General features: G+C 68.9%; 198 protein-coding genes, 9 tRNA genes and 11 pseudogenes (2 of these 218 only partly in view). 130 read left to right on the forward strand and 88 right to left on the reverse strand.

The genetic code is table 11. The annotated features are described in order from the left end of the window. A protein-coding gene (locus tag FGL15_RS18885; RefSeq protein ID WP_138947039.1) for a S9 family peptidase crosses the window boundary here: on the forward strand, window positions 1-1,208 show its 3' portion. It extends 49 nt beyond the left edge of the window; 1,208 of the gene's 1,257 nt are visible here — the last part of the coding sequence; its start codon lies off the left edge, out of view; the stop codon is at window positions 1,206-1,208. Between the two features lie 16 nt (window positions 1,209-1,224). On the opposite strand, the gene FGL15_RS18890 is transcribed toward FGL15_RS18885, so the two are convergent. Then, the gene (locus FGL15_RS18890) at window positions 1,225-1,659 is read right to left on the reverse strand and encodes a SufE family protein (RefSeq protein ID WP_086473321.1); all 435 of its coding nucleotides are present in this window, start codon (window positions 1,657-1,659) and stop codon (window positions 1,225-1,227) included. A gap of 83 nt (window positions 1,660-1,742) precedes the next feature. Further along, window positions 1,743-2,645, reverse strand: a complete 903-nt coding sequence (locus FGL15_RS18895) for a sulfurtransferase (protein ID WP_086473320.1) — start codon at window positions 2,643-2,645, stop codon at window positions 1,743-1,745. Window positions 2,646-2,781: 136 nt separating this feature from the next. On the opposite strand from FGL15_RS18895, the gene zapE reads away from it, so the two are divergent. The 3 genes from zapE (at window position 2,782) to FGL15_RS18910 (ending at window position 5,915) form a co-directional block, all read left to right on the forward strand. Further along, the gene (gene zapE / locus FGL15_RS18900) at window positions 2,782-3,843 is read left to right on the forward strand and encodes a cell division protein ZapE (protein WP_138947040.1); all 1,062 of its coding nucleotides are present in this window, start codon (window positions 2,782-2,784) and stop codon (window positions 3,841-3,843) included. A gap of 198 nt (window positions 3,844-4,041) precedes the next feature. Further along, window positions 4,042-5,271 (forward strand): ammonium transporter, encoded by a 1,230-nt coding sequence (locus tag FGL15_RS18905; RefSeq protein ID WP_138947041.1) that lies wholly within the window; start codon window positions 4,042-4,044, stop codon window positions 5,269-5,271. A gap of 98 nt (window positions 5,272-5,369) precedes the next feature. Next, the gene (locus tag FGL15_RS18910) at window positions 5,370-5,915 is read left to right on the forward strand and encodes a type II toxin-antitoxin system PemK/MazF family toxin (RefSeq protein WP_240773637.1); all 546 of its coding nucleotides are present in this window, start codon (window positions 5,370-5,372) and stop codon (window positions 5,913-5,915) included. A gap of 20 nt (window positions 5,916-5,935) precedes the next feature. Here FGL15_RS18910 and FGL15_RS18915 read toward each other — a convergent pair whose 3' ends face one another. Beyond that, window positions 5,936-6,259, reverse strand: coding sequence for a hypothetical protein (locus tag FGL15_RS18915; RefSeq protein ID WP_138947042.1), 324 nt, complete (start codon window positions 6,257-6,259; stop codon window positions 5,936-5,938). Window positions 6,260-6,461: 202 nt separating this feature from the next. On the opposite strand from FGL15_RS18915, the gene FGL15_RS18920 reads away from it, so the two are divergent. Next, on the forward strand, window positions 6,462-7,643 hold the full coding sequence (locus FGL15_RS18920) for an MFS transporter (RefSeq protein WP_138947043.1): 1,182 nt from the start codon (window positions 6,462-6,464) through the stop codon (window positions 7,641-7,643). Window positions 7,644-7,682: 39 nt separating this feature from the next. Here FGL15_RS18920 and FGL15_RS18925 read toward each other — a convergent pair whose 3' ends face one another. From FGL15_RS18925 to FGL15_RS18945, 5 genes are all read right to left on the reverse strand, one after another. Then, a complete protein-coding gene (locus tag FGL15_RS18925; RefSeq protein ID WP_138947044.1) occupies window positions 7,683-8,408 on the reverse strand; it encodes an HAD family hydrolase in 726 nt (241 codons plus the stop codon). Window positions 8,409-8,484: 76 nt separating this feature from the next. Next, the gene (locus tag FGL15_RS18930; protein WP_138947045.1) at window positions 8,485-11,865 is read right to left on the reverse strand and encodes an ATP-binding protein; all 3,381 of its coding nucleotides are present in this window, start codon (window positions 11,863-11,865) and stop codon (window positions 8,485-8,487) included. After that, window positions 11,862-12,512 carry a DUF4194 domain-containing protein gene (locus tag FGL15_RS18935; RefSeq protein ID WP_138947046.1) on the reverse strand — a complete coding sequence of 217 codons (651 nt, stop codon included), beginning with the start codon at window positions 12,510-12,512 and terminating at the stop codon, window positions 11,862-11,864. Before FGL15_RS18935 ends, FGL15_RS18930 begins: the two co-directional genes overlap by 4 nt. Next, window positions 12,506-12,697, reverse strand: a complete 192-nt coding sequence (locus FGL15_RS18940; protein ID WP_138947047.1) for a hypothetical protein — start codon at window positions 12,695-12,697, stop codon at window positions 12,506-12,508. Before FGL15_RS18940 ends, FGL15_RS18935 begins: the two co-directional genes overlap by 7 nt. Window position 12,698: 1 nt before the next feature. Continuing rightward, the gene (locus tag FGL15_RS18945; RefSeq protein WP_168223443.1) at window positions 12,699-14,246 is read right to left on the reverse strand and encodes a DUF3375 domain-containing protein; all 1,548 of its coding nucleotides are present in this window, start codon (window positions 14,244-14,246) and stop codon (window positions 12,699-12,701) included. 245 nt (window positions 14,247-14,491) lie between these two features. Between FGL15_RS18945 and FGL15_RS18950 the strand changes: the two genes are divergently transcribed. From FGL15_RS18950 to FGL15_RS18965, 4 genes and pseudogenes are all read left to right on the forward strand, one after another. After that, the gene (locus FGL15_RS18950; protein WP_138947049.1) at window positions 14,492-15,175 is read left to right on the forward strand and encodes a triacylglycerol lipase; all 684 of its coding nucleotides are present in this window, start codon (window positions 14,492-14,494) and stop codon (window positions 15,173-15,175) included. A 35-nt stretch (window positions 15,176-15,210) separates the two neighbouring features. Beyond that, window positions 15,211-15,702, forward strand: a pseudogene (locus FGL15_RS21610) (glycosyltransferase family 2 protein); the annotation flags it as partial. A gap of 530 nt (window positions 15,703-16,232) precedes the next feature. Then, window positions 16,233-16,859: pseudogene (locus FGL15_RS21150) on the forward strand (ATP-grasp fold amidoligase family protein); the annotation flags it as partial. Next, complete coding sequence (locus FGL15_RS18965) at window positions 16,856-18,076, forward strand: glycosyltransferase family 4 protein (protein WP_138947050.1); 1,221 nt, start codon at window positions 16,856-16,858, stop codon at window positions 18,074-18,076. The pseudogene FGL15_RS21150 and the gene FGL15_RS18965, both read left to right, overlap by 4 nt. Here the strand turns inward: FGL15_RS18965 and FGL15_RS20615 are convergent. Genes FGL15_RS20615 through FGL15_RS18985 form a run of 4 tightly spaced genes read right to left on the reverse strand, consistent with a single transcriptional unit; the run spans window position 18,007 to window position 22,189 of the window. Continuing rightward, complete coding sequence (locus FGL15_RS20615; protein ID WP_205858653.1) at window positions 18,007-18,534, reverse strand: glycosyltransferase family 2 protein; 528 nt, start codon at window positions 18,532-18,534, stop codon at window positions 18,007-18,009. The two genes, FGL15_RS18965 and FGL15_RS20615, sit on opposite strands and share 70 nt — an antisense overlap. Before the next feature lie 39 nt (window positions 18,535-18,573). After that, a complete protein-coding gene (locus FGL15_RS18975) occupies window positions 18,574-19,917 on the reverse strand; it encodes a glycosyltransferase (protein ID WP_240773641.1) in 1,344 nt (447 codons plus the stop codon). After that, window positions 19,914-21,056 (reverse strand): glycosyltransferase, encoded by a 1,143-nt coding sequence (locus tag FGL15_RS18980; RefSeq protein ID WP_138947051.1) that lies wholly within the window; start codon window positions 21,054-21,056, stop codon window positions 19,914-19,916. The genes FGL15_RS18975 and FGL15_RS18980 overlap by 4 nt, the downstream gene beginning before the upstream one ends. Further along, window positions 21,053-22,189: a glycosyltransferase gene (locus FGL15_RS18985; RefSeq protein ID WP_138947052.1), complete on the reverse strand. Its 1,137-nt coding sequence runs from the start codon at window positions 22,187-22,189 to the stop codon at window positions 21,053-21,055. The genes FGL15_RS18980 and FGL15_RS18985 overlap by 4 nt, the downstream gene beginning before the upstream one ends. 133 nt (window positions 22,190-22,322) lie before the next feature. On the opposite strand from FGL15_RS18985, the gene FGL15_RS18990 reads away from it, so the two are divergent. Together FGL15_RS18990 and FGL15_RS18995 are read left to right on the forward strand one after the other, a co-directional pair. Then, entirely contained in the window at window positions 22,323-23,414 is a 1,092-nt protein-coding gene (locus FGL15_RS18990; protein ID WP_240773643.1) for a hypothetical protein, read from the forward strand. Window positions 23,415-23,476: 62 nt separating this feature from the next. Further along, on the forward strand, window positions 23,477-25,903 hold the full coding sequence (locus FGL15_RS18995; RefSeq protein ID WP_138947053.1) for a phosphoketolase: 2,427 nt from the start codon (window positions 23,477-23,479) through the stop codon (window positions 25,901-25,903). On the opposite strand, the gene FGL15_RS19000 is transcribed toward FGL15_RS18995, so the two are convergent. Continuing rightward, entirely contained in the window at window positions 25,900-26,781 is an 882-nt protein-coding gene (locus FGL15_RS19000) for an ADP/ATP-dependent (S)-NAD(P)H-hydrate dehydratase (RefSeq protein ID WP_138947054.1), read from the reverse strand. The two genes, FGL15_RS18995 and FGL15_RS19000, sit on opposite strands and share 4 nt — an antisense overlap. Beyond that, complete coding sequence (locus FGL15_RS19005) at window positions 26,768-27,508, reverse strand: histidine phosphatase family protein (RefSeq protein WP_138947055.1); 741 nt, start codon at window positions 27,506-27,508, stop codon at window positions 26,768-26,770. Before FGL15_RS19005 ends, FGL15_RS19000 begins: the two co-directional genes overlap by 14 nt. 165 nt (window positions 27,509-27,673) lie before the next feature. Here FGL15_RS19005 and FGL15_RS19010 point away from each other — a divergent pair, with 165 nt between their 5' ends. Then, window positions 27,674-29,299, forward strand: coding sequence for an MFS transporter (locus FGL15_RS19010; protein WP_138947056.1), 1,626 nt, complete (start codon window positions 27,674-27,676; stop codon window positions 29,297-29,299). A 59-nt stretch (window positions 29,300-29,358) separates the two neighbouring features. On the opposite strand, the gene FGL15_RS19015 is transcribed toward FGL15_RS19010, so the two are convergent. Beyond that, window positions 29,359-29,431: transfer RNA gene (locus tag FGL15_RS19015), tRNA-Val, on the reverse strand. 168 nt (window positions 29,432-29,599) lie between these two features. Here FGL15_RS19015 and FGL15_RS19020 point away from each other — a divergent pair. The 7 genes from FGL15_RS19020 to FGL15_RS19050 all read left to right on the forward strand — a co-directional run bounded on the left by FGL15_RS19020 (window position 29,600) and on the right by FGL15_RS19050 (window position 32,042). After that, window positions 29,600-29,671: transfer RNA gene (locus FGL15_RS19020), tRNA-Gly, on the forward strand. Window positions 29,672-29,731: 60 nt separating this feature from the next. Further along, a tRNA-Cys gene (locus FGL15_RS19025) sits at window positions 29,732-29,802 on the forward strand. Window positions 29,803-29,861: 59 nt separating this feature from the next. After that, window positions 29,862-29,936: transfer RNA gene (locus FGL15_RS19030), tRNA-Val, on the forward strand. A 233-nt stretch (window positions 29,937-30,169) separates the two neighbouring features. Next, window positions 30,170-31,441 (forward strand): HNH endonuclease signature motif containing protein, encoded by a 1,272-nt coding sequence (locus tag FGL15_RS19035; RefSeq protein ID WP_138947057.1) that lies wholly within the window; start codon window positions 30,170-30,172, stop codon window positions 31,439-31,441. 309 nt (window positions 31,442-31,750) lie between these two features. Beyond that, window positions 31,751-31,822 (forward strand) — tRNA-Gly (locus FGL15_RS19040). A 56-nt stretch (window positions 31,823-31,878) separates the two neighbouring features. Next, window positions 31,879-31,949 (forward strand) — tRNA-Cys (locus FGL15_RS19045). Window positions 31,950-31,970: 21 nt separating this feature from the next. Next, window positions 31,971-32,042, forward strand: a tRNA-Val gene (locus FGL15_RS19050). Window positions 32,043-32,139: 97 nt separating this feature from the next. On the opposite strand, the gene FGL15_RS21325 is transcribed toward FGL15_RS19050, so the two are convergent. Beyond that, window positions 32,140-32,361 (reverse strand): lysoplasmalogenase family protein, encoded by a 222-nt coding sequence (locus tag FGL15_RS21325; protein WP_255467580.1) that lies wholly within the window; start codon window positions 32,359-32,361, stop codon window positions 32,140-32,142. Between the two features lie 8 nt (window positions 32,362-32,369). Further along, on the reverse strand, window positions 32,370-32,822 hold the full coding sequence (locus FGL15_RS21330) for a lysoplasmalogenase family protein (RefSeq protein ID WP_168223445.1): 453 nt from the start codon (window positions 32,820-32,822) through the stop codon (window positions 32,370-32,372). Window positions 32,823-33,015: 193 nt separating this feature from the next. On the opposite strand from FGL15_RS21330, the gene thrS reads away from it, so the two are divergent. The 12 genes from thrS (at window position 33,016) to FGL15_RS19120 (ending at window position 45,983) form a co-directional block, all read left to right on the forward strand. After that, complete coding sequence (gene thrS / locus FGL15_RS19065) at window positions 33,016-34,938, forward strand: threonine--tRNA ligase (RefSeq protein ID WP_240774001.1); 1,923 nt, start codon at window positions 33,016-33,018, stop codon at window positions 34,936-34,938. Next, window positions 34,935-35,495, forward strand: a complete 561-nt coding sequence (locus tag FGL15_RS19070; RefSeq protein WP_138947061.1) for an HIT domain-containing protein — start codon at window positions 34,935-34,937, stop codon at window positions 35,493-35,495. The genes thrS and FGL15_RS19070 overlap by 4 nt, the downstream gene beginning before the upstream one ends. Window positions 35,496-35,593: 98 nt before the next feature. Next, a complete protein-coding gene (pdxS, locus tag FGL15_RS19075; RefSeq protein WP_138947062.1) occupies window positions 35,594-36,499 on the forward strand; it encodes a pyridoxal 5'-phosphate synthase lyase subunit PdxS in 906 nt (301 codons plus the stop codon). A 30-nt stretch (window positions 36,500-36,529) separates the two neighbouring features. Continuing rightward, on the forward strand, window positions 36,530-37,126 hold the full coding sequence (pdxT, locus tag FGL15_RS19080) for a pyridoxal 5'-phosphate synthase glutaminase subunit PdxT (RefSeq protein WP_138947063.1): 597 nt from the start codon (window positions 36,530-36,532) through the stop codon (window positions 37,124-37,126). A 99-nt stretch (window positions 37,127-37,225) separates the two neighbouring features. Further along, window positions 37,226-37,987 carry a YebC/PmpR family DNA-binding transcriptional regulator gene (locus tag FGL15_RS19085; RefSeq protein WP_079705914.1) on the forward strand — a complete coding sequence of 254 codons (762 nt, stop codon included), beginning with the start codon at window positions 37,226-37,228 and terminating at the stop codon, window positions 37,985-37,987. 96 nt (window positions 37,988-38,083) lie between these two features. Next, window positions 38,084-38,716, forward strand: coding sequence for a crossover junction endodeoxyribonuclease RuvC (gene ruvC, locus FGL15_RS19090; protein ID WP_138947064.1), 633 nt, complete (start codon window positions 38,084-38,086; stop codon window positions 38,714-38,716). Continuing rightward, entirely contained in the window at window positions 38,713-39,339 is a 627-nt protein-coding gene (ruvA, locus tag FGL15_RS19095) for a Holliday junction branch migration protein RuvA (RefSeq protein WP_138947065.1), read from the forward strand. Before ruvC ends, ruvA begins: the two co-directional genes overlap by 4 nt. Then, window positions 39,336-40,367: a Holliday junction branch migration DNA helicase RuvB gene (gene ruvB / locus FGL15_RS19100; RefSeq protein ID WP_079705916.1), complete on the forward strand. Its 1,032-nt coding sequence runs from the start codon at window positions 39,336-39,338 to the stop codon at window positions 40,365-40,367. Before ruvA ends, ruvB begins: the two co-directional genes overlap by 4 nt. A gap of 72 nt (window positions 40,368-40,439) precedes the next feature. Further along, complete coding sequence (gene yajC, locus FGL15_RS19105; protein WP_064293818.1) at window positions 40,440-40,823, forward strand: preprotein translocase subunit YajC; 384 nt, start codon at window positions 40,440-40,442, stop codon at window positions 40,821-40,823. Window positions 40,824-40,887: 64 nt separating this feature from the next. Then, window positions 40,888-42,639 carry a protein translocase subunit SecD gene (gene secD, locus FGL15_RS19110; RefSeq protein ID WP_064293819.1) on the forward strand — a complete coding sequence of 584 codons (1,752 nt, stop codon included), beginning with the start codon at window positions 40,888-40,890 and terminating at the stop codon, window positions 42,637-42,639. Beyond that, a complete protein-coding gene (gene secF / locus FGL15_RS19115; protein ID WP_079705917.1) occupies window positions 42,639-43,679 on the forward strand; it encodes a protein translocase subunit SecF in 1,041 nt (346 codons plus the stop codon). Before secD ends, secF begins: the two co-directional genes overlap by 1 nt. 48 nt (window positions 43,680-43,727) lie before the next feature. Further along, window positions 43,728-45,983 (forward strand): bifunctional (p)ppGpp synthetase/guanosine-3',5'-bis(diphosphate) 3'-pyrophosphohydrolase, encoded by a 2,256-nt coding sequence (locus FGL15_RS19120; RefSeq protein WP_079705918.1) that lies wholly within the window; start codon window positions 43,728-43,730, stop codon window positions 45,981-45,983. Here FGL15_RS19120 and FGL15_RS19125 read toward each other — a convergent pair. From FGL15_RS19125 to FGL15_RS19135, 3 genes are all read right to left on the reverse strand, one after another. After that, window positions 45,970-46,647: a hypothetical protein gene (locus FGL15_RS19125; RefSeq protein WP_138947067.1), complete on the reverse strand. Its 678-nt coding sequence runs from the start codon at window positions 46,645-46,647 to the stop codon at window positions 45,970-45,972. The genes FGL15_RS19120 and FGL15_RS19125 overlap by 14 nt on opposite strands. Window positions 46,648-46,741: 94 nt before the next feature. Beyond that, entirely contained in the window at window positions 46,742-47,971 is a 1,230-nt protein-coding gene (locus FGL15_RS19130; RefSeq protein ID WP_369808437.1) for a DUF349 domain-containing protein, read from the reverse strand. 133 nt (window positions 47,972-48,104) lie between these two features. Further along, window positions 48,105-48,911: a peptidylprolyl isomerase gene (locus FGL15_RS19135; RefSeq protein ID WP_138947068.1), complete on the reverse strand. Its 807-nt coding sequence runs from the start codon at window positions 48,909-48,911 to the stop codon at window positions 48,105-48,107. A 184-nt stretch (window positions 48,912-49,095) separates the two neighbouring features. Here FGL15_RS19135 and FGL15_RS19140 point away from each other — a divergent pair, with 184 nt between their 5' ends. The 43 genes and pseudogenes from FGL15_RS19140 to FGL15_RS19350 all read left to right on the forward strand — a co-directional run bounded on the left by FGL15_RS19140 (window position 49,096) and on the right by FGL15_RS19350 (window position 96,170). Then, entirely contained in the window at window positions 49,096-50,547 is a 1,452-nt protein-coding gene (locus FGL15_RS19140; protein WP_138947069.1) for a replication-associated recombination protein A, read from the forward strand. A 222-nt stretch (window positions 50,548-50,769) separates the two neighbouring features. Continuing rightward, window positions 50,770-51,399 carry a 30S ribosomal protein S4 gene (rpsD, locus tag FGL15_RS19145; protein ID WP_064293825.1) on the forward strand — a complete coding sequence of 210 codons (630 nt, stop codon included), beginning with the start codon at window positions 50,770-50,772 and terminating at the stop codon, window positions 51,397-51,399. Between the two features lie 160 nt (window positions 51,400-51,559). Then, window positions 51,560-51,793, forward strand: coding sequence for a hypothetical protein (locus FGL15_RS19150; protein WP_079002498.1), 234 nt, complete (start codon window positions 51,560-51,562; stop codon window positions 51,791-51,793). A 69-nt stretch (window positions 51,794-51,862) separates the two neighbouring features. Continuing rightward, the gene (gene alaS, locus FGL15_RS19155; RefSeq protein WP_138947070.1) at window positions 51,863-54,517 is read left to right on the forward strand and encodes an alanine--tRNA ligase; all 2,655 of its coding nucleotides are present in this window, start codon (window positions 51,863-51,865) and stop codon (window positions 54,515-54,517) included. 1 nt (window position 54,518) lies between these two features. Further along, window positions 54,519-54,989 (forward strand): Holliday junction resolvase RuvX, encoded by a 471-nt coding sequence (gene ruvX / locus FGL15_RS19160; RefSeq protein WP_138947071.1) that lies wholly within the window; start codon window positions 54,519-54,521, stop codon window positions 54,987-54,989. Between the two features lie 13 nt (window positions 54,990-55,002). Beyond that, a complete protein-coding gene (gene mltG, locus FGL15_RS19165; RefSeq protein ID WP_240773646.1) occupies window positions 55,003-56,574 on the forward strand; it encodes an endolytic transglycosylase MltG in 1,572 nt (523 codons plus the stop codon). A 16-nt stretch (window positions 56,575-56,590) separates the two neighbouring features. Next, entirely contained in the window at window positions 56,591-57,490 is a 900-nt protein-coding gene (locus tag FGL15_RS19170; RefSeq protein WP_138947072.1) for a shikimate dehydrogenase, read from the forward strand. Between the two features lie 94 nt (window positions 57,491-57,584). Continuing rightward, window positions 57,585-58,799 (forward strand): chorismate synthase, encoded by a 1,215-nt coding sequence (aroC, locus tag FGL15_RS19175; protein WP_138947073.1) that lies wholly within the window; start codon window positions 57,585-57,587, stop codon window positions 58,797-58,799. Beyond that, a complete protein-coding gene (locus tag FGL15_RS19180) occupies window positions 58,792-59,310 on the forward strand; it encodes a shikimate kinase (RefSeq protein ID WP_138947074.1) in 519 nt (172 codons plus the stop codon). Before aroC ends, FGL15_RS19180 begins: the two co-directional genes overlap by 8 nt. Next, window positions 59,307-60,404, forward strand: coding sequence for a 3-dehydroquinate synthase (gene aroB / locus FGL15_RS19185; RefSeq protein WP_079705926.1), 1,098 nt, complete (start codon window positions 59,307-59,309; stop codon window positions 60,402-60,404). The genes FGL15_RS19180 and aroB overlap by 4 nt, the downstream gene beginning before the upstream one ends. 52 nt (window positions 60,405-60,456) lie before the next feature. After that, complete coding sequence (locus tag FGL15_RS19190) at window positions 60,457-60,900, forward strand: type II 3-dehydroquinate dehydratase (RefSeq protein WP_138947075.1); 444 nt, start codon at window positions 60,457-60,459, stop codon at window positions 60,898-60,900. A gap of 116 nt (window positions 60,901-61,016) precedes the next feature. Then, entirely contained in the window at window positions 61,017-61,580 is a 564-nt protein-coding gene (gene efp / locus FGL15_RS19195; RefSeq protein WP_056005785.1) for an elongation factor P, read from the forward strand. After that, a complete protein-coding gene (gene nusB, locus FGL15_RS19200; RefSeq protein WP_138947076.1) occupies window positions 61,577-61,993 on the forward strand; it encodes a transcription antitermination factor NusB in 417 nt (138 codons plus the stop codon). Before efp ends, nusB begins: the two co-directional genes overlap by 4 nt. 2 nt (window positions 61,994-61,995) lie before the next feature. Further along, entirely contained in the window at window positions 61,996-62,406 is a 411-nt protein-coding gene (locus FGL15_RS19205; RefSeq protein WP_138947391.1) for a VOC family protein, read from the forward strand. A gap of 68 nt (window positions 62,407-62,474) precedes the next feature. Further along, window positions 62,475-63,020, forward strand: a pseudogene (gene pyrR / locus FGL15_RS19210) (bifunctional pyr operon transcriptional regulator/uracil phosphoribosyltransferase PyrR); the annotation flags it as partial. Next, the gene (locus FGL15_RS19215) at window positions 63,017-63,976 is read left to right on the forward strand and encodes an aspartate carbamoyltransferase catalytic subunit (protein ID WP_071260160.1); all 960 of its coding nucleotides are present in this window, start codon (window positions 63,017-63,019) and stop codon (window positions 63,974-63,976) included. The pseudogene pyrR and the gene FGL15_RS19215, both read left to right, overlap by 4 nt. Beyond that, window positions 63,969-65,336, forward strand: a complete 1,368-nt coding sequence (locus tag FGL15_RS19220; protein ID WP_205858655.1) for a dihydroorotase — start codon at window positions 63,969-63,971, stop codon at window positions 65,334-65,336. Before FGL15_RS19215 ends, FGL15_RS19220 begins: the two co-directional genes overlap by 8 nt. Beyond that, window positions 65,336-65,923, forward strand: coding sequence for a hypothetical protein (locus FGL15_RS19225; RefSeq protein WP_138947077.1), 588 nt, complete (start codon window positions 65,336-65,338; stop codon window positions 65,921-65,923). Before FGL15_RS19220 ends, FGL15_RS19225 begins: the two co-directional genes overlap by 1 nt. 2 nt (window positions 65,924-65,925) lie before the next feature. After that, a complete protein-coding gene (gene carA / locus FGL15_RS19230) occupies window positions 65,926-67,092 on the forward strand; it encodes a glutamine-hydrolyzing carbamoyl-phosphate synthase small subunit (RefSeq protein WP_138947078.1) in 1,167 nt (388 codons plus the stop codon). Beyond that, window positions 67,092-70,382 (forward strand): carbamoyl-phosphate synthase large subunit, encoded by a 3,291-nt coding sequence (carB, locus tag FGL15_RS19235; RefSeq protein WP_138947079.1) that lies wholly within the window; start codon window positions 67,092-67,094, stop codon window positions 70,380-70,382. The genes carA and carB overlap by 1 nt, the downstream gene beginning before the upstream one ends. After that, window positions 70,379-71,224: an orotidine-5'-phosphate decarboxylase gene (pyrF, locus tag FGL15_RS19240; protein ID WP_205858656.1), complete on the forward strand. Its 846-nt coding sequence runs from the start codon at window positions 70,379-70,381 to the stop codon at window positions 71,222-71,224. The genes carB and pyrF overlap by 4 nt, the downstream gene beginning before the upstream one ends. 28 nt (window positions 71,225-71,252) lie before the next feature. Then, on the forward strand, window positions 71,253-72,131 hold the full coding sequence (gene gmk, locus FGL15_RS19245; RefSeq protein WP_064293842.1) for a guanylate kinase: 879 nt from the start codon (window positions 71,253-71,255) through the stop codon (window positions 72,129-72,131). Between the two features lie 68 nt (window positions 72,132-72,199). Continuing rightward, window positions 72,200-72,457: a DNA-directed RNA polymerase subunit omega gene (gene rpoZ, locus FGL15_RS19250; protein WP_056005756.1), complete on the forward strand. Its 258-nt coding sequence runs from the start codon at window positions 72,200-72,202 to the stop codon at window positions 72,455-72,457. A gap of 203 nt (window positions 72,458-72,660) precedes the next feature. Continuing rightward, complete coding sequence (metK, locus tag FGL15_RS19255; protein ID WP_064293843.1) at window positions 72,661-73,854, forward strand: methionine adenosyltransferase; 1,194 nt, start codon at window positions 72,661-72,663, stop codon at window positions 73,852-73,854. 26 nt (window positions 73,855-73,880) lie between these two features. Beyond that, window positions 73,881-75,815 carry a primosomal protein N' gene (locus tag FGL15_RS19260; protein WP_240773647.1) on the forward strand — a complete coding sequence of 645 codons (1,935 nt, stop codon included), beginning with the start codon at window positions 73,881-73,883 and terminating at the stop codon, window positions 75,813-75,815. A gap of 28 nt (window positions 75,816-75,843) precedes the next feature. Then, complete coding sequence (gene fmt / locus FGL15_RS19265) at window positions 75,844-76,773, forward strand: methionyl-tRNA formyltransferase (RefSeq protein WP_138947081.1); 930 nt, start codon at window positions 75,844-75,846, stop codon at window positions 76,771-76,773. Next, a complete protein-coding gene (locus FGL15_RS19270) occupies window positions 76,770-78,257 on the forward strand; it encodes an RsmB/NOP family class I SAM-dependent RNA methyltransferase (RefSeq protein WP_370281921.1) in 1,488 nt (495 codons plus the stop codon). Before fmt ends, FGL15_RS19270 begins: the two co-directional genes overlap by 4 nt. Before the next feature lie 10 nt (window positions 78,258-78,267). Beyond that, complete coding sequence (gene rpe, locus FGL15_RS19275) at window positions 78,268-78,936, forward strand: ribulose-phosphate 3-epimerase (protein ID WP_138947082.1); 669 nt, start codon at window positions 78,268-78,270, stop codon at window positions 78,934-78,936. Window positions 78,937-79,001: 65 nt separating this feature from the next. Then, window positions 79,002-79,265, forward strand: coding sequence for a phosphoribosyl-ATP diphosphatase (locus FGL15_RS19280; protein ID WP_064293847.1), 264 nt, complete (start codon window positions 79,002-79,004; stop codon window positions 79,263-79,265). Window positions 79,266-79,341: 76 nt separating this feature from the next. After that, window positions 79,342-80,181 carry an ATP phosphoribosyltransferase gene (gene hisG, locus FGL15_RS19285; RefSeq protein WP_137241676.1) on the forward strand — a complete coding sequence of 280 codons (840 nt, stop codon included), beginning with the start codon at window positions 79,342-79,344 and terminating at the stop codon, window positions 80,179-80,181. 47 nt (window positions 80,182-80,228) lie between these two features. Beyond that, the gene (hisF, locus tag FGL15_RS19290) at window positions 80,229-80,993 is read left to right on the forward strand and encodes an imidazole glycerol phosphate synthase subunit HisF (RefSeq protein ID WP_138947083.1); all 765 of its coding nucleotides are present in this window, start codon (window positions 80,229-80,231) and stop codon (window positions 80,991-80,993) included. Continuing rightward, window positions 80,990-81,379 carry a phosphoribosyl-AMP cyclohydrolase gene (hisI, locus tag FGL15_RS19295; protein ID WP_138947084.1) on the forward strand — a complete coding sequence of 130 codons (390 nt, stop codon included), beginning with the start codon at window positions 80,990-80,992 and terminating at the stop codon, window positions 81,377-81,379. Before hisF ends, hisI begins: the two co-directional genes overlap by 4 nt. Before the next feature lie 13 nt (window positions 81,380-81,392). Then, entirely contained in the window at window positions 81,393-82,085 is a 693-nt protein-coding gene (locus tag FGL15_RS19300) for a Trp biosynthesis-associated membrane protein (RefSeq protein ID WP_138947085.1), read from the forward strand. 115 nt (window positions 82,086-82,200) lie between these two features. Beyond that, window positions 82,201-82,431 carry a DUF6704 family protein gene (locus tag FGL15_RS19305; protein WP_079705940.1) on the forward strand — a complete coding sequence of 77 codons (231 nt, stop codon included), beginning with the start codon at window positions 82,201-82,203 and terminating at the stop codon, window positions 82,429-82,431. A 2-nt stretch (window positions 82,432-82,433) separates the two neighbouring features. Beyond that, on the forward strand, window positions 82,434-83,210 hold the full coding sequence (gene trpC / locus FGL15_RS19310; RefSeq protein WP_138947086.1) for an indole-3-glycerol phosphate synthase TrpC: 777 nt from the start codon (window positions 82,434-82,436) through the stop codon (window positions 83,208-83,210). Continuing rightward, window positions 83,207-84,457, forward strand: coding sequence for a tryptophan synthase subunit beta (trpB, locus tag FGL15_RS19315; protein WP_370281926.1), 1,251 nt, complete (start codon window positions 83,207-83,209; stop codon window positions 84,455-84,457). Before trpC ends, trpB begins: the two co-directional genes overlap by 4 nt. After that, window positions 84,454-85,266 carry a tryptophan synthase subunit alpha gene (trpA, locus tag FGL15_RS19320; RefSeq protein WP_138947087.1) on the forward strand — a complete coding sequence of 271 codons (813 nt, stop codon included), beginning with the start codon at window positions 84,454-84,456 and terminating at the stop codon, window positions 85,264-85,266. The genes trpB and trpA overlap by 4 nt, the downstream gene beginning before the upstream one ends. Window positions 85,267-85,341: 75 nt before the next feature. After that, the gene (gene lgt, locus FGL15_RS19325; RefSeq protein ID WP_079002517.1) at window positions 85,342-86,355 is read left to right on the forward strand and encodes a prolipoprotein diacylglyceryl transferase; all 1,014 of its coding nucleotides are present in this window, start codon (window positions 85,342-85,344) and stop codon (window positions 86,353-86,355) included. A gap of 117 nt (window positions 86,356-86,472) precedes the next feature. Continuing rightward, window positions 86,473-91,035 carry a glutamate synthase large subunit gene (gene gltB / locus FGL15_RS19330; protein WP_138947088.1) on the forward strand — a complete coding sequence of 1,521 codons (4,563 nt, stop codon included), beginning with the start codon at window positions 86,473-86,475 and terminating at the stop codon, window positions 91,033-91,035. Further along, window positions 91,028-92,485 carry a glutamate synthase subunit beta gene (locus FGL15_RS19335; RefSeq protein ID WP_138947089.1) on the forward strand — a complete coding sequence of 486 codons (1,458 nt, stop codon included), beginning with the start codon at window positions 91,028-91,030 and terminating at the stop codon, window positions 92,483-92,485. Before gltB ends, FGL15_RS19335 begins: the two co-directional genes overlap by 8 nt. 92 nt (window positions 92,486-92,577) lie before the next feature. Next, entirely contained in the window at window positions 92,578-93,993 is a 1,416-nt protein-coding gene (pyk, locus tag FGL15_RS19340) for a pyruvate kinase (RefSeq protein WP_064296910.1), read from the forward strand. A 114-nt stretch (window positions 93,994-94,107) separates the two neighbouring features. Beyond that, window positions 94,108-95,352 carry a CoA transferase gene (locus tag FGL15_RS19345; RefSeq protein WP_205858657.1) on the forward strand — a complete coding sequence of 415 codons (1,245 nt, stop codon included), beginning with the start codon at window positions 94,108-94,110 and terminating at the stop codon, window positions 95,350-95,352. A 155-nt stretch (window positions 95,353-95,507) separates the two neighbouring features. Continuing rightward, the gene (locus FGL15_RS19350; RefSeq protein WP_138947090.1) at window positions 95,508-96,170 is read left to right on the forward strand and encodes a histidine phosphatase family protein; all 663 of its coding nucleotides are present in this window, start codon (window positions 95,508-95,510) and stop codon (window positions 96,168-96,170) included. Here the strand turns inward: FGL15_RS19350 and FGL15_RS19355 are convergent, their stop codons facing one another. Continuing rightward, window positions 96,171-96,443, reverse strand: coding sequence for a hypothetical protein (locus tag FGL15_RS19355; protein WP_124769355.1), 273 nt, complete (start codon window positions 96,441-96,443; stop codon window positions 96,171-96,173). Between the two features lie 163 nt (window positions 96,444-96,606). Further along, a tRNA-Leu gene (locus tag FGL15_RS19360) sits at window positions 96,607-96,687 on the reverse strand. Window positions 96,688-96,741: 54 nt separating this feature from the next. On the opposite strand from FGL15_RS19360, the gene FGL15_RS19365 reads away from it, so the two are divergent. Beyond that, window positions 96,742-97,347: an ANTAR domain-containing response regulator gene (locus FGL15_RS19365; protein WP_064296913.1), complete on the forward strand. Its 606-nt coding sequence runs from the start codon at window positions 96,742-96,744 to the stop codon at window positions 97,345-97,347. A gap of 72 nt (window positions 97,348-97,419) precedes the next feature. Here the strand turns inward: FGL15_RS19365 and FGL15_RS19370 are convergent, their stop codons facing one another. Then, on the reverse strand, window positions 97,420-97,842 hold the full coding sequence (locus FGL15_RS19370; RefSeq protein ID WP_124769356.1) for a hotdog fold thioesterase: 423 nt from the start codon (window positions 97,840-97,842) through the stop codon (window positions 97,420-97,422). 55 nt (window positions 97,843-97,897) lie between these two features. Between FGL15_RS19370 and polA the strand changes: the two genes are divergently transcribed. The 16 genes and pseudogenes from polA (at window position 97,898) to FGL15_RS19450 (ending at window position 119,594) form a co-directional block, all read left to right on the forward strand. Further along, a complete protein-coding gene (gene polA, locus FGL15_RS19375) occupies window positions 97,898-100,558 on the forward strand; it encodes a DNA polymerase I (protein WP_138947091.1) in 2,661 nt (886 codons plus the stop codon). Window positions 100,559-100,613: 55 nt separating this feature from the next. Next, entirely contained in the window at window positions 100,614-102,290 is a 1,677-nt protein-coding gene (locus FGL15_RS19380; protein WP_138947092.1) for a DUF885 domain-containing protein, read from the forward strand. Further along, on the forward strand, window positions 102,287-103,273 hold the full coding sequence (locus tag FGL15_RS19385; protein ID WP_138947093.1) for an epimerase: 987 nt from the start codon (window positions 102,287-102,289) through the stop codon (window positions 103,271-103,273). The genes FGL15_RS19380 and FGL15_RS19385 overlap by 4 nt, the downstream gene beginning before the upstream one ends. A gap of 174 nt (window positions 103,274-103,447) precedes the next feature. Then, the gene (rpsA, locus tag FGL15_RS19390) at window positions 103,448-104,905 is read left to right on the forward strand and encodes a 30S ribosomal protein S1 (RefSeq protein ID WP_056005690.1); all 1,458 of its coding nucleotides are present in this window, start codon (window positions 103,448-103,450) and stop codon (window positions 104,903-104,905) included. 121 nt (window positions 104,906-105,026) lie between these two features. Then, the gene (gene coaE / locus FGL15_RS19395; protein WP_138947094.1) at window positions 105,027-105,656 is read left to right on the forward strand and encodes a dephospho-CoA kinase; all 630 of its coding nucleotides are present in this window, start codon (window positions 105,027-105,029) and stop codon (window positions 105,654-105,656) included. A 68-nt stretch (window positions 105,657-105,724) separates the two neighbouring features. After that, window positions 105,725-107,791, forward strand: coding sequence for an excinuclease ABC subunit UvrB (gene uvrB / locus FGL15_RS19400; protein WP_056777426.1), 2,067 nt, complete (start codon window positions 105,725-105,727; stop codon window positions 107,789-107,791). Between the two features lie 79 nt (window positions 107,792-107,870). Next, a pseudogene (uvrA, locus tag FGL15_RS19405) lies at window positions 107,871-110,761 on the forward strand (excinuclease ABC subunit UvrA). 64 nt (window positions 110,762-110,825) lie between these two features. Continuing rightward, window positions 110,826-112,687: pseudogene (gene uvrC / locus FGL15_RS19410) on the forward strand (excinuclease ABC subunit UvrC). Window positions 112,688-112,721: 34 nt separating this feature from the next. Further along, window positions 112,722-113,602 (forward strand): annotated as a pseudogene (gene rapZ, locus FGL15_RS19415) (RNase adapter RapZ). Window positions 113,603-113,726: 124 nt separating this feature from the next. Further along, a complete protein-coding gene (whiA, locus tag FGL15_RS19420; protein ID WP_064296921.1) occupies window positions 113,727-114,704 on the forward strand; it encodes a DNA-binding protein WhiA in 978 nt (325 codons plus the stop codon). A 155-nt stretch (window positions 114,705-114,859) separates the two neighbouring features. After that, window positions 114,860-115,486, forward strand: coding sequence for a superoxide dismutase (locus FGL15_RS19425; protein WP_064296922.1), 627 nt, complete (start codon window positions 114,860-114,862; stop codon window positions 115,484-115,486). A 124-nt stretch (window positions 115,487-115,610) separates the two neighbouring features. After that, entirely contained in the window at window positions 115,611-116,618 is a 1,008-nt protein-coding gene (gene gap / locus FGL15_RS19430) for a type I glyceraldehyde-3-phosphate dehydrogenase (RefSeq protein WP_064296923.1), read from the forward strand. A 134-nt stretch (window positions 116,619-116,752) separates the two neighbouring features. After that, window positions 116,753-117,970: a phosphoglycerate kinase gene (gene pgk, locus FGL15_RS19435; RefSeq protein ID WP_138947095.1), complete on the forward strand. Its 1,218-nt coding sequence runs from the start codon at window positions 116,753-116,755 to the stop codon at window positions 117,968-117,970. After that, window positions 117,958-118,761, forward strand: a complete 804-nt coding sequence (gene tpiA / locus FGL15_RS19440; protein ID WP_138947096.1) for a triose-phosphate isomerase — start codon at window positions 117,958-117,960, stop codon at window positions 118,759-118,761. The genes pgk and tpiA overlap by 13 nt, the downstream gene beginning before the upstream one ends. Window positions 118,762-118,896: 135 nt before the next feature. After that, window positions 118,897-119,145 (forward strand): preprotein translocase subunit SecG, encoded by a 249-nt coding sequence (gene secG, locus FGL15_RS19445; protein ID WP_056005661.1) that lies wholly within the window; start codon window positions 118,897-118,899, stop codon window positions 119,143-119,145. Between the two features lie 86 nt (window positions 119,146-119,231). Next, a complete protein-coding gene (locus FGL15_RS19450) occupies window positions 119,232-119,594 on the forward strand; it encodes an RNA polymerase-binding protein RbpA (protein WP_064296926.1) in 363 nt (120 codons plus the stop codon). Between the two features lie 88 nt (window positions 119,595-119,682). Here FGL15_RS19450 and pgl read toward each other — a convergent pair whose 3' ends face one another. From pgl to tkt, 6 genes and pseudogenes are all read right to left on the reverse strand, one after another. Further along, entirely contained in the window at window positions 119,683-120,471 is a 789-nt protein-coding gene (gene pgl, locus FGL15_RS19455; RefSeq protein WP_079705958.1) for a 6-phosphogluconolactonase, read from the reverse strand. Next, entirely contained in the window at window positions 120,471-121,433 is a 963-nt protein-coding gene (locus FGL15_RS19460) for a glucose-6-phosphate dehydrogenase assembly protein OpcA (RefSeq protein WP_079705959.1), read from the reverse strand. The genes pgl and FGL15_RS19460 overlap by 1 nt, the downstream gene beginning before the upstream one ends. Next, a complete protein-coding gene (zwf, locus tag FGL15_RS19465) occupies window positions 121,430-122,974 on the reverse strand; it encodes a glucose-6-phosphate dehydrogenase (protein ID WP_064296929.1) in 1,545 nt (514 codons plus the stop codon). Before zwf ends, FGL15_RS19460 begins: the two co-directional genes overlap by 4 nt. Before the next feature lie 23 nt (window positions 122,975-122,997). After that, a complete protein-coding gene (locus FGL15_RS19470) occupies window positions 122,998-124,611 on the reverse strand; it encodes a glucose-6-phosphate isomerase (protein WP_064296930.1) in 1,614 nt (537 codons plus the stop codon). Next, on the reverse strand, window positions 124,608-125,717 hold the full coding sequence (tal, locus tag FGL15_RS19475; RefSeq protein WP_138947097.1) for a transaldolase: 1,110 nt from the start codon (window positions 125,715-125,717) through the stop codon (window positions 124,608-124,610). The genes FGL15_RS19470 and tal overlap by 4 nt, the downstream gene beginning before the upstream one ends. Window positions 125,718-125,741: 24 nt before the next feature. Next, window positions 125,742-127,831 (reverse strand): annotated as a pseudogene (tkt, locus tag FGL15_RS19480) (transketolase). A gap of 377 nt (window positions 127,832-128,208) precedes the next feature. Between tkt and FGL15_RS19485 the strand changes: the two are divergent. Together FGL15_RS19485 and FGL15_RS19490 are read left to right on the forward strand one after the other, a co-directional pair. Beyond that, the gene (locus tag FGL15_RS19485; protein ID WP_085510913.1) at window positions 128,209-129,129 is read left to right on the forward strand and encodes a heme o synthase; all 921 of its coding nucleotides are present in this window, start codon (window positions 128,209-128,211) and stop codon (window positions 129,127-129,129) included. A gap of 4 nt (window positions 129,130-129,133) precedes the next feature. Further along, window positions 129,134-131,682, forward strand: a pseudogene (locus tag FGL15_RS19490) (DEAD/DEAH box helicase). Between the two features lie 24 nt (window positions 131,683-131,706). Here FGL15_RS19490 and FGL15_RS19495 read toward each other — a convergent pair. Continuing rightward, the gene (locus tag FGL15_RS19495; RefSeq protein ID WP_137243062.1) at window positions 131,707-132,678 is read right to left on the reverse strand and encodes a heme A synthase; all 972 of its coding nucleotides are present in this window, start codon (window positions 132,676-132,678) and stop codon (window positions 131,707-131,709) included. A 307-nt stretch (window positions 132,679-132,985) separates the two neighbouring features. On the opposite strand from FGL15_RS19495, the gene sufB reads away from it, so the two are divergent. The 7 genes from sufB to abc-f all read left to right on the forward strand — a co-directional run bounded on the left by sufB (window position 132,986) and on the right by abc-f (window position 140,064). Beyond that, window positions 132,986-134,404, forward strand: coding sequence for a Fe-S cluster assembly protein SufB (gene sufB / locus FGL15_RS19500; RefSeq protein ID WP_079705963.1), 1,419 nt, complete (start codon window positions 132,986-132,988; stop codon window positions 134,402-134,404). Further along, on the forward strand, window positions 134,404-135,612 hold the full coding sequence (sufD, locus tag FGL15_RS19505) for a Fe-S cluster assembly protein SufD (protein ID WP_138947098.1): 1,209 nt from the start codon (window positions 134,404-134,406) through the stop codon (window positions 135,610-135,612). The genes sufB and sufD overlap by 1 nt, the downstream gene beginning before the upstream one ends. Further along, on the forward strand, window positions 135,612-135,935 hold the full coding sequence (locus FGL15_RS19510; RefSeq protein ID WP_064296937.1) for a non-heme iron oxygenase ferredoxin subunit: 324 nt from the start codon (window positions 135,612-135,614) through the stop codon (window positions 135,933-135,935). The genes sufD and FGL15_RS19510 overlap by 1 nt, the downstream gene beginning before the upstream one ends. Before the next feature lie 4 nt (window positions 135,936-135,939). Further along, window positions 135,940-136,716: a Fe-S cluster assembly ATPase SufC gene (gene sufC / locus FGL15_RS19515; RefSeq protein ID WP_138947099.1), complete on the forward strand. Its 777-nt coding sequence runs from the start codon at window positions 135,940-135,942 to the stop codon at window positions 136,714-136,716. 28 nt (window positions 136,717-136,744) lie between these two features. Further along, window positions 136,745-137,074, forward strand: a complete 330-nt coding sequence (locus FGL15_RS19520; RefSeq protein ID WP_056005622.1) for a metal-sulfur cluster assembly factor — start codon at window positions 136,745-136,747, stop codon at window positions 137,072-137,074. Between the two features lie 93 nt (window positions 137,075-137,167). Next, window positions 137,168-138,334 carry a MalY/PatB family protein gene (locus FGL15_RS19525; protein WP_138947100.1) on the forward strand — a complete coding sequence of 389 codons (1,167 nt, stop codon included), beginning with the start codon at window positions 137,168-137,170 and terminating at the stop codon, window positions 138,332-138,334. 131 nt (window positions 138,335-138,465) lie between these two features. Then, on the forward strand, window positions 138,466-140,064 hold the full coding sequence (abc-f, locus tag FGL15_RS19530; protein ID WP_056005615.1) for a ribosomal protection-like ABC-F family protein: 1,599 nt from the start codon (window positions 138,466-138,468) through the stop codon (window positions 140,062-140,064). An 81-nt stretch (window positions 140,065-140,145) separates the two neighbouring features. Here abc-f and FGL15_RS19535 read toward each other — a convergent pair whose 3' ends face one another. The 3 genes from FGL15_RS19535 to FGL15_RS19545 are packed head-to-tail and all read right to left on the reverse strand — an operon-like array spanning window position 140,146 to window position 141,520. Beyond that, a complete protein-coding gene (locus FGL15_RS19535; RefSeq protein ID WP_085510918.1) occupies window positions 140,146-140,994 on the reverse strand; it encodes an SURF1 family protein in 849 nt (282 codons plus the stop codon). Next, window positions 140,991-141,215: a hypothetical protein gene (locus FGL15_RS19540; RefSeq protein WP_079705968.1), complete on the reverse strand. Its 225-nt coding sequence runs from the start codon at window positions 141,213-141,215 to the stop codon at window positions 140,991-140,993. The genes FGL15_RS19535 and FGL15_RS19540 overlap by 4 nt, the downstream gene beginning before the upstream one ends. Continuing rightward, the gene (locus tag FGL15_RS19545; protein WP_137241654.1) at window positions 141,212-141,520 is read right to left on the reverse strand and encodes a DUF3099 domain-containing protein; all 309 of its coding nucleotides are present in this window, start codon (window positions 141,518-141,520) and stop codon (window positions 141,212-141,214) included. Before FGL15_RS19545 ends, FGL15_RS19540 begins: the two co-directional genes overlap by 4 nt. Before the next feature lie 161 nt (window positions 141,521-141,681). Between FGL15_RS19545 and fabG the strand changes: the two genes are divergently transcribed. Beyond that, complete coding sequence (gene fabG / locus FGL15_RS19550) at window positions 141,682-142,392, forward strand: 3-oxoacyl-ACP reductase FabG (RefSeq protein ID WP_079705970.1); 711 nt, start codon at window positions 141,682-141,684, stop codon at window positions 142,390-142,392. A gap of 58 nt (window positions 142,393-142,450) precedes the next feature. On the opposite strand, the gene serB is transcribed toward fabG, so the two are convergent. Together serB and FGL15_RS19560 are read right to left on the reverse strand one after the other, a co-directional pair. Then, a complete protein-coding gene (serB, locus tag FGL15_RS19555; RefSeq protein ID WP_168223258.1) occupies window positions 142,451-143,170 on the reverse strand; it encodes a phosphoserine phosphatase SerB in 720 nt (239 codons plus the stop codon). Beyond that, entirely contained in the window at window positions 143,142-144,386 is a 1,245-nt protein-coding gene (locus FGL15_RS19560) for a glucose-1-phosphate adenylyltransferase (protein WP_064296946.1), read from the reverse strand. Before FGL15_RS19560 ends, serB begins: the two co-directional genes overlap by 29 nt. Window positions 144,387-144,431: 45 nt before the next feature. Here FGL15_RS19560 and glgA point away from each other — a divergent pair, with 45 nt between their 5' ends. The 3 genes from glgA (at window position 144,432) to FGL15_RS19575 (ending at window position 146,895) form a co-directional block, all read left to right on the forward strand. Next, window positions 144,432-145,613: a glycogen synthase gene (gene glgA, locus FGL15_RS19565; protein WP_086473253.1), complete on the forward strand. Its 1,182-nt coding sequence runs from the start codon at window positions 144,432-144,434 to the stop codon at window positions 145,611-145,613. Between the two features lie 63 nt (window positions 145,614-145,676). Then, window positions 145,677-146,489 (forward strand): ABC transporter ATP-binding protein, encoded by an 813-nt coding sequence (locus tag FGL15_RS19570; protein ID WP_085510924.1) that lies wholly within the window; start codon window positions 145,677-145,679, stop codon window positions 146,487-146,489. A gap of 157 nt (window positions 146,490-146,646) precedes the next feature. After that, the gene (locus FGL15_RS19575; protein WP_056005588.1) at window positions 146,647-146,895 is read left to right on the forward strand and encodes a type B 50S ribosomal protein L31; all 249 of its coding nucleotides are present in this window, start codon (window positions 146,647-146,649) and stop codon (window positions 146,893-146,895) included. A 72-nt stretch (window positions 146,896-146,967) separates the two neighbouring features. On the opposite strand, the gene FGL15_RS19580 is transcribed toward FGL15_RS19575, so the two are convergent. Further along, entirely contained in the window at window positions 146,968-147,741 is a 774-nt protein-coding gene (locus FGL15_RS19580; protein WP_086473252.1) for a 3'-5' exonuclease, read from the reverse strand. A gap of 104 nt (window positions 147,742-147,845) precedes the next feature. On the opposite strand from FGL15_RS19580, the gene FGL15_RS19585 reads away from it, so the two are divergent. Beyond that, window positions 147,846-148,748, forward strand: coding sequence for an alpha/beta fold hydrolase (locus FGL15_RS19585; protein ID WP_137241650.1), 903 nt, complete (start codon window positions 147,846-147,848; stop codon window positions 148,746-148,748). A 4-nt stretch (window positions 148,749-148,752) separates the two neighbouring features. On the opposite strand, the gene FGL15_RS19590 is transcribed toward FGL15_RS19585, so the two are convergent. Then, window positions 148,753-149,655 carry a Sir2 family NAD-dependent protein deacetylase gene (locus FGL15_RS19590; RefSeq protein ID WP_138947102.1) on the reverse strand — a complete coding sequence of 301 codons (903 nt, stop codon included), beginning with the start codon at window positions 149,653-149,655 and terminating at the stop codon, window positions 148,753-148,755. Between the two features lie 138 nt (window positions 149,656-149,793). Here FGL15_RS19590 and FGL15_RS19595 point away from each other — a divergent pair, with 138 nt between their 5' ends. Beyond that, window positions 149,794-150,597 (forward strand): RNA methyltransferase, encoded by an 804-nt coding sequence (locus FGL15_RS19595; protein WP_138947103.1) that lies wholly within the window; start codon window positions 149,794-149,796, stop codon window positions 150,595-150,597. A gap of 85 nt (window positions 150,598-150,682) precedes the next feature. Further along, window positions 150,683-151,927, forward strand: coding sequence for a D-alanyl-D-alanine carboxypeptidase family protein (locus FGL15_RS19600; protein ID WP_138947104.1), 1,245 nt, complete (start codon window positions 150,683-150,685; stop codon window positions 151,925-151,927). A gap of 39 nt (window positions 151,928-151,966) precedes the next feature. Here FGL15_RS19600 and FGL15_RS19605 read toward each other — a convergent pair whose 3' ends face one another. Then, window positions 151,967-152,776 (reverse strand): SGNH/GDSL hydrolase family protein, encoded by an 810-nt coding sequence (locus FGL15_RS19605; protein ID WP_079705978.1) that lies wholly within the window; start codon window positions 152,774-152,776, stop codon window positions 151,967-151,969. A 148-nt stretch (window positions 152,777-152,924) separates the two neighbouring features. On the opposite strand from FGL15_RS19605, the gene FGL15_RS19610 reads away from it, so the two are divergent. Beyond that, the gene (locus FGL15_RS19610) at window positions 152,925-154,742 is read left to right on the forward strand and encodes a DEAD/DEAH box helicase (protein ID WP_229938898.1); all 1,818 of its coding nucleotides are present in this window, start codon (window positions 152,925-152,927) and stop codon (window positions 154,740-154,742) included. Window positions 154,743-155,087: 345 nt separating this feature from the next. Here FGL15_RS19610 and FGL15_RS19615 read toward each other — a convergent pair. Further along, window positions 155,088-155,171, reverse strand: a tRNA-Leu gene (locus FGL15_RS19615). A 176-nt stretch (window positions 155,172-155,347) separates the two neighbouring features. Between FGL15_RS19615 and FGL15_RS19620 the strand changes: the two genes are divergently transcribed. The 3 genes from FGL15_RS19620 (at window position 155,348) to mshC (ending at window position 158,841) form a co-directional block, all read left to right on the forward strand. Then, entirely contained in the window at window positions 155,348-156,667 is a 1,320-nt protein-coding gene (locus FGL15_RS19620; protein WP_138947105.1) for a M20/M25/M40 family metallo-hydrolase, read from the forward strand. A gap of 114 nt (window positions 156,668-156,781) precedes the next feature. Next, window positions 156,782-157,606, forward strand: a complete 825-nt coding sequence (locus FGL15_RS19625; RefSeq protein WP_079705981.1) for an undecaprenyl-diphosphate phosphatase — start codon at window positions 156,782-156,784, stop codon at window positions 157,604-157,606. Next, the gene (mshC, locus tag FGL15_RS19630) at window positions 157,603-158,841 is read left to right on the forward strand and encodes a cysteine--1-D-myo-inosityl 2-amino-2-deoxy-alpha-D-glucopyranoside ligase (protein WP_138947106.1); all 1,239 of its coding nucleotides are present in this window, start codon (window positions 157,603-157,605) and stop codon (window positions 158,839-158,841) included. The genes FGL15_RS19625 and mshC overlap by 4 nt, the downstream gene beginning before the upstream one ends. A 46-nt stretch (window positions 158,842-158,887) precedes the next feature. Here mshC and FGL15_RS19635 read toward each other — a convergent pair whose 3' ends face one another. Next, window positions 158,888-159,814, reverse strand: a complete 927-nt coding sequence (locus FGL15_RS19635) for a PAC2 family protein (protein ID WP_205858658.1) — start codon at window positions 159,812-159,814, stop codon at window positions 158,888-158,890. Between the two features lie 81 nt (window positions 159,815-159,895). On the opposite strand from FGL15_RS19635, the gene FGL15_RS19640 reads away from it, so the two are divergent. From FGL15_RS19640 to lnt, 9 genes are all read left to right on the forward strand, one after another. Further along, window positions 159,896-160,600, forward strand: coding sequence for an HAD family phosphatase (locus FGL15_RS19640; protein WP_240043848.1), 705 nt, complete (start codon window positions 159,896-159,898; stop codon window positions 160,598-160,600). After that, window positions 160,597-161,661 (forward strand): tRNA (adenine-N1)-methyltransferase, encoded by a 1,065-nt coding sequence (locus tag FGL15_RS19645; RefSeq protein WP_138947107.1) that lies wholly within the window; start codon window positions 160,597-160,599, stop codon window positions 161,659-161,661. Before FGL15_RS19640 ends, FGL15_RS19645 begins: the two co-directional genes overlap by 4 nt. Window positions 161,662-161,732: 71 nt before the next feature. Then, window positions 161,733-162,689: an FKBP-type peptidyl-prolyl cis-trans isomerase gene (locus tag FGL15_RS19650; protein ID WP_138947108.1), complete on the forward strand. Its 957-nt coding sequence runs from the start codon at window positions 161,733-161,735 to the stop codon at window positions 162,687-162,689. 78 nt (window positions 162,690-162,767) lie between these two features. Next, window positions 162,768-163,808: a YafY family protein gene (locus tag FGL15_RS19655; RefSeq protein WP_079705985.1), complete on the forward strand. Its 1,041-nt coding sequence runs from the start codon at window positions 162,768-162,770 to the stop codon at window positions 163,806-163,808. Beyond that, the gene (locus FGL15_RS19660) at window positions 163,801-164,811 is read left to right on the forward strand and encodes a YafY family protein (RefSeq protein WP_138947109.1); all 1,011 of its coding nucleotides are present in this window, start codon (window positions 163,801-163,803) and stop codon (window positions 164,809-164,811) included. Before FGL15_RS19655 ends, FGL15_RS19660 begins: the two co-directional genes overlap by 8 nt. Window positions 164,812-164,892: 81 nt before the next feature. Continuing rightward, window positions 164,893-165,162 carry a Sec-independent protein translocase subunit TatA gene (tatA, locus tag FGL15_RS19665; RefSeq protein WP_085510936.1) on the forward strand — a complete coding sequence of 90 codons (270 nt, stop codon included), beginning with the start codon at window positions 164,893-164,895 and terminating at the stop codon, window positions 165,160-165,162. A gap of 138 nt (window positions 165,163-165,300) precedes the next feature. Further along, window positions 165,301-166,062 (forward strand): twin-arginine translocase subunit TatC, encoded by a 762-nt coding sequence (gene tatC / locus FGL15_RS19670; RefSeq protein ID WP_071260381.1) that lies wholly within the window; start codon window positions 165,301-165,303, stop codon window positions 166,060-166,062. Beyond that, window positions 166,059-168,479 (forward strand): RNA helicase, encoded by a 2,421-nt coding sequence (locus tag FGL15_RS19675; RefSeq protein ID WP_138947110.1) that lies wholly within the window; start codon window positions 166,059-166,061, stop codon window positions 168,477-168,479. Before tatC ends, FGL15_RS19675 begins: the two co-directional genes overlap by 4 nt. Then, entirely contained in the window at window positions 168,476-170,059 is a 1,584-nt protein-coding gene (gene lnt, locus FGL15_RS19680) for an apolipoprotein N-acyltransferase (protein ID WP_240773650.1), read from the forward strand. The genes FGL15_RS19675 and lnt overlap by 4 nt, the downstream gene beginning before the upstream one ends. 60 nt (window positions 170,060-170,119) lie before the next feature. Here lnt and FGL15_RS19685 read toward each other — a convergent pair whose 3' ends face one another. From FGL15_RS19685 to FGL15_RS19700, 4 genes are all read right to left on the reverse strand, one after another. After that, window positions 170,120-170,482 (reverse strand): RNA polymerase-binding protein RbpA, encoded by a 363-nt coding sequence (locus FGL15_RS19685; protein WP_064296965.1) that lies wholly within the window; start codon window positions 170,480-170,482, stop codon window positions 170,120-170,122. Between the two features lie 127 nt (window positions 170,483-170,609). Then, on the reverse strand, window positions 170,610-171,389 hold the full coding sequence (locus FGL15_RS19690; RefSeq protein WP_138947111.1) for a glycerophosphodiester phosphodiesterase family protein: 780 nt from the start codon (window positions 171,387-171,389) through the stop codon (window positions 170,610-170,612). 7 nt (window positions 171,390-171,396) lie between these two features. After that, complete coding sequence (locus tag FGL15_RS19695; protein WP_138947112.1) at window positions 171,397-172,416, reverse strand: SPFH domain-containing protein; 1,020 nt, start codon at window positions 172,414-172,416, stop codon at window positions 171,397-171,399. Window positions 172,417-172,418: 2 nt separating this feature from the next. Next, on the reverse strand, window positions 172,419-172,910 hold the full coding sequence (locus FGL15_RS19700; protein WP_064296968.1) for an NfeD family protein: 492 nt from the start codon (window positions 172,908-172,910) through the stop codon (window positions 172,419-172,421). Window positions 172,911-173,104: 194 nt separating this feature from the next. Here FGL15_RS19700 and FGL15_RS19705 point away from each other — a divergent pair, with 194 nt between their 5' ends. Continuing rightward, on the forward strand, window positions 173,105-173,869 hold the full coding sequence (locus tag FGL15_RS19705) for an SDR family oxidoreductase (protein WP_138947113.1): 765 nt from the start codon (window positions 173,105-173,107) through the stop codon (window positions 173,867-173,869). A 70-nt stretch (window positions 173,870-173,939) separates the two neighbouring features. On the opposite strand, the gene FGL15_RS19710 is transcribed toward FGL15_RS19705, so the two are convergent. Continuing rightward, window positions 173,940-174,530 (reverse strand): HdeD family acid-resistance protein, encoded by a 591-nt coding sequence (locus FGL15_RS19710; protein ID WP_168223446.1) that lies wholly within the window; start codon window positions 174,528-174,530, stop codon window positions 173,940-173,942. A 167-nt stretch (window positions 174,531-174,697) separates the two neighbouring features. On the opposite strand from FGL15_RS19710, the gene FGL15_RS19715 reads away from it, so the two are divergent. Beyond that, on the forward strand, window positions 174,698-177,070 hold the full coding sequence (locus FGL15_RS19715) for an excinuclease ABC subunit UvrA (RefSeq protein WP_205858659.1): 2,373 nt from the start codon (window positions 174,698-174,700) through the stop codon (window positions 177,068-177,070). A gap of 111 nt (window positions 177,071-177,181) precedes the next feature. Here FGL15_RS19715 and FGL15_RS19720 read toward each other — a convergent pair whose 3' ends face one another. From FGL15_RS19720 to FGL15_RS19735, 4 genes are all read right to left on the reverse strand, one after another. After that, on the reverse strand, window positions 177,182-177,880 hold the full coding sequence (locus FGL15_RS19720) for a response regulator transcription factor (protein WP_138947398.1): 699 nt from the start codon (window positions 177,878-177,880) through the stop codon (window positions 177,182-177,184). Window positions 177,881-177,882: 2 nt separating this feature from the next. Next, a complete protein-coding gene (locus tag FGL15_RS19725; RefSeq protein WP_138947115.1) occupies window positions 177,883-179,094 on the reverse strand; it encodes a sensor histidine kinase in 1,212 nt (403 codons plus the stop codon). A gap of 63 nt (window positions 179,095-179,157) precedes the next feature. Then, entirely contained in the window at window positions 179,158-179,979 is an 822-nt protein-coding gene (locus FGL15_RS19730; RefSeq protein ID WP_138947116.1) for an ABC transporter permease subunit, read from the reverse strand. Between the two features lie 30 nt (window positions 179,980-180,009). Further along, window positions 180,010-180,912 carry an ABC transporter ATP-binding protein gene (locus tag FGL15_RS19735; RefSeq protein WP_138947117.1) on the reverse strand — a complete coding sequence of 301 codons (903 nt, stop codon included), beginning with the start codon at window positions 180,910-180,912 and terminating at the stop codon, window positions 180,010-180,012. A 263-nt stretch (window positions 180,913-181,175) separates the two neighbouring features. Here FGL15_RS19735 and FGL15_RS19740 point away from each other — a divergent pair, with 263 nt between their 5' ends. Next, window positions 181,176-181,754 carry a TetR/AcrR family transcriptional regulator gene (locus tag FGL15_RS19740; protein ID WP_138947118.1) on the forward strand — a complete coding sequence of 193 codons (579 nt, stop codon included), beginning with the start codon at window positions 181,176-181,178 and terminating at the stop codon, window positions 181,752-181,754. 21 nt (window positions 181,755-181,775) lie between these two features. On the opposite strand, the gene FGL15_RS19745 is transcribed toward FGL15_RS19740, so the two are convergent. The 5 genes from FGL15_RS19745 to trpD form a co-directional block, all read right to left on the reverse strand. Further along, window positions 181,776-182,000 (reverse strand): hypothetical protein, encoded by a 225-nt coding sequence (locus FGL15_RS19745; RefSeq protein WP_133059937.1) that lies wholly within the window; start codon window positions 181,998-182,000, stop codon window positions 181,776-181,778. Between the two features lie 84 nt (window positions 182,001-182,084). Then, window positions 182,085-182,795, reverse strand: a complete 711-nt coding sequence (gene dhaM / locus FGL15_RS19750) for a dihydroxyacetone kinase phosphoryl donor subunit DhaM (RefSeq protein ID WP_138947119.1) — start codon at window positions 182,793-182,795, stop codon at window positions 182,085-182,087. Next, window positions 182,792-183,436, reverse strand: coding sequence for a dihydroxyacetone kinase subunit DhaL (dhaL, locus tag FGL15_RS19755; protein ID WP_138947120.1), 645 nt, complete (start codon window positions 183,434-183,436; stop codon window positions 182,792-182,794). The genes dhaM and dhaL overlap by 4 nt, the downstream gene beginning before the upstream one ends. A gap of 4 nt (window positions 183,437-183,440) precedes the next feature. Then, window positions 183,441-184,442, reverse strand: a complete 1,002-nt coding sequence (dhaK, locus tag FGL15_RS19760) for a dihydroxyacetone kinase subunit DhaK (RefSeq protein ID WP_138947121.1) — start codon at window positions 184,440-184,442, stop codon at window positions 183,441-183,443. A 116-nt stretch (window positions 184,443-184,558) separates the two neighbouring features. Then, a complete protein-coding gene (gene trpD / locus FGL15_RS19765) occupies window positions 184,559-185,620 on the reverse strand; it encodes an anthranilate phosphoribosyltransferase (RefSeq protein ID WP_138947122.1) in 1,062 nt (353 codons plus the stop codon). Window positions 185,621-185,764: 144 nt separating this feature from the next. On the opposite strand from trpD, the gene FGL15_RS19770 reads away from it, so the two are divergent. The 4 genes from FGL15_RS19770 to FGL15_RS19785 are packed head-to-tail and all read left to right on the forward strand — an operon-like array spanning window position 185,765 to window position 190,049. Beyond that, window positions 185,765-186,433, forward strand: a complete 669-nt coding sequence (locus FGL15_RS19770; RefSeq protein WP_085510949.1) for a heme-copper oxidase subunit III — start codon at window positions 185,765-185,767, stop codon at window positions 186,431-186,433. Window positions 186,434-186,451: 18 nt separating this feature from the next. After that, a complete protein-coding gene (locus tag FGL15_RS19775) occupies window positions 186,452-187,297 on the forward strand; it encodes a cytochrome c (RefSeq protein WP_138947123.1) in 846 nt (281 codons plus the stop codon). Between the two features lie 35 nt (window positions 187,298-187,332). Next, entirely contained in the window at window positions 187,333-188,418 is a 1,086-nt protein-coding gene (locus tag FGL15_RS19780; RefSeq protein WP_064296977.1) for a ubiquinol-cytochrome c reductase iron-sulfur subunit, read from the forward strand. Then, complete coding sequence (locus FGL15_RS19785) at window positions 188,415-190,049, forward strand: ubiquinol-cytochrome c reductase cytochrome b subunit (protein WP_064296978.1); 1,635 nt, start codon at window positions 188,415-188,417, stop codon at window positions 190,047-190,049. Before FGL15_RS19780 ends, FGL15_RS19785 begins: the two co-directional genes overlap by 4 nt. A gap of 724 nt (window positions 190,050-190,773) precedes the next feature. On the opposite strand, the gene FGL15_RS19790 is transcribed toward FGL15_RS19785, so the two are convergent. The 6 genes from FGL15_RS19790 to FGL15_RS19815 all read right to left on the reverse strand — a co-directional run bounded on the left by FGL15_RS19790 (window position 190,774) and on the right by FGL15_RS19815 (window position 196,360). Then, window positions 190,774-191,226 carry a GNAT family N-acetyltransferase gene (locus tag FGL15_RS19790; RefSeq protein ID WP_138947124.1) on the reverse strand — a complete coding sequence of 151 codons (453 nt, stop codon included), beginning with the start codon at window positions 191,224-191,226 and terminating at the stop codon, window positions 190,774-190,776. Beyond that, on the reverse strand, window positions 191,226-191,648 hold the full coding sequence (locus tag FGL15_RS19795) for a cytochrome c oxidase subunit 4 (RefSeq protein WP_064296980.1): 423 nt from the start codon (window positions 191,646-191,648) through the stop codon (window positions 191,226-191,228). The genes FGL15_RS19790 and FGL15_RS19795 overlap by 1 nt, the downstream gene beginning before the upstream one ends. Window positions 191,649-191,653: 5 nt before the next feature. Next, window positions 191,654-193,381: a cytochrome c oxidase subunit I gene (ctaD, locus tag FGL15_RS19800; protein ID WP_138947125.1), complete on the reverse strand. Its 1,728-nt coding sequence runs from the start codon at window positions 193,379-193,381 to the stop codon at window positions 191,654-191,656. After that, window positions 193,378-194,280 (reverse strand): cytochrome c oxidase subunit II, encoded by a 903-nt coding sequence (gene coxB / locus FGL15_RS19805; protein ID WP_079706003.1) that lies wholly within the window; start codon window positions 194,278-194,280, stop codon window positions 193,378-193,380. The genes ctaD and coxB overlap by 4 nt, the downstream gene beginning before the upstream one ends. Window positions 194,281-194,442: 162 nt before the next feature. Next, window positions 194,443-194,808, reverse strand: a complete 366-nt coding sequence (gene erpA / locus FGL15_RS19810; RefSeq protein WP_064296983.1) for an iron-sulfur cluster insertion protein ErpA — start codon at window positions 194,806-194,808, stop codon at window positions 194,443-194,445. Between the two features lie 106 nt (window positions 194,809-194,914). Beyond that, a complete protein-coding gene (locus FGL15_RS19815) occupies window positions 194,915-196,360 on the reverse strand; it encodes a dipeptidase (protein ID WP_138947126.1) in 1,446 nt (481 codons plus the stop codon). Window positions 196,361-196,403: 43 nt separating this feature from the next. On the opposite strand from FGL15_RS19815, the gene FGL15_RS19820 reads away from it, so the two are divergent. Continuing rightward, entirely contained in the window at window positions 196,404-197,003 is a 600-nt protein-coding gene (locus tag FGL15_RS19820; RefSeq protein ID WP_064296985.1) for a DUF3043 domain-containing protein, read from the forward strand. 69 nt (window positions 197,004-197,072) lie between these two features. Here FGL15_RS19820 and FGL15_RS19825 read toward each other — a convergent pair whose 3' ends face one another. The 24 genes and pseudogenes from FGL15_RS19825 to FGL15_RS19940 all read right to left on the reverse strand — a co-directional run bounded on the left by FGL15_RS19825 (window position 197,073) and on the right by FGL15_RS19940 (window position 224,194). Continuing rightward, on the reverse strand, window positions 197,073-198,110 hold the full coding sequence (locus FGL15_RS19825) for a quinone-dependent dihydroorotate dehydrogenase (RefSeq protein WP_138947127.1): 1,038 nt from the start codon (window positions 198,108-198,110) through the stop codon (window positions 197,073-197,075). 2 nt (window positions 198,111-198,112) lie between these two features. Further along, window positions 198,113-198,595, reverse strand: a complete 483-nt coding sequence (nrdR, locus tag FGL15_RS19830; RefSeq protein ID WP_064296987.1) for a transcriptional regulator NrdR — start codon at window positions 198,593-198,595, stop codon at window positions 198,113-198,115. Next, complete coding sequence (hisD, locus tag FGL15_RS19835) at window positions 198,595-199,965, reverse strand: histidinol dehydrogenase (RefSeq protein ID WP_138947128.1); 1,371 nt, start codon at window positions 199,963-199,965, stop codon at window positions 198,595-198,597. The genes nrdR and hisD overlap by 1 nt, the downstream gene beginning before the upstream one ends. A 61-nt stretch (window positions 199,966-200,026) precedes the next feature. Continuing rightward, entirely contained in the window at window positions 200,027-203,491 is a 3,465-nt protein-coding gene (dnaE, locus tag FGL15_RS19840; protein ID WP_194718966.1) for a DNA polymerase III subunit alpha, read from the reverse strand. 191 nt (window positions 203,492-203,682) lie between these two features. Beyond that, window positions 203,683-204,606 (reverse strand): RluA family pseudouridine synthase, encoded by a 924-nt coding sequence (locus tag FGL15_RS19845; RefSeq protein ID WP_079706009.1) that lies wholly within the window; start codon window positions 204,604-204,606, stop codon window positions 203,683-203,685. Beyond that, complete coding sequence (lspA, locus tag FGL15_RS19850) at window positions 204,603-205,283, reverse strand: signal peptidase II (protein WP_137241625.1); 681 nt, start codon at window positions 205,281-205,283, stop codon at window positions 204,603-204,605. The genes FGL15_RS19845 and lspA overlap by 4 nt, the downstream gene beginning before the upstream one ends. Then, a complete protein-coding gene (locus FGL15_RS19855; protein WP_138947129.1) occupies window positions 205,243-205,884 on the reverse strand; it encodes a DivIVA domain-containing protein in 642 nt (213 codons plus the stop codon). The genes lspA and FGL15_RS19855 overlap by 41 nt, the downstream gene beginning before the upstream one ends. A gap of 174 nt (window positions 205,885-206,058) precedes the next feature. Continuing rightward, window positions 206,059-206,355 (reverse strand): YggT family protein, encoded by a 297-nt coding sequence (locus tag FGL15_RS19860; protein ID WP_064296991.1) that lies wholly within the window; start codon window positions 206,353-206,355, stop codon window positions 206,059-206,061. Between the two features lie 7 nt (window positions 206,356-206,362). Further along, the gene (locus FGL15_RS19865) at window positions 206,363-206,878 is read right to left on the reverse strand and encodes a cell division protein SepF (protein WP_064296992.1); all 516 of its coding nucleotides are present in this window, start codon (window positions 206,876-206,878) and stop codon (window positions 206,363-206,365) included. A 44-nt stretch (window positions 206,879-206,922) separates the two neighbouring features. Further along, on the reverse strand, window positions 206,923-207,633 hold the full coding sequence (locus FGL15_RS19870) for a YggS family pyridoxal phosphate-dependent enzyme (RefSeq protein ID WP_240773652.1): 711 nt from the start codon (window positions 207,631-207,633) through the stop codon (window positions 206,923-206,925). A gap of 301 nt (window positions 207,634-207,934) precedes the next feature. Then, window positions 207,935-208,887 (reverse strand): annotated as a pseudogene (gene ftsZ, locus FGL15_RS19875) (cell division protein FtsZ); the annotation flags it as partial. A gap of 159 nt (window positions 208,888-209,046) precedes the next feature. After that, the gene (locus FGL15_RS19880; RefSeq protein ID WP_138947130.1) at window positions 209,047-210,141 is read right to left on the reverse strand and encodes an FtsQ-type POTRA domain-containing protein; all 1,095 of its coding nucleotides are present in this window, start codon (window positions 210,139-210,141) and stop codon (window positions 209,047-209,049) included. A gap of 10 nt (window positions 210,142-210,151) precedes the next feature. Continuing rightward, a pseudogene (gene murC, locus FGL15_RS19885) lies at window positions 210,152-211,563 on the reverse strand (UDP-N-acetylmuramate--L-alanine ligase). Window positions 211,564-211,590: 27 nt separating this feature from the next. Beyond that, window positions 211,591-212,688, reverse strand: coding sequence for a glycosyltransferase (locus FGL15_RS19890; protein ID WP_138947131.1), 1,098 nt, complete (start codon window positions 212,686-212,688; stop codon window positions 211,591-211,593). Next, on the reverse strand, window positions 212,685-213,989 hold the full coding sequence (ftsW, locus tag FGL15_RS19895) for a putative lipid II flippase FtsW (RefSeq protein ID WP_138947132.1): 1,305 nt from the start codon (window positions 213,987-213,989) through the stop codon (window positions 212,685-212,687). Before ftsW ends, FGL15_RS19890 begins: the two co-directional genes overlap by 4 nt. After that, entirely contained in the window at window positions 213,967-215,478 is a 1,512-nt protein-coding gene (murD, locus tag FGL15_RS19900) for a UDP-N-acetylmuramoyl-L-alanine--D-glutamate ligase (RefSeq protein ID WP_138947133.1), read from the reverse strand. The genes ftsW and murD overlap by 23 nt, the downstream gene beginning before the upstream one ends. Continuing rightward, window positions 215,475-216,572, reverse strand: a complete 1,098-nt coding sequence (gene mraY / locus FGL15_RS19905) for a phospho-N-acetylmuramoyl-pentapeptide-transferase (RefSeq protein ID WP_138947134.1) — start codon at window positions 216,570-216,572, stop codon at window positions 215,475-215,477. The genes murD and mraY overlap by 4 nt, the downstream gene beginning before the upstream one ends. Continuing rightward, window positions 216,569-217,974, reverse strand: a pseudogene (gene murF, locus FGL15_RS19910) (UDP-N-acetylmuramoyl-tripeptide--D-alanyl-D-alanine ligase). The gene mraY and the pseudogene murF overlap by 4 nt, the downstream one beginning before the upstream one ends. After that, on the reverse strand, window positions 217,974-219,518 hold the full coding sequence (locus FGL15_RS19915; protein WP_240773654.1) for a Mur ligase family protein: 1,545 nt from the start codon (window positions 219,516-219,518) through the stop codon (window positions 217,974-217,976). Before FGL15_RS19915 ends, murF begins: the two are co-directional and overlap by 1 nt. 26 nt (window positions 219,519-219,544) lie before the next feature. After that, on the reverse strand, window positions 219,545-221,317 hold the full coding sequence (locus FGL15_RS19920) for a penicillin-binding protein 2 (RefSeq protein ID WP_138947136.1): 1,773 nt from the start codon (window positions 221,315-221,317) through the stop codon (window positions 219,545-219,547). 73 nt (window positions 221,318-221,390) lie between these two features. Next, window positions 221,391-221,984 (reverse strand): hypothetical protein, encoded by a 594-nt coding sequence (locus tag FGL15_RS19925; protein ID WP_064297001.1) that lies wholly within the window; start codon window positions 221,982-221,984, stop codon window positions 221,391-221,393. Continuing rightward, window positions 221,981-222,934: a 16S rRNA (cytosine(1402)-N(4))-methyltransferase RsmH gene (gene rsmH / locus FGL15_RS19930; protein WP_137241615.1), complete on the reverse strand. Its 954-nt coding sequence runs from the start codon at window positions 222,932-222,934 to the stop codon at window positions 221,981-221,983. Before rsmH ends, FGL15_RS19925 begins: the two co-directional genes overlap by 4 nt. A 139-nt stretch (window positions 222,935-223,073) precedes the next feature. Next, window positions 223,074-223,505: a division/cell wall cluster transcriptional repressor MraZ gene (gene mraZ / locus FGL15_RS19935; protein ID WP_064297003.1), complete on the reverse strand. Its 432-nt coding sequence runs from the start codon at window positions 223,503-223,505 to the stop codon at window positions 223,074-223,076. Between the two features lie 314 nt (window positions 223,506-223,819). Then, window positions 223,820-224,194, reverse strand: a complete 375-nt coding sequence (locus FGL15_RS19940) for a DUF3040 domain-containing protein (RefSeq protein WP_079002572.1) — start codon at window positions 224,192-224,194, stop codon at window positions 223,820-223,822. A gap of 75 nt (window positions 224,195-224,269) precedes the next feature. Between FGL15_RS19940 and FGL15_RS19945 the strand changes: the two genes are divergently transcribed. Further along, entirely contained in the window at window positions 224,270-225,370 is a 1,101-nt protein-coding gene (locus FGL15_RS19945; protein ID WP_064297005.1) for a polyprenyl synthetase family protein, read from the forward strand. A 25-nt stretch (window positions 225,371-225,395) separates the two neighbouring features. On the opposite strand, the gene FGL15_RS19950 is transcribed toward FGL15_RS19945, so the two are convergent. Next, window positions 225,396-225,737 (reverse strand): Rv2175c family DNA-binding protein, encoded by a 342-nt coding sequence (locus tag FGL15_RS19950; RefSeq protein WP_064297006.1) that lies wholly within the window; start codon window positions 225,735-225,737, stop codon window positions 225,396-225,398. Window positions 225,738-225,867: 130 nt separating this feature from the next. Here FGL15_RS19950 and pknB point away from each other — a divergent pair, with 130 nt between their 5' ends. Next, window positions 225,868-227,814, forward strand: a complete 1,947-nt coding sequence (pknB, locus tag FGL15_RS19955) for a Stk1 family PASTA domain-containing Ser/Thr kinase (protein ID WP_240773656.1) — start codon at window positions 225,868-225,870, stop codon at window positions 227,812-227,814. Window positions 227,815-227,901: 87 nt separating this feature from the next. On the opposite strand, the gene FGL15_RS19960 is transcribed toward pknB, so the two are convergent. The 3 genes from FGL15_RS19960 to FGL15_RS19970 form a co-directional block, all read right to left on the reverse strand. After that, window positions 227,902-229,248 carry a class II 3-deoxy-7-phosphoheptulonate synthase gene (locus FGL15_RS19960; RefSeq protein WP_056005400.1) on the reverse strand — a complete coding sequence of 449 codons (1,347 nt, stop codon included), beginning with the start codon at window positions 229,246-229,248 and terminating at the stop codon, window positions 227,902-227,904. A 119-nt stretch (window positions 229,249-229,367) separates the two neighbouring features. Then, complete coding sequence (locus FGL15_RS19965) at window positions 229,368-230,051, reverse strand: 1-acyl-sn-glycerol-3-phosphate acyltransferase (protein WP_064297009.1); 684 nt, start codon at window positions 230,049-230,051, stop codon at window positions 229,368-229,370. Between the two features lie 26 nt (window positions 230,052-230,077). Beyond that, window positions 230,078-230,686 carry the 3' portion of an ROK family glucokinase gene (locus FGL15_RS19970; RefSeq protein WP_064297010.1) on the reverse strand. It continues 345 nt past the right edge of the window, so only the last 609 of its 954 coding nucleotides appear in the window; its start codon lies off the right edge, out of view; it ends in the stop codon at window positions 230,078-230,080.

Raw genomic sequence — 230,686 nt, forward strand, 5'->3', positions numbered from 1 at the left:
CAGGCGGTCGAGGAGCGGCGAACACCGGCATCCGACGGCGGGGTTCGGCGACGGATGCGATCGTCATCGCCGGTGGAGCCGCTGCCGCCGTGGGCGCCCTCGGACTCGCCGTCGTCGCGACCATCGCCCGCAAGGTGGTGGTCCCGGCTCGGGACCGCCCGAGTGAGGCGCGCATCGTCGGGTTGGACCGTGCCGGCGGGACGGTCGAACTCGTCGCCTCCCCGGACACGATCGTCCCCGGCCGCTACGGCAGCTGGGTGACGAGACGTGCCGCCTACGTCCAGCTGGGCGACATCCTCGAGGTACGGCAGCACACCGTGGTCCGGACCCTTCTCGGCGGCGACGTCGACGCACTCCGCGTCGGCCAGGAGGCCGAGTTCAGCGGGTGGTTCTTCCGCCGCCCGGAGGAGCTGGGCCTCGCCCACGAGGACGTGCTCGTACCGACCCCGCTCGGGCCGGCGCCGGCGTGGGCGATCCACCCGGAGGACGGACCGTCCACGCGCTGGGCCGTCCTGGTGCACGGCCGGGGGACCACGCGATCCGAAGCGCTCCGAGCGGTGCCGAGCTTCCGCAACGCCGGGTACTCGTGCCTGCTCGTCTCCTACCGCAACGACGGCGATGCTCCGCCTGCGCTGGACTTCCGCTACGCGCTCGGCGACGAGGAGTGGCGCGACGTGGACGCCGCCATCGGTTGGGTACGTGAACAGGGCGCCGCCGACGTCGTGCTCATGGGCTGGTCCATGGGCGGAGCGATCGTGCTCCAGGCCTCACGACGGACGACGCACCCCGAACTCCTCCGCGCCGTGGCGCTCGATTCGCCGGTCATCGACTGGGTGGACGTCCTCCAGCACCAGGCCCGGGAGAACCGGATCCCCAGTGTGGTCGGTCGGGTCGCCCTGCTCGCCATCAGCCGCCGGTGGGGACGCCTCCTGACCGGGCAGGCGACGAGCATCGATCTCGGTCGGCTCGACTACGTCGCCAACGCCGCCGACCTCGCCTTGCCGATCCTGCTGATGCACAGTGACGACGACGGTTACGTCCCGGCGGGGCCGTCGCGGGCGCTCGCCCTCGCGCGACCGGACATCGTGACGTTCGTCCCGTTCACCGTCGCCCGTCACACGAAGCTCTGGAACTACGACCCGGAGCGTTGGACCGCCGCGGTCTCGGACTGGCTCGACGAGCTCGTGCCGCTACCGCCCGGGCACTGACCGACGGGCCGACGACTCAGACGAGTTCGCGGAGGCGGCGCTTCGTCCGGCCGAGCAGCGCCGACATCCCGCGCAGCCGCAGCGGCGACACCGCCCGGGAGAGTCCGATCATCTGCGGGAAGTCGTCGGGGACGGCGAGGACCTCGTCGACGGTGAGTCCGGCGAGCCCCTGGACGAGGATGCTCGCGAACCCACGAGTGGTCGGCGCCTCCTCGGGAGCCGTCGCGAACAGGTGCACGATGCCGTCCTCGTCGACCTCGACGAAGAAGAACACGGGCGCCTGGCACTCGAGCACCCGCTCCATCAGATCGGGGTGGTCGCGGTAGCGCTCCGGGAGGTCCGGCAGCTCGTCGCTGAATTCGAGGAGCAGCTGCAGCCGTGAGCGTTCCTCGACGGCGAGGAACTCATCTCGGATCTCGGCGAGGTTCGGGGCGAGGAGGGAATCGGTCATGGTCTCTCCAGTATCGCAGCCGGGAACAGCGGACCGCCCTCCCGCACGGTGCAGCCGTGCGGAAGGGCGGTGGGCGGACGAGCTCAGCGCTTCGGTGCGTCGCCCGGCTCGGCGCCCTGCACGATCGGCACGCGCACGGCGCTGCCCCATTCCGTCCAGGACCCGTCGTAGTTGCGGACGTTGTCGAACCCGAGCAGGTGCTGCAGGACGAACCACGTGTGACTCGACCGCTCGCCGATGCGGCAGTAGGCGATCACCTCGTCGCCCTCGGCGAGGCCTGCGCCGTCGCGGTAGATCGCGTCCAGCTCCTCGACCGGCCGGAAGGTCCCGTCCTCGGCGACCGCCTTGCCCCATGGGACGCTCTGCGCACTCGGGATGTGACCGGCGCGGAGCGCACCCTCTTCGGGGTAGGCGGGCGCCGTGGTGCGTTCACCGCTGTACTCCTCGGGGGAGCGGACGTCGATGAGCGGCTTGCCGAGGTGGGCGAGCACGTCGTCCTTGTAGGCGCGGAGGGCAGCGTCGTCGCGCTCCACCACGGGGTACTCGACGGCGTCGCGCTCCGTGGCGTCGCGGGTGATCGCCCGGCCGTCCGCGATCCACTTGTCGCGTCCACCGTCGAGCAGCCGGACGTCCTCGTGTCCGAAGAGGCTGAAGACCCACAGGGCGTAGGCGGCCCACCAGTTGTTCTTGTCCCCGTAGATGACGACGGTGTCGTCTCGCGAGATCCCCTTGGATCCGAGCAGTGCGGCGAATGCGGCTCCGTCGATGTAGTCGCGCTCGACCGGGTCGTTGAGGTCGGTGTGCCAGTCGACCTTCACCGAGCCGGGGATGTGGCCGGTCTCGTAGAGGAGGACGTCCTCATCGGACTCGACGACGACGAGACCGGGTTCACCCAGGTGCGCTTCGAGCCACTCCGCCGTGACGAGGCGCTCGGGGTGGGCGTAGGCGGTGAACTTGGTCGAGGTCGAATCGGCGTCGACGGTCATGGGTACCTCCGGTCGTGCAGCTGGCTGCGGTGGGGCTCGGGTGTCGTGCATCTAGGCTGGAAGCCTGTCCCTTCGACAGTACGCCGTCCGCACCACCGAACCGCACCGATGCGTCAGACGCCGTAACCCAGCACCCATGCAGAGCCAGAGGTTTGCCGTGACCACGCCTTCCGTCCCGACCGGATTCCGCAGCCTCACCGACCGTGTCCCCACGGTCAGTGGCGCCGAGATCGTCGCGAGCCTGACGCCGCCCCGGCAGTTCGAGCAGGCGAGCTTCGACTCGTACCGTCCGGATCCCGACTTCCCGGGCCAGGCGGCCGCGGTCGAGAAGCTCCGCGGTTTCTTCGCGCCCCAGGCCGGCGGCGGCGGCGGATTCTTCGGACGGCGGAAGTCCAAGGCCCCGGCGGCCAAGCCGGGCATCTACCTGGACGGTGGCTTCGGCGTCGGCAAGACCCACCTCCTGGCGGCGCTCTGGCACGATGCGCCCGGTCGGAAGAAGTACTTCGGCACCTTCATCGAGTACACGGCCCTCGTCGGTGCGCTCGGCTACGCGGCGGCGGTCGCGCAGCTGACGGGCGCGACGCTCATCTGCATCGACGAGTTCGAGCTCGACGACCCGGGCGACACGATGGTCATGACCCGACTGCTCGGGGAACTCGTCGCGACCGGGACGAGGATCGCTGCTACCTCCAACACGCCGCCGAACGCCCTGGGGGAGGGCCGCTTCGCCGCAGCCGACTTCCTCCGCGAGATCCAGGCCATGAGCGCTAACTTCGAGACCCTCCGCATCGACGGCACCGACTACCGCCGTCGCAGCATCGAGGGGCACGCCGTGGTGAGTTCCGAGGAGCGGTTCGACGCCCGCACCGCGGAGGCGGCGGCCGCCGACCGGGACGTCACGGTCGACACCTTCGACGGTCTCATCACCCACCTCGCCGCCGTCCACCCGTCACGGTTCATCGGACTGCTCGACGGCGTCGACCTGATCGCGCTGCGCGACGTCCACGAGTTGACCGACCAGGGCCAGGCGCTCCGGCTCGTCGCGTTCATCGACCGGGTGTACGACGCACAGATCCCCGTGGTCACGACCGGCACGGCCCTCGACGAGGTGTTCGGTGGCGACATGCTCAACGGTGGATACCGCAAGAAGTACCTGCGCGCGATGTCGCGCATGATCGCCCTCACCTCGATGGACTGACCGGTCCCACCGCGTCACGAAACACGCTGTTTACCTGGGCGGCACTCGCGTAACACATCGGAAACACGCTGACAGTCGTGCGGAAACCTCCGTTCCCCAGACTGGTCGCTGTACCGAGTCGGACGGCGAGACCGAGCTCAGCCAGTCCTCACCATCTCGGGCACCCGTTGCAAGACCACGATGTGTGAGGAAGATCCAATGGATACAGGCAGTATCGCTTGGGGAGTCACGGCAACCGCTCTGGTGCTGTTCATGACCCCCGGCGTCGCATTCTTCTACGGCGGCCTCGTGAAGGCGAAGAGCGTCGTCAGCATGATGATGATGAGCTTCGGCGCGCTGGGCCTCATCAGCGTGCTGTGGATCCTCTACGGCTTCAACATGTCGGCCGTCGGCAGCCCGCTGGAGTTCGCGGGCAACCCGTTCTCCGACTTCGGGATGACCGCACTCGCGAGCGGCGAGAGCGCGAACACCGACCTCGTGGGCGCGGCCTACGGCGCCACCTTCGCGATCATCACGATCGCGCTGATCTCCGGCGCCATCGCCGACCGTGCGAAGTTCGGCTCGTGGATGATCTTCGCCGGCCTCTTCGCGACCATCGCCTACTTCCCGATCGCCGCGTGGGTCTGGGGCGGCGGCTGGATCATGAACCTCGGCACCACGCTGTTCGGTGAGGATGCCGGCATCGGCGTCATCGACTACGCGGGTGGTACCGCGGTGCACATCAACGCCGGAGCCGCCGCGCTCGCCCTCGCCCTGGTGCTCGGCAAGCGCATCGGCTTCCAGAAGGGCATCACGAAGCCGCACAACGTGCCGCTCACCCTCCTCGGTGCCGCCATCCTGTGGTTCGGCTGGTTCGGCTTCAACGCCGGCGCCGAGTGGCTGAACGAGCTCGCGAACGTCGGACTCATCGTCGTCAACACCGTCGGGGCCACCGCTGCCGCCATCATCGGCTGGATCGTCGTCGAGAAGTTCAAGGACGGCAAGGCGACCTCGGTGGGCGCCGCCTCCGGTGCCGTCGCTGGTCTCGTCGCCATCACCCCGGCGTGTGCGAACCTGACTCCGGGTTGGGCGCTGCTCCTCGGCATCGTGGCCGGCGCCGTCTGCGCCATCGCCGTCGAGCTGAAGTTCAAGCTCGGCTTCGACGACTCGCTCGACGTCGTGGGCATCCACCTGGTCGGTGGCCTCATCGGCACCCTGTACCTCGGCTTCTTCGCGACCGAGACCGGCCTCTTCGTCGGCGGCGGCATCGAGCAGCTCGCGGTCCAGGCCATCGCCGCCTTCGCCGTCCTCGTCTACTCCTTCATCGTGGCCTTCGTCATCGGCTTCGCGATCGAGAAGACGATCGGCTTCCGCGTCAAGAACGAGGACGAGATCGCCGGCGTCGACACCTCCGTGCACGGCGAAGAGGGGTACGCCCTCGTCGACTGACCTCGACCGCCTCCGCTTCGCCGAACGGGCGTCGTCCACCAGGACGGCGCCCGTTCGGCGTTCCCTGCGGTGGGAGCCGCGGACGATAGGGTGACGGCGTGTCAACCTTCACCTCGATCATCCGCCGCGTCGCGAACGCACTCCTGGGCCCCTCCACCCGCGCCGCTTCCAGTGCGGTGCGCACCGCCGGCCTCGCGACGCCACCGACCACCACCGCCGCTTCACCCGGACGCTCAGGACGGACGGCGACGGTCGAGGTCGATCCGCGGGCGGTGGGCACCGTGTCCATCGACTACGCCCCGGCCGTCGACGGCGATCCCGATCCTGGCGAGATCGTCTGGACCTGGGTGCCGTACGAGGAGCGCGACGGGCGTGGCAAGGACCGTCCGGTGCTCATCGTGGCGCGCTCGACCGGAGGCTGGGTGCTGGCGGTGCAGCTGACGAGCAAGGATCATTCGCAAGACGGTGAGTTCGTGCCGCTCGGCACCGGCGGATGGGACAGTGCCGGCCGTCCGAGTTGGGCGAACCTCGACCGCGTCTTCCGCGTGCACCCCGACGGGATGCGGCGGGAGGCGGCTCAGGTCCCGCGTGATCGCTTCGCCCGAGTCGCCACTGGGCTCCGTTCACGGTACGGGTGGCGCTGACCGACCTTGTGACCCGCCGCTCAGGCGTACCGGTCGCTCCGTCGCGGCGCTGCGTCCCACGGCACCTGCCCGTGCTCCCAGGCGTCCGCGGAGCTTGGGGTGGCCGGTGCAGCGGACCGGCGTCCACCCGGCACGGCACGCTCCGCCTCGGCGAGCGTCGCGAACCGACCGATCAGTCGGCGGTCCTCTGAACGCGGAGCCCAGGTGACGCAGCGGAAGTAGGCCGGTGCGCCGCTCGGCGCGAAGTACTTCACGAGGCCGGCCGGCCGGTCGGGTACCTCTCGCATCACGATCCATTCGGCCTCGCCGATGCGGATCGGCGGGGCAGCGGGGCGATCGGGCATGATTCGAACATATGTTCGATTCTGAGGGATGTCAAGGCGACACCGGTGATGACGAGGTGCCAGGACGATCGCCGCAGTGCTGTCTCACCAGACGGGTGGATATTGACCGGTGGTCGGCTCGAGGACGAGATCCGAGCTCGTGCAGGATCCTTGTTCGGCAGAAGTCCTAGGAGAAACCCCTGTCACCCAGCAAGCTGGCTGCATGTCGTCACGAGAACCGGTCCGTCTGTCGAGCCGGACAGCGTTCATCGTGGTCGCGGCGGTCCTCGGCCTCTCCTTGTGGGCGAGTGGGTCACCCGCGATGGTCTATCCGATCTACGTCGACGAGTGGGGCGCTACCCCCGCGCTGACGACCGCACTCTTCGCCACATACCCGCTTGCGCTCGTCTCGGCTCTCACGGTCGGCGGCACCCTCTCCGATGCGCTTGGACGACGAAGTGTCCTCCTGGGCGGTATGAGCGTCGTAGCCCTCGGCACGCTCGTGTTCCTCATCGCGGGAGCGCTACCGTGGCTGTTCGTCGGCCGTGCTGCACAGGGCATCGGTGTGGGTATCGGACTGAGCGCGGCCGCCGCGGCCCTGACCGACTTCAACGTGTCCGCGCGTCCCGCCAGAGCGAGTGCGGTCAACACCGCCGCGACATCGATCGGTGCCACGGTGGCGATCATGGCGGGTGGCGCACTCGTGCAATTCAGTGCAGCCCCGGCGCGGGCGCCCTTTGCGCTACTGCTCGTCGTCGTCATCGTGACGCTGGTGCTGCTCTGGTTCCTGCCCGAACGCGAGACGGTCCATGCACCGTGGCGGCCCACGCGGCCCCATGTCCCCGTGGCGGGTAGACGATCCTTCGTCATCGGCACTGGAACCGTGCTCAGCGCGTTCGTGATGGGCGGTGTCTTCCTGGCGCTCGGGGCCCAGATCGCGAAAGAACTCGTCGGCTCACAGAACGCGTTCATCACGAGTCTGGCGCTGGCGAGTTGGCCTCTTGCAGGTGTTCCGGCCGCATTCGTCGCGAACCGGATGCGGGTTCGAACGGCGAGTCTGATCGGTGGCGCGGCGGCCGCTGTCGGGTCCGTCCTCCTGCTCCCGGCAGCTGCGCACCACTCGTTCGCGATCTTCCTCCTGGCCAGCGTGGTGAGCGGATTCGGATACGGGCTGATGTTCTCTGCAGGATTCTCACTCGTCTCGGCAGCAGCACCGGAGAAACAGCGGGCAGGTGCGCTGTCGACCATGTATTTGACGGTCTACATTGCTCAAGCTGTCGGTGCTGTCGCAATCGGCGTCGTCGCGACCAGCGCAGGGCTCGCCACAGCGCTGACGATCGGGATGCCGGTCATCGCACTCCTCTGCGTTCTCGCAGCGGTGTGCGCGCTACCGAAGTCGAAGTAGCCCCAGCAGCGCGTCAGTGTCAGCGCTCGGCTGGATCGTTCACGACGGGCTCGCGAGCGCGAACGCTCGCCACGTCCCGTCCGGGGGCACGATCAGGCACGGCATTCCCAAGGCGGCACCGCCGACATCGTCGTGCGCTGAGTCGCCGATCATGAGGCAGTCCGTCGGATCGACGCCGAGCGCGTCCGCTGCCAGTCGGAAGATCCGCGGATCGGGTTTCACAGAGCCGGCCTCGTAGGACAGGATCACGGCGTCGAATGCAGTGGCGATGCCCCATCGTTCGAGCGCCGGGCGGATGTCCAGCGCGATGTTCGAGACGATCCCGAGACGCGTCCCCGCTGCGGATGCTCGGGCGATGAAGTCGGATGCGCCTGCGTTCAACACCCATTGGTTCGGCATCACCGCGTACAGCGCTTCGGCGAAATCGATCGGTATCGCGTCGTCATGGCTCAGGGTCGAGACGAAGGCGTCCCGATGCGCGGCGGGGTCGAGGTCCCAGTCCAGAGCCGGGAACAGCCGTCTGGCCTCAACCCACACGTTTCGGATCCGCTCACGTGGGATCGCCCCCGGTGCGGGCCCACCCGCGAGCAGGTCGCTCGCTTCGTCGATCCACTCGTCCACCGACCGGACGACCGCCAAGGTGTTGTGGAAGTCGAGGAGCACCGCGGTCGGGCGCGCACCCGACGGGCGCGACGGTCGTGCCTCAGCCTGCCCCGTCGCGCGAACAGGCTGACCGGAAGCTCCATCACCGCTGTACTCGCTCATCCCAGCAACCTAGCTCAGCGACGCGACGGGGGGGGATCGATCACCGCGCATGGTGGCGGGTCGGCGGGTCTCCTGCCTATCCGACGCGTTCGAGCGGCTCGACCGGAGCCGACCGCTCGATCTCGGCGACCCAGGCGTGTCGGGTCTCCGGATCCTTCCGGATCGACAGGAGCCGGTCCATGTAGGGCTCGAGTGCCGTCACCTTGTCGAGCGGCGCCCCGATCACGAGCTGGAAGCCGAGCCGCAGCCAGGCGACCACCGCGCGGCCGGCGAACTCCGAGTCCGCCTTGATGAAGCCCTCGTCGAGCAGGACCGGCGCGAACCTCGGACGCGGGCGGTCCTCGTCACCGAGCTGGTAGCGCAGAGCGGCGCCGACGATGAACGCGACGAGCTCCTGGGTCTCGCCACCGCTCTTGTCGCCGAGCGAGGAGTAGACGCTGACGTCCTGACCAGACGTGTCGTACCGCACGGCGGTGATCTCGACGTGGCGGCGCACGTCGAGTACCTGGTCGCGGGTCGACTGGGACCCGGCACCCGTGTCGCGCATCGACTCCATGAACCGGCGGAGCCGCTGGAAGCGGGCCTCCAACTCGTCGTCGCCGAGCTTCGCGGTGACCTCGCTCGACAGGGCGCGCAGCTCGCGCCGGAAGGCGGAGGCCTCCTCGCGATGCACCCGGCGGAGGACGATCTTCAGACGATCGTGCGCCGGCCCGAACGGCAGGTCGCGCAGGATGTCGTTGACCGGGACCAGGCGGTCCTCGATCTCCTCGACGGCGCTGTCGAACGCGCTGCTGAGGGGCACGAGGTCCTCGCCGCTCCACTGGGACAGCCGGCGGCGCCACTCCTGACGGCGCTCGGGGAGACCGGTGCCGAGGATGCCGTCGAGGATCGCCCGGTAGTCGCCATAGGACTCGAGCGTCGTGCCGAGGTTGGGGTCGTGCCAGATCGACTGGTACTGCTCGAACACGTGCACCTGTGCGAGCGCGGCCTGCTCCGCCTGGCGGACGGCCGACGACAACTCGTCACCGAGCCGGGCGCGGAGCCGCTTCATCGCATCGCCGAACCCGCTGAGTGACGGCACGCCGCCCACCGCTGCGAGAGCGGCTTCGATCCGCTCGACGTCGGCGGGGGAGACCTCCTCCACCTCGGAGCGCTCGAAGCGGTCGATGACCGTCGTCGCGGCGTCCTGCTGATCGACGAGGACCCCGTGCTCCTCGTCGAGGCGTCTGACACGGTCTTCGGCCGGGAACCGCTCGGCGTTCGCGGCGTCGAGTTCACGTTGGGCTGCCGCCACCGAGCCCTGGAGCTCCTGCAGGACGTCACTGGCGTCGAGCAGACGCTCCAGCTCGGCCGCGGCTGCGTCACGATGCGCAGCAGCACCGGCGACGTCGATCCTGGCCCACTCGGTGTCGAGACGATACCGGTGGGCGGCCCGCTCGGCCTCACGACGCGACAACCGCTGCTGGATGCCGGCCTGTCGACCGGCGATGACTTCGAGGCGCCCGCGGATCTCGGCCGTCTCCGCCTCGATCGACGCGATCCGCGCCTCATTGGTGAAGCCGAGGATCGGTGCACCGCCCGTGTCGCCATGGGAGCCGCGGCGGCCGTCACGCAGCTGGCCGTTCACGGTCACGCGGCGACCGCCACCCGAGAGCTCCGACGGAGACTCCACGCACCGCGCGTCGATCCGGTCCGAGGTCACGCGCTGCTCGATCCACGTACTGAACGGCGAGGTGCGGTATGTGACACGGCCGGAGATGAACGCGGGGTCACCTGCGTCGGGGGAGGACGGCTCATGCAGCGGGACACCCTCGAACTGCAGGCGGACCGGGATCCGGACCGCGTCGATTGCACGGCCGAACGCGTCGAGGTGTTCCTCGTCGACGAGGACGGTCCTCGCGAGACCGTGCAGGGTGACCTCGATCGCGGGACGCCAGGCGGCATAGGCGGGAGCGACGTCGATGAGTTCGGCCACGAACGGCAGCTGTTCGGGATCGAGTCCGGCCGCCTCGGCGAGGGCGAGCCTCGCCCGGTGGAGTCGATCGGGGACCGCGCCGTCACGGCCGCGAAGCGATTGCAGCTCACGGCGGAGCTCGGTGTTGCGTTCCTCGAGGGGGAACGCTTCGCGATGCAGCTGGGCGCGATCGGTCTCGATGGCGTCGAGCGCGCTGTCCTCGTCGGCGAGGAAGTCCTCGCTGCGGCCGAGCGCACGCCGGAACGATGCTTCGTCCTCGATCGGATCGTCGAGGACCTCGGTGCGCTCGTCGAACAGCGACCTGGCTCGTGCCACCTCGGCGTGCGTCGCCTCCGCGGCCTCACGCCGTTCCTCGGCGCGCCGCAGCGCGCTCCCGCCCTGCTCCGACACCTGACGCTCGAGTTCACGGACGCGGACACCCGCCGCAGCAGCCCGTGCCCGTGCCGCCTCCAACGTGGCCCCGGCCTCGAGCTTCTCCCGCCGGTTCCGGGAGACCGCCTCATCGAGCAGTGCCTCGTGGGCGCGACTGCGCCAGACGGTGAACGGTGTCGTGCCGTCCTCGGTGAAGCCGAGGCGCTCGAGGTCGGCCGCCGCCCGGTGCCCGTCCTCGTAGTCGCGACGCAGCTCACCGAGCCGCTCGAGCACCCGGGCCTTGCGGCTCTCGGTCTCCATCGCGAGGTAGGCCTCATCGAGCGCCTCGAAGTGCGACAGCGCCCGGTCGGCCGCGTCGTACGTGCTCGGACGCTCCAGCACCATCGACTTGTACAGGCCGTCGACCGTCGGCAGGTGCTGGCCCGCCTGGATCCGGGCCAGCAGCCGCATCGCCCGACCACCGTCGCCACCGGCACCGATGCCGAGACGGGTGTGCAGGGTGTAGGACAGCTCCGCGTAGGTGTCGCGGACGACGAATCCGGGGATGCGACCCTGGAGCTCGCCGGCGTCGAACCGCTTGGGCACGAACGCCTCGAGGTCCGTGAGCTCGAACGGCCCGTCGACGGTCGCCATCGTCATCGACAGGTCACCGGTGCGCAGCGCACGTCGGGGGACGAGGTAGGCGCGTACGACGGTGAAGCGACGGTCGTCGTCGTTGAGGAACGTCACCGCCACGGCACCCCAGGTGAGCTGATCCGTGCCGCGCAGGTTGATGTCGCGCATCGCCCCGGTCTGCGGGTCCCGTGCCGAGTCGACTTTGCCGCGAAGATACGTCAGCAGGTTGCGCTGGTCGGGATTCCGCGCCCGTCCGACCGCTGCGTCGTTGGAGGCCCCGTTGAACGGCACGTCCGACGGCATCATGACCGCGAGGTACGCGTCCATGAGCGAGCTCTTCCCGGTGCCGGAGGCACCGGAGATGAGCGTCGCGCGGGAGGCGAAGTCGACCGACCGGTACCCGTCGAACCCACCCCAGTTGATGACCTGCATCCGTTCGATGCGCCACTGCTCGACGAGGTCCAGCAGGGTGTCGGTGTCCGTGGAGCGGCTCATCGGTCGTCCTCTGCTGCTGGTGGCTGGGTCTGGTCGTCGGGGGAGTCCTGCGACTCGGCTGCGGTGCCGTCGGGCTCGCCGTCCGCGTCGGCATCGGGTCGCGGCTGCTCGGAGGCCGGATCGACCGCTGTGGTCTGCGTTTCGAGCCACTCCAGGAGTTCCTGGAGGCGCTCGAGGGGGAGGAGCGTCTCCACCACCGACGCGATCCGGTGGCGGCGGGCGTCCTTGGTCCGCAGCAGGACCCGCGCGGTCAGCAGCTTGTCGATCGCGCGCTCGACGCGGCCGTCGTCGCGGGCGCGGTCGGTCGCGTGCTCGGGCCGGAAGCTCGCGACGAAACCGAGCAGCTCGTCGTGTTCGACGATCGCGGCTCGTGCGCCGTTGGCCAGCTCGGTCCGGAGACGCGTGCGCAGGTAGACGAGCAGGATCGTCTCCTCGCGGCTGTAGCTGGTGTCGTGCAGCAGGGTCGGGAAGGGACGCCGCCCGCTCTCCGAGCCCGCCTGACGCTTGAAGGCGACCTCGGCCGAGCGGTCCACCTCGAGCTCCAGGAACAGTTCGTTGAGGCGGGATCGCAGCAGCGACTCGGACTCGAGGACCGTCCGCCACTCGGTTGGCTGGAGCGCTGGGCTGACGTAGCGGTGCTTCAGCAGGGCGACGAGCGCACGACGTTGGGCCGCGTCGAGGCGTCCCTCGTCCCCTCGAAGAGGGCGAACGAGTCGTCATCCGGGCCGGCGACCGGCGCCTCGGCGGGTGCGAAGGCGTCGAGTCCGTCCGTCGTCAGGTCGTCCGACATCGGGTCGGTCGCCGTCACGGTGGGATCAGTCTCGGAGGTCATGTCATTCCGTTCCGTGCCCGGCCTGGTCGGCCGGAGCAGTGGTCGTGGTCGTCGTGGCTCGCGTCAGCGCTGCGACACCAGCCTCGCCGAGCGGGAAGGCCGGGAGTTCGAACGCGGTGGTCGTCCCATCAGGACGGACCGTCTCGTAGCGACGGCGTGGTGCCTGCTCGTCGTACGTGCCCAGCTGGGTCATGAGGTGGACGAGGCCGAAGAGCTCCACCGGTCGTCGGAGTTCCGGATCGAGCCCGGAGAACGCCGCATGGGCGTCCTCGGCACCGGAGGTCACCGCATCGAGGAGTCCGGCCCGGAGCTCGTCGAGGAGCGGTCCGCCCTGCGACCGGAGGGTGTCGAGCGACATCGCCGCGCCGTCGGTGCGTTCGACGGACGTCGCGATCGGCGGCGGTGCGACCTCGACGTCCGGATCGTAGAACCGCTCGCGCAGGTGTTCGATGTCGATGGTCTCGGGAAGCAGCGGCAGGTCGACGGTGGCGCGTGGTCCTGCGGTCCGCATCCAGATGCCGAGGCGCTGGTTTAGTGCCCGCAGGGTCGTGTCGAGCTCGCGGTCCTGCACGACGTCGTGGTGCACGATGTGGTCGCGGAGCGTCGCGGTGAGCCGCCGACGCTGCGCGAGGACGTCGTCGATCCCCTGTCGGATGATGCCGACGGCACCCCGGAAGCCACGGAGCTCAGCGGGCCCGAGCCTGGCCGAGAAGGGGTGGTCGAGGATCGTGGAGAGGTCGCGCTTGAGGTCCTGCAGCAGATCGTCGTTGCGGAGGAGTTCGAAAGCGCCCTCGAAGGCCCGACCCTCGGCCGTCGCCGTCATGAGCTCGTCGGTGCGCCGCAGGTAGTCGTCGAGGATCTCGCCGATCGGACGGGTGTCGTTCCGGAAGTCCTCGACGATCCGCCGGTGCATCGCGATGACGGACTCCTCGACTCGGCGGAAGTCGCTCGGGAGCTGCCGGATGAGGTCGGCGATGTTCGCGTAGCCGTCCTGCATCCGGTCGTCGCTCGCCGCGACGACGGTGCCGCCAGCCGCGACCCGTTCGCGTTCCGCCTGGAGCTCGGCGAGCTGGGCGTCGATGCGACGCAGATGCTCGTCGCGGTCGGGGTCGGCCTGCAGCGCCCATCGACGCACGGAGTCGAGGATCATGGTCAGGCGCGACTCACTGATGAGGGCGCGGTCGTGCGCGAGGCCGTCGACGAGCGAGACCGCTTCGAGCGCGTGCGAGGTGAGCGAGTACTGTTCCTCACCGTCGTCGGTGCTCGTCCGGACGAGCCACTGGTCGTGCACCCACTCCCGGCAGAGGGACCGGCCGCCACCGCGTTCGTCGCCGCCGGCCGGGATCCGGGCACCGCGAGCCGCGAGTTCGCCGAGGTACTCCTCGACCTGCAGATGGAAGCGGTCCGCTGCGACGAACTGGACGTCGCGGCCGAACGTGGTTCGGAAGATCGCGACCACCGCGGGCGCGGTCGGTCGGCTCAACAGCCGGATCGCAGGACGCTCCAGCGCGTCCCGGACGCGGCCGAACTCTCCGTCGATCTCTCCCACTGCACTCCTCGATCGTCCGGGCACACGAACACCCCGAGGCCACCGCAGCTGCCAGATTATCAGCGCACCGCACCCGTGGTGAGCCACGCCGAGCGTCGACGGTCATGATCGGCTCGGGCCCCGTCCGGCCGCTGTCAAGGTCCAGGGTGGGGCAGGGCGGTCCGGTTACGGTGAGGACATGGGAACAGAGCGACGCCCCGAGGTCCTGCGGGGAGACGGTTGAGCTGCGCGAAGGGTGATCGCCGATGATCCGTTCAGCGTTGCGGACACTCGGATGGTGGGCGCGCGACTACGCCTACGCACTCGTCTGGCAGGTCCGGGCCTTCGTCAGCCGCACCGACCCGCACGATTTCCTGTCCGGCGACCGGTCGCCGATCGTCGTCCTTCCGGGCGTCTACGAGACCTGGCGGTTCCTCGAGCCGCTCATCCGCCGACTCCACGACGACGGGCACCCGGTACACGTGATCGACCCGCTCGGACGCAACGACCGCTCGGTCCCGGTGGCGGCACGACTCGTCGCCGACTACCTCGAGGCGAACGGGCTCGGCGACGTCGTCCTCCTCGCGCACAGCAAGGGCGGGCTCGTCGGCAAGTACGTCATGTCGCTCGGCGGCGGGGGAGCCCGGATCTCCGGGATGCTCGCCGTCGCGGCGCCGTTCGCCGGATCGCGGTATGCGAGGCTCATGATCCTCCCGAGCCTGCGCATCTTCACCCCCGACGACCCGACGATCCTTGCGCTCTCCCGGGAGGCGACCGTCAACCCGAGGATCGTCTCCGTGTACGGGCGCTTCGATCCGCACATCCCGGGCGGCAGCCGACTCGACGGTGCCAAGAACGTGGAACTCGACACGGGCGGCCACTTCCGGATCCTCGCCCACCCGCGCGTGTTCGCGGAGGCACAGCTGCTGGCGGACGGGCGGGACGCATGACGATCGAGACGCTCGAGACCGCGGTCCACCCGCCCATGACCGTGGACGTGGTCGTTCCGGTGAAGGACGATGCGGCGCTTCTGCGCCGCTGTCTGCGCTCACTGCGCGCGCAGCACACCGGACCCGCATCGATCATCGTCGTCGACAACGGCAGCCGCGATCGCGCCGAGGTCGCGGCCATCGCCGAGCGGTACGGCGCGGTCCTCATCGATGAGCCGATGCCCGGCATCCCCGCGGCGAACGCAGCAGGCTTCGACCATGCGACGGCGACGATCGTCGCGAGACTCGACGCGGACTGCGTGCCGCCGCCGGACTGGTTGACCCGGATCACCGAGGCGTTCGCGACGGACCCGGAACTTGAGGCACTCACCGGCCCCGCCGTCTTCATCGACGGTCCCCGCCCGCTCCGAGCACCGCTCGCCGGCCTCTACCTCGGGGCGTACCGGCTCTTCGTCGGGGCCGCCCTCGCCCAGGTCCCGATCTTCGGGTCCAACTGTGCGATCCGACGCGAGACGTGGGAGCAGATCGCCGAGACGGTGCACCGCGAGGATGCGGAACTGCACGACGATCTGGACGTGTCGACACACCTGGGTCTCCACCGACGCGTGCGCTACGACCGGTCGCTCGGGATGGGGATCTCGATGCGCCCGTTCACCGATGCCGGTTCGCTCGTCCTCCGGATGCGTCGGGGCTGGACGACCCTGCGTGTGCACTGGCCGGAGGACCTGCCCGCCGTCAGATGGTTCCATCGCAGCCGCCGCCTGCGCGCCATCGTGCCGGATGCGACGAGCGCACCGCGGACGGTGCCCTGGCGGGAGCGGAGCCGGCTGGTGCGCGCCGTCCGGCTCTGGCGGACGCGCCGGCCGGTGACGTTCCGGGAGAAGGTCCGGTACAAGATGCTCCGCGACCGTCGTCCGCTGATCGTCACCTTCGCGGACAAGGCCGCCGTACGGGAGCTCGTCGCTTCGCGCATCGGCTGGCACGTCCTCCCGCGCGTGTACGGGATCCTCGACGATCCGCATGAGTTGCGGGACCTGGAGCTCCCGGGTCCTACGTCGTCAAGCCGACTCACGGCAGCGGGGCGGCGATCGTCGTCTCGTCCTCCGCCAGCCCCGACGCCCGTCTGCCGACCGACGCGGGGAGCTGGGAGTACCGGCATGTCCGACCGGAGACGGTGGATCGTGATCGACTCGTCGAACTCGCGAACGGCTGGGTGTCCCAGTTGTACGGTCAGGGACCGAACCGCGAGTGGGTGTACGGACGGGTCCCGCGCAGGATCATCGTCGAGGAGCTGCTGGAGGGACCGGATGGCGGGATCCCCGACGACCTCAAGTTCTTCGTCTTCCATGGGCGCTGCCGGTACATCCAGCTCGACTCCGGCAGGTTCGGACGCCGGACCCAGGACTTCTTCCTGCCGGATTGGCGGCACCTGCCACTCAGCGGCGGACCGGCGTGGGCCGACCCGGAACCGTCGGCGCCCGAACGGCTCGACGAGATGATCGACCTGGCCGAGCGCCTGGCCGCCGACACCGACTTCGTCCGCGTGGACCTGTACGACCTCGGCGACCGCATCGTGTTCGGTGAGCTGACGAGCTACCCCGCCGGTGGCGAGAGTCCGTTCGACCCGGAGCGGTACAACGCGGAGTTCGGTTCCTGGTGGACGGTGCCGAGGCGATACCGGTGAGTGACGTCCCGCATGGTCCACGACGGCAGCGCTGGCTCGTTGCCGCGACCGAGTATGCGGGGCTCACGAGCTACACGGGCGGGATCGGACGGCACTACGCCGCGCTCCTTCCCGCCCTCGTCCGCTCGGGAGTCGAGGTCGACCTCGTCGTGTGCTCGGACGACGAGCTGCCCGTCGGCGCGGACATCGACGGCGTCCGTCTCATCGACGCCGTACGGCACGGCAGTCGATCACCACGCGTCCTCAGGATGCTCCTCGGCGCCCGAACCGTCCGCCGGGTGTTCCGACGCGGTTCGTACGATCGGATCTTCCTGCCCGAATGGAGCGCGCTCGGATCAGCGCTGCCGCGTTCGGCTCCCCTCGTGACGAATCTCGCCACGAGTATTCGTCTCTCCAACCTCGTCTCGGGACTCCGCCTCGGTGACCTGCCGGTCGCAGGGCGCATCGCGGTGATCGTCCAGGACGCGCTCGAGACCCGACAGATCCGACGGTCTGCTGCGCTCGTCGCGATCTCGACCGCGATGCTCGCACGCACGAAGGACCTGCTCGACGCCCTGCCGCCGGCCGCCGTCGTGCGCAACTGCATCGACGTCGACGCCGTCCGCGTTGCCGCGTCGACCGCCGGGCTGCCGGCTCAGTGGCCGACCAGGGCGGAACCGGTCGTGCTCTTCCTCGGCCGGCTCGAGCGGCGGAAGGGTGTCGTGGAGGCGTTTCAGGCGTTCGCGTTGCTCGTCCGGCAGAAGCCCGATGCCCGACTCGTCCTCGCCGGTTCCAGCGGTGACCGGCGGTTCGAACCGGACCTGACGGCGCTGCTGTCCATCCTGCCCGAGTCGGTACGGGACCGGGTCGTGTGGCTCGGGCATGTGGTGGGAGCGGAGCTCTATCGGGCCGTCGGAGCTGCGACGGTGGTCATGTGCCCCTCGCGCTGGGAGGGGTTCGGCAACGTCGCGCTCGAGGTGAAGACGATCGGGACCCCGCTGGTCGTGACCACCGGGAGCGGGTACGACGACTTCTGCACGGACGGCGTCGACTGCCTCATGGTGCCGCCGGGAGACCACGGAGCCCTCGCGGGAGCACTACGAGAGGTGCTGGACGCGCCGTCGGACGCCCTGACGCGGGCCGCGACCGCACGTGCATCCGTCGACCGTTACGCGCCGGAGCCTGTCGCCGCGGCGCTGGTGTCCGCAGTCGACGGACTGCTCGGGCCGGTCGGCTGAACCCGGACCCAGTCGTCGCCGATCCGTCGGACTGCACCAGCCTGAGCGAACGCCTCCAGCCAACCGGTCATCGGCCAGGTTCCCCACCGGTCGGCGAACCGCGCGCCGTTCCGGAGGATGTCGTCGAAGTGCTGCCAGGGCGGGCGCTGCGTCTCGTGGTGCTGGTGGTAGGCGTGCGCGCCTCCGACCCACACGAGGGGTGTCCGCGCCGCGCTCAGGGCGAACGCGAAGTCGGTGTCCTCTCCGCCGTAACCTTCGTACCCCTCGTCGAATCCTCCGCTCCGGGACCAGGTCGACGCACTCGTCGCGAAGGACAACGACCAGAACAGCGGGTACTCGTCCTCGGAGGCGACGCGCTCCGAGCCGTCGTCCGGGTTCGGTCTCGCGGCATGCGGTGCCGTCGCCGCCGCCAACGCGCGTCGGTCGGAGACGTCCACGCCGGGCTGCAGGTAGGTCACCGGGCCGCAGAGCACTGCCCCGGGTGGCGATCGGACGCCTCACGGTATCGGTCGAGCAGGGCCGGCCCGGGGACGCAGTCCGCGTCGAGGAACACGATGAGGTCGGCACCGCGGTCGATGGCGAGCGCTGCACCGGCGTTCCGGCCTGCCGCGAGACGGAGTCCGTCGGACCCCGGTGGAAGGTGGACCGTCAGCTCCGCGTCGAGGGTCGGGGGTGCGTCGTCGCCGATCCACACGACAAGTCGCTCCACCGCGTCGCCCGAGGTCGGTATGGACGCCCCGACGGCCTCGAGCTGCCGTTCGAGGTGTCCGAGTCGGGGGCGCGAGCACAGGGTCACGACAGACGTCCTCACCGTCCGCCCCTGCGGGATCGCCGACCGCGACCGCCTCGATCGCCTCCGCTGCTCGTCGGGCGGCGCCCGCAACCTGCCAACGAGACCAGTCGGGTTGGAACTCCGAGGCCCGGTCGAGGATGCCCGTCCAGTCCGCGGCGTCGGGCCAGGTCGACCGCACGACCGCCAGCTCATTGGCTTCGAGTGCGCGGGCGGTGGACACCTGCTCGTCGAACGGGCGCTCCTGTGGGACCACGACCGCCGTGACGCCGGCCGCCGCGAGATCGGCGATCGCGTTCTGACCGGCCCACGACACCACCACCTCCGCCCGGCAGAGCGCGTCCCACGGGTCGTCGGTCCAGACGGACCCGGCACCGGCGCCGAGCGAGGTCCAGTCGCGACCGCTGGCGTGGGCGGCCTCCTCCACGGCTTCCTGCGACACCGAGGAGCCGCCGGCCCCGGCGAGGAGGAGCACCCCGCTGCGCCCGGCTTCCGCGGCAGTCCGCTCGCGACCCTCGAAGCGACTGATGCCGCCGGTGTGGACCACCTTGTCCTGCACGGGACGCAGGTGCTCCAGCTCCAGCACACCCTGAGGCCATGGGGCGATGATCGTCGACGCCGCACGGAAAGCGAGCGAATGCGGTTCGTCGTCACGGTGGCCCGGCTGTGCCATGACGACGGTGGGGACGCCGAGCAGGCGTGCAAGGAGCACCACCTCGACGGAGACGTCCACCACCATCGCGTCGATCCGCTGCTGCGCGAGGGCGACGGCGATGGTCGCAAGACGAGCACGGTGACCGGCATGGCCGAGTGGGGCCCAGTGCAGCAGCCCCTCCGCGGTCGGATCGCAGTCGCCCGGGGGAGAAGCGCCGTCCGGCACGTCGTCGTCCCGGTCGAGCACCACCCAGGAACAGTTCGAGGGGAGTCCCACCGGCGCGGCGAACGAGCTGAAGCAGACGATGTCGGCGTCGAGGTGCGGAGCGACGGCGAGCAGGCGCGTCACGTGCCCCCGTCCGTGGTGGTGCACGTACCAACCGATGCGGGGCCTCACGAGCTGAACTCGTCGACGCGACCGGAACCGAGCACGGGCGAGTCGCCGAGGAGTGCAGCGAAGTGCTCCTCGAGCCGGCCCACCCTGGCGTCGAGCGAGAACCGGGCGAGGGCGGACGCCCGGATCGAGGCGCGGAACCCCCGGTCCAGCTCCGACTGCCGGATCAACCCGTCCACGCGGTCCGCCATGGCCGCCAGGTCTCCTGGTGCGACGACCTGCATCCCGACGCTCGCCTGGGCGATCTCGGGCACACCGCCGACGGCGAAGCTGACCACCGGAGTCCCGGTCATCAGCGCTTCCGGTGCGACGAGACCGAACGGCTCTGCCCAGGCCGGCGTCGAGACCGCTGCCGCGCTCCGTCCCACGAGCGTGGCGAGCCGCGTCGGATCGAGCGGCCCCACATGTCGGACGTCGCGTCCCAGCAGCGGCGACAGCACGCGCTCGGCGTACACCGGATCACCCACGCGACCGGCGATGACGAGCCGTCGCCCCAGTCGGCGGGCGACGTCGACCGCGAGGTGCGGAGCCTTCTCCGCGACGACCCGTCCGAACCACACGAGGTCGTCACCGCCTCGGCCGGCTCGCCAGGCATCCGGATCGATGCCGTTCAGGAGCACCTCCGACTCGACACCGGCCGTCGCCCAGGTGCGTTTCGTGAACTCGCTCACCGCCAGGAACCGGCTGCCGTCGGAACCGGCCCGGTTCGCTGCTGCGGCGACGGCCTCGTCGACCGGGGTGTGCAGGGTGGTGATCATGGGGACGCCCAGATCAGGTGCCAGTTCCACCGGGAGCGCGTCCAGGCAGTGGTTCGACACGACGTCGTAGCGCCCCGGCCGAGCGGCGATCGCTTCGAGCGCGCGACGCAGTGCCGGGACGGATCGGGTCATGTGGCCCGGGGGATACCGCTCGTCGTCGGGGGAGGACCAGCGCGGCCACCGCAATTCCGGCAGTTCGAAGACGCTGCCGCGCTCGACGAAGTCGGACCCGCGGACGCCGATGAACGTCACCTCGTGGCCTCGTTCACGGAGAGCAGTGACCTCCGACCACACGGCGGATTCGAGCCCGCCGGCGTGCGGGCGACGGATGGGGAAGCGCAGCGGGGCGATGACGACGACGCGCAGTCGTGGACCGGCCGTCACGAGGCGCGCTCGGCGATGACTCGGCGGTACAGCTCGGCGTGCGCTGCCGCACCGGCGGCGTCGTCGACGACGCGCCGGGCGCCGCGCTCGGCGACGGCCGCGATCCGGTCGGAGGAGCCGGCACTGGTCGTGCCGTCCGCGTCGAGCAGCGCGCCGATTGCACGCTCGAGTGATGCTCCGTCCCCGAGGTCGTAGGCGGAGACGGTGTCGTCGGGATGCTGATCGAGGTAGGCCCCGACGCCAGACGGGATGGCGACGGACACGCCGAGATCCCAGCAGAGTTCGAGCCAACCCGAGTGCGTGCCGTACCGGTAGGGGAGGAGACAGACGTCCAGGCGGCTGAGTGCGATGGCGAGTCCGAGGTCGTCCAGCCGCTCGTGCTCGATGAGCAGCGCCGCTTCCGAGCTGCCGACGAGCCGTCGGACGGCCTCGCGTGCTTCCGGATCCCGGACCGTGTGGTGCATCCGCACCTCCGCGACGATGTCCCCTCCACGGCGGCGGAGGCGTTCGACCGCGTCGATGAGGGTGGTGACGGCACCGACCGCGTCGACATTTGGACGCAGATCCTTCAGGTGGACGCCGACCCGCGTCTCCGCCGACGGCAACACGAGCGGAACCGTGACGTCGTCCGACAGGAGCGACGGGTGCGGGATGACGACGGCGTCGCGGCCCCAACGTTCCCGGATGCCGGCGGCGGCGCCAGGGGTCAGGGTGATCAGGGCGTCTGCTCCACGGACGAGCTCGTCGAGCTGCCGGTCGTAGGCGGCCTGGTTGTCGAGCTGCGGGTGTTCAAGGTCATGCACCGTGTAAACGACCGACCAGCCGACCTGGTGCGCTGCCTCGATGCACGAGGTCACGTGTCCGGGTGGGAACGACTCCGTACCGAAGTGGATGTGCAGCACGTCGGCATCGACCGCGTGGTCGTGGATCCAGTCCGGATCGAGGGCGGCGGGCGGCCACCAGACGCCCGATGGCGCTCCATCGACCGGTGGATCGCTCAGCACGTCGATGTCGGGCGAGGCGGTGATGCGGCCGACGTAGGGGTGCGCGGCCGGGATCGAGACGACGCGGATCGGACGAGATGCCGGGTCGGCTGCTCGATCGGTGGCGTGCGACATCACGGTCGACTGCATGGCGGGATCCCCTGTACGGATACGGGCGCGAGACGCGCGGACGGGTCGGCGCGATACGGGCGCCGTCCTCCGAACATAGGTCCGATGACGAGAGTGCCCGCGACCCTTGACGCGGGCCCTCCACTGCACCACCATGACGCAGGTGATCGCAGCCCCACCCCGTCTCCTCATGGTCGGCCCACAGCACCACGGCGTCGTCCAGTACGCGATCGACGTCGCCGACGCCGTGGTCGCCACGGACCCTCGCACGGAACGGGTGTACGCCCCGACCCCGTCCGACGCCGTGCACCTGCTCGACGGCGTGGACCGTGCACACGTCCACGTCACCGACCGCCTCTTCGGCCGGTCGCCCGAGGAGGCGGCGGACGCCGTCGAGCGCCTCGCAGACGCCACCGAGTTGACCGTCACCCTCCACGACATCCCGCAGACCTCGGACGGCAGGATGCTGGACCGCCGCATCGCCGCCTACGCACGGTTCATCGCAGCCGCCCACGCGACGGCCGTCAACAGCCGGCACGAGCAGGCGCTCGCTGAAGAGTTCCTCGGTGCCAGTGCCGCGACCGTTCCGCACGCCATTCCGCTCGGCTCCCGGATCGGGACGGCGGCGGTGACGGCCGACGATGCATCGCTGACGGGAACGGCCCGCCCACTCACCGTCCTCATCGCCGGATTCATCTACCCAGGTAAGGGTCATTCGTCGGCGATCCAGGCGGCTTCGCGTGCGGCGGAGGATCTCCGTGCCACCGGTCACCAGGTCGCCGACGTCGTCGTCCGAGCCATCGGCGGCCCCTCGGCCGGGCATGAAGCGGACGTGCTCGCCCTCGAGGCGGAAGCCCGCACCGTCGGCGTCTCGTTCGAAGTCACCGGATATCTCGACGATGCGGCGTTCACCGCGCAGATCTCGCGCCCCGGCATCCCCCTGGCCGCACACGGCCATGTCTCCGCGTCACGCTCCATGCTCGACTGGGTCGAGGCAGGCCGCCGGCCGCTCGTCGTCGACTCGCGCTATGCAGTGGAGATGGATCAGCTGCGCCCGGAGACGATGGTCCGGTACGACCCGTCGACGCTGCACTCCGAGTTGGCGGCGGCCTGGCTGGACCCCTCTCGGACGCGTTTGCCCGCCGGTTGTGACCTCCGCCCGGCGCTGCCGGACATCGCGCGCGCCTATCTCGACTGGTGGGGCCTGATAGCCGGCACCGGTCGGCACCGCCCGCCGACGCTCTAGCACGCTCGCAGGAGCGACGCACCACCCTGGCCTCCGGTCGCTCGACCTGGGATCTTGGGACGATGACGCACAACGCACGGGACGGGTCGACGACGGACAGCTGGCGGCCTCGCGGCACGAGCGAGCCGGTGTCCGAACGGAGCATCGAACAGGTCGATGCCTGGTGGCGCGCCGCGAACTACCTGTCCGTCGGGCAGATCTACCTGCTCGACAACCCGCTCCTCCGCCGCCCGCTCGAAGCCGCTCATGTGAAGCGCCGGCTCCTCGGCCATTGGGGGACCGCTCCGGGGTTGAATCTGACCTACGCGCATCTCAACCGCGTGATCGCGGAGCGCCACCAGTCGGCGATGTTCATCGCAGGGCCCGGGCACGGCGGGCCGGCGATCCTGGCGAGCGCCTACCTGGACGGCACCTACAGCGAGATCTACCCTGACGTCGCCGAGACCGAAGCAGGGTTGACCCGGTTCTTCCGTCAGTTCAGCTTCCCCGGCGGGGTACCGAGTCACGCGGCGCCCGAGACGCCAGGCAGCATCCATGAGGGTGGCGAGCTGGGGTACGTCCTGAGCCACGCGTACGGCGCAGCCTTCGACAATCCAGATCTCCTCGTGGCGGCGGTCGTCGGCGACGGTGAAGCGGAGACCGGACCTCTCGCGACCAGCTGGCACTCCAACAAGTTCATCGACCCGGTCCAGGACGGCGTCGTCCTGCCCATCCTGCACCTGAACGGCTACAAGATCGCGAACCCGACGGTCCTGGCTCGCATCCCTCGCTCCGAACTCGAGAGTCTCCTGCGCGGATACGGACACGAACCGTTCTTCGTCGAGGGCGGGTTCGACGGCGAGGATCCGATGGAGGTCCACCGCAGGTTCGCCGAGGTCCTCGACGTCGTGCTCGACCGCATCGCGTTTATCAAGTCACGGGCCGCCACCGGAGACACCGGACGGCCGGTGTGGCCCATGATCGTGCTGCGCACACCGAAGGGCTGGACCTGCCCGGAGGTGATCGACGGCGTCCGGGTCGAGGGGACGTTCCACGCGCATCAGGTCCCGCTCGCCGACGCTCGGGACACCGAGGAGCACACGCGGATCCTGGAGTCCTGGATGCGGAGCTACCGGCCTGAGGAGCTCTTCGACGATCACGGCGCGGTGGTTCCGCTCGTGCGGGAACTCGCTCCGCTCGGGGAGGCCCGGATGAGCGCGACTCCGCACGCCAACGGAGGTCTGCTGCGCACGGAACTCGACCTCCCTGCGATCGACGACGCCGCCGTCGTCGTGGACGCCCCCGGTGGTCGCGACGCCGGGGCGACGAGTGTCCTGGGTTCGTGGCTCACGGAGGTGATCCGGCGTAACCCGACGACATTCCGGATCTTCGCTCCCGACGAACTCGCCAGTAACCGACTTCAGGCGGTCTTCGAGGTGACCGAACGACAGTGGAACGCCGAGACCGTCCCGGACGATGAGCATCTCGCCCGCGCCGGCCGGGTCATGGAGATGCTCAGCGAGCACCAGTGCCAGGGCTGGTTGGAGGGGTACCTGCTCACGGGTCGGCACGGCCTGTTCACGTGCTACGAGGCATTCATCCACATCGTGGACTCCATGTTCAACCAGCACGCCAAGTGGCTGAACGGTTCACGTGAGTTGCCGTGGCGTCGCCCGGTGGCGAGTCTCAACTACCTGCTCACGAGCCACGTCTGGCGACAGGACCACAACGGCTTCAGCCACCAGGATCCCGGATTCATCGACCACGTCGTGAACAAGAAGCCCGGCGTCATCCGGGTGTATCTGCCGTTCGATGCCAACACCCTCCTGGCCGTCGCGGAGCACTGCCTGCAGAGCACGGACGAGATCAACGTCATCGTCGCCGGGAAGGATCAGGAACCCGTGTGGCTCGGGATCGACGACGCTCGCGCGCACTGCACCCGAGGGCTCGGCATCCTTCCCTTCGCCGGTTCAGAGCGTGCGGGGGAGCGTCCCGACCTCGTCATGGCCTGTGCGGGGGACGTCCCAACGCTCGAGACACTGGCCGCCGTGAGCATCCTGCGCGAGCGCATCCCGGAGCTGTCCGTCCGGGTCGTCAACGTCGTCGACCTCATGCGACTCATGAGCGAGGATCGTCATCCGCACGGCCTCTCCGACGCCGAGTACGACAGCGTGTTCACGACGGACCGTCCAGTCGTCTTCGCCTACCACGGGTACCCGTGGCTCATCCACCGGCTGACGTACAAGCGCCGCGGGCACGATCAGCTGCACGTCCACGGGTACCTCGAGAACGGGACGACCACGACTCCGTTCGACATGGTGATGCTCAACGAGATCGACCGGTTCTCGCTCGTGTGCGACGCGATCGACCGGACGCCGGGGCTCGGCGAGCGCTATGCGGGTCTCCGTCAGGAGATGCAGGATGCACGACTCCGAGCGCAGGCGCACACCAGGGAGTTCGGCGAGGATGCACCCGAGATCGCCGGATGGCGCTGGCCCGCTGTCGGCTAAGACCGCCCCGTGACGGGTCGCTCGAGCTCTCGGAGGAGCGTCGGGAACTCGTCCGCGAACTCGCGGGCGAGGGCTCCGAGTGGGCCGATCCGGTCGGCGAGCCGATCGCCGGAGGCGGCGTGCAGCACGGTGCCCCAGCAGCTCGCGGCGAGCGGGGAGAGTCCGCGCGCCGCGAGCCCGGCGATCGCACCGGCCAGGACGTCGCCGCTCCCCGCCGTCCCGAGAGCCGGACTCCCGCCGGGCGCGATGAAATCCCGCTCGCCGTCGGAGACCCTGCCCTGACAGGTGACGACGGCTCCGTAGCGACGCGCCAGCTCGAGCGCCGCCGTGTCAGGGTCGGCCTCGTCCACGTCGAGGAGGATCGCTGCCTCGGCCACGTTCGGGGTGAACACGAGGCGACCCTCCAGCCCCGTCGAGAAGTCGGGAGCGTGTGCCAGGGCTCCGAGCGCGAAGGCGTCGAGGACCACGACGGTGTCGGCGCCCAGGAGCGGGCGCACGCCGTGGAGGAGTGCCGCGGCTTCGTCCGCGTCGTCGAGGCCGGGACCGAGCAGCAGACAGTCGACGTCCAGGACGTCTTCGAGTCGGCCGACCCCGTCACCCCGGACGGCTCCGCCGCTGGTCTCGGCCAGCCCGATAACGCCGGCCTCCGGGAAGGCGATCGCGAGTGCGGACGATGCTGACGCACCGACCGCGAGCGTGATCCGACCCGCGCCGACCCTGAGAACGGCCAGGCCCGCCAAGGCGACCGCCCCGGGCGTCATCCGCGCGCCGCCGACGACGAGCACCGACCCACGATCGTCCTTCGACGATCCGGGATCGGGGAGCGGCCAGTCGGCGAGGACCTCGGGCGTCAGGGTGGTGGGGTCAGCTTCGGACATCGGTCGCCCCCGAGTGCTCGGTGACCGGGACCTGCGCCTGCTGGAGGTGTGCGGTCGCATTCGCCGCCCGCGCCTTCCACGCCCGTCCGTCGTGGACGAGGTGGGTGAAGGAGGCGTTCGGCGTCGGACGGAGAGCGGCCTCCTCCAGGACGCGACGCTCGTCCCACCCCTCGCAGATGTACCGGAAGAGCGAGATGACGGCGTCGTGACAGACCACCAGGGCCCGCGTGCGGTCGGTGTGTCGATCCAGGTCGCCGATGAACGACCGGAGGCGGAGCGCCACGTCCGTCCACGACTCGCCTCCCGGTGGTCGGTAGTAGAACTTGCCGAGGAACCGTCGTCGAGCGGCCTCCTCAGGGAACTCCGCATCGACACCCATCGAGGTGAAGGTGTCGAGGATCCCGAGTTCGCGATCACGCAGTCGTTCGTCGACGACCGGGCGAAGCTCATCGGCGTCGAACGCTGCGGCCCGGAGGGCGACCACGGCCGTCTCATGCGCTCGTCGGTAGGGAGAGCTGAACACGATGTCCGGCCGATCGGCGGGTGTGAGGGTCGCGAGGCGTCTCCCCACTGCAGTCGCCTGCTCGAGTCCGAGTTCCGAGAGTGGGACGTCTGCGTCTCGGCTCGGAACGGCGATGCGGTGGGATCCCGCGCGATCGGCTTCGAGTGCGGCGACGTTCCCGGCGCTCTCACCGTGGCGGACGAGGATCAGTTCCGTGATGGCCATGGATCCACGGTAGCCAGCACGATTCGGCGGTCGCAGACCTTGACGATTCGACGATCATCCTCCATGGAGCGACGCCGGCGGTCGACCGCTCGACGGTGATGCACAGCTCGATGATTGCGACAAACCGACGAGGCCGGAGCCGCGGCGGCGTCCTATCGTTCGACCATGTCGTCACCCACCGCAATTCGCTCGTCGCAACCGTCAGCTTGGGCGCCCATGGCGATCACCGCCTTCAGGGTGCTGTGGTTCGCCCAGCTGGGGAGCAACATCGGCACCTGGATGCAGACCGTGGGAGCCCAGTGGGTCCTGGTCGAGGCCGCCGCCGGGGCTGCGGTCATCGCCCTCGTGCAGACCGCGAGCCTCGCGCCCGCCATCCTGGTCGCCCTCCCGGCAGGCGTTCTCGCCGACTCGCTCGACCGGCGACGGCTGCTCATCTGGGGATCGTCGGTGAGCGCGGTCCTCGCCGCCTCGCTCACCATCGTGGCGGCGATCGGCGCGCTGACGCCGTGGACGATCCTGGCGTTCACCTTCCTGCTCGGCATCACCTCCACCCTGACCTCGCCCGCCTGGCAGGCGATTCAGCCGGAGCTCGTGCCGCGCAACCTGATCGCGGCGTCGTCGGCTCTCGGCGGTGTGACCGTGAACGGAGCCCGTGCGGTCGGTCCCGCGCTGGCCGGCGTCGTTTTGTCGGCCTTCGGCGCCTCCGTCGTGTTCGGCATCAACGCGCTGAGCTTCGTCGGGGCCGTGATCGCGCTCGTCTGGTGGAAGCGGCCGGCGCAGACCGGTCTCGACGACCGTGAGCCGTTCGGGGCCGCGTTGCGAGCGGGGGTCCGGTACGTCGTCTCCGCGCACCTCGTCCGCCGGATCCTGCTGCGTTCCGCGCTCTTCGCCCTGCCGGCCAGCGCCCTCTGGGCACTGCTGCCCCTCACGGCGAAGCGCCTCCACCTCGACTCGAGCGGATATGGTCTCCTGCTCGGTGCCCTCGGTGTCGGTGCCGTGCTGGGCATCTTCGCCCTACCGCTCGCTCGGCGTCGGTTCTCCGACAACGCCGTGATCGCCGCGAGTGCGGTGCTCTTCGCCGCGGGGTCGCTCGCAGCGGCGTTCTTGCCCTTCGCGCCGACGCTGGGGCTGCTCGTGTTCGCGGGGTTGGCCTGGATCGGCACGCTGACGGTGCTGAACGCCGCGCTGCAGCTCACCCTGCCGCAGTGGGTGCGGTCCCGCGGAGCCTCGATCTACATCCTCGTCTTCATGGGGGTGATGGCCATCGGATCCATCGGCTGGGGCGTGGCAGCGCAGGGGCTCGGCACGCCGCTCGCATACAGCGCCTCGGCCGTCCTGCTGCTGCTGGTGGCGGCCAGTGTGCGGGTGCTGCCCCTGCTCCCCGGAACTGGAACCGTCGACCGCAGCATCTCGATGTCCTGGCCCACACCCACGCTCGTGTTCGAGCCACAGCCGACCGACGGGCCGGTCCTCGTGCAGATCTCCTACACGGTCCATCCCGACTCGCTCGCCGCGTTCCAGACAGCCATGGGTCGTGTCGAGTCCTCTCGTCGCCGGACCGGCGCCTCGAGATGGGCCCTGTACCGGAGTGGTGAGGAGGCCGACGTGCAGTTGGAGACGTTCATGGTGCCGTCGTGGGGCGAGTTCCGACGACAGGAGACGCAGCGTCTGACCGACCGCGACCGCGATATCCGCGCTGCAGCGCTGTCCCACGCCGACGGTGCACCCGTCGAACGACACTTCTTCCCGAGCGATGCCGCAGACTCGTCCCGCCGGACCGGAACGTCCTGAGCTCGCGGAGTGAGTCGCCACCGTGGAGAGGGAACACCTCGGGTGACGCACACGTGATGTGGGCGATACCGGACTCGAACCGATGACCTCTTCCGTGTGAAGGAAGCGCGCTACCAACTGCGCCAATCGCCCGCAGGTCGTCCACACCGGAGAGGTGCCGAACAGCCGCGAATCACGATACTAGCCGATGGCGGGGGACGAACGCACATCCGCACCCTTGTCGACACCGTACGCGCGCCGGTTTGAACATCGGTCCCGGTTTCGGCTAGAGTCGTTCGAGCACGCAGTGATGCGGGCAATGCGGATGTGGCGCAGTGGTAGCGCATCACCTTGCCAAGGTGAGGGTCGCGAGTTCGAATCTCGTCATCCGCTCGAGTGTCAGTGGTGTTGTTCCGCCAGGAGCCCTACTCGGCAGTGTGTTCGGTCACACATGGTGGCGTGGCCGAGAGGCTAGGCAGCGGCCTGCAAAGCCGTCCACACGGGTTCGAATCCCGTCGCCACCTCACCTCAGCAACACAGTTCCACCAGCAACATCCCGGCGTCGTGTCCACACATGCCACCCGGGCGATTGGCGCAGCGGTAGCGCGCTTCCCTGACACGGAAGAGGTCACTGGTTCGATCCCAGTATCGCCCACCACAGAAGGCTCCCGGACTCCCGGGGGCTTTCGTCGTTTGCGCGCGTCTTTCCCGGTCTGCTTCAACTGGCCCGCGGGGACGCCATAGCTCCGCCAGTCGCAGAGCCGCGGGCACCCTTCCTGCCCCTGAGCAACCCTCTTCGGTCCCTGAGCTTGTCGAAGGGCACACGAGAAAGTTCCCCGACCGGCACGACTCGTCATCTGGAATGTCAGTGGTCCATGGTGGACTTGTTCCATGGCCGAGACCACCGCCGCCGCGACCCGCGCGGGCAACGAGTACGCCGCGCGCCTCGCGGAGTTCTCGGACGAGTGGACTGAGATCCACCGGCAGCAAGCCGTCCTCGATGCAAGGAAAGCGCGTCTGCTGGCCCGCTCCGCCGCCTATGCCGATGCCTTCGCGGACGTCACGGTCCCGGCAAGCTTTCCGCCGGCTGAGCGTCGGGCGCTGTCCCGCCGGTCGACGTGTGGGGCCCTCGCGATGGCGACCCGGATGCCGGAGCGGACGGTCCAGCTTGCGACGAACGACGCCGAACGTCTCGTCAATGACGCACCGGCCGTGCTGGCGTCGCTGGAGGCCGGCCGGATCTCGGCGCGGCATGCGCAGGTGATCACCGACCAACTCTGCGACGTCCCTGCTGCTGGGCGGGCGGTGTTTCTCGACCAGGTCCTTCCAGAAGCGGAGCGCATAACCGCCGCAGGGCTCAAGAGCCGCGCCCGCGTCCTGCGGGAGCGCCTCCACCCCGAGTCCATCACCGCGCGCGCAACCCGCTCCGAGGCCGACCGTCGGGCGGAGTTCGAGCCCGCAGCCGACGGCATGGCCTGGGTACACCTCTTCACCACGGCACCCATCGCGCAGGGCATCATCGAGCGGGTCGAAGCAGCAGCAGCGGAATCACGCCAGGCAGGCGACACCCGCACCTGCGCCCAGCTCCAGGCCGACGCCCTCGCAGCACTCGCCCTCACCGGAGTAACCCCGGAAGACGTGGCGTCGAGCCCGGTCCTGCCGCACCCCATCGAGGTCCAGGAGCACATCAAGCCCACCGTGCAGATCACCGTCCCGGCGCTCAGCATGGCCGGCGTCAACGACGCCCCGGCCACGCTGGATGGCTACGGCCCGATCGACCCGGAGACCGCCGCACGCATCGCTGTGAACGCCCCCAGCTTCACCCGGATCCTCATCCAGCCGGAAACCGGCGAGGTCCTCTCCGTCGGCCGCAACCAGTACCGGGTCCCGGCCGACCTGCAGCGCGCGGTGCGTCTCCGGGACGGCACTTGTCGCGCACCGGGCTGCGGCAGGAGCGCCAGGGCCTGCGACCTCGACCACTCGGTCGCGTGGGAAGACGGCGGCACCACGGATGTCGGGAACCTCGCCTGTCTCTGCCGACATCACCACCGGATGAAGCACCTTCCGGGATGGAACCTCGCCCATGGACCGGGCGGGGTGCTCGAGTGGACGACACCCGACGGGAAGCAGTATCTGACCGAACCTGATCCCGCGCCGTTCTGACCATCTCCGGTCTCTGAGCCTGTCGAAGGGTTCCTCGTGGGCACTTCGACAAGCTCAGTGACCAGGAACAACCCAGCGACCGGGGGAGTGCACCCGGACCACTCCGGTCCTTGAGCCTGACGAAGGGTGGCTCGGCGCTGGAAGCCGCCGCTCTGGACGTCGTCCCGGGCCGACGCGCCGAGGAAGATGGATTTTCAGCCCGATTTTCCGCGGAACATCAAGGATTGGCCCGACTCGCCCGCGCCGAGGTGTCAACGAGCGCCCTCAACATCGGCTAGAGTTTCCAAGCACCCGGAAACGGGATGCAATGCGGATGTGGCGCAGTGGTAGCGCATCACCTTGCCAAGGTGAGGGTCGCGAGTTCGAATCTCGTCATCCGCTCGAGTGTCAGTGAGAACGTGCAAGCGTTCCGCTCGACAGTGTGTTTCATCGCACGTGGTGGCGTGGCCGAGAGGCTAGGCAGCGGCCTGCAAAGCCGTCCACACGGGTTCGAATCCCGTCGCCACCTCGCTGGCAACACCACTCACCTGGGCGATTGGCGCAGCGGTAGCGCGCTTCCCTGACACGGAAGAGGTCACTGGTTCGATCCCAGTATCGCCCACAGGAACACGAAGGGCCCGAGCGAACAGCTCGGGCCCTTCGTCGTTGCACAGACCACCCATTGCGCAGACCGCCCGTCGCACACCCCTGACGTCCGCTCAGACGGAGAGAGGCGCCCGCTCCCGGCGACGCAGGACCTCCGCGACGCCCCACACGATGAGGCCTTGGCCAGCGGCGTACGTCGCCATGATAATCTCGTCGGCCGCCCAGATCGTCACTGCAGGCACGAAGCGGTCGAGCCCGATCAACGAGTCGGAGACCAGGAACAGCGCACCGCCGACGGCGATCGTCGGCGTCGTCATCGTCGATGACGCGGCCATGGCCCCGATCACGACGGCATAGAGGACGACCGCCGGATACAGCGCCCCATGTCCTGCTGACTGAGGAGCGCGATGCCGGCGACGAGCCACACCAGGTACACGAGCACCCAGACCGGAGGGCGGTTCCTGGTGCGCAGATGCCGCACGAAGAGCACGACATAGCCGGCCTGCGCGAGCATGAAGAACAGGATCCCCACGCCGAACGCGAGTTCGCCAGGAACCATGAGGGCGACGTCGCCCAGCCAGCTGCACAGGATCGCGACGAGCGCCGTGACCGCAGCGGCCGACAGCCGTCGGACCGACCAGACGAGCGCCAGCGCGAGGACCAGCATGATGAACGGCTTGGTGAGGAGCGACAGCCATTCCTGACCGGAGGCGAGGGCGATGATGTGCACGAGTGCGACCACGGGCAGCGCGGCGAACAGCGCCGTCGCAGCGCCGCTCCTCTGCACAGCCGTCATCAGCGCCACCCCCGTCACGTCGTAGGCCTTCACTCTAGCGATGTGGCCGAGCACGAACCACGGCCGCCGACCGACGGCAGCGTCTCCTCGTCGTGGACGACGATAGGCTTGCACGGCCAAGGTTTCACCTGAGAAAGAGAGATCATCCGTGAGTGACGGGTTCGCACTGTTCACCGACCGATCCGTGGTCGCCATGCGCGTCAACGGCGAACTGAAGGACCTCGCCGCCACGGTGACGGAGACGGACACCGTCGAGCCGGTGCACCTCGACTCGCCCGACGGCCTCAACATCCTCCGGCACTCCGCAGCCCACGTGCTCGCGCAGGCCGTGCAGCAGGTCGACCCGCACGCGAACCTCGGCATCGGTCCGCCGGTCACCGACGGCTTCTACTATGACTTCGACGTCGCCGCACCGTTCACGCCTGAGGCGCTCAAGGTGCTGCAGAAGACGATGGACCGCATCATCCGCCAGGGCCAGCGCTTCGTGCGACGAGTCGTCACCGAAGACGAGGCTCGCGCGGAACTCGCGGGGGAGCCCTACAAGCTCGAGCTGATCGGCCTCAAGGGCGGATCGGCGGCCGACGACGAGAACGTCGAGGTGGGCGGCGCGGAGCTGACCATCTACGACAACGTCGACCCGAAAACGGGGGAGACGGTCTGGAAGGACCTCTGCCGCGGTCCACACCTGCCGAACACGCGCATGATCGGCAACGGCTGGGCCTTGACGCGTCTCGCCGCGGCGTACTGGCGGGGGAGCGAGAAGAACCCGCAGCTGCAGCGGATCTACGGCACCGCTTGGGCGACCAAGGACGAGCTGCGCGCCTATCAGACGAGGATCGAGGAAGCGGCCAAGCGCGACCACCGCAAGCTCGGTGCCGAGCTCGACCTCTTCAGCTTCCCCGAGGAGATCGGCTCGGGTCTCGCGGTGTTCCACCCCAAGGGCGGCATCATCCGCAACGAGATCGAGAACTACATGCGCGAGCGCCTGCTCGCTTCCGGCTACGAGCTGGTGAACACCCCGCACATCACGAAGGGGCACCTGTTCGAAGTCAGCCAGCACCTGGCCTGGTACAAGGACGGCATGTTCCCGGCGATGCACCTCGACCAGGAGGTCGACGCCGACGGACACGTGACCCGTCAGGGCCAGGACTACTACCTGAAGCCCATGAACTGCCCGATGCACAACCTGATCTACCGGGCTCGAGGGCGCAGCTACCGCGAACTGCCGTTGCGACTCGCCGAGTTCGGCACGGTCTACCGGTACGAGAAGAGCGGCACGCTCTCCGGACTCACCCGTGTCCGCGGACTCACACAGGACGACGCCCACATCTACGTGACCGACGACCAGATCAAGGACGAGGTCGGCCGTCAGCTGCAGTTCGTCCTCGAGACCCTCCGCGGCTACGGTCTCAACGACTTCTACCTGGAGCTCTCGACGAAAGACCCCGACAAGTACGTCGGCACCGACGAGGTCTGGGACGAAGCGACCGAGACCCTCCGTCAGGTGGCGGTCGAGTCCGGTCTCGAGCTCGTCCTCGACCCCGCCGGCGCGGCCTTCTACGGTCCGAAGATCTCGGTGCAGGCGCGCGACGCGATCGGCCGGACGTGGCAGCTGTCCACCGTGCAGCTCGACTTCAACCTGCCCGAGTTGTTCGAGCTGGAGTACACGGCTGCTGACGGCACGCGCAAGCGCCCGGCGATGATCCACCGCGCGCTCCTCGGCTCGATCGAGCGCTTCTTCGCGATCCTGCTCGAGCACTACGCGGGTGCCTTCCCGGTGTGGCTCGCCCCCGTGCAGGTCGTCGGCATCCCCGTCTCCGAGCAGTACGAGGAGTTCCTCGGCGGAGTCGTCGCCGAGCTGCGCTCGTCCGGGGTCCGCGCGGAACTCGACGCCTCCGACGATCGGATGCAGAAGAAGATCCGCAACCACACGAAGTCGAAGACCCCGCTGCAGCTGATCGTCGGCGAGGAGGACCAGGCCAACGGCGCGGTGAGCTTCCGATTCCGCGACGGCACCCAGGAGAACGGTGTCCCCGTCGCCGACGCGGTGCGCCGGATCCGCGCCGCCATCGCCGCGAAGCTGCAGGTGAACACCGCAGCGGATCTGCCGGCATGACCCCGGGCACCGAACCGGAGTCGTTCGAGTCGATCGACACCTCCCACCTGGTGGGCGTCCCGGACGCGTTCCAGCGTCTCTGGACGCCCCACCGGATGGTCTATATCAAGCAGGGCCAGCCGTCCGACGACGGTTGTCCGTTCTGCATCGCGCCGACGCTCGACGACGAGTCAGCGCTCATCGTGCATCGGGGCGAGCACGCCTTCGTGCTGCTGAACCTCTTCCCGTACAACTCCGGGCACCTGCTCGTCTGCCCGTACCGCCACGTCGCGATGTACGACGACGCGACGACGGAGGAGGTCGCCGAGATCGGCTCCCTGACGCAGACGGCGATGCGGGTCGTCCGGTCCGTCTCGAAGAACGACGGCTTCAACCTCGGGATGAACCAGGGGGCCGTGGCCGGCGCCGGGATCGCGGCGCACCTGCACCAGCACATCGTCCCGCGCTGGGCGACGGACGCCAACTTCTTCCCGATCATCGCCCAGACCAAAGCGCTCCCGCAGCTGCTCGGCGATGTCCGACAGGCGATCGCGGACGCCTGGCCGACCTCGGCGTGATCCGTCGTGGGCCGGTCCATCCGGACCGGCCCACCCAAGTCCAATTTCCGGCCTGTGGACGGAGCACCATCAGGCCACCCGGCGGTACGCTCGCCACCATGACCGAGAGCAGCACGACCACTGGACAGCACGGCTCGAACCGCGTGAAGCGCGGACTCGCGGAGATGCTCAAGGGCGGCGTCATCATGGACGTCGTCACCGCCGAGCAGGCCCGGATCGCGGAGGACGCCGGGGCCGTCGCCGTGATGGCCCTCGAGCGCGTCCCGGCGGACATCCGGTCCCAGGGCGGCGTGGCTCGGATGAGCGATCCTGACCTCATCGAATCCATCATCGCCGAGGTGTCCATCCCCGTCATGGCGAAGGCTCGCATCGGACACTTCGTCGAGGCCCAGGTCCTCCAGGCGCTCGACGTCGACTACATCGACGAGTCCGAGGTCCTGAGCCCGGCCGACTACGTGAACCACATCGACAAGTGGGGCTTCGACGTCCCGTTCGTGTGCGGCGCCACCAACCTGGGAGAGGCGCTGCGGCGTATCAATGAGGGTGCCGCGATGATCCGCTCGAAGGGTGAGGCCGGCACCGGCGACGTGTCCGAGGCGACGAAACACATCCGCAAGATCCGCTCCGAGATCGCGCACCTGTCGTCGATGTCGAAGGACGAGCTGTACGTCGCGGCGAAAGAGCTCCAGGCCCCGTACGACCTCGTCGTCGAGATCGCCGAGACCGGCAAGCTCCCGGTCGTGTTGTTCACCGCCGGGGGTGTGGCGACGCCGGCGGACGCCGCGATGATGATGCAGCTGGGTGCCGACGGCGTGTTCGTCGGATCCGGCATCTTCAAGTCCGGCAACCCGGCTCAGCGGGCGGCGGCCGTCGTCAAGGCGACGACCTTCTTCGACGATCCTCAGGTCATCGCCGAGGTGTCCCGCGGTCTCGGTGAAGCGATGGTCGGCATCAACGTCGCCGACCTCCCGGCACCGCACCGCCTCGCCGAGCGTGGCTGGTAGGCCCGCGTCCGCCCTGAACCAGGTGACGTCGTGACCGGGTCCGCACGCGTCGGCGTCCTCGCCCTGCAAGGGGACTTCCGCGAGCATGCTGCTGTCCTCGCCGGCCTCGGGGCGGACGTCAGCCTCATCAGGCGTCCCACGGAACTGACCGGCATCGACGGACTCGTGCTGCCCGGCGGCGAGTCGAGCGTGATGGACAAGCTCGCTCGCGCGTTCGACCTCGCCGGACCGTTGCGCGAAGCGATCGCCGACGGGCTGCCCGTGTACGGCACCTGCGCCGGGCTCATCCTCCTGGCCGACCGGATCCTCGACGGGATCGCCGGCCAGCAGAGTCTCGGCGGGCTCGACGTCTCGGTCCGGCGCAACGCCTTCGGGTCGCAGCTCGACTCCTTCGAGACGGAGTTGTCGATCCCGGTCCTCGGCGACCCGCCCGTGCACGCCGTGTTCATCCGCGCGCCGGTGGTCGAAGCCGCCGGCCCGTCGGTGACCCCTCTCGCCTCGCTGCCCGACGGTCGGATGGTCGCCGTCGAGCAGGGGAACCTCCTCGGCACGTCCTTCCACCCCGAGGTCACCGGCGACACCCGGTTCCACGCCTACTTCCTCGACAAGGTCGAGCGATCCCGCTGAGGCACCGTTGCCTGTTCCCGCCACCCGTCCCGGCGTGATCGCGAGTTCCGGGCCGCTGGCCTAGACTGGTTAGGTTCTTTTCACGCAGTTAGGGAGCACATGTCCGGACACTCCAAGTGGGCGACGACCAAGCACAAGAAGGCGGTCATCGACGGCCGTCGCGCGAAGTCGTTCGCCAAGCTCATCAAGAACATCGAGGTCGCGGCCAAGATGGGCGGCGCAGACCTCGCGGGCAACCCGACGCTGCAGGACGCCATCCAGAAGGCGAAGAAGACCTCGGTCCCGAACGACAACATCGACCGCGCCGTCAAGCGCGGTGCCGGCCTCACCGGTGAGGTCGTCGACTACACCACGATCATGTACGAGGGCTACGGTCCGAACGGCGTCGCCCTGCTCGTCGAGTGCCTCACCGACAACAAGAACCGCGCAGCAGCCGATGTCCGGACGCTGATGTCCCGCAACGGCGGCACCATGGCCGACCCGGGCTCCGTCGCCTACAACTTCCAGCGCAAGGGCCTCATCGTCGTCCAGGCCGAGGGGACCACCGAGGACGACGTCCTCGGCGCCGTCCTCGATGCGGGCGCGGAAGAGGTGAACACCGAGGGCGAGACCTTCGAGGTCGTCACCGAGCCGAGCGACATGGTCGCGACCCGGACCGCCCTGCAAGAGGCCGGCATCGACTACGACTCCGCCGACGTCGCCTTCGTCCCGAACCTCAAGGTCGAGATCGACGCCGACACGGCGCGCAAGGTCTTCAAGCTGATCGACGCCCTCGAGGACAACGACGACGTCCAGAACATCTACAGCAACTTCGACCTCACCCCCGAGGTGCAGGCCGAGCTGGAGGCCGACGACGAGTAGTCCGGCACCCGTGCCGAGCGAAGCTCGTTCGAACGGATGTACGACACTCCGCCCTGGCGGAGCGTTCGGAGCTTCGGCCGCGCCTAGGGTCGGAACATGACTCTGCGCGTCCTCGGTATCGATCCCGGCCTGACCCGATGCGGGGTGGGGGTCGTCGACGTCTTGCCCGGACGGCAGGCGACGATGGTCGAGTACGGCGTCATCCGGACGGACGCGCATGCCCCACTCGAGCAGCGCCTCCTCATGATCGCGCAGGGCATCGCCGAGGCGATCGAGCGCACCTCACCGACCGCGATGGCCGTCGAGCGGGTGTTCGCGCAACACAACGTGCGGACGGTCATGGGCACCGCTCAGGCCAGTGGGCTCGCCCTGCACGCTGCGGCCGCGAACGGGATCCCCGTCGGCCTGCACACCCCGAGCGAGGTCAAGGCCGCGGTGACCGGCTACGGCCGGGCGGACAAGCTCCAGGTGCAGACCATGGTCGCGCGGATCCTCGGTCTCGACGAACTCCCGAAGCCCGCTGACGCCGCCGATGCGCTCGCGCTCGCGATCTGCCACGCCTGGCGACCCGCCGTGTCGACCGCGGCGACACCCGTCGGCGCAACGCCGCAGGGGAGTGGAGCACTCACCCCGGCCCAGCGTGCGTGGGCGGCGGCGGAACGCGGCGGCGCTCCGCGCGAGGCGGCCGTCCGGGCCCGGGCAGCGCGGAGCCCTAGGCTGGAAGCATGATCTCCTCCCTCCGCGGCACCGTCCTGAGCGCGGTCGGCAACCTCGTCGTGATCGAGGTGGGCGGCGTCGGATTCGCCGTCCAGGTCACGCCGGCTCATGCACTCTCACTCCGGGTCGGCACCGAAGCGCTCCTCTCGACGACACTGATCGTGCGGGAGGACTCGCTCTCCCTGTTCGGGTTCCGATCCTCCGAGGAGCTGTCCGTGTTCGAGCTCCTGGTGAGCGTCACCGGGGTCGGCCCGAAGTCGGCACTCGGCGTCCTGGAGGCGTTGACGCCGGAGCAGATCGCCGCCGCCATCTCCGCGGACGACGACGCCCCGTTCCGAAAGGTCTCCGGGATCGGGCCGAAGACGGCGAAGCTCATCACCGTCTCGCTCGCCGGCAAGCTCCGCGTCACCAGGACGACGCCTGAAGCTCCTGCGACGACCGTGAACGCGGCCGCGATCGCCGATCAGGTCGTGACGGCGCTCATCGGGCTCGGTTGGCCCGAGAAGACGGCGACGCAGGCGGTCGTGGAGGCCTCCGCCTCCGCAAGTGCGGACGACCTCTCGACCGTGCCGTCGCTCATCCGACTGGCCCTCGGCAGACTCGGCCCGGCGCACGCCGGAGGCCGTACCTCGTGACGGACGCTCCGGAAGACCTCACCAATCCAGCTGCGGAGTCCGACGCGGAACTGGCGTTCGAAGGGGCGCTCCGTCCGCGGTCGCTCTCCGAGTTCGTCGGTCAGTCCAAGGCCCGCGGTCAGTTGCAGCTCCTGATCACTGCCGCCGGGATGCAGAACCGCACGCCCGACCACATCCTGCTGGCCGGCCCTCCTGGACTCGGCAAGACGACCCTCGCGATGATCGTGGCACACGAGACCGGCAAGCCGCTCCGACTCACGAGCGGTCCGGCCATCCAGCACGCCGGCGACCTCGCCGCGGTCCTGTCGTCGCTGACCCCGGGTGAGGTCCTCTTCATCGACGAGATCCACCGCATGGCCCGCCCTGCCGAGGAGATGCTGTACCTCGCCATGGAGGACTTCCGCATCGACATCATGGTGGGCAAGGGTGCCGGCGCGACGAGCATCCCGCTCGAGCTGGCACCGTTCACCCTGGTCGGAGCGACCACCCGCTCCGGTCTGCTGCCGAACCCGCTCCGCGACCGCTTCGGGTTCACCGCCCACCTCGAGTTCTACGACGAGCCGGAACTGCAGCAGGTGCTGCACCGCACCGCCGACATGCTCGGCCTCGACATCGACGGTCGGGCCGTCGCCGAGATCGCCGGACGCTGTCGGGGTACGCCACGCATCGCCAACCGACTCCTCCGCCGGGTCAGGGACTACGCGCTCGTGCACGGTGGCCGCGCCGACCTGGAGACCGTCCAGGCCGCGCTCGAGCTCTACGACGTCGACGCCCTCGGTCTCGACCGACTCGACCGATCGGTCATGGAAGGCATGCTCGACCGCTTCGCCGGAGGCCCGGTCGGGCTCAGCACACTCGCGGTCTCGGTCGGCGAGGAAGCGGAGACGATCGAGTCCGTCGTCGAGCCCTTCCTCGTCCGGATCGGCCTCATCACGCGCACGCCACGGGGCCGCGTGGCGACCCCGGCCGCCTGGCGGCACTTCGGCAGAACACCTTCCCAGCACGGCTCGACCCTCGATGGCCTATAATTTCCCTTTGGCGGTGCGTTCCCAACGTCTCCCGCCCTCAATCTCCTCTGGAAGGTTCCCATCGTGGATGCAATGACCCTCGTCCTGTTCGGCCTCGCCGGCGTCATGATCGTGTTCATGATGGTGAGCAACAACAAGCGGAAGAAGCAAGCCGCGGAGACCGAGCAGAAGCTCGTCCCCGGCGCCGAGGTGCTCACCGGCTTCGGTGTCTACGGCACCCTCATCTCGATGGACCGCGACTCCCGCAAGGCCGATGTCGAGATCGCCCCCGGCGTCATCGTCACCATCGACCCCCGCTACGCGGGTGCGGTCGTCGCCCCGACGGTCGCCGAGACCGCGGAGGAGGCCCCGGTCGTCGAGTCGATCCCCGACGACGCCTCATCGCTCGACCTCTCCAAGCCCGAATTCGGCCAGCGCGTCGAGGACACCTCGAAGCCGCAGAAGAGCGACGACTAGTCCCAACCCCTTCCCGGGCGGTGGCCGTCGTGCCACCGCCGGCAGAGAAAGCTGAGTTCCGAGTTTGGCAAAGTCGACTCCGGTCAAGAAAGCGTGGCGTTCGCTCACCTGGCTTGGCGTAATCCTCATCGGTTTGTTCGCGATCAACGCGGCCGGGGTCCTCTGGGGGAACAGCTCATGGGCGCCCAAGCTGGCCCTCGACCTCGAGGGTGGCACCCAGATCATCCTCGCGCCGAAGCTGGAGTCCGGCCAGACGGTCTCCAACGAACAGCTGAACCAGGCCGTGGCGATCATCCGCCAGCGCGTGGACGCGTCCGGCGTGTCGGAGGCGGAGATCACGACGCAGGGTCAGAACGTCGTCGTCTCGATCCCGGGAACCCCCGACGAAGCGACGCTGAACCGGATCGAGAGCTCCGCGAAGCTTGAGTTCCGTCCGGTCCTCACCTCGCAGCAGCTGACTCCCGGTCAGCCGTCCAACACCTTCATCGGTGAAGACGGCGCCTCGACCCCGTATCCGACGCCGGATCCGGGCCTCGAGAGCACGCCGACCGCGTCGCCGACCAACGCGAGCGACCTGTCGCAGGTGACGCCCGCGCTGTACGCCGCCTTCCAGGCCTACGACTGCGCCGCGAACGCGGATTCGCTCGACGCCACCGCAGCGCCCGCTGCCGACCCGCTCATCACGTGCGACGTCGACGGCACCTTCAAGTACGTCCTCGGCCCGGTCGAGGTGTCCGGAGAAGACCTGTCCGACGCGAGCGCCGGCATCAAGACGACGTCGTCGGGTGCGAGCACGGGCGAGTGGGCGGTGTATCCGGTCTTCAACGAGAAGGGCACCGCGCTCTTCGCCGACGTCACCGGCCGCCTGACCTCGCTGCAGAGCCCGCAGAACCAGTTCGCGATCGTGCTCGACGGCAACGTCATCTCCGCACCGCAGTCGCTCGCCGTCATCTCGGACGGCAAGCCGGAGATCAGCGGCTCCTTCACCGAGGAGTCCGCCAAGACCCTCGCCGACCAGCTCAAGTTCGGCGCCCTGCCGATCAGCTTCGTCGTGCAGAGCCAGGACACCATCTCGGCGACCCTCGGTTCGACGCAGCTGGAGAGCGGCCTCATCGCCGGTCTCATCGGGCTCATCCTGGTCGTCATCTACACGCTGTTCCAGTACCGGCTCCTCGGCACCGTGACGATCGCCTCGCTCGTCGCGGCCGCGGTGCTCACGTATGTGGTGATCCTGCTGATGTCCTGGCGTCAGGGCTTCCGGCTCTCCCTCGCCGGGATAGCGGGCCTCATCGTCGCCATCGGTTTCACCGCGGACTCCTTCATCGTGTACTTCGAACGCATCAAGGACGAACTCCGCGACGGTCGCGGTCTGGAGTCCGCCGTCGAAGCCGGCTGGAAGCGCGCCAAGCGCACCATCTACGCGGCGAAGGGTGTCAACCTCCTGTCCGCCGTCGTGCTGTACGTCCTCGCGATCGGCAACGTCCGCGGCTTCGCGCTCACCCTCGGCGTGACCACGATCATCGACGTCATCGTCGTGCTCCTGTTCACGCACCCGATGATGCAGCTCCTCGGCCAGACGAAGCTCTTCAACAGCGGCAAGCCGTTCACCGGTCTCGACCCATCGGCGCTCGGCGCCATCTACCGTGGTCGCGCGGAGTTCCGGAAGCCCGTCTCGGTGCCCGGCGCCAAGGCCGCGTCCAGCAGCCGTGAGGCGGCCAAGCGCCAGACGATCGCCGAGCGCAAGCAGGCGGCCCTCGTCGGAGGCGGCTCCGACACCAGAGCAGACGATCTGCCGACCGATGGGAAGGACTCCTGATGGGTGCGTTCGCACGGTTCGGAAACGAGCTCTACACCGGGAAGCGCTCCTACGACTTCGTCGGCAAGCGCAAGATCTGGTACACGATCGCCATCGTCGCGGTCGTCCTCTCCGTGTTGATCCCGGTCGTCAAGGGCGGATTCAACTTCGGCATCGAGTTCCGCGGTGGTTCGCAGTTCCAGATCGCCGACGTCAAGAGCACCGATCAGACGCTGGCCGAAGACGCGGTCGCGTCCGTCGTCAGCGGCGCGACCACCCACGTCACCGTCGTGGGCGGCAACTCGGTCCGCGTGCAGACCGACCAGCTGAAGAACGACAAGGTCACCCAGCAGGTGTCGGCGGCCTTGGCCGAGGCCTACGGCGTCGAACAGTCCGACATAACGAGTTCGTTCATCGGCCCGTCATGGGGTCAGGACGTCTCCAAGCAGGCGATCGTCGGCCTCATCGTGTTCCTCGTGCTCGCGGCGATCCTCATGGCCCTGTACTTCCGCACCTGGAAGATGTCCGCGGCCGCGCTGCTCTCCCTCATGCACGACCTCATCATCACGGCCGGTGTCTACGCCGCGACGGGCTGGGAGATCACGCCGGCCGCCATGATCGGCTTCCTCACCATCCTCGGCTTCTCGCTGTACGACACCGTCGTGGTGTTCGACAAGATCCGCGAGAACACGACGCTCGACGCCGACGGCGCGGCCCGGACGTTCGGGGAGTCGGTCAACCTCGCGGTCAACCAGACCCTGGTGCGCTCGATCAACACCGGCGTCGTGGCGGCGCTCCCGGTCGCGGCGATCCTGTTCTTCGGTGCCTTCGTCCTCGGTGCCGACACGCTGCGCGACATCTCGCTCGCCCTGCTCGTCGGTATCCTCGTCGGCACGTACTCGACGATCTTCGTCGCCGCACCGCTCTACGCGAACTTCCGGCACAACGAGCCCCGCATCGCCAAGCACGACAAGCGCGTGCTGCAGGCGCGCGAGCGCGCTCAGACCTCGGACGACGCCGAGGGCGAACGCACGGAAGCAGACGCGCCGCTGGCGCGTTGACCCTGACAGCGACCGACAACCGCGTGCACGAGCGCAGGGAGGCCTGAGATGGCGGACACCACGACATCCTCGACGGCCTCCCTGCGCCGTCTCGTCCCACGGATCTTCTCGAAGGCACAGCCGGCCGGCGCCGTCGACACCCTGATGCGGACGGTGCGGCAGCACCATCCCAAGGCCGACCTGGCGCTCATCGAACGTGCGTACACGGTCGCCGAGCGGGCCCACTCCGGCCAGAAGCGCCAGAGCGGCGAGCCGTACATCACGCACCCGGTCGCCGTCTCCCAGATCCTGGCCGACCTCGGCATCGGACCGAAGACGATCGTCGCGGCCCTCCTCCACGACACCGTCGAGGACACCGACTACTCACTCGACCAACTCCACGCCGACTTCGGCGACGAGGTCGCCATGCTCGTCGACGGCGTCACGAAGCTCGACAAGGTGAAGTACGGCGACAGCGCCCAGGCCGAGACGGTCCGGAAGATGATCGTCGCGATGTCGAAGGACATCCGCGTCCTCATCATCAAGCTCGCCGACCGTCTGCACAACGCCCGGACCTGGGGATTCGTCCCGGCCGAGAAGGCGGCGAAGAAGGCCACGGAGACCCTCGAGATCTACGCACCGCTCGCGCACCGCCTCGGGATCCAGGCGATCAAGTGGGAGCTCGAAGACCTGTCCTTCGCCGTGTTGTACCCGAAGCTCTACGCCGAGATCGAATCGCTCGTCAAGCAGCGGACACCGCAGCGCGAGGAGTACGTCCAGCACGTCATCGACGCGGTGAACGAGGACCTCAAGGCGCAGAAGATCCGCGGCAAGGTCGCCGGTCGCCCGAAGCAGTACTACTCGATCTACCAGAAGATGGTCGTCCGCGGCCGCGAGTTCGACGACATCTACGACCTCGTCGGCATCCGTGTCCTCGTCAACTCGCTGCGCGACTGCTATGCGGTCCTCGGGTCGATCCACGCACGGTGGACGCCCGTCCCAGGGCGTTTCAAGGACTACATCGCCACGCCGAAGTTCAACCTGTACCAGTCGCTGCACACCACCGTCGTCGGACCGGGCGGGAAGCCCGTCGAGATCCAGATCCGCACGAACGAGATGCACCAGCGGGCCGAGTTCGGTGTCGCCGCGCACTGGAAGTACAAGGAGCGGATGAACAGCGGGAAGACCGCGTCCTCCGCCGAGCCCGACAGCTCGATGGCCTGGCTCGCCCACATCTCCGACTGGCAGGCGGAGACGGCGGACCCGGGGGAATTCCTCGACTCGTTGCGGTTCGAGATCGGCGCGAAGGAGGTCTACGTCTTCACCCCGAAGGGGCGGGTCGTGGGCCTGCCCGCCGGCGCGACACCGGTGGACTTCGCCTACGCCGTCCACACGGAGGTCGGCCACCGGACGATGGGCGCCCGGGTCAACGGGCGGCTCGTGCCGCTGGAGAGCTCGCTCAACACCGGCGACGTGGTGGAGGTCTTCACCTCGAAGAACCCCGACTCCGGTCCGAGCCAGGACTGGTTGAACTTCGTCAAGAGCCCTCGGGCGCGGAACAAGATCCGTCAGTGGTTCACGAAGGAGCGGCGCGACGAGGCGATCGAGCAGGGGCGCGACGCGATCGCGCGGGCGATGCGCAAGCAGAACCTGCCGCTCCAGAAGCTCATGAACCAGGACTCGTTCGCCGAGGTCGCGGCGCAGCTGCGCTACGAGGACGTCACGGCGCTCTATGCGGCCGTCGGCGAGGGCCACGTCTCGACGCAGTCCGTGCTCGAGAAGGTCGTCGCGCTCCTGCAGAAGGACGCTGACAGCGAGCACGCCGAGTACACCGTCCCGGTCCGCGGGAGCCGCCGTGAGCGGCTGCAGAACAGCGACTCCGGGGTCCTCGTGCTCGGTGCTCCCGACATCCTGGTCAAGCTCGCGAAGTGCTGTACCCCGGTGCCGGGTGATGAGATCGTCGGATTCGTCACGCGGGGCTCCGGCGTCTCCGTCCACCGTTCGGACTGCCACAACGTCCAGGGCCTCCTGCAGGAGCCCGAGCGCATGATCGATGTGGAGTGGGCTCCGTCGTCGAAGAGCGTGTTCCTCGTCCAGATCCAGGTCGAGGCACTCGATCGAGCTGGACTGTTGTCGGATGTGACGCGGGTGCTGTCCGAGTACCACGTCAACATCCTGTCGGCGACGGTGAACACCTCGAGCGACCGCCTGGCCATCAGCCGCTTCGTGTTCGAGATGGGCGACACCACCCACCTCGACCGGGTGCTGAACGCGGTCCGGCGGATCGACACCGTCTACGACGTCTACCGGGTCAACGGCGGCTGAGCGGGAGCGACCAGGACGCCAGTTCGCTCCGAGTCGGCTCGAGGCCGGGGAGCATCACCTCGGTGGCACTCGACACGACACGGACGATCCGTGTGCCGCCGAGGACCCGCGGGACGGAGCGGACCCATGCGACGACCTCCTCAGGGGTGGTGAGCCCGAGCAGGAAGTAGTTGCGGATCGTCGTCATCGCCTCCTCAGCTTCGGCCCCGGTGCGACGTGCCAGATCCGCGACCGTGCGCGTGGGGGTCGTGACCCGCAGTGCGCCGCACCGCTCGCTGTCGTCGGCGCGGAGTGACACCTGACGCAGACGTAACCGGGGCGAACGCGCGCTTCGCCGTTCCATCGACACGAAGCCCGTGTGGACCCTCGGTGCGATGAGCGCCGCGCCGTGCAGCCAGGCGGCACTCGTCTCGGCGATGACCGCGCCGGCCAGCCCGGGCAGCTGTTCGAGGACCGCCGCGCGCAGCCTGACGGTGTCGGGTTCGTCGACACTGCAGTAGCCGTCTTCGAAGGCGAAGAGCTCGCCGTCGAGCCGCGCGGCGGCGAGCTCGGCGACGGAGAGCTCAGGTGGCTGGAGGTAGGCGGGGAGGCGGCTCGTGGAGGCCGAGGGATCCGTCGTGCAGCGTGGCTCGGTGGGGGAGGACGTCTGGAGTGCCGTGGACATACGACGATCCTCCTGCAGCCGTCCAGCAGCAGGAGGATCGTCGACGGATCTGTGGAGAACCGCGACCGTCACGCGGTCGGTGGAGCGGATCCGCCTAGCGGATCGCCCCGAGCCACGCCTTGCGTGCATCAAGCGCCTCGATGGCCGCGGTGAGCCGGTCGGCGTCACCGGAGGCTCGTGCCGCCTCGACCTCGTCCTCGAGCTTGGCGATGGCGTCGGCGAGCTGGCTCGCGAGCCCCTCGGTGCGCGCCTTCGTCTCGGGGTTGTTGCGCTTCCAGTGCTCGTCCTCGAGCTGCTTGACGTGGGTCTCGATCTTGCGCAGACGGTCTTCGACGACGCGGACCTGCTCGCGCGGGACCTTGCCGATCTCGTCCCACCGACGCTGGATGTCGGTGAGCGCCTTGCGCGCCGAGTCCCGGTTCGTGTCGGCGAGGATCGGTTCGGCATCCGCCAACACCGCGAGCTTCAAATCCAGGTTGCCCTGGAACTCCTCGTTGTCGCGCGCGTCGATCTCGGCCTTCGCGCCGTAGATCGCGTCGCCCGCGGCCTTGAATTTCGCCCAGAGCGCGTCGTCCTGGCGCTTCCCGGCACGCGGGGAGGCTTTCCACTCGTCGAGCAGGCTGCGGTAGGCGGGGATGCCCTCGGCGCCCTTGGCGATGAGGGCCTCGGCGCGCTCGACGAGCTTCTGCTTGATCGCGCGGGCTTCCTTGTGGACCGAGTCCAGCTCCGTGTAGAACGCACGACGGTGCTGCTCGATCGTCGCGCGCGCCGTCCGGAACCGCTTCCAGAGGTCGTTGGCGTCGTTCTTCGCGAGACGCGGACCGTCGTGCTGCTGGCGCTGCCACTCGGCGAAGAGTTCGTCGAGTCGCGCCGAGGTCTGCTTCCACTGCACCCGTGCCGGATCCTGCTGCGCGAGCTGCTCGGCTTCCTCGACGATCGCGAGACGCGCACGTGCCGCTTCCTCGAGCGCTGCCTTGGTCTCCTGGCTCTGCGCCTCGGTCAGCTCGCTCACGGTGCCGTCGAGCGCCGCGAGGCGGGTCAGGAGCGCCTGGAGGTTGCCGACCGCGTTGGCGGACTCGACCTGCTTGGTGATCGACTTCACTGCCTTCGCGACGTCCGTCGCCGGTGCACCGCGCTTCGCGCGCTGCTCGAGGAGCGTCACCTGTCCGGCGAGGTCCGTGAACTTGCGCTCGAAGTACGCGAGCGCCTCCTCCTTGGAACCGTCGGGGTACTGTCCGACCGCTCGTTCACCGTCGGCCTCACGGACGTAGACGGTGCCGTCGTCGTCGACACGACCCCACGGTTCGATCTCTGGACTGGTCACGCGCATCACCCTTGCTGTGTGTTGACCGCCGTTCGTGGCGATCGTGATCGATCCACAAGCCTATTACCCCGAGTCCTGCTCGGGGCGACCGCTTGCGCCGGTCGGTTCCGTCTGGTGCAGGTTACTGCACGCGCTACTGGACCGTCACCGAGGTGATGGCGGCCGGTACCGCCGGAGCGCCGTCACCGCTACCGTCCGCGACACCGCCGGACACGACGCCCGAGACGAGCTGGTCGAGACCGCTCGTGATCTGGCCGAGCACGGTGTAGCCGCCGGCGGGGTCGGACGGGATGGTCGAGTCCTGGTACACGAGGAAGAACTGCGAACCGTTGCTGTAGCCGTTGCCGCCCTGGCGCGCCATCGCGATGGTGCCGGCCGGGTAGACGTCGTCCGTCGGTGCGTTCTCGACCGGGCCGTAGCTGTAGCCGGGGCCACCGGTACCGGTGCCGTCGGGGTCGCCGCACTGCAGGACGTAGATGCCGCTCGTGGTGAGGCGGTGGCAGGTGACGCCGTCGTAGAAGCCGGACTGGGCGAGGGAGATGAAGGAGGAGACGCCCTGCGGCGCGCAGGCTCCGTCGAGGGTGAGGTTCATGACGACGTCGTTGATCGTCATCTCACCACTCCAGTCGCGGTCCTCGGCGATCGTGCTCGCGGGGACCTGGCCGGTGTTCGCGCCGTCGGTGGCCCCGGTGACACCGCAGGCCCCGGCCTCGGCGGAGGCGGTGGGCGTCGCGACCGGTGTGCCCGGACCACCGGCGAAGAAGAACACCTGCGCGGCCGTGGCTCCGGCGAGGATGACGACGAGCGCCGCAGCAGCGATCACGTTGTCGCGGACGCGGCGCTTGGAGCGGTGCTCGTGCACGGTGCGCCGGGCGTTGTAGGCGCGCAGCCGTGCGCGTGCTGCGCGTGCCTCTTTGTCCGGACCCTTGCTCGTTGCCACGTCGTTCCCTCCAGGTGCCGTCGGCCGAGCGGCGGCATCGCGCTGTCATCTGGCACCACGCCCGCGGCGGACTGCCCAGGAGAACCTTACGGGGAGCGATCCGCGCGGACCAAACGGCACACGACGGCAGCGACCCCGTTCCGCAGCGGGTCCGCGTGTCGCAGGCTGCGGCTAGCCTGGTGGAATGTTCAGTCGAGGACCCGGCATCGCCGGCGCACCGGTACCGCTCGCCGTGCGCATGCGGCCCCGCAGCCTCGAGGAGGTCGCCGGCCAGCAGCACCTGCTCCGTCCCGGCTCGCCGCTCGTCCGCCTGGCGAGCGACAACGAGGGGACGCAGGCGGCCGTGTCCGTCATCCTCTGGGGCCCACCGGGCACCGGGAAGACGACACTGGCGCAAGCCATCGCGCACAGCTCCGGTCGCCGGTTCGTGGAGCTCTCGGCTGTGACGGCGGGCGTCAAGGACGTCCGGCAGGTCATGGAGGAGGCGATGTCGAGCCGCGACCTCTACGGCAGCTCGACCGTCCTCTTCCTCGACGAGATCCACCGGTTCACGAAGGCCCAGCAGGACGCCCTGCTCCCCGGCGTCGAGAACGGCTGGGTCATCCTGGTCGCCGCGACGACCGAGAACCCGTCGTTCTCCGTCATCTCCCCGCTGCTGTCGCGTTCGCTGCTCCTCACGCTCGAACAGCTGAGCGACGACGACCTCGGCATCCTCATCGACCGCGCCGTGACCGACCCGCGCGGACTGGCCGGTCGCTTCACCGTGACGCCGGAGGCCCGCGCCGCGATCATCCAGTTGTCCTCCGGCGATGCCCGACGAGCCCTGACTGCGTTGGAGGCGGCCGCGATCGCCGCCGACTCCGATCTCGGCGCTCCGGTCGACCCCGACGAGCTCGATCTCGACGACGCGGGCCTCCTCGACGTCGGCGATGAGGATGATGAAGACGACGAAGACGGGGTGGACGAGGACTCCGACACCGCGACGCGGGCGCCCCGCGGTCCCGTCATCACCGACGAGCTCGTCTCGCAGGCGGTCGACCGCGCCCTGCTCCGATACGACCGCAACGGCGACGAGCACTACGACGTCATCAGCGCGTTCATCAAGAGCATCCGCGGATCCGACGTCGACGCCGCGCTGCACTACCTCGCTCGGATGATCGAGGCGGGGGAGGACCCGCGCTTCATCGCCCGCCGCATCATCATCTCCGCGGCCGAGGACATCGGCATCGCCGACCCGCAGGCGTTGCCCATCGCCGTGGCGGCCGCCGACGCCGTCCAGTTCATCGGCATGCCCGAGGGTCGCATCCCATTGGCCGAGGCCGTGGTGTACCTGGCCACGGCCGCCAAGTCGAACGCGGCCTATGTCGCCATCGACCAGGCCATCGCGGACGTCAGGGCCGGAGCCTTCGGACGCGTGCCGAAGCCGATGCGCGACGCCCACTACGCGGGCGCCAAGCGCCTCGGACACGGCAAGGGCTACCGCTACCCGCACGACCACCCGATCGGTGTCGTCGCCCAGCAGTACCTGCCCGACGAGCTCCGCGACGTCCGGTACTACCAGCCCACCGACCACGGCCACGAGCGCGACATCTCGGCACGGTTGGACAAACTCCGGAAGATCGTCCGGGGCGAGTGATCGTCGGGTCGCGGCTGCCCGGGGACCAAGCCGCGTCGTGCTAGTATTGATCCGCCTAGAACCGGTGTGACTGCGCGGCTGCTCGATCACCGTGTTCGACGGGCGTGTTCTGTAGCCGAACAGCCCCGGCGGACCCCTCTGACTTTGTCCGGTGTGATTCCGGATCACCGACGCGTCTTCGCGCCGGTCATTCATCGTTTGAGACTTCATCGAAAGGAAACCGTGTCTACCAAGTCACGTACCCGCAGCAAGACCCGCCTCTCGCGGGCACTCGGCATCGCCCTCACCCCGAAGGCCGCCAAGTACCTCGAGAAGCGTCCCTACGCTCCCGGTGAGCACGGCCGCACCAAGCGCAAGGCCGACAGCGACTACGCCGTCCGTCTGCGCGAGAAGCAGCGTCTGCGCGCCCAGTACGGCATCCGCGAGGCTCAGCTCAAGATCGCCTTCCAGGAGGCACGTCGCACCCAGGGCCTGACGGGTGAGAACCTCGTCGAGATCCTCGAGACCCGTCTCGACGCGCTCGTCCTCCGTGCCGGCTTCGCCCGCACCACGGCTCAGGCCCGCCAGATGGTCGTACACCGCCACATCATGGTCGACGGCCAGCTCGTCGACCGCCCGTCCTTCCGCGTGAAGCCGGGTCAGCTCATCCACGTCAAGCCGCGCTCCGAGGGCACCGAGCCCTTCCAGGTCGCCGCTGCCGGCGGTCACGTCGACGTCCTGCCGAAGGTGCCCGCGTACCTCTCGGTCGAGCTCGACAAGCTCCAGGCACGTCTCGAGCGTCGTCCGAAGCGCGCCGAGGTCCCCGTGACCTGTGAAGTGCAGCTCGTCGTCGAGTACTACGCAGCCCGCTAGGACTGCGGCCCGGCTCCGGGCACCACACGAAGAGGCATCGGCTCCGGCCGGTGCCTCTTCGTCGTTGTACGACGCCATCGGTCCGCCGCGCTCGACTACGATGGATGCTTGGTACGCCCGGCGACGCCCGGGTGGTCGCACCGCAGATGAGGAGTTCCCCATGAAGAACGTGTTCTGGCTGATCGTCGGCATCGGCGCCGGCTTCGTCGTCGCCCACGAGATCAACAAGACACAGTCCGGCAAGCGGTTCTTCTCCGAGCTGGACTCACGCGTCAGGGAGTTCACCGACACCGTCGGCGACGCCTACAAGGAGCGCGAGGCGCAGCTGCGCGACACGGCGGAGTCCGTCGTCGCGCGCGTCGAGGACGCCGCAGAAGACCTCACCAAGCCGTAGCGGCACGCCCGGACGGGCATCGCCGCAGCGCACGAACATCGACACGCACACCCCTGACGTACGGACACCATGGACACCGCTGACATCCGCTCCCGCTGGCTCACCTTCTTCGGCGATCGGGGGCACACCGTCGTCCCCTCCGCCTCCCTCGTCAGCGACGACCCCTCGCTCCTCTTCACGGTCGCCGGCATGGTGCCGTTCGTGCCGTACCTCACCGGCGTCGTCCCCGCGCCGTTCGATCGCGCCACGAGCGTCCAGAAGTGCATCCGCACCAACGACATCGAAGAGGTGGGCAAGACGCCCCGGCACGGCACCTTCTTCCAGATGAACGGCAACTTCTCCTTCGGCGACTACTTCAAGGAGGGGGCGATCACCTACGCGTGGGAGCTCCTGACCGGCAGTGAGTCGAGCGGCGGCCTCGCCTTCGACGAGAAGGACCTCTGGGTCACCGTGTACAAGGACGACGACGAGGCGATCGACCTCTGGAAGCGCGTCGCAGGGCTCCCCGAGCACCGCATCCAGCGGCTCGACAAGGACACGAACTACTGGTCGACGGGTCAGCCCGGACCGGCCGGCCCGTGCTCGGAGATCTTCTTCGACCGCGGTCCCGCGTACGGAGCCGACGGCGGCCCGGCGACCGACGACGACCGGTACGTCGAGATCTGGAACCTCGTCTTCATGCAGTACCTGATCGAGAACGTCCGCGGCAAGGTCGACTTCGACATCGTCGGCGAACTCCCGAAGAAGAACATCGACACCGGCATGGGGCTCGAGCGGGTCGCCTTCCTCAAGCAGGGCGTCGAGAACATGTACGAGATCGACCAGGTGCGCCCGGTCCTCGATCGCGCCGCCGAGTTGAGCGGCCGTCGCTACGGTGCCGACCACGACGACGACGTCCGGATGCGCGTCATCGCCGACCACGTGCGTTCCTCGCTCATGCTCATGAGCGACGGCATCACCCCGTCGAACGAGGGACGCGGGTACATCCTCCGCCGCCTCATGCGACGGACCGTCCGTGCGATGCGCCTTCTCGGCGTCGACACCGCGACGTTCCCCGAGCTGTTCTCCGCCTCGCGCGACGCCATGAAGGCCGCCTACCCCGAGGTCGAGACCGACTTCGGCCGGATCTCGCAGAGCGCCTACGCCGAGGAGGAGACCTTCCTCCGGACACTGGCCAGCGGCACGACCATCCTCGACCTCGCGCTCGAGCAGACCAAGGGCTCGGGCCGGACGGCCCTCGCCGGGGATTCCGCGTTCCTCCTGCACGACACCTACGGATTCCCCATCGACCTGACCCTTGAGATCGCGGAGGAGGCAGGCCTCTCCGTCGACCGCGACGCGTTCGATTCGCTCATGACCGCGCAGCGCCAGCGGGCGAAGGCCGACGCGAAGGCGAAGAAGAGCGTCCTCGCCGACCTCTCGGTCTACAGCGACATCCGCGCCAAGGGCGAGACCGTGTTCACCGGCTACACCGAGCTCGAGACCGAGAGCCGCATCCTCGGCATCATCGTGGGCGGACACCCGGTGCAGCGCGCCGTCGCCGGCGACATCGCCGAGGTGATCCTGGCGGAGACCTCGCTGTACGCCGAGTCCGGCGGGCAGGAGGCCGACCAGGGCGTCATCGTCGGTCCCGGATACGAGCTCGAGGTGCTCGACGTCCAGAAGCCGGTCAAGGGTCTCATCGCCCACAAGGTGCAGGTGAGCCAGGGCGAGGTGGGCGTTGACGCACCGGCGACGACCATCGTCGACGCGAGCTACCGCCGCGGCGCACAGCAGGCGCACTCCGGTACGCACATCATCCACGCGGCCCTGCGGCAGGTCCTGGGCGACAGCGCCCACCAGTCCGGTTCGTCGAACAAGGCCGGGTATCTGCGGCTCGACTTCACCTGGAACCAGCCGCTGTCACCGGCGACGAAGTCGGAGATCGAGGAGATCTCCAACAACGCCATCCGCGACAACCTGCAGGTGAGCACCCGCGAGATGGCGCTCGACGACGCGAAGGCGCTCGGCGCCATGGCGCTGTTCGGGGAGAAGTACGGCGAGACCGTCCGCGTCGTCGACATCGGCGGGCCGTGGTCGCGTGAGCTGTGTGCGGGCACCCATGTCGCTTCCAGCGCCGAGATCGGGTTGATCAACCTCGTCAGCGAGTCGTCCGTCGGGTCGACGAACCGTCGTGTGGAGTCGCTCGTCGGACTCGAGGCCTTCCGCGACCTCGCCGCCGAGCGGGCGCTCGTGTCACAGCTCTCCGGCAGCCTCAAGACGCCGAAGGAGCAGCTGCCCGACCGCATCGCCGAACTCGTCGCGAACCTCAAGGCCGCTGAGAAGAAGATCGCCGCGTTCGAAGCCCGTGGGCTGAGCGAACGCCTCCCGGCACTGGCCCTGACCGCTCACCGCGTCGGCCCGGTGTCGCTCATCGCCGAACACCTGGGCGAGCTCGGGTCACCGAACGACGTCAGGACGCTCGTCACGCAGCTCCGCGAGCAGCTCGGCGCGAGCCCGGCGGTCGTCGCCCTGGGTGCGGTCGTCGGAGGCAAGCCCGCGGTCGTCGTCGCGACGAACCAGGGTGCCCGCGACGCCGGACTCAAGGCAGGCGTCCTCGTCCGGGTCGCGGCCGGTGTCCTCGGCGGCAACGGTGGTGGGAAGGACGACCTCGCACAGGGTGGCGGCGTCGACGCCACCGCACTCGGCGACGCCCTCGCGGCGATCGCCCGCGAGATCGCCTGACATGACGGACGGGTTCCGTCGCGGAGTCCGACTCGGGATCGACGTCGGGAAGGCCAGGGTCGGGGTCGCGAGAAGCGATCCCGACGGCCTGTTGGCTACACCGGTGGAGACGGTCCCACGGGACCTCGGCGGCGACGCCGACATCCGGGCGATCGCAGTCATCGCCGAAGAACTCGGCGCGGTGGAGCTCGTCGTCGGTCTCCCGATCGCCCTGTCGGGGAAGGACACTGCGTCCACGCAGGACGCCCGGGAGTTCGCGGCCCGGCTCAGGTCGATCACCGGTGTCCCGGCCCGTCTCGTCGACGAGCGGCTGACGACGGTGACCGCCCACAGCGCCTTGCGCTCCGCTGGGAAACGACAGAAGCAGACGCGCTCGATTGTCGATCAGGTGGCGGCCGTCATACTCTTGCAGTACGCCCTCGACGCCGAACGCGGTTCGGGGCGACCCCCCGGAAGCCCCGTCGACCCGTGAACAGGACGTGCCTGTGTCGAATCTGACACCTCAGAACAACCCAGCAGACGATCCGCTCGCCGACCTCTTCACGTCCGAGCGGAACGCCGCGGGGGAGCAGCCGGTGCCATTGTCCCGACGCGAGGCACGTCAGCAGCGGGAGGCCGCGGAAGCCGCCTCGACGCCGTCCGAGCCCGTCGAGGAAGACGCCGCGAGCGACACGGCCGAACCGGCCCCGACCGGCGCCGCGTCCGTCGACGCCACATCGGTCGAAGCCCCCTCGACCGCTGCGTCGTCGGGTGACTCCGGCGTCAGCGAGCCAGCCGGGAGCGACACACCCGTGAGCGCGCCGACCCCACGTGCGCCCGAGTCGGACGACACCGAATCCTCGGCGTCCCGGGCCCGGACCACGACCATCCCCGCGTTCGAGGACCTGCTCGCTGAGGACGACACGGCCAACGACAGCGGGCCGCAGCCGATCCATCGGGGGCGCCGTCGTGCGCTGGCCGGCGGGGAACCGCCGAAGCGCCGACGTGGCCGTCGCGGGCTCATCGCACTCATCGTGTCGATCGTCGTCGTCGGGGGTCTCGTCGCGTGCGCCGCGGTCGTGTGGACGAGTTACGAGCCGCAGATCCGCAAGGTCCTCGGCTGGGAGGAACCGAACGACTACGAGGGTGCCGGCAGCGGCGAGGCCGTCGTCATGGTCAACGAGGGCGACATCGGCGAGGACATCGCGACGAGCCTGCACGACGCGGGAGTCACGAAGTCGTTCGACGCCTTCTACGACCTCCTCCTCGCACAGCCCACCCAGCCGGAGTTCTTCCCTGGCGCCTACAAACTGAAGCTCAAGATGAGCGCCGAGTCCGCCCTTGCGGCCCTGACCGATGAGGCGAACCGCATGGAGGACACCTTCGTCATCCCCGAGGGCACCGCGGAGCAGGACGCCCTGCCGTCGATCGCGGAGGGCACCGGCATCCCGCTGGAGGAACTCCAGGCGGCGGCCGCCGACGTCGCGTCCTTCGGTCTCCCCGCTGAAGCGACCTCGCTCGAGGGGTTCCTCTTCCCGGCGACCTACAGCCTCCCCGACGGCGGCGATGCGCACGCGGTCCTCCAGACCCTCGTGAACCGGTCGTTCCAGGCGCTCGACGACGCCGGGGTGAAGCCCGAGGACCGTTGGAAGACCATCGTCCTGGCCTCGCTCATCCAGAAGGAGGCTGGCCTCCGCGACGACTACTACAAGGTGTCGAGGGTCTTCCTCAACCGGCTGGACCCGGCCCAGTGGGAGAGCGGTCTGCTGCAGTCCGACGCCACGGTCGCGTACGGGACGGGCAACACCCACCGGGTGTCGACCACGGACGCCGAGCGCGCCGACGCCTCGAACCCGTACAACACCTACGTCCACCCGGGCATGGTCGTACGACCGATCTCGAACCCGGGCGACCTCGCGATCGACGCCGCGCTGCACCCGGCCGACGGACCATGGCTCTACTTCGTCACCTGGAACCTCGACTCCGGCGAGACGATCTTCTCCACCACCCAGGAGGAGCACGAGGCCGCGGTCGACAAGTGGCTGTCCTGGATGGACGAGCACCCCGAGTACCAGTAGCGGGAGCGTGGCGCACATGAGTGGAACAGGGGCGGGTCACGGCGAGGACGGGCAGCCGCGGCTCGCCGTGCTCGGCGCGCCCATCGCCCACTCCAAGTCCCCGGCACTGCACGAGGCCGCCTACCGGGTGCTCGGGCTCGACTGGGACTACGGTCGGCACGAACTCGAGGCGGCCGGCCTTTCGGCCTTCCTCGACGACCTCGGTTCGGACTGGCGGGGGCTCTCGCTGACCATGCCCCTGAAGCATCGCGCGCTCGAGCTGGCCGACGTGGCCGACCGCGCCGCAACCGAGACCGGGGCGGTCAACACGCTGCGTCTCCGCCGAGCCGAGGACGGATCCCGTCGGATCGAAGGGTTCAACACCGACGTCGGCGGCATCGTCCGCGCGATCGGGGCGGCCGGCGTCGACACGATCGCGTCCGCGGTCGTCCTGGGCGGGGGAGCAACGGCCTCCTCGGCGATCATGGCGGCGGCGGACCTCGGTGCCGAGCACGTCCACGTGGCGCTCCGCCGACCGGCCCAGGCGCGACCACTCGAGGACCTCGCCGGTCGGCTGGGGCTGCGGTTCGCCTCAGGGCTGCTCGACGGTGAGACGCCTGACGCACCACTCGTGATCAGCACCCTTCCCGGCGGCGCCCTCACCGAACCGGGTCCGCTGCTGTCCCATGCTCCAGGCGCGCTCCTCCTCGACGTCGCGTACGACCCGTGGCCGAGTGTGCTCGCGGAGGCGTGGTCGCAGGCCGGCGGGTCGGTCCTCAGTGGGCTGTCGATGCTCGTGCACCAGGCGTTGCTCCAGGTCCGGATCTTCGTCCTCGGCGATCCGCTCCTGCCACTCGAGGACGAGACGACGGTGCTCCGGGCGATGCTCGACACGGTCCACCTCGATCACACCGGGGCGCCGGTCGCCTCGCACTGACCGCTCCGGACGCATCCGTCGCCCACCTGCACACCCGCCGGGCCGTCGACCGAAGGCGCACGGTCGCGTCCCGGCTCTATGGAAGGATAGGACCATGCTTCGTTGGCTCACTGCCGGAGAGTCTCACGGCCCGGAACTCATCGCCGTCCTCGAGGGACTCCCGTCCGGCGTCCCCATCTCCATGGACGGCGTCCGCGCCGACCTCGCCCGACGGAAGCTCGGCTACGGCCGAGGATCCCGCATGAAGTTCGAGGAGGACGAGCTCAACCTGTCCGGCGGCGTCCGCCACGGCTTCTCCATGGGCAGCCCGATCGCGATCCGCATCGGCAACACCGAGTGGCCGAAGTGGGCCGAGGTCATGAGCCCCGAGCCGACCGAGATCTCCGACAAGTCGCGTGGCCGCAGCGCCGCGCTCACCCGTCCGCGTCCCGGTCACGCCGACCTGACGGGCATGCAGAAGTACGGTTTCGACGAGGCGCGTCCCGTGCTCGAACGCGCCAGCGCACGCGAGACCGCAGCGCGCGTCGCCCTCGGTGCCGTCGCGCGCTCCTTCCTCGGCGAGCTGGGCATCACCCTGGTCAGCCACACGCTGTCGATCGGCCCGGTGCGCGTTCCCGAAGACAGCCCGCTGCCGGTCCCGGCCGACGTCGACGCGCTCGACGCCGATCCGCTGCGCTGCTTCGACGCGGCGACCTCGGAGCGCATGGTCGCCGAGGTCGACGCGGCCAAGAAGGACGGCGACACCCTCGGCGGCATCGTCGAGGTCCTGGCCTACGGACTCCCGCCGGGGCTCGGCTCCTACGTCCACTGGGACCGCCGACTCGACGCACGGCTCGCAGCAGCGCTCATGGGCATCCAGGCCATCAAGGGTGTGGAGGTCGGCGACGGCTTCCTCACGACGACCCGTCGCGGTTCCGTGGCCCACGACGAGCTCGTCCAGGAGAGCGACGGCATCGCCCGACAGAGCGACCGCGCCGGCGGCACCGAGGGTGGCATGACCACTGGTACCGTCCTCCGCGTCCGCGCCGGCATGAAGCCGATCGCGACCGTCCCGCACTCGCTCCGCACGGTCGACGTCGCGACGAGCGAGGCCGCCACCGCGCATCACCAGCGCTCGGACGTCTGCGCGGTCCCGGCCTCCGGTGTCGTGGCCGAGGCGATGGTGGCCCTGGTCCTCGCCGAAGCGGTCCTCGAGAAGTTCGGTGGCGACTCCGTCCCCGAGACGAAGCGCAACCTCGACGGATACCTGGCAGCGATCCCGTCGAACCTGCGCACGCGAGGCGACCACGCCTCCAGCGCCGATGCCTGAGCAGGCCGCCGATCTCCGACTCCCCGTCGTCCTCATCGGACCGATGGGGTCGGGGAAGAGCCGGGTCGGCAAGCAGTTGGCGAAGCGCCTGGGCTTGCCGTTCGTCGACACCGACAACGTCGTGTCCGGCGAGCACGGCGCGATCGCGCGCATCTTCGAGCAACACGGCGAGGCGCACTTCCGCGCCCTGGAGCGGGCGGCGGTGGCCGCCGCGCTCGAGCAGCCGGCGATCGTGTCGCTCGGCGGGGGAGCGGTCCTCGACGAGGACACGCAGCGCGAGCTCGCCGATGCACGCGTCGTGCTGCTGACGGTCACCGAGGAGGCCGTGCTGGCACGGGCCAACCTCGACAAGCGTCCACTCCTCCGCGACGACCCCGGCGCGTGGTCGCGCATCGCCGCCGCCCGGCGTCCCGTGTACGAACGACTCGCGGATGTCACCTTCGACACCTCGCACCGACCCATCTCAGGCATCGTCGACGAGCTCGTCGCCTGGGTGAAGGAGCCTGCATGAGCACCGAACCGACCACCCCGACCGAGCGGACCGTCATCGAGGTGACGGGATCCTCCCCGTACCCCATCACGATCGGGAGAGGGCTGGAGGATGTACTCGTCGACGCGCTCGGGACCGGCGTGCAGCGGGTCCTCATCGTCCACCCGGCGACGCTGGGCGAGAAGGCGGCCAAGCTGCGCGAGACCCTGAGCGACCGGTACCAGGTGCTGCTCGCCGAGGTGCCCGACGCCGAGGCCGGGAAACGGGTCGAGGTCGCCGCGTTCTGCTGGGGAGTCCTCGGGCAGGCCGACTTCACGCGCTCCGACGCGGTCATCGGGTTCGGCGGTGGCGCGGTCACCGACCTCGCCGGCTTCGTCGCCGCCACCTGGCTGCGCGGCGTCCGGCTCGTGCAGGTCCCCACGACGGTCCTCGGCATGGTCGACGCGGCCGTGGGCGGCAAGACGGGCATCAACACCGCGGAAGGCAAGAACCTCGTCGGCGCCTTCTACGCCCCGGCCGCCGTCGTCTGCGATCTCGACACGCTCGACACCCTCCCGAAGAACGAGATCCTCGCCGGGTTCGCCGAGGTGGCCAAGGCCGGGTTCATCCGCTACCCGGAGATCCTCGACCTCATCGAGGCCGACGTCGACGCAGCGACCGACCCCGACACGCCCGCCTTCCGCCGCTGCATCGAGCTCGCGATCCGGATGAAGGCCGACGTCGTCAGCGAGGACTTCACCGAGCAGGGTCTCCGCGAGATCCTCAACTACGGGCACACGCTGGGGCACGCCATCGAGCACGCCGAACGGTACCAGTGGCGACACGGTGCCGCGGTGGCGATCGGCATGATGTACGTCGCCGAGCTGTCCCGCCTCGCCGGCCGACTGTCGGACGAGGTCGTCGACCGCCACCGTCGCGTCCTGGAGCTCCTCAGCCTGCCGATCGCCTATCCGGTGGGTCGCTGGAACACCCTGCTCGCGACGATGCAGCGCGACAAGAAGACGCGTGGTTCGATGTTGCGGTTCATCGTGCTCGACGACCTCGCCAAGCCGACGGTCCTCCAGGGGCCCGAGACCTCGCTGCTCTTCGCCGCCTACCAGGAGATCGGCTCCTGACCGACGCCGTCGCGCTCCGTGAGCGCTCGTCCCGAACGGATACCCTCGACTCATGACCACCGTGCTCGTCCTCAACGGACCGAACCTCGGACGCCTCGGCAGCCGTGAACCCGACGTCTACGGCTCGGCCGACCTCGAAGCGCTGCGCAGCGTGCTCGAGGCCGACGCGGGCGACGGGACGCGGATCGACCTGCGTCAGACGGACGACGAGGGCGAGCTGATCGGCTGGCTCCACGAGGCCGTCGACTCCCGTGCGTCCGTGATCCTGAACCCCGCGGCGTTCACCCATTACAGCTACGGGCTCCGCGACGCGGCGGCCATGGTCACGAAGGCGGGCCTCCTGCTCGTCGAGGTGCACCTCTCGAATCCGCACGCCCGCGAGGCGTTCCGCCACACGAGCGTGATCTCCGGTGTGGCGACCGGCGTGATCGCCGGTTTCGGCTTCGACTCGTACCGCCTCGCCCTCGACCTCGTGGTGCGCCGCAGCACCGAGTGACGTGCGAGAAGCCCGTGGCCACCACGGGCGCGTTGGTCACGGGTCCTCGCAGCGGTTACACTCGTTCGTTGGGTCGTATCCGGCCGCACACTTTCCACGAACGGACATTCTCGCGCATGGCTTCTACCGCTGACATCAAGAACGGCATCGTCCTGAACATCGACGGGCAGCTCTGGACGGTGATCGAGTTCCAGCACGTCAAGCCGGGCAAGGGTGGCGCGTTCGTCCGCACCAAGATGAAGAACATCATGACCGGCAAGGTCGTCGACAAGACCTACAACGCCGGCACGAAGATCGACGTCGAGAACGTCGACCGCCGCGACTTCACCTACCTGTACGCGGACGGCGACTCCTTCGTCTTCATGGACAAGAGCGACTACGACCAGATCACCATCCCCGCCGTCGTCGTCGGCGACACCAAGAACTTCCTCCTCGAGAACCAGGACGTCACGGTCGCGCTCAACAACGGCAACCCGCTGTACGTCGAGCTCCCCGCGTCGGTCATCCTCGAGGTCACCTACACGGAACCGGGGCTCCAGGGCGACCGCTCGACCGGTGGCACGAAGCCGGCGACCGTCGAGACCGGCTACGAGATCCAGGTCCCGCTGTTCCTCGAGACCGGCACCAAGGTCAAGGTCGACACCCGCACGGGCGACTACCTCGGTCGCGTCAACGAGTGAGCGCTCGTACCAAGGCGCGCAAGCGCGCCCTCGATCTGCTGTACCAGGCCGACGTCCGTCAGCAGACCCTCACTGAAGTCCTGTCCGCGGAAGCGTCTCGCGCGGTCAGCGAGCCCGACCGCCAGGCCTCGTGGTTGTACGCGCGGGAGATCGTCGACGGCGTCGGTGACCACGCCGAGGAGATCGACGAACAGATCGAGACGTACGCGCAGGGCTGGACGCTCGCGCGGATGCCCACGGTCGACCGGGCCATCCTCCGGATCGCGATCTGGGAGATCCTGTTCAACGACGAGGTGCCGCACGGCGTCGCCATCGACGAAGCGGTCGAGGCGGCCAAGACGCTGTCGACCGACGACTCCGCCGGCTTCATCAACGGCCTGCTCGGCAAGATCTCGCAGATCAACCCGCGGTGACGATGAGCGACGAGACCGGTCCGGCCCTGCCGCTGAAGCGCGTGCACCACATCGCGATCATCGCCAGCGACTACGAGGCCTCCAAGCGCTTCTACACCTCGGTGCTCGGCTGCGAGCTGATCACCGAGGTGTACCGGGCCGAGCGCGACTCCTGGATGGGCGACCTCGCCCTGAACGGTGAGTACCTCATCGAGCTGTTCTCCTTCCCGGACCCGCCGGCGCGCGCATCCGGGCCCGAAGCGCTCGGGCTGCGGCACCTCGCCTTCGCCGTCGACGACGTCGACGCCGGCCACGCCCGTCTGGTGGCGCTGGGGGTCCGCGTCGAAGACGTGCGGATCGACCCGCACACCTCGCGCAAGATGCTGTTCTTCTTCGATCCCGACGGCCTCCCGTTGGAGCTCTACGAGGCCTGATCCGACTGCTAGGCTCGGGTGTTGACCAAGACAACCTTTAAGACCGTCCAGAGAGGCGGAGAAGGGAGTCGGCGATGAGCGCACGTACCGTGCTGCACGAAGCTGACATCGCGCGGGCGTTGACTCGGATCTCCCACGAGATCCTCGAGTCCAACCGCGGAGCAGACGACCTCGTGATCCTCGGCATCCCGACGCGCGGGGTCATCCTCGCGAAGCGGATCGCCGCCACGATCTCCTCGATCTCGGGCGCGACCATCGTCTCGGGTGCACTCGACGTCACGATGTACCGCGACGATCTGGCGAAGCACCCGACCCGCGCACCGCAGCCCACGACGCTGCCGCCACAGGGGATCGACGGACGCACGGTCGTCCTCGTTGACGACGTCCTGTACTCGGGACGCACGATCCGCGCCGCCCTCGACGCGCTGACCGACTTGGGCCGGCCGCGCGTCGTGCGGCTCGCCGCCCTCGTCGACCGCGGGCACCGCGAGCTCCCGATCCGACCGGACTTCGTCGGGAAGAACCTGCCCTCCTCACAGGCGGAGCGCATCTTCGTCCGGCTCACGGAGTTCGACGGCGACGACTCGGTCACGATCGAGGGGAGCGGCGAATGAGGCACCTGCTGTCGACGAAGACGCTCACCCGCGACGAGGCGATCGAGATCCTCGACGTCGCGGAGGACATGGCCGAGACGCAGTTCCGTGAGGTCCGCAAGCTCCCGACCCTCCGTGGGAAGACGGTCGTCAACCTCTTCTTCGAGGACTCGACCCGCACGCGCATCTCGTTCGAGGCTGCCGCCAAACGGCTGTCCGCGGACGTCATCACCTTCAGCGCGAAGGGCTCGAGCGTCTCGAAGGGCGAGAGCCTGAAGGACACCGCGCAGACCCTCGCCGCGATGCACGCCGACGCCGTCGTGATCCGACACTCCGCCTCCGGTGCGCCGCAGACCCTCGCCGACAGCGGGTGGATCGACGCCGGCATCCTGAACGCGGGGGACGGGACGCACGAGCACCCGACCCAGGCCCTCCTGGACGCGTTCACGATGCGCAAGCGACTCCACGGCGAGCGTTCCCGCGGTCGCGCGCTCGACGGGGTGGCGGTGACGATCGTCGGCGACATCCTGCATTCCCGGGTCGCCCGCTCGAACGTCTGGCTGCTCGACACGCTCGGCGCCGAGGTCACCCTCGTCGCTCCGCCGACACTGCTTCCGGTGGACCTCGGCCCCTGGCCGGCCACCGTCCGCTACGACCTGGACGACGCGATCGCCCAGCGTCCCGACGTGCTGATGATGCTCCGGATCCAGTCCGAACGCATGCACGCCGCCTTTTTCCCGAACAGCCGGGAGTATTCCAGGCGCTGGGGGCTCGACGACGAGCGGCTCGCCCGCCTCGATCCGGCTAGCATTGTCATGCACCCCGGGCCGATGAACCGCGGTCTGGAGATCTCGTCCGGGGCAGCCGACTCACCCCGGTCGACCGTCCTCGAACAGGTCGCCAACGGGGTGTCGGTCCGGATGGCCGCGTTGTACCTGCTGCTGTCCGGCGATCGAGAGGAATCCACCCGTGTCTGAGCCCACTTCGAACCACGACGTCACCCTGATCACCGGAGCGACGCTCGCCGACGGGACACGCACCGACCTCCTCCTGCGCGACGGACGGATCGCGGAACGCGGCTCCGGGCTGAGCGCCGTCGGCGCGACCGTCGTCGACGCGGACGGCCTCCTCGCGCTGCCCGGGCTCGTCGACCTCCACACGCATCTCCGGGAACCCGGGTTCGAGCAGAGCGAGACGGTGCTCACCGGCACGCGTGCCGCAGCCGCCGGCGGCTTCACCGCGGTGTTCGCGATGGCCAACACCTCGCCGGTGGCCGACACGGCCGGGGTCGTCGAGCAGGAGCAGTCGCTCGGTGAACGCGCCGGCTACGCCACGGTGCAGCCGATCGGTGCCGTGACGGTCGGACTCGCCGGGGAACGACTCGCCGAACTCGGCGCCATGGCCTCCTCGCGTGCCAAGGTCCGGGTCTTCTCGGACGACGGCCTCTGCGTGTCCGACCCGCTGCTCATGCGCCGTGCGCTGGAGTACGTGAAGGCCTTCGACGGCGTGATCGCTCAGCACGCGCAGGAACCCCGGCTCACCGTCGGCGCGCAGATGAACGAGGGCGCCCTCTCCGGCGAACTCGGGCTCACCGGGTGGCCGGCGGTCGCCGAGGAGTCGATCATCGCCCGCGACGTGCTCCTCGCCGAGCACGTGGGTTCCCGCCTCCACATCTGCCACGTCTCGACGGCCGGTTCCGTCGACGTCATCCGCTGGGCGAAGGCCCGGGGCATCCCCGTCACGGCCGAGGTCACGCCGCACCACCTGCTGCTCACGGAGGAGCTGGTGGCGAGCTACGACGCCCGGTACAAGGTGAACCCGCCCCTGCGACGGGCGGAGGACGTCCAGGCGCTGCGCGAGGCCCTCGCGGACGGCACGATCGACATCGTCGCGACGGACCACGCACCGCACCCGGTCGAGGCGAAGGACTGCGAGTGGGACGCCGCCGCGAACGGCATGGTGGGCCTCGAGTCCGCCCTCTCCGTCGTGCACGCGTCGATGGTCGCGACCGGGCTCCTGGACTGGAACGATGTCGCCCGGGTGCTCTCGGCGACGCCGGCGAGGATCGGACGGATCACCGGGCAGGGGGCCTCGATCGACGCCGGCGCTCCGGCGGAGGTCGTGCTCTACGACACCGCCGCCACCCGTCCGTTCGGCACGGCCGACCTGGCCGGCAAGGGCGTGAACTCGCCCTACCTCGGCCTGGAGCTGCCCGGCCGCGTCGTCGCCACCTTCCACCGGGGCTACGCGACCGTCCTGGACGGCGCCGTGCTCCCGACGGAGCAGGTCGCGGCCGCAGCACGCCGCGCCGCGCGATCCGCGGAGGTCGAGCACTGATGGACGGGCGGATCCTCGCGGCCGTCCTCGTCGCCCTCGTCCTCCTCGGTATCCTCGCCCTCATGGCCCTCGCCTGGCGGCGCCGCGTCGCGCGCGACGCCCAGGTCGGTCCCCTCGCGGAACTCCCCGACCCGCGGCCGGTCCCGTCACTGACGGTCGAGGTCCTCTACGTCGCGACGTCGAAGCACGACCAGCCGCTCGAACGGCTGGCGTTGCAGGGACTGCGCTACCGATCCCGGGTCACGCTCGAGCTCGGTACCGCAGGAGTCGTCGTCGACGTCCCGGGGGAGCGGCCGACGTTCATCCCGGCGACGAGCATCGTCGGCGTCGACCAGACCAACCTCACGATCGACCGGGTCGTCGAGCCGGGTGGGCTCATCCGCCTGAGCTGGCGCCCCGTCCCGACGGTGATCGCGGACAGCACCTTCCGCGTCCTCGAGCAGGCGGACCGCGCCCGCATCATCGACGCCGTCACGAGCCTCATCCCCGCCGCGGACGCCGGACTCCGGCCGACCGGCACCCCAGACACCGTCGCCGACATCACCTCGGCCGACGACTCCACCCCACCGCCTCACGAGAGGGCTTGACCATGACCTCCTTCACCCCACCCAGTCCAGCGGTACTCGTCCTCGAGGACGGCAGCCGCTACGTCGGGCACGCCTACGGCGCGACCGGCCGCACGCTCGGCGAGGTCGTCTTCGCCACCGGCATGACCGGCTACCAGGAGACGCTGACCGACCCGTCCTACGCCGGACAGATCGTCCTGATGACCGCGCCGCACATCGGCAACACCGGCGTCAACCGCGAGGACATGGAGTCAGCCCGCGTCTGGGTCGCCGGATACGTGGTGCGTGACGCGTCGCGCGTCGTCTCGAACTTCCGAGCGGACCGCTCGCTCGACGACGAACTTGTCCAGGACGGCGTCGTGGGCATCAGCGGCATCGACACCCGCGCGGTGACCCGGCACATCCGTTCCGCCGGTTCCATGCGCGGCGGCGTGTTCTCCGGCGAGGACTTCGAGTTGTCCGGCGCCGAGCAGCTCAGTCTCGTCCGGGCCGGCGTGCAGATGGCCGGTCTGAACCTGTCGAGCCAGGTCTCCACGACCGAGCAGTACACCGTGCCGGCGGTGGGCGAGCGCGTCGGTTCCGTCGCAGTGCTCGACCTCGGCGTCAAGACGTCGACGCTCAACCACCTCGCCGCTCGCGGCTTCGACGTCGTGGTGCTGCCGCAGTCGGTGACCTCGGCCGAGGTCCTCGCGCTCGAACCGTCCGCCCTGTTCTTCTCCAACGGACCCGGCGACCCGGCTGCGAGCGACGCGCACGTCGCCCTCCTGCAGGACGTGCTCCGCGCGGGCGTGCCGTACTTCGGCATCTGCTTCGGCAACCAGCTGCTCGGCCGCGCGCTCGGCTTCGAGACCTACAAGCTGCCGTTCGGTCACCGCGGGATCAACCAGCCGGTCCTCGACAAGGCGACCGGCCGGGTGGAGATCACCTCGCAGAACCACGGCTTCGCGGTCGACCTGCCGATCGAGGGCCGTCACGAGACGCCCGCCGGGTTCGGCCTCGCCGAGGTCAGCCACTACAGCCTGAACGACGAGGTCGTCGAGGGCATCAACTGCATCGACATCCCCGCGTTCTCGGTCCAGTACCACCCCGAGTCCGCCTCGGGTCCGCACGACGCGGTCTACCTGTTCGACCGGTTCCGCGACCTCGTGACCGGCCACGCCACCACTTCCAGCACCAAGGAGAACAACTAGTGCCCAAGCGCGACGACATCAACAGCGTCCTCGTCATCGGCTCCGGGCCGATCGTCATCGGGCAGGCCGCCGAGTTCGACTACTCGGGCACCCAGGCGTGCCGCGTGCTGCGCGAGGAGGGCGTCCGCGTCATCCTCGTCAACTCGAACCCGGCGACCATCATGACCGACCCCGACTTCGCCGACGCGACCTACGTCGAGCCGATCACCTGGCAGGTCATCGAGACGATCATCGCGAAGGAGAAGCCCGACGCGATCCTCCCGACCCTCGGCGGCCAGACGGCGCTGAACGCCGCGATCCAGCTGCACGAGCACGGCATCCTCGAGAAGTACGACGTCGAGCTCATCGGCGCGAACTTCGAGGCGATCAACAAGGGCGAGGACCGCCAGATCTTCAAGCAGCTCGTGCTCGACGCGGGCGCGGACGTGGCCCGCTCCTACATCGCCCACACGGTCGAGGAGGCCGTCGGCTACGCCGAGGACCTCGGCTACCCGCTGGTCGTGCGCCCCTCGTTCACCATGGGCGGCCTCGGCTCGGGCTTCGCATACACCGAGACGGAGCTCCGCCGGATCGTCGGCGACGGCCTCCACCAGAGCCCGACCACCGAGGTGCTCCTCGAGGAGTCGATCCTCGGCTGGAAGGAGTACGAGCTCGAGCTCATGCGCGACACGGCCGACAACACCGTCGTCGTCTGCTCGATCGAGAACGTCGACCCGGTCGGCGTGCACACCGGGGACTCCATCACGGTGGCTCCCGCCCTGACGCTGACGGACCGCGAGTACCAGAAGCTCCGCGACATCGGTATCGACATCATCCGCGCGGTCGGCGTCGACACCGGCGGCTGCAACATCCAGTTCGCGGTCGACCCGGCCGACGGCCGCATCATCGTCATCGAGATGAACCCCCGCGTCTCGCGTTCGAGCGCCCTCGCCTCGAAGGCGACCGGCTTCCCGATCGCGAAGATCGCGGCGAAGCTGGCCATCGGCTACCGCCTCGACGAGATCCCGAACGACATCACGAAGGTCACGCCCGCGAGCTTCGAGCCCACGCTCGACTACGTCGTCGTGAAGGTGCCGCGCTTCGCGTTCGAGAAGTTCCCCGCCGCCGATCCGACGCTCACGACCACCATGAAGTCGGTGGGCGAGGCGATGGCCATCGGACGCAACTACGCGACCGCGCTCCAGAAGGCGCTGCGGTCGCTCGAGAAGCGCGGTTCCAGCTTCCACTGGGGCGACGAGTCCCGCAGCGTCGAGGAGCTGCTCGAGGTCATGAAGACCCCGACCGACGGCCGCATCGTCGTCGTGCAGCAGGCGCTCCGCAAGGGCGCCACCGCCGAGCAGGTCTTCGAGGCCACCAAGATCGACCCGTGGTTCATCGACCAGATCGTCCTCATCAACGACGTCGCCGACTGGATCGCCGGGGCCGAGCGCCTCGACACGGAGGTGCTCCGGACCGCGAAGAACCACGGCTTCTCGGACGCGCAGATCGGTCAGCTGCGCGGGTTCGGCGAGCAGGAGGTGCGCGAGGTCCGCCACATCCTGGGTGTCCGGCCGGTCTACAAGACGGTCGACACGTGCGCCGGCGAGTTCCCGGCCCTGACCCCGTACCACTACTCGAGCTACGACACGGAGACCGAGGTGGTCGCGAGCGACCGCCGCAAGGTGGTCATCCTCGGGTCCGGCCCGAACCGCATCGGCCAGGGCATCGAGTTCGACTACTCCTGCGTGCACGCGTCCTTCGCGCTGCAGGCCGCCGGCTTCGAGACGATCATGATCAACTGCAACCCCGAGACCGTCTCGACGGACTACGACACGAGCGACCGGCTCTACTTCGAGCCGCTCACGCTCGAGGACGTCCTCGAGGTCATCCACGCCGAGAGCGAGTCGGGCGAACTCGTCGGTGTCGTCGTCCAGCTCGGCGGCCAGACGGCGCTCGGGCTCGCGAAGGGTCTGGAGGCCGCAGGCGTCCCGATCCTCGGCACCACGCCGACCGCCATCGACCTCGCCGAGGAGCGCGGCCAGTTCCAGGAGATCCTGGACGCCGCCGGCCTCGTCGCGCCGAAGAACGGCACCGCGGTGGAGATCGAGGGTGCGCTGCGCGTCGCCGAGGAGATCGGCTACCCGGTCCTCGTCCGCCCGAGCTTCGTGCTCGGCGGACGCGGCATGGAGATCATCTACGACAGCGCCTCGCTCACGGACTACTTCGTGCGCATCGAGGACCAGGGCATCGTGGGTCCGGCCCAGCCGCTGCTCGTCGACCACTTCCTCGACGACGCGATCGAGATCGACGTCGACGCCCTGTTCGACGGCGAGGAGCTCTACATCGGCGGCGTCATGGAGCACATCGAGGAGGCCGGGATCCACTCCGGCGACTCGAGCTGCACCCTGCCGCCCGTCTCGCTCGGTCGCGCCGAGATCGACCGCGTGCGGAACGCGACGCTCGCGATCGCCCAGGGGATCGGCGTGCGTGGTCTGCTGAACGTCCAGTTCGCGATCGGCGCCGGCATCCTCTACGTCATCGAGGCGAACCCGCGTGCGTCCCGCACGGTGCCGTTCGTGTCGAAGGCGCTCGGCATCCCGCTGGCGAAGGCCGCATCACTCATCATGACCGGCGCGACGGTCGCCGAGCTCAAGGACTCGGGGCTCCTGCCCCCGGTCGACGGCTCCCGCGTCCCGATCGACTCCCCGGTGTCGGTCAAGGAGGCCGTGCTGCCCTTCAAGCGCTTCCGCACGAAGGACGGCCAGATCGTCGACAGCGTGCTCGGCCCGGAGATGCGCTCCACCGGCGAGGTGATGGGCATCGACAAGGACTTCCCGCGCGCGTTCGCGAAGAGCCAGGAGGCGGCCTACGGCGGCCTGCCGTCGAGCGGAACGGTGTTCGTGTCGGTCTCCGACCGCGACAAGCGTTCGATCATCCTGCCGGTGCTGCGCCTCCAGCAGCTCGGGTTCGACATCCTCGCGACCGACGGCACGGCCGAGGTGCTGAACCGGAACGGCATCAGTGCCCGGACGGTGCGCAAGTACAGCGAGACCACGGCCGCGGGCGAGGACGACTCGATCGTCGACCTGATCAACCGCGACGAGGTGGACATGGTCATCAACACCCCGAGTGGCCGGTCGGCTCGCGCGGACGGCTACGAGATCCGCGCGGCCGCCGTCGCGGCCGACAAGCCGCTCTTCACGACGATCGCGCAGCTCACCGCCGCGGTCGGCTCCTTCGAGGCGCTCGGCGGTGGCTTCGAGGTCCGCTCGCTCCAGGAGTACGCACTCGATCGGGCTGCGCGCTCGTGACGGCTTCGTTCGGAACCCGACTGGACGAGGTCTTCGTCCGGTCGGGCCGACTCTGCGTCGGCATCGATCCGCACCGCTTCCTGCTCGAGGCGTGGGGACTGCCCGACACCGCCGCCGGCGCGGGGGCCTTCGGCCTCGCCGTCGTCGAGGCCGCAGCCGGTCGCGCCGGGATCGTCAAGCCGCAGGTGGCGTTCTTCGAACGGTTCGGGTCGGCCGGGTACATCGCCCTCGAAGGGGTCCTCGCAGCGGCACGCGACGCCGGGCTCCTCGTGATCGGCGACGTGAAGCGCGGCGAGATCGGGACGAGCATGGAGGGCTATGCGGAGGCGTGGCTGACCCCCGGTTCACCGCTGGAGGTCGACGCCCTCACGGTGAACCCCTACCTCGGCTTCGGCTCACTGCAGCCGGCACTTGAGCTCGCCGAGCAGCACGGCAAGGGCGTGTTCGTGCTGACGGCGACCTCGAACCCGGAGGGTCGAGAGGTCCAGCTCGCCGAAGACGGCGCCGGCCTCACCGTCGCGGCGTCGATGCTCGCCGAGATCGACCACTGGAACGCACGGCACCACCCCGGGTCGACCGGTTCGATCGGTGCGGTCATCGGTGCCACGCTCCGTCTCGAGGAGTTCGGCCTGACGGCGGTACCGCCGACGACCACGCTCCCGATCCTGGCACCCGGCTTCGGCCACCAGGGAGCCGCGGTCGCCGACCTCGGATCCATCTACGGCCACCTCGCACCGGGTGTCATCGTCTCCGAGTCCCGGAGCATCCTCGCCGCCGGACCCTCGGGGATCGCGGACGCCGTCGAACGTTCCGTCGCAGCCGTGAGGAGCGCCCGTGGTTGACCAGGAGCAGGACCAGCCCGGCAGGAACATGCCGGAGGTCGATCGGGCCGCCGCCTCACGTGAGGCCGTTCGCAAACGCCGCGCGCGTGCGACCGTCAAGGCGTCCATCGCTTCGGGCGCCCGCACCCCCTTGGAGGTGCTCGACGCCGCGACCGCCGATCCGGACGGTATCGAGGGCGGCATCCGCATCACCGAGTACCTCCTCAGCATCCCGAGTGTCGGCGTCACCAAGCTCGGGCGGATCCTCGAATCGCTCGGCATCTCCTCGGTCAAGCGCCTCGGGGGTCTCGGTCGACTCCAGCGGGATCGCCTCCGCGCCTTCATCGCCGAGCGCTACCCGGGGACCGCGCGCAGCCGACTCGTCGTGCTCGCCGGCCCGACGGCCGTCGGCAAGGGGACGGTGGCCGCGTACATCCGCGACCACTACCCGGAGGTGCACCTCTCCGTCTCGGCCACGACGCGCAAGCCCCGGCCGGGGGAGCAGCACGAGGTGAACTACTACTTCGTGACCGACGACGAGTTCGACGGCCTCATCGAGGGCGACCGCCTGCTCGAGCACGCCACGGTCCACAACGCGTACCGCTACGGCACGCCACGCGAGCCGATCGAGCGTGCGCTCGCGGCCGGCGACAGCGCGTTGCTCGAGATCGACATCCAGGGTGCCCGCCAGGTCCGGGAGGCGATGCCGGAGGCGACCCTGGTGTTCCTGCTGCCCCCGAGCTGGGACGAACTGGTCCGTCGACTGGTCGGACGAGGCACCGAGGACGAGGAGGAACGGGAGCGCCGACTGCGCACCGCGAAGGTCGAACTGGCCGCCGCGGACGAGTTCGACCACCGTGTCGTCAACGACGACGTGGCCCGCGCGGCCCAAGAGGTCGTAGACTTGATGAAGATTCACGGGGATTGACGTCCGACGCGCACCCCGCATCGATCCGATCTTCCCCGAACACAACCACACGAGGAGTGTGAACCTGCATGGCTGACAAGCTCAAGGGCATCATCGACCCGCCCATCGACTCCCTGCTCACCAAGGTCGAGTCCAAGTACGCACTCGTGATCTTCGCGTCCAAGCGCGCGCGCCAGATCAACGACTACTACGCCGACCTCCACGAGGGCAGCCTGTTCGACAACGTCGGGCCGCTGGTCGACTCGTCCGTCGAGGACAAGCCGCTCTCGATCGCGATGCACGAGATCAACGAGGACAAGCTCCAGATCAAGCCGATCGCCGAATAGCCGCTTCACCACGACGAATCCGCCGGGCGCCAGACGACCGGCGGATTCGTCGTGTCGGGCCTGTTCCAGCCGCCGCCGACGCCGCGCGTCACGGACGGACGACGTGTCCGAGGCCTCGACTAGAGTGATGAACGGTCGGGCCCCGAGACACCGCGACGGCCGATCCCTCCACCATCGCACCACCACTTCCGACGGGAGACCGCATGACCGAGCTGCGCCTGTTCACCTCCGAATCCGTGACCGAGGGGCATCCCGACAAGATCTGCGACCAGATCTCGGACAGCATCCTCGACGCGCTCCTCGAGGTGGATCCGCGCAGTCGAGTCGCCGTCGAGACGCTCGTCACCACCGGACTCGTCCATGTCGCGGGTGAGGTCTCCACGAGCGGCTACGTCGACATCCCGACGATCGTCCGCGAGCGCATCCGGTCCATCGGCTACACCTCGTCCGACATCGGATTCGACGGCGACTCCTGCGGCGTGAGCGTGTCGATCGGCTCGCAGTCCGCCGACATCGCCGCCGGAGTCGACCATGCCTTCGAGTCCCGTGAGCAGTCCAGTGTCGACGCCTACGACCTCCAGGGTGCCGGCGACCAGGGCATCATGTTCGGGTTCGCGACCACCGAGACGCCGCAGTACATGCCGCTGCCCAGCTGGATCGCGCACCGCCTCGCGGAGCGACTCGCCGAGGTCCGCAAGTCCGGCCAGCTCGACTACCTGCGCCCGGACGGCAAGACCCAGGTCACCATCGGGTACGACGGCTTCCTCCCGAAGACCGTGGAGACGGTCGTGGTCTCCACGCAGCACAATCCGGGTGTCTCCACGGAGCAGCTGCGCCGCGACGTCCAGCGTCACGTCATCGAACCGGTCCTCGCGACGGTCGAGCTCGACAGCTCGAACGTGACGCACCTGATCAACCCGACCGGCATCTTCGTCGTCGGTGGCCCGATGGGCGACGCCGGGCTCACCGGACGCAAGATCATCATCGACACCTACGGCGGAGCGGCTCGACACGGCGGTGGGGCCTTCAGCGGGAAGGACCCGTCGAAGGTGGACCGCTCGGCCGCATACGCCATGCGCTGGGTGGCGAAGAACGCGGTCGCCGCCGGATTCGCCGAACGTCTCGAGGTGCAGGTCGCCTACGCCATCGGCAAGGCCGCGCCGGTCGGACTCTACGTCGAGACCTTCGGGACGGCCCATGTGCCGGAGGCGGACATCACGCGCGCGATCCGCGACGTCTTCGACCTCCGTCCGGCCGCGATCATCGCCGACCTCGACCTCATCCGCCCCATTTACGCCGCCACGGCGGCGTACGGGCACTTCGGCCGCGAGCTCCCCGACTTCACGTGGGAGCGTCTCGACCGGGTGGAGGCGTTGCGGTCAGCAGCCGGGCTGTAGCCGTGGTCGGCGCGAGGGTCGCCAGGGTGGTGCTCGACTCCCCGTTGCCACAGCTCGACCACCTGTTCGACTACGCCATTCCCGACGAACTGGCCGATGACGCCGTGCTCGGCGCGCGCGTCTCGGTCCCGTTGCGCTCGGCCGGGCGGTCGGCGAACGGGTTCATCGTCGACCTCGCCGACTCGAGCGAGTTCGGCGGGGCGCTCAGCCCGCTGAGCTCGGTCGTGTCGTCGGTACCGGTCCTGACCCCGACCCTGTGGACGCTCGCTCGCCGTGTCGCGGATCGCAGCGCCGGGAGCGCGATGGACGTCCTGCGTCTCGCCATTCCGCCGCGACAGGTCCGGGTGGAGAAGACCTGGACCGCCGCGACCCCGCCGGAGCCTCCGTCGGTCGAGCGGCGCACCGTCCCGGGGTTCGCCCCCGGCACCCTCGACCGTCTCGCGCCGGGGGAGCGGTACGCGATCAGCGCGATCCCCACCCTGACCGCGACGAAAGCGGGCGTCTGGCTCCCCGACTGGTCCTTCACGCTGGCGGCTCTCGCCGTGAACCAGCTGTCCGAGGGGAGGAGTGCGATCCTCTGCGTCCCCGACTACCGGGACGTCGAACACCTCCTGGCGGCGCTCGACGAGCTCGGCGTCGGTGCCGCGGTCGCGAGGGCCGACGCGAAGCAGACCCCGGCTGCTCGCTACCGCGCCTACCTGGACGGACTGCATCCGGTACCCCGGATCGTCGTCGGCAACCGGTCGGCCGTCTATGCACCGGCGCACGACCTCGGACTCATCGCCCTGTGGGACGACGGCGACCCCCTCCACCAGGAGCAGCTCGCCCCCTATGTGCACGCTCGCGACGTCGCGTTGACCCGGCAGGAGATGAGCGGCTCCGCCCTCGTCTTCGCCGCGCACTCACGCAGTACCGAGACGCAGCGACTCGTCGAACTCGGCTGGCTGCACGAGGTCGCACCGACCCCGCCGATACGCCCGAGAGTCGTCGTGTCCCGGGCGAGCGGCGACGACGCCATGACGAGCCAGGCGAGGATTCCGTCGAGCGCCTGGCGCGCGGTCGACGAGGCATTGCATCACGGACCCGTGCTGGTCCAGGTCGCGCGGCCTGGGTACGCGCCGCACCTCGCCTGTCGCCGGTGCGGGACGAGGGCCCACTGCTCGGTGTGCCACGGTCCACTCCAACTCGCCACAGCCCGTTCGCAGCCCTCCTGCCGGTGGTGCGGTCACCTCGCGGCCGGGTGGTCGTGCGAGACCTGCCACGACACAGCGTTCCGCGTCACGGCCGCCGGCACCGGCCGGACCGCCGAGGAACTGGGCCGGGCGTTCCCCCGGTACCGGGTCGTGGTGTCGGACGGCGACGCGCCCAAGTTCGAGGTCGGCCCGGAGCCGGCGCTGGTGATCGCGACCCGAGGCGCGGAGCCCGTCGCCGCGGGCGGCTATGCCGCCGTCCTCCTGGTCGACGCCGACCGCATGCTGGCGCGGGAGTCGCTCCGTGTCGCCGAGGACTGCCTGCGGTGGTGGTCGAACGCCGCAGCCCTGGCCGCTCCACGCGCGCCGGTGCTCCTGATCGGCGTCGAGGGCCCCGTGGCGAACGCCTTCGCCCTGTGGCAGCAGCCGCGGTTCGCGAGCGAGGAGCTCGCCGAACGCAGAGAGCTCGGGTTCCCTCCCGCGGTCCGGAGCGCGACCCTCACCGGCACCCGCGACGCCGTCGACGCCGCTCTCGCCGCGCTGCCCGCCGAGTACCGGAGCCGCGTGCTCGGCCCGACCGTCGACGAAGCGGGCGACAGCGTCGCGATCCTGCGGGTCGACTACGGCCATGCCAGGGCGGTCGCCGAGCAGTTGCGGGCGACCGTCGTCGCGCAGGCGGCGAAGCGTCGACGGCCGACCCCAGGCAGGCGGGCACCGAAAGCCCCGCCTACACTCAGAGTACGATTCGACGATCCGGAGATGCTGTCATGATCCACCCCGTCCACGAAGCCCGAACCGCATGAGGCTGGTCTTCGCCGGCACCCCCGCCGTCGCCGTCGCGACGCTCGACGCCCTCGTCTCGGAGGGGCACGAGATCGCGGCCGTCGTGACCCGACCCGACGCCCCGCTCGGCCGCAAACGGGTCCTGACCCCGTCGCCGGTGGCCGTGGCCGCAGAACGGCTCGGACTCCCCGTCATCCGCGCTGCACGTCTCGACGACGACGCCACCGCACGGATCGTCGCGCTCCGCGCGGAACTCGGCGTCATCGTCGCGTACGGCGGGCTCGTCCGCGAACCCCTCCTGTCCGCGCCGGCACACGGCTGGATCAACCTGCACTTCTCGTTGCTGCCGGCCTGGCGCGGCGCGGCTCCCGTCCAACGGTCGGTGATGGCCGGAGACGCGGTCACCGGTGCGTCGGTCTTCCAGCTCGTGCCGGCTCTCGACGCCGGCGACGTCTTCGCGACGGTGGAGACGCCGATCGCCGAGGGCGAGACGTCGGGGGAGCTCCTCGACCGCCTCGCCGACCTCGGCGCACCGCTCACCGCGGAGGTCGTCGGCGCCATCGCCGCCGGCACCGCGGTCGCGGTCCCGCAACAGGGCGAGGTGTCGCTCGCGCCGAAGCTCGACGGCCAGGACGGCCGGATCGTCTGGGACCGCCCCGCCGCCGCCGTATGGTCGCAGATCCGCGGGGTGACTCCCGAGCCGGGCGCATTCACCCTCCTCGACGAGGCACGGCTGAAGGTGCTCCGCGCCGTCCCCGCGTCGACCATGCCGACGGACCCACCGGCGCCCGGGACGATCGTGTCCGCCGACGGCCTCGTCCTGGTCGGCACGGCGGACACCCCGTTGCGACTCCTGCAGGTGCAGCCGTCCGGACGCACGGCGATGCCCGCCGCCGACTGGTGGCGCGGCGCGTCCGCCGGAACCGATCGGCTGGTCACCGCGTGAGCGGCCAGCAGCCCGAGGGTCAGCGACGCCGCGACCGACGGCCCCGCGACGTGGAACCCCGACGCGGGCGCCAACGTCCCACCCGGCCGCGTGACTCGGCGACCGTGCAGCCGGCACGCCGCGTGGCCTTCGACGTCATCCACGCCGTTAGCACCTCGGACGCCTACGCGAACCTCCTCCTGCCGCACCGGCTGGCCGAGGCGAAGCTGAGTCCGGCGGACGCCGGCCTCGCGACCGAGCTGACGTACGGCACCCTCCGCCGACGCGGGTACTACGACCGCGTCATCGCACACGCGGCCAAGCGCCCCGTGACCGAGATCGACGACGCGATCCTCGACGTCCTGCGGCTCGGCGCCCACCAGCTGCTCTCCATGCGCGTCGCAGGCCATGCCGCCGTGAACGAGTCCGTCGAGCTCGCCCGGTCCGCCGGTTCGCGGTCGGCGGCCGGCTTCACCAACGGGGTCCTCCGCACCATCTCGCGGACCGAGCCCGCCGAGTGGGAGCGCATCCTGCTGGGTGAGGTCACGAACGACACCGATCGCCTGGCCGTGAGCACCGCTCACCCGTCGTGGGTCGTCCGGGCCATCAGGCAGGCACTCGACCTGCAGGACCGCGGCGACGAACTCGAGGACGCGCTGGCCGCGGACAACCTCGCCCCGCAGGTGAACCTCATCGCGCTCCCGGGACTCGCCGACCGGCCCGAGGACGCCGAGCCGAACCGCTTCTCCCCGTACGGCTTCCGCAACCCCGGCGGCGACCCGGTCCAGCTCGTCGGGACCGGCGGCGGGCGCCTCCGCGTCCAGGACGAGGGCTCGCAGCTCGCCGCGCTCGCGCTGACGCGGGCGGTACCGGTGCGACCCGGCGAGCGATGGCTCGACCTCTGCGCGGGGCCGGGTGGCAAGGCGGCACTCCTGGCCGCCGAGGCCCTCGCCGGGGAGGCACGTCTCGACGCGAACGAGCTGGTCCCCGCCAGGGCCCGTCTCGTGGAACGCGCCCTCGCAGGTGTCCCGCTCGAGGTGTCGGTCTCGACCGCCGACGGCACGAAGCTCGCGGCGGAGCATCCCGCTACCTACGACCGCATCCTCCTCGACGCCCCGTGCACCGGGCTCGGCGCACTGCGACGACGACCGGAGGCGCGGTGGCGGAAGACCCCGAAGGACGTCTCCGAACTCACCCGACTGCAGGGCTCACTGCTCGACGCCGCCATCACCGCGCTCGCTCCCGGCGGGATCGTGGCGTACGTGACGTGTTCGCCGCACGTCGGCGAGACGGCACTGATCGTGGAGAGCGCCCTGCGAGCCCACCCCGGGATGGAGCGACTCGACACCTCGGCGGTGCTCGACCAGGTGACGACCGAACCGCTCGACGCCGCGGCGCCCGGTGGCGCGGTCCAGCTCTGGCCGCACCGCCAGGGCACCGACGCCATGTACATCGCGCTGCTCCGCAAGCCCGCGGAGTCGGCCGAACCCACTGTCGGTCGATAGGCTCGAGCACATGTCCGCGCGCATCAACCCGAGCATCCTGTCCGCCGATTTCGTGAACCTCCAGGCCGACCTGGAGCGGATCGCGAGCGCCGACCTCGTCCACGTCGACGTCATGGACAACCATTTCGTCCCGAACCTCACGTTCGGTCCGCAGATGGTCGGTCGCATCCAGGACGTGTCTCCGGTCCCGCTCGACGTCCACCTCATGATCTCGGACGTCGATCGATGGGCTCCCGGCTACGCGGAGCTCGGGGCGTACTCGGTGACGTTCCACGCCGAGGCCACCAGCGACCCCGTCGCCCTCGCCAGACGCCTGCGTTCCATCGGGGCACGTGCCGGGATCGCCGTGAAACCCGGCACGCCCATCGAGCCGTACCTGGAACTCCTGCCGGAGTTCGACCAGGTGCTCGTCATGACGGTCGAACCGGGCTTCGGCGGACAGTCGTTCATGCCGGAGACCATGCCGAAGCTGCAGGCGCTGTCAGCCGAGGTCGCACGCACCGGTCTCGACGTCTGGCTCCAGGTCGACGGCGGGATCTCCGCGGACACGATCGGGATCGCAGCCGCCGCCGGTGCCGACACCTTCGTCGCGGGGTCGGCCGTCTACAGCGGTTCCGATCCGGCCTCGAACATCGCGTTGCTCCGGGCCGCAGCCGAGGCGTCGACGCACGCCCACTGACCCGGCTGGCCGGTCGAGCGCCCCCGCGGTGCGCGCCGCCGCCCGGAACCGGTACCCTGGAGCACGTGAAAACCTTCGACGAGCTGTTCGACGAGCTGCGCCTGAAGGCCGAGACCCGGCCGGAGGGTTCCGGCACCGTCCGCGAACTGGACACGGGTGTGCACGGCATCGGGAAGAAGATCGTCGAGGAGGCCGCCGAGGTCTGGATGGCGGCCGAGTACCAGAGCGACACCGAGACGGCCGAGGAGATCTCGCAGCTGCTCTACCACGTGCAGGTGATGATGGTGGCGAAGGGGCTCACCCCCGCCGATGTCTACCGACATCTGTAGGAGCACGTCGCGGCGCATCCGCCGCGCCTCCTGATCACCCTGTCGAGACACCATCGCACAACACGAAAGTCACCCCATGCTGAGAGTCGCCGTGCCCAACAAGGGCTCGCTGTCCGAGACCGCCGTCGAGATGCTGCAGGAGGCCGGCTACGCGACCCGTCGCGACACCAAGGAGCTCCACGTCGTCGACGCACGGAACGACGTCGAGTTCTTTTACCTCCGTCCGCGCGACATCGCGACCTACGTCGGTTCCGGCGCCCTCGACATCGGCATCACGGGGCGCGATCTGCTCCTGGACTCCCACTCCGCCGCGACCGAACTCGCCGAGCTGGGCTTCGGCGGCTCGACGTTCCGCTTCGCCGGTCCGGCCGACGAGTTCTCCGAGCTCTCCGATCTCGCGGGGAAGACGGTCGCCACCAGCTACCCCGGCCTCGTCGGCAACTTCCTCCGCGACGCCGGAGTGGATGCGACGCTCGTCCACCTCGACGGTGCGGTCGAGTCGGCCGTCCAGCTCGGGGTCGCGGACGCGGTGGCCGACGTCGTGTCCACCGGCACGACCCTCCGGAAGGCCGGCCTCGGCATCTTCGGCCCGGTGATCCTCGACTCCACCGCCGTGCTCATCGCGTCGCCGGAGACGAAGCCCACCACGGCGACGCTCATCCGCCGACTGCAGGGCGTGCTCGTCGCGCGGCAGTACGTGCTCGTCGACTACGACCTCCCGGTCCGGTTGCTCGAGCAGGCGACCGCCGTCGCCGGTGGCATCGAGTCGCCGACGGTCTCGCCGCTCCGCGACCCCGAGTGGGTGGCGGTCCGGGTCATGATCCCTCGCGGCGACGCGAACGACGTCATGGACCGCCTCTACGAGCTCGGCGCACGCGCCATCCTCGTCACGGCCATCCACGCCGCCCGACTCTGAGTCACCCCTCCATCATCACCCGTCCCAGTCGCTCTGCGGAGGCCTCCGTGTCACTCGCCACCCGAGTCATCCCCTGTCTCGACGTCGCCGACGGGCGCGTCGTGAAGGGCGTCAACTTCCTCGACCTCCGCGATGCCGGCGATCCGGTCGAGCTCGCGAAGCGCTACGCCGAGCAGGGCGCCGATGAACTGACCTTCCTCGACGTCACGGCCACCGTCGCCGAACGCGACACCACCTACGACCTCGTCAGCCGCACCGCCGAGCAGGTCTTCATCCCGCTCACGGTCGGCGGCGGGGTCCGTTCGACCCACGACGTCTCCCGGCTACTGGCCAGCGGAGCGGACAAGGTCGGCGTGAACAGCGCCGCGATCGCCCGGCCCGAGTTGCTGGGGGAGATCGCCGACCGCTTCGGCGCTCAGGTCCTCGTCCTCTCCCTGGACGTGAAGCGACACGCCGGCAGCGCATCCGGATGGATCGTCACGACACACGGCGGCCGACGTGAGACCGAGCTCGACGCGCTCGCCTGGGCGACCGAGGCGATCGAACGCGGTGCGGGCGAGCTGTTGGTGAACTCGATCGACGCCGACGGCACCAAGGCCGGGTTCGACACCGAGCTCATCAGCGCCATGCGCGAGATCAGCCGGGTTCCGGTCATCGCGTCCGGGGGAGCAGGCCGCCTCGCCGACTTCCCACCCGCGATCGCCGCGGGTGCCGACGCCGTCCTCGCCGCGAGCGTCTTCCACAACGGCGAGTTGACGATCGGCCAGGTCAAACAGGAACTCGCCGACGCCGGTTGGACGGTGCGGGCATGAGCGCGGACATCACCATCCCGGTGGGCGCTGACCCGGAGACCGCGATCGGCCAGCTCACCTTCGACGCGCAGGGCCTGCTCCCCGCGATCGTGCAGCAGTGGGACTCACGCGAGGTCCTCATGCTCGGGTGGATGGACGCCGAGGCCGTCCGCCGGACGATGACCGAGGGGCGGGTCACCTACTGGTCCCGGTCACGACAGGAGTACTGGCGCAAGGGGGACACCTCCGGCCACGTGCAGTTCGTCCGGGCGCTCGCCTACGACTGCGACGGGGATACCCTGTTGGTGGAGGTCGATCAGCACGGTGCCGCCTGCCACACGGGTACGCGCAGCTGTTTCGACGGCCGGAGCCTCGACGTCGTCGCAGCACCGACGCCGACACCATGAATCGAGTTGGAGCATGACCGAGAGCACTGCAGCACCCCAGTCCGGACCGGTGGAGCCGCCGAGGCCCGACGAACCGTCCGAGCCTGACGAGCTCGAGTCCAGGGCTCTGCGCAGTCGTCAGCGCCGCCTGAAGACCCTGCTCCTCGTCACCGCCGTCCTTGCCGACGCGCTCATCCTCGCGGCGTGGACCCAGACCTGGCTCTCGATCAGCCTCGTGGGCGTCGGCCCGCACTCCGGCGCGCTCGACGTCGTCGGCTCCGTCGCCGCTCCCGCCCTGTCCGCACTCGCCCTCGCCGGTCTCGCCCTCGTCGCGGCGCTGGCCATCGCCGGGCCGGTGTTCCGCATCATCCTCGGCCTGCTGGAGGCCGTCATCGGCGCCTGCGTCATGATCTCGTCGATCGCGGTGCTCGCCTCGCCGGCGACCGCAGGCGCGGCGGCCGTCACCGAGGCCACGGGCGTCGCCGGAAGCCAGTCGACCATCGACCTCGTCGCGGCGACCACGCTCACCGCCTGGCCGGCGATCACCCTGGTGCTCGGCGTCGTGCTCGGACTCGCCGGGCTCGCGACCGTGCTCACCCACCGCCGGTGGCCCGGTCCGTCGAAGAAGTACCAGGCGGTCCGGTTCACGCAGGTCGAGACGGCCCCGAGCGCCGATCCGGTGGGCGCCTGGGACGACCTCAGCCGCGGCGACGACCCGACGCGCTGACCGCTGCGCCGAACCACGACGGCACCCCGGGCCACCTGGGAACTCGTGGCCCACGCACGGAACCGCCCACCGCTTGCCGGTACACTGGAACCCGCACTCGCACAGAAGGAGAACCATGAGCACCGACCCCTCGGACCCCGGCCACGGACACTCGCCCGCCGCCTGGACGGCCGTGATCATCATGTTGGTCGCGTTCGCCGCCGGTACGGTCTTCTTCTGGCTCGACATGCCCGTCCTCGTCTGGGCCTCCGCCGGCGTCCTCCTCCTCGGGTGGATCACGGGCGGTGTCCTCGCCAAGGCGGGATACGGCGTCGGCGGGTCCAAGACCGTGGCGAAAGAGCACTGAACATGCTCGCCGACCTGATGGCCGGCGCGAAGGAGGACGCTCTCGGGCGCCTCGCGGGCCGTCCGGCTGCAGTCGTCGAAGCCGCTGCTGTCGAGGCCCCTCCGGCCATCGACGCCCTCGCTGCGCTCGCCCCGGCCGACCAGGTCAAGATCATCGCCGAGGTCAAGCGGTCCAGTCCGTCCCGCGGCGCGTTGGCCGACATCCCCGACCCGGCGCTCCTCGCCTCGCTCTACGAGCAGGGCGGAGCCAGCGCGGTCAGCGTGCTGACCGAGGGGCGGAAGTTCGGCGGTTCGCTGCAAGACCTCGAGGCCGTCCGGGCCGCGATCCGCATCCCGGTCCTGCGCAAGGACTTCATCTCGCTGCCGTACCAGGTGCTCGAAGCCCGCGCATCCGGCGCCGATCTGGTCCTCCTGATCGTCGCCGGACTCGACCAGGCCACGCTGTCGTCGCTGCACGAACTCGTCCTGCAGCTCGGCATGACCCCACTGGTCGAGACCCATTCCGCCGAGGAGCTGGCCAGGGCGAGCGACATCGGCGCCCGGCTCATCGGCGTCAACGCGCGGAACCTCAGCACCTTCGAACTCGACCAACACCTCTTCGGATCGTTGACCGACCGTTTCCCTGCCGACGCCGTCAAGGTGGCCGAGTCCGCTGTGCTCCGCGCCGCCGACGTCGCCGCCTACCGACGTGACGGCGCCGACGTCGTCCTGGTCGGCGAGGCGCTCGTCACCGGCGACCCCGTCGCCACCCTCGAACAGTTCCTGGGAGCCACCGCATGACCATGTCACCAGCCACCCCCGCCCACGCCGAACCGACGCACCTCCGAGACGAGGCCGGTCCGTTCTTCGGCGACTTCGGCGGACGCTACATGCCGGAGGCGCTCATCGCCGCGGTCGACGAACTCGCGACGGCCTACGAGGCCGCCAAGGCCGACGAGAGCTTCCAGGCCGAGCTGACGACGTTGCTCCGCGACTACGCCGGCCGCCCGTCGATCATCACCGAGGTGCCACGCTTCGCCGCATCGGCCGGTGGTGCGCGGATCTTCCTCAAGCGCGAGGACCTCAACCACACCGGCTCGCACAAGATCAACAATGTCCTGGGCCAGGCGCTCCTCACGAAGCGCATCGGCAAGACCCGCGTCATCGCCGAGACGGGGGCCGGTCAGCACGGTGTGGCCACAGCCACCGCGGCCGCACTCTTCGGCCTGGACTGCACGATCTACATGGGCGAGGTCGACACCGAGCGCCAGGCGCTCAACGTCGCCCGCATGCGACTCCTCGGCGCGACCGTCATCCCCGTGACGACGGGCTCGCGGACCCTCAAGGACGCCATCAACGAGGCGTACCGCGACTGGGTCGCGTCGGTCGAGACCACGAACTACATCTTCGGCACCGCAGCGGGCCCACACCCGTTCCCGGTCATGGTTCGCGACTTCCAGAAGATCATCGGAGAAGAGGCCCGCGCACAGCTCCTCGAGCTGAACGGTTCACTTCCCGACGCGGTCGTCGCCTGCGTCGGTGGCGGCTCCAACGCCATCGGCATCTTCCACGCCTTCCTCGACGACGCGGACGTCGCGCTCTACGGAGTCGAGGCTGCCGGCGACGGCGTCGACACCCCAAGGCACGCCGCGTCCATCGGCCGCGGTCGTCCGGGTGTCCTGCACGGTGCCCGCACCTTCGTCCTCCAGGACGACGACGGCCAGACCGTCGAGTCCCATTCCATCTCCGCAGGCCTCGACTACCCGGGCGTCGGACCGGAGCACGCCTGGCTCGCCGACACCGGCCGGGCGACGTACGTCCCCGCGACGGACGCCGAGGCGATGGAGGCCTTCCGACTCCTGAGCCGCACCGAGGGGATCATCCCCGCGATCGAGTCCGCCCACGCACTGGCCGGGGCCATCGTCCTCGGCAAGGAACTGGGCCCCGAGGCGACCATCCTGATCAACCTCTCCGGGCGCGGAGACAAGGACGTCGAGACGGCTGCCACCTACTTCGGACTCCTCGACGAAGCCGGGCGGAACGCATGACCGCCCCGGCCACCGACCACACGACGGTCTCACCGGTCGCCTCGGCGATCGACGCCGCCGCCGTCGACCGCCGCGGCGCCCTCATCGGGTACCTCCCCGTCGGGTTCCCCGACCTCCAGACGAGTATCGACGCCGCCATCGCGCTCGCGCAGAACGGCGTCGACGTCCTCGAGCTCGGCGTGCCCTACTCCGACCCCGTGATGGACGGAGCGGTCATCCAGGCTGCGACCATGACCGCCCTCGCGGAGGGGTTCCGGTTGTGCGACGTCTTCACGGCGATCAGCGCCATCCGCGCTGCCGTGGACGTCCCGGTCCTCGTCATGACGTACTGGAACCCGGTACTGCAGTACGGCGTCGAGCGCTTCGCCTCCGACCTCGCAGCGGCCGGGGGAGCCGGGCTCATCACCCCCGACATCACCCCCGACGCCGCGGCGGACTGGCTGGACGCCAGTGAACGCCACGGTCTCGACCGGGTCTTCCTCGCAGCGCCGACGTCGAGCGACGAGCGCCTGTCGCTCGTGACCGAGCGCTCCCGCGGCTTCGTGTACACCGTCTCCACGATGGGCATCACCGGTGCCCGGCAGGACCTCGACGCGGCCGCGAAGACCCTCGTCGGTCGTCTCCGCACGGCGGGGGCACAGCACGCGTGCGTCGGCATCGGCATCTCGACCGCGGAGCAGGTCCGCTCGGTCCTGGAGTACGCCGACGGAGCCATCGTCGGATCCGTGTTCGTCAAGGCACTCGCCGACGGCGGTGTCCCGGCGATCACCGAGGTCGCCCGTTCACTCGCGGCCGGCACCGCCCGCTGAGGGTATCCTCAGCACGTCCGCGATGCTGAAAGCCCTACACTCGATCAGAGTTCGTAACGAAAGGCGACCACTGCAGTGATTGCACCCCTCAGCATCCCGAGCCCGAACCCGGACATCGCGACCTTCAGCGTGGGCCCGTTCACGGTGCACATGTACGCGCTCTGCATCATCGCCGGGATCATCGCCGCCACCATCCTCACCTCCCGGCGGCTGACGAAGCGCGGTGCCGAGCCGGGCATCGTGCTCGACATCATCCTGTGGGCCATCCCGCTCGGGATCATCGGTGCGCGGATCTTCCACGTCCTGACCCACCCCGGCGACTACTTCTACCCGGGTGCCGACCTCCTGCGGACGCTCTACATCTGGGAGGGCGGCATCGCGATCTTCGGTTCGCTCATCGGTGGAGCGGTCGGCGCCTACATCGGCTGCCGTATGACCGGGATCCGGTTCTGGACCTTCGCCGACGCCCTCGCGCCCGGTCTGCTGCTCGCGCAGGCGTTCGGACGCCTCGGCAACTACTTCAACCACGAGCTCTACGGGCTCCCCACCGACCTGCCTTGGGGCCTCGAGATCGAGGCCAGCAACCCCGCGTTCCCGATCGGTCTGCCCGCCGGCACCCTGTTCCACCCCACGTTCCTGTACGAGATCATCTGGAACCTGCTGGGGGTGGCCGTCATCCTCTGGATCGGACACCGCTTCAACCCGCAGTGGGGCCGCCTGTTCGGTGTCTACCTCATCTGGTACGGCGCCGGTCGCACGGTCTGGGAGACCATCCGGATCGACCCGAGCGAGTACCTCTTCGGCATCCGCGCCAACGTCTGGGCCGCGATCCTGGCGATCGTCGTCGGACTCGCGATCATCGTCATCCAGTCGCGTCGCCACACGGGTGCCGAGCCGTCGCCGTACGTCCCCGGCCGTTCCTGGGCCGATCCGAAGGCTGCGGTAGACTACTACGACACCGACGCGGAGAACCTGGGGCTGCGCAGTGCCTCCGCCGACGACGATGCCGACGGATCAGACCGCACTGCGTCATCCACTCCGTCGTCCGAAGCCACGGTCGCCACAAGCAAGACCGGCTCTCGCTCCTAGGCTGAACGCACCCTCGTCGGCCCGGTGGATCCCGGATCAGCAGGGGATCCATCACCCGTTTCGTCCCAGGGCCAGCGACGTCCCCTTCTGATCCCCTTTCGTGAGGACGGTAATTCCATGGCGCATGCACCGTACGCTTCGTTCAGTTCGGTTCCGCCCAAGCAGGGCATGTACGACCCGGCGAACGAGAAGGACGCCTGTGGCCTGGCGATGGTCGCGACCCTGACGGGCGAGGCTTCGCACAGCATCATCGACGCGGCGCTCGGTTCGCTCCGCAACCTGGAGCACCGCGGCGCGATCGGTTCCGACGCCGGGACCGGCGACGGCGCGGGCATCCTCACCCAGATGCCCGACGCCTTCCTCCGCGGCGTCGCCGGATTCGACCTGCCGCCGCTCGGTGCGTACGCCGTGGGCATCGCCTTCCTGCCCACCGACGCCTCCGAGCGCGCACAGCTCCAGACGCGCATCGCCGCGATCGCCGCGGAGGAGGAACTCACCGTCCTCGGCTGGCGCGAGGTGCCAGTCGACCCCGACGAGCTCGGGAAGCTCGCCCGTGCGGCCATGCCGGCGTTCGAGCAACTGTTCGTCACCGGGTCCGGCGCCTCGACGCCGACCGGGATCACCCTCGACCGGCTCGCCTTCCGGCTCCGGAAGCGGGCGGAGCGCGAGCTCGGTGCGTACTTCATCTCCCTGTCGAGCCGCACGCTCGTCTACAAGGGCATGGTCACGACGCTGCAGCTCGAACCGTTCTACCCCGACCTGTCCGACGAACGGTTCGCGACCAAGCTCGCCATCGTCCACTCGCGGTACTCCACCAACACGTTCCCGTCCTGGCCGCTCGCCCAGCCGCTGCGCATGATGGCGCACAACGGCGAGATCAACACCGTCGAGGGCAACCGCAACTGGATGCGCGCGCGGCAGTCGCAGCTCGAGTCCGAGCTCATCGGCGACATCCGGCCGCTGCTCCCCATCATCACGCCCGGAGCGAGCGACTCCGCCTCGTTCGACGAGGTCCTCGAGCTGCTGACGCTGACCGGACGGTCCCTCCCGCACGCCATGATGATGATGGTGCCCGAGGCCTGGGAGAAGCAGACCGGGTTGTCGCAGGAGCGACGCGACTTCTACGAGTTCAACTCCATGCAGATGGAGCCATGGGACGGTCCGGCCGCCCTCACCTTCACGGACGGCTCACTCGTCGGCGCGACCCTGGACCGGAACGGCCTGCGTCCCGGTCGCTGGCTGGAGACGACCGACGGTCTCGTCGTCCTGGGTAGCGAGATCGGCGTCCTCGACGTCGACCCGAGCCGGGTCAAGCGCAAGGGCCGCCTGCGCCCCGGAAAGATGTTCCTCGTCGACACCGAGGCCGGGCGGATCATCGAGGACGACGAGATCAAGGACGAGCTCTCGGCATCGGCACCCTGGGGCGACTGGCTCGACGCCGGACGCATCAACCTGAGCGACCTGCCGGAGCGCGAGCACATCGTGCACACGCCGGCATCCGTCACCCGCCGCCAGCGGACCTTCGGGTACACCGAGGAGGAGGTGCGCATCCTCCTGCAGCCCATGGGCCAGAACGGTGCGGAGCCGCTCGGCGCGATGGGGTCGGACACCCCGATCGCGGTGCTCTCCGACCGCCCTCGGCTCCTGTTCGACTACTTCGTGCAGCAGTTCGCCCAGGTCACCAACCCGCCGCTCGACTCGATCCGCGAGGAGGTCGTCACCTCGCTGAAGCTCGGGCTCGGCCCGGAGCGCAACCTCCTCTCGTGGGGCCCCGAGCACGCCAAGCAGGTCGTCCTCGACTTCCCGGTCATCGACAACGACGAGCTCGCCAAGATCCAGCACATCGACCCGAACCCGGCGAGCCCGCTGACGACGACCGTCAAGGCGCTCTACCGCGTCGAGGATGGCTCGGCCGGACTCGAGACGCGCCTGCGCGAGATGTGCGACGAGGTCGACCAGGCGATCCTCGCCGGCTCGGAGTTCATCGTCCTGAGCGACCGTGACTCGAACTCCGACCTCGCGCCGATCCCGTCGCTGCTCTCGCTCGCCGCCGTGCACCACCACCTCATCCGCGCCGAGAATCGGATGAAGGTCGGGCTCGTCGTCGAGGCCGGCGACGTACGCGAGGTCCACCACGTCGCGCTGCTCATCGGCTACGGTGCCTCCGCGATCAACCCGTACCTGGCCATGGAGAGCTGCGAGGACCTCGTCCGCAGCGGCCTCATCCAGGGCGTCACCCGCGAGCAGGCCGTCAAGAACGTCATCAAGGCGCTCGGCAAGGGCGTGCTCAAGATCATGTCGAAGATGGGCATCTCCACGGTGTCCTCCTACGCCGGAGCACAGGCCTTCGAGGCCGTCGGCCTGAGCCAGCAGCTCGTCGACAGCTACTTCACCGGTACGGAGACGAAGCTCGGCGGTGTCGGCATCGAGGTGATCGCCGAGGAGAACGCGAAGCGTCACCGGTACGCCTACCCCGAGGACGCCGCATCGACGGCCCACGAGCGCCTGCAGTCCGGCGGCGAGTACCAGTGGCGCCGCGACGGTTCACCGCACCTCTTCAACCCGGAGACGGTCTTCAAGCTCCAGCACGCGACCAAGACGCGCCGGTACGACATCTTCCGCGAGTACACCCACATGGTCGACTCCCAGGCGGCCCAGCTCATGACGCTCCGCGGGATGTTCACGCTCCGCGCCGGTGCCCGCCCACCCGTCCCGCTCGACGAGGTCGAGTCGGTCGCGTCGATCGTGAAGCGGTTCTCGACCGGGGCGATGAGCTACGGTTCCATCTCGCGCGAGGCGCACGAGACGCTGGCGATCGCGATGAACAGCATCGGTGCCAAGTCGAACACGGGTGAGGGCGGTGAGGACGTCGACCGTCTCCTCGACCCGACGCGCCGCAGCGCGATCAAGCAGGTCGCCTCAGGCCGGTTCGGCGTGACGAGCATGTACCTGACGCACGCCGACGACATCCAGATCAAGCTCGCCCAGGGTGCGAAGCCCGGCGAGGGCGGACAGTTGCCGCCGACGAAGGTCTACCCGTGGGTGGCGCGGACGCGGCACGCCACGGCGGGCGTCGGGCTGATCTCGCCGCCGCCGCACCACGACATCTACTCGATCGAGGACCTCAAGCAGCTCATCTTCGACCTGAAGCGCGCGAACCCGAGGGCCAGGATCCACACCAAGCTGGTGAGTCAGTCCGGCATCGGTGCGGTGGCCGCGGGCGTCGCGAAGGCGCTCTCCGACGTGATCCTGGTCTCCGGTCACGACGGCGGAACCGGTGCGAGCCCGTTGAACTCCCTGAAGCACGCCGGCACGCCGTGGGAGCTGGGTCTCGCTGAGACGCAGCAGACGCTCATGCTCAACAACATGCGCGACCGCGTCGTGGTGCAGGTCGACGGTCAGATGAAGACCGGACGCGACGTGGTCATCGGCGCCCTGCTCGGCGCCGAGGAGTTCGGTTTCGCGACGGCGCCGCTCGTCGTCTCGGGGTGCGTCATGATGCGCGTGTGCCACCTCGACACCTGCCCGGTCGGCGTCGCGACGCAGAACCCGGTCTTGCGCGAACGGTTCACCGGCAAGCCGGAGTTCGTCGTGAACTTCTTCGAGTTCATCGCCCAGGAGGTGCGCGAGTACCTCGCCGAGCTCGGGTTCCGGACGCTCGAGGAGGCGATCGGCCACAACGAACTGATCGACGCGGACCGTGCGATCGACCACTGGAAGGCGTCCGGGCTCGACCTGGCCCCGGTCCTCGTAGGTCCCGTCTTCGCCGACGACGAACCGCGGATCAACCGCCGCCCGCAGGAGCACGAGCTCGAGAAGCACTTCGACCAGCAGCTCATCACGGCCACCTCGGACGTGCTCGAACACGGCGGCCATTTCTCGGTCGACCTGCCCATCCGGAACACGGAGCGAGCCGTCGGCACCATGCTCGGCCACGAGGTCACCCGGCGGCACGGCGAGAACGGGCTCCCGGCAGGGAGCATCGACATCACCCTGCGCGGCTCGGCCGGGCAGTCCTTCGGTGCGTTCCTCCCCGGCGGCATCGCCCTGCGACTCATCGGTGACTCGAACGACTACGTCGGCAAGGGCCTGTCCGGTGGACAGATCGTCGTCCGACCACCCGAGCGCGCAGCCTTCGCGCCCGAGGAGAACGTGATCGCCGGCAACGTCATCGGGTACGGCGCGACCCAGGGCACCATGTTCCTGAGCGGGATCGTCGGCGAGCGGTTCCTGGTGCGCAACTCCGGCGCCACGGCGGTCGTCGAAGGCGTCGGTGACCACGCGCTCGAGTACATGACGGGTGGTCTCGCCGTCATCCTGGGTCAGACCGGCCGGAACCTCGGCGCGGGCATGTCCGGCGGCACGGCCTACGTGTTCGACCTCGAACGCGACCAGGTCAACCGCGACTCCCTCGCCTCGGGGGAGCTCACCCTGTCCGAACTCGACAGTGCCGACGCCGAGATCGTCCGCGACCTCCTCGAACGGCACGTCGTGGAGACCGGTTCTCCGCTGGCCGGCCGGCTGCTCGCCGACATCGAAGACTCACTCGCCCGGTTCGTCAAGGTCCTCCCGCGTGACTACGCGGCAGTCCTGGCGACCCGACAGACCGCACTCGACGAGGGGCTCGACCCCGACGGCGACATCGTATGGAACCGAATCCTGGAGGTGACCGGTGGCTGATCCCAAGGGATTCCTGAAGGTACCGGAGCGCGAGCTCCCGAAGCGCCGGCCCGTGCCGGTCCGCATCATGGACTGGAAAGAGGTCTACGAGCAGAGCGACCCCGCGACCGTCCGCAAGCAGGCTGGTCGCTGCATGGACTGCGGCATCCCGTTCTGCCATCAGGGCTGCCCGCTGGGCAACCTCATCCCGGAGTGGAACGACCTGATGTGGCGAGGCGAGGGACGCTCGGCCATCGAGCGGCTGCATGCCACGAACAACTTCCCGGAGTTCACGGGTCGTCTCTGCCCGGCGCCGTGCGAGAGTTCGTGCGTGCTGGGCATCAACCAGCCCGCCGTGACCATCAAGCAGGTCGAGGTCTCGATCATCGATCAGGCGTTCGCCAACGGGTGGGTCGAGTCCCACCCGCCGGAGCGGCTGACCGGCAAGACGGTCGCCGTCGTCGGTTCCGGTCCGGCCGGTCTCGCCGCAGCCCAGCAGCTGACGCGTGCGGGGCACACGGTCGCAGTCTACGAGCGCGACGACCGCATCGGCGGTTTGCTGCGCTACGGCATCCCCGACTTCAAGATGGAGAAGAAGCACCTCGACATCCGGCTGAAGCAGATGCAGGACGAGGGCACCCGGTTCCGCGCCGGCGTGAACATCGGGGTCGACATCAGCTGGGACGAGCTCCGCGCCCGCTACGACGCCGTCGTCATCGCCACCGGTGCCATGGTGCCGCGCGACCTCCCGATCCCCGGTCGTGATTTCTCCGGGGTCCACTTCGCGATGGAGTACCTCGTGCAGGCCAACCGCGTCGGCGCCGGCGACATGGTCTCCGACCAGATCACGGCGGAGGACAAGCACGTGGTGGTCCTCGGCGGCGGCGACACCGGTGCCGACTGCATCGGCACGGCGCACCGTCAGGGTGCCGCCTCCGTCACGAACCTCGCCATCGGCACGCAGCCGGCTGGGGAGCGGCCCGAGCACCAGCCGTGGCCCATGATGCCGACGCTCTTCGAGGTCGCGAGTGCGCACGAAGAGGGCGGCAACCGCGAGTACCTGGTGTCGACCGTCGAGTTCCTCGCCAACGAGGCCGGCGAGGTGCGGGCGATCCGCGTCGCCGAGACGGAGTTCGTCGACGGCCGTCGCGTGCCGAAGAGCGGCACCGAACGTGAGATCCCGGCCGACCTCGTGCTCCTCGCGCTCGGATTCACGGGCCCGGAGGGCGAGACCCTCGAGTCGCAGTTCCAGCTCCCCTTCACCGGGCGCGGCAACGTGGCACGGGAGCACGACTACCAGACCAACCAGCCCGGCGTGTTCGTCGCGGGCGACGCCGGTCGTGGCCAGTCCCTCATCGTGTGGGCGATCGCCGAGGGCCGCGCTGCGGCGGCGGCCGTCGACCAGTACCTCGAGGGCGAGACCCAGCTTCCCTTCCCGGTCCGTCCCACGGACCAGCCCATCTCCCTCTAGGCTTTCAAGCGGACGACAAGCGTCGGACGCATCATGCCGAGCAGTGAGTACCGAAGCGCCTCGCGCGCAGAAATCATGGAGAACACACACACATGAGACGAGCCAAGATCGTCGCAACGCTGGGGCCTGCAGTCTCCAGCTATGAGAACATCCGGGCCATCATCGATGCGGGGGTCGATGTCACCCGGATGAACCTGAGCCACGGTAGCTACGACGTGCACGAGGCCATCTACGCCAACGTGCGCAAGGCCACCGAGGACTCCGGCCGTGCCGTCGCCGTCCTGGTCGACCTGCAGGGCCCGAAGATCCGCCTCGGCAAGTTCGAGGGCGGCCCGTACGACCTCGCCGTCGGCGACATCTTCAAGATCACGACCGAGGACATCCTCGGCACCAAGGAGATCTCCTCGACGACGTTCAAGGGCCTGCCCCAGGACGTCAAGCCGGGCGACTTCCTCCTGATCGACGACGGCAAGGTCAAGGTCGAGGTCGTTGAAGCGGACGACACCGTCGTGACCACGCGCGTCATCGTCGCCGGCCCGGTGTCGAACAACAAGGGCATCAACCTCCCCGGCGTGGCCGTCAACGTCCCCGCGCTCAGCGAGAAGGACGAAGCGGACCTCCGCTGGGGACTGCGTCTCGGCGCCGACCTCATCGCACTGTCGTTCGTGCGCGACGCGGCCGACATCGACCGTGTCCACGAGATCATGGCGGAGGAGGGCCGCAAGGTCCCCGTGATCGCCAAGATCGAGAAGCCGCAGGCCGTCGAGAACCTCGAGGGCATCGTCGAGGCGTTCGACGCGATCATGGTCGCCCGTGGCGACCTCGGTGTCGAGCTCCCGCTCGAGGCCGTCCCGATCGTGCAGAAGCGCGCGGTGGAGCTCGCTCGCCGCATGGCGAAGCCGGTCATCGTCGCGACGCAGATGCTCGAGTCGATGATCTCCAGCCCCATCCCGACCCGTGCGGAGACCTCCGACGTCGCGAACGCGGTGCTCGACGGTGCTGACGCGGTCATGCTCAGTGGCGAGACGAGTGTCGGCGCCTACCCGGTGATCACGGTCCAGACCATGGCCCGTATCGTCGAGTCGACCGAGATCCACGGTCTCGACCGCGTTCCGCCGCTCGGCACGAAGCCGCGCACCCAGGCTGGAGCGATCACGCTGGCTGCCGTCGAGGTGGCGGACTTCGTCGAGGCGAAGTTCCTCTGCGTCTTCACGGAGTCGGGGGAGTCGGTCCGCCGCATGGCCCGTCTCCGCAACCGGATCCCGATCCTGGCGTTCACGCCCGACCCGGCAATCCGTCGTCGGATGGCGCTGAACTGGGGCGTCGAGTCCTTCGTCGTCGAGCGCGTGACGCACACCGACCAGATGGTCGCCCAGGTGGACGAAGTCCTCGTCGCCACGGGCAAGGCCGCCGTCGGTGAGCCGGTCATCATCATCTCCGGTTCCCCTCCCGGCATCCCCGGGACGACGAACGACATCCGCGTCCACAAGGTGGGCGACGTCCTCTAGTCGTCGACAGCAGCGAAGGCCGTGGTCCTCCCGTACGGGGACCCCGGCCTTCGTCGTCCGCCGGGTGTGCGCTGGCACCGCGATTCCGGACGCCGTGGGTCTAGCCTGATGCCCATGAACCGTTCCGTCCTCGTCGACGAAGCCCTCCGCAGCGCCGTTGGCCTGGACCCGGGAGGAGTCGACCGTGAGACGGCCGGGTCGGCGGGACTCCTGGCCTCCCGATTCGCCGTCCTGGAGCTCGCCGCGGTCGCCGTCGGCGCCGTGGAGGATGCCGCCGACCGACTCCGCATCGCCCTCGGGTACGAGCCGTTGCACACGGCTCTCGACCTCGAGCGGATCGCCGCGGCCTACCAAAGCGACCGCCTGTTGCGGATCGACGGAGCAGCCGTGGACGCGTTCACGCCACTGTCCGGCTTCTTCGCCGCGGCAGACGGCTGGGTGCGCACGCACGCGAACTACCCGCACCATCGCCGCCGCCTGAGCGCCATGCTCGGGATCGGCGACGAGGCCACCCGCGCAGAGCTCGCCTCGGCGATCGCCTCCCGCTCGGCTCTCGACTTGGAATCGGAGGCCGCGGGAGTCGGCGCACTCCTCGTCGCCGTCCGGAGCGCTGCCGAGTGGTCGTCCACACCACAGGCCGCCGTCGGTGATGGACCGCTCGTCAGGCGTCATGGCGGCTCCGTCGGCTCGGCGATCGCCTCGTGGGCGCGGCCGACGAGGAGACAACCCTTGCGCGGCCTCCGCGTCCTCGACCTGACGCGGGTGATCGCCGGTCCGGTGTCCACGAGGACCCTCGCGCTCCTCGGCGCGGACGTCCTGCGCGTGGATCCACCGCAGGTCCCCGAGATCCCGTGGCAGCACACCGACAGCGGCCAGGGGAAGCGGACGGCGACCCTCGACGCGTCGACACCGCGCGGCCTCGCGACACTGCAGACGCTGAGCGACGAGGCCGACATCCTGGTGACGGGGTACCGGCCACACGCCCTCGAGCGCCTCGGTCTGCGAGGTCGCGACGGTCTGGTCACCGGCTCCGTCGACGCCTGGGGTACGACGGGGCCCTGGGGTGATCGACGCGGCTTCGACAGCCTGGTCCAAGCCGCCACGGGGATCGCGGTGGTCGAAGGGCGGACGGCGACCCGGGTGCCCTGCCGGCTCAGGCGCTCGACCACAGCGCGGGATACCTCCTGGCGGCGGCCATCCTCGACGACGTGGCGAGGGTCGTCGGCGGCGGTGATGCCGGCCGGTCGTCGGTGTCGCTCGCGCGCGTCGGTGCGGCGCTCCAGCGACTGCCACGAACCGAGGAACGCCCGCCGTCCGACCTCCCGGGAGCGCGGTGTCTGGTCACCCACGGTGCGGTGACGACGGCCCGCCCCGCGCTCAGCGCATTCGACGACTACCCGTCCCCGGCGGCGGTCCTGGGGAGTGCCGAACCGCAGTGGAGCGTCCGCAGCTGATCCCGGCACACTCCGCACCGGGAGATGACCGCCGTCCGGTCGCTCGCCTACCCTGGAGGTATGCGCCTCATCCTCATCAGACACGGTCAGACCTCGTCCAACGTCGCCGGCCTGCTCGACACCGCGATCCCCGGGGCCGTCCTCACCGAACTCGGCGAGACGCAGGCGGCCGCGCTCCCCAAAGCGCTCGCGGGGGAGCGGATCGACGCGGTCTACGCCTCCACCGCGGTGCGGGCGCAACAGACCGCCGCACCCGTCGCCGAAGTCAGCGGGCTTCCCGTGATCGTCCGCGACGGACTCCGGGAGATCAGCGCCGGCGACAACGAGATGCTCGGGTCGCCCGAGGCCGTCCAGGTCTACATCGACACCATCGTGGCGTGGGCGATGGGCGACCTCGACACCCGGATGCCGGGCGGCGAGGACGGCCACGAGGTGTTCGCGCGCTTCGACGCCGTGATCGAGGAGCTCGAGGGCTCCGGACTGGAGAGCGTGGTGGTCGTGAGCCACGGAGCGATGCTCCGGTCCTGGCTCGGGCTGCGCGGGGCGAACGTCGACGGACACTTCATCGGCACGCACCCCATCACGAACACGGGCGTCATCATCGTCGACGGGGACACGACGACCGGTTGGCGGGTCGACACCTGGACGGGCGACGCCGTCGGCGGACCGGAGCTGACGACGGAGGCCGACGGTCCGGCCGCCGCCGTCGAGCGCGGCTTCTGATCAGTTCGCGTCGTCGGCCGAGGTCGCGCCGTCCGTGAGGAACGGTCCGGGCTCTTCGCCGGGCTGACCCGGGAGCGAGCCGACGAGACGGTCGAGCTCGGCGGCGTCGACGTCGATGCCCTGGTCGCTGAGACGGTCCGCCAGCGCTGCCCGGACGTCGAGGTCCGGGGTGAGGGACCGGTCTGCTGCGACCTGCACCAGGATGCCCTGGAGCCGGTCGTCTGTGCTGGCGTCGTGGACGTCCTGGCGCGGGTCGGTGTGCTCTGCGGTCATGGTGTCGGGTCCCATCGTGTCGGACGACGTGAGGTACGCCGTGCTCTCGACGGTACGCTACGGCGTCGCCGACACCTCCCGCAGGGGCTTGACGATCGAGGGCGGTTCACGAGTCGTCGGAGCCTGGACGGGCTGAGTCCGGGCCTGAACTGGGTGAAGAGAGTACCGGTGGTGGGACTCGAACCCACACGTCTTTCGACAAAGCATTTTGAGTGCTCCGCGTCTGCCATTCCGCCACACCGGCGCGTCCGCCGCACGGCGAACAGCAACCTGCATCAGAGTACCGTAGGATTTGAGGGTGACCGAGCAAGAGACCCCTCCCGCAGCCCCACGGCGCGTCGTCGTCGCTGAGGACGAATCCCTCATCCGCCTCGACATCGTCGAGATCCTCCGCGACAACGGTTTCGAGGTCGTCGGCGAGGCCGGCGACGGCGAGACCGCTGTCGCCCTCGCGACGGAACTCCGTCCGGATCTCGTGATCATGGACGTCAAGATGCCTCAGCTCGACGGCATCTCCGCGGCCGAGCGCATCGGCAAGGCGCACATCGCCCCGGTGGTCCTCCTCACGGCCTTCAGCCAGAAGGAGCTCGTCGAGCGGGCGAGTGAGGCAGGTGCCCTCGCCTACGTCGTGAAGCCGTTCACGCCGAACGACCTTCTTCCCGCGATCGAGATCGCCCTCTCGCGCTACCAGCAGATCATCACCCTCGAGGCCGAGGTCGCCGACATGGTCGAGCGCTTCGAGACCCGCAAGCTCGTCGACCGGGCGAAGGGCCTCCTCAACGAGAAGATGGGCCTCACCGAGCCCGAGGCGTTCCGCTGGATCCAGAAGGCCTCCATGGACCGCCGCCTCACCATGCACGATGTCGCGCAGGCCATCATCGAGCAGCTCAGCGCCAAGAAGTAGCGCTCCTCCCTCGTCGCAAGAGCGGCCCGTCCCTCGGGGCGGGCCGCTCTGCTGTGTCCGGTGCCGGGCTCGTCAGCCGGTCGGTGCGTCCTTGATGAGGTTCGTGATGCGGATCGTGGAGCACCGTCGTCCCTGCTCGTCGGTGACGGCGATCTCGTGCACGGTGAGCGAGCGACCGAGGTGGATCGGGGTGCAGACACCCGTCACGAGGCCCTCGGTGGCGGACCTGGTGTGCGTCGCGTTGATGTCGATGCCGACGGCGAGCTTGCCCGGGCCCGCGAAGAGGTTGGCGGCCATCGAGCCGAGGGACTCGCCGAGCACGACGTACGCCCCGCCGTGCAGCAGCATCGCGGGCTGGGTGTTGCCCTCGACGGGCATGGTGGCGACGGATCGCTGCACCGTGAACTCGGTGAACTCGATGCCCATCTTGGCGGCGAGTGCGCCGCTGCCCCTCGTCCGCAGGAACTCGAGTGCGTCGTCGGTCTCGTTCGTCATGTCCACCTTCGGATCGGGCCTGAGCCGTGTCGGCGCCGGCTTGTAGGCTGGGCGCGTGTCGGAATCAGAAAAGCCTACCCTCCTCGTCGTCGACGGCCACTCGCTCGCATTCCGGGCGTTCTACGCCCTGCCGGTCGACAGCTTCCAAACCCGCGACGGTCAGCACACGAACGCCATCCACGGCTTCATCTCCATGCTGATCAGCCTGCTCAAGAACGAGAACCCGAGCCACATCGCCGTGGCCTTCGACATCTCGCGCCGTTCCTTCCGCACCCGCGAGTACCCCGAGTACAAGGGCACGCGCGGTGAGACCCCGGCGGAGTTCAAGGGGCAGGTGCCGCTGCTCGAAGAGGCGCTCAAGGCGATGAACATCACGACGATCAGCAAAGAGGATTACGAGGCCGACGACATCCTCGCCACCCTCGCCAAGCAGGGCGCTGAGGAGGGCTTCCGGGTCCTGGTCGTCTCCGGCGACCGCGACACCATCCAGCTCGTCACCGACGACGTCACCCTGCTGTACCCGTCGAGCCAGGGCGTCTCCGCGCTCACCCGGTACGACGGAGCCAAGGTCTTCGAGCGCTACGGCATCCGCCCGGAGCAGTACCCGGAGATCGCGGCGCTCGTCGGCGAGACGAGCGACAACCTCCCGGGCATCCCGAAGGTCGGCGAGAAGACCGCCGTGAAGTGGCTCAACCAGTTCGGCTCCCTGGAGCAGATCCTCGAGCGCGCCGACGAGATCACCGGCAAGGTGGGGGAGAGCCTCCGCGAGCACAAGGAGAACGCGGTCCGCAACCGCCGCCTCAACCGGCTTCTCACCGACGTCGAACTGCCTGTCGGACCGAAGGACCTCGAACGCCGACCGATCGACGCGGACGCGGTGGCGGCCGTCTTCGGGCGGCTCGAGTTCCGCACGCTGCTCGATCGGGTCCTCAAACTCGACGGACTCGAGGCCAACACGGATGTGTCCGCACCGCAGGCGGGCGGCGTGGTCATGCCACCGCAGAAGGAGCTGCTCGACGAAGAGCTCGAGGCGTGGATCACCCGTGCCGTCGCCGCACATCCCGCCGGGATCGGTCTCCACCTCGACCTCGACGGAGGCCTCCCGGTCGCAGCCGGCCTCGCGACCCCCACGGAGATCGTCTCGCTCGCCTGGCGTCCCGGTGAAGCCGACTACGCCCCGCTCGAAGCGTGGTTGGCGAGCGACGCCCCGAAGATCATGCACGACGCCAAGCCGCAGCTCCAGGCGGTCACGCGCGCCGGCCTGACGGTCGGCGGTCTCGGCTACGACACCGCGGTCGCCGGCTGGCTCCTGCGTCCGAGCGGTGGCGACAAGACGATCGCCGACCTCATCACGCGCTATCTCGACGAGACGATGCCGGTCGCCGACCCGAACCAGCTCGTCCCCGAGACCGACCCCGTGGGGGTCGGCGGCACCGCCTGGTACGCCCTCCGGGTCGCCGAGGCGACCCGCGCGGCACTCGACGCCGGGTCGCTCGGCGTCCTGCTCGACATGGAGCTGCCGGTCCTCCAGGTGCTGGCCCACATGGAGCTGACCGGCGTCACTGTCGACCACGACATCCTGAGCGGCCTGTCCGAGCAGCTCGGCAACCGGGCGGCGGAGCTCGCGAGCAACGCGTATGCGGAGATCGGCCGCGAGGTCAACCTCGGATCCCCGAAGCAGCTGCAGGAGGTCCTCTTCGACCAGCTCGCCATGCCGAAGACACGCGCCAACAAGACGGGCTTCTCGACGGACGCCGGCGCTCTGGCCGATCTCCAGGAGAAGAACCCGCACCCATTCCTCGGGCTCCTCCTCGAGCACCGCGATGCGACGAAGCTCCGCCAGATCGTGGAGACGCTCGACAAGGCGATCACGCCCGACGGCCGCATCCACACGACGTACGTGCAGATCGGGACCAGCACCGGTCGGATCTCCTCGACCGACCCGAACCTGCAGAACATCCCCGTGCGCACCGAGGAGGGACGCCGCATCCGCGCCGCCTTCCAAGCCGGCTCCGGGTACGAGACCCTGCTGACCGCCGACTACTCGCAGATCGAGATGCGGATCATGGCGCACCTCTCCGGCGACGCCGGCCTCATCGAGGCGTTCAAGTCCGGCGAGGACCTCCACCGCTTCGTCGGCGCGCGCATCTTCGGCGTCGCCGCCGAGGACGTCACGCCCGCGATGCGCAACAAGGTGAAGGCGATGTCCTACGGACTCGCCTACGGCCTGAGCGCGTTCGGGCTCTCGAAGCAGCTGCGGATCTCGAGCGCTGAGGCGAAACAGCTCATGGTCGACTACTTCGAGCGCTTCGGTGCGGTCCGCGACTACCTGCGCAACGTCGTCGAGCAGGCGAAACTCGACGGCTACACCGAGACGATCTTCGGTCGTCGCAGGCTCTTCCCCGAGCTCTCGAGCCCCAACCGACTGGTCCGGGAGAACGCCGAACGCCAGGCGCTGAACGCCCCGATCCAGGGTTCGGCCGCCGACATCATGAAACGCGCCATGATCGGCATCGAGTCCGAGCTGCGGTCCGAGTCCCTCAGCTCGCAGATGATGCTGCAGGTGCACGACGAACTGATCTTCGAGGTCGCCGAGGGGGAGTGGGACGCCCTGGAGCGCATCGTCCGAGCGCAGATGGCCGGTGCCGCCGAACTGTCGGTACCGCTGGAGGTCCAGATCGGCCGCGGCCACGATTGGGACGCCGCAGCCCACTGAGCGCCCTGAGGGTCCGCACCCGGGCGCCGGACGGGTGCGGACTAGGCTCGACGTCATGTCCCACGAAGAACCTCGTCAGAGCACACCGATCGACGCCATCGCCGAGAGCTGGGTGGAGACCCTCGTCCGGCTGAAACCGGAGGTCGGCACCTACATCGGCCGCACGGATGTCGGCGGACGGTACGGCGACTACTCGCCGGCCGGGCACGAGGCGTACATCGAAGCCGCGTCGCGCACGCTTCGCGAGCTGCGCTCCGCCGCACCGGTCGACGCCGTCGACCGCGTCACCCAGACCGACCTCTCGGCGGAACTGGAGCTCGACCTCGCCTCGTCGGAGGCCGGTCTCCAGTACCGCGACCTCAACGTGATCGCGTCGCCGTCGCAGGAGCTGCGCGACGTCTTCGACCTGATGCCGACCGCGACGGTCGAGGACTGGAGCACCATCCGGACCCGCCTCGGCGCGTTGCCGGACGCGGTCGACGGGTACATCGAAAACCTGCGCGAGGGCATCGCCCGGGGCATCACCCCGGCACGCCGCCAGGTGGCCGAGGTGTACGAGCAGGTCCTCCGCACCGGCGCCGACGACGGGTTCTTCATCGGCTTCGCCGCCAACGCCGGCCCTGAGGACGGCCAGCTCCCGGCGTCCCTCGCCGCCGAACTCTCGACGGGTGCCGGCGCTGCAGCCGTCGCCTACAACCGCCTGGCGGACTTCCTCGCGCACGATCTGCTGCCTGCCGCGACCGAAGAGGACGCCATCGGGCGCGAGCTCTACGCGCTGCAGTCCCGCCGCTTCCTCGGCGCGACGGTCGACCTCGACGAGAGCTACGAGTGGGGCATCGAGGAACTGGCGCGCATGGTGTCGGAGCAGGAGGCGATCGCGAACGAGATCCTCCCCGGAGCATCCGTCGAGGAGGCGGTCGCCTTCCTCGAACAGGATCCGGCGCGCAAGCTGCACGGCACCGACGCACTCCAGCAGTGGATGCAGGAGACGAGTGACCGTGCGGTCGAGGAGCTGGGGCGCACGCACTTCGACATCCCGCAGGAGATCCGAGCGCTCGAGTGCATGATCGCGCCGACGCAGGAGGGCGGGATCTACTACACCGGCCCGACGGACGACTTCTCACGCCCTGGCCGCATGTGGTGGTCCGTCCCCGCCGGCGTCACCGAGTTCGACACGTGGCGCGAGCTCACGACCGTCTATCACGAGGGTGTGCCAGGACATCACCTGCAGATCGGGCAGGCCGTCGTCAACCGGAAGACGCTCAATCTGTGGCGCCGACAGCTCGCCGGCACCTCCGGCCACGCCGAGGGCTGGGCGCTCTACGCCGAGCGCCTGATGGAACAGCTCGGATACCTCGACGACCCGGCGAACCGCCTGGGCATGCTCGACGGTCAGCGGATGCGCGCGGCCCGCGTCGTCCTCGACATCGGCGTGCACCTCGGCAAGCCGCTTCCGGACGGCAGCGGTACCTGGACCGCCGAGTACGCCTTCGACTTCATGGGTCGCAACGTCAACATGTCGCCGGAGTTCGTCCGGTTCGAGGTCAACCGGTACCTCGGTTGGCCCGGCCAAGCGCCGTCGTACAAGATCGGCCAGCGCATCTGGGAACAGCTCCGTGACGACGCGGCCCGCCGCGCCGGGGATGCCTTCGACATCAAGGACTTCCACCGTCGGGCACTGGACCTCGGTGGCGTCGGGCTCGACACGCTGCGGTCGGCGATGCTCGGATGACGCCCGAACGGATCGTCGTCGCCGGCGCGTCCGGGTTCATCGGGCGTCGTCTGGTCGAGTCGTTCCGGGCCGACGGCGCCACCGTCTCCGTCATCGGGCGCGGTGCCGCCGACGCGCGGTGGGGTGACCACATGGGCATCGCCCGGCTGGTCGACGGAGCGGACCTGCTGGTCAACCTCGCCGGGAAGAGCGTGAACTGTCGCTACACCCCGTCGAACCGCGCCGAGATCCTCCGGTCCCGCGTGGACACGACGACGGAGCTGGCGCGGGCAGTGCGTGCAGCCGCCTCGCCTCCGCCGCTCTGGATCAATTCGTCGACCGCCACGATCTACCGCCATGCCGACGACCGCCCGATGACAGAGGCCGACGGTGAGATCGGTTCCGGGTTCTCCGTCGAGGTCGCGACTGCCTGGGAACAGGCGTTCTTCGCGGACGAGCTGCCCGGGACACGACGGGTCGCCCTCCGCATCGCGATCGTCCTGGGCGACGGCGGAGCGCTCACGCCGCTCCGGTGGTTGGCGCGTCTCGGCCTCGGTGGACCCCAACTGGACGGTCACTGGCCCACTTCCCGATCGCGTCGTGCCGCCGGCACGGATCACCGGTTCGGGACGCCGGGCGGGCGGCAGCGGTTCAGCTGGATCCATCTGGACGACGTCGTCGGCATCGTCCGGTTCCTCCGTGGCCATCCCGAACTCGTCGGCGTCGTCAACGTGACGTCACCGAACCCCACCGACAACCGCGGATTCATGCGGACCGTGCGGTACGTGCTCGGGATGCCGCTCGGCCTCCCTGCACCCCGCTGGTTGCTGGAGATCGGAATGTCCGTCCTGCGGACCGAGAGCGAGCTGGTCCTGAAGAGCCGCTGGGCGATGCCGGAGCGGTTGCTGCAGGCGGGCTACCGGTTCGAGCACCCGACGCTCGACCCAGCACTGCGGGACATCTTCTCCGACCGCGGCTTGCCTGCACACCCGGAAAATCGCTAGACTGGACTGTCACAATTGTGACGTCCTATCCGCCTGCCCGTCTCGCAGAGCGACACCGATCCCCGGATCGGTTCACACAACAGCATCGCTTCGATCAACGTCCGTGGTCATCCACGGGTCCGGAGCCGTGCGCGAGGCCGGCCTGAATCATTGTCCACCTGGAGCAATTACTACATGACAAGCGCAACGACCGCCCCCAAGCAGGTCGCAATCAACGACATCGGATCTGCTGAGGACTTCCTCGCAGCGGTCGAAAAGACTCTGAAGTTCTTCAACGACGGCGACCTCATCGAGGGCACCGTCGTGAAGATCGACCGCGACGAGGTCCTCCTCGACGTCGGCTACAAGACCGAGGGTGTCATCCCCTCGCGTGAACTCTCCATCAAGCACGACGTCGACCCCTCCGAGGTCGTCAACGTCGGCGACACGATCGAGGCTCTCGTTCTCCAGAAGGAGGACAAGGAAGGCCGTCTGATCCTGTCCAAGAAGCGCGCGCAGTACGAGCGCGCTTGGGGCGACGTGGAGAAGATCAAGGAATCCGACGGCGTCGTCACCGGTTCGGTCATCGAGGTCGTCAAGGGCGGCCTCATCGTCGACATCGGCCTCCGTGGCTTCCTCCCGGCTTCGCTCATCGAGCTGCGCCGCGTCCGCGACCTCACGCCGTACCTCGGCCAGGAGATCGAGGCGAAGATCCTCGAGCTCGACAAGAACCGCAACAACGTGGTCCTGTCGCGCCGTGCGCTCCTCGAGCAGACGCAGTCCGAGAGCCGCACCACCTTCCTCAACAACCTCCAGAAGGGACAGGTCCGCAAGGGCGTCGTCTCCTCGATCGTCAACTTCGGCGCGTTCGTCGACCTCGGCGGCGTCGACGGTCTCGTCCACGTCTCCGAGCTCAGCTGGAAGCACATCGAGCACGCCAGCGAGGTCGTCGAGGTCGGTCAGGAAGTCACCGTCGAGATCCTCGAGGTCGACCTGGACCGCGAGCGCGTCTCGCTGTCGCTCAAGGCGACCCAGGAGGACCCGTGGCAGGTCTTCGCCCGCACCCACGCCATCGGCCAGGTTGCACCGGGTAAGGTCACCAAGCTCGTCCCGTTCGGTGCGTTCGTCCGCGTCGCAGACGGCATCGAGGGCCTCGTGCACATCTCGGAGCTCTCCGGCAAGCACGTCGAGCTCGCCGAGCAGGTCGTTTCGGTCGGCGAAGAGGTCTTCGTCAAGGTCATCGACATCGACCTCGAGCGTCGCCGCATCTCGCTGAGCCTCAAGCAGGCCAACGAGGGTGTCGACCCCGAGGGCACCGAGTTCGACCCGGCCCTCTACGGCATGCTCACGGAATACGACGAGCTCGGGAACTACAAGTACCCCGAGGGCTTCGACGCCGAGACGCAGGAGTGGAAGGAAGGCTTCGACGCCGAGCGCGAGAAGTGGGAGCAGGACTACGCTGCCGCCCAGGCTCGTTGGGAAGCGCACAAGAAGCAGGTCGCTGCCGCAGCCGTCGAAGAGGCCAACCAGGCTTCCTCGTCGACCGCGTCCTCGTCGGCCGGTTCCTCGTTCTCGAGCGACTCCGCCGGCGGCGGCACGCTCGCTGACGACGAGTCCCTCGCGGCCCTCCGCGAGAAGCTCTCGAGCAACTAGTCCCACCAGCACCGACCAGCGTCGGTGTCCAGCAGGGGGTCGCCTTCGGGCGGCCCCCTGCTGCGTTGTGCGAGGGGCGCTCGTCGAAGGCGCTGCACGCTCCGCGGGTACGCTGGCTGACATGTACCTCATCGGCCTCACCGGCGGGATCGCCTCCGGCAAATCGACCATCGCGGCCCGGCTCGCTGAACACGGCGCCGTCGTCATCGACGCGGACGTCCTCTCACGAGAGGCCGTCGAGCCGGGGACCCCGGGACTGGCCGCCATCGCGGAGCGCTTCGGTGCCGACGTGATCGGGCCCGACGGAGCACTCGACCGCGCTGCGCTCGGCTCCATCGTCTTCGCCGACGACCACGCGCGGGCCGACCTCAACGCCATCGTGCACCCGGAGGTCAAGCGGCGTTCGCAGGCCCGGATCGCCGAAGCCTCGAGCGACCCCGGTGCCGTCGTCGTCTACGACGTCCCGCTGCTCGTCGAGACCGGCCGCGCCGACGAGTTCGACCTCGTGGTCGTCGCCGCGGCTCCGGAGGGGGAGCGCGCCCGTCGGCTCGTCGACCTCCGGGGGCTCGACCGGGGCGAGGCGGAACGACGGATCGCGGCCCAGGCGACCGAGGAGCAGCGCGCCGCCGTCGCCGACGTGGTGATCGACACCGCCGGCTCGCTCGAGCACACCCTCAGCCAGGTCGACGCGGTCTGGCACCGCGCCGCCGCGGCCGCGGTACCGGCACCCGACCGTCAGAACGGCGTCTGAGCGCTTCGCCCGCTCCGCTGTGGGCGAAGCGGGGCAGTGGTGTCGGTGGTCCTCCGTAGACTCGGAGCATGGAACCAACACGCGCCGTCCGCCCCTTCGAGGTGATCAGCGAGTACGAGCCGAGCGGCGATCAGCCCGCCGCCATCGAGCAGCTGTCCGGGCGTATCAACGCCGGCGAGACCGACGTCGTCCTGTTGGGCGCCACGGGTACCGGTAAGTCCGCGACGACCGCCTGGCTCATCGAAGCCGTCCAGCGCCCGACGCTCGTCCTGGCGCACAACAAGACGCTCGCGGCCCAGCTGGCGAACGAGTTCCGCGAGCTCATGCCGAACAACGCGGTCGAGTACTTCGTCTCCTACTACGACTACTACCAGCCCGAGGCGTACGTCCCACAGACCGACACCTTCATCGAGAAGGACTCATCGATCAACGCCGAGGTGGAGCGACTGCGGCACTCGACCACCAACTCGTTGCTGAGCCGTCGCGACGTCATCGTCGTGTCGACCGTGTCGTGCATCTACGGTCTCGGTGCGGCGGAGGAGTACCTGGAGGCGATGGCGGCGCTGCAGGTCGGGCAGAACATCGGGCGCGACCGCCTCATCCGCAAGTTCGTCGGCATGCAGTACAACCGCAACGACGTCGACTTCTCGCGTGGCAACTTCCGCGTGCGCGGCGACACCATCGAGATCATCCCGGTCTACGAGGAGCTCGCGATCCGCATCGAGTTCTTCGGCGACGAGATCGAGGCCCTCTACGCCCTGCACCCGCTCACCGGCGACGTCGTGAAGAAGCTCGACGCGGTGTCGGTGTTCCCGGCCTCCCACTACGCCGCCAGCCCGCAGACGATCCAGCGCGCCATCGGCACCATCCAGGAGGAGCTGGCGGAGCGGCTCCAGTCGCTCGAACGCGAGGGCAAGCTCCTCGAGGCGCAGCGGCTCCGCATGCGCACCACCTTCGACCTCGAGATGATGCAGCAGATCGGCTTCTGCTCCGGCATCGAGAACTACTCGCGCCACATCGACGGCCGCTCGGCCGGCGAGGCACCGAACTGCCTCCTCGACTACTTCCCCGACGACTTCCTCACCGTCATCGACGAGTCGCATGTCACCGTCCCGCAGATCGGCGCGATGTTCGAGGGCGACGCCTCCCGCAAGCGCACCCTCGTCGAGCACGGGTTCCGACTCCCGAGTGCGATGGACAACCGCCCGCTCCGGTGGGACGAGTTCAAGAACCGCGTCGGCCAGACGGTGTACCTCTCGGCGACGCCGGGCAAGTACGAGATGGGCATCGCTGACGGCATCGTCGAGCAGATCATCCGCCCGACCGGCCTCGTCGACCCGGCGATCATCGTGAAGCCCTCCAACGGCCAGATCGACGACCTCCTCGAGGAGATCCGGGTCCGCGCCGAGCGCGACGAACGCGTCCTCGTCACCACCCTCACCAAGAAGATGGCGGAGGAGCTCACCGACTTCCTGACCGAGGCCGGCGTGCGCGTCCGCTACCTGCACTCCGACGTCGACACCCTGCGACGGGTGGAGCTGCTGAGCGAACTCCGGCAGGGCGTCTACGACGTCCTCATCGGCATCAACCTGCTGCGCGAGGGGCTCGACCTCCCGGAGGTCTCGCTCGTGGCGATCCTCGACGCCGACAAGGAGGGCTTCCTCCGCTCGTCGACCTCGCTCATCCAGACCATCGGTCGTGCCGCCCGCAACGTGTCCGGCGAGGTCCACATGTACGCCGACGTCCTGACCGACTCGATGAAGCGCGCGATCGAGGAGACGGACCGTCGCCGCGAGAAGCAGGTCGCCTACAACGAGGAACGCGGGATCGATCCGCAGCCGCTCCGCAAGCGGATCGCCGACATCACCGAGGCGCTCGCCCGGGAAGGCGCGGACACCGCGGCACTGCTCGCCGGACGCGACAACGGCAAGAAGAAGAGCCCGACGCCGAACCTGCGTCGGGAGGGCATCGCCGCCGAGGGCGCGAACGACCTCGAGTCGATCATCGCCGACCTCAACGCGCAGATGCTGGCCGCCGCGGCCGAGCTCAAATTCGAACTCGCCGGCCGTCTCCGCGACGAGGTCTCCGAACTCAAGCAGGAGCTGCGACAGATGGCCAAGGCCGGGCACATCTAGTCCGCCGCTTCGCTGAGAGCGCAGTACCACAGACACCGCTCGGGAGTCCGGTGTCGGTGGTGCTGCGTAGACTCGAAGGGTGTCAATTGCCAAGGTAGATCACCACTCCACGCTCAGCGTCCGCGGTGCCCGCGTCCACAATCTTCAGAACGTCGACCTCGAGATCCCTCGCGACTCGCTCGTCGTCTTCACGGGTCTCTCGGGCTCGGGGAAGTCCTCACTCGCCTTCGACACGATCTTCGCCGAGGGCCAGCGACGCTACGTCGAGTCGCTCTCGGCGTACGCCCGCCAGTTCCTCGGTCAGGTGGACCGCCCGGACGTCGACTTCATCGAGGGCCTGAGCCCCGCGGTCTCGATCGACCAGAAGTCCACGAACCGCAACCCCCGGTCGACCGTCGGGACCATCACCGAGGTCTACGACTACATGCGGCTGCTCTGGGCGCGCATCGGCGTCCCGCACTGCCCGGTCTGCGGCGAGGTCATCCAGCGTCAGACGGTGCAGCAGATCGCGGACCAGCTGATGGAGCTCGAGGAGCGACGCCGCTACCAGATCGTCGCCCCCGTCGTGAGCCAGAAGAAGGGCGAGTTCGTCGACCTCTTCAAGGAGCTCTCGGCCAAGGGCTTCGCGCGCGCCATCGTCGACGGCGAGGCGATCCAGCTCGCGGAACCGCCGACCCTCAAGAAGCAGGTCAAGCACGACATCGCGGTCGTCGTCGACCGCCTCGTCGCCGGGCCCGATATCCTCGGTCGCCTGACCGACTCCCTCGAGACGGCACTGCAGCTCACCGACGGCCTCGTGACGATCAACTTCGTCGACGAGGAGGGCGACGACGCCTGGCGCACCTTCTCCGAGAAGCTCTCCTGCCCGAACAACCACCCGTTGCAGCTGACCGAGATCGAGCCGCGGACGTTCTCGTTCAACGCCCCGTTCGGTGCCTGCCCGGAGTGCTCGGGCCTCGGCACGCGCATGTCGGTCGACGCGGAGCTGCTCCTCGGCGACGAGGAGCTCAGCATCAACGAGGGCGTCATCGTCCCCTGGACCACCCAGGGCAAGGGGCTCTACCAGTACTACGAGAAGCTGCTCGACGGGCTGGCCCGCGACCTCGACTTCTCGCTCGACACCCCTGGCGCGACCTGCCTTCCAAAGTCCAGGAGGCGGTGCTCCGCGGCGACAACTTCAAGGTCAAGGTCAAGTGGAAGAACCGCTTCGGCCGCGAGATGAGCTACTCCTCAGGCTTCGAGGGTGTCATCCCGTACATCGAGCGTCAGTACCTCCAGGCCGACACCGACAGCCAGCGCGTGCGCTGGTCCGAATACCTGCGCGAAGTCCCGTGCCAGGTCTGCGGCGGTCGTCGCCTGAAGCCGGAGGTCCTCTCCGTCCTGATCCACGACCACAACATCGCCGAGGTCGCCGAGCTGAGCCTCTCCGACGCCCGCGCGTTCATGGACCGTCTCGAGCTGAGCGACCGCGAGGCCCACATCGCCGCGCAGGTGCTGCGCGAGATCAAGGTCCGACTCGACTTCCTCATCCAGGTCGGACTCAACTACCTCGACCTGGCCCGGACCGCCGGCTCCCTCTCGGGCGGCGAGGCACAGCGCATCCGCCTCGCGACGCAGATCGGCTCGGGACTCACCGGCGTGCTCTACGTCCTCGACGAACCGAGCATCGGCCTGCACCAGCGCGACAACCGCCGCCTCATCGAGACCCTCGTGGCCCTGCGCGACCTCGGCAACACGCTGATCGTCGTCGAACACGACGAGGACACCATCCGCACCGCCGACTGGATCGTCGACATCGGTCCCGGCGCGGGCGTCAACGGCGGCCGCGTCGTGCACTCCGGGTCGTACGAGGCGCTCGAGGCCAACACCGAGTCCCTCACCGGCGACTACCTCTCCGGCCGCAAGGCCATCGAGATCCCGGCGAAGCGTCGTCCGATCGACACGAAGCGTCAGATCCAGGTGATCGGAGCGCAGGCCAACAACCTGAAGAAGGTCAGCGCGGACTTCCCGCTCGGGGTCCTCACCGCCGTCACCGGCGTGAGTGGCTCCGGGAAGTCCTCGCTCGTCAACGACGTCCTGTACCGGGTCCTCGCGAACAAGCTGAACGGTGCGCGCAAGCTGCCCGGCAAGCACACCAGGGTCACGGGTCTGGAGCACCTCGACAAGGTCGTCCACGTCGACCAGGCGCCCATCGGCCGCACCCCGCGCTCGAACCCCGCCACGTACACCGGCGTCTTCGACAAGATCCGCAACCTCTTCGCGGAGACGCAGGAGGCCAAGGTCCGCGGCTACCTCGCCGGACGGTTCAGCTTCAACGTCAAGGGCGGCCGCTGTGAAGCCTGCTCGGGCGACGGCACGATCAAGATCGAGATGAACTTCCTGCCCGACGTCTACGTCGCCTGCGAGGTGTGCGGGGGAGCGCGGTACAACCGCGACACCCTGACCATCCACTACAAGGGCAAGAACATCGCCGAGGTCCTCGACATGCCGATCGCCGAGGCTGCCGACTTCTTCGAGCCGATCTCCTCGATCCACCGGTTCCTGAAGACGCTCGTCGAGGTCGGCCTGGGCTACGTCCGTCTCGGCCAGAGCGCCACGACGCTGTCCGGCGGCGAGGCCCAGCGCGTCAAGCTCGCGACGGAGTTGCAGCGGCGGAGCAACGGGCGCAGTGTCTACGTCCTCGACGAGCCGACCACGGGTCTGCACTTCGAAGACGTCCGGAAGCTGCTGCTCGTCCTCGGCGGGCTCGTCGACAAGGGCAACACGGTCATCGTGATCGAGCACAACCTCGACGTCATCAAGTCCGCCGACTGGCTCATCGACATGGGCCCCGAGGGTGGAGCCGGTGGCGGGACGGTCCTCGCCACGGGAACACCCGAGCACCTCGCGACGGTCCCCGGCAGCCACACGGGCTTCTTCCTGAACGAACTGTTCGAGGCAGAGGCCGGCGGCAGCCGCAAGGCGGGCTGACGTGGCGGCCGTCCGCGGCGGAAGTGGTCTGGCGTACCGGCCGAAGGCGGGGGAGATCCCCACCATGCCCGGCGTGTACCGCTTCAGCGACGACTCGGGCCGGGTGCTCTACGTCGGCAAGGCGATGAACCTCCGCGCGAGGCTCAGCAACTACTTCGCGCCCCTGCACACCCTCCACGAGCGAACGCGCCGCATGGTGACGACCGCGACCGGGGTCACGTGGACGACGGTCGGCAGCGACGTCGAGGCGCTGCAGCTCGAGTACACGTGGATCAAGGAGTACGACCCGCCGTTCAACGTCAAGTTCCGCGACGACAAGTCGTACCCGTACCTCGCGGTCACCCTCGGTGACGAGGCGCCGCGCGTCATGGTCACCCGGAACACCCGGATCCCGGGGCCAAGTACTTCGGCCCGTACCCGAAGATCTGGGCCGTCCACGACACGGTCGACCTCATGATCAAGGTCTTCCCGATCCGCACCTGCTCCGACTCGGCGTACAAGCGCGCCATGGCCTCGGGGAAGCCCTGCTTCCCCGGGCAGATCGGGCGGTGCGGCGGCCCGTGCTCCGGCAAGGTCACCATCGAGGAACACCGTGCGATCGTCGACGACTTCGTCTCGTTCATGGTCGGTAACGACCGCCGGTTCACGACGCGCATCACCGCCGACATGAAGGCCGCAGCGGCTCGCCAGGACTACGAGTCCGCCGCCGTCTACCGGGATCAGCTCCAAGCGCTCGACCAGGTGCTCGCGAAGAGCGCGGTCGTCCTGCGCGACGCCGTGGACGCCGACCTGTTCGGCATCGACCACGACGAGCTCGCCGCGTCGGTGCAGCAGTTCATCGTCCGTGGCGGCCGCATCCGCGGTGTTCGGTCGTGGACCGTCGACAAGGAGCTCGACATGTCGACCGCCGAGCTCGTCGACAGCGTCGTCCAACGGGTGTACGCCGCCGCGAGCGGGACCGAGGTCCCACGGGAAGTGCTCGTCCCGGAGCTGCCGGACGACGCCGAGAGCCTCGAGGACTGGCTGGCCGAACGCCGCGGCTCGAAGGTCGCCCTCCGCGTCGCCCAGCGCGGCGAGAAGGCGACGCTCATGGAGACCGCGGTCGTCAACGCCAAGCAGGCCCTCATGCTCTACAAGACCCGGCGCAGCTCCGACTTCGTCGCCCGGACACAGGCACTCGAGGACATCCGCGATGCGCTCGGGATGCCCGAGGCGCCACTGCGGATCGAGTGCTTCGACGTGTCGCACCTGAGCGGTACCAACATCGTGGCGTCGATGGTGGTCTTCGAGGACGGGCTGTCCCGCAAGGACGAGTACCGCCGCTTCGGCGTCGCCGAGTCCACCGACGACACCGACTCGATCTACCAGGTCGTCTCCCGGCGACTCGCACACCTCACGTCGTCCGAGCCCGTCGAGACGGTCGACGAGACCACGGGGGAGCGCAAGCGCCGGAAGTTCACCTATCCGCCGCAGCTCCTCATCGTCGACGGCGGGCAACCGCAGGTCGCCGCCGCCGCGCGTGCACTGGAGGAGTCCGGCCTGACCGGGATCACGCTGTGCGGACTGGCGAAGCGACTGGAGGAGATCTGGCTGCCCGACGACCCGTATCCGGTGATCCTGCCGCGGGGGAGCGAAGCGCTGTTCCTCCTCCAGCGGGTCCGCGACGAGGCGCACCGGTTCGCCATCAGCTTCCAGCGCCAGAAGCGGAAGCGCGACATCTCGACCGTCCTCGGCGAGATCCCGGGGCTCGGTCCGGCGAAGGTCCGCGAGTTGCTCAAGCACTTCGGATCCGTCGCCCGCTTGAAGACCGCGACGCCGGCTGAGATCACCGAGGTCAAGGGCATCGGCGACAAACTGGCGGCCACAGTGCACGAGGCGTTGACCTCCGGCTCCGCACAGCCCTCGCAGGCCTCGCGGAATGGGTAGGCTGGGAGTTCAGACCTTCGAGGAAAGCGTGTCGATGACCCCGGGCCAGCCGCAGCACCAGCAGGAAGTCCTCATCGTCACGGGGATGTCCGGCGCCGGACGCTCCACCGTCGCGAACGCGCTCGAGGATCTCGGCTGGTACGTCGTCGACAACCTGCCCCCGCAGATGCTCCGTCCCCTCGTCGACCTCGCCGAGCGCGCCGGATCACGTCTGCCGCGGATCGCCGCGGTGGTCGACGTCCGCGGCCGCGACTTCTTCAGCGAGCTGCAGGAGATCGTGCCGGCGCTCCGGGGCGGGACGCACCTCCGCATGATCTTCCTGGAGGCGACCGACGCGGCGCTCGTCCGCCGGTTCGAAGCCGTCCGCCGGCCGCACCCGCTGCAGGGCGAGGGAACGATCCTCGACGGCATCGTGGCGGAGCGTCACCGACTGAGCGAGATCCGTGAGTCGAGCGACGTCATCATCGACACGAGCGACCTCAACATCCACCAGCTCGCCACGACCACGCGTGAGCTATTCGCCGGCGCGGAGACACCGGGTGTCCAGGTCACCGTGCTGAGCTTCGGGTTCAAGTACGGCCTGCCGCCTGATGCGGACCTCGTCGCCGACATGCGGTTCCTCCCGAACCCGTTCTGGGTTCCGGAGCTGCGTGCGTTGAGCGGTCAGGACCCCGAGGTCAGTGAGTACGTGCTCTCGCAGACCGGAGCCGCCGAGTTCCTCGAGAGCTACGCCCACGCCCTCGAACCCGTCCTCGCCGGGTACCAGCGTGAGAACAAGCGTCACGTCACCATCGCCGTCGGCTGCACGGGGGCAAGCACCGCTCGGTCGCGGTCGCCCTCGAACTCGCCGACCGGCTGCGGAACCAGTCCGGCGTCGCCGTACACGTCCGGCACCGAGACCTCGGGCGCGAATGACGCCCACGGGCCCGACGCAGCCGCGGCGGAGCCCGAACGGTCCGAGGCACCACGCCTCCGGATCGCGAACATGCAGGATCGACGCCGCACTCCGACGGCGCGATCACGACAGATAGGAACCACCGTGGCCCTCACCGCCGACGTCAAGAACGAACTGGCGCTCGTCCGCGAGACCCGCAACTCGGTCCGAGCGGCCGAACTCGCGTCCCTGCTCCGCTTCTCCGGCGGACTCCACACGATCTCCGGACGCGTGGCGATCGAAGCCGAACTCGACAGTCCGACCCTTGCGCAGCGGGTGCGGCGCGACATCGGCGAGCTCTACGGGATCCGCAGCGAGATCCTCGTGCAGAACCCAGGCAGCTCGGGCAAGCCGAGCCTGTTCGTGGTGCGCGTCATCGAGGGCGGCGAGACCCTCGCCCGGCAGACCGGACTCCTCGACGCCCGGCGGCGTGCGGTCCGCGGGCTGCCGAACCGGCTGACCACCGGGTCGCGCGACGAACTCGCCGCCGTCTGGCGGGGGGCGTTCCTCGCCACCGGGTCCCTCACCGACCCCGGCCGATCCGCGTCACTGGACGTCGTGTGCCCCGGCAACGAGTCCGCGATGGCGCTCGTCGGTGCCGCCGGCCGCATCGGTGTCTCCGCGAAGGCGCGAGAGGTCCGCGGCATCCATCGTGTCGTCATCCGCGAGGGCGACGCGATCAGCGGCATGCTGTCGCTCATGGGTGCCACCGGCACCGTCACCTCCTGGGAGGAGATGCGGCAGCGCAAGGAGGTCCGGGCGACCGCGAACCGCCTCGTCAACTTCGACGACGCCAACCTGCGCCGCTCCGCCCAGGCGGCCGTGGCGGCCTGCGCGCGCGTCGAGCGCGCCCTCGAGATCCTGGGCGACGAGGTGCCCGACCACCTGCAGTACGCCGGTGCCCTGCGCCTCGACCACCGTGAGGCCAGCCTCGACGAACTGGGCCACTTCGCCGACCCTCCGATGACGAAGGACGCCATCGCCGGCCGCATCCGGCGCCTGCTCGCCATGGCGGACAAGCACGCGAGCGATCTCGGCATCCCGGGCACCGACGCCAACCTCCCGGCGGATTACGAGGACTGAAACAGCTCGTGAATCCTCGCCGACCCGCCATCGTCGCGGTTCGTCATGCTGGGAACAAGCCCCGACTCCCGACGGTTGCCGCTCACTAGACTGGGTGATGACGCTCAGAGCCGTGTGCAGACAGCGCACGGGACAATACGAGGAGATCACGAAGAATGGCTGTTTACTCACTGCCCGAATTGCCGTACGACTACAGTGCGCTCGAGCCGCACATCAGTGCGACCATCACCGAGCTCCACCACGACAAGCACCACGCCACCTACGTGGCCGGCGCGAACACGGCCCTCGAGAAGCTCGCTGAGGCCCGCGACGCCAACGACTTCACGAACGTCAACAAGCTCGAGAAGGACCTCGCGTTCAACCTCGGCGGTCACGTCAACCACACCATCTGGTGGAACAACCTCTCCCCGGACGGCGGCGACAAGCCGACCGGCGAGCTCGAGTCGGCCGTCGACGAGTACTTCGGCAGCTTCGACAAGTTCCAGGCGCACTTCACCGCCGCTGCGCTCGGCGTGCAGGGTTCCGGATGGGCCGCGCTCACCTGGGACACCCTCGGTCAGCGCATCAACATCCAGCAGTTCTTCGACCAGCAGGGCAACTTCCCGGCCGGCACCGTCCCGCTGCTGCTGCTCGACGTCTGGGAGCACGCCTACTACCTGGACTACAAGAACGTCCGCGCCGACTACGTCAAGGCGTTCTGGAACATCGTCAACTGGGCCGACGTCCAGGCACGCTTCGAGGTCGCGCGCAAGCAGACCAACGGCCTGCTGGTACTGTCGTAGTTGACCGGTCCGTCCCGGTCCCACGGGCCGGGACGGACCACCTTCCTCCTCACTCGGGGAGGGCGCTCACTCCGAGCAGACCGTACAATCGCGCCGTCTGGCGCCTCAGTATCAGGAGTCATCTGTGTCCGTCAAGATCGGCATCAACGGCTTCGGCCGCATCGGCCGCAACTTCTTCCGCGCCGCCCTCGCCAAGGGCAGCGACCTCGAGATCGTCGCTGTCAACGACCTCACCGACAACAAGGCGCTCGCCCACCTCCTGAAGTACGACTCCATCACGGGTCGTCTGGACGCGACGGTCGAGCTCGACGGCGACAAGATCATCGTCAACGGCAAGCCCATCATCGTGCTCGCGGAGCGCGACCCCGCCGACCTCCCCTGGGGCGAGCTCGGCGTCGACATCGTCATCGAGTCGACCGGTCGCTTCACGAAGTCCGACGACGCCCGCAAGCACATCACCGCCGGCGCCAAGAAGGTCCTCGTCTCGGCTCCCGCCACCGGCAGCGACGTCGCCACGATCGTCCTCGGGGTCAACGAGGGCACCTACGACGCCGCGACGCACGACATCATCTCGAACGCGTCCTGCACGACGAACTGCCTCGCGCCGCTCGCAAAGGTCCTGCTCGACAACTTCGGCATCGAGCGTGGCCTCATGACCACGGTCCACGCCTACACCGCCGACCAGAACCTGCAGGACGGCCCGCACAGCGACCTCCGTCGTGCACGCGCCGCCGCCGTCAACATCATCCCGACCTCCACCGGTGCAGCCAAGGCACTCGGTCTGGTCATCCCCGAGCTCGTCGGCAAGCTCGACGGCTACGCCCTGCGCGTCCCGGTCCCGACCGGTTCGATCACCGACCTCACGGTCGAGCTGACCAACCCGGCCACGGTCGAGGAGATCAATGCCGCGTACAAGGCTGCCGCAGAGGGCCCACTCAAGGGCATCCTGAAGTACACCGAGGACCCGATCGTCTCGAGCGACATCGTGACCGACCCGCACTCCTCGATCTTCGACGCCGGCCTCACGAAGGTCATCGGCTCGCAGGTCAAGGTCGCCTCGTGGTACGACAACGAATGGGGCTACTCGAACCGCCTCGTCGACCTCACCGAGTACGTCGCGGACCGCCTCTAACCAACCGGCTGTCTGCCGCACTTTACCCGAGCAGCCAGACACCGCATGGTCCGAACGGGCGTCCTGAATCATCTTCAGGGCGCCCGTTCGGCTTCGTCGGTGGTCGTGGCTCAGCGCAGAGAAAGACCCTCCTCATGACCCTCCGCACCCTCGACTCGCTGGGCGACCTCAGCGGTCGCCGAGCCGTCGTCCGCCTCGACCTCAACGTTCCGCTGAAGGACGGCGTCATCACCGACGACGGCCGCATCCGCGCGGCACTCCCCACCCTCAACGCGCTCATCAACCAGGGTGCGCGTGTCGTCATCGTCTCGCACCTCGGCCGCCCCGACGGCACACCCGACGCGAAGTACAGCCTTGCGCCCGTCGCGCAGCGGCTGTCCGAACTCCTCGGCAAGCCCGTGACCTTCGCCGCCGACACCGTCGGCAGTGCCGCGACCGACGCCGTCGCCGCGCAGAACGACGGCGACGTCGTGCTGCTCGAGAACCTGCGCTTCAACTCGGCCGAGACCAGCAAGGACGCCGGCGAACGTGAGGCGTTCGCCGCCAAGCTCGCCGCGTTCGGCGACGTCGTCGTCTCGGACGGCTTCGGTGTCGTCCACCGGAAGCAGGCGAGCGTGTACGAGCTCGCCAAGCTGCTCCCGAGCGCTGCCGGGCTGCTCATCGCCGCCGAGCTCGAGGTCCTCGACCGTCTCACCGAGACCCCGGAGCGCCCCTACACGGTCGTCCTCGGCGGCTCGAAGGTGTCCGACAAGCTGGGCGTCATCGGCCACCTGCTGCCGCGCGTCGACTCGCTGCTCATCGGCGGTGGCATGCTGTTCACCTTCCTCGCCGCCCAGGGGCACGCCGTCGGTTCGAGCCTGCTCGAAGCGGACCAGATCGAGACCGTCCGCGGGTACCTCGCGAAGGCCGACGAGCTCGGCGTGACCATCGTCCTGCCGACCGACGTCGTCGTCGCCTCGGCGTTCGGTGCCGACGCCGAGCACGTCGTGCGCCCGGCCGACGCCATCGAGGACACCCCGTTCGGTGCCTCCGGACTCGGACTCGACATCGGACCGGACACGGCTGCAGCGTTCGCCGAGATCGTCGCCGCGTCCAAGACGGTCTTCTGGAACGGCCCGATGGGTGTGTTCGAACTCGCGCCCTTCGCCGCCGGTACGCGCGCGGTCGCTGAAGCACTCACCCGCACCGACGGCCTGAGCGTCGTCGGTGGCGGTGACTCGGCCGCAGCGGTTCGTGCGCTCGGCTTCGATGATGACCAGTTCGGTCACATCTCAACTGGTGGCGGCGCCAGCCTCGAGTTCCTCGAGGGCAAGCGTCTGCCTGGACTGGAGGTCCTCGGATGGCAGCAGTAACCCCCGGGCGCACGCGTGTGCCCCTGATCGCCGGCAACTGGAAGCTCAACCTGGACCACCTCCAGGCGATCGCCCTCGTCCAGAAGCTCGATTGGACGCTCAAGGACGGCAAGCACGACTACGCCGACGCCGAGGTGGCCATCTTCCCGCCGTTCACCGACCTCCGCTCGGTCCAGACGATCGTCGCCGCAGACAAGCTCAAGCTGGCCTACGGCGCGCAGGACCTGTCGCAGCACGACTCTGGCGCGTACACCGGTGAGATCTCCGGAGCGTTCCTCGCGAAGCTCGACTGCCGCTACGTGCTCGTCGGACACTCCGAGCGCCGCACCCTGCACAACGAGACCGACGAGGTCGTCCAGGCGAAGACGGCTGCTGCCGTGCGCCACGGCCTCGTCCCCGTCATCTGCATCGGCGAGACCGCCGAAGACCTCGAGGAACACGGCCCGTCGGCCGTCCCCGTGGCACAGCTCAAGGCGGCCATCGACGGACTCGCACCGGACGCGGACATCGTCGTGGCCTATGAGCCGGTGTGGGCCATCGGTTCCGGTCAGGCGGCGACGCCCGACCAGGCGCAGCAGGTCGCAGCCGCTCTCCGCAGCACGCTCGCCGAAGTCCTCGGCGACGAGGCGGCACAGCGCACGCGGATCCTCTACGGCGGTTCGGTGAAGGCCTCGAACATCGCCGGCTTCATGCGCGAACCCGACGTCGACGGTGCCCTCGTCGGTGGTGCGAGCCTGCTCGCCGACGAGTTCGCCGGGATCGCCCGCTTCTCGCAGCACGTCGGGCTCTGACCGACCTGCTGCTCCAGCAGCACCGACACGGCTCGGCCCGCGGCACCAGCCGCGGGCCGAGCCGTGTCCGCTGAACCGTCGAGGTATACTGGACGGCGGTTCAGCCCCTCTGAACGCGAATGCGAAAGGTCTCACGTGGAGATTCTCCAGGTCATCCTGCAGGTGCTGCTCGGCATCACCAGCCTCCTGCTCACCTTCCTGATCCTGCTGCACAAGGGCCGCGGCGGCGGCCTTTCCGACATGTTCGGTGGCGGCTCCTCCAGCAACCTCGGTTCGTCAGGGGTCGCCGAGCGCAACCTCAACCGCTTCACCGTCATCCTCGGCCTGACCTGGGGTGCCTGCATCGTCGTGATCGGGCTCCTGACGAAGTTCGCCGCCGCCTAGACCGGCCGCGAAGCCCCGATCTCGGGGACGCAACTCGACGCACCACACCCGAACCACTCTCGACAGTACGAGAAAGAGGAAACACCATGGCATCAGGCGGAAGCGCTATCAGGGGATCACGCGTCGGCGCCGGTCCCATGGGCGAGCAGGACCACGGCTACCACGCGGACCGCATCGCCATCTCCTACTGGGACGCCCTCGGCAACGAGACGGTCCGCCACTTCGCGGCGAACGTCCCCGACGAGGAGATCCCGGAGACGATCGACTGCCCGACCTCCGGTCTGCCGGCCGGTCGCGACAAGGCGAACCCGCCGGAGGTCGCGAAGCTCGAGCCGTACAAGACCCACCTCGCTTACGTGAAGGAACGGCGCACGGAGGAAGAGGCCGAGCAGCTGCTCGAAGAAGCACTTCAGCAGCTCCGTGCACGACGCGGTACGGCAGCGAAGTAGCCGGACAGCACCACATATGCGGAAAGGCCGTTCCCCGAGGGGAACGGCCTTTCTGCATGCTGGCACCGGATCGGCGACCGGTCTCCCGCTAGTACTCCGGGAGGATCAACGAATCCGGGACCTCGGCGGCCGCATCCTGGTCGACGAAGAACACCGTCCGTTTGCGTCCCTTGGCCCCGGCGGCGGGGACCTCGTTGTAGCTGGCACCCGCGAGGGCGAGACCGAGTGCTGACGCCTTGTCGGTGCCGGCGAGGACGAGCCAGACCCGCACAGAGGAGTTGATGGCCGGCCGGGTCAGGCTGAGTCGTTCCGACGGCGGCTTGGGGGAGTTCCGCACCGGGACCACCGAGGTGTCGGTGACCGAGACCTCGGCCCGCTCCGGGAAGAGCGATGCGACGTGACCGTCGGGACCGACACCCAGGAACGTGATGTCGAACCGCGGGTGGTCCTCGCCGGGCCGCGCGAACCGACGGAGCTCGTCCGCGTAGCGCACCGCGGCGGCGTCGAGGTCGATGCCGTCCTCCGGCGCCGGGTATCCGTGCACGTGTTCGGCGACGAGACCACGCTCGGGAAGCGCCAGCAGGGTCTCCAGCAAGGCCTCGCGTGCCTGCAACTCGTTGCGATCGGCGTCGTCCCGAGCGACCCAGCGCTCGTCTCCCCACCAGAGGTGCACCCGGGACCAGTCCACCCGGTCGCGGTCCTTCGACGCGGCCACGGCGGCGAGCGTCCCCGTGCCGACCGTACCGCCGGTCAGGACGACGTGGACCGTCTCCTGCGACTCGAGCAGTTCGCGGGTTCGGGAGAGGAACCGCTTGGCGACCGAGGTCGTCAGTTGGTCGCGGTCCTGGTAGACGAGGACGCGTCGCTCGGTCGGCATCAGCTGGTCCGAGCGCGGAGCGTGACCGGCTCGCCGAGGCCGGGGAGGCCCACGGTGATGACCTGTCCGTACAGGACGTCCGGGTCGAGCGTGCGCAGCTCCTCGGCGAGGCAGTCGCGCAGACTGCGACGGGGGAGCGAGAGGTCGTGCGTCGGCTGTCCGGGCTGGATCAGCGTCGCGATGTCGGGAACGGGACGCTCGAGGACGACGTTGCCGGACGCCCGCGTGAGGCGGACACCATGGATGCCGCTCGACCCGTGCGCCATGCTGAGCTCGTGGGTCACGTCGACCTGCAACTGCAGTTGGAGCCAGGCGGCGAGCAGCTCGGTCGACGGGGAGTCCGATGCTCCGGACACCTCGATCGCCGTGACGGGCTCGTACGGCGGCTGGTCGAGCACCGCCGCGAGCTGTGCACGCCAGAGCGTGAGCCTGGTCCACGCGAAGTCCGTGTCTCCGGGGGCGTAGTTCGCCGCGCGACCGCGGAGGGCGGCGTGGGTGTCCGCCGCCGCGGACGCGTCGGTGATGCGACGCTGGGCGATGCGGCCGATCGGTGACGTCGAGACGCGTTCGGGTGCCTCACCGGGCCACCACGCGACCACGGGCGCGTCGGGCAGGAGCAGACCGGTCACGAGGCTTTCCTCGTTCTCGGCGACCGCACCGTAGGCGCGCAGGATGACCACCTCGCTCGCTCCGGCGTCGCCGCCGACGCGGATCTGGGCATCGAGCCGATCTCCGATGGAGGAGTGCTGGTCGTCGTGCTCCGTGGAGAGGACGATGACCCGCATGGGGTGCTCGCGGGAGGCCTCGTTGGCGGCCTCGATGGCCTCCTCCTCGGCTCCGAGCCGCGTCGAGATGACCAAGGTGAGCACGCGACCCAGGGCGACGGCGCCGCCGTCCTCGCGAATGGTCACGAGCGCCTTCGAGAGCTTGCTCGTGGTCGTGTCTGGCAGGTCTACGATCATGGTCGTCTCCAGGTGCGTCCGTCGCGGTTCATGAGGTCGTCGGCCGAGGACGGGCCCCAGGTGCCGGGAGCGTACTGCTCGAGCGGCGTGTCCTGAGCTGCCCAGTACTCCTCGATCGGGTCGAGGATCTTCCAGGAGAGCTCGACCTCCTCGTGACGGGGGAAGAGGGGCGGGTCGCCCAGCAGGACGTCGAGGATGAGGCGTTCGTACGCCTCGGGGCTCGCCTCGGTGAAGGCGTGGCCGTAGCCGAAGTCCATCGTGACGTCGCGGACCTGGGTGCCGGCACCCGGGACCTTCGAACCGAAGCGGATGGTGACACCCTCGTCGGGCTGGACGCGGATGACCAAGGCGTTCTGGCCGAGCGCCGAGGTCTGGCTCTCCGCGAACAGGTACTGCGGAGCACGCTTGAAGACGACCGCGATCTCGGTGACGCGGCGTCCGAGGCGCTTCCCGGCACGCAGGTAGAACGGCACGCCGGCCCACCGACGCGTGTTGATGTCGAGCCGCATGGCCGCGTAGGTCTCGGTCGTCGACTCCGGGTTCATCCCGTCCTCGTCGAGGAAGCCCAGCACGTGCTCACCGCCCTGCCAACCACCGGCATACTGTCCACGGGCCGTCGCGGCCCCGAGGTCGTCGGGGAGGCGGACGGCCGCGAGGACCTTCTCCTTCTCCGCGCGCAGGTCTGCGGCGTTGAAGGAGATCGGCTCCTCCATCGCCGTGAGGGCGAGGAGCTGCAGCAGGTGGTTCTGGATGACGTCGCGCGCTGCTCCGATGCCGTCGTAGTACCCGGCGCGACCGCCGACGCCGATGTCCTCGGCCATGGTGATCTGCACGTGGTCGACGTAGTTGGCGTTCCAGATGGGCTCGTACAGCTGGTTCGCGAACCGGAGCGCCAGGATGTTCTGGACGGTCTCCTTGCCGAGGTAGTGGTCGATCCGGAAGATCGAGTCCGACGGGAAGACCGACTGCACGATGTCGTTCAGCTCGCGAGCCGTCTTGAGGTCGCTGCCGAACGGCTTCTCGATGACCACCCGGCGCCACTGACCGTCAGCGGGTTCCGCGAGTCCCGAGCGACGGAGCTGCTCGGTGACCTGCGGGAACGCCTTCGGTGGGATCGAGAGGTAGAACGCGTGGTTGCCCATCGTCCCGCGATCCGCATCGAGCTCCTCGATGGTCTCTTTCAGCTTCTCGAACGCCGCGTCGTCACCGAATTCACCGGGGACGAACCGGATGCCCTGGGCGAGCTGGTTCCAGACGTCCTCACGGAACTCGGTCCGGGCGTACTGCTTGACGGATTCGTGGACGACCTCCATGAAGTCCTGGTCCTCCCAGTCCCGTCGGGCGAACCCGACGAGTGAGAAGCCAGGGGGCAGGAGGCCCCGGTTCGCCAGGTCGTACACGGCCGGCATCAGCTTCTTGCGGGACAGGTCGCCTGTCACGCCGAAGATGATGAGGCCGCTCGGACCGGCGATCCGATTGAGGCGTCGGTCGGTGTCCACCCGCAGCGGGTTGGACTCCGGGGTGATTTCCACCGGGGACATGAAGCTCCTTGTGCAGTGACGCGCTAGTCGTTGACGGCGTCGAAGAGGGTGACGATGTTCTGGTCCGGCGACGTGAGGGTCAGCGTGAGGACCGGACGACCGTGCTCGGCGAGGACGCGGGCGTCGCCGCCTGCCTGGGCCTCGATGAGCTGGCCGAAGGTGAACGGGCGCTCGGGGATCTCCAGGTCGACGGGGGCCGTCTCGGTGATCTGCAGGAACACGCCGTTCGCGGGGCCGCCCTTGTGGTACTGACCCGTCGAGTGCAGGAAGCGCGGACCCCACCCGAAGGTCGTGGGTCGTGCCGCCTTCGCCGCGACGAGGTCGCGGATGCTCTCGAGCTGCGGGGAGGCGAGACGGTCGACGTAGCCCTGGATCGCGACGTAGCCGTCGGAGGGGAGCTGCGCGAGCAGTGCCTCGACGGCGCCGGACAGGGTGGTCACGCCGTCGAGCAGACCGGCCGAGCCACGGACCTCGACACCGTCGGCGACGAAGGCGGGTGCCTCAGGCTCCGGACGGTTGTCGAGCAGACCACGGGTGGCGACCTTCGCGGACTCGACGTCCGGCTGGTCGAACGGGTCGATGCCGATGAGGCGCCCGGCAACGACGGTCGCGTATTCCCACACCAGCATCATCGCGCCGAGGCTGCCGCTGACGAGGATCTCGCCCTCGTGGCGGTCGTGGCGCAGCAGGTGGAACTCGTGGGCGTCGTCGACGATGCGGACGATCTGGAGGTCGGCCGGCTTCGACTCGAGCTCGGGAGCGAGCGGGTTGAGCACGACGGGCAGCAGGCCGCGACCGGACTTACCGGTCGATTCGGCGATGAGCTGTTCGGCCCAGTCCGGGAATCCGACGATGTGCGTGCCGTCGGTGATGAGACCGACCTTGTCGCGCAGCGGAACGGTGCCGCCGATCGCCGCACCCAGGATGAGTCCCGGGTTCGACGCGTCGTCGATCGCGAGTTCCCCGAGCACCGCGTCGGCCTCGTCGAGCAGCGCGCCGATGTCGACACCGGCGAGACCGGACGGCACGAGACCGAAGGCGGTGAGCGCACTGTAGCGACCGCCGACGTTGGGGTCGGCGTTGAAGACCCGGTAGCCGGCCTCGTTCGCCGCCGCCTCGAGCGGGGAGCCCGGGTCGGTGACGATGACGATGCGACCGGCGGGGTCGATCCCCGCAGCCGTGAACGCGGCCTCGTAGGCGCGGCGCTGGCTGTCGGTCTCGACCGTGGAGCCCGACTTCGAGGAGACGACGAGCACCGAGGTCTCGAGGCGGTCCGCCAGTGCCGCGAGGACCTGGCCGGGAGCGGTCGAGTCGAGGACGGTCAGGTTGCCGCCCAGCGTGTTGGTGATGACCTCGGGTGCGAGCGAGGAGCCGCCCATGCCCGCGAGCACGATGTGGTCGATGCCCTCGTCGTTGAACTGCTCACGGAGCGCGAGGATCGGCTCGACCAGCGGGCGGGAGATGGAGACCGCCTGGACCCAGCCGAGGCGCTTGGACGCCTCGGCCTCGGCCGCAGGACCCCACAGCGTGGGGTCCTGGTCCGTGATGCGCGACGCGACGAGGTCGCTGACGAGCGTGGGGACCACCGATGCGACAGCGGCTTCCGCCGCGCCGCTCACGCGGATCTTGAAGCTCACTTGGAGGCCTCCAGAGCCGTCTTCACGGTCTCGAGCAGCTCGTCCCAGGACACGATGAACTTCTCGACGCCCTCACGCTCGAGCAGCGCCGTGACCTCGTCGTAGGACACGCCGAGTGCGGCGATCGCGTCGAGGACCTCGTTTGCAGCCGCGTAGGAGCCGGTGACGGTGTCGCCGGTGATGACGCCGTGGTCGAAGGTCGCCTCGAGGGTCTTCTCCGGCATGGTGTTGACCACGCCGTCGGCGACGAGCTCGGTCACGTAGAGCGTGTCGGGGAGATCGGCGGACTTGACGCCCGTCGAGGCCCAGAGCGGACGCTGCTTGTTGGCGCCGGCCTCGAGGAGCGCGGTGGCACGCTCGCTCGCGAACTCCTGCTCGAAGACCTGGTAGGCGAGCTGGGCGTTCGCGACGCCGGCCTTGCTCTTCAGCGCGGTCGCCTCGGGGCTGCCGATGGCGTCGAGACGCTTGTCGATCTCGGTGTCGACCCGCGACACGAAGAACGAGGCGACCGAGTGGATCGTCGAGAGGTCGTGGCCCGCGGCCTTCGCCTGCTCGAGACCGGTGAGGAACGCGTTGATGACCTCGCGGTAGCGGGTGAGGCTGAAGATCAACGTGACGTTGACGCTGATGCCGGCGCCGATGACGGCGGTGATGGCCTCGAGGCCCTCGACCGTCGCGGGGATCTTGATCATCGCGTTGGGCTGGTTGACCTTGGCCCAGAGCTGCTTGGCCTGCTCGATCGTCGAGGCGGCGTCGTGCGCGAAGCCCGGCTCGACCTCGATCGACACGCGGCCGTCGTACCCGTTGGAGGAGTCGTAGACGCCACGGAAGATCTTCGATGCAGCAGCCACGTCGTCGGTGGTGATCTCGAAGACCGCCTCGGTGACGTCCTTGCCTTCGGCAGCGAGCTGGGCGACCTGCTCGGCGTAGACGTCGCCGTTGCTGAGCGCGGACGCGAAGATCGTCGGGTTCGTCGTGACACCGACGACGTTGCGGTCGGCGATGAGCTGCTCCAGCCCACCGGACTGGATGCGTCCGCGGGAGAGGTCGTCGAGCCAGATGCTGACGCCGGCGGCGGACAGCTGGGCGGTTGGGGTTTCAGTCATGTTCTTCTGTCTCCTTCGCCCGGGCTACTTGCCGAGCGTCTCGTGTGCTGCGGAGACGACTGCCTCCGTGGTGATGCCGAACTCACGGAACAGCGTCTTGTAGTCGGCGGACGCACCGAAGTGCTCGATCGACACGGTCCGGCCGGCGTCGCCGACGATGCTCTTCCAGGTCAGGCCGAGACCCGCCTCGACGGAGACGCGTGCGGTGACGGCCTTCGGGAGAACGGACTCGCGGTACTCGGCGGGCTGCTCCTCGAACCACTCGAGTGCGGGCACCGAGACGACGCGGGCGTTGACGCCCTCGCCGCGCAGGACCTCGCGGGCCTCGACGGCGAGCTGGAGCTCGGAGCCCGTCGCGATGAGGATGACGTCCGGAGTGCCGCCGGGAGCCTCGGCGAGGATGTACGCACCCTTGGCGACGTTCGACGCTGCAGCGAAGGTCTCGCCGGTGGCGTCGCCCGTGCCGCGCTCGAACACCGGGATGTTCTGACGGGTCAGCGCGATGCCGGTCGGGCCGCCGCGACGCTTGAGGATCTCGAGCCAGGCGTAGGCCACCTCGTTCGCGTCACCCGGTCGCACGACGGCGAGGTTCGGGATGGCACGGAGCGAGGCGAGCTGCTCGATCGGCTGGTGCGTGGGGCCGTCCTCACCGAGGGCGACGGAGTCGTGGGTCCACACGAAGATGGACGGCACGTTCATGAGCGCGGCGAGACGGACGGCCGGACGCATGTAGTCGCTGAAGATGAGGAAGGTGCCACCGAACGCGCGGGTCGGGCCGTGCAGGACGATGCCGTTGAGGATCGCGGCCATGGCGTGCTCGCGGATGCCGAAGTGCAGGACGCGACCGTAGGGGTTACCGGTCCACTCGTGGGTGGAGTGCTCGCTCGGGATGAACGACGCACCGCCCTCGATCGTCGTGTTGTTCGACTCGGCGAGGTCGGCCGAACCGCCCCAGAGCTCCGGGATGACCGGGCCGAGGGCGTTGAGCACCTTGCCGGATGCGGCGCGGGTCGAGACGTCCTTGCCGGCCTCGAACACGGGCAGCGCCGACTCGACACCCTCAGGGAGTTCGCCGGCCTCGAGACGCTCGAGCAGCGCGGCGCGCTCCGGGTTGGCCGCGGCCCAGGCGTCGAACGTCTGCTGCCACTCGGCGCGTGCCTCGGCACCGCGGTCGATCGCCTTGCGGGTGTGCTCGATGACCTCGTCGGCGACGAAGAAGTTCTGCTCGGGGTCGAAGCCGAGCACCTCCTTGACGGCCGCGAGCTCCTCGGCGCCCAGCGCCGAACCGTGGATCTTGCCGGAGTTCTGCTTCTTGGGAGCCGGCCAACCGATGATGGTCTTGAGGATGATGAGCGACGGCTTGTCGGTCTCGGCCTTCGCGGCCTCGATCGCGTCGTTGAGCGCGTGGACGTCCTCGACGTACTCGCCCGTCTTCTTCCAGTCGACGACCTGGACGTGCCAGTGGTAGGCCTCGTAGCGGGCCTTGACGTCCTCGGTGAAGGCGATGTTGGTGTCGTCCTCGATCGAGATCTGGTTGGAGTCGTAGATCGCGATGAGGTTGCCGAGCTGCTGGTGACCGGCGAGCGAGGAGGCCTCGCTCGTGACGCCTTCCTGCAGGTCGCCGTCGCCGGCGATGACGTAGACGAAGTGGTCGAACGGGCTCGTGCCGGCCTCGGCCTCGGGGTCGAACAGGCCACGCTCGAAGCGGGACGCGTACGCGAAGCCCACGGCGGAGGCGAGCCCCTGGCCGAGGGACCGGTGGTGATCTCGACGCCGTCGGTGTGGCCGTACTCCGGGTGACCCGGCGTGAGCGAGCCCCAGGTGCGGAGCGCCTCGAGGTCGGAGAGTTCCAGACCGTAGCCGCCCAGGTAGAGCTGGACGTACTGGGTCAGCGAGCTGTGCCCGACCGACAAGACGAAGCGGTCGCGTCCGAGCCAGTCCTGGTCCTTCGGATCGCGTCGCATGACCTTCTGGAACAGCAGGTAGGCGGCGGGGGCGAGACTCATCGCCGTTCCCGGGTGGCCGTTGCCGACCTTCTCCACCGCGTCGGCGGCGAGGATGCGCGCCGTGTCGACTGCTTTGCTGTCAATGCTTTCCCACTGCAGATCTGCCACTGAATACTGACCCTTCTCATCGGAACAGGAGGCCGACGAGCGGTCGAGCCTTCTTCTGTGCGTTCGCGGCCCACGTCGTCTTCGGCGTCCGAGCACACGACACCGCTCTTCGAACTGGGTGAAGGGGGGCGCACGCGTGCACAGTGGCTGGCGAGCACTTCCCAGCATAGCGAACCCCTGCAGCCGACGGTCGATGTTCGACGAGCGCGAACACGGGACGTCACGGATCGTTGCAGAGCTTGCAGGACGGGCGTCATCCGGTGAGGGACCGCGCGCCTGCGCACCGTGAGTAGGGAGCCGCCCGCGCGTGTCGTAGAATCGTCTGCGGACCGCGCACCGGGCGAGCAGTGCGTGGTGAACCGAACGTTAGAGGAGCAATGGACGTCGCTGTAGCAGAACGTGTGTCGAGCCCCAAGCTCGGTTTCCGACGCAAGGCGAAGGCGTACATCGCCCTCACCAAGCCGCGGGTCATGGAGCTGCTCCTCGTGACGACGATCCCCGTCATGATCCTCGCGAAGGGCGGTCTGCCCGACTGGTGGCTCGTCATCGCGACCGTCATCGGCGGGTCGTTGAGCGCCGGCTCCGCGGCGGCGTTCAACTGCTACATCGACCGCGACATCGACGCGGTCATGGACCGCACGAAGAAGCGCCCCCTCGTGACCGGCGAGCTCACCCCGCGCGAGGCGCTCGTGTTCGCGTGGACACTCGGCGTCGTCTCGACGGTCTGGCTCCTCGCCACCACCAACTGGCTCGCGGCCGCGCTGTCCGTCGGTGCGATCCTCTTCTACGTCTTCGTGTACACGCTGTGGCTGAAGCGACGCACCCAACAGAACATCATCTGGGGCGGGATCGCCGGCTGCTTCCCCGTCGTCATCGGCTGGGCCGCCGTCACCGGTTCGCTCACGTGGGCACCGATCATCCTCTTCGCGGTCGTGTTCCTCTGGACGCCGCCGCACTACTGGCCGCTGTCCATGAAGTACCGCAGTGATTACCAGGCCGTCGGCGTGCCCATGCTCGCCGTCGTCCGCGGTCGCGCGCAGGTCGGCCTCCAGGTCATCCTGTACGCGTGGGCGACGGTGGTCTGCTCGCTCCTGCTCATCCCGGTGGCCGACATGGGGCTGCTGTACAGCGCCGTCGCCCTCCTGTCCGGCGGCTGGTTCGTCTACGAGACCCACCGCCTCTACAACCTCGCGATCCGCCACGAGCACGTCTCGCCGATGCGCGTCTTCCACGGGTCGATCACCTACCTGACCCTCCTGTTCCTCGCCGTCGGCATCGACCCGCTGCTCCCGTTCTGACCCGGTGGCTGACGCAGCGGAACGCGGCCGGCTGATCGCTGCGACGGGGGAGAGCCCCGACATCGTCTTCGATCGGTTCGTCTCCTGGGCCGAGGCCGGCGGACTCAGCCTGTACCCGGCGCAGGAGGAGGCGCTCATCGGCATCGTCGACGGCGCCAACGTCATCCTCTCCACGCCGACGGGCACCGGGAAGAGCCTCGTCGCCGCCGGCGCACACTTCGCGGCGCTGAGCTCCGGTCGCCGCAGCTACTACACGGCCCCGATCAAGGCGCTCGTCAGCGAGAAGTTCTTCGCACTCGTCGAGATGTTCGGTGCGGAGAACGTCGGGATGGTCACCGGGGACTCCTCGGTGAACGCCGACGCGCCGATCGTCTGCTGCACCGCGGAGATCGTCGCCAACCTGGCACTCCGGCACGGCGAGGACGCCGGCATCGACCAGGTCGTGATGGACGAGTTCCACTTCTACGCCGACCCCGACCGCGGGTGGGCGTGGCAGGTGCCGCTCCTCACCCTCCCGGACACGCAGTTCATCCTCATGTCCGCGACCCTCGGCGACGTCGGCGACCTCGCGCGCGACCTCGAGCGCCGGACCGGCCGAGAGACCGCCATCGTGACCGGTGTCGAACGACCGGTCCCGCTCCACTTCTCGTACGCGACCACACCGATCCACGAGACCGTGGAAGACCTCCTCCACACGGGCCAGGCTCCGATCTACATCGTCCACTTCGCGCAGGCGGCGGCGCTCGAGCGGGCACAGGCGTTGACCAGCCTCAAGGTCGTCACCCGCGAGCAACGCGACGAGATCGCCGACGCCATCGGCGACTTCCGGTTCAGTACCGCGTTCGGCACGACGCTGTCCCGGCTCGTCCGCAGCGGGATCGGCGTGCACCACGCCGGCATGCTGCCGAAGTACCGACGCCTCGTCGAGCAGCTGGCCCAACGTGGTCTCCTCCGCGTCATCTGCGGGACGGACACCCTCGGCGTCGGGATCAACGTCCCGATCCGCACCGTCTTGTTCACCGCGCTCACGAAGTACGACGGCACGAAGATGCGTCAGGTGAACGCCCGGGAGTTCCACCAGATCGCCGGTCGTGCAGGTCGGGCCGGCTACGACACCGCGGGCACCGTCGTCGTCCAGGCCCCCGAGCACGAGACCGAGAACCTCAAGCTCATCGAGAAGGCCGGCGACGACCCGAAGAAGCGCCGGAAGATCATCCGGAAGAAGGCGCCGGAGGGGTTCGTGTCCTGGGGGAGCCGAGCTTCCAGCGCCTCGTCGCGGCCGAGCCCGAGACGCTGACCAGCCACATGCAGCTCACCCACGCGATGATGCTCAGCGTCATCGCACGCGGCGGTGACAGCTTCGGCACCATCCGCTCCCTCGTCTTCGACAACCACGAGCCTCGGGCGAGGCGCTTCGCCCTGGCCAGGCGCGCGCTCGAGATCTACCGCACCCTCCGCACGGCAGGCGTCATCACCCAGACGATCGACCCCGAGACGGGCGAGGTCGTCATCGGCCTCACGGTCGAACTGCAGCCGAACTTCGCGCTCAACGCTCCGCTGTCGCCCTTCGCCCTCGCCGCGTTCGAGCTGTTGGACCCCGCGGAGCCCGGCTTCGCCCTCGACGTCATCTCGGTGGTCGAGTCGACGCTCGACGATCCCCGCCAGATCGTCATGGCCCAGCAGCACCTCGCCAGGGGCGAGGCCGTGCAGGCGATGAAGGCCGAGGGGATCGAGTACGACCAGCGCATGGAGCTCCTCGAGGCGGTGACCCATCCGAGACCGCTGGCGGAACTCCTCGAGGCGGCGTTCACGAGCTACACCGCCGCGCAGCCGTGGGCACTCGACCTCGAACTCCGCCCGAAGGCGGTCGTGCGCGACTTCATCGAGCGCGCACTGAACTTCAGCGAGTTCGTCTCGTTCTACAGCCTCTCGAGGTCCGAGGGACTCGTCCTGCGATACCTCTCCGACGCCTTCCGGGCGATCCGGCAGAGCGTGCCGGACGAGTTCAAGGACGAGGAGCTCCAAGACCTCATCGAGTGGCTCGGAGAACTCGTCCGACAGGTCGACTCGAGTCTGCTCGACGAGTGGGAGGAACTGTCCCACCCCGACCCCGAGCGCCATGCGGAGGCGAGTCGGTCACTTCCACCCACGCCACGGAGCGTCCTCGCCAACCGCCGGGCGTTCACCGTCCTCGTCCGGAACGAACTCTTCCGCCGGGTCCAGCTCGCGTCGCTTGAGCACTACGACGCGCTCGGCGAGCTCGACGCGTCGGCTGGATTCGACGCCGACACCTGGGCCGACGCCATGGATCCGTACTTCGAGGAGCACGGTGAACTCCCGACGGGCGCCGCAGCACGGAGCCCGGCGCTGCTGGTCGTCGACGACGAGGACGAGCGCCCCGTCGGCGACACGGGCGGTGTCTGGCGGGTGCGTCAGGTGTTCGCCGATCCGGCCGGCGACCATGACTGGGGGATCAGCGCGGTCATCGATCTCGACGCCTCCGACGAGACCGGGACCGCGGTCGTCCGGGTGACCGCGGTCGGGATGCTCTGAGCCGTCAGCAGGCGCGCTGAGCCGTCAGCGGGAGACGCTGAGGGATGCCGACTCCTCGACGCGTGACGCGGTCCGGACCGGGATCCGCTGCTGGAGCACGACCCAGGTCATCGCGGCGACGAGCAGCCCGGCGAGCACCATGTGCAGCCCGACGAGCACCTCGGGGAGTCCGAGGCGGGCCTGGGTGAGCCCCACGATGATCTGCACCACTTCGACCGCGAGCAGGGTGGAGACCGCGGTGCGCACCCCGCGCGACCCGCGGCGGGCACCGAGCGCGATCGCGCCGACGAGCAGCACGATGGTGCCGGCGAGCGTCGCGTAGGCGGGCCAGCTGTGGAGGTGCTGGAGGAACTCGGGGTCGAACCCGTTGCGCGGCGCCGGCACCTCCTTCGAGTTGTCGCCGGCGTGCGGGCCCGAGCCCGTCGTCAGGATGCCGAACACGACGGTGACGGCGACGAAGAGGCTCGTCAGGTGGACGACGCCGAGGTACCAGCCGGGCATGACCTTCACCGCACCGCGAGGGCCGCGGTAGACCCGATGGACGAGCATCGTCGCGAGGGCGACCAGGACGATCGAGATGACGAAGTGCAGCCCGACCACGTACGGGTTCAGCCCGGTGAGGACGGTGATGCCGCCGAGGACCGCCTGCGCGGGGATCGACAGGCCCTGGAGCAGGGTCAGTCGGAAGAGGTCGGGGCGCTGCCGACGCATGCGGATCACCGCGAGGAACGCGGCGATCACGATGGCCGCGAGGACGAAGGTCAGGAGTCGGTTGCCGAACTCGATGAAGCCGTGGATGCCCATCTCCGGCGTGTTGACGAAGGAGTCGTCCGTGCAGCGAGGCCACGTCGGGCACCCGAGCCCGGAGGCCGTCAGACGCACGGCGCCCCCGGTCCCGATGAGGACCAGTTGGAAGGCGAACGAGAGCCAGGCGACGACCCGTACACGCTTGTCGATCGTCGTCGGCAACCACTGCCAGAACCGGGTGGCCCGCACCCGGTCGGGAAGGGACGGTGCCGGCGTCGGTCGACCGGCGGTCTTGGAGTGGTGTGACACGGGTCGATCCTTCGGTTCGCGGTGGCCACGGCTGCGGTATCCACCGTCCTCACCCACAACCCACAGGAAGCTGTAGGATTATGAGGTTCACGGTGCGCGCGAGAAGCGCCATGGTTCATGAACATTGTAGGTTCGCGAAGAAGCCGCCCGCACATCCCCTCCCCAATCCGCTCCGATCAGGCGCGTGCCATGGGAGGGAATGACGACCTCCAGCCGGTGGTTGTCTCCAGGGAGGAAAGAGGGACACATGTCAGACATCCTGATCGATCGCCCGGAGCTCGCCGGACTCGGCCAATACGAGTTCGGATGGCACGACGGCGACGTCGCCGGCGCTTCAGCGCGCCGCGGCATCTCCACGGAGGTCGTGGCCGACATCTCCGCACTGAAGAACGAACCGGACTGGATGCTGCAGCGCCGCCTCAAGGCCCTGCAGCTGTTCGAGCGCAAGCCCATGCCGACGTGGGGCGCCGACCTCTCCGAGATCGACTTCGAGAACATCAAGTACTTCGTCCGGTCCACCGAGAAGCAGGCTCAGACCTGGGAGGACCTGCCGGACGACATCAAGAACACCTACGAGAAGCTCGGCATCCCCGAGGCGGAGCGCCAGCGCCTCGTCTCCGGCGTCGCCGCGCAGTACGAGTCCGAGGTGGTCTACCACCAGATCAACGAGGAGCTCGAGGCGCAGGGTGTCATCTTCATGGACACCGACACCGCGTTGCGCGAGCACCCCGAGTTCTTCGAGGAGTACTTCGGCACGGTCATCCCGTCCGGCGACAACAAGTTCGCCGCGCTGAACACCGCCGTGTGGTCGGGTGGCTCCTTCGTCTACGTGCCGCCCGGCGTGCACGTCGAGATCCCGCTGCAGGCCTACTTCCGGATCAACACCGAGAACATGGGTCAGTTCGAGCGCACGCTGATCATCGCCGACGAGGGCAGCTACGTGCACTACATCGAGGGCTGCACGGCGCCGATCTACAAGTCGGACTCGCTGCACTCCGCGGTCGTCGAGATCATCGTCAAGAAGAACGCTCGCGTCCGCTACACGACGATCCAGAACTGGTCGAACAACGTCTACAACCTGGTCACGAAGCGCGCCACGGCCGCCGAAGGCGCGACCATGGAGTGGATCGACGGCAACATCGGATCCAAGGTCACGATGAAGTACCCGTCCATCTACCTCATGGGCGAGCACGCCAAGGGCGAGACCCTGTCCGTCGCGTTCGCCGGTCCCGGCCAGCACCAGGACGCCGGCGCGAAGATGATCCACATGGCTCCGTACACGCAGTCGTCCATCGTCTCCAAGTCGATCGCCCGAGGCGGCGGACGCGCGGGCTACCGCGGCGAGGTCCGGGTGGACGCCAACGCCCATCACTCGGCCAACACCGTGCGCTGCGACGCGCTCCTGGTCGACACCATCTCCCGGAGCGACACGTACCCGGCGATCGACATCCGTGTGGACGACGTCCAGCTCGGACACGAGGCGACGGTGTCCAAGGTCAGCGAGGAGCAGCTCTTCTACCTCATGAGCCGCGGCATGCCGGAAGACGAGGCCATGGCGATGATCGTCCGCGGCTTCATCGAGCCGATCGCCCGCGAACTGCCCATGGAGTACGCACTCGAACTCAACAAGCTCATCGAGATGGGCATGGAAGGATCCGTCGGTTAATGACGACTGCAGCACCGACTCAGACCGAAGGACAGCACGGCATCACGGCACACAGCGACGGCGCAGGACGCGTCATCCCGGTGCAGACCCGATCGGAGCGCTTCAGCTCCTATGATGTCGCCGACTTCCCAGCGGTGACGGGACGCGAGGCGGTCTGGAAGCTCAGCCCCGTCGCGCAGTTCACCGACCTCACCGCGGGGGAGCTCGACGGCTCGCCCACCCCGATCGAGCACGACGACGTCGACGGCTTCAGCGTCGAGTGGATCAGTCGCGACGACGCCCGCGTCGGCTCCGCCGGCGTACCGGAGGAGCGAGCCTCCGCGAACGCCTGGTCGAGCTTCGACCAGGCGCTGGCGATCTCGGTCACGGGCGAGGGGTCCAAGACCCTGCGCCTCGAGCGGAGCGGGCTCGGCGACGGCGCCCGCGCTGCGCACACCGTCATCACCGCCGCGCCGTTCAGCCGCGGCCTCATCATCATCGAGAACGCGGGCGACGCCCGCCTCACCGAGAACGTCGAGATCATCATCGGCGAGCAGGCCGACGTGACCGTCGTGACCGTGCAGTGGTGGGACGACGACGCGGTGCACCTCGCCAGCCACTTCGCGTCCATCGGTCGCGACGCCCACCTCAAGCACGTCGTGGTGTCGCTCGGCGGCAAGGTCGTCCGGGTGAACCCGACCCTGCACCTCGCCGGTCAGGGCTCGGACCTCGACTCGCTCGGCGTGTACTTCTCCGACGCGGGTCAGCACCTCGAGCAGCAGGTCTACATGCACCACGACGCACCGAACACCCGCGGGCGCGTGACCTACAAGGGCGCACTGCAGGGCGAGGGTGCGCGGTCCGTGTGGATCGGCGACGTCCTCATCAGCAACCGTGCCGTCGGCACCGACAGCTACGAGCAGAACCGCAACCTGGTCCTCTCCGACGGCACCCGTGCCGACTCCGTGCCGAACCTCGAGATCGAGACCGGCGACATCGCCGGTGCCGGTCACGCGAGCGCGACCGGACGCTTCGACGACGAGCAGCTCTTCTACCTGCAGGCTCGAGGCATCCCTGAGGACGAGGCACGACGACTCGTCGTCCGCGGCTTCCTCGTGGAGATCATCCAGCAGATCGGCGACACCGAGCTGCAGGAGCGCCTCTCGGCGGCCATCGAGGCCGAACTGCTCGGCGCCGACGGACAGGGCACCGGCGGAGCGCAGCACTGATGGCGACGAAGGTGTGCTCGTTCGACGAGCTCGCCGTCAACCAGGCCAAGCGGGTCGTGGTGGACGGCGTGCCGATCGCCCTCGTGCGCGACGCATCGGACGAGCTGTTCGCGATCGGCGACGTCTGCACCCACGGCGACATCTCGCTGTCCGAAGGCTTCGTCGAGGACGGCAACCTCGAATGCTGGGCACACGGCTCGCAGTTCTCGCTCACGACGGGCAAGCCGCTCACCCTTCCGGCCTACGAGCCGGTCCCCGTCTACACCGTCGAGCTCATCGACGGCGACATCTACATCGACCCGACCGCAACGAAAGAGATCTAGCACCATGTCAGTCCTCGAAATCCGCGACCTGCACGTCAGCGTCGAAACCGAACAGGGCACCAAGCCGATCCTGCGTGGCGTCGACCTCACCATCCGGAAGGGCGAGACCCACGCGATCATGGGTCCGAACGGTTCGGGCAAGTCCACGCTCGCGTACACGATCGCCGGCCACCCGAAGTACACCGTCGACAGCGGATCCATCACGCTGGACGGCGAGGACGTCCTCGCGATGAGCGTCGACGAGCGCGCCCGTGCCGGACTCTTCCTCGCGATGCAGTACCCGGTCGAAATCCCCGGTGTCACGGTCACGAACTTCCTCCGCACGGCGAAGACCGCCGTCGACGGCGAGGCGCCCGCGATCCGCGGCTGGATCAAGGACGTCCGCGAGTCGATGAAGAACCTGCGCATGGAGCCCGCCTTCGCCGAGCGCAACGTCAACGAGGGCTTCTCCGGTGGCGAGAAGAAGCGTCACGAGATCCTCCAGCTCGAGCTGCTGAAGCCGCAGTTCGCAGTCCTCGACGAGACCGACTCCGGCCTCGACGTCGACGCCCTCAAGATCGTGTCCGAGGGCGTCAACCGCGCCAAGGAGAACACGGGCCTCGGCGTCCTGCTCATCACGCACTACACGCGCATCCTGCGTTACATCAAGCCGGACTTCGTACACGTCTTCGTCGCCGGCAAGATCGCTGAGCAGGGCGGTCCCGAGCTCGCCGACCGACTCGAGAATGAAGGCTACGACCGTTTCCTCGGCGACGCCGTCGTCGCCCCGGAAGGTGCCTGAAGCCGCGCGAGCGGTCTAAGATAACGACATGGTAACAACGCTCAGTCCGCAACGATTCGACGAGGTCGAAGAGGCGCTCAAGGACGTCATGGACCCCGAGCTCGGGGTGAATGTGGTCGACCTCGGTCTCATCTACGACTTGGGTTGGGATGACGAGAACGACGCGCTCATCATCCACATGACCCTGACCTCCGCCGGATGTCCGCTCACGGACGTCCTCGAGGAGCAGACGGGTCAAGCGCTCGACGGCATCGTCGACGCCTTCCGCATCAACTGGGTGTGGATGCCGCCGTGGGGCCCGGAGCGCATCACGGACGACGGGCGCGACATGATGCGTGCCCTCGGCTTCTCGATCTGATCGAACCTCCACGACGACGGACGGCTGCAGTGCAGCCGTCCGTCGTCCTGTTCCGGGCCGCGTCGTCCGGCTGATCCCGGATAGGGTCGAGGCATGACCGAGATCGTGTCCGCAGACCCCCTCGACGTCCTCCGCAGCCGGACGAGCGAGAAGTGGTCCGAGTACCCCGACGACGTCTTGCCCATGTTCGTCGCCGAGATGGACGTCCCCCTGGCACCCGTGGTCCGCGACGCCTTGCACGCGGCGATCGACCGCGGCGACGCCGGGTATGTCGCGAGCCGCACACCGCTCCCACAGGCGTTCGCCGGCTTCGCAGCGCGACGCTGGGGATGGGTCGTGGATCCCGGCTCCGTGTTCACCACCGCCGACGTCAGCATGGGCATCGTCGAGATCCTGCGTCGCGTCATCGCGCCCGGCGAGGGCGTCGTGATCACCTCGCCGGTCTACCCGCCGTTCTTCGACCTCGTCACCGAGGCCGGGGGAGTCGTGGTGGACGTCCCCTTGCTCGGGTCCAGCCGCGCCGCCGATCCCGCCGGAGGCTGGCGGCTCGACCTGGACGGTCTCGAAGCCGCCTTCCGCAACGGCGCGAAGGCGTTCCTCCTTTGCAATCCGCACAACCCGATCGGTCGGCCTCACACGGTCGACGAACTCCGCTCGGTCGCCGCGCTGGCCGCGCGGTGCGGGGTCGCCGTCGTGAGCGATGAGATCCACGCTCCGCTCACCCAGCCGGGCGAGCGGTTCGTCCCCTATCTCAGCGTGTCCGACGAGGCCGCCGAACACGGGTACGCCGTCCTGTCGGCGAGCAAGGCCTGGAACCTCGCCGGCCTGAAGTGCGCGGTGATGGTCACCGCCGGCCCCGGGCCGCGGAGCGTGGTCGCTGGGATGCCGGTCGAGGTGTTCTGGCGGACGGGCCAGTTCGGTGTGCTGGCTTCGGTCGCCGCCTTCGAGGCCGGAGAGCCCTGGTTGGACGGGCTCCTCGGGTTGCTCGACGGCAACCGGCGGCTGCTCGGTGAGCTGCTGGGCACCGAGTTGCCCGAGGTCGGCTACCGTTCGCCTGCCGCCGGGTACCTCGCCTGGCTGGACTGCACCGCGCTCGGTTGGACCGAGCCCCCGGCGCGGCGCATCCTGCGCGAGGCGCGCGTCGCACTGCAGGAGGGAGCCCCGTTCGGGCCCGGAGGCGTCGGCCACGCACGACTCAACCTGGCCTGCTCACCCGAGCTCCTCACCGAGGCGGTCGGACGGATCTCCGCCCTGCGTTGACGGTCGTCCGGCTGCGCCGGAACCCTGCCGGAACAGCCGCGGTGCTGAGCATCGGATTCACGATTTATACTGGGAGGCTGACCCCCACCCTCCGCGTTGTCGAAACGCACCCGAAGAAATGGACTATGCCTGTGCTGAGTGTGCACGACCTCGAGATCCGCGTGGGGGCACGCGTGCTCATGGAGCACGTGAACTTCCGCGTGTCCGCCGGCGACAAGATCGGCCTCGTCGGCCGTAACGGTGCCGGGAAGACGACCCTGACCAAGACGCTGGCGGGGGAGACCCTCCCGACGAACGGCAAGATCGATCGCGGTGGCGAGATCGGGTACCTGCCGCAGGACCCGCGCTCCGGCAACCCGGAGGATCTCGCCCGCACCCGCATCCTCGATGCACGTGGTCTCGGCCAGCTCGCGCTCGGCATGCACGAGTCGAGCATGGCCATGGCGAGCGACGACCCGAAGGTGGCGGAAGCCGCCATGAAGAAGTACGGCAACCTCACCGACCGGTTCAACGCGCTCGGCGGGTACGCCGCAGAGGCCGAGGCGGCCTCGATCGCATCGAACCTGAACCTGCCAGACCGCATCCTCGATCAGCAGCTGAAGACGCTCTCGGGTGGACAGCGCCGCCGCATCGAACTCGCGCGAATCCTCTTCTCCGACGCCGAGACGCTCATCCTCGACGAGCCGACCAACCACCTCGACGCCGACTCCGTCGTCTGGCTGCGCGAGTTCCTCAAGCAGTACAAGGGCGGGTTCATCGTTATCTCGCACGACATCGAGCTCGTCGGCGAGACCGTCAACCGGGTCTTCTACCTCGATGCGAACCGCACCGTCATCGACATCTACAACATGAACTGGAAGAACTACCAGCGTCAGCGCGAGGCCGACGAGGAGCGCCGGAAGAAGGAGCGCACCAACGTCGAGAAGAAGGCGACGGCGCTCCAGCTCCAGGCGGCCAAGTTCGGTGCGAAGGCCAGCAAGGCGGCCGCTGCCCACCAGATGGTGGCTCGCGCCGAACGGATGCTCTCCGGGCTCGAGGAGGTCCGCGCGCAAGACCGCGTGGCCAAGCTGCGGTTCCCGACCCCGGCGCCCTGTGGCCGGACGCCACTCATGGCGAGCAACCTGTCGAAGAGCTACGGCTCGCTCGAGATCTTCACGGCCGTCGACCTCGCGATCGACCGTGGCTCGAAGGTCGTCATCCTCGGATTCAACGGTGCAGGCAAGACGACCCTGCTGCGGATCCTCGCCGGAGTGGACCAGCCCGACACCGGGCAGCTCGAGCCCGGGCACGGCCTGCGGATCGGCTACTACGCGCAGGAGCACGAGACGATCGACGTGAAGCGCAGCGTATTGGAGAACATGGTCTCCTCATCGCCGAACATCACCGAGATGGAAGCGCGTAAGGTCCTCGGCTCGTTCCTGTTCACCGGCGACGACTCCAACAAGCTCGCCGGCGTGCTGTCCGGTGGCGAGAAGACGAGACTCGCTCTCGCGATGATCGTCGTCTCTGGCGCGAACATGCTCCTCCTCGACGAACCGACCAACAACCTCGACCCGGCCAGCCGTCTGGAGATCCTCGACGCGCTCGCCCACTACGAGGGTGCCGTCGTGCTCGTGAGTCACGATGAGGGCGCCGTCGAGGCGCTCAACCCCGAGCGGGTGCTCATCCTGCCCGACGGCGTCGAGGACCACTGGAACAAGGACTACCAGGACCTCGTCAGCCTGGCTTAGCGCCAACGGGTGAGCGTACCCGGCCCTGTGGGCTTCACGGGCCGGGTACGCCCCGTCCGTCGCCTGCTCGGGCCAGTCGGATCAGCGACTCGCTTCGAGGATCTCATCCTCGATGTCGGCGTCGGACCGTGCCTTCGCGGCGAGCCGTTCGGCGCGCGCAGCCGCACGCCGCTGCTCTTTCGGGTCGTCGGAGTTCAGGATGCGGTACTCCTGACGGATGGCATAGGCGAGGAAGATGAAGCCCATCAGCGCGAAGACCACCCATTGCAGCGCGTACGAGAGGTGCATCCCCTCGTTTGGCTCAGGCTTGATCGGACCGAGCGGCGCCGCCTCGGCAGGCGCCGGGCTCTCCGAGAGGAGCATGCCGTACGCACCGGAGTAGAGCGTCTCGCCGCGGAGTTCGGCGATCTGCGGGAGGTTGATCGTGGCCACCTGGCCGTCGGCGGCCCCGCGGCCCGGGAGCGTCGGTTCGCCGGGTCGGATGCGGACGACGACCGAGACCTCACCGCTCGGAGGTGCCGGGACCGACTCGGGTGCCTCGAGTGAATCGTTCGCGGCGACCCAGCCACGGTCGACGATGAACACGTCTCCGTTCGCCAGGCGGAGCGGGGTGAGGACGTTGAAGCCCGCCTGGTTGTTCCGGGGACGGTTCCGGACCAGCAGCTGTTCGTCAGGCAGGTAGGTACCGCTCATCGACACCGGATGCCATTCGTCGGCCACGCTGAAGGAGTCGAGCGACGGCAGCGCTTCGTCGAGCGGGATCGGAGTCGCGTCCCAGTTGGTCTCGATGCGCTGGACCTCCTCCTCCTTCTCGCTCGCCCGGGCGAGCTGCCAGTTGGAGAGGAGGACGCACACGATCGCGAACACGATCGCGACGCCGAGGTAGCCGAGCCAACGGCGGCTGAAGGCGAACCGCCAACCCGCGCTCATGAGCCGACCGCCGACGCCAGCGGACGCCGCTCGAGCGGGAAGGAGCGGGCTTCGAGGAAGGCCTCCAAGAAGTCGACGTGTTCGTCGCAGGCGGTCCAGACCTTCACACGGTCCTCCGCGTGGATCTTCGGATTGCGCCACTCGATCCGCCAGCTCGCCGCCGCGCGGCAGCCGGCCCGGGAGCAGATCACGCCGTCGGGCTCGGCACCGAACCCGATCATGCCTGGTCGGCCGGACGAGGCGGAACCGGGTCGTCGACGATGATCGGCCGCTGGGACACGACGACACCGGTGGGGCGCTCGATGGCCCCCTGCGACGGCAGCGACCCGGCGTTCGCGATGATCACGGCGACGTACGGCAGGAAGATGGCACCGGCTGCGACCGCGAACATCCAACCGCCCTGGACGAACGGGAGCGCAGCGAGGCAAAGCAACCGGACACCCATGGTGATCGAGTACTTGATGAGCCGCTGCCGGCGCTCCTGTTCGGGAGCCGGTGGGAGGGAGGTGATGCTCTGCTGCTTCATGCCATGACCAGCCTACGCGCTCGGCGGGTGGGCGAAGCCCCCAAATCACCGGGAGAAAGGGAGTACCCCCATATGCTGGTACGGGTCCGCGGCCGGAACGCCGCGCGTCCCGACGGCCGCCGCACGAGTCGGCCGGTATCGCCGCAGGAGAGGAATCGACCATGACCGCACCACGCACCGTACTCGTCACCGGAGGCAACCGGGGGATCGGCTTCGCCATCGCCGAGGAGTTCGTCGCGCAGGGTCACCGCGTCGCCGTCACCGCGCGATCCGGCGAGGGCCCCGCGGGCACGTTGACGGTCCGCGCGGACGTCACCGACGCCGCCTCCGTCGACGCGGCGTTCACCGAGATCGAGTCGGAGCTCGGGCCGGTCGAGGTGCTCGTCGCGAACGCGGGCATCACGAAGGACACCCTGCTCATGCGGATGAGCGAGGACGACTTCGACCAGGTGGTCGACACGAACCTCGGCGGCTCCTTCCGCGTCGTCAAGCGCGCGTCCAAGGGCATGCTCAAGGCACGCTTCGGGCGCATCGTGCTCATCTCCAGCGTCGTGGGCCTCTACGGGTCCGCCGGACAGGTCAACTACGCGGCCTCGAAGAGCGGCCTCATCGGCATGGCGCGATCCATCACCCGCGAACTCGGTGCACGTGGGATCACGGCGAACGTGATCGCCCCGGGGTTCATCGAGACCGACATGACCGCCGAACTGCCCGCCGAGACCCAGGCCGAGTACAAGAAGAGCATCCCGGCAGCGCGTTTCGCGAGTGCGAACGAGGTCGCGAAGGTCGTCACGTGGATCGCCGGTGACGACGCGGGCTACATCTCCGGCGCCGTGATCCCGGTCGACGGCGGCCTCGGCATGGGTCACTGACCCGGGCAGCACCGCACCGAGCAGAACCCGACCTCGGGCGCTGACACCGACGCGCGGATCAGAGCCCGAGGAGCGGGAGGACGTCGGCGAGGTCGACCCGCCCGGCGACGAGGTCGGCATGGCGGCGGACGATCGGCTTCGCGTTGAACGCGACCGAGAGCCCGGCGACGGCCATCATCTCGAGGTCGTTGGCTCCGTCGCCGATCGCGATCGTCCGTGCCAACGGCACGCCGTCCTCGTCGGCCCACTCCTGCAGTGCGGCCGCCTTCGCCGCCGCGTCGATGATGGGACCGCTGAGGCCTCCCGTCAACCGACCGTCGGCGGTCTCGAGGCGGTTCGCCCGCACGTGGTCGAGGCCGAGTGCCTCGGCGAGCGGGTCGAGCAGTTCATGGAACCCGCCCGACACGACACCGATCCGCGACCCGTGCGCATGCAGCCGGCCGATCAGCGTCTCCAGGCCGGCCGTCGTCCGGATCCGTTCGGCGATCACCGGGATCCGGTCGACGGGCAGGCCCGCGAGCGTCGCGACCCGGGCCCGGAGGCTGTCGGCGAAGTCGAGGTCACCGCGCATGGCGCGCTCGGTGATGGCGGCGACCTCGGGGAGGCTGCCGACCTCCTCGGCGAGCAGCTCGATCACCTCGTTCTCGATGAGCGTCGAGTCGGCGTCGAGGACCGCGAGGAACCGGACACCTCGTCCGGCCTGTGGGGGAGTGCTGCTTCGGGATCCGCCACTGCCGAACGCTCGGTACTCATGGAACGACGCGTACTCCCTTGCCAACCACGGTGAGACCGGATTCGGTGACGGTGAAGCCGCGAGCGCGGTCACGGTCGTGGTCGACACCGACGCTCGCGCCGGAGGTGACCACCACATCCTTGTCCAGGATAGCCCGCTTGACGACGGCGTCCGGTTCGATGTGGACCTTGTCGAACACGACCGAGTCGGAGACGTGGGCGCCGGATTCCACGAGCGCCCACGGCCCAAGGACACTGCGCTCGATGTGGGCACCGGACAGCAGCGAACCGAGGGAGACGATCGAGTCGATGGTCTGGCCGAGGTTGCCCTTCGCGTCCCGCACGAACTTCGCCGGCGGCGAGTTCAGCTGCGAACTGAAGATCGGCCAGTCGCGGTTGTACAGGTTGAAGATCGGGAGCGTCGAGATGAGGTCCTGGTGGGCCTCGTAGAACGACTCGATCGTCCCCACGTCGCGCCAGTAGTAGCGATCGCGATCCGTCGATCCAGGTACATCGTTCCGCTGGAGGTCGTAGACGCCGGCCTCGCCGCGATCGACGAAGTACGGGACGATGTCGCCACCCATGTCGTGGTTCGAGCTCGTCACCTCGCCGTCGTCGATGACCGCCTGCATGAGTGCGTCGGCGTCGAAGACGTAGTTGCCCATCGAGGCGAGCACTTCACCGGGGGAGTCGGGCAGGCCCGGCGCGTCGAGCGGCTTCTCGAGGAAGCGGGCGATGGTCGTCGGGTCGTCCGCGTCGACGTCGATGACGCCGAACTGGTCGGCCAGGGAGATGGGCTGACGGATCGCGGCGACCGTCGCCTTCTTGCCCGAGGCGATGTGCGCCTCGATCATCTGCGCGAAGTCCATGCGGTAGACGTGGTCGGCGCCGACGACCACGACGATGTCGGGCTTCTCGTCGCGGATCAGGTTGAGGCTCTGCAGGATCGCGTCGGCGGATCCGCTGAACCAGCGCTTCCCGAGACGCTGCTGCGCCGGCACGGACGCCACATAGGAGTCGAGCAGGCCGGACAACCGCCAGGTCTGCGAGACGTGGCGGTCGAGGCTGTGGGACTTGTACTGGGTGAGGACGACGATCTGGGTGAGTCCGGAGTTGATGAGGTTCGACAGCGCGAAATCGATCAGGCGGTACTGCCCGCCGAACGGTACGGCCGGTTTCGCGCGGTCTGCGGTCAGCGGCATCAACCGCTTCCCTTCCCCACCAGCGAGGACGATTCCGAAGATCTTCTTTGAGGCGGCCATGGCTTCACAATAGATGCCGGACGAGACCTGTACTAGCGTCTAGACATGCGAGTTGATCTTGTGACAAAGGAGTACCCGCCGGAGATCTACGGCGGCGCAGGCGTCCACGTGTCGGAGCTGGTGAAATCCCTCCGCAGCGACATCGACGTGACCGTGCGCTGCTTCGGCGCGCCACGCGACGAGGCCGACACCGTCGCGTACGGTGTCCCGGCCGAGCTCCAGGGGGCGAACGGCGCCCTCACGACACTCGGGACGGACCTCCTGATCGCCCAGGACGTCGCCGGAGCCGACCTCGTGCACTCGCACACCTGGTACGCGAACGGTGCCGGTCACCTCGCGTCGCTGCTGCACGGCATCCCGCACGTCGTGACCGCGCACAGTCTGGAGCCGCTCCGCCCGTGGAAGGCCGAGCAGCTCGGCGGTGGGTACCGCGTGTCCAGCTGGATCGAGCAGTCCGCCTACGAAGGCGCCGCGGCCGTCGTGGCGGTCAGCGACGGCATGCGCCGCGACATCCTGCGGTCGTACCCGAGCCTCGACCCGGCCAAGGTGCAGGTCATCTACAACGGCATCGACCTGACCGACTGGCAGCCACGCGTGGACGACGAGCTGCTGCGGTCCCTCGGCATCGACCCGTCCCGGCCCTCCGTCGTCTTCGTCGGTCGGATCACCCGTCAGAAGGGGCTGCCGTACCTGCTCCGCGCGGCCCGATTGCTGCCACCCGATGTGCAGCTCATCCTGTGCGCCGGCGCTCCCGACACCCCCGAGATCCTCGCCGAGGTCAAGGGGCTCGTCGAGGAGCTGCAGCGCGAGCGCACCGGGGTCGTGTGGATCGAACGACTGCTCCCGCGTCACGAGCTGTGCACCGTCCTCACCGCCGCCACGACCTTCGTGTGCCCGTCGATCTACGAGCCACTCGGCATCGTCAACCTCGAGGCGATGGCCTGCGGTGCCGCCGTGGTCGGGACGGGGACCGGCGGCATCCCGGAGGTCGTGCAGGACGGTGTGACCGGCAGGATCGTCCCGCTCGCGCAGGCGTCCGACGGCACCGGCACCCCGCTCGACCCGGAGCGTTTCGTCGCCGACCTCGCCGCCACCCTCACCGAGGTCGTCCAGGATCCCGCCCAGGCGAGGGCCTACGGGGCCGCTGGTCGCCGACGCGCGGAGTCCGACTTCAGCTGGTCGCGCATCGCCACCCAGACGGCGGAGCTCTACCGCAGCCTGGTCTGAACCACCTGCGGACACCTCGGAGGACGGCGACGCACGACGAGTCTTGGCGGATAGGCTAGGACCATGCCGAGCGTGTTGCAGTTCTCCGATGTGTCCGTCGTCCGTAATCTCAACCCCATCCTCGATGGCGTCGACTGGACGGTGACGGGCGACCAGCGATGGATCGTCCTCGGCCCGAACGGCGCCGGCAAGACGACGCTCCTGCAGCTCGCGGCGACGCTCATCCACCCCTCGAAGGGCACGGTCTCCGTACTCGACGAGACGCTCGGCCGGGTCGACGTCTTCGAACTGCGCCCGCGCATCGGCTTCGCGTCCTCCGCCCTCGCGAAGCGGGTGCCGCCGGAGGAGACCGTCCTGGACGTCGTGCTCACGGCGGCCTACTCGGTCACCGGGCGCTGGGTCGAGCAGTACGAGGACATCGACGTGAAGCGCGCATCGCGGGTCCTCGCCGAATGGAAGCTCGACCACCTCGCCGACCGCCGCTTCGGCACACTGAGCGACGGCGAGCAGAAGCGCGTGCAGATCGCGCGGGCCATCATGACCGACCCCGAACTCCTCCTGCTCGACGAGCCGGCCGCGAGCCTCGACCTCGGCACGCGCGAGGAGCTCGTCGAGCTGCTCGGCGGCTACGCGAGCGCCGACGACTCACCGGCGATCATCATGGTGACCCACCACGTCGAGGAGATCCCCGTCGGCTTCACCCACGTCCTGCTCGTACGCGACGGTGGCATCGTCGCCGCCGGCCCGATCGCCGAGACACTCACGGCCGAGCACCTCAGCGAGACCTTCGACCTCCCGATCGAGCTGAGCGAGGAGGACGGCCGGTTCCACGCCCGCTCCGTCCGCGCCGGACGCTCGGCCGTCGCCCCCTCCTGACGGCCACGCCTCGGCGAGTCGTCCTCGGCTGGCGAGCAGACGCGCGCCGAGTCTGGTAAAGTCGACCTTTGGCTCGCGGAGCCAAGAGCTTTCTGCCTCGTGCCTGGAGTTCCGAGCGCGGGTACTACCCACACCATCCACTCAACAAGGACTGCTGATGAAATCTGACATCCACCCCACGTACGAAGCCGTCGTCTTCCGCGACCTCGCCTCCGGCGCGACGTTCCTCACGCGCTCGACGGTCTCGTCGGGCAAGACGATCGACCTCGACGGCGTCACCTACCCGGTGATCGACGTGGAGATCTCGTCCGAGTCGCACCCGTTCTACACGGGCAAGCAGCGCATCATGGACTCCGCCGGTCGCGTCGAGAAGTTCAACCAGCGCTTCAAGGGCTTCGGCAAATAGTCCTTCCGCTGGAATACACGAACGCCCCGATCCTCGGATCGGGGCGTTCGTCGTCGTGGGGAGCCGTGCGACTCAGATACCGATGGGCAGCTGGTCCGCTGGGACGATGACCGGCGCCTCAGGTCGAGCGGCAGGGCGTCCGGTGCGGATGGGCCAAGCGCCTTCGGCGACGAACTCGGGATCGCGCACGCGGCGCATGTAGGACTGGAAGCTCTCCGCCTGCTCGAGCGACCAGGACCGCTGGGCCTCGTGCAACTCGTCGACGCTCGTCGGCAGGGCGTCGGCGTGACGCCGACCGATGGCCTGAGCGACACGTCCGGCAGCGACGGCGTCGACGCCCGCGTCGTGCGCACCCTCCAGTGGAACGCCGTGCAGGGCGGCGACGACCTCGAGCGTCCGCTTGCCGCGCCGGAACGTGTCGAGGCGTCGGTCGAGGATCAGCGGGTCGACGACGGGGGACGGGTCGGTGATCGAGGTCACCCCGTGTCGCTCCGCCTCGAAGTGCAGGAGGGAGAAGTCGTAGGGCGCGTTGTAGGCGACCACCGGGGTCCGCGCGGCGAACAGTTCGGTGAGGACGGCGACGATCTCTCCGACGACGGCCGGTGCCGGACGCCCCTCAGCCCGGGCCCGCTCCGTCGTGACGCCGTGGATCTCGGCGGCGCGAGCGGGGATCTCGACCCCGGGGTCGGCCATCCACGACCACGAACGTTCGACCGAACCGTCCGCGGTGATGACACCGACGAAGGCGGTCACGATGCGACTCGTCTCCACCTCGATGCCCGTCGTCTCGAGATCGAAGACCGCCAGGCGGTCCGTCCAGTGGGGATTCGCATCGACCGTGTTCACGCCTTCACCCTATGACGCACCTCCGACAGGGTCCTGTGCCACGCCGGGGCGGCACGGTCCGCGTCATCGGGTGAACGCGGAGCCGGACTGCCTAGACTGAGTGGATGCCCGTCGAATCACCGTACGCCGACCAGCTCGACCGCATCCCGGTCCGGGAGCGCTCGCTCATCGTGGACGGAGCCGAGACCCGGTTCTGGGACTACGGCGACCACGAGGCGTCGACGACGATCGTCATGGTGCACGGGTTCCGGGGCGACCACCACGGCCTCGAACCGGTCGTCGCGCAGCTCTCCGGGTTCCGGATCATCGCTCCGGACCTCCCCGGCTTCGGCAGCTCGGCACCCTTCCCCGAGGCCACCCACTCCGTGGAGGGGTACGCCGCCTGGCTGGGACGGTTCATCGAGGAGCTGCACCTGACCGGCCGTGTCGTCCTGCTCGGGCACTCGTTCGGGTCGATCGTGTCGAGCGCCGCCGTCGCCGGGGGACTCCGACCGGATGACCTCATCCTCGTGAACCCGATCGCCGCCCCGGCGCTCCAGGGCCCTCGCGGCGTCCTGACGAGGCTCGCGGTCTTCTACTACTGGTCGTCCGCGAAGCTCCCGAAACGCCTGGGATTCGCGTTCCTCCGGAACAAGGGCGTCGTGCGCATCATGAGCGTCGCGATGTCGAAGACGAAGGACCCGACGCTCCGTCGGTGGATCCACGCCCAACACGACCAGTACTTCAGCGCCTTCGCCGACCGGGAGGTCGTCCTCGAGTCGTTCACCGCCTCGGTCAGCCACGACGTCAGCGAGTACGCCGACCGGATCCCGAGCCGCACGCTGCTCATCGCCGCCGAGCGCGACGACATCACGCCCGTGGCCGCGCAGTACGCGCTCGCGAAGCGGTTCGCCGACGCGCAGCTGCACGTCATCCCGGGCGTCGGACACCTCATCCACTACGAGGAGCCGCACGACGCGGCGCAGCGCCTCACCGCGTTCCTCGCGGACGACCGCACCGACGCCTGAGGCGTCAGGCGTCGGTCGCCTCCTGCGAGACGACGCTCGTGAATGCGGACGGGACCAGGCGAGCGGCGATCCCGGTAAGCGTCTCACTGGCACCCGCGTCGAGCTTCACGTCCGCGCGGCCGTCCGCCTTCGTGACGCCGCGGTTGATGACGACGATCGGCAACCGCTTCCGGCGGGCGAGTTCGAGGAGCCGGATCCCCGAGTTGACCACAAGCGACGACCCGGCGATCACGAGTGCGTCGGCGCCGCGCACGAGTGCTGCCGCCTCGGCGTACTTCTCCGTCGGGATGAATTCGCCGAAGAAGACCACGTCCGGCTTCAACATCCCACCGCAGACCGTGCACACGGGGACGACGATCTCGTCGACGCGCCCGACCTCGGCATCGCCGTCCGGGTTGATCGTCACATCCGTCTCGGTGTCGAGCCACGGGTTCAGTGCCGTCATGCGCTCCGCGATGCTCGACCTGGCGTAGCTCTGCCCACAGGCGAGACAGCTGACGCGGTCCATCGACCCGTGCAGGTCGACGACGCGGCGCGAGCCGGCCCTGACGTGGAGGCCGTCGACGTTCTGCGTGATGACGCCGTCGGCGATACCGGCCTCCTCGAGGAGCGCGATCGCCCGGTGGCCGGCGTTCGGGCGAGCACCGTCGAACCGCTTCCACCCGAGGTGGCTGCCGGCCCAGTAGCGTTTGCGCGCGGCGTCGTCGTTGGACAGGAACTGGTCGACCGTCATGGGGGTCCGCACCGGAGCGCCCTGGCCCCGGTAGTCGGGGATGCCGGAGTCCGTGCTCACGCCGGCGCCGGTGAGGAAGGCGACACGGCGATCCGCGAGCAGCTCGATCGCCCGTTCGAGCCCGGCCTCGGCCGTCTCGTCAGCGGGATCCCCTGCTGCGATCAGCGTGCTCATGCCTGCTCCGTCCATCCGTCCGCGACGATCGGAGTGCTCCGGGCCATCGCTTCCCCTGAGTCTAAACGGCCTCGTTTTCGATCGTGTTCCCACTCTGGCAAGGTGGAGGTCGAACATCGCGTCGAGAGGACGTCTCCCATGCAGGTCATCCGGATCACCGATCTCGACGACGGACGACTCGACGACTACGCGCGACTGACGGACGTCGCCCTCCGCCGGGTGTCCGAACCCGCGGGTGGCCTGTACATCGCCGAGTCCACGAAGGTCATGGAACGTGCGCTGCGCGCCGGGCACCGACCGCGATCGGTCCTGCTGCAGGAGAAGTGGCTCGAGGACGTCTCGCCACTCCTCGAGGACCACGACGTCCCGGTCTTCGTCGGCGAGCCCGCACTCCTCGAGCAGCTGACGGGCTTCCACCTGCACCGGGGAGCCCTCGCGGCGATGCACCGCCCACCGCTCGCCGACCCCGCCGAACTCCTCGCCGACGCCCGCCGGGTGGTCATCCTGGAGGACATCGTCGACCACACCAACGTCGGCGCCATCTTCCGCTCCGTCGCCGGCCTCGGTGCCGACGCCGTGCTCATCACGCCGAGATGCGCCGACCCGCTCTACCGCCGCAGCGTCCGCGTCAGCATGGGCACGGTCCTGCAGGTGCCGTGGACCCGCCTGCCGGAATGGGACGTCGCGTCCGGCGTCCTGCGTGATGCCGGCTTCGAGACGGCTGCTCTCGCCCTGGCCGACGACGCCGTCGACCTCGACACCTATGCGCGGACCGCGCCGGAACGACTCGCCATCGTGCTCGGCGCCGAGGGTGACGGTCTGAGCGCCTCGGCCCTCGCCGCGGCCGACACGATCGTGACCATCCCGATGCTCCACGGCGTCGACTCATTGAACGTCGCGTCGGCCAGTGCCGTCGCCCTCTGGGAGCTCCGGGTCCGCTGACCACGGTCCCTCGCTGCCCGACGACCACCCGGTCGGCGGCACGTCGCGACAGGGGACGCGCAGGAGCGCCGGGTAGCATGACCGGGTGCCACTCACGAGACGACAGATCTACCGCCGCCGCCGTCTCGCCGTCTTCGGTGTCCTCGCCCTCCTCATCGGAGTGTTCGGGTACAGCGCAGGCGCGCTGCTCCGACCGGTGCCGGCCGCGGCTGCGACGCTCGAATCCAGCGACGCCCTCACCACCTCGCTCGTCCAGCAGACCACACCGGTCGCCTGGCCCGGATTCGGGCGGGGCGCCATCGGTGCCGTCGGGTTCGACGGCGTCCTGAGTTCGAGTGGCGAGCAGACGCCGTTCCCCATCGCGAGCATCACGAAGACGATCACCTCCCTCGTCGTGCTGGAGGCCAAGCCGCTCGCCGCGGGGGATCAGGGCCCGTCCATCACGCTGACCGACGCCGACGTCGGGTTCTACTACGACACCATCGCGGAGAACGGTTCAGCGGCACCCGTCGTCGCCGGGTCGGTGTTCACCCAGCGGCAGATGCTCGAAGCGCTGCTCCTCCCGTCGGCGAACAACTACAGCATCTCCCTCGCCGTCTGGGCCTTCGGTTCGGTCGACGCGTACCTCGACGCGGCGCGCGCCTGGCTCGATGCACATGGGCTGACGGGCACGACCGTCACGAACACGAGCGGCCTGGGCGAGACGAACGTCAGCACCCCGAGCGACCTCGTGACCATCGGCAAGCTCGTGCTCGCCGACCCGGTGCTCTCGTCGATCGTCAAGGAGCCCACGGCGGTGCTGCCCGCCATCGGCGAGGTCGAGAACACGAACGCCCTCCTCGGCCAGTACGGGGTGACCGGCATGAAGACGGGGACCGACGACGCCTCCGGCGCCTGCCTGCTGTTCTCCGCCGACCTCCAGGTGGCGGGGCGGACGGTGACCGTCGTCGGCGTCATCCTCGGTGCCGACGACCACACCGTCCTCAACGAGGCCGTGGTCTCCCTGTTGCAGAGCGTGCCGGCCGGATTCCACCAGGTCCAGCTCGCCACCGCCGGGCAATCGGTCGGCTCGTACTCGACCGCGTGGGACCAGGCCGCGAAGGTCGTCGTGGCGTCCGACGCCTCCGTGCTCGTCTGGCAGGACACCCCGATCACGGTCGAGAGCCGCGCCAGAGCCATCGACGCCGGTGCCGCCGGTTCGACGGTCGGGAAGCTCAGCTACACCGTGGGGGCGGGCGCGGAAGGCGGTGCGGCGACGATCGACGTCCCGCTGGCCCTCGACGCGGACGTCGCGCCGGTCACGCCCTGGTGGCGCCTGACCAACCCGTGACCGCAGCAGACGGCGGAGCCCGGGTGGTCGGCCGGACGGTCAGACGTCGAGTTCCTGGTCCTGCGCTGCGACCGTGAGGAACGGGCCGGCGAGCGGTCGCTTGGCGGTGATGTGGTCGCCGGAGGACTGGTGCCGCACCCGACGGAGCACCCACGGCACGAGGTACTCACGCGCCCAGGCGAAGTCCTCGGTCCGGGCCTGACGCCAACGCCTGACGGGGAGCGGCTCCGGCTGCAGCGGCTTGAGGTCGTTCTCCACGTTCAGCGCGTGCAGGACGAGCCGGGCGACCTCGTGATGGCCGAGCGCGTTCAGGTGTAGCCGGTCCGGTGCCCACATCCGCGGATCCTGGATCGCCTGGAGTGCCCACTGGTCGGCGATGATGCAGTCGTGTCGGGCGGCGATGGCCCGCAGGTTCTCGTTGTAGATCGCGACCTTGCCGCGGATGCTCCGGAAGACGGGGGAGAATCCGACGTCCACACCGGTGAACAGCACGACCGTCGCTCCGTCGCTCCGGAGGCGGATGATCGCCTGCTCGAGTCGTCTGGCGATGTCGTCGGGGTCGGTGCCGGGCCGGATCACGTCGTTGCCACCCGCCGAGATCGTGATGAGGTCGGGGTGCAGCTCCAGGGCCGGCTCCACCTGGTCGTCGAGGATCTGCTGCGCGAGCTTGCCGCGCACCGCGAGGTTGGCGTAGGCGAAGTCCGAGTTCTGCGCGGCCAGCACCTCGGCGACCCGATCGGCCCACCCACGGTGCCCGCCCGGCGCCCCCGGCTCGGGATCGCCGATCCCCTCGGTGAACGAGTCGCCGATGGCGACGTACCGCGACCAGGGATGGTGCTGTTCGGTCATGGGTGGTTCCTCCTGCTGTGCATCCGGAACCTCCAGCGTACGCCCGCCCCTCGGCTGGCGGATCAGTCGCGAGTCGGACATCCGGATGGGTGTCGAGGCCGCACACGATGGTCGGCGGTGTCGGTGCGGCCGGGTACAGTGGTCTCCAGTGAACGCGGAAATCTCTTCGACCCAGCACCTGGGCGGGTCCGCAGCCGAACACCTCTCACCGGCCTTCCCGGAACGCGCAGCGTGGGGCACGGCGAGCAAGCTTCGAGCCTGGCAGGCCGAGGCGCTCGAGCAGTACTTCACGACCGAACCCCGTGACTTCCTCGCGGCGGCGACACCGGGCGCAGGCAAGACGACGTTCGCGCTGCGGCTCGCCTCCGAACTCCTCCATCGCGGCACGATCGACCGCATCACGGTCGTCGCCCCGACCGATCATCTGAAGCGCCAGTGGGCCGAGGCCGCGAGCCGGGTCGGCATCCGCCTCGACCCGAACTTCGCGAACCGCGATCAGGTCTTCGGCCGCCACTACCACGGTGTCGCGGTCACCTACGCCCAGGTCGCGGCGAACCCGCCCGTGCATCAGCGCACGACCGATTCGGGTCGCACCCTCGTCATCCTCGACGAGGTCCACCACGGCGGCGACGCCCTGAGCTGGGGCGACGGCATCCACGAGGCCTTCTCGCGGGCCACCCGTCGCCTGTCCCTGACCGGGACCCCGTTCCGGTCCGACACGGCTCCGATCCCGTTCGTGGTCTACCAGCCCGACCACCAGGGTATCCGGACCTCCGTCACCGACTACAACTACGGGTACGGTCGCGCGCTCCAGGACGGGGTCGTCCGTCCGGTGCTCTTCATGGTCTACGCCGGCCACATGCGCTGGCGGACCAAGGCCGGCGACGAGATGGAGGCCCGCCTCGGCGAGGGCAACACGAAGGACATCACCTCCGCGGCCTGGCGCACCGCCCTCGACCCCCAGGGTGACTGGATCCCGGCGGTCCTGAAATCCGCCGACCTCCGGCTGTCCGAGGTCCGTCAAGCGGTTCCGGACGCCGGCGGACTCGTGATCGCCACCGACCAGACGACCGCGCGAGCCTACGCGGCCATCCTGCACGAGTTGACGGGGGAGCAGCCCACGGTCGTCCTCTCCGATGAGAAGGAGGCCAGCGACCGGATCGCCGACTTCTCAGGGAACACCAAGCGCTGGATGGTCGCGGTCCGCATGGTGTCGGAAGGCGTGGACGTCCCGCGACTCGCCGTCGGCGTCTACGCGACGTCGTCCGCCACGCCGCTGTTCTTCGCGCAGGCGATCGGGCGATTCGTCCGGGCACGTCGACGCGGCGAGATCGCGAGCATCTTCCTCCCGAACGTGCCGAACCTGATGGCCCTCGCGGAGAAGCTCGAGCTCGAGCGCGACCACGCACTCGACCGCCCGAGCGACCCGGACGCGGAGGGCGACCTCTTCAACCCGGAGGACGCGATGATGGCGGCCGCGGAGCGCGAGGACAAGGCTTCCGACTCGCTCCTCGAGGAGTTCACCTGGCAGGCCGTCTCATCGGATGCGCACTTCGACCGGGTCGTGTTCGACGGCGACGAGTTCGGGGAGCTCGCCCAGCCGGGCACCGAGGAGGAGTTCGACTTCATCGGGTTCCCCGGGCTCCTCGAGCCTGAACAGGTGCACGAGCTGCTCGTGCAGCGCCAGAGCCGCCAGGCCAAGCGCGGGGCGTTCGTCGACAAGAACGCCGCCTCGCCCAGTCCGCAGGCGGACATCCCCGCTCCGCTCTACCGCACCCTCAAGGAGCAGCGCCAGGTGCTCAACACCCTGGTCGGCCTCTACGCCAAGCACACGAAGGAGCCGCACGGACTCGTGCACGCCGAACTGCGACGCGTCTGCGGCGGACCCGCCGTGGCACAGGCGAGCGTGACGCAGCTGCAGTCGCGCATCGACCTGCTCCGTCGGCGCCTGGGCCACGGGCACTAAGGACAGCACCTCTCTTCGCGCGCGCGTTCTCCTGCTTCGCGGTCGGCCCGCCGGAGCTGCCCTTCGACAGGCTCAGGGACCGGCGTGTTCCGGACGGAGCTCTCCCGGTCACTGAGCTTGTCGAAGTGCCCACGAGGGCCCTCCGGCCCTGACCACCCTTCGACAGGCTCAGGGACCGGCGGTGCAGGCTCAGGCACCGGCGGTGCAGGCTCAGGGACCGGCGGAGGTGCGTCGGTTTTCGCTCTGACCGAAGATGATCTCGGGTGTCTGCGTGTCGTGGAGTCCGGCGGGAAAACAAGAACGGCCGGAGCTTTCGCTCCGGCCGTTCGCCGTCTCAACACGGTGTGCGCGAAGGGGGACTTGAACCCCCACGCCCGTAAGGGCACTAGCACCTCAAGCTAGCGCGTCTGCCATTTCCGCCACCCGCGCGTGTTGTGATCGTGTCCGGCTTTCGCTGGGCACGAGAAGAAACTCTAGCACGGATTTCGACAGCCGTTCACCACCTCGTACCGCCAGACGATCTTCTCGACGGCTTCCGGTCGTGCGCCGATCGCGCAGAACGGGGGAGAGGTGCAGCGGTCAGGGCCGACGGGTAGCGTGGAACCATGACCTCCGGCTCAGACGCATCCGACCTCACGCTCGACGAGACCACGCGGATCGCGCGGGACCTCATCCGCATGGACACGACGAACTACGGTGAGGGCCGCTCCAACGGCGAGACGGAGGCAGCCGAGTACGTCGACGCGTACCTCCGCGACCTCGGTCTGGAGCCGGAGCTGATCGACGCCGCTCCGGGCCGGACCAGCGTGGTCGCACGGGTCGCCGGTGCGAACCCCGAGAAGCCGGCGCTCGTCGTGCACGGGCACCTCGACGTGGTACCCGCCGATCCTGCGAACTGGTCGGTGGACCCCTTCGGCGGCGAGATCAAGGACGGCCTGCTGTGGGGACGCGGGGCCGTCGACATGAAGAACATGGACGCGATGATCCTCGCGTCGCTCCGCGAGATCCTCGGCAGCGGCCGTCGGCCGGAACGCGACCTCGTGATCGCGATGTTCTCGGACGAGGAGAACGGCGGCGTGTTCGGCTCGCACCACCTCGTGACGGAACGACCGGAGCTCTTCGCCGGCGCGACCGAGGCGATCAGCGAGGTCGGCGGGTACTCGATCACGTTCGGCGGACGCCGCTCATACCTCCTCCAGACCTCGGAGAAGGCCCTCGTCTGGATCAAACTGGTCGCGACCGGACGAGCGGCCCACGGATCCCGCTACGTGCAGGACAACGCCGTCACCCGCCTCGCGGAAGCGGTGGCGGCCATCGGACACACCGAGTGGCCCGTCCGACTCACCGACACCACCGAGCAGCTGCTCCGTGAGATCGCCACCATCCTCGGCACCACGCCCGAACGGCTCGGCCCGGACGAGCTCGCCCTCGCGACGGGTACCGCCTCCGGCTTCATCCAGGCCTCGCTCCGCACGACGAGCAACCCGACCCTGCTGCAGGCGGGATACAAGCACAACGTGATCCCCGATCGCGCCGAGGCGCTCGTCGACATCCGCACCCTGCCCGGCGAGGAGGACGCGGTGCTCGCGCGCGTCGCGGAGATCGTCGGTGAGGACATCGAGATCGTCGTCATGCACCGCGACATCGGCCTCGAGACACCGTTCTCGGGTCCGCTCGTCGACGCGGTCGTCGAGACCCTCGGGCGCCATGACCCCGGCGCCCCGGTGCTCCCGTACATGCTCTCCGGCGGTACCGACAACAAGGCACTCTCGCTCCTCGGCATCACCGGGTACGGCTTCGCTCCGCTGCGCCTGCCGGAACACCTGGACTTCCCCGCGATGTTCCACGGAGTCGACGAGCGCGTGCCGCTCGACGCGCTAGGGTTTGGCAAGCAGGTCCTCACGGACCTCCTCCTCGACTACTGACTTCCCACGGTCCGTCTCCGCGCCCTCCGCGCCGCGAGACGCTCCAGGAGCCGCCCCGCCGACGACTGCCGGATCCGGCCGAACACCAGCCATCCGGCTGCAGAAAGGTGCCCTGTGGACCTCATCAACGCCATCATCCTCGGACTCGTCCAGGGACTCACCGAGTTCCTGCCGATCTCGTCGAGTGCGCACCTGCGCATCCTCGGCGAGTTCCTCCCGGGGGCGAAGGACCCTGGCGCGGCGTTCACCGCGATCACCCAGATCGGTACCGAGGCCGCCGTCGTGGTGTTCTTCTGGCGCGACATCGTCCGCATCATCTCCTCCTGGTGCAAGGCCCTCGTCGGCAAGATCCCGAGGGACGACGCCGACGCCCGCATGGGGTGGCTGATCATCATCGGCAGCGTCCCCATCGTCGTGCTCGGCCTGTTGTTCCAGGACGAGATCGAGACGACCTTCCGCTCACTGTGGATCGTCGCGATCATGCTCATCGTGTTCGGCATCCTGCTCGGTGTCGCCGACGCCGTCGGAGCGAAGAAGCGACGCCTGAAGAGCCTGACCTACCGCGACGGCGCGATCTTCGGAGGCGCCCAGGCCCTCGCCCTCATCCCCGGTGTCTCCCGCTCCGGCGGCACGATCACCGCGGGGCTGTTCATGGGCTACGAGCGCCGTGCTGCAGCGCGGTACGCCTTCCTGCTCGCGATCCCCGCGGTGTTCGGCAGCGGCTTCTACCAGGTCTTCAAGAGCATCGGTGAGCCGAGCCCCTACGGACCGGTCGAGACGCTCGTGGCCACGGTCATCGCGTTCGTCGTCGGCCTCGCGGTCATCGCCTTCTTCATGAGCTACATCTCGAAGCGCAGCTTCCTGCCCTTCGTCGTCTACCGCATCGTGCTCGGCGTCGTCCTGCTGGTGCTGCTCGGCACGGGCGTGATCAACGCGTGAGGGCCTGGTCCGCCCCGGTCGTCCCGGAGCTGCCCGGCTCCGGCACGGCCCCGTGTCTCTGGGACACCCCGAGCGCCGGGCTCATCGAGGCCTCCGCCGAACGCACGGCGCGGTTGTATGTCTGCGGCATCACGCCGTACGACGCGACCCACCTCGGCCACGCGTCGAGCTACCTCGCCTACGACACCCTGCAGCGCGTCTGGCTGGACGCCGGCTACGAGGTGCACTACGCCCAGAACGTCACCGACGTGGACGACCCGCTGCTCGAGCGGGCCACCGCGACCGGCGTCGACTGGGTCGAACTCGCAGCGAGCCAGGTCGAACTCTTCCGGAGCGACATGGAACGCCTCAGCATCCTGCCACCCGAGGACTACGTCGCGGTCACCGAGGTCATCGGACCGATCGCCGACGCCGTCGCGCTACTCATCGAGCGCGGTGTCGCCTACACGGTCGACACCCCGGACAGTGCCGCCGGAGACGACGTCTACTTCGACGTGCGCGCCGCGGCCGACGATGTCTGGCACCTCGGCGCGGAGAGCGGGCTCGACGAGGCGACGATGGCCGCGTTCTTCGCCGAGCGCGGGGGAGACCCTGACCGCGCCGGGAAACGCGACGCCTTCGATCCACTGCTCTGGCGGGCGGCGCGCGACGGCGAGCCGAGCTGGGAGTCACCCGTCGGCCAAGGACGCCCCGGTTGGCACATCGAGTGCTCGGTCATCGCCCTCCAACACCTCGGATCCGACTTCACGGTCCAGGGTGGCGGCTCCGACCTCGTCTTCCCGCACCACGACCTGAGTGCCGGGCACGCCGCAGCGCTGTCCGGTCGCCCGCTCGCCAAGGTGTTCAGCCACGCCGGCATGGTCGCCTACGAGGGCACGAAGATGTCGAAGTCCCTCGGCAACCTCGTCCTGGTCTCACGCTTGGCCGCCGACGGAGCAGACCCCTCGGCCATCCGACTCGCGATCCTCGCGAACCACTACCGCAGCGACTGGGAGTGGCACGACGAGCACCTCGTCCTGGCCGATCGTCGGCTCGGGACCTGGCGTTCCGCCTTCGCGACGGACGCCGCGGGTGGAGCGTCCGCCGTCGAGCTGCTGCAGGCGATGCGGGTCCGACTGGCGGACGACCTCGACACCCCGGGTGCCATCGCACTCGTCGACGCCGCAGCGACGACCGGCGTCGACGACGCCGACCTCGCGCGGTCGGCCGTCGACGCACTCCTCGGCGTGCGCTGAGCAGGACGGCGGCTCACCGGAGTCGCGCCACCGCGATGGGACCGGGTTAATCGCGATCCTTCCGCCAGGGCTCGTCGCCCTTGCCCTCGTCCCGACGCAGGTACCGCTCGAACTCCTTGGCGATGGCCTCGCCGCTCGCCTCGGGCGACTCGACGGTGTCGCGCGCCTGCTCCAGCTGCTGGATGTAGGCGGCCATGTCCTCGTCTTCGGCGGCGAGCGTGTCGATCCCGCTCTGCCACTCGCCGGACTCCTCGACGAGGGCTCCGCGGGGGATGACGACGTCGATGAGTTCCTCGAGCTTGTCGATCAGCGCCAGGACGGCTTTCGGGGAGGGCGCACTGTGCACGTAGTGGGGGACCGAGGCCCAGACCGAGAGACTCTGGACGCCCTGCCGTTCGGCCGCGTCGGCCAGCACACTGAGGATGCCGACCGGCCCCTCGTAGGTGCTGCGCTCGAGCTGCAGGGCCTGCCGCAGCTCGGCGTTCTCGCTCGAGGCGAAGACCGAGATGGGCCGCGTGTGCGGGACGTCGGCGAGCATCGCACCGAGCATCACCATGCCGGTGATGCGCTGCTCGGTGATCACGGCGAGGATCTCGTCGACGAACGCCTTCCAGCCGCGCGAGGGCTCAGCGCCGAGCAACACGTAGACGTTGTCGCCGCCGCCCTCGCTGACCCGGAGCGCGGCGTCCTCCGCCAACGGGGTCGCGGGCTTCGCCGCTTCGGGGTCGGGCCCCGAAATCGTGGTACCGGGCCAGGTCAGCGACCGCTTGCCGTCCTCGTCGACGCCGACCGTCGGCCGGTTGAACTGGTAGTCGTAGTAGGGCTCCGGGTCGATCTCGAGCAGCGGGCGGAGGGCGAGCGAGTCGCGAAGCACGCGCACCGCGCCGCTCGCCGCCTCGCCGGCATCGTTCCAGCCCTCGAACGCCACGACGAGCAGGCGACCGCCCAGCGGCTCCTTGGTGTCTTCCGTCACGTCTCACTCCTCGGTGCACGGGGACCTTCCGCGACCATCCATCCAGGATAGGCGCTTCACCACCCGGTAGCATGGCACCCCGTGACCACTCTCCTCCCTGCCGCAGTCCTCTGGGACATGGACGGCACCGTCGTCGACACCGAGCCCTACTGGATGGAGGCCGAGACCGAGCTGGTCGCGGCCCACGGTGGCACCTGGACCCATGAGGACGGCCTCCTGCTCGTCGGGAACGGCCTCTGGGACTCGGCCGCCGTCCTCCAGGGCCGCGGCGTCGCGCTGGACGCGGACACGATCGTCGCCCACCTCACGGACCACGTCCGGCGCCTCATCCAGGAACGCGGCGTCCCGTTCCGTCCCGGCGCCCAGGAGCTGCTCCACGAGCTCCGGGAGGCAGGGGTGCCGACCGCACTCGTCACCATGTCGATCCGGTCCATGGCCGAGGACATCGCGAGCGGCATCCCGTTCGACGCGTTCGACCTCATCGTCGCCGGCGACGAGGTCGAGCAGCCCAAGCCCCACCCGGACCCCTACCTCAGGGCCGCCGAGGCACTCGGCGTCGACCCGCGCGAGTGCATCGCGATCGAGGACTCCGCCACCGGTCTCGCGTCCGCGCTCGCGGCGGGGACCATCGCCGTGTCCGTCCCGCACATCGTGCCGATCCCCGAGGGCCCGCACCACACCACCTGGGACACCCTCGCCGGGCGCTCCGTCGCCGACCTCGCCGAGCTGCGCTCGACCGCGAGCGGCACCACCCACCACCCCGAGACAGAGGCAGCACAGCGATGAGCGCGAACCACCAGCCGGCGAACAGCGGCCCCTTCCGCGAGGGCGACCGCGTCCAGCTGACCGGACCGAAGGGGCGGAAGAACACCATCACGCTGGAGGCCGGCAAGGTCTTCCACACGCACCGCGGGATGATCGAACACACCACGATCATCGGCCTGCCGGACGGCAGCGTCGTCGCCAACACCGAGGGCATCGAGCACCTCGCACTCCGGCCGCTGCTGGTCGACTTCGTGATGTCGATGCCTCGTGGTGCCGCCATCATCTACCCGAAGGACGCGGCCGAGATCATCGGCCAGGCGGACATCTTCCCTGGCGCGACGGTCGTCGAGGCCGGTGTCGGTTCCGGCGCGCTCTCCCTCTGGCTCCTCCGGGCCATCGGACCGTCGGGCAGGTTGGCCTCCTTCGAGCGTCGGGACGAGTTCGCCGACGTCGCCCGCGGCAACGTCGCGACCTTCTTCGGCTACGACCCGCAGAACTGGTCGGTCACGGTCGGCGACCTCCAGGAGACCCTGCCCGACACGATGCCCGCCGAATCCGTCGACCGCGTGGTGCTCGACATGCTCGCACCATGGGAGTGCCTCGACGTCGCGTGGGAGGCGCTGAAGCCCGGCGGCGTGATCCTCTGCTACGTCGCCACCGTCACCCAGCTGTCCCGGGTCGCCGAGGCGATCCGAGGGACGGGCGGCTTCACCAACCCGCAGTCGAACGAGACGATGATGCGCGGGTGGCACGTCGAGGGGCTCGCCGTGCGACCGGACCACCGGATGATCGGACACACGGGCTTCCTCATCACCGCACGGAAGCTCGCGCCCGGTACGGTCCTGCCCGAGCTGAAGCGACGCGCCTCGAAGAGCGACTTCAGCGCCGAGGACGTCGAGCTGTGGACGCCGGGCGCCCTCGGGGAACGCTCCGCGAGCGCGAAGATCCTGCGGAAGCGCGCCAGGAGCGCCGGGGCGAGCGCCGAGCTCTCCCGTGCGCGGGGCCTCGACGGCGGCAGCGCGGGGCCTGACGAGTCGATCGAACCGTCCGCCGCTGAGCCGCCTCTCGGCGACGATCGTTGACCCCGGTCCACGTCGACTAAACTGTGCGACGGCGACCTGCCGTCCCACCCGTACCACCGAAACGAGGATCCGTGCGCACTGCACCAGCTCTCATCGCCGCAGCAGGCCTCCTGCTCGTCTCCCTCACCGGGTGCACCGCGCCGGGCTCGGCCTCCTGCGACACCGCGGCGTCCGCCGGCGACGCGACGAAGCTCATCAGCGTGTCGGGTGACTTCGGCGCCGCCCCGAAGGTGGAGCTCCCGAAGCCGCTGTACACGAAGACGACGGAGCGCCAGGTCGTCATCCAGGGCGACGGTCAGCAGGTCGCCGCCGACGGCACCGTCAACGTCAACCTGATGCTCCTGAACGGGCGCACGGGCGACGTCCTGAACCAGACGGACTTCGACAGCCCGGCGAACGCACTTCTCGCGCTCTCCGGCAACCTGCCCGGTTTCGCGAAGGCGCTCGCCTGCACGACGGTCGGCTCGCGAGTCGTCGCGGCGATCGCACCCGAGGACGCCTTCGGCCCGACGGGCGGGAGCAAAGCAGACGGCATCGAGCCCGACGACACGATCATCCTCATCGCGGACATCCAGGGCGCGGTCCTCCCGAAGGCCGACGGTGCCGAGCGACCGATCCCGTCGGGGTTCCCCTCGGTCGTGACCGCTCCGAGCGGCCAGCCAGGAATCACCATCCCGGCGATGGCGGCACCGACCGAGACGAAGCACACCCTGTCCCGCGTCGGCGACGGTGCGACGGTCAAGGCCGGCGACCAGGTCATCGTCAACTACACCGGCGTGCTGTGGGATCAGAAGAGCGTCTTCGACAGCACCTGGGAGAAGGGTAAGCCCTACCCCTTCACGGCGGGCAGCGGCCAGACGATCAAGGCCTTCGACGAAGCGATCGTCGGCGCGAAGGTCGGTTCGCAGATCATCCTCGTCGTCGCGCCGAAAGACGGATACGGAGACCAGGGTACGACCGGCGTCCCGGCCGGCGCGACGCTCGTGTTCGTCATCGACGTGCTCGGCACCCAGCGCGCGGCGCAGTAACCGACACGCCTCGGAGACGGCCCGTCCCACGCCCGCGTCGCGGGTGGGGGACGGGCCGTCCGTCGGTAGACTGGACCGGTGTCCTCAGCCCGCGAGTCCCCGAAGCCGGTCCCGGTAGAGGAGCGACTCTTCAGCCTCGTGCTCGCGCTCCTCGCCACGCAGACCGGCCTGACGAAGAACGAGATCCTGTCGACCGTGCAGGGGTACCGCCAGCAGTATTCGAGTGGCGGCGGCAACGCCAGCCTCGAGCGACAGTTCGAGCGCGACAAGGACAACATCCGCGAACTCGGCGTCCCGCTCGAGACGATCGAGCAGCCGGGCGAACCCGGCAACAACCAGTCGATGCGCTATCGGATCCCGAAGGGCGCCTACGAGCTTCCCACCGACGTCCGGTTCACCCCGGCGGAGCTGTCACTGCTGTCGCTCGCGGCCACCGTGTGGCGTGAGGGGTCGCTCTCCGGCCAGTCGCAGCGAGCGATGACGAAGTTGCGGTCGCTCGGCATCGAGCCCGACGAACCGATCATCGGATACGCACCGAGACTCCGCACCCGGGAGGCCTCGTTCGAACCGCTCGACGCGGCGCTCGAACGTCGGTCCGTGGTCGCCTTCCCGTACCTGAAGCCCGGCGAGGCGCGGCCACGCGTCCGCACCGTCGCACCGTTGGCGCTCGTCCAGCACGAGGGTCGCTGGCACCTCTACGCGACCGACCGGACGGTGGACGAGCCCCGGACGTTCCTCCTCTCGCGGATCGTCGGTCCGGTCAAGCCGACGGGGGAGTCGTTCCCCGCCGACGACCGCGACCACGCCGCCGACGCGATCGACGGCCTGCGCCGCGTGTCCTCGTCGCAGCGCGCCCTCGTCCGTGTCCGGCCCGGGACCGACGCCGCGGCCCGCCTCGGCAACCGCTACGGCGTCAGCGACACGGAGCGCACGGAACTCACCATCCCGTACCTCGACCACCACATCCTCGCCGACGAGCTCGCCGGGTTCGGCCCGGAGGTCGTCGTCCTCGACCCTCCGGCTCTCGTCGAGGCCGTGGCGTCCAGACTCGAGCTGGTCGTCGCCCGCCACCGCGCGACCGACGACGCACCCCACCCCGAGGAGACCGCCCGTGGCTAAGCGACCGGCGGCGCCCCGCGCCCAGGACAAGCTGATCTTCCTCCTCTCGCTCGTGCCGTACCTCATCGACCGCGAGCGGGTAACGGTCGACGAGGCCGCGCGGCACTTCGGCCTGTCCCCGCGCCAGATCCGCGAAGCGGTCGAGCTCTTGACGGTGTCCGGCGTGCCTGGCGACACCCGGCAGTACCTCGCCGGCGACCTGTTCGACATCGACTGGGGCAGCTTCGAAGAGGACGACGAGATCGTCCTCACCCACCGGGTCGCCCTCGACGACAGTCCTCGCTTCTCAGCCCGCGAGGCCTCCGCCCTCATCGCCGGCTTGCAGTCGCTCCAGCGCCTTCCCGAATTCGTCGACAGCGACGTCATCGGGGGCGTCATGGCGAAGCTCGCCCGTGGGGCGTCGTCGGCTCCGGGCCAGCTCGCGGTCACCGAGTCCTACTCCGCGCACGCGGTCGGCATCATCCGGTCGGCTCTGGCCGCCGGCCACAGCGTCGCGTTCGACTACGTCGACGCGAGTGGGGCCACCGAGGCGAGACTGGTGGACCCACTCCGTCTCGAATCCCAGGACCAGGACTGGTACCTCTACGGGTGGTGCCACCTGCGGGAGGCGACGCGTCGCTTCCGTCTCGATCGGATGACCGAACTGCGCGAGACCGACGCCGAGGTCGTGTTCCGCGAAGCGGACGTCGTCGTCCCGACCGCGTTGTTCGAGCCGAGCGACTCCGACCGCAACGTCACCGTGCTCGTCCGACGCTCGGTCCTCCCGCTCATCGACGACTACGTGGTCGCCGTCGACAGCGCGCCAGGCGGCTCCGCAGCCCGCGAGGACAGCGACGCCGAGGTGACCGCGACCCTGCGCCTCGCGCACCATCACGGCCTCAAACGACTGGTCGCCGCACACCCCGGGCTCATCACCGTGCTCGGCCCGGCGGACGCGCGCGACGCGGTCGCAGATTGGGCGGCCGCCGGTCTCGCGCAGTACCGCACGACATCCGGGAGCTGACTCCCGAGACTCCCGGCGGTCGAACGGGAGATGCAGGGTAGAGTGAGTGGACCTCGACCTCGAAGATCAGGAACGAAGACTATGTTCGGCAACGCATTCACCGGGTGGCACCTCGTCATCATCCTCCTCATCGTCCTGCTGCTGTTCGGAGCACCGAAGCTCCCGGGTCTGGCCCGCAGCGTCGGCCAGTCGATGCGGATCTTCAAGAGCGAGGTCAAGAGCATGCGCGACGACGAGCCCGCCTCGCCCGACGCGACGGGCACGGTTCCGCCCGCGAGTGCGGCACCCGCCGACCCGACTCCGGCCGCGACGGCCCCGCAGAAGCCGACCGACCCGCCGGTCAAGCCGTAACCCTGAGGACCACCCGAGCCCGATGACGCCAGCACCTGGCCCCCGACGAGTGCGCCTCGAACACGCTGCTCAGGAACGGACGATGTCGCCGTGGCCCTGACCGAGAAGCGTCCGAAGAAACAGAACCGCGAAGGGCGCATGTCCCTCGGCGAGCACCTCGTCGAGTTGCGGAAGCGGCTGTTCTACTCCGCCATCGGCATCATCGTCGGCATGGTCGCGGGCTTCATCGCCTCCGAGTGGATCATCGAGGCGATGAGCGCCCCCATCCTCGTCATCGCCGACGATCGCGGGCAGGCGTTCCTGAACTTCACCAACGTCACGAGCGCGTTCGACCTGCGGATGAAGATCGCCCTCACCGCCGGCGTCGTGCTGTCCAGCCCGGTGTGGCTCTACCAGATCTGGGCGTTCCTCGTGCCCGGCCTGACGCGCAAGGAGCTGAAGTACGCGATCGGGTTCTTCGCGACCGCCGTGCCGCTGTTCCTCGCGGGCTGCTACGCGGGCTGGTTCGTGTTGCCGCACATCGTCGAGCTCATGCTCGGCTTCACCCCGACGGCGGCGGCCAACTTCCTCGACGCCACCACCTATTACGACTTCGTCCTGAAGCTGGTGCTCGCGGTCGGTGTCGCCTTCGTCCTGCCGGTGTTCCTCGTCCTGTTGAACTTCGTCGGCGTGCTCTCCGCAGCGGCGATCATCAAGGCGTGGCGGGTCGCGATCCTCGTCATCGTGCTCTTCACGGCCATCGCCACGCCCGCCGCCGACATCGTGTCGATGTTCGTCCTGGCGATCCCGATGGTCCTGTTGTACTTCGCGGCGTACGGCGTCGCCGTCCTCCACGACCGCAGTGCGGCCAAGCGGCAGCGACGCATCGACGCCGAACTCGGTAGCGCGGGGCTCGCATGAGCGACACCGCTTCGCCTGCCGAGCGGTATCGGGCAGCAGCGGTCCGGAACGCGACGCCGAGGCTCCAGGATTTCCGCGCGAGGCAGCGTTTCGACCTCGACGCGTTCCAACTCGAGGCGTGCGAGCGGATCGAGAACGGCAGCAGTGTCCTCGTCGCAGCACCGACGGGTGCCGGCAAGACCATCGTCGCCGAGTTCGCGATCGCCCTCGCCATGCACGGCGACCGCGGCAAGGTCTTCTACACCACGCCGATGAAGGCGCTCAGCAACCAGAAGTTCCAGGAGCTCACCGCCGAGTACGGGTCCGAGCACGTCGGCCTGCTCACGGGCGACACGAACGTGAACGGCAACGCCCGCATCGTCGTCATGACGACCGAGGTCCTCCGCAACATGCTGTACGCGGACTCCGACGCGCTGACCGATCTCGCCTTCGTCATCATGGACGAGGTGCACTACCTGGCGGACCGGTTCCGCGGAGCGGTGTGGGAGGAGGTCATCATCCACCTCCCGCAGGCCGTCCGGATGGTGTCGCTGAGCGCGACCGTGTCGAACGCCGAGGAGTTCGGTGACTGGCTGCAGGCCGTCCGCGGCGACACCGCCGTCATCGTGTCCGAGGAGCGCCCGGTGCCCCTCACCCAGCACGTGCTGATGCGGAACAAACTCATCGACCTGTTCGCCGCGCCGAGCCTCGCCGACACCCACCAGGTCAACCCGGAGCTCGTCCGGATGGCCCAGTTCGGCGGCCGTGCGCCGAACAGTCGTCAGTACAAGGACATCAGCCGCTACAACCAGCGACGAGCCCCGCATCGGGCCGAGAAGCTCGACCGCGGGCATTTCGTCCAGATGCTCGACGACCACCACCTGCTCCCGGCGATCTTCTTCGTCTTCAGCCGCGTCGGGTGCGATCAAGCGGTCAAGCAGGTCCTGCGCTCGGGCATCAGGCTGACCGAGGCGCACGAACGCGACGAGATCCGTCAGATCGTCGACGAGCACTGCCGGACCCTGCTCGACGAGGACCTCGCCGTCCTCGGCTACTGGGAGTGGCTCGACGGTCTGGAGCGGGGCGTCGCAGCTCACCACGCCGGTCTCCTGCCGGCGTTCAAGGAGGTCGTCGAGGAGCTCTTCCGGCGGAAGCTCGTGAAGGTCGTCTTCGCGACCGAGACCCTCGCGCTCGGCATCAACATGCCGGCCAGGACGGTCGTCCTCGAGAAACTCGAGAAGTTCAACGGTGAGGCACGCGTCCCGATCACCCCGGGGGAGTACACCCAGATCACCGGGCGTGCCGGACGCCGTGGCATCGACGTCGAGGGCCACGCCGTGATCCAGTGGACCGAGGGGCTGCACCCGCAGTCCGTCGCCTCGCTGGCCTCCCGACGCACCTACCCGCTCAACTCCAGCTTCCGCCCGACCTACAACATGGCGGTCAACCTGATCGACCAGTTCGGCCGTCAACGCACCCGTCAGATCCTCGAGTCGTCCTTCGCACAGTTCCAGGCGGACCGGGCCGTCGTCGGGATCGCCAGGAAGGTGCGCGAGCAGGAGTCCTCGCTCGCCGGCTACGAGAAGTCCATGTCGTGCCACCTCGGGAACTTCGTCGAGTATGCGGGCATCCGGCGCGAGCTCACGGACCTCGAACGCAAGGGCGAGCCGAACGGCTCGCGCGCGTCGAAGGACCGTCGCCAACGCAAGCTCGCCGAACTCCGCAAGCGCATGCGGGCTCACGCCTGCCACGTCTGCCCGCACCGCGAGGACCACGCTCGCTGGGCGGAACGATGGTTCAAGCTCAAGAAACAGACCGATCAGCTGCGACAGCAGATCCAGACGCGGACGGGCGCGGTCGCTCGCGTGTTCGACCGGGTCGTCGACGTGCTGCTCGAGTACGAGTACCTGGCACGCGACGAGCACGGCGCGGTCGTCGTCGCGGCTCCCGGACGCACACTGAAGCGTATCTACGGAGAACGGGACCTCCTCGTCGCGGAATGCCTGCGTACCGGTGCGTGGAACGACCTCGATGCCGCATCCCTCGCAGCGATGGCCGCCGCGATCGTGTACGAACCGCGGCGTGAGGAGCAGAACACCCCGGAGCGCTTCCTGCCCCGCGGCCCGTTCCGCTCCGCGCTCGAACGGACGCAGGACCTCTGGAGCCGGCTCGACGACAGTGAACGGGAGCACCGTCTCCCGGGGAGCAACCCGATCTCGACCGGCCTCTCCCTCGCGATGCACCAGTGGGCCAAGGGTGCGAACCTCGACACGGTGCTCATCGAGGCGGAACTCGCCGCCGGCGACTTCGTGCGGTGGTGCAAGCAGACCATCGACCTGCTCGATCAGCTCCGCGTCGTCGACGGACCGGTGGGCCGTCATTCGCGTGAGGCGCTTGACTCGATCCGACGCGGCATCGTCGCGTACAGCTCGCTGTGAGGTCCCTGCACCGTCGGAGCGACCGGCTCCGACCGATCGACGCGCTGGTCGACCGTCGTCCGCCGCTCCCGCTCTGGCTCGCGGCTGTCGTGGCCATCGCCGCCGGCCCGGTCCTCGACGCCGGCTTCCCAGACCGCGGGGTCTGGCCCCTGACGTTCGTCGGCATCGCCCTCGTCCTCCTCACCCTCATGGGGCGCAGCGTCGGCGGTGCGCTCCTCGTCGGCTTCCTGGCGGGGGAATCGTTCTACCTGATCCACATCGAGTGGGCCACCGCATACCTCGGTCCCGTCCCGTGGGCGGCACTGTCGACGCTCGAGGCCATGTTCTTCGCGCTCGGAGCCGTGCTCATCACCCTGGCGTACCGCTGGGTGCCGCGCGCCTTCCCCGGGATCGGGGGGCGGGTCTGGTTGACCGCCGCGGTCGTCGCCGCCCTGTGGACCGCGCGCGAGACGCTCGTGAGCACCTGGCCCTACGGCGGATTCCCGTGGGCGAGGATGGCGCTCAGCCAGTCCGAGAGCCCGTTCGCGCCGCTCGTCGCCTGGGTCGGGTTCTCGGGGCTGTCGTTCCTCATGGTGCTGCTCGTGGCACTCGCCCTGCAGCTCGCCGCGACCGCGGAGCTCCCGACGGTCAGCCGGGTCGGTACCGCGGTCCTCGCGGTCATCGCGGTGCTCGTCGTGCCGGCATGGCCGACGGCGACGACCGGGAGCATGCGGGTGGCTGCCATCCAGGGCAACGGCCCCGCCGGCTACTTCGACGCCGCGGCACCCGGCACCGTCATGCAGACCCAGATCGACGAGACGCTGCAGGTGCTCGACGCGGACGTCGACGTCGTGGTCTGGCCCGAGGGCAGCGCAGACCTCGACCCGCAGCGGGTTCCCCAATCGGCGGCAGCCCTCGACGCGTTGAGCCGCCGCATGGACGCACCGTTCGTCGTCGGTGCGATCTCCCAACGCGGCGACCGCTACTACAACTCGTCACTCCTCTGGGACGCCGCGGACGGCGTCCGCGACGTCTACGACAAGAAGCACCCGGTCCCGTTCGGTGAATACGTCCCGGACCGGAAGTTCTGGGAGCCGTTCGCTCCCGACCTCATCGGCCTCATCCAACGCGAGTACACCCCGGGCACGAAGGACAACGTCTCCGACATCGACGGCGTGCTCGCAGGGATCAGCATCTGCTTCGACATCGCCGACGACCGGCTCACCCGAGACGCGGTGGCGGGTGGCGCGCGCATCGTGTTCGCCCAGACCAACAACGCGGACTTCGGGCAGACGGACGAGAATCAACAGCAGCTCGCCATCGCTCGACTCCGGGCGATCGAGTCGGCTCGATCGGTCGTGAACATCTCGACTGTGGGGACCAGTCAGATCATCGGCCCAGACGGCTCGACGATCGACAGCATCCCGGCCTTCCGCCCCGGATCGATGGTCTCCGAGGTGCCGCTCGCGGACACGGTCACGCCGTCGATGGCCTTCGGTCACCAGCTCGAGATGTTCATCGGTGGCATGGGGCTCGCCTCGCTGGTCCTCGCCGGGTTCGCCGCCAGGCCTCGGCGCATCTCGAACCGTCCCCGGATATGACGATCGGCTGATCCGATACCGGATCAGCCGATCGAGGGGAGGCCTGTCAGGGGCTCGGTGTCACGCGCTCTTCTGCTGGCCGCGACGGGCCCGGAGATATGAGAGGCGCTCTTCGAGCAGCTCCTCGAGCTCATCGCGCGAGCGGCGCTCGAGCAGCATGTCCCAGTGGCTGCGGGGCGTCTTCACGTCACCGCGGTCGACGACGACGGGCTTCGAGTCGACGAGGAGGACGGCCTCAGCACCGCAGTGCCGGCACTCCCACAGTTCGGGGACTTCCGCATCGGCGGCGAAGGTCATGGTGGTCTCGCGCTCACAACTCTGACACCGGTAGATGTGGTTGCTCCGCGCCGAGAATATGACGCCCTCTTCCGTTTGTAGACTCTGGGCGCCCAGGCGCATTCCGCGCAAACTGCGATCTGCCATTGTGTGGTCTCCTCTCGCTCGGCATCCACAGTTATAAACCCACAAGCTGGGTAAACTGTTCCGTTCACCCATCTGGCTATCAGCTCATGCCCAGCTGCAGCCACGCCGGATGCGGAGAGCTGAGCCGTCAGCGCGAGCGGACCACGTCGAGCGCGAGATCACAGCGGTCGGTGACGAGGCCGTCGACGCCGAGATCCAGCAGTCGTCGCATGTCGGCGGGGTCGTTGACCGTCCACACGTGCACTTCCACACCGACGGCGTGCATCTGTGCGAGGAGGCGCTTCGTCACGACGGGTACGCCGCGGAACCGTTCGGGCACCTGGAGCGCCTGGACACCGGCGAGCGACCGACGGAGTGCTCCACGGAGCCCGAGGGCGGCTGCGGGGAGGACGCGGAGCAGGATCCGGGCCGACGCCGAGGAAGCCACGGAGTCGGCGCCCGCCTCCCGTCCCACGGCCCGCACGATCGCGGAACGTCTGCCCTCGTCGAAGGAGGTGACGAGCACCCGATCGGCGGCGTCGGCACCGATGATCGCGGCAGCCGCCGGTGCAGCTGCGGCCGCGGCCTTGATGTCGAGGTTGAAGCGTGCTCCGGGGAACTCGGCCAGCGCCTCCGACAACGTCGGGATGCGATCGCCGCCGAGGTCGATCCGCTGGAGTTCCGCGAGTTCGAGGTCGGCGATCGGTCTCGGATCGCCGGTGATGCGGCGCAGGGACGGGTCGTGGAAGAGGACGGCATGTCCGTCGCGCGTGCAGTGCGCGTCGGTCTCGACGTACTCGGCGCCGGCCGTCAGTGCATGGCGGAAGGACGACAGCGTGTTCTCGGGGACCCCCGGCCCGGCCAGCCCTCGATGGGCGAGGACCCGAGGGCGGGCCGGACGGAAGTAGGGGAGGACCGCTGTCGTCACCGCGTGCTCAGCCCTCGGGCTGGACGGGGGGCGTCGGCGCCGGTGGCGTCTGGGGTGACGCGGCCGGCGCGGTGGTGAAGGAGGGCGTCTGCGCAGCTGCGGCCGCCGCCCGTGCCGTGGCCGCAGGGTCGCGGGTGTTGCCCGGCCCGAAGGCGGAGCCGATGCCCTTGAGCGCCTCGGTCAGTTCGCTCGGGATGACCCAGAGCTTGTTCGCCTGGCCTTCCGCGAGCTTCGGAAGCATCTGCAGGTACTGGTAGCCCAGGAGCTTCTCGTCGGGGTCACCGTCGTGGATGGCCTTGAACACCGTCTGGATGGCGGACGCCTCACCCTGAGCACGGAGCACGGCTGCCTGGGCATCACCCTCGGCGCGGAGGATCTCAGCCTGCCGCGCACCCTCGGCCGTCAGGATCGCCGACTGCTTGGTTCCCTCAGCGGTGAGGATGAGGGCTCGACGGTCGCGCTCGGCCCGCATCTGCTTCTCCATGGAATCCTGGATGGAGAGCGGCGGGTCGATCGCCTTGAGCTCGACGCGTCCGACGCGGATACCCCATTTACCGGTCGCCTCGTCGAGCACGATGCGGAGCTTGCTGTTGATCTCGTCGCGGCTCGTCAGCGCCTCCTCGAGGTTCAGCCCACCGACGACGTTTCGGAGCGTCGTCGTGGTCAGCTGTTCGACGGCTCCCAGGTAGTTCGCGATCTCGTACGTCGCGGCTCGGGCGTCGGTCACCTGGAAGTAGACGACCGTGTCGATCGAGACGACGAGGTTGTCCTCGGTGATCACCGGCTGCGGCGGGAAGGAGACGACGGTCTCGCGCAGATCGATGAGCGGCCGCAACCGGTCGATGAAGGGGATGAGCAGGTTCAGACCCGGCAAGAGGGTCTTGTGGTACTTGCCGAGCCGCTCGACCACGCCGGCGCTCGCCTGCGGGATGATGCGGATGGATCGGAACAGCACCACCAGCACGAAGATGACGACGATGGCCGCGATCACCCAGCCGATGATCGCTCCTGATGAGATGTCGTTCACGACTACTCCTTCTGCTCGCCCAGCGGTGCCGGGTGGGTTGGGACGGGGACGACGACGGCGGTGGCACCGTCGACGACGGACAGGACGATGCGCGTGCCGGGCTCGAGGGACGACGCGGGGGAGTCGTGCGGGGTCCTGGCGGTCCAGACCTCGCCGTTGCCGAGCTTCACCTGGCCACCGTGCGGGGTGACCGTCGAGAGCACGAGCCCCGGCATGCCGAGGAGCGCGTCGACGTTGCTCTTCGCCGGGTCCGCGCCGCGTTGCAGCGCTCGGAGCAGCGGCGGCCTGACGGCCAACAGGAGCAGGAGGGCGGCAGCGGCTGCGATGAGCAGCTGGAGCCACCACGGAGCGCCGAGGAGGCCGGAGAGCAGCCCGACGGTGCCGCCGAGGGCGAGCATGAGGAAGGTGAACTCGAGCGACAGGATCTCGATGATGACGAACACGAGGATCAGGACCAACCAGGCGATCCAGGCGTACTCGGTGATGACGTCCATGGTGCGGATTCCTCCCGGATCGGCTCTCGCGTCTGCCGCCTCGCAGTCCGGGGGAGCGCGAGACGGTGCGCCGGTCGGGTTCAACGCTATCAGCTGGGCGGACCACCGAACCGGATCCGTCTGCCGGTTGTTGGTAAGGTCGTTGGCTGGAACCAGCCGCCGATGAGCGGCCCCAGATCTGAAGGAGCCCTCACGTGACGAACCCCCTGGCCGCCGGATCCCTCTCCGGGAAGAACGTCCTCGTGACGGGCTCGTCCCGCGGCATCGGTGCCGACACCATCCGGTACTTCGCCGGTGCCGGCGCCAACGTCGTGATCAACTACCGGAACAAGGAGGCTCGCGCCGTCAAGCTCGCCGACGAGGTGCGAGCCCTCGGTGTGCAGGCCCTGGTGGTCGGGGCCGACCTCACCGACCCCGCCTCGGTCGCCGCGATGTTCGCGACGACGAAGGCCGAACTCGGCGACCTCGACGTCCTGGTACTGAACGCCTCCGGAGGGATGGAGAGCGGCATGGCCGAGGACTACGCCATGCAGCTCAACCGGGACGCGCAGGTGAGCGTCGTCGAACACGCCCTCCCGCTGCTCCGCCCCGGCTCGCGGATCGTGTTCGTCACGAGCCACCAGGCGCACTTCATCCGGACCACGCCGACGATGCCCGAGTACGTGCCGGTCGCGACCTCCAAGCGCGCGGGCGAGGATGCGCTCCGCGCCAAGCAGGACCAGTTCGACGCGGCCGGTGTCGAGTTCGTGGTCGTCTCGGGCGACATGATCGAGGGGACCATCACCGCGACGCTCCTCGAACGCGCAAACCCCGGTGCGATCAGCTCCCGCAAGGAGTCGGCCGGTCGTCTCTACAACGTGGGCGAGTTCGCGGCCGAGGTCGCCTCGGCCGCCGTGGACCCGATCCCCGAGGACCACACCCGCTACGTGGGGGACACGAGCGACTTCATCGCCGAGTAGTCGACGATCCCGACACGACGAACGCCCGGTCCCTCGAGGGGCCGGGCGTTCGTCGTCCTGCCACCCGGGGTCAGCCGGCGAGACCGGCCCGCTTCACCTGCTTGCCGAAGGTGATCGCCTGGATGATCTCGACGACGCCGGCCGCGATGAGGAAGAACGCGGTGACGAGCAGGAGGGTCACGGCGGCGAGCAGCGGGTTCGCGAGGACGAACACGCCGGCGACGACGCTGATGACGCCGTAGAGGATGGTGATCCACCGCGACACGTCCGGTGCCGAGTCGAACAGCGAGGCAACGCCCTCGACGATCCAGGAGACACCGATCACGAAGACGAGTGCGCCGATGCCGAGCAGCGGATCGATGAAGATGTAGACGCCGGCGGCGAGCAGCAGCACACCGAACACGATCGTGAGGACCCGCCAGAGTCCGCCGTGCTCCCGAGCGACGACGCCACGCGTGATGCGGGCGATCCCGGCGATCAGGAAGTAGACGGCGAAGATCCAAGCGACGGCGACCAGTGAGGCCTTCGGCGCGACCAGCAGGAAGACACCCAAGAGGATCGTGAGGATCCCTCCGACGGCGAAGGCCCATCGGACACCGGAGATCTGGCTCGCGGTCAGCTTGGCGGAGTTCAGCGTGTAGGTGGTGGATGGTTCGGACATGGTCGGCTCCTGACGGTGGACAGTGCGGCGCTCCCGAGCAGACCGGGTGCGTTCCACCAGTGTGACGCATTCACACAGGTGTTTCACAGCATGACCTTCCATGTCGCGCGGATCCAGTGTCGATCGAGGCGAGACGCCGGCCGATGACGACGGATACGCTGATCGCCATGACCGAGACGCCGATGCACACCAGGGCCGCCGACAGCCACGACGTCATCCGGGTCAGGGGTGCCCGCGAGCACAATCTGCGCGACGTCGACGTCGACCTCCCCAAGCGCCGCCTCACCGTGTTCACGGGCGTGTCCGGCTCGGGGAAGAGCTCCCTCGTCTTCGGGACGATCGCCGCCGAGTCGCAGCGGATGATCAACGAGACCTACAGCGCGTTCGTCCAGGGCTTCATGCCGTCGCAGGCGCGGCCCGACGTCGACGTGCTCGAGGGACTCACCACGGCGATCATTGTGGACCAGGAGCGGATGGGCGCGAACTCACGTTCGACGGTGGGCACGGCGACCGACGCGAACACCATGCTGCGCATCCTCTTCAGTCGGATCGGAGACCCGTCCATCGGGTCTCCACAGGCCTTCTCCTTCAACGTCGCCTCGATCAGCGGCGCCGGAGCGGTGACCATCGAGCGCGGGGGACAGAGCACGAAGGAGCGGCGGAGCTTCTCGATCACCGGCGGCATGTGCCCGCTGTGCGAGGGCATGGGCACGGTGAACGACATCGACCGTTCCCAGCTCTACGACGCCACGAAGTCGCTCAACCAGGGCGCACTCACGATCCCCGGCTACACACCCGACGGCTGGGGCGTGCGGATCTTCACCGGATCCGGATTCCTCGACGCGGACAAGCCCATCCAGGACTACACGGAGCGGGAGCTCCACGACTTCCTCCACAAGGAGCCGGTGAAGGTCAAGGTCGGCGACATCAACATGACCTACGAGGGCCTGATCCCGAAGGTGCAGAAGTCGTTCCTCTCCAAGGACCGTGAGGCGATGCAGCCGCACATCCGCGCATTCGTCGACCGCGCCGTCACCTTCACCACGTGTCCGGCGTGCGACGGGACCCGGCTGAGTGAGGGCGCGCGGAGTTCGCGCATCGCCGGTCGGAACATCGCCGAACTGTGCGCGATGCAGATCAGCGACCTCGCGACGTGGACCCGGGCGCTCGACGAACCGTCGGTGCGCCCACTCCTGACGGTCCTCCAGGAGACGCTGGACTCCTTCGTCGCCATCGGGCTGGGATACCTGTCACTCGACCGCACGACCGGCACCCTCTCGGGTGGGGAGGCGCAGCGGACGAAGATGATCCGCCATCTGGGGTCGTCGCTCACCGACGTGACCTACGTGTTCGACGAGCCGACCGTCGGACTGCACCCGCATGACATCCAGCGGATGAACGAACTGCTCCTCCGGCTCCGCGACAAGGGGAACACCGTCCTCGTGGTGGAGCACAAGCCGGAGACGATCACGATCGCCGACCACGTCGTCGACCTCGGCCCCGGAGCCGGGACCGGCGGGGGACAGGTGACGTTCCAGGGGAGTGTGGACGACCTCCGAGCGAGCGACACCCTCACCGGACGCCACTTCGACGACCGCGCCGCGCTCAAGTCGGCGCTGCGTCGACCGACCGGTGTCATCGAGATCCGCGGCGCCGACCGGCACAACCTGCAGGGCGTCGACGTCGACGTGCCGCTCGGCGTCCTCGTGGTCGTCACAGGAGTCGCCGGCTCGGGCAAGAGCTCGCTCATCCACGGCTCGATCGCCGGGCGTCCCGGTGTGGTGACGGTCGACCAGAGCCCGATCCGCGGCTCGCGTCGCAGCAACCCGGCGACGTACACGGGTCTGCTCGAGCCCATCCGCAAGGCGTTCGCGAAGGCCAACGGGGTCAAGCCGGCGCTGTTCAGCTCGAACTCGGCGGGAGCCTGCCCGAACTGCAACGGTGCAGGTGTCGTCTTCACCGATCTCGGCGTCATGGCGAGCGTCTCGACCGTCTGCGAGGTGTGCGAGGGCCGCCGGTTCGATGCTTCCGTTCTGGAATATCAGTTGGGGGAGCGGGACATCAGCGAGGTGCTCGCGATGTCGGTGACGGAGGCCGAGGCCTTCTTCACCGACGGGCCGGCCCGGACGCCAGCCGCGCACGTCATCCTGGCGCGACTCGCCGACGTCGGGCTCGGCTATCTCAGCCTCGGACAGCCATTGACGACCCTGTCAGGAGGCGAACGACAGCGACTCAAGCTGGCGACACAGATGGCCGACTCGGGTGAGGTCTACATCCTGGACGAACCGACGACGGGCCTGCACCTCGCCGACGTGGAGAACCTGCTCGGACTCCTGGACCGCTTGGTGGACTCCGGGAAGTCGGTCATCGTCATCGAGCACCATCAGGCGGTCATGGCACATGCGGACTGGATCGTCGACCTCGGACCCGGCGCCGGTCACGACGGCGGACGTCTGGTGTTCACCGGGACGCCCGCAGCGCTCGTCGCCGATCGCTCGACGCTGACCGGAGAACATCTCGCTCGGTACATCGGCTCCTGACGCGCCCCGGTCGTCGTCGCGATCCTCACGTCGGTGATGCAGGCCGACCTGACCCAATCCGACCCCGCTCGCGGCGGGCTTAAAAGAGCTGATAATGCACATTATGTCAACTCAATCGAATCTGCCCTGCCCCGCGGCTCGGGTTCGGAGGTCCTGGCCCAGGATCACCGCATGGACCCGATCGCGGAGGTGCAACTTGGCGAAGATGCGGTTGACGTGCGTCTTGACCGTGGACGGAGACAGGTGGAGTGCGTCTGAGATCTCGCGGTTCGACAGCCCGGCGACGATGCACCCGAACACGTCGAGCTCGCGTGGGCTGAGCGGGTCCAGCGGGTGGGCTGTCTCACCTGCTCCCCCGTGCTCGCGCGACCGTCCACCGGAGGCATAGTGCTCGATGAGTCGCTTCGTGATCCTGGGTTCGACGACGGCTTCGCCGGCATGGATCGTCCGAACAGCCTCCTGCAACCGGTCTGGTGGGGTGCTCTTCAGCAGGAAGGCGCTGGCGCCGGCGTCGAGGCCTCCGAACGCGTACTCGTCGATGTCGAAGGTGGTGAGGATGAGGACGCGTGTGGCCGGGTGGACCGTGCTGATGATCCTGGTCGCTTCGACGCCGCCCATGCCGGGCATCCGCACATCCATGAGGACGACGTCCGGTCGCAGTTCCCGTGCACGCCGAATCGCCTCCTCACCTGTCGCCGCCTCCCCCACGACCTCGATGTCGGGCGCGGAATCCAGGGTCAGCGCGCTGCCCACCCGGACGAGTTCCTGGTCGTCCACCACCAGCACGCTGATGATCGAGGGACTGGTCATGCTCACGTCGCTGCTCCTCGGTCGATGTGCAGCGTCGCGCTCGTCGACCAGCCCCCGCCCGCGCACGGCCCTGCTTCGCTCGTGCCGCCGTACGCCGCGGCTCGAGCGGCGATACCCGGGAGCCCCTGCCCACTCCCCTGGCTCGGAGCTCGAGTTCGGGGCGTGTCGATGCGGCCGTCGTCGGTGACCCGCACCGCGACGGTGCCGGGCGCCACGTCGATGCCGACCTCGACCCGCGTGGGGTCGACGGCGTACCGCAACACGTTGGTGAGCGACTCCTGGACGATCCGGTACACCGTCGTCACCAGCGCGGGCTGCTCCGGTATGGCCCCGCCGGAGCGGGTGAGCGTGACGGGCATGCCGGTGCTGCGGAAGACCTCGACGACCTCCTCCACGTCGGAGACGTTGTGTCCCGACCGATGCAGGCGCTGATCCAGCACCGCATCCCCCGCTCGGAGCACCTGCAGGACGCGGTTCATCTCGCCCAGCGCGCTGCGCCCGACACCACCCAGCTGCGCGAGCGCTCGGGCCGACCGCTCGGGGTGCCGTTCCCAGCCGCTGGACGCCCCGTCCGCGAGGGAGATCATCGTCGACAGCGAGTGGGCGACGACATCGTGCATCTCCGCGGCGATCCGCTGCCGCTCCACCACCCGCGCCGTGGTGAGTCGTTGGTTCACGAGTTGTGTGAGGGCTGCTCGGCGCTGCGTCACACCGCGGGCGGCGACACCTGCGGCAAGAGCGAGCAGCGCCATCGGTTCCAGCAACGACGGGGCCTGGGTCGAGCCTGTCATGAGCAGACGGACGAGCAGTCCCGATGCGGGGAGCCCCACGAGGACCGCATAGCCCGACAGGGCGGTTCTGGTGGGCAGCATGGCGGCTACCGAATACAGCGCGACGGCGGCGGGCAGCGTCAACGGTGCGACGGGGGCGGGCAGGAGCACACCCGCTGTGTTCGCGAGCGCGGCGGCGACGAGGATCGCCCGCGGATACCGACGCCGCCACAACAGGAGCACGCTCGAGAGGATCACCAACGGCAACCCCGGCCAGAGCGGTTGCGCACCCGGCAGGACCAGCCCGAGCGCCTGGACCAGGAGACAGGTCACAGCGACCAGTGCGTCGACCACACGCTGGTGGGTACTGAACCAGCGCAGCACGCGTGTGCCGAGGACACGGTCGACCTCCGCGGCGTCCACGACCGGCTGGATTGCACTCATACCCTTGCCACCTCCACGCTGAGCTCGGCTCTCATTCTCCCTCGCGCCCCTCGTGAGCACCGTTCAGGCGTCGCGGCGCAGGAACGTGATCGCTGCGACGACGAACGACGACAGCGTCCAGATCAGCAGAACGGCATACCCGGTCCACGGTCCCATCGGGTCCGTACCGGTCGGGGCGAGGAGCAGGGAGCCGGCCTGGATCGGGAAGAAGCGGGTGATCTCGGTGCCGTATTCGGAGAACATCTGCGGGATCACCGGCACGATGAGGAGGAGCACGATCGTCGCGAGCACCGCGGCGACGACGTTGCGGATGATGGTGCCGAGTGCGATTCCGAGGATGCTGAGGGCCGCCAGGTAGAGCCCGGATCCGAGCACCAACCGCGCCAGGTCGGGTGTCTCCAGCACATAGCCGTATCCGCCCCCGGCCAGGATGACGGGCGCGAGGGCGAACCCGACGGCTGAGCTGACGACACCGATGAGGAACGAGACACCCGCGATGATCGAGGCCTTCGCGACGAGCACCGCCGTCCGACGCGGAACCGCGAGCAGTGTCGTGCCGATCTGAGCGGACCGGTACTCGTTCGTGATCATCAGGACGGCGAGCACCGCGAGGACGATGCCGACGTAGCCGGTCTTGTCGACGATCATCTCGGGGTAGGCGTCGTAGTTCGCCTTCGGTGACCCGCGGTCGCGGAAGACGTACGCCCAGGGCATCGCGATCCCGTTCGCGGTCAGCAGCAGGAACGCGAATCCTGCGAGGACGTGGTTCGAGGCGAGTCCTCGGAACTTGATCCATTCGGAGACGATGGTGCCGCCGAGGCTGACATCGCTTGCGGAGAAGCGCCGCACGGCGGGTGCTGCGGCCATGCCGGTGGTGGTGCTCATGAGGATGGTCCTTTCGAGGGGGACGGGACGTCAGGCGGAGACGAATTCCTGCGCGTCGCGGGTGAGTCGGTTGTAGGCCTCTTCGAGGGTCTGGCGCAGAGGCGTCAGCTCGGTGATCAGCACACCCGCCTCGTGCGCGGTACGGGCGATCTGCTCCGCGGAGAGGCCCTCCACGTCCAGCACGCCCGGCTCGGTCGACGCGACGGTCGCCCCCGCTGAGGTGATCCGGCGAGTGAGTGCAGGCGCATCGAGGGTGCGAACACGGACACGACCGTCTCCCTGCTCGGTGAGCGAACCGATGGGAGCGTCCGCGATGATCTCCCCGCGACCGATGATGATCACGTGGTCCGCGATGAGCGCGAGCTCGTTCAGGAGGTGCGAGGACAGGAACACCGTCCGCCCCTCGGCCGCCAGCCGGGCCAGGAGCTCCCGGACCCAGGTCACGCCCTCGGGGTCCAGGCCGTTGACCGGCTCGTCGAGGATGAGCGTGCCCGGATCGCCCAGCAGTGCCGCGGCGATCCCCAAGCGCTGACCCATCCCGAGGGAGAACCCGCCGACCTTCTTCCTGGCGACCGCGCTGAGACCCGTCGCCTCGAGCACCTCGTCGACGCGCGAGCGCGGGATACGGTGCGTCGCCGCGATCGAGGTGAGGTGGTTCAGCGCCGACCGCGAGCGGTGCGCCGCCCTCGCGTCCAGCAGAGCACCGACCTCGAGCAGCGGCGCGGCGAACGCCCGGTACTCAGAGCCGTCGATACGTGCACGACCAGCGGTGGGACGGTCGAGCCCGACGATCGAACGCATCGTCGTGGACTTACCGGCGCCGTTCGGTCCCAGAAACCCGGTGACCTTGCCCGATTGGACACTGAAACTCACATCGCGCACCGCGTATGTGCCTCGGTAGGTCTTGGTCAGCCCCTCCACGTCGATCGTCATGGTGTCTTCCTCCTGCTCGTAGCGGTTGCCTCGTGCCATCGACGGTACGGACGCGTGTGCGTCGGCGACTGCCAACCAGGGGTTGATCATCATCGTCGGACTCAGCGGCGGCTTGACCGTCGAGCGTCCGACCGCGAGGCGAACACCGCCTTGCGCTCCGAGCTGCGCGCCATGATTGCTCAGCCGGGAAGTCGGCTCTGACCTGGACCGAATTGCTAGAGTGTGTGCTCTAGAGTGAATGCTCTAGGAATACGGGAGCTGCCATGCCGAGAATCGTCGACCCACAGCGGTTCACCGCGCGCCAGACCGCGATCCTCGCTGCGGCCTACCGCTGTTTCGCCACCGAAGGGTATGAGACCACCTCGACGGCGGACATCTGCCGAGCGGCGGACATCTCCTCGGGGACCCTGTTCCACTACTTCCCGACCAAACTTGACATCCTGGTCACGCTGCTGCGAGTGAGCGCCGCTTGGACCGAGGAGCAACTGCACCTCGCCACGCGCGCCGGGCCTGGGCGCCCCGCGTTGACCACCTATCTCGGCGCCCTCGACCGCCAACGGGCCGCCGACCAAACGGTCGGTTTCGCTCGCGCGGTCCAGGGCATGGCCCATCTCCACGCCGTGGCGGCCGTCCTCGACGTCGAGCGGGACATGGTCGACCGCTTCCTCCTCGACCACATCACCGAGGCGGTTCGTACCAGCGCAGCCCGCTCCGACGCCACGCCGGAGCAGCTTCTCCGATGGGTACGCTGGCTCGTCGACGGCAGCGCACTGCACGAGACGTCGGCATCGAGCACAACGGGTGTCAGCGTCGCCGTCCGGTCGTTGCTCCTCCTCGGATGACGGCGCAGGCCACCGGGGTCGTCAGGCCGACGGAGCAGGTCGATCGGGGTCCTGGTCCCAGAGCGGCATCCCGAACTCGTTGACCGGGACGGCGGACTGCGCCGGGTCCGGAAGCCGCTCCCCCGTCGGGCAGGTCATGAAGTGATCGTGCCCGGAGGAACGGTCGAAGGTGTGCTCGGCGAGCGGATGGCCACAGACCGTGCACTGGCGGTCTTCGGTGTCCGACGTCTTCGTCTGCTCGTTCATGCGGGTCATGCTACGCCGACCGTCGGGGTCGACCACCCCGTTGCGCCCGGGACGCCGACCTGCTTTCGCCCCGAGCGCGACCCGTCAGACCTCTCCGAAGCCGGATTCGATGAGCGACGCCAGTGCCCCGGTGGCATCCTCCGCGTCCGGGCCGTCCGCCTGCAGCTCCACGACCGCCCCCTTGACGAGGCCCAGTGACATGATCCCGAGCAGGCTCTTGGCGTCCTTCCCGTTCACGACCACCTTGGCCGCGAACGTGCTCGCCAGCTTCACGAACTCCGCAGCGGGTCGAGCGTGGAGCCCGTCCTTGTTCCGCAGAGTCACGGAGGCTACGGCGTGGGACGCTGTCGGCTCGTCGGACCCACCCGCCCGAGTCGCCTCGTCGGCGCCGTGCTGGGCATGGTCACCGCCGGCTGCAGACCGCGCGGCGGCCACGACCTCGTCGAGCGACGCGCCGGTCTGCGCGGCCACGGCTGCGGCGACCCCGCCTTCGACGAGCGGGGCGTCGACGATGCGTACCCGGCCTCGGACGTCGTCGTCGAGGAAGTCGAGTGCCGTCTCAGCGGTCAGGATCGCCGATCCCAGATCACACAGCACCACCACCCCGGCCCCGGAGTCCACGGCGGCGATCCCGGCGGAGACCAGCTCGAAGCTCGTGCCGATCCCTCCCTCATCGGTACCACCGGCTGCGGCGAGGGCCGCGTCGGGCGCCATCTGGCGCGCCAGGGCGATGAGCCCCTCCGCGATCAGCGCGCTGTGCGAGACGAAGACGAGGCCGACGGCTCCCCCACTCATGCAGCACCCTCCCCAGCGGCGGCAGCCGCCGCTTGCAGGAGATAGGAGGTGGACTGCGCCCCGGGGTCGCGGTGCCCGATGGCCCGTTCACCGAGGTAGCTGGCACGCCCCTTGCGGGCGACGAGCGGTTCGGTCGAGGCGGCGCCACCCCAGGCGGCCTCTGCGGCTGCGGCCAGTACCCGTGCCGGCGACTCCCCCGCTGCCGCCGCCGCGGATGCAGCGTCCACGGCGGGTGTCCACGCGTCGACCATGGTCTTGTCGCCGACCTCGGCCTTACCACGGAGCACGATCCCGTCGCGTGCCGCCGTCAGCAGGGCGACGACGGCATCGGCGTCGAGGTCCTCCTGGCCGGCCACGGCGATCGACGCCTTGAGCAGCGCGGTGCCGTACAACGGGCCGCTCGCGCCTCCGACGGTCGAGATGAGCGTCGTCGCGGCGAGCTTGAGGATGTCGGCGGGCGTCGCATCAGCAGACTGCTCGTCGAGCTTCGGCAGGATCGCGGAGAACCCGCGGTCGAGGTTCTCGCCATGGTCGCCGTCCCCGATGTCGCGGTCGAGCGTGATCAGCTCCACCCGATGCTCTGCGACGACCGCCGCACTCCCCCGCATCCAGGCGATCGCCCAGGCTCCGTCCAATCCCATCCGTCTACCGTCCCCACCGGAGCGCCGCGGTCTGCACCGGGGCGTCCCACAATTCGATCAGTTCGTCGTCGAGTTTCAGGAGGGTGATCGACACACCCTGCATCTCGAGGCTGGTCGTGTAGTTCCCCACGAGCGACCGTGCAACCTCGATCCCGCGCTCCGCGAGCGCCTCGGCCACGCGGCGGAAGACGATGAAGAGCTCGACCTGCGGCGTCCCGCCCATCCCGTTCACCAGGACGAGGGCCCGCTCGCCCGGGGCGTACGGCAGGTCCTCGAGGATGGCGTCGAGCAGCCGGTCGACGATCCGGTCGGCGGGCTCCAGCGGGATGCGTTCACGGCCGGGCTCACCGTGGATCCCGATGCCGATCTCGATCTCGTCGTCGGCCAGGGTGAAACTCGGCTCGCCCGCGTGCGGGACGACGCACGGCGTGAGCGCCACCCCCATCGTGCGGGTGCGCTCGTTGACCTTCGCTGCGAGGTCGGCGACCTCGTCGAGTCCTCCCCCGGCCTCGGCACGTGCGCCGGCGAGCTTCTCCACGAGGACGGTGCCGGCGACACCCCGCCGCCCCGCCGTGTACAGCGAGTCCTTCACCGCGACGTCGTCGTCGACGATGACCGAGCGCACCTCGATGCCCTCGGCCAGCGCGAGGTCGGCCGCGGTCTCGAAGTTGAGGACGTCGCCCGTGTAGTTCTTGACGATGTGCAGGACGCCGGCACCACCGTCCACCGCCTTCGTGGCGGCGAGGATGGGGTCCGGAGTGGGCGAGGTGAACACCGGGCCGGGTACGGCGGCGTCGAGCATCCCGAATCCGACGAACCCGCCGTGGAGGGGCTCGTGCCCGCTGCCGCCGCCGCTCACGATCCCCACCTTCCCGGCGACCGGGGCATCGGCTCGGGCGATGAACACCGGGTCGAGCGACACGGTGACGAGGTCGGGGTGCGCGGCGCCGAATCCGGCCACCGCCTCGACGACGACGTCCTTGGGATCATTGATGAGCTTCTTCATTGAATCCTCCTGCAAGATCGGTTCGGGTCCGCCGACCGGGTACGCCGGCATCGGGTCTCAACCTACGCGCTGCGGCCCACCGCCGGTAGGGCCGGAAGACCCGGCCACGGCGCGGATCAGCGCGAGCCGAGCGCGCGGGTGGCGTCCACCCAGGCGTCGAGTGTCGCGGTCGCCGCACCCGAGTCGATGACGGCCGCGGCGGACACGAGCGCTGCGGCGAACCGCTCGAGGATCGGCCGCTGGGCCTGCGTCGGATCCTCCGACAGCTCAAACGCCACGATCCCGGCCGCGGCGTTCAGCAGGACGATGTCGCGGACGGGACCCTCCTCGCCGGCGAGCGTGGCGCGCACGACACCGGCGTTGTGCTGGGCGTCGCCGCCGATGAGATCGTCGATCGACGCACGGCGGATGCCGAGTTCCCGGGGATCCAGGTCGTGCTCGGTGACGGCTCCGCGGGTGATCTCCCAGAGGTGGCTGTGTCCCGTCGTCGTCAGTTCGTCGAGTCCGTCGTCCCCCCGGAAGACGAGGGCGGTCGCCCCGCGCGTCTGGAAGACGCCCACGAACAACGGGATGCGGTCGGCGTGCGCGACGCCGACCGCCGACGCCTCCGGGCGGGCCGGGTTGACGAGCGGGCCCAGGAAGTTGAAGACCGTCGGCACGCCGAGCTCCGCACGGACCGCCCCTGCGTGGCCGAAACCGGGGTGGAACGCCGCCGCGTACGCGAACGTGATGCCCGTCGACGCCAGCACCTCCCCCACGAGGTCCGTCGGCAGGGCGAGGTCGACGCCGAGCGCCGAGAGCACGTCACTCGATCCCGAGGCGGAGCTCGCCGCGCGGTTGCCGTGCTTGATGACGGGGATCCCCGTCGCGGCCGCGACGATGGACGCGGTCGTCGAGATGTTGACCGTGCCGAAGCGGTCGCCGCCGGTGCCGACGATGTCGAGGGCCCGGGACGGGGCGACGAGCGGCTTCGCGTGGTCGAGGATCGCGTCGCGGAACCCGACGATCTCGTCGACCGTCTCCCCCTTCCGCCGCAACGCGATCAGGAAGCCGGCGAGCTGGGCGTCCGTCACCTGGCCGGTCATGATCCGTTCCATCGCCCACGTCGACTCCGACACACTGAGATCGGTTCCGGCGAGCAGGTCGCCGATGAGCGTCGGCCAGGTCGTGAGAGGCATGTCGACGATCTTACAAGCGCGACTCGCCGACACCTCGAGCGGCCTGTGGAGGCGAAGATCACATGAATCCCGCAGCAGAACCGAAGATTCCGGTCAGGAAATAAGGCTAGCCTTACTGATCCGAGCGTGCTCGCCGCCCCCGAAATGCGAAAAACCGCTCCGGCTTTCGGCCATAATGGAGGGGTGACGAGCACCTCAATCAACCTTGCGCCGAGCGCGCCCCGGATCAACCGACCGAACACGGTCGCGGTTGGAACGATCGTCTGGCTGGGCAGCGAGGTCATGTTCTTCGCCGGCCTCTTCGCGATCTACTTCACGCTGCGATCGATGGCTCCCGAGCTGTGGGCGGCCGAGGCCGGTCGCCTGAACGTCCCGTACTCGACGATCAACACGATCATCCTCGTGTCCTCGTCGTTCACGTGCCAGTTCGGCGTCTTCGCAGCGGAGCGCATGCAGCCCCGCATGACGGGCTGGAGCCCGCGCAAGTGGGGCATGGTCGAGTGGTTCTTCCTCACCTACGCCCTGGGCGCCGTGTTCGTCTCCGGCCAGATCCTCGAGTACGCGACGCTCGTCAGCGAGGGCATCTCCCTCAGCTCGAACGCGTACGGCTCGGCGTTCTACCTCACGACCGGCTTCCACGGCCTGCACGTGACCGGTGGCCTCATCGCCTTCCTCCTCGTGATCGGCCGTGCCTACGCCGTCAAACGATTCGGCCACAAGGAGGCGACGAGCGCCATCGTCGTCTCGTACTACTGGCACTTCGTCGACGTCGTGTGGATCGGCCTCTACTTCGTCATCTACATCCTGCGCTGACCCGGAATGACTGACTCCATGAAGACTGACCCCACCCAGACGACGACCACCAAGGCGTCCAAGAAGGCCGCCCGCGCCTCGCGCAAGAGCGGCCGCCGCAGCCCGTTCGCCTCGGCGGCGCTGCTCGCGATCGGCCTCCTCGTGACCGGTGGCGCCTACGCAGCCGTCAGCGTCAGCACGGCCAGCGCCGAGCCCGTCGCCGCCGCCAAGTCGCAGGCCTCCGTCGACGAGGGCGAGAAGCTCTTCTCCGCGAACTGCGCCACCTGCCACGGCCTCGACATGCAGGGCACGACCGCCGGACCGAGCCTCCTCGGCGTCGGTGCCGCCGCCGTCGACTTCCAGGTCGGCACCGGCCGGATGCCGCTGCAGAACCAGGGCCCGCAGGCCCCGGAGAAGCCCGTGCAGTTCACCGAGGAGCAGATCTCCTCCCTCGCGGCCTACGTCGCCTCGGTCGCACCCGGCCCGGAGATCCCCGAGGAGCAGTACCTCGACGGTGAGGGCGACGCCTCCAACGGCGCACAGCTCTTCCGCATCAACTGCGCGATGTGCCACAACGTCGCAGCCGCCGGTGGTGCCCTGACCGAGGGCAAGTACGCTCCCTCCCTCGTCGGCGTCAGCGCCGCCCACATCTACGAGGCCATGATCACCGGCCCGCAGAACATGCCCGTCTTCAACGACATGAACCTCTCCCCCGAGGACAAGCGCGACATCATCACCGCGCTCAAGTTCATGGAGAAGAACCCGTCACCGGGCGGCAACGACCTCGGCTCGCTCGGCCCCGTCTCCGAGGGCCTGTTCCTCTGGATCTTCGGCCTCGGCTCGATCGTGGCCCTCACCGTCTGGATCACCGCGAAGTCGAACTGACCGACGCGGATCGACAACACGTAAGAAGGAGCACCATGGCTCACGACAACTCGAGCGGCTCGGGTCACCCAGCCGCCGACTCGTCTGCCGATCCGTCCGCCCACGGGCAGGAGCTGCAGGTCGCGACCGGTACCGGGGTCATCTCCCGCGACGCCGTCGTCGACCCCGGCCTGCCTCCGCACCGGAAGCGCGTCACGGACCTCGACCCCAAGAAGGACAAGCGGGCCGAGCGCGCCGTCTACACCCTCTTCTACCTGTCGATCGCCGGCAGCGTCTGGGCGGTCGCCGCCTACATGGCGTTCCCGATCGAGCCCGAGGACATCGCCTCGGTGCGCCTGAACAACCTGTTCATCGGTCTCGGCATGGCGTTGGCCCTGCTCGCGATCGGTATCGGCGCCGTGCACTGGGGCAAGGCCCTCATGCACGACGAAGAAGGCATCGACTACCGTCACAAGGTCGGCGGCAACCAAGTCAGCCGCGATCGTGCGGTGGAGATCATGCACCAGGCGAACGTCGAGTCCGGCATCGGACGACGCGCGCTCATCCGCAACAGCCTCATCGGCTCCCTCATCGTCTTCCCGCTCCCGGGCATCGCGCTGTTCCGCGGTCTCGCGCCGTACGACGAAGACCCCGTCGAGCTCATGCAGCACACGATGTGGAAGGAAGGCACGCGCCTCGCCCGCGACCCGTCCGGTACGCCCATCAAGGCGTCCGACGTGACCCTCGGCAGCGCGTTCCACGTGATCCCCGAGAACCTCCACGAGGCCGACCACGTCCTCAACGAGAAGGCGAAGGCCATCGTGCTGCTCATGCGGCTGAAGCCCGAAGACCTCGTCGAGGAGGAGTCCAAGAAGGACTGGTCCTACGACGGCATCGTCGCCTACTCCAAGGTGTGCACGCACGTCGGTTGCCCGGTCGCGCTCTACGAGCAGCAGACGCACCACCTCCTCTGCCCCTGCCACCAGTCGCAGTTCGATGTCACGAACCACTGCGCGGTCATCTTTGGACCGGCCGCCCGGCCGCTTCCGCAGCTGCCGATCACCGTCGACGACGAGGGCTACCTCGTCGCGCGGAGCGACTTCCACGAACCTGTCGGCCCGAGCTTCTGGGAGCGTCATTGAGCACCTCGACCGCAACACGCGCCCCTGAGCAGGCCAAGGCCGCTCCGGCGAAGAGCTCCGGTGGTTTCACCGGCGCCGCAGCGAACTACCTCGAAGAGCGGACGTCCATCTCGGTCGCCGTCAAGGAGTTCGGCCGCAAGATCTTCCCCGACCACTGGTCGTTCCTCCTCGGCGAGGTCGCGCTCTACAGCTTCGTCATCATCCTGCTGTCGGGCTCCTTCCTCACCTTCTTCTTCCAGGCATCGATGGCGGAGGTCCACTACGACGGGTCCTTCGTCCCGCTGAAGAACATCGAGATGTCCGTCGCCATGGCGTCGACGCTCGACATCTCCTTCGACATCCGCGGCGGCCTCCTGATGCGTCAGGTGCACCACTGGGCGGCCCTGCTGTTCGTGGCGTCCATCGGCCTGCACATGCTGCGCATCTTCTTCACCGGTGCGTTCCGCAAGCCGCGTGAGCTGAACTGGGTGATCGGTTTCGTCCTGTTCATCCTGGCCATGGCCGAGGGCTTCACCGGGTACTCGCTGCCCGACGACCTGCTCTCCGGTAACGGTCTGCGGATCATCGACGGCATGGTCAAGGGCCTGCCCATCATCGGTACGTGGACGACCTTCCTGCTGTTCGGTGGAGAGTTCCCGGGCACCGACATCGTCGGCCGCCTCTACACGCTCCACATCCTGCTCCTGCCGGCGCTGGTGCTGCTCTTCATCGCCCTGCACCTGGTGTTCGTCGTCGTGCACAAGCACACGCAGTTCCCGGGCGCCGGTCGCACCGAGCAGAACGTGGTCGGATTCCCCGTCCTCCCCGTCTACGCGGCGAAGGCCGGTGGCTTCTTCTTCATCGTCTTCGGTGTCGTGATGCTCATCGCCTCGCTGTTCACGATCAACCCGATCTGGAACTACGGACCGTACGACCCTTCCCCGGTCTCGGCGGGTACGCAGCCTGACTGGTACATCGGGTTCGCCGACGGCGCGCTCCGACTGGTTCCGCCGCACCTCGAGTTCGTCCTCTGGGATCACACGTTCTCGTTCAACATCATTCTTCCCGTCCTCGTCCTGGGTCTGTTCATCGTCACGGTGTTCATCTACCCGTTCGTCGAGGCATGGATCACGGGTGACAAGCGCGAGCACCACATCCTCGACCGTCCGCGTAACGCGCCGACCCGCACCGCCATCGGTGCTGCCGGTGTCACCTTCTACGCCGCCCTCTGGGCTGCTGCGAGCTCGGACATCATCGCTACGCACTTCAAGGTGACGATGGAGGGCGTGATCCACACGCTGCAGGCGATCCTCATCCTCGGACCGTTCATCGCCTACTTCATCGCGAAGCGCACCTGCCTGGCGCTGCAGAAGAAGGATCGCGAGATCCTCCTCCACGGGTACGAGACCGGGCGCATCGTCCGCCTCCCCGGTGGCGAGTTCATCGAGGTCCACGAGCCCGTCGACGAGTACGAGCGCTGGCGTCTCGCGAGCTACGACGACCACAAGCCGTTGATGATCCGTCCGAACGCCAAGGGCAAGATCACCGGTGTCCAGAAGGCTCGTGCCGCGATGTCCCGCTGGTTCTTTGAGGATCGGATCGCTCCGGTCACGAACACGGAGATCGAACGTTCCCACGGCGACCACCACTAGGCGGATCCTCGGGAAAAAGCCCCGCAGTCCTCACGGACTGCGGGGCTTTCGTCGTTGAGGGCGGGGCTCGCCGAACTGCGCCGCGGCAAGACGTCTGCGACAGCGGACGTCCGTGCAGTCCCTCTCCCCCGTTCTCCGGGCGCCGAAGGCCGCTGCGGACGAGGTGTGCGCTTCGACAAGCTCAGGGACCCGCGTTTGCTCACCGCGGTTGCCGAATTCCTGCGCGACAGCAGACGAGGTGAGCCGATCGACCTGCCCCCGGGGGGCGACGTTGCCGACACAGGTTGCTCGGGCCGTGCTGAGGAGGCACCGGACTACTGCTGCCCTTCGACGGGGCTCAGGGACCGGACTGCCTGCGCCAGGAGGTCTCTTCGTACGCACCCTGAGTCCTGTGTGGGCGGCGCACCCGCCCGACAGGAGGGCCAGGTTCCCCCTCTGCGCCAGGTCTCCTGATACGCGCCCTGAATCCTCTGCGGGCGGCGTGTGCCCCTCGATAGCGTCAGGGACTGGGGGCCGCTTCCCCTGTCGATCAGGAATGAGGCGGCGTGACCAGTACGGCTGCCCACCGGGAGCAGCCTCGCCGAACGGAAGGGTGACGATCGCGACCTTCGGGGGCGGGTGCGGGTGCCAATGCCGGCTGCTTGTTCTCCACGTCCAGGCGAGCGCCAGAACACGAAAGAGCCCCCGAGCATGGCTCGGGGGCTCTTCGATGACAGCTTGGGGATCAGCCCAGCGGGAGGATCTTCTTGTAGAACTCCGCCGTCACGTTGTAGCCGAGACGACGGTAGAAGTCGCCGGCTCGAGAGGTGGACATCGTCAGCTGGCGCGCACCGCGCTCGACAGCGTAGTGCTCGTTCGCCTCGACGAGGGCCGATCCGATGCCGGCGCCGCGGGCGGTCTCGTCGACGACGAGCTCCTGCAGGTGGGCGGTCAGGCCGGCCGCGTGCAGCAGCCGCGACACCGTCATCAGGGTGTATCCGACAACGCAGTTCGCTTCGTCGACCGCGACGTACAGCACGTTGGTCTCGTCTTCACGAGGGCGCATGACGTTGTTGTACGCGGCCATGAAGTCGTCCGCAGCAGGCGGGATGGACCCGGTGATCAGCTGGCCGGCCAGCGCGAAGACGGCTGAACGGTCGTCGGGCTGACCGCGACGGATGCTGAACGAGGCGACCATCAGCGGGCGAAGTATCCGCGGTAGTACTCGTAGTTCCAACCGACGACCGCGATGACGACCAGCGGGATGCCGATGATCGCGATCCAGAACCCGACCGCCAGACCGAGCACGAGCAGACCGCACGCACCGGCGAGGATGATGGGCCACCAGCTCCACGGGCTGAAGTGTCCGATCTCCGGGTCACCGTCGTCGATGTTCGCCGTCAGCGTGTCCTCGGGGAGCTCGGCGCCCTGGCTCTTGTGCACCCGGCTGAGGTAGAAGCCGAGGAAGGCGCTCAGGATCGCGGCGAGAGCCAAGGTGACCGTGCCGACCCATTCGACCCGGCCATGGAGCGGGTCGACGAGCGACCACACCGTGTAGACCGCGCAGAGGAGGGCGCAGAACACCGTCAGGATCGTGAAGAGGATGATATTGGCGCGCATGGCGGCTACTTCACCTTTCCGGCGTCGATGTCGAGCGTGGGTGCGTCAGGCGCGTCCTTCGCGGGACCGACGCCGACCGGGATACCGACCTCGGGGTGGTGGAGGTCGAAGGCCGGGCGCTCCGAGCGGATGCGCGGGATGGAGACGAAGTTGTGACGCGGCGGGGGCGAGCTGGTCGCCCACTCGAGCGATCCACCGTAACCCCACGGGTCGTCCTCGGTGACTCGAGGAGCCTTCCGGATCGTGATGTACACGTTCAAGAAGAAGGGCAGCAGCGAGATGGCGAGGATGAACGAGCCCACGGTCGACAGCTGGTTCATCCAAGTGAAGCCGTCCTCAGGCGAGTACGTCGCGTAGCGGCGCGGGAACCCGACGACGCCCAACCAGTGCTGGATGAGGAACGTCGTGTGGAAGCCGATGAAGAGCAGCCAGAAGTGCCAGTAGCCGAGCTTCTCGTTGAGCATCTTGCCCGTCCACTTCGGCCACCAGAAGTAGAAGCCGGCGAACATGGCGAACACGACCGTGCCGAACACGACGTAGTGGAAGTGCGCCACGACGAAGTAGGAGTCGGAGACGTGGAAGTCGAGCGGCGGCGAAGCGAGGATGACACCGGTGAGTCCACCGAAGACGAAGGTGATCAGGAAGCCGATCGACCAGAGCATCGGGGTCTCGAAGGTGACCGAACCGCGCCACATCGTGCCCAGCCAGTTGAAGATCTTCACGCCGGTCGGAACCGCGATGAGCATCGTCATGAGGGCGAAGAACGGCAGGAGCACCGATCCGGTGACGTACATGTGGTGTGCCCACACCGTCACGGAGAGCGCCGCGATCGCGATCGTCGCGTAGATCAGGGTCTTGTAGCCGAAGATCGGCTTACGGCTGAACACCGGGAAGATCTCGGACACGATGCCGAAGAACGGCAGCGCGATGATGTAGACCTCGGGGTGCCCGAAGAACCAGAACAGGTGCTGCCACAGGATGACACCGCCGTTGGCCGCGTCGTAGATGTGGGCGTCGAACACGCGGTCAGCTGCGAGGCCGAAGAGGGCCGCCGCGAGCACCGGGAACGCCATCAGGACGAGGATGGACGTCACGAGGACGTTCCACGTGAAGATCGGCATGCGGAACATCGTCATGCCGGGGGCGCGCATCGTGATGATCGTGGTGATGAAGTTGACGCCACCGAGGATGGTGCCGAAGCCGCTGAGCGCCAGTCCGAGGACCCAGAGATTGCCTCCGAGCCCTGGCGAGAACGTCGTGCTCGACAGTGGCGCATAGGCGAACCAGCCGAAGGCGGCGGCACCCTGCGGGGTGAGGAAGCCACCGACGGCGATGAGGCTACCGAAGGCGTAGAGCCAGAACGCGAAGGCGTTCAGACGTGGGAAGGCGACGTCCGGTGCGCCGATCTGCAGCGGCATGAGCGCGTTCGCGAAGCCGGCGAAGAGCGGCGTCGCGAACATGAGGAGCATGATCGTGCCGTGCATCGTGAAGAGCTGGTTGTACTGCTCCTTCGTCTCCACGATCGTGCCGCCGGGCTCGAAGAGCTGGGCGCGGATGATGAGCGCCATCACGCCGCCGAGGCAGAAGAAGATGAACGAGGCGATCAGGTACATGTACCCGATGGTCTTGTGGTCGGTGGAGGTGATCCACTTGACCAGGATGTTGCCCTTGCGCTCGACCGAGGTGCGTCCGACGACGCTCGCCTGGCCTGCGGGAAGCGTGGTGGAGGTCATTCCCCGTCTCCGTGCTCTTCGAGACCTGCCGGCGCCTTGGTGCCGGGGAGGTTGCTGTTGCGATCGTATTCCGTGCCGTAGTCGCCGATGTTGCCCGACTCCGCCAGGTCTTCGAGGTGCTTGTCGTACTCGGCCTGCGAGACGACCTTCACGTTGAAGAGCATGAGCGAGTGGTACTCGCCACAGAGCTCGGCGCACTTGCCGGCGTACGTGCCCTCGCGCTCAGGGGTGAAGGACATGTAGTTCGTCTTGCCCGGGATCATGTCCTTCTTGTAGAGGAAGTCGATGACCCAGAAGGAGTGGATGACGTCTCGCGACTGCAGCGCGATCTTCACCGTCTTGCCGACGGGCAGGTAGAGCGTGGGGAGTGCGTCCTGGTCGATGACGCCACCGGGCTTCTCATCGGCCTGCACGCCTGCGGTCCAGACGTCCTGGCCGTTGACGGCCTCGTCGTACACGAAGTCCCACGCCCACTGCTTGGCGAAGACCTCGATGGCCACGTCGGGATCCTCGTACTGGGTCTCGATCGCGTTCTGGTCGCGTGCCGTGAAGGCGAAGAAGCCGAGGACCAGGATGAGCGGGACGATCGTGTAGAAGATCTCGATCGGCATGTTGTACCGCAGCTGGACCGGGAGACCGGTCTGCCCCTTGCGGCGTCGGTACACGATGACGGCCCAGATGATGAGCCCCCACGTGATGACACCGACTGCGAGCAGCACCAGCCATGCCGTCACCCACAGGCCCGCGATGCGGTCCGTGTGGTTCGTGACGGGAGATTCGCCCTCGACGAATCCCGGCAGGTAACCATGCAGTTCCGCCTGCGTACAACCCGCCAGGACTATGGCGAGTGTGGCTGCGACCGGAATGGCAGCCCATCTGAGACGACGAGTCGAGCGCACCTCTGAAACCTTTCGAATACACACCTGTGGATCGCCCCCCAGTCTAGTGGGGATGGGCGGTGAACGCCGGACCATTCGCGTCCGCGGTGCGGGATCGTGACCGGAATGACGAAGGGGAAACCACCCGCGACCGGGTAATTTCCCCTTCAGGAAGAATCTGGCTCAGTGGAAGCTGTCGCCGCAGGCGCAGCTGCCCTCGGCATTGGGGTTGTCGATGGTGAACCCCTGCTTCTGGATGGTGTCCTCGAAGTCGATCTTGGCGCCGTCGAGGTAGGGGACGCTCATCTTGTCGACGATCACCTCGACACCGTCGAAGTCGACCGTGGCGTCGCCGTCGAGCATGCGCTCGTCGAAGTACAGCTGGTAGATGAGGCCCGAGCACCCACCCGGCTGGACGGCCACGCGGAGACGGAGGTCGTCGCGACCCTCCTGCTCGAGGAGGCTCTTGACCTTCTGAGCCGCCGTGTCGGACAGGCCGACGCCGTGAGCCGCGTCGATCTTGGTCTCGGTCAGGATGGTGTCGCTCATGATGCTCCTCGCGAGGTCTGGCGGCGCCGGGTCGACGCCTGTGGGAGATTCTACCGCCTGCCGCGCCGGACGCACCCCGTGGTTTCGGCGGTGCGTCCGTCGCCGGCTACACGTCGGAGGACGGACGGGGTGCGGCCGCCAGGCGGGCGAGCAGCACCGCCTCCGTGAGGATCGCCTTCTGGAAGACGCCGAGGTGCAGCGACTCGTTCGGGCTGTGGGCGCGCGAATGCGGGTCCTCGACACCGGTGACCAGGATCTGGGCGTCCGGGAAGACCCGGACGAGGTCGGCGATGAACGGGATCGATCCGCCGACACCAGTCTCCACGGGCTCGACCTCCCAGGCGTCGGCCATGGCGCGCTTCGCCTCGGCGACGGCCCAACCGCTCGTGTCCACGAGGAACGGGCTCCCCTGGTCGACCTCGTCGATCGTCAGCTGCGCGCCGAACGGGCTGTTGGCGAGGAGGTGGGCCTCGAGTGCACGGTAGGCCTCGGCCGGATCCTGCCCGGGGGCGATCCGCGCACTGATGCGCACCGACACCTCCGGGATGAGCGTGTTCGAGGCGTTGGCCACCGACGGTGCGTCGATGCCCGTGACGGTGATCGCGGGCTGCGACCAGATCCGGCTGAGGATGGAGCCGCGGCCGATGGGCGAGACGCCTTCGGACAGTCCGGACTCGGCGCGGAGCTGCGCCTCGTCGAACTCCGGGGTGACGGCGTCGTGCGAGGTGAGTCCGTCGACCGCCACCGAACCGTCCGCGTCCCACAGCGTCGCGAGCAGGGTGACCGTGGCCAGCATCGCGTCCGGCACCGCTCCCCCGAGCATCCCGGAGTGGGAGGCGTGGTCGAGAGTCTTCACGCGCAGCCGGAACGTGACGTTGCCGCGCAGACCGATCGTCAGCGCTGGCGTCCGCTCGTCCCAGTTGTCGCTGTCGGCGACGACGATCACGTCCGCCGCGAGGGTGTCGCGGTGCTCCTCCAGGAAGGAGCCGAAGGACCGCGAGCCGAACTCCTCCTCGCCCTCGATGAACAGCACGATCCCGAGGTCGAGGTCGGAGCCGAGGACCTCGGTGACGGCCCGGATCGCGGCGATGTGGGACATGACGCCGGCCTTGTCGTCCGCCGCGCCCCGTCCGTAGATGCGGCCGTCGCGGACGGTCGGCTCGAACGGCGGCGAGTCCCACCTGTCGTCGCTTCCGGGGGGCTGGACGTCGTGGTGCGCGTAGAGCAGCACCGTCGGTCGGCCGTTCCGGGGTTCGCGGCGGGCCAGCACGGCAGGCTGTCCGAGCTCCGATCCGCCGTCAATGGCGGACCGGCGCACCGAGACCTCGTCGAAGACACCGAGACCGCGGGCGAGCTCCGCGACCGCTTCGGCACTCCGCGCCACCTCGGCCGCGTCGAACGCCGACCACGACACCGAGGGGATGCGGACGAGCGCCGACAGATCGGCGATCGACGACGGCAACGCACCGGCGACGGATTCGCGCAGCCGATCGAGGACTTCCTGGTCGTTGCGTGGGTCTTGGGTCGATTCCGTCGTGGTACCTGTCGTCATGCGAGTAATCTTAAGGGAATCCCCGAATCAAGGACGTTCCATCGTGGCCAAACAGCAGAGCACCCCGGCATCAGAGCCGATCGTCGAGACCGCAGCGCAGACGGCTGAGCGCCTCGCGCGCGGCGCCAAGGAGGCGAAGGGTCGACCGACCCCGTCTCGGGCGGAACGCGAGGCGCAGAACAAGCGTCCGCTCGTCCCCTCCGACCGCAAGGAGGCCTCGAAGGCGGCGAAGGCGCAGCAGGCCGAGGCACGGCGGCGTGCGCAGGCCGGCATGGCCGCCGGCGACGACAAGTTCCTCCCGGCGCGTGAGCGCGGTCCGCAGAAGAAGTTCGTCCGCGACTATGTCGACGCCCGGTTCAACATCGGTGAGTTCATGATCCCGGTGATGTTCCTCGTGATCATCCTCACCTTCATGCCGGTGCCCGAGATCCAGGTCTACGGCATGCTCACCCTCTGGGTGTTCTTCATCATCGCGATCGCCGACTGCTTCTTCCTCGGCTTCCGCGTCCGGAAGGCGCTGCGGGCGAAGTTCGGGCAGGACGAGCGGGGCGTGCGCTGGTACGCCGCCATGCGCGCGTTGCAGCTGCGCCCGCTCCGCCTGCCGAAGCCGCAGGTCAAGCGCGGCCAGTTCCCCAACAAGTAGTCCTCGAACGACGAACGCCCGCCGGTCCCAGACCGGCGGGCGTTCGTCGTCGATGGCGCGTGATGCCGATCAGCGGCCCGTTCGGGCCAGTCGGTCGAGCCCGCGGTTGATGTGCCTCGCCCAGAACGGTCCGCGGTAGAGGAACGCCGTGTACCCCTGCACGAGAGTTGCTCCTGCGGCCAGGCGCTCCCGGACGTCTTCGGCGGTGTCGACGCCACCGACCGAGATGACGCACAGCTCCGGAGGCACGATGGCCCGGATGCGCCGCAGGACGTCGAGCGAGCGAGCCGCCAGCGGCGCACCGGACAGTCCGCCGGCCCCAGCCGCCTCGACGATGGCGGGATCGGTGGTCAGCCCGTCACGCGAGATGGTCGTGTTCGTCGCGATGACGCCGTCCAGGCCGAGTTCCACGACCAGCTCTGCGATGCGGTCGACCTCCGCATCGCTCAGGTCGGGTGCGATCTTGACGAGCAACGGCGTCGAACCGGCGGCGGCGCGGACGGCCTCGAGCAGCGGTGCAAGCTGGTCGAGCTCCTGGAGGCCGCGGAGTCCCGGGGTGTTCGGCGAGCTGACGTTGACGACGAGGTAGTCGGCCACGGGTGCGAGGAGCGTCGCGCTCCGGACGTAGTCGGCTGTGGCGTCGGCGACGTCCACGACACGGCTCTTGCCGATGTTCACGCCCAGGACGGGTCGGCGGCTTACCCGTGCGGTCCGTTCGAGCCGACGCCTGGCCTGGTCGGCTCCCCCGTTGTTGAAGCCCATGCGGTTGACGACCGCCCGATCGGCGATGAGTCGGAACAGTCGGGGCTTGGGATTGCCCGGCTGCGGGATCGCCGTGATCGTACCCACCTCGACATGGCCGAACCCGAGGAGTCCGAGGCCGAGGACGCCCTTGCCGTCCTTGTCGAAGCCGGCGGCGACACCGAACGGGGTCTCGAACCGCAGCCCCAGCGTCTCCACCGACTGGTCGAGTCGCGGCGCCGTCCAGCGCCTGATGACGGGGCCGAGGCCGGTGGCGGGAAGCGAACGGATGACGTCGAAGGCCAGGTGGTGTGCGCGTTCGGGATCGAGCTTGGACAGCACCTGAGCGAAGAGGAAGCGGTACACGGTCAGAGCTCCTCGGACGGCACGGGGGCGGCACCGGAAGCGTGCTCGACGCGGAGCAGCGCGATCGCGGACTCGAAGTCGTCGAGCGATTCGAAGGCCTGGTACACACTGGCGAAGCGGAGGTACGCGACCTCGTCCAGCTCCCGCAGCGGTGCGAGGATCGCCAGTCCGATGTCGTTCGCGTCGATCTGCGACGCGCCGGTGGCCCGGATGGACTCCTCCACCCGCTGAGCCAGGACGGCGAGGTCCGAGTCCGTCACCGGGCGACCCTGGCAGGCCTTGCGGACACCGCTCACGACCTTCTCCCGGCTGAAGGGCTCCACCACGCCCGAACGCTTGATCACGCCGAGACTCGAGGTCTCCATGGTGCTGAAGCGCCTCCCGCACTCGGGGCACTGCCGACGTCGGCGGATGGCGAGTCCGTCGTCGCTGGTGCGTGAGTCGATCACCCGGGAATCCGGGTGGCGGCAGAACGGGCAGTACATCAGCGGGCTCCCTCGGGGGTGGTGGGGGCGGTGGCGTCCTCCGCCTCTCGGATCTCGGCATCGACGAGCCCGAAGCGGGCCGTCACCGCCTCGCCGTGCGCCGGCAGGTCCTCCGAGCCCGAGAGGGCGACGATGTGGGCCAAGACCTGACGGAGCGCCGGTTCGTCGTACCGGACGACCTGCTGCGGCCGGAGGAAGGTGAACGCTCCGAGGCCCGAGGAGAACCGTGCCTGGCCGCCCGTCGGGAGGACGTGGTTCGACCCGGCCAGGTAGTCTCCGAGGCTCACCGGGGTGTGGTCGCCGAGGAAGATCGCGCCGGCGTTCGTGATGGCGCCGAGGAGCGACTCCGGGTCGCGGGTCTGCACCTCGAGGTGCTCGGGCCCGTATGCGTTGCTGAACGCCACGGCCGCCTCGAGGTCGTCGACGAGCACGATCGCAGACTGCGGCCCGCCCAGGGCCTCGACGACGCGCGCTCCGTGACGTGTGCCTGCGGCGTACCGCTGCAGCCACTCCTCCACCGCGGTCGCGAGCGCCGCGCTGTCGGTGACGAGCAGCGATGCCGCCGCCTCGTCGTGTTCCGCCTGGCTGACGAGGTCGGCTGCGACGAGCCGGGCATCGGCGCCGGCGTCCGCGATGACCAGGATCTCGGTGGTCCCGGCTTCGGCGTCGATCCCCACCTGCCCCTTCACGAGGCGCTTGGCGGCCGCCACGAAGATGTTGCCCGGGCCGGTCACGACGTCCACCGGGTCGAGGGCGAGGTCGGGTACCCCGTAGGCGAACGCACCGATCGCTCCGGCGCCGCCCATGGCGTAGACCTCGGTCACCCCGAGCAGCCCGGCGGCGCCGAGGATCGTCGGGTGGACGCGGCCGCCGAACTCGCGCTGCGGGGGCGAAGCGAGCGCCACGGAGCCGACGCCGGCCTCCTGGGCCGGCACGACGTTCATGACGACACTCGACGGGTAGACGGCCTTCCCGCCCGGGACGTAGAGGCCGACACGACCGACCGGTGCCCAGCGCTGCACGACGGTCGCGCCGTCACCGAGCTCGGTCGTGCGCTCCGGCGGGACCTGCGCTCTGGTGGCGGTCCGGACGCGGTCGATGGCCTCCGCGAGCGCGGCGCGCACGGCGGGCTCGAGTGCCGTGACGGCCGCGTCGATCTCGGCCTGTGGGACACGGATCCGCTCAGGTCGTCCCCCGTCGAACCGGTCCGCCTGCGTCAGAAGCGCCTCGGAACCGTCCGATCGGACATCGTCGATCAGCGCCTGAGCGGCATGCGCTGCCGCGGTGATGTCGACGACGGGACGGGGCAGCATGTCCAGGAGCTCGGTGCGGCTCGGCCGCACTCCCCTGAGGTCAATGGTGGTGATCATGGCCGTCACAGCCTATCGTCCGCAGCGGTCCGTCCCGGCTGCCGCCCGCGCCCGAGCGGGGTCAGCCGAGACAGTTCGGGCCGAGCAGGGACTTCAGCTCGCCGAAGAGTCCGGACGAGAGGCTGACGCGATGGGGCAGCTCGAACACCCGCGCGATCTCGCCTCGGATGAGCTTCAATCGCACCTCGGTCGATCCCGCGTGCCGCGTCAGCACGTCGCTGAGCGTGGTCACCGTCTCGGTCGTCGCCCGGGCGTCGGCCATCGACAGCTGGAGCATACGGTCGGCACCGGCCTCGGGCAGTTCGGGCGAGAAGATGCTGTACGCGTGGAGGTTCATCCCGTCGTCTCGGACACTGACCCGTCCGCGGACCACCACGATCGAGTCGCCGACGAGTTCGGAGGCGAACTCCTGGTACGCCTTGCCCATGAACATGGCGGTCATCTCGCCGCCGAAGTCCTCGACCTGGATCATGCCGTACTGGTTGCCGGAGGCCTTCGCGATCCGGTGCTGGACACTCGTGACGAGCCCCGAGATCACGACGGTCTCGCCGTCCATGCCCTCGGAGGTCATGAGGTCGGTGATGGTCGTCGTGGCGTGCTTCGCCAACTCGATCTCGAGTCCGGCCAGCGGGTGGTCCGAGACGTACAGCCCCAGCATCTCCCGTTCGAAGTTGAGTTTGTCGCGCTTGCTCCAGTCGGGACGCGCGGGGACGCTCGCGAGCGGAACCTCGCCGACCTCGGCGAACAGGCTGTCGAAGTCGAAGCCGATGCTCCCGGACGCCTCGGCACGCTTGTCCTTCACGACGGAGTCGACGGCGTCCTCGTGGATCTCGTAGAGCGCACGTCTGCTGTCGCCCATTGAGTCGAACGCGCCGGCCTTGATGAGCGACTCGATGGTCCGCTTGTTCGCCACCGGCAGCGGCACCTTGCGGAGGAAGTCGTGGAAGGAGGTGAACCGGCCCTCGCGCTCGCGTGCCTGCCGGATGAGCTCCACGACGTTCGAACCGACGTTGCGGACGGCACCCAGACCGAACCGGATGTCCTCCCCGACTGCGGCGAAGAACCCGATGGACTCGTTGACGTCGGGTGGCAGGACCTGGATCCCCATGCGGCGGCACTCGTTGAGGTAGAGCGCCATCTTGTCCTTGGAGTCGCCGACACTCGTCAGCAGACCGGCCATGTACTCGGCCGGGTAGTGCGCCTTGAGGTACGCCGTCCAGTAGGAGATGACCCCGTACGCGGCGGAGTGCGCTTTGTTGAACGCGTAGTCCGAGAACGGGAGGAGGATCTCCCACAGCTTGTTGACGGCCTCCATCGAGAAGCCGTTCGCGACCATGCCGCCGGAGAAGCCCTCGAACTGCTTGTCCAGTTCGGACTTCTTCTTCTTACCCATCGCACGACGGAGGATGTCGGCCTGCCCGAGGGAGAAGCCGGCGACCTTCTGCGCGATCGCCATCACCTGCTCCTGGTAGATGATGAGGCCGTAGCTCGTCGACAGGATCTCGGAGAGCGGTTCCTCGAGCTGCGGATGGATCGGGGTGATCTCCTGCAGGCCGTTCTTCCGCAGCGCGTAGTTCGTGTGCGAGTTCGCGCCCATCGGCCCTGGCCGGTACAGGGCGATCAGCGCCGAGATGTCCTCGAAGTTGTCGGGCTTCATGAGGCGCAGCAGCGCGCGCATCGGTCCGCCGTCGAGCTGGAACACCCCGAGGGTGTCGCCTCGGGACAGGAGTTCGTACGCACCGCGGTCGTCGAGTTCGAGGTCTTCGAGGACGAGTTCGATGTCGCGGTTGCTCTTGATGTTGTCGAGGGCGTCGTTGATGATCGTCAGGTTGCGCAACCCGAGGAAGTCCATCTTGATCAACCCGAGGGACTCGCACGCCGGGTAGTCGAACTGCGTGACGATCTGGCCGTCCTGCTCGCGCTTCATGATCGGGATGATGTCGATGAGCGGGTCGCTCGACATGATCACGCCGGCCGCGTGGACGCCCCACTGTCGCTTCAGATTCTCGATGCCGAGCGCGGTCTCGAAGACGGTCCGCGCCTCCGGGTCGGTGTCGAGGATGCCACGGAGGTCGACCGCCTCCTTGTACCGCGGGTGCTTGGTGTCGAGGATGCCCTCGAGCGGGATGTCCTTGCCCATGACCGCCGGCGGCATGGCCTTCGTCAGCTTGTCGCCCATGCCGAACGGGAAGCCGAGGACGCGCGACGAGTCCTTGAGCGCCTGCTTGGCCTTGATGGTGCCGTACGTGACGATCTGCGCGACGCGCTCGTCGCCGTACTTCTCGGTGACGTACTTGATGACCTCGCCGCGGCGGCGGTCGTCGAAGTCGACGTCGAAGTCGGGCATCGAGACGCGGTCGGGGTTGAGGAACCGCTCGAAGATGAGCCCGTGGCGGAGTGGGTCGAGATCGGTGATCTGCATCGCGTACGCCGCCATGGAACCCGCGCCGGAACCACGACCGGGCCCGACGCGGATGCCGTTGCGCTTCGACCACTGGATGAAGTCGGCGACGACGAGGAAGTACCCGGGGAAGCCCATCTGCACGATGACGCGCGTCTCGTAGTTCGCGCGCTCGCGGACGTCGGCGGGGATCCCGTTCGGGTACCGCAGGTTCAGCCCGGTCTCGACCTCCTTGATGAACCAGCTCTCCTCGTTCTCCCCCTCCGGCACGGGGAAGCGCGGCATGTAGTTGGCCGAAGTGTCGAAGGCGACGTCGCAGCGCTCGGCGATCGCGAGGGTGTTGTCGCACGCCTCGGGGTACTCGCGGAACAGCCGGCGCATCTCGTCCGCGGACTTCAGGTAGAACTCGTCGGCGTCGAACTTGAAGCGGTTCGGGTCGTTGAGCGTGGAACCGGACTGCACGCAGAGGAGGGCGGCGTGCGCTTTGGCGTCCGCGGCGTGCGTGTAGTGGAGGTCATTCGTCGCGAGGAGCGGGAGACCGAGGTCTTTCGACAGCCTGATGAGGTCGGCCATGATCCGGCGCTCGATCCCGAGCCCGTGGTCCATGATCTCGCAGAAGTAGTTCTCCGCGCCGAAGATGTCGCGGAAGTCCGCAGCGGCCTTGACCGCCTCGTCGTACTGGCCGAGACGGAGTCTCGTCTGCACCTCGCCGCTCGGGCAGCCGGTCGTCGCGATGAGGCCGGCGCTGTACTGGCTCAGGATCTCCCGGTCCATGCGCGGCTTGAAGTAGTACCCCTCGATCGACGCCTTCGACGAGAGCCGGAAGAGGTTGTGCATCCCCTCGGTCGTCTCCGAGAGCAAGGTCATGTGCGTGTAGGCGCCGGCGCCACTGACGTCGTCCCCCCCGCCGTCGCCCCACTTGATCCGCGTCCGGTCACCGCGCGCGGTCCCCGGGGTGATGTACGCCTCGGTCCCGATGATCGGCTTGATTCCGGCATCGGTCGCCGTGCGCCAGAAGTCGAAGGCGCCGAACATGTTGCCGTGGTCGGTCACGGCGACGGCGGGCATGCCCTGCTCGACCGCGGCCTGGATGAGCGGCTTCACGCGGGCTGCTCCATCGAGCATCGAATACTCGCTGTGGACGTGCAGATGGACGAACGAATCGGTGGACGTGGGCACGGACGGCGCCTCCGGGGATCGTGCTGTGGGGTTCGGCGCGGACGCCGAGGTGGTCTGTGATCCAGCCTAACCGTCACCGCTGACGGTCGGCTCCTGCTACGTCGTCACGCATGGCGACGGGAGGGCTGGGCGTCGGCTCAGTCGAGTTCGAGCACGGACAGGGCGTGCTGGAGGTCCGCCGGATAGGCAGCCTCGAACCGCACGAACTCCCCCGTGGCCGGGTGGGCGAACCCGAGTTTCGTGGCGTGGAGCCACTGGCGGGTGAGCCCCAGCCGCGCTGAGAGCGCAGCGTCGGCTCCGTACATCGCGTCGCCGACGCAGGGGTGCCGCTGGGCCGCCATGTGCACGCGGATCTGGTGGGTGCGGCCGGTCTCCAGATGCACCTCGAGCAGCGAGGCGTACGGGAACGCCTCGAGCGTCTCGTAGTGCGTGATCGACGGCTTGCCGTCGGCGGTCACGGCGAACCGCCAGTCGTGACGCGGATGGCGGCCGATCGGTCCGTCGATGGTGCCGGCGAGTGGATCGGGATGCCCCTGCACCACAGCGCGGTAGATCTTCTCGACCTCGCGGTCGTGGAAGGCCCGCTTGAGCCAGGTGTAGGCCCGCTCGGTCTTCGCGACGACCATGAGGCCGCTCGTCCCGGCGTCCAGCCGATGGACGATGCCCGCGCGCTCGGCGGCTCCCGAGGTCGAGATGCGGAAGCCCGCCGCCGCGAGGGCGCCGAGCACCGTCGGGCCCTCCCAACCGACCGAGGGATGCGCCGCGACGCCCGCAGGCTTGTCGACGACGACGATCTCGTCGTCGTCGTGGACGATGCCGAGGTCGGGGACGGCGATCGGGACGATCACGGCCTCCCGTCGAGGCGTCCATTCGATCTCGAGCCAGGCGCCGCCGAGCAGGCGATCGGACTTGTCTACCGATTTCCCGTTCATGGTGACACCGCCGGCCAAGGCCACCTCGGCTGCGTAGCTGCGCGAGAAGCCCAGGAGCTTGGCGAGTCCGGCGTCGACGCGCTCGCCGTCGAGTCCATCGGGGACGTACAGGCTGCGGGACTCGTTCACGGGCGACCTGCGTCCGGGCTCGCGTCGCCAGGCTCCGCAGGATCGAGGGTGGCCGCGTCGGCTTCAGCCTCGCGGTCCTCCGCCTCCTGGGCCGCCCGTTCACTCGCTCGCGTCGTGCGCGTGCCGTCGAGGTTGACACCGAAGAGCGTCAGGAGGATGAACAGCGCCATGCTGACCACGATGCAGATGTCGGCCACGTTGTAGATCGCGGGGAGCATCCAGGGCGTCGAGATGAAGTCGACGACGTGGCCGAGGCCGAAGGACGGCTCGCGGAAGAGGCGGTCGGTCAGGTTGCCGAGCACGCCTCCGAGGAGCAGACCGAACACGATCGCCCAGGCGCGCGAGCGGATACGGCGCGCGAACCAGACGATGACGACGACGACCACCGCGGCGAGGATCGAGAAGATCCAGGTGTAGCCGGCCCCCAGCGAGAAGGCGGCACCTGAATTCTTGACGAAGTACAGGACCAGCGCCTGTCCGAAGACGGGGACGGACTCACCGACCGTCAGGTTGGTGGTGACGAGGAACTTCGTGAACTGATCGGCCGAATAGGCCACGACGGCAACCAGCGCCAGGACTGCAAGAGTCCTGGCGCTGGCCTTCGACGGTGATGCGGGAGACAACCGGGTGTCTGCGCTAGACCGCTGCGCTGTCGGCGGTGACGCCGGACTTCGCATCGGGTGCGGAACTCGACGACGAGGCGTCGAGGTCCTTCAGCTGACCCTCGATGTAGCCGCGGAGCTGCGAGCGGTACTCACGCTCGAAGTTGCGCAGCTCGTCGATCTTGTGCTCCAGCACGGAGCGCTCCTGCTCGAGGATCTGCATCTGTGCGCGCTGCTTGGCCTCGGCCTCGGCGACGACACGTGCCGCGGTCGCGTGACCTTCGGCGATGAGTGCGTCGCGACGCTGAGCGCCCTCTGCGACGTGCTCGTCGTGCAGGCGGCGGGCCAGCTGGAGCAGGTTGTTGGAGCTCTCGGCCGTGTTGTCGGTCGACTCGGCGGCAGGAGCCGCGGCGGGTGCGGCGACCGGTGCCGGTGCGGGAGCAGGCTCGGCCTTGGCGAGCGCGGCGGGAGCGGAGGAGCCGCCCTTCTGCAGCTCGGCGACCTTGGCCTCGGCCGCGGTCAGCTTCTGCTGGACCTCGTCCTTCTCCTGGATGAGGCGACGCAGTTCGACGACAACCTCGTCGAGGAAGTCGTCCACCTCGTCCTGGTCGTAGCCTTCGCGGAACTTGGTCTGCTGAAACCGCTTCTGGACCACGTCTTCGGGAGTGAGCGCCATAGCGAACCACCTTCACTGTCGAATCGAAAATCTGTGTACAACGCCCCCACGCTAGCAAAGTCTGACCCAGTGGGTGAGACATGTTGTCAGCGTCGGAGCTTCCCGTCAGGTGACGGGCGTTCTATCGTAGCCGCACAATCGTCGTGAACCCTGCGCGGGCACCGACGTCGGCGGCTACAGGAGCTGGACGAGCGTCATCGCGATGATGCAGCACAGCATCGTCAGCGTCCAACCGAAGTCGAGCGCGACGGGACCGACCGCGACGCGCGGCAGGACGCGGCGGAAGAACCGGATCGGCGGGTCGGTGACCGTGAAACTGAGCTCGGCGAGGACCAGGCCGACGCCCGACGGTCGCCACTGCGGGCGGAGTACCCGAGCCAGGTCGAGGATGAACCGCGCCCAGAGGACGAAGAAGTACAGGAGCAGCGCGAGATAGAGGATCGTGCCGATCACGGAGATGAGAGAAGCCACCCCTCGATTATGACTGAGCGAAGAAGGTCGCCTCGGTCGCTTCCGGTGCGCCCTGCCCGTTGTCGCCGGAAACGGCGACGTGCTCGGGCGAGAGCAGGAAGACCTTGCTCGTCACTCGCTCGATCTTCCCGTAGAGGCCCTGCGAGAGACCGCTGGCGAAGTCGATGAGGCGTCGGGCGTCGCCGTCGCTCATCTGGGAGAGGTTGATGATGACCGGGACACCGTCACGGAAGCTCTCGGCGATGATCTGAGCGTCGCGGTACTGCTTGGGGTGCACCGTGAGGATCTCGTTGAGGTCCGAGCTCGGGGCGACCGGCTGGCGGACCGGGACCGGCTTGCGCAGCGGGGTCACGGGAGCGGCCTTCTCGACGCGCTCGACCCGCTCTGCGCGCTCGGGACGTTCTGCCCGGCGAGGCTCGGCCTGCTGCGTTGGCTCGGCCTGGGCAGCGTGCTGCTGCTCGTACTCGAGATCATCGTCGGCGAGCCCGAGGTACACCATGGTCTTCTTCAGTGGGTTCGACATCGTTTCCTCCGTGATCTGCGGTCCTTGCACCTTCGAGATTAACGTCACACCGGACGATTCCCGGTGATTGCCGTGCCGATGCGTAGGTGTGTCGCGCCCGCTTCGATCGCCTCGGCGTAGTCGTGGCTCATCCCGATCGACAGGCCGTCGGCCTGCGGAGCGAGGGATCGCACTCGAGCGGACGCCGCGACGACCCGCGCGAACGCGGCGGCCGGCGGCTCGTCGAGCGGGGCGACGGCCATCACGCCTCGCAGAAGGACACCTTCGGCCTCGAGCGTCTCCGTGGCGAGCGCTTCCAGCGCCTCGTCGCCGACCACACCGCCGCGACCCGGGTCTTCGGTCAGGTTCACCTGGAGGAACACCTCGAGGAGGCGGTCCGGTGATGACAGCGCGCGCAGGAGTTCGGGCCGGTCCACCGAGTGCACGGCGTCGACGTATCGGCGCACCTGCTTGGCCTTGTTCGTCTGCAACTGGCCGATGAAGTGCCACCGCAACCCGAGTCCGGCGGCCGCCTCGGCCTTGTCGCGGGCCTCCGGGTGTCGGTTCTCCCCCACGTCGGTGACCCCCGCGGCCGCGAGCTGCTCCACGAGTGCGACCGGATGGAACTTCGTCACGACGATGAGTGTCGGCTCGTCGGCGCGCCCGGCTGCACGGGCAGCGTCTGCGACGCGGCCGCGGATCGCGGCGAGGCGATCGAGCAACGCCGGATCGGGCTCCGAAGAGCCCGACCCGGCCGGGGTGATCGTGTCGCCCACTACTTCAGGAAGTCGGGGATGTCCAGCTCACCCTCGTCGTCGAACGAGGGGTCGACGACGGCGGTCTCGACGACCGCATCGGGCTGACGGTGCGTCGCACCGGAGAAGGGCGACGACGCGTTCTGCCTGGAGCTCCAGTCGCCACCCGAGGCGACCGGTGCCGCAGCAGGCGCCGAGCGGTGCTCGGACGACTCGGAGGCCGTGTTGGCCGAGGTGCTGATGGGAGCGCTGGGCGCCTCGTCCGAGGTGCTCATGACGCCGCCGGAGATGACCGCGTCGGCCGGCGAGGCCGCCGTCCTGGTGAGGGGCTCGCCACCATCGAATCCGGCGGCGATGACCGTCACACGCACCTCGTCGCCGAGGGTGTCGTCGACGACCGCACCGAAGATGATGTTCGCCTCGGGGTGCACGGCCTCCTGGACGAGCTTGGCGGCGTCGTTGATCTCGAAGATGCCGAGGTTCGAGCCACCCTGGATGGACAGCAGGACACCGTGAGCGCCCTCGATGCTCGCTTCGAGCAGCGGGGAGGCGACGGCGAGTTCGGCCGCCTTGATGGCACGGTCCGCGCCGCGCGAGGAGCCGATACCCATGAGGGCGGAGCCGGCCCCTGCATGACCGATTTGACGTCGGCGAAGTCGAGGTTGATGAGGCCTGGGGTAGTGATGAGGTCGGTGATCCCTGGACACCGGCGAGGAGCACCTGGTCGGCGGTCGCGAACGCCTCGAGCATGCTGATGCCGCGGTCGCTGATCTCCAGCAGGCGGTCGTTTGGCACGACGATGAGCGTGTCGACTTCCTCCTTCAGGCGGGCGACGCCGAGCTCGGCCTGGGCCTGACGACGACGACCCTCGAAGCCGAACGGCTTCGTGACGACACCGATGGTCAGCGCACCGATCGACTTCGCGATCCGCGCCACGACGGGTGCGCCACCGGTTCCGGTACCGCCACCCTCGCCGGCGGTGACGAACACCATGTCGGCGCCGGCGATTGCCTCTTCGATCTCCTCAGCGTGATCCTCCGCCGCACGGCGTCCGACCTCAGGGTCGGCACCGGCGCCGAGGCCGCGGGTGATCTCGCGGCCGACGTCGAGCTTGACGTCGGCATCGCTCATCAGCAGCGCTTGCGCGTCCGTGTTGATGGCGATGAATTCCACGCCTCGGAGGCCGAGCTCGATCATGCGGTTGACCGCGTTGACACCGCCGCCGCCGATACCGACGACCTTGATGACGGCGAGGTAGTTCTGGTTTGTAGTCACTTCAGGCCTCCGTGAGAACTCTCAACCTCTAGTTAAGGTTTAAAGTTATGCTGCGTATGCATTTTCTGTCCTGAGCACGACGTTAGGGCCCAGCCCCGACCGTGTCGGGACGCTTCCGGGCGTGTCGGCACATCGACGGGAATATCCCGGTGCGCTTCCTCAGCGGACGATCGCGGCGGACGGCGACGACACGTCGTACTGGTTCACCTGGGACGGGTCGGTGGCCGCCATCGTGGTCGCGAGGATCCGCGCTTTCAGCACCGAGTCCTCCGCACTCCCCCACACGACCTCGGCGGGCGAGTCCACGAGCGTGAGGGTGACGTCGTCCGCGGTCGACGCCGAGACCGACGCCACGCGGGCACGGAGATCCGTCGGGAGCGCCCGGATCACGGCGGCCGCGGCGACGAAGCCCTTGGAGGTCGGGCCGCCGGTGACCATGAGCGTCGGATACCCGGCGATCGGCTGGTCGCTGCGCTCGATCGTGACCCCGGCGGCGTCGACCAGGGTGTACACCGATCCGGACTGCAGCACGCCCACTGGCTCGCGTTCGACGATCCGCACGACGAGGGTGCTCGGAGGCTGGGATTCGAGGGAGTAACTCGCGATGAGCGGGTATCCGACGAGCACCGCCTTGACGGCTCCCGCGTCGACCAGTGCGAGTGGGCGACCCAGCTGGTCGCTGAGCGCCTCGGTGATCTCGGCCTGGTTCACCCGGCTCGCACCGACGACCTCGATGGACCGGACGGCCAGCAGCGGCGAATAGGCTCCGGCGAGCGAGACGACGATCAGGGCGCCGAGGATAGCGGCCGCGATCACCCAAGGACGGTGGCGTCCACGCTTGCGGGCCGTGAACCGACGGATCTCCTGGCGTTCGTGACGACGTCGTAGCTTGGCGGCCTCACGCGGGGTGAGGAACGCCTCGTCAGCAGGTTCGTCCGGGCGCTCCAGGGTCGCCGTCGCCGAGGCGGATGACGTCGCCGTCGGTTTCGCACCGACCTTCGACGACGGGGACGGCGTCGATGGGGGTGAAGCCGACCTCGATTTCGACTTCGGGCCCGACGGCTGGGAGGGTGCGCCGGCACCCGGCCGCTTCGGCCGGAGCCGGGCGGCGTCGAGTTCGATGACGTCCGTCTCCTGCTCGGCGACGGGCTCAACGGTCACGCCGTCGCGGTCGGCCGGGGCCGACACCGCCGGCCGTGCCTGACGCTCGGGGCGCGGACCGGCCGCGGGGTCGAAGCCGTCCGGGCGCTTCACCGGACGCCCATCAGACGGACTCGCGACCGGCGATGGCCTCGAGGAGCTGCGGAACGATCCGGTAGACGTCGCCGCATCCGAGCGTGATGACGAAGTCGCCTGGTCGCACGACCGTCGCCGTGTAGTCCGCGGCGCGCTGCCAGTCGTCGATGTACGCGACGCGGTCCGCGTCGGAGAACCGGGTCGACACGGTCGCACCGGTCACGCCGGGCTCGGGGTCCTCGCGCGCACCGTAGACCTCGAGCACGACCGTGTGGTCGGCGTACCGTTCGAGGGCGTCGGCGAACTCCTGGGCGAACAGACGGGTCCGGCTGTACAGGTGCGGCTGGTGGACCGCGATGATGCGACCGTCGCCGACCACCGTGCGCGCTGCGGCGAGGGCTGCGGCCACCTCGGTGGGGTGGTGCGCGTAGTCGTCGTAGACGCTCACACCGTCGACGACACCGTGCAGTTCGAATCGGCGCTGCGTCCCGCCGAAAGCGGTGATGCCTCGGAGCGCGTCCGCCGGGTCGAACCCGACACCGACGAGGACCGCGAAGGCGCCGGCGGCGTTGATGGCGTTGTGGCGCCCGGGCACGCGGAGGGTCGCCGCGTAGCTGGTTCCCTCGTAGCTGAGCTGGAACGAGACCGGACCGGTCGAGCCGACGTCGTACAGTCGGACGTCCGCGTCGGCGGCCTCTCCGAAGGTCAGCACCCGCTTGCCGTCGGCGGCCTCGCGGAGCGCCGGCGTGATCCGGACCGCGCCGGCGTCGTCCGAGGAGATGACGACGAGTTCGCGTGCCTGCTGGGCGAAGGTCACGAACGCCTGCTCGAACGCTTCGAGCGAGCCGTAGTGGTCCAAGTGGTCGGGGTCGATGTTCGTGATGAGCGCGACGGCCGTGTCGTAGAGCAGGAACGAACCGTCGGACTCGTCCGCCTCGACGACGAACAGTTCTCCGGCGCCGCGGGCCGAGCTCAGCCCGAGGGACTCGATTACGCCACCGTTGACGAAGCTGGGATCGGCACCGAGCTCCAGGAGCGCCGTGATGATCATGCCGGTCGACGTCGTCTTCCCGTGGGCCCCCGCGACGGAGATGAGTCGCGTCCCGGAGGTCAGCCACGCGAGCGCCTGCGACCGGTGCAGGATCGTCAGACCCCGTTCCTTCGCGAGCAGGTACTCGGGGTTGTCCGCCACAGCGCTCCGGTCACGACGAGGGTGTCCGCATCACCGACGTTCTGCGCATCGTGGCCGATGGCGACCGGGACCCCGAGTTCGCGCAGGGCGTCGATGTTCTTCGACTCGCGCACGTCCGAGCCCGTCACGCGCGATCCGGCGCTCACGAACAACCGTGCGATGCCGCTCATCCCGCTGCCGCCGATGCCGACGAAGTGCACGATGCCGAGGTCGGCGGGGATCTCGACGGTGGGGTCTGGCTTGATCACGGTGTCACGCTTTCTGGGAAGACTGGATCACCGGCCGCGCACGCGCTGCACCGATGGTTGGAGCGCCTCATCGATGAGGCCGATGACGCGAGCCGTGCCGTCGGAGACACCGACGCTCTTGGATTGGGCCGCCAGGTCGTCGACTCCGTGCCGATCGCTCAGCAACGGGACGAGGTGCTCATGCACCCAGGCCGGCACGAACTGCGCGTCATCTACCATAACCGCTCCCCCGGCCCGCACGACGTCGGCGGCGTTGAAGCGCTGCTCACCGTTGCCGACCGGATAGGGCACGTAGACGGCCGGCAGCCCGACCGCACACAGCTCGCTGACCGTGGCGCTGCCCGCACGCGACACCGCGAAGTCGGCTGCGGCGATGGCCAGCTCCATCCGGGAGCAATACTCGAGCAGGTGGTAGTGGTCGACACCCGGGTCCGATATCTCGCTCTTCGCACCCGTGATGTGGAGCACCTGCCAGCCGGCCGCGACGACGTCTTCGGCGCTCTGACTCATCGTCGCGTTGATCCGTCTCGCGCCGAGCGAACCGCCGGTGACGAGCAGCAGCGGTCGGTCCGACACGAGGCCGAACTCGGCGAGGGCCGCCGGCCGGAGCGTCTCGCGGTCCAACTCCTCGATCTCGCGACGCAGCGGCATGCCGACGAAGCGTGCGTTGCGAATGGGCGTGTGGTGGAAGGCGACACCGACATAGGGCGTGTACCTCGCACCGAGTCGGTTCGCGAGGCCTGGACGCGCGTTCGCCTCGTGGATGACCAGCGGGACACCGGCGCGCCTGGCCGCCGTGTACGCCGGCGCGGCCGCGTAGCCACCGAAACCGATCACGACGTCCACGCGGTGCTCCCGGATCATCGCGACCACGGCTGCGACCGCCCGGCGGAGGCGACCGGGGAAGCGGAGTGCGTCGATGTTCGGACGGCGGGGGAAGGGCAGTTTGGGGATCGTGAGCAACTCGTAACCGCGTTCCGGGACGAGTCGAGCCTCGAGGCCCTCCGCCGTGCCGACGACGAGGATCGTCGCTTCAGGGTCTCTGGCGCGGAGTCCGTCGGCCACCGCCAACAGCGGATTGACATGGCCGGCGGTGCCGCCGCCGGCGAGGAGGTAGGTGGTCATCGGGTGACTCCGGAGGATTGGGTACGTCGAGCGGGTGACCGACGGGACTGCCGGGACGCGGGGCGCCCCCGCTCCCGGGCGAACGACAGGACGATCCCGATCGCGACGAGGGTGGTGAGCAGCGCCGTGCCGCCCGAGGACAGGAGCGGTAACGGCACGCCGAGCACCGGGAGGACTCCGAGGACGACACCGATGTTCACGAGTGCCTGGCCGATGATCCAGGCCATGATGGCGCCGGTGGTGATCCGGACGAAGGAGTCGTCGCTGGTACGGATCACCCGGATGAACATGACGGCGAGGAAGACGAACAGCCCGAGGACGAGGACGGCGCCGATGAGGCCCAGCTCCTCGCCGATCGCCGCGAAGATGAAGTCGTTCGAGATCGCCGGCAGCCACCCGTACTTCGCGCGCGAGTTGCCGAGACCGACGCCCCAGAGGCCGCCATTCGCCAGCGCCCACGTGCCGTGGGTCGACTGCCAGTCGGCGTTCTCGTAGTCGCCCTTGCCGTCGCCGAAGAACGCCATGATGCGCTGCATGCGGTTGGCGCTCGTGACGGCCATGATGAGGAACAGCACGGCCCCTGCGACCACCGGGATCGCGATGTAGCGCAGTCGCACTCCGGCGAAGTACAGCGCCGAGAACACGATGAGGGCCATGATCACGACGGTCCCGAGGTCGCCACCGAGCAGGACGAGACCGATGGAGAGACCGGCGAAGGGGATGACCGGGATCAGGGCGTGCTTCCACTCGAGGAGACGCGGCTGCTTGATCGTCAGCACGAGCCCGAGCCACACGACCAGCGCGAGCTTGACCGCTTCCGAGGGCTGCGCGGTGAAGCCGCCGATCTCGATCCAGTTGCGGTTGCCACCGATCTCGTAACCGAGCGGTGTGAAGACGAGCAGTTGCAGGCCCATGGCGACCAGGAGGAACACCCACGCCCACTTCTTCCAGAACCGTGCCGGGAAGCGGCTCACGATGAGCATGAGGGGAACACCGATCATCGCGAACGTCGCCTGGCGCCAGAACAGCCCGAAATACCCGTCGCCGGCCTCGTAGGACTCGACGGAGGACGAGGACAGCACCATGACGAGCCCGAGCCCGACGAGGAAGAGGGTGACACCCAGCAGGAGGAAGTAGTTCTTCGACTCCGGACGCAGCACCTTGCCCAGCGAGATCCGCGCACTCGACATGCCTCTCGGCGACGTCGGCGCGTCGGGTGTCCCACTACCTGAGGCGGTCGTGGTCATCCGGGGCGACGACGACCGCACGCGGCGCGGGTCAGCGCGAGGCGGATCGATCATCCGCCTCACCTCCCAGCTCTGCTTCGACGGCGGCCTGGAACAGGCGACCACGGTGTCCGTAGTCCGTGAACTGGTCCATCGAGGCGGCTGCAGGAGCGAGGAGCACGGTGTCCCCTGCCTGCGCGACCTCGGCGGCCCGGCGAACGGCCTCCGGCATGACGTGTTCAGTCTCCGCTGCGTCGACCTCGATGACGGTCAGCGTCGGCGCGTGTCGCGCGAATGCCGCGAGGACCTCCGAGCGGTCGGCGCCGATCACGACGGCCGCACGCAGGTGGTCGGCGTGCCGCTCCACCAGATGATCGATCGAGACGCCCTTCAACAGGCCTCCGACGATCCACACCACCGAGCGGTAGGCGGCGAGCGATGCGTCGGCGGCGTGCGGGTTGGTGGCCTTCGAGTCGTCGATCCAGTCCACCTCGAGCCTCCGGGCGATGAGTTGGATCCGGTGCGCGTCCAGATCGAACGACAGCAGGGTGTCGCGCACGGCTTCGACCGTGATGCCGGCGGCCCGGGCGAGTGCCGCTGCCGCCAGGATGTTGGCGACGATGTGCGGGGCGGCGAGCCCGCGCTGGGCGAGCGCTTCGACCGTCGTGATCTCGAGGGCGCTCGTCCGACGGTCGTCGAGGAACGCGCGGTCGACCAGGATGCCGTCGACGACGCCGAAGTCGCTCGGTCCGGGGACGTCGAGGCCGAACCCGACGGCGCGGGCGCCGTCGACGACCTCGGCCTCCTCGACCATCGACATCGTCGCCGCGTCAGCGCGGTTGTAGACGCACGCGACCTTCGTGTTCTCGTACACCACGGCCTTCGCCGCCCGGTACGCCTCGGCGGAGCCGTGCCAGTCGAGGTGGTCGTCGGCGAGGTTCAGGCACACGCTGGCGAGCGGTGAGACGATGCTCCGGCCGCCCTGCAGGCCGAGGGTGTGCAACTGGTAACTCGAGAGCTCGACGACGAAGAAGTCGAAGCCCTGCGGATCACGGACGGCGTCGAGGACCGGGACACCGATGTTGCCGCAGGGCGCCGCCCGGAAGCCCGCCTCGACGAGCATCGACGCCGTCAGCTGAACGGTCGTGGTCTTGCCGTTCGTGCCGGTGACGCAGATCCACTCGGCCGGGGTGCCGACCTTGTCGCGGACCCGCCAGGCGAGCTCGATGTCGCCCCAGACAGCGACGCCTGCCGTCTGCGCCCACGTGACGACGGGGTGGTCGGGGTGGAATCCGGGTGAGACGACGACGAGTTCCGGAGCGAACTCCACGAGCTCGGACGGCACGGTCGACAGGTCCCGCTGGATGAGCCGCGCGCCGATGACGCCGACGAGTTCGGCGCGTTCGTCCGCGGCCTCGCCTGCCAGGACCAGTACCTCCGAGCCGAGCTCGGTGAGGGTGTCGGCGACGGAGAACCCGGTCATCCCGAGCCCCAGGACGGCGACCCGCAGACCACGCCAGTCGGCGTGCCAGCTGCGGAGTCCGTCGAGGCGCTCAGCGCTCATCGGCTCAACCACTCGAGGTAGAAGGAACCCACGCCCGCGGCGACGAGCAGACCACCGATGATCCAGAATCGGACGACGACGGTGACCTCGGCCCAACCCTTGAGTTCGAAGTGATGGTGGATGGGGCTCATGAGGAAGATGCGCTTGCCACGGGTCGCCTTGAAGTAGACCCGCTGGACGATCACGGAACCGGCCTCGATGACGAAGAGACCACCGACGAGCACCAGGAGGAGCTCGGTCTTGCTGAGGATGGCCAGGGCCGCGAGCGCTCCACCGAGCGCCAGCGAACCGCTGTCACCCATGAAGATCTGTGCCGGCGAGGTGTTCCACCAGAGGAATCCGATGAGCGCACCCACGATGGCCGCGGCTACCACGGCGAGGTCGAGTGGATCCCTGACGTCGTAACACTTGTAGGCCACGTCGGAGGCGAGCGAGGAGCTGAAGCACGACTGGTTGAACTGCCAGAACCCGATGATGATGTACGAGCCGATCGCGAGGATCGATGCGCCGGTGGCCAGCCCGTCGAGGCCGTCGGTGACGTTCACGCCGTTCGACGTCGCGGCCACGATCACCGAGGTCCAGAGGATGTACAGCAGGATGCCGATCACCGGGATGCCGATCGCCATGAAGTTGATCGGGATGTCGCGGATGATCGAGATGTTGGTCGACGCCGGGGTGAACCCCTCGGTGTTCGGGAAGTTGATCGCGAGGACGGCGAAGACCGTCGCGACGATGAGCTGTCCGGCGACCTTCGCCCACCCGCCGAGGCCGAGGCTCTGCTTCTTCCGCACCTTGAGGAAGTCGTCGATGAACCCGACGATGCCGAGACCGACCATCATCAACAGGACCAGGAGCGCCGAGACGCCGACCTGTTCCTGGAAGATCAGATAGCTCGCGAAGAAGCCGACGAGGGTGCCGACGATGATGATGACGCCACCCATCGTCGCAGTCCCGCGCTTCGTGTGGTGGCTCTGTGGTCCGTCGTCGCGGATGAACTGGCCCCAGGCCAGCTTGCGGAACGCCCTGATGAAGAGCGGTGTCAGGAAGAGGGAGAACGCCAGCGAGATCGCTCCCGCAGCCAACAGGACTCTCATGCGTACAACTCCCCCAGTCGATCGCCCAGCAACCGGAGTCCGGCCGCGTTGGACGATTTCACGAGCACGGTGTCGCCCGGGGCGATCTCCGCGCTCAAGTACGCGAACGCCTCGTCCGCGGTCGCGAAGTACACCGACTCCCCGTCCCACGACCCTTCGTTGATCGCGGTGATGTGCATGCGGCGGGCCTCGGGGCCGACCACGACGAGGCGGCCGATGCCGAGCCGGACGACCTGGAGCCCGATCCGGTCGTGCTCCTCGCCCGCCCAGTCGCCCAGTTCGCTCATGGCGCCGAGGACCGCGATGGTCCGGCCGCGTTCAGCACCGATCTGGGCGAGGGTCCGGATGGCGGCCGACATCGAGTCGGGGCTGGCGTTGTAGGCGTCGTTGATGACGGACACGTCGTCGCGTCCACCGAGGGGCTCCATCCGCCAGCGCTCCGCCCGGCTCACGCTCTCGAGGGCGCCGACGATGAGGTCGATCTCCACACCGAGTTCGTGGGCGGCTGCGGCCGCGGCGAGGGCGTTCATGACGTGGTGCTCACCGAGCACCTTGAACCGGACGCGCGCAGAGGAACCGTCGGGCAGGTGCAGCGTGAACGCGGTTCCGGACGCCGTCGCGACGATGTCGGTCGCCCGAACGGCGGCGCGGTCGTCGAGGCCGAACCAGAGCACACGTGCCCGGGTGGCATCGGCCATACCGGCCACCCGTGGATCGTCGAGGTTGAGGACGGCGACGTCCTGCGGGAGCAGCTCGGACACCATCTCGGTCTTCGCCGTGACGGTCGCTCCGATCCCACCGAACTCCCCGCGTGGGCGAGTCCGACCTTCAGGACCACGCCGATGTCGGGTTTCGCCATGCGGATGAGTCGGGCGATCTCGCCGATGCCGCTGGCACCCATCTCCGCCACGAGGAACCGTGTCTCGCTCGTGACGCGCAGCATGGTGATCGGTGCGCCGACCTCGTTGTTGAACGAGGCCTTCGGGCTGACCGTGTCACCGACGCGCTCGAGGACCGCGGCGAGGAGGTTCTTGGTCGTGGTCTTGCCGTTGGAACCGGTGATGCCGACGATCCGGAGTCGTCCGAGCGCGCGCACCCTCGTGATGACCTCGGTGGCGAGGGCGCCGAGCGCGGTCACGGAATCCTCGACGACGACCTGCGGCACGGCGACGGCCAGCTCTCGTTCGACGATGAGCAGGGCGGCGCCGTTCGCGACCGCCGCATCGGCGAACAGATGTCCGTCGGTCTCCTCGCCGGGCTTGGCGACGAAGATGTCGCCGGGGGTGATGAGTCGGGAGTCGGTGTCGGCGACGCCGGACACGACGAAGCCGGGGTCCGCCGAACCGGGGATCAGCCGACCGTCGATCGCCGCGGCGATCTCGGTGAGGGTGAGGTCGATCATCAGAGCCACCCTGCCTCACGCAGCGCGTCGCGCGAGTCGTCGCGCGCCGAGTACGGGAGCTTCACACCGGCGACCTCGTGGTAGTCCTCGTGCCCCGGTCCTGCGTAGAGGATGGTGTCGCCCTGGCCCGCCAGCGCGAGGGCGGTGCGGAACGCGGTCGCCGGATCGGCGACCTCGTGCAGCTCGCCGTCCGGCGCGGCTTCGCGGGCGGCCTCGAGGAGCACGCGTCGGATCGACGCCGGGTCCTCGCTCCGTGGGTGGAAATCGGTGACCACCACGACGTCGGCACCCCGTGCGGCGATCGCACCCATGTCGCGACGCTTCGTCGTGTCGCGGTCCCCATCGGCGCCGAACACCATGATCACGCGGCCCGGCGTGACGGCGCGGATGGCTGCGAGGGTGTTGAGGAACGCGTCGGGGCTGTGCCCGTAGTCGATGTACACGACCGGGCCGCGGTCGCCACTGATCCGCTCGGCACGCCCGGGGATGTAGGCGTCGATCCCACCGTCCCGCTCGAGGGCCTGTGCGATCATGTCGAACTCCACACCGGACTCGACGAGCATCACGATCGCGAGCGCGGCGTTCGCCGCCATGAACCAACCGAGCAGCGGCACGCTCGTCACGAGTACGCGGTCGCCGGGGCCGTCGAGTCGGAACATCGTGGAGCCGGCGGTCTCCTCGAGGATCGTCATGCGCCAGTCGGCGTCGACCTCCGGGCGGGTCGTCAGGGTCGTCACCGGGATCCGGCTCTGCTCGACGAGCCTGCCGCCCCACTCGGAATCGATCGTGACGACGCCTCGTCGGGCGCGATCGGGTTCGAACAGCTCCCGCTTGGCCGCGAAGTACTCGTCGAAGTCGCCATAGTCGTCGAAGTGGTCGTGACTGAGGTTGGTGAAACCGACGACGTCGAAGACGATGCCGTCGACGCGATGCCTGGTCAGCGCCTGAGCGGAGACCTCGATGGCGACCGCGCGCACTTCGGACTCGCGCATGCGGGCGAGTAGCGCGTGCAGCTCACTGGCCTCCGGCGTGGTGAGGGAGCTCGTCACCGCGAGGTCGCCGATGCGCCGCTCCGCAGTGGAGCTCAGCCCGGAGACGATCCCGAGTTGCGCGAGCATGCCGCTCAGGAGGTAGACCACGCTCGTCTTGCCGTTGGTGCCGGTCACGCCGAACAGCGTCGGCGGCTCCTCGGCGGTGCGGTAGACCCAGGCTGCGAGGTGCCCGAGGGCGGCACGCGGCTCGGGCACGACGATGATCGGCAAGCCGGCCGCTGCGGCCAGGTCTCGTCCGGCGTCGTCGGTGAGCACGGCGACCGCGCCGCGTTCCTTCGCCTGCTCGGCGTATGCGGCACCGTGGGCGCGGACACCCGGCATGCCGATGTAGAGGTCACCGGGCTCGACGGCACCGGAGCTCAGGCTGACACCGCTGATCTCCACGCCGTCGGCCGAGCCGTGCAGGTCGAGGTCGAATTCGGTCACCAGCTGCGAGAGCGCCCGCCGTTGCGGATATTCCGGCCTGAGGCTGATCGGGCCCTGATTGTTCACGCTGAGCCCATCCTTCATGAGGTCGTTCAAAAACTGAGCGGCAGGTTCGGTGCCGGCTCCGTGGACGGCTGCACTCCCCTGCTCTTCAGCACCTGGGTGGTCACATCCCGGAAGATGGGAGCGACTGCAGCCGATGAATTCATCTTAACCGGGTCGGCCAGGTTCACCGAAACGACGAACTGCGGCGCCTCTGCAGGAGCGAAACCGGCCATCGAGACGAGGTAGCTCGAGCTGTAACCGCCGTCGCCGTCGGGCTGCTGTGCGGTACCGGTCTTCATGGCCACCCGGTAGCCGGGGACGTCGACGTTCTTGGCGACCCAGCTCTCCTGGTCGACCATCTCGAGCATGTCGCTGACCTGCTTCGCCGCGTCGGCGGAGACGACCTGGGTTCCGGTCGCGTCAGGGACGTCGGTCATGGTGCCGTCGGCGTTCCGGCACCCCTCGACCAACTGGACGGGCATGCGGACACCGCCGTTCGCGATCGTCTGGTACAGGCTGGCGCCCTGGATCGCGGTCGTCGAGAAGCCCTGACCGAACATGGTCGCGTAGTCCGTCTGGCTGTCCCAGTCCGCAGGGTCCGCCATGAGGCCACCGGACTCGCTCGGGAACCCGACCTCGGTCTTCTGCAGCTGACCGAACTTCTGGAAGTAGGCGTAGCGGGTGTCCGCACTCATCTTCTCGCCGAACTGCGAGATCCCCGTGTTGGACGATTCGACCATGACACCCGACAGCGTGAGGTTCAGATCCGCGTGGAACTCGCTGTCGTTGATGTCGGCACCGTTCGACGGCTTGTACCGGAACGGAGCGACCACCTGGGAGTTCGGGTTCGCGACACCCTGGTCGATGAGCGCCGCGGCGGTGAGCGACTTGTACGTCGATCCCGGTTCGAACGGCGCGGCGAAGGCCCGTGAGCCTCGGTCTTCTGACGGCGTCGCGCTGACGTTGCCCGGGTCGACGGCCGGGTACTCGGCGACGGCGAGGAGCTTGCCGGTCTTGACCTCCATCACCGTGACGACGCCCCAGCTCGCACCGACCGCTTCGGCCTGCGCGGCGAGCGACTGCTGCGAGAACCACTGGATGTCCTTGTCGAGCGTGAGCACGACGTCGCCACCGTCCTTCGCCGGCTTCGTCACCGTGGTGCCGGGGAGCGGGAGACCGCCGCTGCCCTTCTCGTACGTCGTGCGACCGTCCTTGCCGGCGAGGCAGGAGTTCTCCATGAGTTCGACGCCCGCCTGGGCCTCGCCCTCCTCGCCCACGAAGCCGACGATGTTGCCGGCGACAGCACCGTTCGGGTACACCCGGTAGGGCTCTTCCTTGAAGGTCGTCCACGGGATCTCCAGCGCCTTGAGCGCTCGGAGCTGGTCGAGGGTGAGTTTCTTCGCGATGAGGGCGTAGAGCGAGTCCTTGTCCGCGGCGAGGGCGTCGGTGATGAGCGCGAGGACCTCCGGACCGGGCTTCCCGATGATCGCGCCGATCTCGTTCGTCGCCTGCTCGAGGGTGATCGTCTGCTCGGCGCCGTCGACCTCGCGTTCGAACGGACCGGCGTCCTTCGGAGATGCCGCCATGCTGTACCGCATGACCGCTTCGGCGAGCACCGAACCGTCTGAGGCGAGGATGTTGCCGCGGGTGGCGAGGATCGTGTCGCCCGTCTCGGTCTTCTCGAGTGATTCGGCGCTCAAGGCACTCGCGCGGACCACCTGGATGTCGACCAGACGGAGGACGAAGAGCGTCATCACGATGGAGACCGCGACGATGGTGAACGCGAGGCGTCGGCGCGTGGTCTTCGTGTGTCTCACCATGATGCCCGCACCGCGTCCTCTCCCGACGTCGCACCTCCGAGCAGGGCGGCGTCCTCCACCGTGAGCCGTCCGGTCATCGTGTGGTCGGCGACGGCAGCCCGTCCTGCAACGGTACGGGCGGGGTGACCGCTTCCTGGCTCGACGCGCCGTCTGCGGCGGCGGCGTTCTGTCCGCCGACGAGCGGGAGCGTCGCGGCCTGTGCGTTCGGCACGAGGGCGGCGTTGAAGATCGGACTCGTGCTCGCCGACGCCGGCGTGGGCGTCCCCAGCACGGCACCGTCGGAGAGCCGGAGGTAGGTCGGGAGCGAGTTGCCCACCATGCCGAGTGCCTGCGCGTTCACGGCGAGGTACTGGGGCGAGGCCAGGCGGTCGAGGTCCTCGGCCAGCGCGGCCGAGGTGCGGCCGAGTTCGACCTGCTTCCCCTCGAGCTGCTGGATCTGGTAAGCGCCCTGGCTCAACCCGACGCTGAGGAGCAACTGACCGACGACGATGGCGACGACCGCACCGACGACGATGACCGCATACATCGGCCGTGGTCGGAGCTTCGAGCGCGCCCCGGTCGTGACCGCACGGATGTGCTGCCGTTCGGGCGCCGTCCGGGTCGGCTGCGGCCGAGCGCGTCCGAGCCGTTCGGGTGCGAGATCGAGTGCTGCGGTCGCTCCGCTCATGCTGGCCTCCTCAGCCGTTCGGCCGCGCGGAGTCGCACGGGTTTCGCTCTGGGGTTCTCGTCGATCTCGGCCTCGGTGGCGAGTTCGGCGCCCTTGACGAGGAGCTTCAGCTCCGCGCTGTGCTCCGGGAGCTCGACGGGCAGCCCCGCCGGCGTGGTCGACTTCGCCCGCGCCTGAAGCTCGCGCTTGACGATCCGGTCCTCGAGCGACTGGTAGGACAGGAACACGATCCGGCCTCCGACCCGAAGCAGGTCGAGCGCGCGGGGCACGGCGGACTCGAGGACCGACAGCTCCGCGTTGACCTCGATGCGCAGCGCCTGGAAGACCCGCTTGGCCGGGTGGCCGGTGCGACGTGCGGCCGCCGGCGTGGCCCGATCGATGAGCTCGACGAGCTGACCGGAACTCGTCAGCGGTCGCTGCTGGCGTTCCTCGACGATGCGGCGTGCGTAGCGCTGCGCCAACTTCTCGTCGCCGTACTCCCAGAAGATCTTCCGAAGCGCGACCTCGTCATAGGTGGCGAGGATCGTCTCCGCCGTCAGCTCGCTCGAGGCGTCCATCCGCATGTCGAGAGGCGCGTCCTGCGAGTACGAGAAGCCGCGTTCGGTCCGATCGAGTTGCAGCGAGGAGACACCGAGGTCGAACAGGATCCCGTCCACCTGTGGGAACCCGAGCTCCTCGGCCGCCTCGTCGATGTCGTCGTAGACGGCTTTGACGAACCGGGCTCGCGACCCGAAGCGCTCGAGCCGCTCCTGAGCGATGTCGAGCGCATCGAGGTCGCGGTCGAGCCCGATGAGGGTCAATTGCGGGAACCGCTCGAGCATCGCTTCGGCGTGGCCCGCCATGCCGAGCGTGGCGTCGATGAGGACCGCGCCCTCGTGGGACACGGCGGGGGCGAGCAACTCGATGCATCGCTCGAGGAGGACCGGGGTGTGGATGTCGTTGATGGCCATATGCGTAATCCGGACGGTCCCTGACCCCTGATCCCCATCCGTTCCGACCTGGCACCGGGGAAGTGTGTCAGGGCGGGCTCCGACCTGGCACCGGGGAAGTGTGTCAGGGCGGGACGGCTGGGAGTCAGGGGGCAGGGCACTAGAAGAGTCCGGGGATCACCTCCTCGGCGGTCTCGGAGAAGACGCTCTCCTGTTCGGCGAGGTAGGACTCCCATGCCTCGGCGTCCCAGATCTCCGCGCGGCTGCCGGCGCCGATGACCACGAGGTCGCGGCTGAGCCCGGCGTACTGGCGGAGGTTGGACGGAATGGTCACGCGGTGCTGCTTGTCGGGGGTCTCGGCGCTCGCTCCGGAGAGGAACACGCGCAGGTAGTCGCGGGCCTGCTTGCTGGTGACCGGAGCCTGGCGGATCTTCTCGTGGAGCGCCTCGAACTCCCGCGTGCTGAAGACGTAGATGCAGTGCTCCTGGCCTCGGGTCATGACGACCCCGCCGGAGAGCTCATCGCGGAACTTCGCCGGCAGGATGATGCGACCTTTTTCGTCGAGTTTGGGGGCGTGACTACCGAGGAACATACGCCCCCGCCCCCAATCGTTCTGGCCAACATCTTGGTTGGGCTCCACTTTACTCCACTTTGCCCCACCGGTGCAGCACATTCCTCCATATTGGACCATTTGTCCATGAAAAAACCCCGCAAAGTCAAGACTCTGCGGGGTGGAGGGAAATGGAGGGGTTTTGCCATACCCGGGACGATCAGGGAGGGCCGGAAACGACGAAACGGGGCCGATCCGAGGATCGGCCCCGTTTGGAGTCGTGGTGCGGCGGCGCCGCGAGGGAGGGAAGTGGAGTCAAGTGGCCGGCCGCGGAGCGACCGGGAGACCTGGCATCGTTACTGCTCGTCGCCCGACTGACGCTTGTCCCAGCGATCGTTGAAGCGGTCCATCAGACGCGAGGACTTCTGGCCGGCCGGAGCAGCCTGACGAGGACGCGGCTGTTCGAGTGGAGCCCGAGTCGGTTTGGTCGCCACGAGCACGCCCGTGAGCATGATCGCGAACCCGAGCAGACCGACGATGGGCTGCTGGATCACGACTCCCAGCACGAGGCCGATCGCCCCGACCACCGCGATGAGGGAGCCGAGCGCGATTCCGCGGTAACTCGGTTTGCCCGCGCCAGCGCTGACCTTGGAGACGAAATCGGCATCGCTGCGGTAGAGGTGGCGTTCCATCTCATCGAGGAGCCGTTGCTCCTGCTCTGAAAGTGGCATCTGATTCCCCTCAAGGTCACACGACGCGACGTTGTTGATCGAGTCTAGCCACCGAAGCATGACTAGGCTAGGTGCGTGATCGAAAGCAATGAACTCGCCACCCTGGTGGGCCGCGGGCTCTCCGACTTTCTCTCCTCGCGAAGCTCCATTGTCGCGCAGATCGGCCCTGAGCTCTCCCCGTTCCTCGACTTCTCCCGGGAATTTCTCAGCGGTGGGAAGCGGTTCCGAGCACAGTTCTGTTTCCGGGGTTGGCAGGCCGTCTCCACCGGGAGGCACGCCAGCGGTCAGGGCGGCCTCGAGACCGTCATCGCGACCTGTGGAGCACTCGAGCTGTTCCATGCCGCGGCGCTCGTCCACGACGACATCATCGACAACTCCGACACCCGCCGGGGTGCACCGTCGGCTCACGTCTCCTTCGCGGAGTTGCACCGTCGCAGCCGATGGGACGGCGACCCGACCACCTTCGGCACCGGAGCCGCCACGCTCCTCGGCGACCTGCTCCTCGGCTGGAGCGACGAACTCCTCGACGACGGACTCGATCAGCTGGACGACCGCACCGCCGCTCGCGCAGCGCGGGCCGAGTTCAACCGGATGCGGACCGAGGTCACGGCCGGCCAGTACCTCGACATCCTCGAGGAGCGCGCCTGGCGCGACGCCGCCGACGACGAACAGCGCCGACGCGCCGAGCGCGTCCTGATCTTCAAATCGGCCAAGTACAGCATCGAGTCCCCGCTCGCGCTCGGGGCGCTCCTCGGCGGCGGGAACGAGCAGCAGCTCGCGTCGCTCCGCGGGTACGGCCTCCCCCTCGGCATCGCCTTCCAGCTGCGTGACGACCTCCTCGGCGTCTACGGCGATCCCGCCGTGACCGGCAAGCCGAGTGGCGACGACCTCCGCGAGGGGAAGCGAACCATCCTCATCGCGCTCACGAGGGAGGCCCTCCAGCCGGGCGCGCGCGCCATCCTCGACGAGCTGCTCGGAGATCCCGAACTCGACGACGACCAGATCGGCCTGCTCCAGGCGACCATCCGCGACAGCGGAGCCGTCGACCAGGTGGAGAAGCTCATCCAGGACCACGTCGCACGGGCGCTCTCCGCATTGGGCGAGGCTCCGATCAACGACGACGCCCGTGCGCACCTGCGCGGCCTCGCGGTCGCGGTCGCACGCCGCGAGACCTGAGCCGTCCACTCGGACGGCGCGGGGCTCAGGCCAGCGCCTGAGCCACCCGGCGGACCTCGGAACGACGTCCCTCGCGGAGGGCTTGGATCGGCGAGGTCCCGATCGCGTCGTCGTCCTCGAGCATCCAGACCATCGCGGCCTCGTCGTCGAAGCCGTTGTCGGACAGCAGCGTGAGCGTGCCGCGCAGGTTGTGCACCGGCCCGCCGTCCGCGATGAACGACGACGGCACCTGCAGCACGCCGTCACGTCGGACGGCGAGGAGGTCGCGCTCCTCCAGGTACTGGCGGATGCGGCGGATCGGCAGCCCGAGTTCGGTCGCCAGATCGGGAAGGGTGAACCACACGAGTTCGGAATTCTGCTCAGTCACGCACAGCAGTCTGCCACGACCGCGCTCCGCTCGGCGCCGTCGGATCGCGTTCGGGTAACGATCCAGGCACCTCGCCGCCCTCCCGGGGTGTTGACAGCTCTTCGCGCTCGACGTTCCATACACTCGACTGGTGAGTAGCAACCAGCAGACCGATCCGATGATCGGCCGTCTCCTCGACGGGAGATATCAGGTGCGCTCACGCATCGCCCGTGGCGGCATGGCGACGGTCTACCTCGCCACGGACCTCCGGCTGGAACGGCGCGTCGCGATCAAGGTCATGCACGGCCACCTCTCGGACGACACGACGTTCAAGAATCGCTTCATCCAGGAGGCGCGCTCCGCCGCGCGGCTCGCGAACCCGCACGTCGTCAGCGTGTTCGACCAGGGCCAGGACTCCGACATGGCGTACCTCGTCATGGAGCATCTGCCGGGGATCACCCTCCGCGACCTCATCCGCGACAACGGCACGCTGACCCCTCGGCAGGCCGCCGACATCCTCGACGCCGTGCTGTCCGGTCTCGCCGCCGCGCACCGCGCCGGCATCGTCCACCGCGACGTCAAGCCGGAGAACGTCCTCCTCGCCGACGACGGACGAATCAAGATCGGCGACTTCGGCCTCGCGAGAGCCGCGAGCGCGAACACGGCCACCGGCCAAGCGCTCCTCGGCACGATCGCCTACCTCTCCCCCGAACTCGTCACCCGTGGACAGGCCGACGCACGGAGCGACATCTACGCGCTCGGGATCATGCTCTACGAGATGCTCACCGGCGAGCAGCCCTACAAGGGCGAGCAGCCGATGCAGATCGCCTACCAGCACGCCAACGAGTCGGTCCCCGCACCGAGCGCCAAGAACCCCGCCGTCCCGAAGGAACTCGACGACCTCGTCTTCTGGGCCACCGAGCGCGAACCGGACGATCGTCCGTCGAACGCCGGCGAGATGCTCGAGCGCCTGCGGTCCATCGAGTCCAGTCTCGGGTTCACCTCGGTCGCCACCGGGGCGCAGCCCACGATCGTCATGCCGGCCTCCTACTCGAGCGAGCACGCCGACGACGTCACCCAGGTCATCGGCCGCAACACCAAACCGCAGCAGGTCCCGGTACGCGCCGACGCGACGGACGGTCCGGGCAAGCTCGCCACGAAGGCGCGCAAGCGCAGCCGCGTGGGCGTCGCGCTGTTCACGATCGTCCTCATGCTCGCCGCGCTCGCCGGTGGGACCGGATGGTACTTCGGCCAGGGTCCGGGCTCGCTCGTCGAGGTCCCGAACGTCGCCGACGGGAGTTTCGGCCAGGCGTCCGCCAAACTCGTGGAGCTCGGCTTTGTGCCGGTGGAAGGCGCGACGTTCAGCCTCACCGTCCCGGCTGGCACGGTCGCCGGCAGCGATCCGCCGTCCGGCTCGAAGATCGACAAGGGCAGCTCGGTCACGGTCCTCGTCTCCCAGGGACCGCAGCCGGTGGACATCCCGGTCCTCGCCGGGCTCGCACAATCAGATGCCGAACAGCAGTTGGACGCGCTCGGCGTCGCCGTCGGCACCGTGAACCAGCAGTTCGACCCGAGCATCGCGAAGGACATCGTGCTCGCGGCGACCGACGCGACCTCGGGCGCCGACTACAGCCAGGGCGGGCCGTCCTTCCAAGGCTCCACGGTGACCTTGCTCGTCTCGGCTGGACAGGTGCCCTCGGTCTCGGGCATGACGCCGGACCAGGCGCGCGACGCCCTTGAATCCGTCGGGCTCGGCGTGGGTGCCTCGGACGAGGCGTTCGACGACACGATCCCCGCGGGGCAGGTCATCGGCATCCAGGCCAAGACCGATGCGGACGGGAACGAGACGGCGTTCATCCCGGGGGACGACGTGACGCTGATCGTGTCGAAGGGCGTCGAGTTGGTAGCCGTCCCCGACACCACGGGCCAGACGATCAATCAAGCCATCAAGGCACTGCAGGACGCCGGGTTCACCGTCGGTGACATCGCCGTGGCAGAGGCGTTCCGTGACATCTTCAAGGTGAAGAAGACCGATCCCCCGGCGGGCAAGTCCGTCAAGAAGGGCTCGACCGTCAACATCACCGACTTCGGTCTGTAGCCACGGCGAAGCGCGATCCACCCACGCAGCTGCCAGACGACGAAGCGCCCATGCCGAACCCGGCACGGGCGCTTCGTCCTGTGCGACCTACTTCGCGGCGGCGAGTTCCTCCGCCACGAGGAAGGCGAGCTCGAGCGACTGCATGTGGTTGAGGCGAGGATCGCACAGCGACTCGTACCGCGTCGCCAGGGTCGCCTCGTCGATCTGCTCGGAGCCGCCCAGGCACTCGGTGACGTCGTCGCCGGTGAGCTCGACGTGGATGCCGCCGGGGTGCGTCCCTGCGGCGCGGTGGGCTTCGAAGAACCCCTTGACCTCGTCCACGACGTCGTCGAAGCGACGCGTCTTGTAGCCGGTGGGCGTCGTGAGTCCGTTGCCGTGCATCGGATCGGTGACCCAGAGCGGCGTCGCGTCGGCACCCTTGATCGCTTCGAGCAACGGAGGCAGGGCGTCTCTGATCTTGCCCGCACCCATCCGCGTGATGAACGTCAGGCGCCCGGGCTCGCGCTCGGGGTCGAGCTTATCGATGAGACGCAGCATGTCGTCGGCCGAGGTGGTGGGGCCGAGCTTCACGCCGATCGGGTTGCGGACGCGCGACAGGAAGTCGACGTGCGCGCCGTCGAGCTCGCGGGTCCGCTCCCCGATCCACACGAAGTGGGCGGAGGTGTTGTACGGTGTGCCGGTCCGCGAGTCGATCCGCGTCATCGGTCGCTCGTAGTCCATGAGCAGCGCCTCGTGGCTCGAGTAGAACTCGACACCGCGCAACTGGTCGAAGTCGGCTCCGGCCGCCTCCATGAACTTGATCGCACGGTCGATGTCGCGCGCCAGTCCCTCGTAGCGGTGGTTCACCGGGTTGGCGGCGAACCCCTTGTTCCAGCTGTGGACCTCGCGGAGGTCGGCGAACCCGCCCTGGGTGAACGCCCGGATGAGGTTCAGCGTCGATGCGGAGGTGTGGTACCCCTTGACGAGCCGAGCGGGGTCGGCCGTGCGCGACTCCGGGGTGAAGTCGTAGCCGTTGACGATGTCGCCGCGGTAGGCGGGCAGGGTGACGTCGCCCCGCGTCTCCGAGTCGTTGGAGCGCGGCTTGGCGAACTGCCCGGCCATCCGGCCCATCTTCACGACCGGCATCGACGCACCGTACGTGAGCACGACGGCCATCTGCAGGACCGTCTTCACGCGGTTGCGGATCTGCTCTGCCGTCGCACCGGCGAAGGTCTCGGCGCAGTCGCCGCCCTGGAGCAGGAACGCGTTGCCGCTCGCCGCCCGAGCCAACCGGTCGCGCAGGATGTCGACCTCGCCGGCGAAGACCAGCGGAGGGAGGGTCGCGAGTTCGGCGGAGGCACGCGCCACCGCGGCCTGGTCCGGCCATGACGGCTGCTGCTTGATCGGCAGCTCACGCCAATAGTCCAGTCCGGCGATCACCGAGGGTTCGGCCATGACGACTGGTTCTGTAGCGTGGGACACGGATTTCCTGTTTCTCTTCGACCGGACGCGCTCCGGAGCCCGCCCGGAAGGGGGAACGGACCGCGATCGCGGCCCGGTTTTTCAGCTTAGCGTCACGCCGACGCGGCGCGCTCCTTGACGCTCGTGGCGTAGACGTCGCGATAGTCCTGGCCCGACAGCTTGCGGAGCTCGACCATCAACTCGTCCGTGACGCTGCGGAGGATGAAGCGGTCCCCCTCCATACCCTCGAACCGCGAGAAGTCGAGCGGCTTGCCGATGACGATCCCGATCCGACGGATCCGGGGCAGCTTCGTGCCGATGGGCATGACCTTCTCGGTGTCGATCATCGCGACGGGGACGATGGGGACCCCGGCCTCGAGCACCATCCGCGCGACGCCGGTGCGGCCGCGGTACATCGTCCCGTCGGGGCTGCGGGTTCCCTCCGGATAGATCCCCAGCAGGTGACCGCCACCGAGGACCGCGAGCCCGGTGTTGAGTGAGGCCTCGGAGGCCTTGCCGCCCGACCGGTCGATCGGCAGCTGCCCCGTGCCGAGCATGAAAGTCTTCGTGGCCCAGCCGCCGAATCCCTTGCCGCGGAAGTACTCGCTCTTGGCCAGGAAGGAGATCCGCCGATCGACGCACAGCGGGAGGATCACCGAGTCGATGAAGGACAGATGGTTGCTGGCGATGATCGCGCCGCCGTGCTCCGGGATGTTCTCGGCGCCGATCACCCACGGCCGGAAGATCGACTTGAGGATCGGGCCGGCGACCAGGTACTTCATGAACCAGTAGAACATCGTGCTCCTCCGTCTTGCCGTCGTCGTCAGCCGAGGACGAGGGCGCTCCTGGCGAGATCGCCGGCGCCGATGACCCCGGCGTCGTTCACGAGCTGCGCGATGCTGAAGGACGGCTCCGGGTGGAATCCGCGCGCCGGGAGGTGGGTCAGGAACGCCTCACGAACGGGATCCAGGAGGAGGTCGCCGGCCTGGGCGACGCCGCCGCCGATCACGAAGATGTTGGGGTCGAGGATGGCCGACATGCTCGCGAGGGCCTGCCCCAGCAGATCGGCGAGCTCGTTGAGGCACCGGAGGGCACCGGGATCACCGGACTCGAGCAGGGCGGAGACGTGGTGTCCGTTCAGCAGCCCGCCGGCCGCGGCCCGGGCCCGGGCGAGGGCGGCACCGTCGCCACCGGCGTCCGCGGCCTCGTTCGCGAGCCGGAGCAACGCGTTCCCCGAACAGTACTGCTCGACGCAGCCGCGCGCGCCGCAGCCGCAGGGCAGCCCGTCCGGGATGAGGCGCATGTGTCCCAGTTCCGCACCGCTGCCGAAGCCACCGGTGAGGAGCCGGTCGTCGAGGACGATCGCCCCGCCGACCCCCGTACCGATCGTCACCATGACCATGCTGCGTTCCTCGCGCCCCGCCCCGAACCG

This window comes from Plantibacter sp. M259 (genome assembly GCF_006065115.1).
Taxonomy (GTDB): Bacteria; Actinomycetota; Actinomycetes; order Actinomycetales; family Microbacteriaceae; genus Plantibacter; species Plantibacter auratus.

Bases quoted from the DNA above. Each gene is read 5' to 3' on its own strand.
- FGL15_RS19710 (WP_168223446.1), bottom strand. From the start codon at position 174,530: ATGTCCGAACCATCCACCACCTACACGCTGAACTCCGCCAAGCTGACC.
- FGL15_RS18915 (WP_138947042.1), bottom strand. From the start codon at position 6,259: ATGCCCGATCGCCCCGCTGCCCCGCCGATCCGCATCGGCGAGGCCGAA.
- FGL15_RS19460 (WP_079705959.1), bottom strand. From the start codon at position 121,433: ATGATCGTAGACCTGCCAGACACGACCACGAGCAAGCTCTCGAAGGCG.
- mraY (WP_138947134.1), bottom strand. From the start codon at position 216,572: ATGAGAGTCCTGTTGGCTGCGGGAGCGATCTCGCTGGCGTTCTCCCTC.
- FGL15_RS18985 (WP_138947052.1), bottom strand. From the start codon at position 22,189: ATGCAGTCGACCGTGATGTCGCACGCCACCGATCGAGCAGCCGACCCG.
- FGL15_RS19865 (WP_064296992.1), bottom strand. From the start codon at position 206,878: ATGTCGAACCCACTGAAGAAGACCATGGTGTACCTCGGGCTCGCCGAC.
- FGL15_RS21330 (WP_168223445.1), bottom strand. From the start codon at position 32,822: ATGACGGCTGTGCAGAGGAGCGGCGCTGCGACGGCGCTGTTCGCCGCG.
- FGL15_RS19920 (WP_138947136.1), bottom strand. From the start codon at position 221,317: ATGGTGAGACACACGAAGACCACGCGCCGACGCCTCGCGTTCACCATC.
- FGL15_RS19120 (WP_079705918.1), top strand. From the start codon at position 43,728: ATGGCGGACACCACGACATCCTCGACGGCCTCCCTGCGCCGTCTCGTC.
- FGL15_RS19795 (WP_064296980.1), bottom strand. From the start codon at position 191,648: ATGCGCGCCAATATCATCCTCTTCACGATCCTGACGGTGTTCTGCGCC.
- murD (WP_138947133.1), bottom strand. From the start codon at position 215,478: ATGAGCGCTGAGCGCCTCGACGGACTCCGCAGCTGGCACGCCGACTGG.
- FGL15_RS19545 (WP_137241654.1), bottom strand. From the start codon at position 141,520: ATGAAGCAGCAGAGCATCACCTCCCTCCCACCGGCTCCCGAACAGGAG.
- FGL15_RS19370 (WP_124769356.1), bottom strand. From the start codon at position 97,842: ATGACGAACGAGACCGACGACGCACTCGAGTTCCTGCGGACGAGGGGC.
- tal (WP_138947097.1), bottom strand. From the start codon at position 125,717: ATGACTGAAACCCCAACCGCCCAGCTGTCCGCCGCCGGCGTCAGCATC.
- dnaE (WP_194718966.1), bottom strand. From the start codon at position 203,491: ATGCTCGATGGAGCAGCCCGCGTGAAGCCGCTCATCCAGGCCGCGGTC.
- FGL15_RS19720 (WP_138947398.1), bottom strand. From the start codon at position 177,880: ATGACCAGTCCCTCGATCATCAGCGTGCTGGTGGTGGACGACCAGGAA.
- FGL15_RS19425 (WP_064296922.1), top strand. From the start codon at position 114,860: ATGGCTGTTTACTCACTGCCCGAATTGCCGTACGACTACAGTGCGCTC.
- FGL15_RS19715 (WP_205858659.1), top strand. From the start codon at position 174,698: ATGACCGAGACGCCGATGCACACCAGGGCCGCCGACAGCCACGACGTC.
- FGL15_RS19780 (WP_064296977.1), top strand. From the start codon at position 187,333: ATGGCTCACGACAACTCGAGCGGCTCGGGTCACCCAGCCGCCGACTCG.
- hisI (WP_138947084.1), top strand. From the start codon at position 80,990: ATGAGCGCGGACATCACCATCCCGGTGGGCGCTGACCCGGAGACCGCG.
- FGL15_RS19700 (WP_064296968.1), bottom strand. From the start codon at position 172,910: ATGGACGTCATCACCGAGTACGCCTGGATCGCCTGGTTGGTCCTGATC.
- erpA (WP_064296983.1), bottom strand. From the start codon at position 194,808: ATGAGCGACACCATCCTGACCGAGACCAAGATCGACGCGGCTCACGGC.
- FGL15_RS19170 (WP_138947072.1), top strand. From the start codon at position 56,591: ATGAGTGGAACAGGGGCGGGTCACGGCGAGGACGGGCAGCCGCGGCTC.
- tpiA (WP_138947096.1), top strand. From the start codon at position 117,958: ATGGCAGCAGTAACCCCCGGGCGCACGCGTGTGCCCCTGATCGCCGGC.
- FGL15_RS19380 (WP_138947092.1), top strand. From the start codon at position 100,614: ATGTCCCACGAAGAACCTCGTCAGAGCACACCGATCGACGCCATCGCC.
- FGL15_RS18930 (WP_138947045.1), bottom strand. From the start codon at position 11,865: ATGAGCCGCTCCACGGACACCGACACCCTGCTGGACCTCGTCGAGCAG.
- FGL15_RS19035 (WP_138947057.1), top strand. From the start codon at position 30,170: ATGGCCGAGACCACCGCCGCCGCGACCCGCGCGGGCAACGAGTACGCC.
- secF (WP_079705917.1), top strand. From the start codon at position 42,639: ATGGGTGCGTTCGCACGGTTCGGAAACGAGCTCTACACCGGGAAGCGC.
- FGL15_RS19740 (WP_138947118.1), top strand. From the start codon at position 181,176: ATGCCGAGAATCGTCGACCCACAGCGGTTCACCGCGCGCCAGACCGCG.
- metK (WP_064293843.1), top strand. From the start codon at position 72,661: ATGACCGAGCTGCGCCTGTTCACCTCCGAATCCGTGACCGAGGGGCAT.
- FGL15_RS19385 (WP_138947093.1), top strand. From the start codon at position 102,287: ATGACGCCCGAACGGATCGTCGTCGCCGGCGCGTCCGGGTTCATCGGG.
- sufC (WP_138947099.1), top strand. From the start codon at position 135,940: ATGTCAGTCCTCGAAATCCGCGACCTGCACGTCAGCGTCGAAACCGAA.
- pgl (WP_079705958.1), bottom strand. From the start codon at position 120,471: ATGCCGACCGAGCGACGCGTCCTCGTCTACCAGGACCGCGACCAACTG.
- dhaK (WP_138947121.1), bottom strand. From the start codon at position 184,442: ATGAAGAAGCTCATCAATGATCCCAAGGACGTCGTCGTCGAGGCGGTG.
- FGL15_RS19540 (WP_079705968.1), bottom strand. From the start codon at position 141,215: ATGATCGGGTTCGGTGCCGAGCCCGACGGCGTGATCTGCTCCCGGGCC.
- FGL15_RS19725 (WP_138947115.1), bottom strand. From the start codon at position 179,094: ATGAGTGCAATCCAGCCGGTCGTGGACGCCGCGGAGGTCGACCGTGTC.
- coaE (WP_138947094.1), top strand. From the start codon at position 105,027: ATGTACCTCATCGGCCTCACCGGCGGGATCGCCTCCGGCAAATCGACC.
- FGL15_RS19595 (WP_138947103.1), top strand. From the start codon at position 149,794: ATGCAGGTCATCCGGATCACCGATCTCGACGACGGACGACTCGACGAC.
- FGL15_RS19965 (WP_064297009.1), bottom strand. From the start codon at position 230,051: ATGTTCTACTGGTTCATGAAGTACCTGGTCGCCGGCCCGATCCTCAAG.
- trpB (WP_370281926.1), top strand. From the start codon at position 83,207: ATGACCATGTCACCAGCCACCCCCGCCCACGCCGAACCGACGCACCTC.
- ruvC (WP_138947064.1), top strand. From the start codon at position 38,084: ATGACTCTGCGCGTCCTCGGTATCGATCCCGGCCTGACCCGATGCGGG.
- FGL15_RS18950 (WP_138947049.1), top strand. From the start codon at position 14,492: ATGATCCGTTCAGCGTTGCGGACACTCGGATGGTGGGCGCGCGACTAC.
- FGL15_RS19125 (WP_138947067.1), bottom strand. From the start codon at position 46,647: ATGTCCACGGCACTCCAGACGTCCTCCCCCACCGAGCCACGCTGCACG.
- nrdR (WP_064296987.1), bottom strand. From the start codon at position 198,595: ATGTACTGCCCGTTCTGCCGCCACCCGGATTCCCGGGTGATCGACTCA.
- FGL15_RS19570 (WP_085510924.1), top strand. From the start codon at position 145,677: ATGCCGAGCGTGTTGCAGTTCTCCGATGTGTCCGTCGTCCGTAATCTC.
- ruvA (WP_138947065.1), top strand. From the start codon at position 38,713: ATGATCTCCTCCCTCCGCGGCACCGTCCTGAGCGCGGTCGGCAACCTC.
- zapE (WP_138947040.1), top strand. From the start codon at position 2,782: ATGCAGAGCCAGAGGTTTGCCGTGACCACGCCTTCCGTCCCGACCGGA.
- FGL15_RS19000 (WP_138947054.1), bottom strand. From the start codon at position 26,781: ATGTCCGAAGCTGACCCCACCACCCTGACGCCCGAGGTCCTCGCCGAC.
- FGL15_RS18890 (WP_086473321.1), bottom strand. From the start codon at position 1,659: ATGACCGATTCCCTCCTCGCCCCGAACCTCGCCGAGATCCGAGATGAG.
- gltB (WP_138947088.1), top strand. From the start codon at position 86,473: ATGGCGCATGCACCGTACGCTTCGTTCAGTTCGGTTCCGCCCAAGCAG.
- FGL15_RS19535 (WP_085510918.1), bottom strand. From the start codon at position 140,994: ATGAGCGCGGGTTGGCGGTTCGCCTTCAGCCGCCGTTGGCTCGGCTAC.
- FGL15_RS18990 (WP_240773643.1), top strand. From the start codon at position 22,323: ATGACGCAGGTGATCGCAGCCCCACCCCGTCTCCTCATGGTCGGCCCA.
- FGL15_RS19890 (WP_138947131.1), bottom strand. From the start codon at position 212,688: ATGACCACCTACCTCCTCGCCGGCGGCGGCACCGCCGGCCATGTCAAT.
- FGL15_RS19675 (WP_138947110.1), top strand. From the start codon at position 166,059: ATGAGCGACACCGCTTCGCCTGCCGAGCGGTATCGGGCAGCAGCGGTC.
- FGL15_RS19520 (WP_056005622.1), top strand. From the start codon at position 136,745: ATGGTAACAACGCTCAGTCCGCAACGATTCGACGAGGTCGAAGAGGCG.
- FGL15_RS19775 (WP_138947123.1), top strand. From the start codon at position 186,452: ATGAAGACTGACCCCACCCAGACGACGACCACCAAGGCGTCCAAGAAG.
- FGL15_RS19960 (WP_056005400.1), bottom strand. From the start codon at position 229,248: ATGGCCGAACCCTCGGTGATCGCCGGACTGGACTATTGGCGTGAGCTG.
- rsmH (WP_137241615.1), bottom strand. From the start codon at position 222,934: ATGGCCATCAACGACATCCACACCCCGGTCCTCCTCGAGCGATGCATC.
- FGL15_RS19560 (WP_064296946.1), bottom strand. From the start codon at position 144,386: ATGGCCGCCTCAAAGAAGATCTTCGGAATCGTCCTCGCTGGTGGGGAA.
- FGL15_RS19085 (WP_079705914.1), top strand. From the start codon at position 37,226: ATGTCCGGACACTCCAAGTGGGCGACGACCAAGCACAAGAAGGCGGTC.
- trpC (WP_138947086.1), top strand. From the start codon at position 82,434: ATGCTCGCCGACCTGATGGCCGGCGCGAAGGAGGACGCTCTCGGGCGC.
- FGL15_RS19510 (WP_064296937.1), top strand. From the start codon at position 135,612: ATGGCGACGAAGGTGTGCTCGTTCGACGAGCTCGCCGTCAACCAGGCC.
- FGL15_RS19140 (WP_138947069.1), top strand. From the start codon at position 49,096: ATGTTCAGTCGAGGACCCGGCATCGCCGGCGCACCGGTACCGCTCGCC.
- thrS (WP_240774001.1), top strand. From the start codon at position 33,016: ATGCGCGTCAACGGCGAACTGAAGGACCTCGCCGCCACGGTGACGGAG.
- mraZ (WP_064297003.1), bottom strand. From the start codon at position 223,505: ATGTTCCTCGGTAGTCACGCCCCCAAACTCGACGAAAAAGGTCGCATC.
- FGL15_RS19150 (WP_079002498.1), top strand. From the start codon at position 51,560: ATGAAGAACGTGTTCTGGCTGATCGTCGGCATCGGCGCCGGCTTCGTC.
- FGL15_RS19525 (WP_138947100.1), top strand. From the start codon at position 137,168: ATGACCGAGATCGTGTCCGCAGACCCCCTCGACGTCCTCCGCAGCCGG.
- FGL15_RS19215 (WP_071260160.1), top strand. From the start codon at position 63,017: ATGAGGCACCTGCTGTCGACGAAGACGCTCACCCGCGACGAGGCGATC.
- carA (WP_138947078.1), top strand. From the start codon at position 65,926: ATGACCTCCTTCACCCCACCCAGTCCAGCGGTACTCGTCCTCGAGGAC.
- FGL15_RS19730 (WP_138947116.1), bottom strand. From the start codon at position 179,979: ATGAGCACCACCACCGGCATGGCCGCAGCACCCGCCGTGCGGCGCTTC.
- FGL15_RS19575 (WP_056005588.1), top strand. From the start codon at position 146,647: ATGAAATCTGACATCCACCCCACGTACGAAGCCGTCGTCTTCCGCGAC.
- FGL15_RS19815 (WP_138947126.1), bottom strand. From the start codon at position 196,360: ATGACGACAGGTACCACGACGGAATCGACCCAAGACCCACGCAACGAC.
- FGL15_RS19855 (WP_138947129.1), bottom strand. From the start codon at position 205,884: ATGGCGCTCACTCCCGAAGACGTGGTCCAGAAGCGGTTTCAGCAGACC.
- rpsA (WP_056005690.1), top strand. From the start codon at position 103,448: ATGACAAGCGCAACGACCGCCCCCAAGCAGGTCGCAATCAACGACATC.
- FGL15_RS19225 (WP_138947077.1), top strand. From the start codon at position 65,336: ATGGACGGGCGGATCCTCGCGGCCGTCCTCGTCGCCCTCGTCCTCCTC.
- FGL15_RS19645 (WP_138947107.1), top strand. From the start codon at position 160,597: ATGAGCGCGAACCACCAGCCGGCGAACAGCGGCCCCTTCCGCGAGGGC.
- FGL15_RS19745 (WP_133059937.1), bottom strand. From the start codon at position 182,000: ATGAACGAGCAGACGAAGACGTCGGACACCGAAGACCGCCAGTGCACG.
- zwf (WP_064296929.1), bottom strand. From the start codon at position 122,974: ATGTCCCCGGTGGAAATCACCCCGGAGTCCAACCCGCTGCGGGTGGAC.
- glgA (WP_086473253.1), top strand. From the start codon at position 144,432: ATGCGAGTTGATCTTGTGACAAAGGAGTACCCGCCGGAGATCTACGGC.
- FGL15_RS19940 (WP_079002572.1), bottom strand. From the start codon at position 224,194: ATGCCACTTTCAGAGCAGGAGCAACGGCTCCTCGATGAGATGGAACGC.
- alaS (WP_138947070.1), top strand. From the start codon at position 51,863: ATGGACACCGCTGACATCCGCTCCCGCTGGCTCACCTTCTTCGGCGAT.
- ruvX (WP_138947071.1), top strand. From the start codon at position 54,519: ATGACGGACGGGTTCCGTCGCGGAGTCCGACTCGGGATCGACGTCGGG.
- FGL15_RS18925 (WP_138947044.1), bottom strand. From the start codon at position 8,408: ATGAGCGAGTACAGCGGTGATGGAGCTTCCGGTCAGCCTGTTCGCGCG.
- ctaD (WP_138947125.1), bottom strand. From the start codon at position 193,381: ATGACCTCCACCACGCTTCCCGCAGGCCAGGCGAGCGTCGTCGGACGC.
- trpA (WP_138947087.1), top strand. From the start codon at position 84,454: ATGACCGCCCCGGCCACCGACCACACGACGGTCTCACCGGTCGCCTCG.
- FGL15_RS19770 (WP_085510949.1), top strand. From the start codon at position 185,765: ATGCGAAAAACCGCTCCGGCTTTCGGCCATAATGGAGGGGTGACGAGC.
- gmk (WP_064293842.1), top strand. From the start codon at position 71,253: ATGCCGGAGGTCGATCGGGCCGCCGCCTCACGTGAGGCCGTTCGCAAA.
- rpe (WP_138947082.1), top strand. From the start codon at position 78,268: ATGTCCGCGCGCATCAACCCGAGCATCCTGTCCGCCGATTTCGTGAAC.
- FGL15_RS19070 (WP_138947061.1), top strand. From the start codon at position 34,935: ATGACCCCGGGCACCGAACCGGAGTCGTTCGAGTCGATCGACACCTCC.
- FGL15_RS19180 (WP_138947074.1), top strand. From the start codon at position 58,792: ATGCCTGAGCAGGCCGCCGATCTCCGACTCCCCGTCGTCCTCATCGGA.
- ftsW (WP_138947132.1), bottom strand. From the start codon at position 213,989: ATGATCGATCCGCCTCGCGCTGACCCGCGCCGCGTGCGGTCGTCGTCG.
- efp (WP_056005785.1), top strand. From the start codon at position 61,017: ATGGCTTCTACCGCTGACATCAAGAACGGCATCGTCCTGAACATCGAC.
- FGL15_RS19350 (WP_138947090.1), top strand. From the start codon at position 95,508: ATGCGCCTCATCCTCATCAGACACGGTCAGACCTCGTCCAACGTCGCC.
- FGL15_RS19605 (WP_079705978.1), bottom strand. From the start codon at position 152,776: ATGACCGAACAGCACCATCCCTGGTCGCGGTACGTCGCCATCGGCGAC.
- FGL15_RS19685 (WP_064296965.1), bottom strand. From the start codon at position 170,482: ATGGCAGATCGCAGTTTGCGCGGAATGCGCCTGGGCGCCCAGAGTCTA.
- FGL15_RS19005 (WP_138947055.1), bottom strand. From the start codon at position 27,508: ATGGCCATCACGGAACTGATCCTCGTCCGCCACGGTGAGAGCGCCGGG.
- FGL15_RS18905 (WP_138947041.1), top strand. From the start codon at position 4,042: ATGGATACAGGCAGTATCGCTTGGGGAGTCACGGCAACCGCTCTGGTG.
- FGL15_RS19790 (WP_138947124.1), bottom strand. From the start codon at position 191,226: ATGGTCGCCTCGTTCAGCATCCGTCGCGGTCAGCCCGACGACCGTTCA.
- FGL15_RS18895 (WP_086473320.1), bottom strand. From the start codon at position 2,645: ATGACCGTCGACGCCGATTCGACCTCGACCAAGTTCACCGCCTACGCC.
- FGL15_RS18920 (WP_138947043.1), top strand. From the start codon at position 6,462: ATGTCGTCACGAGAACCGGTCCGTCTGTCGAGCCGGACAGCGTTCATC.
- FGL15_RS19925 (WP_064297001.1), bottom strand. From the start codon at position 221,984: ATGAGCGGAGCGACCGCAGCACTCGATCTCGCACCCGAACGGCTCGGA.
- FGL15_RS19735 (WP_138947117.1), bottom strand. From the start codon at position 180,912: ATGACGATCGACGTGGAGGGGCTGACCAAGACCTACCGAGGCACATAC.
- fabG (WP_079705970.1), top strand. From the start codon at position 141,682: ATGACCGCACCACGCACCGTACTCGTCACCGGAGGCAACCGGGGGATC.
- FGL15_RS19450 (WP_064296926.1), top strand. From the start codon at position 119,232: ATGGCATCAGGCGGAAGCGCTATCAGGGGATCACGCGTCGGCGCCGGT.
- yajC (WP_064293818.1), top strand. From the start codon at position 40,440: ATGACCCTCGTCCTGTTCGGCCTCGCCGGCGTCATGATCGTGTTCATG.
- tatA (WP_085510936.1), top strand. From the start codon at position 164,893: ATGTTCGGCAACGCATTCACCGGGTGGCACCTCGTCATCATCCTCCTC.
- FGL15_RS18995 (WP_138947053.1), top strand. From the start codon at position 23,477: ATGACGCACAACGCACGGGACGGGTCGACGACGGACAGCTGGCGGCCT.
- trpD (WP_138947122.1), bottom strand. From the start codon at position 185,620: ATGCCTCTCACGACCTGGCCGACGCTCATCGGCGACCTGCTCGCCGGA.
- FGL15_RS19585 (WP_137241650.1), top strand. From the start codon at position 147,846: ATGCCCGTCGAATCACCGTACGCCGACCAGCTCGACCGCATCCCGGTC.
- FGL15_RS19190 (WP_138947075.1), top strand. From the start codon at position 60,457: ATGACCACCGTGCTCGTCCTCAACGGACCGAACCTCGGACGCCTCGGC.
- FGL15_RS19485 (WP_085510913.1), top strand. From the start codon at position 128,209: ATGGACGTCGCTGTAGCAGAACGTGTGTCGAGCCCCAAGCTCGGTTTC.
- hisD (WP_138947128.1), bottom strand. From the start codon at position 199,965: ATGATCACCACCATTGACCTCAGGGGAGTGCGGCCGAGCCGCACCGAG.
- FGL15_RS19620 (WP_138947105.1), top strand. From the start codon at position 155,348: ATGACCTCCGGCTCAGACGCATCCGACCTCACGCTCGACGAGACCACG.
- lspA (WP_137241625.1), bottom strand. From the start codon at position 205,283: ATGCGAAGTCCGGCGTCACCGCCGACAGCGCAGCGGTCTAGCGCAGAC.
- FGL15_RS19300 (WP_138947085.1), top strand. From the start codon at position 81,393: ATGACCGAGAGCACTGCAGCACCCCAGTCCGGACCGGTGGAGCCGCCG.
- aroC (WP_138947073.1), top strand. From the start codon at position 57,585: ATGCTTCGTTGGCTCACTGCCGGAGAGTCTCACGGCCCGGAACTCATC.
- pdxS (WP_138947062.1), top strand. From the start codon at position 35,594: ATGACCGAGAGCAGCACGACCACTGGACAGCACGGCTCGAACCGCGTG.
- FGL15_RS19205 (WP_138947391.1), top strand. From the start codon at position 61,996: ATGAGCGACGAGACCGGTCCGGCCCTGCCGCTGAAGCGCGTGCACCAC.
- hisG (WP_137241676.1), top strand. From the start codon at position 79,342: ATGCTGAGAGTCGCCGTGCCCAACAAGGGCTCGCTGTCCGAGACCGCC.
- FGL15_RS19590 (WP_138947102.1), bottom strand. From the start codon at position 149,655: ATGAGCACGCTGATCGCAGCAGGGGATCCCGCTGACGAGACGGCCGAG.
- FGL15_RS19355 (WP_124769355.1), bottom strand. From the start codon at position 96,443: ATGACCGCAGAGCACACCGACCCGCGCCAGGACGTCCACGACGCCAGC.
- FGL15_RS21325 (WP_255467580.1), bottom strand. From the start codon at position 32,361: ATGGCCGCGTCATCGACGATGACGACGCCGACGATCGCCGTCGGCGGT.
- fmt (WP_138947081.1), top strand. From the start codon at position 75,844: ATGAGGCTGGTCTTCGCCGGCACCCCCGCCGTCGCCGTCGCGACGCTC.
- sufD (WP_138947098.1), top strand. From the start codon at position 134,404: ATGACGACTGCAGCACCGACTCAGACCGAAGGACAGCACGGCATCACG.
- FGL15_RS19345 (WP_205858657.1), top strand. From the start codon at position 94,108: ATGAACCGTTCCGTCCTCGTCGACGAAGCCCTCCGCAGCGCCGTTGGC.
- pgk (WP_138947095.1), top strand. From the start codon at position 116,753: ATGACCCTCCGCACCCTCGACTCGCTGGGCGACCTCAGCGGTCGCCGA.
- FGL15_RS19305 (WP_079705940.1), top strand. From the start codon at position 82,201: ATGAGCACCGACCCCTCGGACCCCGGCCACGGACACTCGCCCGCCGCC.
- tatC (WP_071260381.1), top strand. From the start codon at position 165,301: ATGTCCCTCGGCGAGCACCTCGTCGAGTTGCGGAAGCGGCTGTTCTAC.
- dhaL (WP_138947120.1), bottom strand. From the start codon at position 183,436: ATGGGATTGGACGGAGCCTGGGCGATCGCCTGGATGCGGGGGAGTGCG.
- uvrB (WP_056777426.1), top strand. From the start codon at position 105,725: ATGGAACCAACACGCGCCGTCCGCCCCTTCGAGGTGATCAGCGAGTAC.
- rpoZ (WP_056005756.1), top strand. From the start codon at position 72,200: ATGGCTGACAAGCTCAAGGGCATCATCGACCCGCCCATCGACTCCCTG.
- pyk (WP_064296910.1), top strand. From the start codon at position 92,578: ATGAGACGAGCCAAGATCGTCGCAACGCTGGGGCCTGCAGTCTCCAGC.
- dhaM (WP_138947119.1), bottom strand. From the start codon at position 182,795: ATGAGTGGGGGAGCCGTCGGCCTCGTCTTCGTCTCGCACAGCGCGCTG.
- sufB (WP_079705963.1), top strand. From the start codon at position 132,986: ATGTCAGACATCCTGATCGATCGCCCGGAGCTCGCCGGACTCGGCCAA.
- FGL15_RS18940 (WP_138947047.1), bottom strand. From the start codon at position 12,697: ATGACCTCCGAGACTGATCCCACCGTGACGGCGACCGACCCGATGTCG.
- aroB (WP_079705926.1), top strand. From the start codon at position 59,307: ATGAGCACCGAACCGACCACCCCGACCGAGCGGACCGTCATCGAGGTG.
- FGL15_RS19010 (WP_138947056.1), top strand. From the start codon at position 27,674: ATGTCGTCACCCACCGCAATTCGCTCGTCGCAACCGTCAGCTTGGGCG.